We start from the raw sequence: 182963 nt of genomic DNA on the forward strand, positions 1-182963 counted from the left end.
ACCAGTTTTTCACCAAATGCGGTTGGTAAGGTTGATAAACGTAATTCGGTTTCTTGCCCTTTAGGTGTACGTGTTTTTAACCGGCCATCTTGTGGTTTACGTTTTTCCGCTACATTCAAACGTCCTAAAATTTTAATCCGAGAAATCACGGCGGTCAGCGTATTTGAAGGCATGTTATAAATGGTGTGTAAAACGCCATCAATCCTAAATCTGACTTTACCATTATCTTTACGCGGTTCCATGTGAATGTCACTGGCACTCTGCTCAAATGCAAACTGTAAAATCCAGTCGACTAATTTCACAATATGCTGATCATTAGCATCTGGGTTTTGGCTATCGCCAAGCTGCAAAAGCGCTTCAACATTTTTACTGTCACGGTCATGAGCTGCATCTTTTTGAGCAGAGTTTACCGCGCGACTCACCTGATAATATTCGCGCAAATAGCGTTGTAACTGTTCGGGATTAAGCAGTACCCGTTCAATTTTTTTAGGCGCTAGACTTCGTTCAAGGTTATTAAGCCAATCTGTTTGAAATGGTTGATCTGTTCCAATCACAATTCGGTCAGCACGAATTTCAACAGCTAAAATATGGTTACGAATGGCAAACTCTTGTGACATGACCTGCGTTAAAGCACTGACATCTGCCTTTAAAGGATCGATCACAAATAGAGGGAGCTGAACCCGATCTGCAAACCATACACATAAGCGGTTTAAACTCAAATGGGCATGCGTATGTTGCTGATCTTTTAAATTAAAATGTGCAATCCACTGTAATGGATGCCACTTTAACTGGTCTTTTTGGCGGTGACTTGTCTGTACCAGTAATTTATCTCGTTCTGTTATACGGCCTTCTTGTAATAATTGTTCTAGACACCAATACGTATCTATTTCTACATGTGCATTCATGCGTTATCCCCAATATATTTTTATAATATAGCAGAGATGTTTTATATTTAAATATCCTTTAACATCAGTTAATTAAACCAATTCTCATCTTAATATTTTTTTGTGTCACAGGTCATATTTATAGAAATATTTTCTACATAGTTTTGTCTAAAAAAGACACTATGCTCACTATAATAAAAAGCATAAACTGAATATGAATACATGATTTTAAAATGATTCAAATCCACATATAACAATAAGCGAAGAGGAAGTAATATGGAACTTCCAATGACAATGTCATTACAAACAGCATCATTTGAAGAATTCATTACAGTGATTGCTGCGGCGCTTGGTTGTGGCTTATTAATTGGTTTAGAACGTGAACGAAGCAAGCTTAAACATGAATATAAAACCTTTGCGGGTTTCCGTTCTTTTGCAATTAGTGCTTTATTAGGAGCGGTCTGTTTTTTATTTGGCATTGAAATTGGAATTGTGGGTGCTTTACTCATTGGTGCCATTAGTATTGTTTCCCTCAAAAATCAACCCAATGACCCGGGCGTGACCACCGAACTCGCCTTTATTATGACTTATTTCATTGGGGCACTTTGTATTTGGAATATTTCGCTCGCTGCTGGCCTAGCTGTGATCATGACAACTATCTTAATAGCTAAGCAGTCTATGCATGGTATTGCCAGTCAGTGGATTACTGAATCTGAATTACGTGATGGTATTTTTCTACTTGCCTTACTATTAATTGCTCAGCCTTTAGTACCTAATAAGCCTTTTTGGGGGCCGGTTTTAAATCCACATGTGATTTTAAAATTACTGACTTTAATCTTATTTGTACAAGCTCTCGCCCATATAGCAAAGCGACTTTTGTCATCTAAAAATGCTTTATTGCTTTCTTCTTTAGCTTCCGGATTTGTGTCTAGTACAGCAACTATTGCCAGTTTAGGTTTAGAAGTACGCTCTGGCAAAGCCAACGCAACAACAAATGCAGGTGCTGCATTGATGTCTTGCGTTTCAACACTGATTCAAACCTTAATTATTGTGATCGGTATTAGCTTTGCTTGGTTCAAGCTGATTATATTTCCTACACTTATTGCCTTAGTAGTTTTAGCAGTATGGGCCTTTATTTTATTACGTAAAGCCGAGCCTAGTACGGCTTCGCCCGAGCTTGACTCAAGAATGTTCAGCTTAAAAGAAGCCATTATTATTGCAGGCACACTCACCCTCATTCAGGCAGGTGTTTATGGTTTAAGTCTATCTTTAGGCGATGCGGGATTAATCGCGGGGACTTTACTTGCTTCATTATTTGAAATACATGCAGCTATAGCGGCGGTCATTGTGCAAGGTGAACCTGATAGCGCACATATGACACCTTTATTAATTGCCTTTTTAGGAGGTTTTGCAGTTCATGCTCTTGCTAAAAGTGTGAACTCTGCAATTTCGGGCGGACTACGCTATGCCCTTGCTTTCGTTCCCGCCCAGCTCATTCATATGGCTATTTTTATTACTTTACTTTGGCTTAACATCCACTGGTTTTAAAATATCTATTGTGTAAGCGAAGAAGTCTTAGTCTTAACCACATCAATGACGGTAACTACAAATTGATCGACCTTAAAATGAATATCAAAGTCTGAAAATTTCATTTTATAAATTCTTTCAGGGTCTTCTTGATAGGCAGGCCGAGGATCTAAAGCCAATACTTGCTCAAGCTCATCAATGTATTGCGAATCTATTTCTTTATTTTGCAGAAAATATTTTTGAGCTGTTAACGCAGTTTCATTCCAAATAACTGCCTTTCGTTCAGGTTCTGCATGTGCATAACCACTTTGAGCCTCCTCAATTGCATCAGAATATTGAATATAAGGTTTGATATCTAAAATTGGAGTGCCATTTAATAAATCACTTCCTGTGACATAGACACGGACAGACTTGCCCACCTTTTCCACTTTATTAAGCTTTACAACTGAAAGCCCGATTGGAGAAGGTCTATACATACTTCGTGTAGCAAATACTCCAATTTTTTCATTACCACCTAAACGTGGTGGACGAACCTGTGGCCGGAACTTATCTGCACTGCCTTGATTTTTATTGTCATGAAACTGCCAAACTAACCAGAGATGACTAAATTGCTCAATTCCCTCAAATGCTAACAAGTCGTTATAAGGTTCAACCATATCAATATAAGACTCAATATTGACCAAATTGGGCTGGCGTGGAATACCAAATTTTTCACGATAGGGAGAACACATATGGCCAATGATGGGGAAGGTGACAGAATTGATCATCACTTTTTCTTATAAACACAATTAAATATATTCAGTTTATCGGGAATGAAATTAGATTAGAATAGCAATCTGTTTTCTTTTAATCGTGATCGAGACCTTTAATGGCTGCTTTTAACGTTGAACGCATTACTCATGTTCACCACTGGAATGACACTCTTTTCAGTTTTAAAACTACACGCGATACCAGCTTACGTTTTAAAAATGGTCAGTTCGTAATGATCGGACTTGAAGTGAATGGCAAACCGTTAATGCGTGCGTATTCGATTGCAAGTGCAAACTACGAAGAAGAGTTAGAATTCTTCTCAATTAAAGTACAAGACGGTCCTTTAACTTCGATTTTGCAAAAAGTACAAGTTGGTGATGAAATCTTAGTTTCTAAAAAACCAACAGGTACTTTGGTTCATGATGACCTTTTACCAGGTAAAAACTTATACCTTTTATCTTCTGGTACTGGTCTTGCTCCATTCTTATCAATTATTCGTGATCCAGAAACTTACGAACGCTTTGAAAAAGTAATCGTTGTTCATGGTACACGCTATATTTCTGAATTAGCTTATCAAGACCTTATCTTAAACGAATTACCAAACCACGAATTCTTTGAAGAGTTAGGTATTAAAGACAAGCTTGTTTACTACCCTACTGTTACTCGTGAACCTTTCCACACTCAAGGCCGTGTAACAACTGCAATTGAAACTGGCGCTTTATTCGAAAAAATCGGTTTACCACGCTTCAACCGTGAAACTGACCGTGCAATGCTTTGCGGTAGCCCTGCATTCCTAAAAGACGTGGCTGCATTACTTGACCAACACGGTTTAGTTGAATCACCTCGTATGGGTGAAATGGGCGACTACGTCATTGAACGTGCGTTCGTAGAAAAATAATTTTTTCTAGACATAAAAAACCGAGGCAAAGTCCTCGGTTTTTTTATTTCTGTTTTTATAACTTAATTGTGCCATCGATACAGGTGACAGCGGTTCCACCCACCAAAATTTTATCTTGATACAATTCAAGTTGAAGTTGTCCGTCTCGACCTACCGCCCCACCTTGTGAAGAAACTACGACATCATTTTGTGCAGGAAGAATCCCATAATAACGAATAAATGAAGCTACGCTACCATTACCACTACCACAAACAGGATCTTCATTTATTCCACATGAAGGGGCAAATGAACGAACTTCTATGTGTTTTTGTTCATCATTATTTTCATGAAAACCAAAAACTGTCGCACCCGTAACTTTCATTTCTAAGTCATGTTCTTTTAAAGCGGCAAAGTCTGGTTGGCTATCTAAAACAGCGTCAGCATTAACAGCTTGTAATACAATCCAGCGCGCCCCTACATCTACCAATGCAGCGTTCCATTGAGTATTAATTTCACATTTTAAAATTTCTGCTAATTTCTCAGTATGCATAGCATCTAGTGGAGTAATTTTAGGCTTAGGTAGTTCAAATGAAATATGACTTGATTCACTCACAGTCAGAGTCACCAAACCAGCACCACACTGCTGTACCAGCTTACCTTCTTTCGCTTTAATTAGACCCGCCTCAAGCAAAGCATAGGCAGTACCAATTGTAGGATGGCCTGCAAATGGCAATTCATTTTGCGGAGTAAAGATTCGAACCTGATAGTCAGCTTGTGAATCGGTCGCAGGGAGTACAAATGTGGTTTCAGAAAGATTGGTCCAGTTCGCAATGGCTTGCATCTGCTCAGACGTTAAGGTGCTGGCGTCCATAATGACCGCAACAGGATTTCCTTTAAATGCTTGTGAAGTAAAAACATCAACTTGTTTAAATGCAACAACAGACATAGACCTCTCCTACTGATTTTAATATTAAAAAATATGGCTTTAAATCCTCACCATTTCTTGATCTTACTGATTTATTTTTAATGGTCACAGTATCAGTTAATATTAAAAATAATAGACACAGTTGTTAAAAATAGATTCAGATTAAATGGATAAATCTATAAAACTAACAATATTTGAGATAAATCAGGGATCGCTATAAAGTGTATCCATTGCTTTGGCTTTTTAATGAATGGATATGTACAAATATAAAAAAGTGAGTGATGACCTCACCCTTCAAATTCAGAATGGCAGGCAACCTGTGGGTTCTCGGTTGCCATCAATTCGAGATTGTGCCCAGCATTATCAGGTCAGTATTAACACTGTAAAAGAAGCTTATCGCCAGCTTGAAGATCAAGGTTTAATTTCAGTTCGTCCACAGTCTGGCTACTATGTTTGTCATGCCCCTTCAAACTTATTAGAACTCGAAGAGCGTTATGTCAGTGAAGAAAAAGTATCTCTTTCAGGAATTAGCTGTTTTCTCGCACAAATTGTTAAAAAGCAAATGGACCCCGACTATGTCAATTTAACCCTAGCTTGCCCTTCTGGGGAAAATTTCTATCCAATTGAACGCTTAAAACGCTTAACTGCCCAGGTGCTGCGCTCTCAATCAGATATTTTTAAAAGCTATACCTTGCCGCCCGGTTCTATACGTTTACGTACTCAAATTGCTAGGCGAAGCTTACAGTTAGGTATGTTTCTTTCAGCAGATGATATTGTGCTCACTCATGGCACGATGGAGGCTTTAAGTCTCGCGATTATGGCAACAACTCAAGCGGGCGACAGTGTAGCGCTTGAGATTCCTACATTTCACAACCTGTACCCACTCCTTCATAATTTAGGTCGAAAAATTGTAGAAGTACCGACCTCGCCACATACAGGTATGTGCCTTGATGCACTTGAAGAACTCTTAAAATCTCAAAGTGTACAAGCCATTTTAACCATTCCAACAGGACACAATCCTCTCGGTTTTAGCATGCCTGAAAGTAACCGTCGTCGCTTGGCAGAGTTAGCTAATCAGTTTCAAGTTCCTGTTATTGAAGATGCGATGTATGCCGAATTGCAACTCACCGAGCCTCTCTTGCCCAACATCAAAGCGTTTGACCAAAATGGATGGGTTTTGGTGTGTGGCAGCTATACCAAAACTGTAGCACCTGATTATCGGATTGGTTGGCTAGAAGCTGGACGTTTCCGCAATATTGTGCAGCAGCTTAAATTTACAACCACTGTTGCTGAGCCTGCTTTACTCACAGAAACTTTAGGACTTTTCTTAGAGAATGGCGGATATGATCTACATTTACGTCAACTCAAAAAACGCTATCAACAACAAATTGACACCATCAAATCTTATATTTGCCGCTATTTCCCACTCGGTACCCGAGTCAGTCGTCCGCAAGCGGGATTTATTTTATGGTTAGAGCTCCCCGAATCTATCGATACATTAGAACTGTTTCATCAGGCAATGGATGAAAAAATCTTATGTATGCCGGGAATTTTGTGTTCAGCTGATAAACGTTTTAGTCATTGTTTACGTATAGCAGCTTGTTTTGAGTTAAATCCCAAAATGTTAAATGCTTTGATGCGCTTAGGAGAGCTAGCAAAAAATATGCTGCCCGTACAAAAGGATAATGATCAAATCCCTACTAATTCAGTAGGTTGAATCCCAAATCTGGAGTTAATAAAATAAAACCATATATTTTTTATGCCTTTTATTTTATGAAAACTGAGCTTCTCTCTCCCGCAGGTTCACTTAAAAACATGCGCTATGCTTTTGCCTATGGTGCAGATGCCGTATATGCCGGCCAACCACGTTATAGCTTACGTGTTCGTAATAATGCTTTTGATCATGACAACTTAAAAATCGGAATTGATGAAGCCCATGCTTTGGGTAAAAAGTTTTATGTTGTAGTGAATATTCAGCCACATAACAGCAAATTAAAAAACTTTATTCGTGATCTTGAACCAATTGTAGCTATGCAACCAGATGCACTCATTATGTCTGATCCGGGCTTAATCATGATGGTGAGAGAGCATTTTCCTGATGTGCAAATTCATCTATCAGTTCAAGCCAACGCTATTAATTGGGCCACTGTTAGGTTTTGGAAAGATTACGGTCTAAGCCGTGTGATTTTATCGCGTGAGTTATCTTTAGAAGAAATAGAAGAAATCCAGCAACACGTACCCGATATTGAACTTGAAGTTTTTGTACATGGTGCTCTATGCATGGCCTACTCAGGCCGCTGCTTACTTTCCGGATATATGAACAAGCGTGATGCCAACCAAGGTGCTTGTACCAATGCTTGCCGTTGGGACTATAAGTTGCATGAAACCCAAGAAGATGCAAACGGTGATGTGATTCCAGTTACTCAGCTCAATGAGTCAGAAAAGTCTTGCTGCTCATCAGCACAATCAGAAACAACCTCGGCTCAAACGCTGCTGGTACAACGCAATGATGAAGAAATGTTTGCTGCCGAAGAAGATGAACACGGCACCTATTTTATGAACTCTAAAGATTTACGTGCGGTACAACATGTAGATCGTTTAACCAAAATGGGCATCGCCTCATTAAAAATTGAAGGCCGTACTAAATCCTATTTTTACTGTGCCCGTACCGCCCAAATTTATCGAAAAGCTATTGATGATGCTTTAGCAGGCAAACCATTTGACCCAAGCTTAATCAACCAACTCGAAGGTTTGGCAAACCGTGGTTATACCGAAGGCTTTTTGAGACGTCATGTGCATAGCGAATATCAAAACTATGCTGATGGTTCATCGCATTTCGACTACCAACAATTTTGTGGAGAGGTTTTAGAACGTCAAGGCGATTATATTCGCATTGAAGTTAAAAACCGTTTTGTGGTGGGCGACTCACTTGAGCTGATGACGCCTCAAGGTAATATCACCTTTACTTTAACCGAAATGCGCGATTTAAAAGGTAACCCAATTACCGATGCTAAAGGTTCGGGGCATTTTGTTGAGATTCCACTTTCACAAGATGTTGATGTTAGTTATGCCCTACTCATACGCAATTTGCCGCATGCTAAGGAAAACATTACTGCCTCAACATTAGCTTATTCAGCGAGTTAAACATGGCACTTTTGATTACAAATGACTGTATCAATTGTGATATGTGCTTACCGGAATGCCCCAATACAGCTATTTTTGAAGGCAACAAAGTTTATGAAATTGATCCACTTCGTTGTACAGAATGTGTAGGCTTTTATGATGCCCCCACATGTAAGGCGGTTTGTCCAATCGATTGCATAAAACCAGACCCTGCACATATTGAAAATAAAGAGCAACTGCTAGAGAAATTTAAGGATTTAAATATACTCGGCGAATCTATCTCTTAAAAGTCTATCGAGGATCAGGCTAAGATTGCTGATCCTCTTTTTATGACTATACAGATCAATGATTAAATAAATGAATAAAATAGCTGAGAACACTTTGCTAGAGATAAAATCAATTTATCAGTTCAGTTTGATTTAATGGTCATTTTGTACCAAAAAAATTAAACAATCGTTAAAACTGCCAAACCATTTCAACATTTCATGTAGATTGATCAAAAATCATTCTGGCGCAGCTCCCCATGTCTTATCTTTATTTAGCAATTGCGATTGCTTGTGAAGTCATTGCAACTTCAGCTTTAAAAGCATCTCAAGGTTTTACTGTTCCTATTCCATCCATTATTACAGTTGTGGGCTATGCGATCGCTTTTTATTTATTGTCCCTTACACTAAAAACGATTCCGATCGGAATTGCATATGCCATTTGGTCGGGTGCGGGTATTATTTTAATTTCTGCAATTGGCTGGATATTTTACAAACAACATTTAGACTTGGCGGCCTGTATTGGTCTTACTTTAATGATTGCAGGTATTGTGATTATTAATGTGTTTTCTAAAAATACCCATTTATAAAATATAAATAAAAAGAAACCGAGTACGATGAAACTCTTTTTATAAAAAATTTCACCTTACTCGGTATGAACAGCTTATTTCAAACTGCCCGTCAAAAATTGTTTTAGACGTTCACTTTTCGGGTTATTGAGTACTTCATCAGGATGACCCTGTTCCTCAATTTTCCCTTGATGCAAGAAAATCACTTGATTAGATACATGACGCGCGAAGCCCATTTCATGTGTGACCACAATCATGGTACGTCCTTCTTCAGCCAAGCCCTGCATTACTTTTAGTACTTCACCCACCAGCTCTGGATCAAGCGCGCTGGTTGGTTCGTCAAACAACATAACTTCTGGTTCCATAGCCAAAGCACGAGCAATCGCTACACGTTGCTGCTGACCACCAGATAAAAATGCCGGATATTTACTTTCAACACTTTCAGGTAATCCAACTTTGCGTAGATATTTCCGTGCACGCTCTTCTGCTTCTGCACGTTTTACCCCAAGTACGTGAATCGGCCCTTCAATGACATTTTCTAGCACTGTCATGTGTGACCACAAATTAAAATGCTGAAATACCATCATGAGCTGCGTACGCATTTTTTGTAGTTGCTTTGGTTCAACTACTTTTAAATTGCCTTTCTTATCAAAGACTGTGCGTAGTTTTTCACCATTGAGCTTAATCGTGCCATTGCTCGGTTGTTCCAAAAAGTTAATGCAGCGGAGTAAAGTACTTTTACCTGAACCCGATGAACCAATAATACTAATCACATCACCGGCATTTGCATCAAGTGATATTCCTTTAAGCACTTCATGATCGCCGAATTTCTTATGTAAATCGCGAATCACTAGTTTTGCAACTTGTTCCATTTATGTCTCCTAATGATTCAATGGCTTTAAAAATGCCAACCAACGTTTTTCAAGCTTACGAAATAGCCCAATCAAAATAAAAGCCAACACTGCATATAACACCGCGGCAATTCCAAAAGCATTGAAGGTGTCATAGGTTGCCGCATTCACATCACGCGCAATTTTTAAAATGTCAGGAACAGTTGCTGTAAATGCAATGGTTGTCGCGTGCAACATTAAAATGACTTCATTGCCGTAAAACGGTAAAGCACGGCGTAACATCGATGGAATGATAATGCGAGTGTACCGTTTCCATTTTGACATACCGAAAGCTTGTGCAGCCTCAATCTCTCCATGGGGAATAGAACGAATCGCCCCAGCGAAGATTTCAGTTGTATATGCACCAGTATTGAGCGCGAATGCCAAAATGGTGCAATTTATGCCCTCTCTAAAAAAAGCATCAAGTGTCTGGTGTTCATGGATATAATCAAAGCTGTAAATACCTGAGTAAATAATCAGCAATTGAATGTAAAGTGGAGTGCCACGAAAAACATAGGTATATAACCAAACTGGGCCACGCAACCAAAGATTTTCTGATACTCGTGCAAGTGATAAAGGCACAGCAAGCACAAATCCAATACCAATAGAAAGCACCAATAACCAAGTCGTCATCGCTACGCCAGTCATTTGCAAACCATCGGTCCAAAGATATGCCTGCCAATATTGTTGAAGGATTTCAATCATAATTGTCCCTTCCTTACACCAGCAGAATAACGACGTTCAAGCCACATTAAAATCAGATTCGACACGGTGGTAATCGCTAAATAAATGGCAGCAGCCACGATGCTGAAAAAGAACAACTGCATGGTACTTCTACCCGCATCTTGTGTAATTTTTACAATGTCAGTCAGGCCAATAATAGAAACTAGTGCGGTCGCCTTAATCAAAACTTGCCAGTTATTACCAATACCAGGCAAAGCGAAACGCATCATTTGAGGGAATAATACACGGTGAAAAACCTGCCAAAGCGACATACCATAAGCCATTGCTGCTTCAATTTGACCTTTTGGAACCGATTGAAATGCACCACGAAAGGTCTCGGTAAAATATGCACCATAAATGAACGCTAAAGTAATCACACCCGCCACAAATGGGTTGATATCAATTTGGTCCATTTGCAGTGCTTCAGTAATTTGGTTGAGACCCAACTGCAAGCTATAAAATAACAGCAGCATAATGACCAAATCAGGCACACTTCGAATGAGCGTAGTATAAGCTGTTGCTATATAACGTAAAATTCTAATACTAGAGAGTTTTGAGCTCGCACCAATTAAGCCAATAATCACAGAAAGTAAAAGTGACAACAACGCAAGCTGTATGGTCATCCATGTCCCGCTGAGCAGGAGTGGCCCAAAGCCAGAAAAAAACATGACTCATCTTCTCCTTAAAAACAATATCTAATATTGATGAGATGAGAATAGATCTAAAAATGTCGGCTTAAAGCCGACATTTTTCACATCATTAGTAAATGCTAAAGGAGAAATATTTTTTCTCGAGTTTTTTGTATGTACCATCTGCAATGATTGCAGCGAGTGCTTTATTAATATTGGCTTTTAAATCCGCATCTTCTTTGCGTAAACCGATCGCTGCACCTACACCTAGTGTTTTTGCATCAACCACATTGCCACCAGCAAAACTGAAGTTTTTGCCTTTTGGTTGTTTTAAGAAAGCGCCATCAACCATAATTGCATCTTGTAAAGTTGCATCCAAGCGACCTGACATCATGTCTTGATAAATCAAATCTTGGACTGGATAAGGTACAACCGTTACACCTTTTGGTGCCCAATAGGTTTTAGCATAAGTTTCTTGAATTGTGCCCTGTTGTACACCGACACGTTTGCCTTTCAAAGAGGCAGCGGTAGGCAATAAAGGCGAGCCTTTTTTTGCAACCATACGGGTTGGTGTATTGTAGATTTTGCTACTAAATGCAATTTGTTTTGCACGCTCATCAGTGACTGTCATTGATGAAAGAATGCCATCAAATTTTTTCGCTTTAAGTGCTGGAATCATCCCATCAAAAGAATTTTCAACCCAAACACATTTGGCTTTGAGTTTTGCACAAATTGCATTACCCAAATCAACATCAAAACCAGTTAACTTGCCATCTGGTGTTTTATATTCAAACGGCGCATAAGACGACTCAGTACCAAAACGAATCACCTTCCAATCCTTTGCTTGAACATTCGTCGCAACAGTAGCCAAAACTAGGGTTGTTGAAACGAACATTTTTTTCATAAAGCTTGCCATCTTGAAGCTTCTCCTTAAAATCCTAATAAGGTGATAAAAACTTGAGCAATTTCTAAATTACTCTTCTGCCGAAAGAATTGCAATTTCTATACCAGTAAATTAAGGATTTATGAAGATGACTAAACAGTGGATTCTATTAATTGATTAATTGTTGAAAAATCACTCAAAATATGAAGCTAATTTTTGAGTGCATAGGCTTCTGCCATATTTTCATTTTCGACCAATGTCCGAATGGTGTATTCATGATTATGTTCTTTAACACTGGCAAATTCACATTTTTGATCTAATGACATTGAACAACCACTCAACAATGGACAACCTGCAAATAATTCGGCTACCCAATCGACAAAGACTCGAACTTTAGGCGATAAATGACGATTTTGTAGATAAACGACTGATATTGGCATAGGTGCAGGTAACCATTCAGTCAATACTTCCCTAAGTGCACCAGATTCCAAATGTTTTGCTACCATGTAATATGGGCATTGAATTAAGCCAAAACCTTGCACTGCCAAATCAATATATGAATCACCATCGTTGACAGAAACACGCCCTTTCACACCAACGCTATGAATCTCACCGTTCACCATGAAATCCCAGTCGATATTGCGTCCTGTACGGCTGTTAAAGTAATGCACGACCTGATGTTTTTGTAGATCCTCAATGGTTTTGGGTTCCCCATGCTCCATCAAATAACGTGGTGCAGCCACAGTCACACACTGAATTGTTCCGATACGGCGCGCAACTAAACTTGAATCTTTAAGTTGACCAATACGAATGACACAGTCCACCGCATCTTGAACCAAATCGACCGGACGATCACTCATTCCAATCACCAAATCAATGTCAGGATATTTGGCATGAAAATCACAAAGCATCGGAATCAGAATCAGCCGCCCGATTGAAGCTTTAACATCAATACGCAGTCTTCCTCGTGGTCCACGCTCCGAATCATGAAAAGTTGATTCTACATCTTCGACATCAGCTAAAATTCGCGAAGTACGCTCATAATAAACCGCTCCATCCGGTGTCAAACTAAGTTTACGGGTTGTTCGGTTAAGCAATCGAACCTGTAAATGTTTCTCTAAACCCTGAATGGTTGTCGTCACTGAAGCACGCGGTAGGCCTAAGCTGTCAGCCGCTAAACTGAAACTATTTGTTTCGACAACTTTGTTAAATACTTTCATGGCATGAAATAGATCCACACGCACACTCCTATCAATCAATGCATTTTTTAATCAAACACATCAATTGTTATAAAAATACGAATAGTGTTATCGAATTTAATATATTTATTCGTGATTGACAAACTTTTATGCTCCGTCCATCCCATAAACCCTGTTTCTCCCATACGGACCAAAACTAAAAGTCTGAAAACAGGTATCCAAATAACTAGGAGCACCTCATGTCATTTTCCCGCAAACAGTTCGCACTGTCTGCCATCTTTGTTGCCCTCTTAGCAACAGGAGGCAGTTTTATGTTTTTACATGAAAATGCCGATGCAAAAGTTGCACCGACCTCTGCCCAACAAGCTGCAACTGTTGATATTTCTAATGTCATCAGCAAAACCATTACTGACTGGCAAGAATACTCCGGTCGTTTAGAAGCCATTGATCAAGTCGATATTCGACCCCAAGTTTCCGGCAAACTCATTGCCGTTCACTTCAAAGATGGCAGTCTCGTAAAAAAAGGCGACTTACTTTTTACCATTGATCCACGGCCTTTCGAGGCAGAACTGAATCGTGCCCAAGCTCAACTCGCTTCAGCTGAAGCACAAGTCACTTATACGGGTTCTAATCTTTCTCGTATTCAACGTTTAATTCAAAGTAATGCTGTCTCACGTCAAGAGCTAGATTTAGCTCAAAATGATGCACGCTCAGCCAGTGCCAACCTACAAGCAGCTAGAGCAGCAGTTCAATCTGCCCGCTTAAATCTAGAGTACACCCGTATTACTGCGCCTGTCAGCGGTCGAATTTCCCGTGCCGAGGTGACCGTCGGCAATGTAGTTTCTGCAGGTAACGGAGCACAGGTTTTAACAAGTTTAGTATCTGTATCTCGCCTTTATGCATCTTTCGATGTTGATGAACAAACCTACCTGAAATACATCAGTAACCAGCGTAATTCTGCACAAGTTCCTGTTTATATGGGACTTGCCAACGAAACTGGTTTCTCTCGTGAAGGTACCATCAACTCAATTGACAATAACCTAGATGCAACCTCAGGCACGATTCGTGTTCGTGCGACTTTTGATAATCCAAACGGAGTTTTATTACCGGGCCTATATGCACGAATCCGTTTAGGCGGTGGTCAACCTCGTTCAGCAATTCTGATTAGCCCAACCGCAGTTGGGGTCGATCAAGATAAACGCTTTGTCGTAGTAGTTGATGCTAAAAATCAGACAGCCTACCGTGAAGTAAAACTCGGTGCGCAACAAGATGGTTTGCAAATCGTGAATAGCGGATTACAAGCGGGTGATCGTATTGTAGTGAACGGTTTACAACGGATTCGTCCGGGTGACCCTGTGACCCCACACCTCGTTCCTATGCCAAATGCACAAATCACTGCTAGCAGTACTACCTCTCAACCTCAGCCAACAGATAAAACATCAACTCCGGCAAAAGGTTAATCAAATATGAATATTTCTAAATTTTTTATTGATCGGCCGATCTTTGCTGGTGTGTTATCAGTACTGATTTTACTCGCCGGTCTGCTTTCGGTATTCCAGTTACCGATTTCTGAATACCCAGAAGTTGTTCCGCCATCTGTGGTGGTACGTGCTCAATATCCGGGTGCAAACCCGAAAGTGATTGCTGAAACTGTTGCTTCTCCGCTTGAAGAGTCGATCAACGGCGTCGAAGACATGCTGTACATGCAATCTCAGGCTAACAGCGACGGCAACTTAACCATTACGGTGAACTTTAAACTAGGTATTGACCCAGACAAAGCGCAACAACTGGTTCAAAACCGTGTGTCTCAGACCATGCCTCGTTTACCGGAAGACGTACAGCGTTTAGGTGTCACTACTTTAAAAAGCTCACCAACTTTAACCATGGTAGTGCATCTGACCTCACCAGATAGTCGCTATGACATGACCTACTTACGTAACTATGCGGTACTCAACGTGAAAGACCGTTTAGCGCGTTTACAAGGAGTTGGTGAAGTCGGATTATTTGGTTCTGGTGACTACGCGATGCGCGTATGGCTCGACCCGCAAAAAGTAGCGCAGCGTAACCTCACCGCGACCGAAATTGTGAATGCAATCCGTGAACAAAACATTCAGGTTGCAGCGGGTACAATCGGTGCATCACCAAGTAACTCCCCTTTACAGCTTTCAGTCAATGCTCAAGGACGTTTAACGACTGAGCAAGAATTCGCAGATATCATTTTAAAAACTGCACCAGATGGTGCGGTCACCCGATTGGGTGATGTTGCTCGTGTTGAACTTGCAGCCTCTCAATATGGCTTGCGTTCATTACTCGACAACAAACAAGCAGTCGCAATTCCAATTTTCCAAGCACCAGGTGCTAATGCTTTACAAGTTTCTGATCAAGTGCGCAGCACGATGAAGGAGCTTTCAAAAGATTTCCCATCTTCAATTAAATACGACATTGTTTATGACCCGACTCAATTCGTACGTGCAAGTATTAAAGCGGTCGTTCATACCCTACTTGAAGCAATTGCACTGGTTGTTGTGGTTGTTATTTTATTCTTACAAACATGGCGTGCCTCGATCATTCCATTGCTTGCTGTACCAGTTTCAATTATTGGTACATTCGCCCTCATGCTTGCTTTTGGTTACTCGATCAATGCGCTATCACTATTCGGGATGGTACTTGCCATCGGCATTGTGGTCGATGACGCTATTGTTGTCGTCGAAAATGTCGAGAGGAATATTGAAGCAGGCTTAAGCCCAAGAGATGCAACTTATCGCGCGATGAGAGAAGTGAGCGGACCGATTATTGCCATTGCCTTAACGCTGGTTGCCGTGTTCGTACCTCTTGCCTTTATGACGGGCTTAACAGGGCAGTTTTATAAACAATTTGCCATGACGATCGCCATTTCAACGGTCATTTCGGCATTTAACTCCCTTACCCTATCTCCTGCTTTGGCTGCCATGTTACTAAAAGGACATGATGCTAAACCTGATGCATTAACACGCATAATGAATCGTGTATTTGGACGTTTCTTTGCACTGTTTAACCGCGTATTTACACGTGCGTCAGACAACTATGGTAAAGGCGTAAGTCGTGTTATCTCCCATAAAGCATCAGCAATGGGTGTCTATGCAGCACTTTTAGGCTTAACCGTTGGGATTTCTTATATTGTTCCGGGTGGCTTCGTACCTGCCCAAGACAAACAATATTTGATTAGCTTTGCTCAATTACCAAACGGCGCTTCATTAGATCGTACTGAAGCGGTGATTCGTAAAATGAGTGACACTGCACTTAAACAGCCTGGTGTAGAAAGTGCTGTTGCCTTTCCTGGTCTATCAATTAACGGATTTACCAATAGCTCAAGCGCCGGTATTGTCTTTGTGACCTTAAAGCCATTCGACGAACGTAAAGCGAAAGACTTATCTGCCAATGCAATTGCTGGTGCTCTCAACCAGAAATATTCAGCTATTCAAGATGCCTATATTGCGGTTTTCCCACCACCACCCGTGATGGGCTTAGGCACCATGGGCGGCTTTAAACTCCAACTTGAAGACCGAGGTGCCTTAGGCTATTCAGCCTTGAATGATGCTGCACAAAACTTTATGAAAGCAGCACAAACAGCCCCTGAACTGGGTCCAATGTTTTCAAGTTATCAAATTAACGTACCTCAACTCAATGTAGATTTGGACCGTGTAAAAGCCAAGCAACAAGGTGTTGCCGTGACAGATGTTTTCAACACCATGCAAATTTATTTAGGCTCTCAGTACGTTAACGACTTTAACCGCTTTGGACGTGTTTATCAGGTTCGTGCACAAGCCGATGCGCCTTTCCGTGCAAATCCTGAAGATATTTTGCAGCTTAAAACCCGTAACAGTGCCGGACAAATGGTGCCGTTATCTTCATTGGTAAATGTGACTCAAACTTATGGTCCAGAAATGGTCGTTCGTTATAACGGCTATACCTCAGCAGATATTAACGGTGGCCCTGCCTCAGGTTATTCATCTAGCCAAGCTGAAGCTGCGGTTGAACGTATTGCTGCACAAACTCTACCTCGTGGTATCAAGTTTGAATGGACAGATTTAACTTACCAAAAAATCTTGGCTGGTAATGCAGGACTCTGGGTATTCCCAATTAGCGTCTTACTGGTGTTCTTAGTTTTAGCCGCTCAATATGAAAGTCTAACTTTGCCTTTGGCTGTAATTTTAATTGTACCAATGGGAATCTTGGCGGCTCTAACAGGTGTCTGGCTGACAGGCGGAGATAACAACATCTTTACCCAAATTGGTTTGATGGTGCTGGTCGGGCTGGCCTGTAAAAATGCCATATTAATTGTCGAATTTGCACGGGAACTTGAAATGCAAGGTGCAACTGCCTTTAAAGCAGCTGTTGAAGCAAGTCGTCTACGTTTACGCCCAATTTTAATGACTTCTATTGCATTCATTATGGGTGTCGTACCACTGGTTACCTCAACAGGTGCAGGTTCTGAAATGCGTCATGCCATGGGCATTGCAGTGTTCTTCGGCATGATCGGTGTAACGCTGTTTGGTTTGTTCCTGACCCCGGCCTTTTATGTCCTGATTCGTACATTGAACAGTAAACATAAATTGCATTCGGCAGCAGTTCATGAAGCACCTTTATCTACTCCACATGATCATTAAGGAGGATATTTGATGGCTACAGCAAAACAAAGCTTATTATTGTCCTCACTCATGGGAAGCCTGCTCCTTGCAGGCTGCTCTTTGGCACCTGAATATCAACCTGCAAAGGTCATAGTTCCCGTCAAATTTAAAGAGTCGGACGCTAAACTTGAGGATAATAACTGGAAAATTGCCCAACCCGCTGATCAGCAGCTTCGAGGTGAATGGTGGCGTGTTTTTAATGATGCTCAATTGAATGAGCTTGAACAACAGGCCATTTCTGGCAACCAAAGTCTAAAAGCCGCAGCGGCCAATATTCAGGCTTCACGTGCGTTACGTTCAGCAGCACAAGCTGAACGCTTGCCAAGTATTGGTGCTGGCTTTGGCCCAACTCGGCAAAAACCTTCTCCCGCTTCATTGGGTCTAGATGACAATGCTCATACGTCTGCACAGACCTTATGGCGTGCTCAAGCCAATGTTTCATATGAGCTCGATTTATTTGGCCGTATTGCCAGTAGTGTCAATGCAGCAACAGCTGATGTACAGCAACAGGAAGCTCTATATCAATCGGCGCTTCTAGCTTTACAAGCAGATGTTGCCCAAGGCTACTTTCTCATTCGTCAGCTTGATGCTGAACAAGCAATTTATAATCGCACCATTAAGTTACTTGGCGAGACGCGCGACTTGGTTCAAACACGTTTTAGAAATGGTTTAGTCAGTGAATTAGATGTTTCTCGCGCACAGACCGAACTTGCTACAGCACAAACGAGCGCATTAAATATTGCTCGCAACAGAGCCAATGCAGAGCATGCACTTGCAGTATTGTTAGGCAAAACACCAGCTGAGTTTAGCTTGGCAGTTCAACCTTTAACTGCAAACAGCATTCGTCTTCCAGCAGGTTTACCTTCGGCTTTACTTGAAAGACGACCTGACATTGCGGCTGCCGAGCGTGCTATGGCAGCAGATAATGCGCGTATTGGAATTGCGCGTGCTGCTTTCTTCCCAAAACTGGACCTAACTGGTGCCCTCGGTTATGAATCATCAAGTTTAGGTGAGTTGGGTAAATGGTCGAGCCGTACATTCTTGCTTGGTCCTGTGGCAGGTACTATTTTGTCTTTGCCATTATTTGACGGCGGGCAACGTAAGGCTGGAATTGCTCAAGCACGAGCTGCCTATGAAGAAAGCGTTGCAAACTATCGCCAAACTGTATTGAATGCATTTCGCGAAGTTGAAAATGGTTTATCAGATCAAAGAATTCTTGATCAGCAAATTCAGGCTCAAAGCCAAGCACTCTCTTCTTCTCGTCATGCAAATCAATTGTCTCATTTACGTTATCGAGAAGGTGCGATTAGCTATCTTGATGTGATTGACTCAGATCGGACTATTTTGCAACAAGAGCAACTTTCTGCACAGCTAAACGGCAGTAGAATGATGGCTAGTGTAGATTTAATCCGCGCATTAGGGGGTGGATGGCAGGCTGTTTCAACTAATTAACGTGACATAAAAAAAGCGCCATATGGCGCTTTTTTTATATTTACAACTTATTGTGCGTATACAGGGAATTTTGCACAAAGCGCTTCAACTTTCGCTTTTACTTCAGCAATAACTTTTTCGTCACCTTTGCTGTCAATCACGTCAGCGATCCAACCAGCAAGTTCACGAACTTCGGCTTCACCAAAACCACGAGTTGTTACTGCTGGAGTACCGATACGGATACCAGAAGTCACAAATGGAGAACGTGGATCATTTGGAACTGAGTTTTTGTTCACAGTAATGTGAGCAGCACCTAACCAAGCATCTGCATCTTTACCAGTTACGTCTTGTTTGATTAAAGATAACAAGAACAAGTGGTTGTCTGTACCACCAGAAACAACATCATAACCACGAGCGATGAATACTTCAGCCATAGCTTGAGCATTTTTCACAACTTGTTGTTGGTAAGCTTTAAAGTCATCAGACATAGCTTCTTTGAAGCAGATTGCTTTAGCAGCAATCGCATGCATCAATGGACCGCCTTGGTTACCAGGGAATACAGCTGATTGAAGTTTTTTCTCGATTTCTTCATTCGCTTTCGCAAGGATTAAACCAGAACGTGGACCACGAAGTGTTTTGTGAGTCGTAGTTGTAGTTACGTCAGCAATTTGAACTGGGTTTGGATATACGCCAGCAGCTACAAGACCTGCAACGTGAGCCATATCAACAAAAAGGTAAGCGCCAACTTTGTCCGCGATGTCACGGAAACGTTGCCAATCTACAACACGGCTATAAGCAGAGAAACCAGCAACGATCATACGCGGCTTGTGCTCTAATGCTAAACGTTCAACTTCTTCGTAATCGATCTCGCCAGTTTCAGCGTTTAAACCGTATTGAACTGCATTATAAGTTTTACCAGAGAAGCTTACTTTAGCACCGTGAGTCAAGTGACCACCGTGAGCCAAGCTCATACCTAAAACAGTATCGCCTGGGTTAAGAAGCGCTAAATAAACAGCAGAGTTAGCTTGTGAACCAGCGTGTGGTTGAACGTTTGCGTAATCTGCACCAAAAAGTTCTTTAGCACGATCAATCGCCATTTGCTCGATGATATCCACATACTCGCAACCGCCATAATAGCGTTTGCCTGGATAACCTTCTGCATATTTGTTCGTAAGTTTTGATCCTTGCGCTTCCATCACAGCAGGAGAGCAATAGTTTTCAGATGCAATTAACTCGATATGTGCTTCTTGACGCTCACCTTCAGAAGCAATTGCTTGAGCTAATTCTGGATCAAATTCAGAAATGGAAATATTGGCAAACATTAGCGGGGGTCCTATAAATTAGGGCTTTTAAGCCGTGCTAAGATTGCGGCATATTGTAGCATGAACTTTATAATTAAACAGAATGAAGTTAGCTCAGTTTTAAATAAAAATGGCTCAAGTTTTATAAAAAATGAGCCATTGTTTATAAATCAAATAAAAAGCTGCTTTAAAGCTTATATTTTAAATTTTTCTAGCGTTTATTTTAGCTTAGAAAAACATTAAAAATCCTTTAACTATCAATAACCATATTGAGCCATCAGTAAAGTCTGAACATTTCCAACAATATTATCTACATTACTGCTCATCACCGTGCCATGGTCCCAGTTACCCGTCACATAACTATTAATTTTAGTGCCTACGACAGTGGCATTAGATATCAATAAAACTGTTTTCCAACCAAATATCTAGTAGCCTACTTTAATCTAATTCTTTCCTTAGAAAATGTTTTAAAGTAGATAGCCAACTGTTAACATTCTTGATTACTCGTGATTGTTTAAAGGGCCAGTTATGCAAACCATTATTTTAGATACAGAAACACATACGCTAAATGGTTTGCCTATTGAAATTGCGTATGCACCAATTGAAATTAACGAAGGTAAGCTGACTTTAGATAAGAGCAAATTGTTTGATCAACTTTATCAGGTTGGTGCACCTATCTCTTACGCGGCTATGGCAGTACACCATATATTAGAGTCAGATTTAGAAAACCAACCCCACTATAAAAACTTTAAATTGCCAGAAACTACAACTTATATTATTGGTCACAATATTGATTACGATATTGCTGCGATTGCTCGTTGTGGTGTAGATGTTTCTCATATCAAACCGATTTGTACACTAGCTTTAGCACGCAAAACTTGGCCTGAAGCAGAAGCACATAATATTTCAGCACTCATCTATATGATTTCTCAAGGCAGCAGTAAAGCGCGAGAATTGCTCAAAGGCGCGCACCGAGCCGATGCGGATATTATTTTGACTGCTAATATTTTGATGCATATTGTCTATCATTTAAATATTCAAGACATTGAAGAGCTTTACCGAGTTTCTGAAGAAGCACGTATCCCTACGACTATTAATTTTGGTAAGCATAAAGGCACAGCAATTGCTGAACTTCCTAAAGACTATATTCAATGGTTATTACGTCAAGATGAACTTGACATCTATTTACGTAAAGCGTTAGAAGGCGCATTTTAAAGTCTTAAATAGATGATATTCATCAATTCTTCATTATATTGTCATTTTTGAGTTTTATCGTTAACCCCATTTATATTTTATTAAAAACAGTACTGTTCAACCAAGAAAATTGGACAGTCTGATTTATTTTTTATTTGGGGAAAAATGATGGCTGGTTTTTATCGAACTAATTTAGGAAGAGTCGCGCTTCAACAACGCAACATTACTTTAAATGCAAAACAAAGACGTTTACTACTATTAATAGATCACGAGGATTTTCAAAATTTAAGTAGCGAATTTAAAAAACGTATTGCATCTCCAGAGCTTATTCAACAGCTTATCGACTTAAAACTCATTGCTCCTTCTGGCGAAAATTATTCAGAATTAAATGAACAAATATCTTTCCCACAATCATCCATAACTCCAATAGAAGCTCATCAAAAAAATACTATTGATGATAATAAAAGTGGCGATATAGTTGGAGAAATTCAGGTTACTCAATCATCATCTTTTCAACTTTCACCTACTGAAATTACCCAGCCATCAATTCCAGTTCAACAGCTCTCTTTTAAAGAGATACAACAGTTGATGAAGCAAAGCTTGAGTCAATATTGTGGGCTTATGGCAAAACCACTTATTCAGAAAATAGAGCAAATAAAAACGCTTCAAGAGCTTAAAATGTGCCAAATGCAATGGATTACCAGCTTACAGGAGTCGCGTATTCCGCCTAATGAGCTAGCACATACGCTTCATTCTATTAATTATTCAATTCAACTTATTCAACAACGCAACTAAAAAAACAACAAGCTGCTGTTTAATTAAGCATTAAACTCACTTGTTACCTATTTCGTGCTTTACCTATTGGTGTTTTTTTCCTATGATGTGGCCCACACATGTGCGCTCGTAGCTCAGTTGGATAGAGTACAGGTTTCCGAAGCCTGGGGTCGTGGGTTCGATCCCCGCCGGGCGCACCAGTTTATATATAATAACTTCATAAATTTATCTCAATTTTATAAAATTCCGACTATTTTACTTGGTTTATTAATCATTATCGCTCAAAATATACCCCTCTTTCATAATGTGAGAATTTCATGACTGATGCTTTGGTTTTAAGAGATTTGTCCAAAACATATCGTAATGGTTTTCAGGCGTTAAAAGGTATTAACCTCACTGTGCCTGAAGGTGAATTTTATGCGTTGTTAGGCCCAAATGGTGCCGGCAAATCAACAACCATTGGTATTATCAGTTCCCTCACGAAAAAAACCGAAGGAACAGTTGAGATTTTTGGACACAATCTCGACACTCATCCATCCTTGGCAAAACAACAACTTGGCGTTGTCCCTCAAGAATTTAACTTTGGACAGTTTGAAAAAGCGTTCGATATTTTAGTCACCCAAGCTGGCTATTACGGCATTCATAAAAAGATTGCAGAAAAACGTGCCGAACATTATTTAGAAAAGCTAGGCCTCTGGGAAAAACGCAATATACAAGCACGTATGCTATCAGGTGGTATGAAGCGCCGACTCATGATTGCACGTGCTATGATGCATGAGCCTAAACTTCTTATTTTAGATGAGCCTACTGCGGGTGTTGATATTGAATTACGCCGCTCTATGTGGGATTTTCTAACCGAAATGAACGAAAGTGGTACTTCTATTATTTTGACTACACATTATCTCGAAGAAGCAGAAATGTTATGTCGTCAAATTGCTATCATTGACCGCGGTGTCATTAAAGAAGACACCAGCATGAAAAGTTTCTTAAACCAGCTGAGTGAAGAGTCTTTTATTTTCGATTTGGCAGAACCCATTGCCCCACTCCAGTTAAATATTATTGGTGTGAAGTTCAACTTAATTGATAGCAGCACTTTAGAAGTGACAATGGATAAGGCCCATACATTAAATGACTTATTCCAGCTTTTAGAATCACAAGGTATTCGTGTTCGTAGTATGCGAAACAAATCGAACCGTCTAGAAGAGCTATTCGTCAAAATGGTCGAGAAAAATCTTGAAGGAGAGGCAAAATGAATTTTAGCCAACTGCAAATTGCCCTCTGGACTCTAGTTCGTAAAGAAGTACGCCGATTTCTACGTATTTGGCCGCAAACCTTGTTACCACCTGCGATCACGATGAGTTTGTACTTTGTCATTTTTGGTAATTTGGTTGGTTCGCGCATTGGACAAATGGGCGGCGTGAGCTACATGCAGTTTATCGTACCCGGCCTCATCATGATGGCGGTTATTACCAACAGTTATGCTAACGTATCTTCAAGTTTCTTTAGTGTGAAATTCCAAAAGAGCATTGAAGAACTGATTATGAGTCCTGTGCCACTACATATTATTTTGTGGGGCTATGTCATTGGTGGTATTTGCCGTGGTGTATTGGTCGGAGCAATTGTGACAACAATGAGCATGTTCTTTACAGACCTTTTTATACATAACTGGTTTGTGACTATATATACAGTCTTAATTACATCTGTTTTATTTTCCTTAGGCGGCTTCATTAATGCAGTCTATGCAAAATCATTTGATGATATTTCTATTATTCCAACTTTTGTCCTTACACCTTTAACCTATTTAGGTGGTGTGTTCTATGCCATTAGCGCACTTGGCCCTTTTTGGCAAAAACTTACTTTAATTAATCCTATTGTGTATATGGTTAACGCTTTCCGTTTCGGCATTTTAGGTCATAGTGATGTGAACGTTACGTTCTCTTTAATCATTGTGACATTATGCTGTGCTGTACTTTACGGAATTGCCTACTATTTACTTGCTCGTGGTTCAGGAATGCGTGAATGAGTGTCGAACAGTCTTTATTGGGTAAAGAAACTCAATATCCAACTAACTATCAACCTGATGTTTTATTTCCAATTGCTCGTGCTCAGTCTCGTGAAGCTTACTCGCATATTGAAGGTATTACGCAAGGTAAAGATTGGTGGCATGTTTTTGAAATTTCATGGTTAAACGCTCATGCCATCCCGCAAGTTGCTATTGGCAGAATTACACTGCCAGCTTCTTCACCAAATTTGATTGAATCAAAGTCATTAAAACTTTACTTCAATAGCCTTAACTTCACTCAGTTTGACTCTAAACAGTCGTTTATTGAAACGGTTGAAAAGGATCTATCTGCTGCGGCAGGTACAAAAGTTGAGTTAACCTTATTTCAAGTAGATGATTTAGAGATTTCTAAGCCTCAAGGCATTTGTATTGATGACCTAGATCCAGAGCGTTTAGAGCAACATCCAGATGCGACTCTTTTAAAACGAGATGCGTCTGATGAAGAAGTCGAAATTGAACTGTATTCTCATCTTTTAAGAAGTAACTGCCCAGTCACGGGACAACCGGATTGGGGTACAGTTTTTATCCGTTTTAAGGGCAAAAAACCTTGTTATCGTAGTGTTTTAGCTTATATTATCTCGTACCGTCAGCATAACGGCTTTCACGAACAGTGTGTCGAGCAGATTTTTGCTGATATTTGGCAAAATTTGCAGCCTGAGAAGCTGATGGTTTATGCAACTTATACTCGTCGCGGCGGACTTGATATTAACCCTTGCCGAGTATCGGATCTTTCATGGATGCCAAAACCGATTCGATTGGCACGACAATAAAACGAATAATTTGAGGATACACCATGCCGTTTTTTGGTTTTACCCCTTCTGAAGGCTTATTGAACGATATACAAACTGGAATTGCGAACAAAAATTCTAGTGAGCCTTTATATCCACTTCGCGATAAGATTGCTTTACAACTTAATGAAGAGATTATTGATAATGTCTTAATTCAGTTAGTTCAGCACTTCCCTGCAAGTGAAAAGCGCGATACTGCCGAAAAACTAGCAGGCTATGTCAAATCAACAGTCGCTGTTCTTTTAAAACAATTGTTAAGCAAAGCGCCAAACGATGTTGTTAAACAGTCAGTAGAGTTCTCTGAAAAAAGCTTATTTAAAGATCCACAAGGTCAATATAAAGTAGGTGTAACTCTAGATCCTAGTTTAGTCACTAATCTTCAGCATAACTTCACTGAGCTTAAGGCGGGTAACGATATCAATAAAGCTGCATTGGCTGAACTGTATAAACAGTTTGGAGATGCTATGGTTAAACATTTTATGTCTGATTTTAATAAGACATTAGACCTTGGCATGATTAAGCGTAAAGCAGCTGATATTGGTGCGGCAGCTGTAACAAAAGCAGTTCATATTGCGATCGATAAACTGATCCCTAGCTTAAATCGCACTGAACTAAAAGCGATGGCTGAATATCACGAAAGTCTATTCTTTAACTAATAAAAAGTAGCCTATCGGAAACCTAGCGAGAGCTAGGTTTTTTTATTGCAAAATATTGATATACATTGCCATTAATCAGGTTTATGTTAGCATGCGCCAAGCACTGATTGACCTAGTTAACGCCGCATGTCTCCTAGCCCACAATATAAGTTTTTACGCCAAGCTCCTCGAGATGGTCTTAGCACCGCTATGCAACCATCAAGGTGGCAACAACTCCACATTGACCCGTGGTTATGTCTATTTTTGCTATTAAATGCGCTATTAGGTTTAACCGTACTATATAGTGCTTCGGCACAGGATGTAGGTCTGGTCAGTAAACAAGCCATGAGTTTTGGTATTGGCTTTTTAGTGATGTTTGGTCTAGCCCAAATTCCGCCTAAGGTCTATCAAGCGTTTTCCCCATACTTTTATTTGTTCGGCCTATTTTCGCTTGTGGCAGTTATGGTATTCGGTGAAGTCCGAATGGGTGCTCAGCGCTGGATTGATATTCCCGGTTTCGGGAGTGTCCAACCCAGTGAGTTCATGAAAATCGGCATGCCGATGATGATTGCATGGTTTTTAGCACGAAAACCTCTTCCCCCTAGTTTTTCACAAGTTGTTTTATCATTAATGTTAATTGGTATTCCCTTTTTACTGATTGCAGAACAACCTGACTTAGGAACATCACTTTTAGTATTAGCAAGCGGTATATTTGTCTTATTTTTAAGTGGACTATCATGGCGAATGATTGGTGCAGCTGCCGCATGTGCAGCAATCGTAATTCCAATTGCGTGGGAATTTCTTTTACACGACTATCAACGCCAAAGGGTTTTAACCTTACTTGATCCAGAGGCAGATGCACTCGGTACGGGTTGGAATATTATTCAATCTAAAACTGCAATTGGTTCTGGTGGTTTTTCAGGTAAAGGTTTCCTTGAAGGCACCCAATCACATTTACACTTTTTACCCGAAGGACATACTGACTTTATTATTGCTGCATATTCCGAAGAATTTGGGCTCATCGGTGTACTTATTTTAGTAATCCTTTATTTTGCGATTATTTTTAGAACATTCCAGATCGGTTTACAAAGCTTCCATAACTATGGACGTTTAGTTGCTGGCGCCTTTGGTTTGTCTTTTTTTGTTTATGTATTTGTAAATGCGGGAATGGTCAGTGGTATTTTACCTGTAGTAGGTGTTCCTTTACCTTTTATGAGTTATGGCGGAACAGCTATTATTACTTTAATGGCCACCTTTGGTTTAGTCATGTCCATTCATACACATCGATAATCTGGAATTTTAAAACGATATGTTGTCTCAACACTTAAATAAAACTTTAAAAATGCTCGCTTTGTGTACTGGCTTAATCAGTACAAGTCATTTCGCTCAGGCCAACGATTTTGCAACACATCCTGATTATTTAAATTTTAAACAAAAAACGATGAATGCTTATGGTTTAAGTAGCGATCAAGTTGATGCAGCCATGAGTGGCGCAAAAAATTTACCAAACATTCTAAATATTATGACTCGTCCAGGTGAAAGTAAGCCTTGGTATGATTATCGTTCTATGTTCTTGGTTGAAGGCACAATTCAACGTGGTGTCCGTTTTAAAAATCAATATGCAGATGCATTAAATCGCGCAGAACAACAATATGGCGTATCTAAAGCTGTCATTTTAGGTATTTTGGGCGTTGAAACAGGTTATGGCGCAAATAAAGGTTCTTTTATTACACGTGATGCTTTAGCTACCCTTGCTTTTGGCTACCCTCGCCGTGCTGAATATTTTGGTGATGAGCTAGCTGCTCTTATTGCATGGACTTATAAAGAAGGCTACCCAACAAATAGTATTGTAGGTTCCTATGCAGGTGCGATTGGCTATCCACAATTTATGCCAAGCAATATTAGTAAATATGGGGTGGATTATGACGGTAATGGACATATCGACTTAAGAAACTCAGCAGAAGATGCTATTGGATCAATTGCAAACTACTTAGCAAAACAAGGTTGGCAACGCGATCAACCGATCGGGTTTATGGCTCGTTACACTGGGTCAAATCCAGAAAGTATTATTGCTAAAGATTTAACGCAACCTTTCCCATATGGTGCACTAAAGACACTCGGTATTTCTCCATTAAATCCTTTAGTTAAAATTGATGATCTCGATATGGTAAATGTTATTCAATTACAAGACTATAATGGACCAATTTACTATTTAACTTACCCGAATTTTCAAGTGATTACGACTTATAATAAGAGCCGTATGTACGCTACTGCTGTATGGTTATTAGGCACCGAAGTAGCTAGCCGATAGGCTAGCTTTTTTATACTTTATGTAAAAGTCAATAAATATTTTTGTTAAATAGATCACAATACATACATTTTTAATAACTTGTTACATTATTGATTATTTTTTAACCTAAAACTGTAAGTTTTTGCCCTTTTTGTAAAGATTTCTCGTTAAAGACTAGACACTCTCCGTAACCGATGAATATTATCCACCCCAATATAGCAATTGCAAAAGTGAATAATAAGGCATGTTCACTTTAAATTTCAGTCAATGGCTGAAAGAAAAAAGTACATGTTCTCAGGAGTTTATACAAATGCAGTTATCGCTGAAATACGTTCTTGCACTGACGGCTAGTTTAAGTATGGCCCCACTGCACGCTGAAATGGTGCAGTCATCATCATTAAACAGTGATGTAGATGGTCCTAATCTAGCAGCACGTGTATTGAGTAAAGATACTCAAAACTTTAATTCTCGTTTTTCTAACATTAACAGTCTTTCAATCACTGAACGTTCTGGCGATCAAATCCGTCGTCAAGCTATCGCAGCAAAAATTGAAATCCCTGAAGATGAGCCTTCAGTGATTGAAAAACTTAACACAGTAGCTTCAAACACTGTTCGTAAGTTTAGCCAAACTGGTATGGCATCTTGGTATGGCCGCCAGTTCCATGGTCGTAAAACTGCAAGTGGTGAAACATTCGACATGAATGCTTTAACTGCTGCTCACCGTAGCCTACCGTTGAACTGTTACATTCGAGTAACGAATAAAGACAATGGTAAAAGTGTGGTTGTAAAAGTAAATGACCGTGGTCCTTTCCATGGCAACCGTGTACTTGACCTATCATACGGTGCAGCTAAACGTCTTGGTATTACCAATGCTGGTACAGCTAAAGTAAATATTGAGCGTGTTGATGGCCCAACTTCATAAGTTATAGCCTCTCGAGTTCATGTAAAAAGCCGCAATTTTTTCTGCGGCTTTTTTATATTTTAAGTTATCAAAATAATTCCTAACGTAAAGTTAAAAAATCCTCTTTTTTTGACCCTTATCCAGCTCTGAATTTGAATATTTTTTAAACAAAAAACTATGTTTATTTAATACCAGTTAATTTTACGTCTAATTTGCGTTTAGAGCGTCTTTTTTAAATTTGCGCTACCCTAGTACCATTTTTCCAAAATAAAGGCTATTTATGGCGTTTTTAGAGTAGATGAGTAGAGCTTTTTCATACAATTTTCCCATCAATCTCAAAATTACGCTTTTTTAGATGATTTCATCATCTAGCAACACAGAAAAAATATTATGAAAAATAGCCCCATTCTTGTGGTCGAATTGTCCACCTTGTCAATCACACTCGCTTTATTTTTTCATTTGCCCTTTCTTAGTTTTTTTAATACAACGCTCCCTATAGTTGAATAGTGTTAGTTTCTTGTCGAGATCCTCAAGAACAGGCTAAAATATACTCAAAAAAAATAAATCAAAGTTAAAACAAGGAGTGTGCTACTAATGAAATCCATTACTGAATGGTTTGATGAATATAGCGAAAGTCATCAAAATCCAACCAATAAACAAATTCACTGGCTTTGCGTTCCCGCCATTTTATTTTCTATTATTGGAATCATTGCACATTTCAGCACATTGCTTACTGCTTTATTACTTGTGTTGACCTTAGTATTTTATGCACGTTTAGATCTTGTACTTGCTGTGGCAATGGCTGCTTTACTTGTTGTTATGGCATGGCTCATTTATACCCTACCTGTAGGAGTCGGGTTTTATATCGCTATTTTTGTGATTGCTTGGGTTGGACAATTTTACGGACATAAAGTCGAAGGCAAAAAACCTTCGTTCTTTAAAGATTTACAATTCCTACTAATTGGACCAGTTTGGTGTATGGATGCTTATCTCTCAAAAATTTTACCTAAATGGAAAAGCAGACAACAACAAGCTCCTGCTTAAAGATTAAATTAAAGCTGAATCCTTTCGATTCAGCTTTTGCATGTTAGTAATTTATTAGAAAATTTATAAAATAAAAAAATCCTAAACTTGCTATCACACTTAAAAGAACTTTTTTTAGGTACATAGCGATTACAATACAAAAGATTGCTGCATAAATATAAGGATTATTTATCACGCCTCTTAAATGATTACCATCGAAAAAAATAACTGGAATACAAATTGCAGTTAACAAACAAGGTGCAGAATAGTTAAGCATCTTATTCAGAATAAGCGGCAGTTTAATTTTTACTTGAGGTTCTAAAAAATAATAGCGATTAAAAAAGACGATTGCTGCCAAGCCTAAAATCATAAACCAAGACATATTATTGCTCCTTACCTATTTTTTCAGTTAAAACAGCAATTAACATTCCCATTAATCCTGAAAGTAAAATCGCACCCTCAATTTGATAAAATTTAAATAAAAACCCACTTAAACAAGTTGTTAGCACACCAACTATGACTGGAAATCCTTTACATAACGGCACAATCATGGCAATAAAAATAGCAACAATCGAAAAATCCAAATGGTAATTTAAAAGATCAGGTATCACTGTCGCCAGCAGTATTCCCACCAAACTAAAAGCAACCCAAAATAAATAAAAACATAAACCGGCTCCCAACAGATATTCCGAACTTCTTTTTTCAAATGGAGCACTCACCGCAAACAATTCATCTGTTAATAAAAAGCCTAAACTCAATCGTTTAGGTAAAGACAAAATAGAAATGTCATTTCTTAAAGTTAATGCATAAATAAAATGCTGAGCCGTTAAAAAGAAAATAGTCAAATAAATTGTAAAAACAGAAGCACCTTCCATAGCCATGCTTAAACTAACCAACTGAGCAGCTCCAGCAAAGACGAGTCCAGACATTGCTAATGCTTTATAGAAAGATAATCCTGCATGAATTGCCATAGATCCCGCTAAGATTGCCCACGGAATAACAGAAATTGATAAGGGCAAAATATCCATTACACCACGTAAAAATAAATAGGATGGCTTATTTTTTGAAAACCCAACCGGCTGATTAAGCTGAATATTCATATATAAAATCCAATATAAGAAACATCTCTATACCATGCTTGATGAGTGCCGACTTATATTGGATAAAATTGCTTTAAAACTAATTTATTTATATGTTCAAACTTGCTACATATTGAGTGGGTGTGACGCCCATTGCTTTTTTAAAGTGACGGTTAAAATGGCTTTGGTCAGAAAAACCACATTGTTGTGCCACCATGGCAATTTGGTCCCCCTGTTTTAATAACTGTCTTGCTTTTTGTAAACGTGCTTGTACAAGCCAAGCGTGAGGTGGCAGACCTACATATTTTTTAAATTGCCTTAAGAAATGCCAAGCGCTCAAGCCGACCATGTCAGCCAAATCTTGTAAAGAAAAGTTTGTTTCAGGCATTTCTACGAGTAATTCTTTAACTCTTAATATTTTTGAATATGCTTCTGGTAACTCACAAAAAGTATGATTTGATTTACCATGTCTCTTCATAAGACAAGCTAACGTTGTTAAATACATCGTTTCTTTGAGTAGAAAATTATCTTTTTGTTCTAATAAATCAAAAAGTAAGCAAAGCTGTTGAGCCAAACCTAGGTCGCGAATCACAGCTTGAGGAAACCATGGTGCTCCATGTGGGTTTTCAAAAAAATCTTGACTAACTTCTGCTAACATTTCAGGTGTTGGATAGATCGCTCGATAACGCCACCCTGACTCAACAGCCGATGAACCAGTATGAATTTCGTCAGCGTTTACTAAAATAATGTCGCCTTTAGGAGCTACATGCAGCTGTCCCGTCCTAAAAAAAGACTGTGCTCCCTCTTCAATCACACCAATACAGTACCCTTCATGAGTATGCTTTGAAAATTGTGTTTGGTGATAATGTGCTTTTAATAACTCTAAACCGCCCAACTCTCGCACATGCAGATAATCGGCTTGCTCCCGCTGCATAAATACGTCTCATCTATTCAATAAAAAAACCATAGCATGTTTTAATAAACTGAATAGAACAAAATTGCTCTATGAAAATAATCTGATTAAACGTTCACGTGAGCTTTATTGATAGATCTGTCCGTCATGTTTAAGCCATCCACCTTCATGACGACCTTGTGGATCGTGATGAGTCCAATGTAGTACACCACCTTTTGGGTTGTACTCATATTCGCCATAAAACTCAACGATGTCACCTTTATTTAGATTAGAAATTTTAGGTGCCAAATCGATATTATGTGCAACCAAAATTGAAAGACCATTTTTTAATACTAGAATGAATTTCTGGTGTCTTGACCCATCATTATCATCTCTTAAAATTGTTTTGACTCGACCTCTTCCCTGCACTTGAACATTACTTTGTCTCTGCTCATAAGCAGCTTTTACAGTGTCCACCCCATTATTTAAAAATGTAGTTTCATTACGCTGAGCTGCGGGTATAGTTGATGAGGGTGATTGACTTTGCTTATGCCCAGATAAATCTAGACCAAAATACGCAGCAATCAATAAAATAATCACACCAGCAATACTGAGATTTTTTTTATTTGTCATTGTATACCCTTATTTTAACTGAGATAAAAAAAGCCCCAATGGGGCTTTTTTTATTGTGATACGAATTACTTCGCAGCAGCTTGAGCAGCAGCAACTTCTTCAGCGAAGCTAAGTTCTGCTTTCTTCTCAATACCTTCACCAACTTCGAAACGTACGAATTCAGCAACAGTAGTACCAGTTGCTTTTAATACATCAGCAACTTTCTTGTCGTTGTCGATTACATACATTTGACGATCAAGAGCAACTTCGTTCAAGTATTTATCAACTGAACCAGTTACCATTTTCTCAACGATGTTAGCTGGCTTACCAGATTCTAACGCTTTCGCTTCAGCAATTTCTTTTTCTTTAGCGATAAGGTCAGCAGGAACAGCTTCAGCATTTACAGCTACTGGGTTGAATGCAGCAACGTGCATTGCAATACCTTTACCAGTATCAGCATCACCAGTATAAGAAACTACAACACCGATTTTTAAACCGTGTTTGTAGATAGCCAAGTTTTCGCCTTCAACGATTTTCGCACGACGAACTTGGATGTTTTCACCGATTTTTTGAACAAGTGCAATACGAGCTTCTTCAACTGATTGACCGTCTGCTAATTTTAATTCAGCGATTTTAGCAGCATCAGTTTCACCAGCAGCTAAAGCGGCAGTAGCAACAGCTTTTGAGAAGTTAGAGAAGTTTTCGTCTTTAGCAACGAAGTCAGTTTGACAGTTAACTTCAACTAAAATTGCTTTGTTGCCTTCTTGAACGATTGTGATTGCACCGTCAGCAGCAATGTTACCAGCTTTTTTAGCAGCTTTAGCTTGACCAGATTTACGAAGGTTATCAATAGCAAGCTCGATGTCACCGTTCGCTTCTGTTAATGCTTTTTTGCATTCCATCATTGCAAGACCAGTACGGTCACGTAATTCTTTTACCATGCTTGCAGTAATTGCAGTCATGTTGATCTCCTAAAATCGGTAGAAAATAAATCTTTTCAACAAAAACGGCCCAAAGAAACTCTGGGCCGTTTGCACTCTCGACGCTTAATTTGCCACCATTACATGTCGCAAAAATGACAAGCCTGCGTCAAAACGCATTAAGCCTCAGAAGCGTCTTTCGCAGCGTCATCGCCTTTTGCTTGAGCGTTCGCTTGAGATTGAGCGTATTCTTTACCAGCAAGAATTGCGTCAGCCATAGCTGAAGCATATAGAGTTACTGCACGGATCGCATCGTCGTTACCAGGAATAACGTAATCAACGTTGTCTGGGTTAGAGTTTGTATCAACGATACCGATAACAGGAATACCTAAGTTCTTCGCTTCTTTGATTGCAATCGCTTCGTGATCAACGTCGATTACAAATAATGCGTCAGGTAAACCACCCATGTTTTTAACGCCGCCTAAAGAGCGCTCAAGTTTTTCCATCTCACGAGCACGTTCTAAAGCTTCACGTTTAGTAAGCTTAGCAAAAGTACCATCTTGAGATTGAGTTTGAAGATCTTTTAAACGGTTGATAGATTGGCGAAGTGTTTTCCAGTTCGTCAACATACCACCTAACCAACGGTGATCTACATATGGTTGACCAGCGCGTTGAGCTTGTTCACGGATGATGTTAGAAGCAGCACGTTTTGTACCAACGAACAAAACTTTGTTCTTTTTGCTTGCTAATTGGTTAGCGAAGTTCAAAGCATCATTTAACGCAGGAACAGTGTGCTCAAGGTTGATGATGTGAATTTTGTTGCGCGCGCCAAAAATGTATTGACGCATTTTTGGGTTCCAGAAACGAGTTTGGTGACCAAAGTGCGCACCTGCTTGAAGAAGGTCGCGCATGCTTACGTTGTAATCTGCCATTTTCTTTACCTTAAAAGTTGGGTTAGGCCTCCATATATCCGCATTCTCCACCTTTTTACGGGCACCCAGAGTAATGTGACGATATATGTGCGGATTTTTTACTCCATCTATCAAAATTGTTCGTAAAAGATATTCACGAAAAGCATTTGATAAAATGGGCGGCTATTTATACCATAGACACTTGTAAATTACCAAAAGTTTTTAGAGATCATGAACAGTACTTATACAGCTCCACGTCGATTAATCAAAACTCCAGATGAAATTGAAAAAATGCGCATTGCAGGACGACTGGCGGCTGAAGTTCTAGAGATGATCAAGCCCCATATTAAGGCAGGTGTAAGTACACTTGAACTTGATACCATTTGTCGTAATCACATTGAAAATGTGCAACATGCTATTCCTGCATGTGTAGGCTATGGTGGAGCTCCTGGGCGCCCTGCTTTTCAACACTCTATTTGTACTTCGGTTAACCATGTTGTCTGTCATGGTATTCCCTCTGAAAATAAAATTTTAAAAAATGGTGACATCCTTAATATTGACGTTACTGTCATTAAAGATGGTTATCACGGCGATACCAACATGATGTATGTCGTTGGTGGTGAAACTTCTATTTTAGCCAACCGTCTATGCAAAGTTGCTCAAGAAGCGATGTATCGTGGGATGGCAACTGTTAGAGATGGTTCATATTTAGGTGATATCGGCCACGCAATCCAAAAGTATGTCGAATCAGAACGTTTTAGTGTAGTACGCGAATATTGTGGTCACGGTATTGGAACTGTTTTCCATGATGAACCTCAAGTACTCCATTATGGTCAAGCTGGTACAGGTATGCGTTTAGAAGCAGGTATGACTTTTACGATTGAACCTATGGTAAATGCTGGCGTATGGCAAACTAAATTGTTAGGTGACAAATGGACTGTCGTAACCAAAGACCATAAACTTTCAGCTCAGTATGAACATACTATTTTAGTCACCCAAACAGGCATTGAAGTCTTAACTGCTCGTCCTGAAGAAGACTTATCTCGCTTCAACCAATAATTTAAAAAACTTAAATAAAAGGCTACTTTGTGTAGTCTTTTATTATTTATTATGTACTTTTTATTAATAAATCTTTCTAAATATAAACAAATATTTCAAAAAAATTACAATTATTAATTTTTAATACACAATTATTTCAATAAAACGCGTTATGGTGAGCTCAATAAAAATCAGTAAACAAATGCTCGGACATGGAGTCCTTTTATGATGAAAAAGTCATTATTTTGTATGACAGTTGCCTTTTTTGCTCTGCCAACATTCACTTATGCCGCTTCACCATATTTTAGTTTTAAAGATGGCGATGGCTTCAAACGTTTTTCTGTCTCTGCTGGTTGGCTCCATGCTATGCCTCAAGGCTCAGGAAACCCTGTCAATATCAATACTAGCGTTGCAGAAGGTACAACATCTAAAGTTGGAGATGTATCTACAAAAGCCGTTTTAGATGCAATCGACCAAAGTAAAACTTCAGGAAAATTCTGGTATAGCACTATTAGCCTTCTTGATAAGTTTACAGACACTCTTCCCTCATCACTTGCAGGTACAGCAGAAGTTAATGGTCTTTCTCAATGGCAACAACAAGGTTCTGGCTTAGAAGCTGCTGATGTTGATACTGTTGGTCTTATGTTTAATTACAACTTTACGGACAATTTATCTTTAGAAATTAAAGGTGGTATTCCTCCTAAAGTAGATATTAATGGAAAAGGTAATATTTACGCTCCCCTTTCTGGAAAAGCGACTCCACTAAAAGATGGATCTTCGATTGGAGGAATCATAGGAGATGGAATTTCCAAGGCAGGTGGAGATATTCCTTTAAAACAAGACCTGCATATTACTGATCTTTCTCAGGGGGGGTAAGGCTGCGACTGCTCGTGCATGGTTACCAGCCGTTGAACTACATTATCAATTTGGTAAATCAGGGGTAAATAAGTTCCGTCCTTATATCGGGGCTGGCGTGATGTATGCATACTTTAATGATTTAAAAATGAATCCCGGTATTGAGGCCGATTTAATTCAAGCGGGTCACATGATCCAGAATATCCATGATGGTAAAGCAGGTGCAGCATTAGATCGAAAAACATCATCAGCAAACCCTATCGTTAAACTAGAAGCAACCGATACTTTTGCCCCTATTGTGACTTTAGGTGCATCTTATGACTTCAACCCAAACTGGTTTGCTGTTGGTTCAGTTTCATATTCCAAAATGAATAATGAAGCAAAAATCTATGTGACTGACCAAAATACAGGTAAAGAGCTAATTAAAGCGAATACCAAAATTGATATTGACCCCCTCATTACATATGTTGGTGTCGGTTACCGCTTCTAATTTTTGTGTCACCCAAAGCTATAAAAACTTATGCATGTTTTTATAGCTTTCTTTTTTTTACATTTTGCTTCTTTTTAAATCAAAATGCTAAAAAAATGAGCACTTTTATAAAGCCGATAGAAAAAATTTACCGTATTCCTCTCTTATGAGCATTTACTGATTTATTTCTATTTTTTAATTAATTTTATTTTTAATAAACTAACCCAATAGAATTAGAAAGTAATTTTTCCTTTTTAGTAAAAATAATTTTTTGGCACGACCCTTGCTTTATTTACAGCATGATGAGTCAACGATGATTCAATGAATAAACCAAGACGGCCAACGATGTCCGCTCTGATCGGTCTGCAGATAGGCAATAAATTGCCATGCAAATTAAAATTTCGTTCAGTTCAGAGGGACGGCGTATGTCTTCAAATATCAATCTAGATGCAAAAAAAGCAACTGAAATAAAATTATTTAGCTTTTCTACTCCTGCAATGCGCGCTTTCCACATGACTTGGCTCGCATTCTTTGTGTGCTTCTTCGCATGGTTTGCTTGCGCACCACTCATGCCGGTTATTAAAGGTGAGTTCGGCTTAACCAAAGATCAAATTGCCAATATCAATATTGCCGCCGTTGCAATTACGATTTTAGTAAGACTCGTTGTCGGTCCGCTTTGTGATAAATATGGCCCGAGGATTACCTATACAGCCCTTCTCTTGCTTGGCAGTATTCCTGTATTTGGCGTTGCTGCTGCTAACAGTTATGAGTCTTTTTTATTCTTCCGCTTACTGATTGGTGCAATTGGCGCAAGCTTTGTTATTACGCAATATCATACAAGCGTTATGTTTGCACCTAATGTTGTAGGTACAGCAAATGCGGCAGCAGCTGGTTGGGGTAATGCTGGTGGCGGTGCAACCCAAGCTCTAATGCCTTTATTACTTAGTGCAATTGTCATGTTCGGTGTCGAACAAACTATGTGTTGGCGTGTTGCATTAATCGTACCAGGCGTAATGATGGTCATTGTTGGTATTCTTTATTGGAAACTCACCCAAGACTGTCCTCAAGGAAACTTCAAAGAAGTCCGCGCACAAGGTATTGAAGTTGGCAGTGGTAAAAAAGGTGGCATGGCAATTTTGATGCAAGCTGCTCGTAACTACCGTGTCTGGATTTTATTTGTGGCTTACGGTGCATGTTTCGGTATTGAAATTTTTATCCATAACGTTGCAGCAATGTACTATGTTGATCACTTCAAAATGGATTTAAAAACTGCTGGTTTAACCGCGGGGATATTTGGTCTTCTTGCACTCTTTGCTCGTGCACTTGGCGGTATTATTTCCGATAAAGTCGCACTCAAAAAAGGTTTAGATGGCCGTACTAAAGTACTAGTACTCATGATTTTAGGTGAAGGTTTATTCTTAATTCTTTTCTCTCAAATGAATGTGATAGCTCTTGCAATTATTTCTATGACGATTTTTGCCCTGTTTACTCACATGGCTTGTGGCGCGACATATGCTCTTGTACCATTTATTGATCGTAATGCATTAGGTGGTGTTGCAGGCATTATTGGTGCAGGTGGTAATGTTGGTGCAGTTGCAGCTGGTTTCTTATTAAAAGGTGTACTCGATATTCAAACTTGTCTATTTATTTTAGGTGGGTTGGTTATAATCGCTGGCTGTAGCGTAATTCTAATTCGCTTCACGACTGAACATAAAGAAAAAGAACAAGTACTTTTTGAACAAGCATTACTTGAACGTAATTCCGCAGCATAATTTCTACAAGAAGCAGAGATCAAAATGGTGTCTGCTTCTTTAATTTCCTTCTCATAAAATACGATCCTTAAGAACTTTTTAATTCTTCTTAAATATTCCCTCTAACTATATCGATATTTTTCGATATATCTTCTACAATAAATCATCATTATTATAATTTTCCATTAATCATGACTAAAACTGGCAACCAATTTTCTCAGTCCCTCATCTATATGCTGATTGGCAGTGCAATTATTTTGGCCCTTTCATTAGGTGTCCGTCATGGTTTCGGTCTCTACCTTGTACCCATGAGCCATGAATTTGGCTGGGGACAGCATGTTTTTAGTCTTGCGATAGCCATGCAGAACCTGATCTGGGGAGCTGTTCAGCCTTTTACCGGTGCAATTGCAGATAAATATGGCAGTAAAGTTGTAGTTGCTGTTGGTGGCTTACTTTATACCCTAGGCCTACTTTTAATGGCTTTTAGTTCAAGTGTACTCATTTTGAATTTAAGCTTAGGTCTTATTATTGGTTTAGCTTTATCAGCAACCTCTTTTACGGTTTTACTGAGTGCAGTAGGCCGAGCTGCCCCTCCAGAAAAAAGAAGTATGGCAATGGGTATTGCCAGTGCAGCAGGCTCTTTTGGTCAGTTTATTATGCTACCTTCCACCCTTCTCTTGCTTAAAACGGTAGGATGGTCGTCAGCTTTAATGGTGAGTGCGCTGTTAATTGCGTTTATCATTCCCCTAGCATGGATGCTAAAAGGACCAAGCAATCAAACGCTAAAAGCAATTGTTCAACCTCAACTCACATTTAAACAAGTACTGAATATTGCTAGAAAACATAAGCCGTTCTGGTGGTTAGCTTTAGGCTTTTTAGTGTGTGGATTTCAGGTGGTCTTTTTAGGTGTTCATCTGCCGGGCTATTTAATCGATCACGGCTTTGATGCAGCTACAGGCACTGTGTTTCTGGCACTAGTTGGACTATTTAATATTGTGGGGACTTATGGTGCTGGTTGGTTAGGAGATCGTTTCTCAAAACCTAAATTATTGATGGCACTTTACGGTAGCCGTGGCATCGCAATCATCGCCTTTTTATTATTACCTCTAAGCACTTATACGGTATATGCTTTTGGCGTCATTATGGGACTTTTATGGCTCTCTACAGTTCCACTTACCAACGGCATTGTAGCGAATATGTTCGGTGTTAAATACCTTTCAATGTTAAGTGGTATTGTGTTTTTCACCCATCAAGTCGGTTCTTTCTTTGGCGGTTGGCTTGGCGGTGTTAACCATGACTTAACAGGTAATTACAATGCGATTTGGCTATGTTCAATAGCTTTGAGTATATTAGGGGTAATCGTACATTTCTTTGTAAATGAGGAGGCTGTTATTCATGACGCATAATGCCTTACTTTTGAAAACAATTATGACTTTGCTCGTGATTACTCTGCTGGCATGTTCAATCATTTTATGGAAACAAACTCCTGATTTATTTGTATATTTCAATCAAGCATTTTGTGCCCACTAGAGATATAGACAGCCAGACGCATACTGCAAATTGTCATAAAAATATAAAAAACCTATGGTCTAATGAAAATAAAAAAGCCCGCAAGTTTGCGGGCTTTTTTATGGAAAACTTATTTAAAATCAAAACAAACGATTCATACCATTAAGCGCAGCTACACGATATGCTTCTGCCATTGTTGGATAGTTAAACGTTGTTTCAACAAAATATTTCAGAGTATTGTTTGGGCTGTGCATAACTGCTTGCCCAATGTGGATAATTTCGGCAGCGTTATTACCAAAACAATGAATACCTAAAATTTCCATAGTGTCGCGGTGGAAAAGAATTTTTAACTCACCCACTGTATCACCAGTAATTTGCGCACGAGCCAAATGACGGAAAGAAGCTTGACCTACTTCATACGGAATTTTCTCTTCCGTTAGTTCCTGTTCATTTTTACCAATTGATGAGATTTCTGGAATGGTATAGATACCTGTTGGGATATCACGTACTGGCTTCGCATCTTCACCACTCATGTTTGCGCCAGCACAGCGCCCTTGGTCATAAGCAGCAGAAGCAAGTGATGGCCAACCAATCACGTCACCAGCAGCATAAATATTTTCAACTTCAGTTTGGTATTGATCATTTACTGAAAGTTGACCACGGTTATTTGGTACTAACCCAACATTCTCAAGACCTAAGCCTTCTGTGTTACCTGAACGGCCGTTACACCAAAGAATCGCATCGGCTTTAATCTTTTTACCACTTTGTAAATGCAGTACAACATGGTCATCAAACGTTTCAAGATGATCCATTTGCTCATTGTGACGAATCAATACACCTTGTTCACGTAAGTGATAAGACAAAGCATCAGCAATTTCATCATCTAGATAACTTAATAATTTTTGCTGAGTATTAATCAAGTCAACTTTATGATCTAGACCAATAAAGATTGAGGCATATTCACAGCCAATAACACCTGCGCCGTAAATAATGATTTTTTGAATTGAATAATCAAGATCAAGGATTTTGTCCGAATCGAATACGCGAGGATGATCAAAGTCTAAACCTTGCGGATGATAAGGACGACTACCTGTAGCAATCACAATTTGCTTACAGATAATTGTTTCTTTAATGCCTTCATGGCTAAAAACTAAAACTGTATTTTTATCTTGAATATATGCACGGCCGTGGAATACACCGATTTTATTGCGATCGTAAAAACGTGTATGCGTATCAACCTGTTGTTGAATTACTTTGTGTGCATTACGCAAAACCTGTTTCATGGTGAACTGTTTCCATTCACCTACTTTTTGAAACATTGGATCGCGCTGATAGCGAATAATACTAGAAACTGTTTGACGTAATGCTTTACTTGGAATGGTACCAACGTGTGCACAGTTACCACCCAGTTGATCACGCACATCTACAATTGCAACACGCTTACCCGCTTTTGCAAGCTTCATTGCCGCGCCTTCACCTGCAGGTCCAGAACCGAGAACTACCGCATCGTATTTAACGAAATTCCCACTAACGACCTCTTTTTTACGTGGCATTGAAAGCTCCTTCCTCACTTGAATGACCATATTTTATAATAAATTATGGCTAATATGCGGTGAATTTATGTATTTCTCAACCCTATATTTCTGAATAACCACATTTATTATATGAATAGTTATTTTCCGCTATTAACTGCAGAAGTTCGCTATAATACAATGTCAATGTCTCTATAAACGAGTGGAAAAGTTAAATATGTCAGAACACCGTAAACCTGAACAGGGTGTAAAACTTCGTGGCGCAGAAAAAGTCGCAAGAATTCCTGTAAAAGTTGTACCTACGGTTGAAGTGCCGCGTAAACCTGACTGGATTCGTGTCAAGATGACGGCACCAGAAGAAGTTCAGCGTATTAAAACCACTTTACGTGCTCAAAAACTCCATACCGTTTGTGAAGAAGCTGCTTGTCCAAACCTACCAGAATGTTTTGGTGGTGGTACAGCAACATTCATGATCATGGGTGATATTTGTACACGTCGTTGCCCTTTCTGTGATGTAGCACATGGTCGTCCAAATGCACTCGATGCAGATGAACCTCGTCACATGGCAGAGACAATTGCTAATCTTAAGCTCAAATATGCGGTAATTACTTCGGTTGACCGTGATGACTTACTTGACGGCGGTGCACAACACTTTGTGGACTGTATTAAAGAAGCTCGTGCACTAAGCCCAAATACATTGCTTGAGATTTTAGTACCAGATTTCCGTGGACGTATGGACATTGCTTTACGCATTATGACTGAATGTCCGCCAGACGTATTTAACCACAACATTGAGACTGTGCCACGTCTATATAAAGCAATGCGTCCAGGTTCAGACTATCAACATTCTTTAAACTTATTAAAAATGTTTAAAGAATATTGTCCTGACATCCCAACAAAATGCGGTTTGATGGTGGGTATCGGTGAAACTGAAGAAGAAGTTATTGCATTGCTTGATGACTTGCGTGCTCATGATGTTGACTATGTGACTATTGGTCAATACTTACAACCTTCTAAACAACACGCGCCAATTGACCGCTTTGTAACGCCAGAAGAGTTCGAACGTTATGCAGAGCATGGCCGTAAACTTGGTTTTAGAAATATTTGGTCTGCACCAATGGTTCGTTCAAGTTACTTTGCTGATCGTCAATACCACGGTGAACCAGTACCGGAAGTTCGTCGCAAAGTAGATCCAGCTAAAAAAATCGCTGTTCAAGTTGTCGAAGCTTAAAATTTAAATATCTATAAAAGCCCTCTACTTCAGAGGGCTTTTTATTTGTATAAGAAAATCAATAACATTTCTTGACAAATCGATAAAACAACCCATTACACTTTCACTTAAAAATATCTTATACCTAAAAGTACGATATATCCCTGCTCTAGCATATACATCAATTGCGACATAAAAAATTAAATTTAAACAGCATTAAAAATTAGCTAGTTAAGCCTTAAATCTCTCCTCGCTTTTTTGTAACTTCTAACTTGAGGGCTTATCTAGCAAGGAGCAAGTATGATTTTCCTACTCTTTGTTTTAAGCGTTGTCATTCAGCTTTTTGCAATATGGGCAATTTTCTTTTTTAATCTAAACAGAACCATTGGTAGTGTTATTACGATTGCTGTAGCCATACTTACTGCACTCATATTAACGCCATGGGCTCTCCTTTTAGGTATTCCCCTTATTGCCCTTAGTATCATTATTTTATTTGCACCATTACGCTTTAATCTGATTACTCAACCTGCATATAAAACATTAGCAAACTCAATGCCGAGCATCAGTACGACTGAACAAGAGGCTTTAGAGGCAGGTACCAGTTGGTGGGAAAAAGAATTATTTATGGGGGCACCCGATTGGTCACAATTTGAAAAATATCCCTACCCAACCTTGTCAGCAGAAGAACAAAGTTTTATCGACAATGAAGTTGAGCTCCTTTGTAGCATGCTAGATGAATGGGAAATTCATCATCACTTAAAAGATCTACCACCAGAAGTTTGGCAATTTATTAAAGATAAGGGTTTTTTAGGACTCATTATTCCAAAATCCTTTGGCGGCAAAGAATTTAGCTCATTTGCCCAAAGTCGTATTATGAGCAAAATTGCTTCCCGCTCACTCACCACAGCTGTGAGTTGTATGGTTCCAAACTCATTAGGTCCGGGTGAGCTACTCATGCACTACGGTACAGATGCACAAAAACAGCAGTATTTACCGGGCCTTGCTAAAGGTGAAGAGATCCCATGCTTTGGTTTAACCAGTCCAGAAGCAGGTTCAGATGCAGGCGCGATTCCAGATTCGGGTGTTGTTTGCTACGGCGAATATGAAGGTGCTCAAGTTCTTGGGCTAAGAATGAATTTCTCTAAACGCTGGATTACGCTCGCACCAATTGCCACCGTTGTTGGCTTAGCATTTAAACTTTATGACCCAGAAGGCCTACTCGGAGATAAAAACAAAACAGAATACGGTATTACTTGTGCTTTAATTCCTGCAAGTCATACAGGTGTGAAAATTGGAGCACGACATTATCCTGGTTCACCATTTATGAATGGAACAGTAGAAGGAGAAGATATTTTTATTCCTATTGACTGGATTATTGGTGGTCAAGAAAATGCTGGTAAAGGCTGGCGTATGCTCATGGAGTGCTTAGGTGTTGGTCGTGGTATTTCCCTTCCAGCTCTAGCCACAGCCGCAGGTGAAATGAGCTATTTAACCGTTGGTGCTTTTGCAAAAATTCGCCAGCAATTTAATATTTCTGTCGGTAAATTTGAAGGCGTACAAGAAGCAACTAGTGAAATTGCCAGCGATGCCTATATGCTTGAAGCATTCCGTTATTTAGTGACATGTGGCCTAAACCAAGGTGGAACACCTGCTGTGATGACTGCTATGGCAAAATATTATGCAACTGAAACGATGCGTAAAGTTGTCAATCACGGAATGGATATTGCTGGAGGACGTGCTATTCAACTTGGACCACGTAATTTCCTTGCACTTACCTATCAAGCGATTCCGATTGCTATTACAGTAGAAGGCGCAAATATTTTGACCCGTTCATTGATGATTTTTGGTCAGGGCTCAATGCGTTGTCATCCTTATCTATTTGAAGAGTTACAACTCCTTCAATCTGAAGATAAAAATAACTCAGTCAAAAAATTCGATGATTTGTTATTTAAACATTTAGCCTATACCTTTAATCGCGGTGCTAGATCATTTGCCTACGGTTGGACAGGTGGCTCAAGCGATGCGCCTCAGTCAGCAGATCAATTCACTGCAAGTTACTATAAAACGATTAATCGTTTTAGTGCCAACTTCGCACTTGTTTCAGATATGTCACTTGGCTTACTTGCAGGAGATCTAAAACGCAAAGAAATGTTATCAGGCCGCTTGGCAGATATTCACGCGCACCTCTTTATTTCTACTGCGATTTTAAAATTTTATGAAGCTGGACAAAAAACTGAAGCTGAACAACTTCACGCTAAATTAGCGCTACAAAAAGCTTTCTTGAATATTCAGGAAGCATTTTGGGGATTATTTGAAAACTTCCCAGCCAAACTTCCAGCAGCATTTGTAAAATGGATCTGTTTCCCTTTTGGTCGTGTCATTTCAAAACCAGATGATGAATTAAAACAACAAGTCGCTGAACTTATGATGCAAGAGCACCCTTTCAGAGAACAGCTTAAACATCACGTATTTTATTCAACCAAAGCCGATGATGTAACTGGTCGTTTAGAGCATACTTTCCAAATTCTGCGAACGCTTGAACCGCTTTGGGATAAGTTTAAAAAAGCTGAATCTAAAGGCAAATTTACAGGACTGACTTTCGAAGAGAATATTGCACAAGCGATAAAAGAAGGCTTTATTTCTGAAAGCGAAGCTCAACAATTATTGCAATACAACGCAATTCGATTCGATAGCATGCTTACAGATGTGTTTGATGAAGATTTAAATAAAGATCTTCCTTTGTCGAACCCTCATCAAATTTAGTGACTGATGCCTCCACTAATTCACTATTGCAATCATTTTTGATTCGCATTAATTAATAAACAGCTATAAAAGCGTCAATCGACGCTTTTATTTTTAGGAGAAATTAATGTCTAAGCAAGATTACGAAAATGGATTAAAAGTTCGCACAGAAGTGATGGGAGAAGCTTTTGTAAAGCGTGCACAAGAAAATACCGTACCCTTTACCCAGCCTGTGCAAGACTGGATTAACGAGCATGCATGGGGATCGACTTGGCAACGTGAAGGTGTGCTACCTCGTAAATATCGCTCATTAATTACTTTGGCAATGCTCACGGCACTAAAATCACCAACCGAACTCAAAGGCCATGTTCGTGGTGCACTCAACAATGGTTGTACAGTTGAAGAGATTCAAGAAACTCTATTGCACAGCCTGCCATATTGCGGCGCCCCTGCTACACAAGAAGCTTTTCGTGCTGCTTTAGAAATAATTCAAGAATATCAACAAAAATAACTTCAATATGAGCCAGCACTCTACTGGCTCTTTTTATCTAATTCATTTTGGATGAATGCATCTGAAAATTACGATCATCAATCACAATAGCCTGACGGCAAATCCCCTCTACTTGACGCTGCTTTTCAAAAACTGCCGCTGACATCGGATCAAAACTATCAAAAAAGCAGATTTCATTTTGATCTATAGAATAAATGAGCGACTGATTTCCAATACCTTCTAAAGTATCGTAGTAGACAATCACCATTTTTCCGTTTTGAATTGCAGCTTGAATATCTTGATAGCTCAGCGCTGGTCCAGTTGGAATTTTTAATACCTTTGCCTCTTTATAGCTCATACGTTCGCTTTGGCTAATGCTAGGATCCTCATCTGAATGAAATGACACTTCAAATCCTAGTTTCTTTAAAGCAACAGCTAAGGCAATAGTATAGGTGCCTCCTTCATCGTGTCGGCAAACATTAATCAGCTCAACCACATCAATTTGTACTCCATGATGCTGAAGCACCATCCAAACTGCAAAAACGCCACAGTTTGACTCTAGGCTTGCCAATGACTTGGGAATATTTAATGCCATAATTAGAATCTAAAGTGATAATTACGCAGATAATAAACAAAACTGGATTGGCACTAAAAGCTTTTCCAAGTACAATGTTTCGCTAGTCGAGGGATGCTGCGACAATTGATCGGCACTAAAGATCAATTTGCCAGGCTCGACGATCGGTTAAACAGTCGTTTTAACCAACAACGGCATCCGCGAACAGAATGATCAATACTATTTTTTCCTAGGAGATCCTGATGAACGCGGTTAATGCTTCATTTACAGATTACAAAGTTGCTGATATTTCTCTTGCTGACTACGGCCGTAAAGAAATCAAACTTGCTGAAGCAGAAATGCCAGCTTTGATCGGCTTACGTAAACGCTATGCAGCTTCTAAACCACTTGCTGGCGCAAAAATTCTTGGTTGTATTCACATGACCATTCAAACAGCTGTTCTTATTGAAACGCTTGTTGAATTAGGTGCTGAAGTACGCTGGACATCATGTAACATTTTCTCTACTCAAGACCACGCTGCTGCTGCAATTGCTGCTCGCGGTATTCCAGTGTTTGCTTGGAAAGGTGAAACTGAAGAAGAATACGTATGGTGTTTAGAGCAACAGATTAATGTAAATGGCCAACCTTGGGATGCCAACATGATCTTGGACGATGGCGGTGATTTAACTGCTCTTGTTCATGAAAAATACCCTGCTCTTTTAGAACGTATTCACGGTATTACCGAAGAAACTACAACAGGTGTTCAACGTCTTATCGAAATGTGGAAAGACGGTTCTTTGAAAGTTCCTGCAATCAACGTAAATGACTCAGTTACTAAATCTAAAAACGACAACAAATATGGTTGCCGTCACTCATTAAATGACGCAATCAAACGCGCAACTGACATGCTTTTGTCTGGCCGTCGTGCACTTGTAGTGGGTTATGGTGACGTGGGTAAAGGTTCTGCTCAATCTTTACGTCAAGAAGGCATGATCGTTCGTGTCACTGAAGTTGACCCAATTTGTGCAATGCAAGCATGTATGGATGGCTATGAAGTTGTATCTCCATACAAAAACGGCGTACAAACAGGTAAAAAAGAAGATATTAACCAAGATCTTCTTGGCAACACTGACCTCGTTGTAACAACAACTGGTAACTACCACGTGTGCGATGCAGCAATGTTAGACAGCTTAAAAGCTGGTGCAGTTGTATGTAACATCGGTCACTTCGACACAGAAATCGATACAGCTTATTTACGTGGTTACAAGTGGGTTGAAGTTAAGCCACAAGTTCACCAAGTTTATCGTTCAGAAGATGAAAATAACTACCTTATCCTTCTTTCTGAAGGTCGCCTTGTAAACCTAGGTAATGCAACTGGTCACCCATCACGTGTAATGGACGGTTCTTTTGCTAACCAAGTTTTAGGTCAAATTCACTTATTCCAAGAGAAATTTGCTGACCTTCCTGCAAGTGAAAAAGCTGAAAAAATTCGTGTAGAAGTTCTTCCTAAGAAACTTGATGAAGAAGTTGCTGCTGCAATGGTTGCAGGTTTCGGTGGTGTACTTACCCAGTTAACTCAAGAGCAAGCTGATTATTTAGGCGTAGCTGTTGAGGGCCCATTCAAGTCTGACGCTTACAAATACTAAGAACTTAAGGGCAGACGGTGAACCGACTGCCCTTTTTTCTAAAATGTTTCGCTGTTTACAAGGATTTGACATGACTAAACGTACACCTATTTCTTTTGAGTTTTTTCCACCAAAAACTGATGCTGGTGCTGAAAAACTTCGTATTGTTCACCAAGAATTACAACTTCTGAACCCTGAGTTTTTCTCAATTACTTATGGGGCTGGTGGTTCTACTCGCGAACGTACTCTGGCTGCTATTGATGATTTCAATGGTAAAGGTACACCAGTTGCACCTCACCTTTCTTGTATTGGTGATGATAAAGCTCGTATTGCTGAGTTACTGGATTTATATAAAGCTCAAGGTATTAACCGTATTGTTGCTTTACGCGGTGATTTACCTTCTGGTCAGGTTGGACTTGGGGAACTTCCTTACGCACAGGATTTAGTACGTTTTATTCGTGAGCACTCAGGTGACCATTTTCATATTGAAGTTGCAGCTTATCCAGAAATGCATCCTCAAGCTGAAAATCTTGATTCAGATATTCAACGTTTTATTGAAAAAGTACAAGCTGGTGCCAATGCAGGAATTACTCAATTCTTCTTTAATCCAGATTCGTACTTTTATTTTATAGAGCGTTTAGAGCAAGCTGGAATTAACATTCCGGTGGCTCCAGGAATCATGCCTATTACCAATGCAAGCAACTTAATTCGCTTTGCAGACGGTACGGGTGCTGAAATTCCTCGCTGGATCCGTAAGCAATTACAAGCCTATGGTGATGACAGTGAAAGTATCAAAGCTTTCGGTCATGAAGTTGTTGTTAAGTTATGCGAACGCCTTATTGCAGGCGGCGCACCAAGCTTACACTTCTATTCAATGAATCAAGTCGAACCAACTCGTCAACTTGTTGTTGATCTTGGTTTAAATTAATTTTGTAAGGCGTACCCAATGAACCGTTTTTTTATCGAAACTGAACTTACAGTTGGCTCAACAATTCAACTGACAGAATCAGTATTCCATCATTGGGTGCGCGTTTTACGTGCACAACTACAAGAACAAGCGACTCTATTTAATGGACAAGGTGGTGAATATCTCGCGACTTTGTCCGAAATTAATAAAAAAAATGCGTTTGTCACCATTGAGGATTTTAACCCTGCAAACCGTGATGCCCCTTTTAAAGCTGTTTTAGGTCAAGTCATGAGTAAAGGCGATCGAATGGATTATGCCATTCAGAAAGCCACTGAATTAGGTGTAAGCCAGATTCAATTGCTAACAAGTGAGCGTTGTGAAATGCGCTTAAAATACGATCGAGATCAAAAAAAATTAGATCACTGGCAAGCTGTTGCAATTGCAGCATGTGAACAATGTGGCCTCAATTTGGTTCCAGAAGTATTAGCGCCTATTTCTCTTCATGAATGGTTAAGTTCTTCTGAGCTTCCTCAATCTAAATTTGTTTTAGCACCAGAAAAAGAACAAAAAGATGTATTGGCGGAAATACAGCCTGAACTTGCCTTATTGATTGGCCCAGAAGGTGGCCTAAGTGAAAATGAAATTACCCAAGCCAATCAAGCTGGATTCATGAACTGGTGCATTGGTGACCGAGTTTTGCGTACAGAAACTGCCCCTATTGTTGCCTTATCTATTTTAAATTATCGATTTTTATCCACCTAAGTTCTCTGCACATTGATTAAATCATTATTTAAAGTTAACTTACTTTTATTGTATGAATAAAATTTCAAATTCTTTTTCACTGATAAATCAGATTCTTTCTGTATATATGTAAAAAAATAGGATAGAAAAATCTTATGTCTGGGCTTCAGGAAGAATATCTACAGCATCAAACAAAAATTGAACAGCTGAAACTTTCAACTCAATATATCCGCTGGTATTTAATTAGCCTGATATTACTGTGCCTCATTTCATATGGTATTTTTTCTTACTATTTTTCATCTACAATAACAATATTTAGCTGGTCTATTGGCCTTACCGTCGTCGCTCTTGTCTGCTTATTATTTATTCCAAATATTTTAACTCACTATCGCACGATTGATTTTACAAAAAAAGCTGATCGTGCCTTACAAAGTATTTGTTTATTCTCAGGAATTTTAATTGGAATAAATGTCACAATTATTCATTTTTATCTACCTCCTGACTTAATTGCACTACCAGATGCTCATATTTTAATTGCTTTATTTATTACTTCGGCTCATATCATTGGCCTTACTTTTTTAACACAGCAACCCCGATATTTTTATCTCTTATTTATCCCTAGTACCCTCCCTCTACTAATTGCTCAATTCACACATAATCCAATTACTCAGCTACCTTTTTATTTCGCCTATAACCTCACCTTTGTCGCAACTGTGCTTTGTGCATATGCAACTCAACGCAATTACCAAAAGATCTCTCAATTATTATTAAAAAATAAACAGCTTGTTCAAATTTCAGACCAGCATACCCAATGGGCTGAAGAATTATGTGTACAACTCCAACAAGAAGTGAATAAGTCCAAAGATATTGAAGCCCAGCTTCAATTTAATAATCATTTACTTGAGCAAAAAGTACGTGAACGTACCTATGACCTCACCAAAATGAATGAGCAACTCGAAAGCCATCACTATAATTTAGCTTTTGCACATGAAACTGCGGGTATTCGACCTTGGGATTGGGATATTGAAAGTCAAAGATTGGAAATTACATTTTTCGATCAACAAAAACAAACTCAAACCGCCGTTATTCATCTCAATACCATATTAGATCGTATACACCCAAGCGATAAAAAACTTTTTGATGAACGTTTAAAACAACATTTGGAAGGCGTTACAGATCATTTTAATATCACCTTTCGAATTTTACGTCGAGATGGTTCTTGGAGATGGATTCATGATGTAGGCCGTGTCATCACCAGAGATCCAAAGACACAAAAAGCGCTTCGTATGGTGGGAATGACCCGTGATATACATCAAGAGAAAAAGGATCAAGAACATCTAAGGCTATCTGCAATTGTGCTCGAGCAAGCTGCGGAAGGAATATTTATTTTAGATGAGCACCTAAACTATATTGATATTAATCCATACTATGAAAAATTAACTGGATTTTCTAAGTCAGAACTTCTGAATAAAGAACTATTTAGCATTACAATTAATCAAAAAGAATTGCAACAACAGTTTCATGCATCAATAACGCAACAGCTCCTGGAGACAGGAGAATATATGGGTCAGTTTGACGAAAAGTTTAGTTCTGGTAAAAGCGTATATTTATGGTTGCATATCAATGTGGTCAAAGATGAATTCAATCAAATTACCAATTATATTGGATTTGCACGTGACCTCACTGAGCAAAAGCGCCAAGAGCAACATCTATCTTACTTAAAAAACTACGATAGCCTCACCCATCTGCCTAATCGTCTTTACTACTACAATCAATTACATCAATATCTTGTAAACCCTTCATATAACATTAAAAATCTAGCATTAATACGGGTAAATATTGACCGCTTCCGAGCTTTCAATGAATTTTTAAATAATGATAGTGGTGATGAATTACTTAAACAGTTCGCACAAAGATTACGCTTAATCAATATCAATGCAATTTTAGTCGCCTATTTAAATAGTGATGATTTTGCAATCATTTATGAAATTTCGCCAATTCATCCAAATGTTGAGCAATATTGCCAAAACATTTTACAAGCACTCAATGCACCTTTTTACATTGATAATCACGAATATTTTATTACTGCATCTATCGGTGTTGCATGTTTTCCTGAACATGGCAGACAAATTGATCATCTCAACAATCATGCAGAGCAAGCTCTTTCCGAGGCAAAACGTTTAGGTGGTAATACAATTTGCTATTACTGCAATAAAACAAATCACTCATATAAAACTGCCGATTTAGAGCAAGAATTACGTAAAGCCATTCAAAATGATGAATTTGTCATTTATTACCAGCCCAAAATTAATCTACACGATCAATCAATTATTGGTTTTGAAGCACTCATTCGTTGGCAGCATCCTGAAAAAGGATTAATCCTCCCAAATATGTTCATACCATTTGCTGAGCGTAGTAGCCTGATCTCAGATATTGGGAAAGTTGTTTTAGATAAGGTTGGAAAGCAACTCCAAGAGTGGAAAAATGCGGGTTATATCAATATTCAAGTCTCTGTAAATATTGTCGCTCAACAAATACATCGAGGCTTATTACTCAATGACTTAGATGAGGTTTTGCAAAAATATAATATTCAAGGTTCAGATCTCGAACTTGAAATTACAGAGTCAGCCCTTTTAGACAATACTGCCAATGTAAAAACGCTATTACATGCGATAAAACAACGAGATATCTCCATTGCCTTAGATGACTTTGGTACGGGTTATTCATCTTTAGCCTATCTGACAGAGTACCCAATTGACGTATTAAAAATTGATCGTGCTTTCATTTCGAAAATTGGTGATCACAAACAAGAAGCAATTGTAAATGCAATGATCGCGATGGGTAAAAGTATGGGACTTAAACTGGTTGCTGAGGGTGTAGAAACAAAAGAACAAGTCACCTATCTACAAAAACAGCAATGTGATTTTTTACAAGGCTATTTCTTTAGTCGCCCTATTCCTGCCGAGCAGATTATTCCTTATCTACAAACAAATCCGCATATTTCTTAATTGTTCCAATCATCTATTTTACCTATGCTGCTTTTTCCAAAAATGAGCGTTTTTGACTGTGAGAAATAAAGAAGTAGTGTTATATTCTTTAGCATTTAGCTCACCACGGGGCTATTGGCAATTCGTCTACTATTCTCTTAATTGGTAAAAATTAAAGCGTAGTTAAAGAAGTGAGTTGCCTCTCCCTAAATGAGCAATTTGACTAGTTTGCTTTTTTGTATCAAATAGAGACTCAGATGGACGATCAATCTTTAAAACAGGCCGCTTTAAATTACCATGAATATCCAAACCCAGGGAAAATCAGCGTCACCCCAAGTAAGCAACTTGTCAACCAACGAGATTTGGCTCTAGCCTACTCACCAGGAGTTGCTGCGCCATGTTTAGAGATTGAACGTGATCCATCTGCTGCTGCTAAATATACAGCTCGCGGAAACTTGGTTGCCGTAGTCAGTAACGGTACAGCTGTTCTTGGTTTAGGTAATATTGGACCATTAGCGTCTAAACCTGTAATGGAAGGTAAAGGCGTACTCTTCAAAAAGTTTGCTGGTGTTGACGTATTTGACATCGAAATTGCAGAAAACGATCCAGATAAAATTGTAGATATTGTTGCCTCTCTTGAGCCAACTTTCGGTGGTATCAACCTCGAAGATATTAAAGCGCCAGAATGTTTCTATATCGAAAAGAAACTTCGCGAACGCATGAAAATTCCTGTATTCCATGACGATCAACACGGTACAAGTATCATTGTAGGTTCAGCTTTGCTTAACGCATTGCAACTTGTAAATAAGAAAATTGATGAAATCAAAATTGTAGCTTCAGGCGCAGGCGCTGCTGCCCTTTCTTGTTTAGATTTACTTTGTGCTTTAGGCGTAAATAAAGAAAATATTATTGTTGCCGATTCTCGCGGTCTACTCACTACTTCACGTGAAGGCTTGGATGAATCGAAAAAACGTTATGTTCAAGACATTAAAGCAACTCAGTTACATGAAGTAATGGCTGGTGCTGATATGTTCTTGGGTCTTTCTGCTGCTGGTATTCTCACCAAAGAAATGGTGAAACAGATGGCTGAGAACCCTATTATTTTTGCTTTGGCAAACCCAGATCCAGAAATTTTACCTGAACATGCACATGAAGTACGTCCTGATGTAATCATGGCAACTGGTCGTTCTGACTATCCAAACCAAGTAAACAACGCATTATGTTTCCCTTACATTTTCCGTGGTGCGCTTGACGTTGGTGCAACAACGATTAATGAAGACATGAAAATTGCATGTGTACATGCAATTGCACGTATGGCACACGTAGAAGCAGATGCAGCAACTTATGGCGAAAAATCTGCTTCATTTGGCCGTGACTACTTAATTCCACGTCCACTTGATCAACGTTTAATTTTAGAAATTGCCCCTGCTGTTGCTAAAGCTGCAATGGATTCAGGTGTTGCAACTCGTCCGATCGAAGATTTCTCTGCATACCGTCAAAAATTATCTGAGTTCGTTTATAACTCTGCATTCTTGATGAAACCGATTTTTGCTCAAGCAAAAACTGATCCTAAACGCATCGCATATGCTGAAGGTGAAGATGAGCGCGTATTACGTGCAGTGCAAATCGCAGTTGATGAAGATTTAGCTAAACCAATTTTAGTAGGTCGTACTGCTGTAATTGAAGCTAATATCAAAAAATTAGGCTTACGTTTACAACATGGCGTAAACATTGAGATTGTAGATCAAGAACAAAACCCGATGTATGAAGAGTTTTGGAAAGACTACTATCAAACAATGCAACGCAAAGGCATTACTGTTGAATATGCTCAACGTGAAGCTCGTCGCCGTTCAACTTTAATTGCATCTTTACTGGTTAAATTTGGTAAAGCAGACGGTATGTTATGTGGTACTTACAGTAGCTATAACATTCACCTTGATTTTGTACGCAATGTCATCGGTCTAAAAGAAGGTATGAATAACTTCTTCACGCTAAATGCATTAATGCTTGAAGATCGTAACTTGTTTATTGCTGATACATACGTAAATACAAACCCGACTGCTGAACAACTTGCTGAAATGACTATTTTAGCAGCTGAAGAAGTACGTCGTTTTGGTATTACTCCACGTGTAGCCCTACTTTCTCATTCAAGTTTTGGTAGTGACCAGACTGACTCAAGTGCTCAAAAAATGCGTGAAGTTTATCGTATTTTATCTGAGCAAGCTCCTGAGCTTGAAGTTGAGGGTGAAATGCACGGTGATGCAGCATTAGACGAAAACATTCGTCAATTTGCATTCCCTGGCTCACGTTTCAAAGGTTCTGCAAACTTGCTCATTATGCCAAACCTAGATGCAGCAAATATTTCATTTAACTTATTGAAAGCGACTTCTGGTAACAACGTTACTATTGGTCCAATTTTACTTGGTGCAGCAAAACCTGTTCATATTTTGACACCGACAGCAACAACTCGTCGTCTTATCAATATGACTGCTTTAACTGTTGCTGAAATCCAACAACAAGAAAAGTAATTTAGAAACTGCTTTTTACGAAAAGCATCTCTAATGACTTGAGAAAACCTCTATTCTGTAGCATGATTGCTTGAAGAATAGAGGTTTTTTCATGCAAGTGTATTTAGTAGGCGGTGCCGTCCGTGATTTTTTACTTGGGCATCCCTATCAAGAAAAAGATTATGTTGTTGTCGGTGCAACGCCGGAACACATGCTCGCCCAAGGTTTTCAACCTGTAGGCAAAGATTTCCCTGTGTTTCTTCATCCTGAAACAAAAGAAGAATATGCACTTGCACGTACTGAAAGAAAATCTGGTAAAGGCTACCACGGCTTTCAATTTTTCACCGATACCACAGTAAGTTTAGAAGAAGATTTAATCCGCCGTGATTTAACCATCAATGCCATAGCAATGGATCAAGATGGCAAACTATACGACCCATATGGCGGTCAAAATGATTTAGAAAATAAAACTTTGCGTCATGTTTCAGAAGCTTTCGCTGAAGATCCTTTACGTGTTTTACGTGTTGCACGCTTTGCGGCTCGCTATTCTTCATATGGTTTTCAGATTGCGCCAGAGACAATGCAGCTTATGCAAACCATGGCTAAATCAGGTGAGCTTGATGCGTTAACACCAGAACGTGTGTGGAAAGAGACTTCTCGCGCACTTTTAGAAGATCATGCAGATGTTTATTTTCAAACATTACGTGACTGTGGGGCGTTGAAACATCTTTTCCCTGAAATTGACGCATTATTTGGTGTACCACAGCGCCCTGAATATCATCCAGAAGTGGACTGCGGCATACATACGTTAATGTCCTTACAGCAAGCTTGTAAGTCAAACTATTCGCTTGATGTTCGATTTGCTGTATTAGTACATGATTTGGGTAAAGCATTGACTCCAGCTAACGAACTTCCTCGTCACATCATGCATGAAGAACGTGGAGTAAAACCTGTTACCGAATTATGTGAACGTTTAAAAGTTCCAACTCAAACTCGACAGTTGGCATTATCAGTATGTAAAGAACATCTAAAATGTCATCAGATTATGTCGTTAAAACCAGGAACTGTATGGCGCCTATTACAGCGTCTAGACGTACTACGTCGTCCTGAGAGAGTAGAAGCTTTTGTACAAGCATGTGAATGTGATGCTAAAGGAAGGTTAGGTTTAGAAGACCGACCTTATCCACAAGCTCAGTACATTTTGGATGCGATGCAAATCGTTCGCTCTATTAAAGTTCAGGATTTACCTGAAAACATTAAAGGTGCTGAGATTGGTGAAATGCTCATTCAGTACCGTATTGATGCTTTAACTGAGTTCAAACATCAGCATCAAGCACTATCTCATACTTAATTAACACCAAGAAAAAAGCCTCATTACGAGGCTTTTTTATCTTTACTGTTTAGGCAGCGGTATAAATTGTGATTGAGTATTTTGGTTTTTTCTTTCCCCTACTGTCACCACAAAGTTTTGTTGCTTCCCATCTCGCTCGACCATTACATTAATTTCGCTGTTAGGCGCTTGTAATGCAACATAATTAATCAAATGAGATGCTGAAGTGATTTGTTGATTATTCACCTGAATAATTTTATCACCAATCTTAATACCTGCTGATGCAGCTGGACCATTTTTCAAGACATCTGCAACCACAACACCAATTTGCTGTTTAGGTGCTAATACATCTTCTTGTGTAGGCGGTACTAAACTAATCCCTAACCATCCACGGACTACACGGCCATCTTTCAAAATTGAGTTTAAAACTTGTTGGCAAACTTTAGCGGGAATTGCAAAACCAATTCCTAAAGAACCACCTGATTGAGAGAAAATAGCCGTATTTACACCAATTAAATTCCCAGCCACATCAATTAATGCTCCACCAGAGTTACCTGGATTAATTGCGGCATCCGTTTGAATAAAGTCTTCATAGGTATTAATGCCTAAATCAGAGCGTTCAGTCGCAGAAATAATACCTTGAGTTACCGTTTGGCCTACACCAAATGGATTACCAATTGCTAAGACCACGTCACCTACTTCATTACCACTGAGTTTAAATGGCAATACAGGTAATTTATCTAAATCGATTTTAATTACAGCTAAATCAGTATCAGGGTCTGTTCCAACAATGGTTGCTTCTGCACGACGGCCGTCATGTAATGCAACTACAATCTGATCAGCTTGAGCAATCACATGATTATTCGTCAAAATATAACCATCAGCTCGTACAATAACCCCAGAGCCTAAGCTATTTTCATTTTGCTGTTGTTGTTCTGGAACCTGATTTCCAAAAAATTCGCGGAAGACCGGATCACTTAATAATGGATGATTTTGTTTAACTTTCTGGGTCGTAAAAATATTAACAACTGCTGGCGCTGCAACTTTTACTGCAGCGCTATAAGATACCACCCCGCCCGCTCGCGAAGTATCAACGAGTGGTTCAACTTTCTCAGCAGGCATTTGCACCCCATCAACTGCAACAGTTGGTTTCGGCTGATGGTATTTTTGCCATGCAATAAAACTGGCAATTACAATAATAAGTAACACCCAAGGTAACCATGTAAAGGTGCGGCGCACGTTCATATCCTCTACGCAAAGAAGTTTTTAATTAAATTAATATATTGAACAAAAAGAGTTTTCAGTTAAGCATTTTAAATTAAATATGTCGATATACATAAAAAAGTCAAAAAAGATTTGTCTAGCTTTAGTTACACAACAAAATATGTTTCTATAGCTTTAGCAATTATTTACTACTCAATTCAGGAAATATCATGGCAAATTTGCATGAAATTATTCAGTGGTGCGACCAAACCTTAAAAGCTGCAGAATTTAAAGATTACGCACCAAATGGCCTGCAAATTGAAGGTTCAACTGAAGTAAAGCGTATCGTTTGTGCAGTTACTGCTTCTGAAGATGCGATTGATGCAGCAATTGCTCAAAATGCAGATTTATTACTCGTACATCATGGTTATTTTTGGAAGGGTGAACCGTATCCAATTACTGGAATGCGAGGCAACCGCATTAAAAAACTCATTCAAAATAATATTTCATTAGTCGCTTATCATCTACCTTTAGATGCACACCCAACTTTGGGCAACAATGTAGCGATTGCAGAAAAACTAAACTTGAAGAATTTAGAACCACTCGATTTAACCGAGAAACATCCGATTGGTAATATTGGTTATTTAGAGCAAGCAGTTTCTGTAGATGAGTTTAAAGCACAGCTTCAAAACAGTTTTGATTTTAAAGTGATTCATTTGCCAGCAGAAAAGCAAAGCATTCAAAAAGTAGGCTTCTGTACAGGCGGCGCTCAAGATTTTATTGCTAAAGCTGCTTTGCAAAATTGTGATGCTTATATTTCAGGTGAAGTCAGTGAACGAACTTTTTATGAAGCAAAAGAATTAGGGGTTCACTATTTCGCCTGTGGTCACCATGCTACTGAGCGTTATGGAGTTCAGCGTTTGGCACAAGCGATCTCAAAACAGTTTTCAATTGAAGCTGAATATTTTGAATTGAATAATCCGATTTAATTAAGTCTTTTTTTCAATCTGTGTTATGCGTATTAATTAGATCTTTATTGTGTATAGTTCTTTAAAACGATGCCCTATTGTGACCAGAATCATTTACAATAGAGCCACTTAATTGTATAACCCAGCAAATGCAAGGAATAGGAACATGACAACCATTACTTTACCTGCACTTCCATATGGCTATGATGATTTAGCGCCACATATTAGTAAAGAAACTTTAGAATACCATCACGATAAACACCACAATACCTATGTTGTTAACTTAAACAACTTAATCAAAGGGACTGACCTTGAAGGTAAAACTTTAGAAGAAATCATTAAAGCGACTGCTGGTGATGCATCTAAAGCTGGTATTTTCAACAATGCTGCTCAAGTTTGGAACCACACTTTCTACTGGAACAGCATGAAGCCAAATGGTGGTGGTAAGCCTACTGGCGCAATCGCTGCTAAAATTGACGAAGCTTTTGGTAGCTACGAAAAGTTTGCAGAAGAATTTACTGCTGCTGCAACAACTCAATTCGGTTCAGGTTGGGCTTGGTTAGTTGCTGATGAAGTAAACGGTAAATTATCTATTACTAAAACTTCTAATGCAGACACTCCACTTGCACATGGCCAAATTGCTGTATTAACAATTGACGTATGGGAACATGCTTACTACATCGATTTCCGTAACTTACGTCCTAAATACATCGCAACTTTCCTAGAAAGCCTTGTGAACTGGGACTATGCAAATGCAAAACTTGCAGGTCAACCAGCTGGTGTAGAGAAATAATTTTATTTCTTTATGAAAAACCACCCCATTTGGGGTGGTTTTTTTATTTTTAATACAGCAAAAGCATATTAATCAAGCAAACGATTCATTTTCTTTAATATTCTTATTGACGCTTTTAGATTTCATCCATAAAATGCGCATCAGATTCTCCAATAGCTCAGTCGGTAGAGCGACGGACTGTTAATCCGCAGGTCCCTGGTTCGAGCCCAGGTTGGAGAGCCATCTACTAATCTCCCATAGCTCAGTCGGTAGAGCGACGGACTGTTAATCCGCAGGTCCCTGGTTCGAGCCCAGGTGGGAGAGCCAAGATTCTAAAAGCCCGCATTTATTGCGGGTTTTTTCTTTTCTAATGATTTAATAATTTTTCATTATTTTGAATAAAATCAATGTTTCGAGTATTTTTAAACCAAACGATTAGATATTCACTCTAATTCTGTTATTAAGGCTTGACCCAGCCCTCTTTCCTGCCTAAAATCCTTTTCCAGATTCTCCCATAGCTCAGTCGGTAGAGCGACGGACTGTTAATCCGCAGGTCCCTGGTTCGAGCCCAGGTGGGAGAGCCAAGATTCTTAAAAACCCACTCATCATGAGTGGGTTTTTATTTGTATGATGCCTTCACATGTTCGAATCGAGTCACTTATTTTTTATTGTTTTAGGTTGCGTAAGCACCTGTATTTTTCTTCTTGTTTGTTTACGCCCTTATTTATTTCCAAAACAAAAATTCTTTGCTCGCCCTGTCATTACAAACTTTGAAACTCAAATGTTTATACGTTTAAAACAAAGTTTTCCAAATTATCATGTGTTAGCACAAGTGGCGTTTAGCGCATTAATTACCAGTAATGACTATAAAATTCGTAGTCAGTTCAATCGTAAAGTTACTGACTTTGTTGTGCTCAACGACAAGATGGAAGTCATGGCCATCATTGAACTAGATGACCCTACCCATCTTGAAAAAGTAGAAGAAGACCGTATTCGTGATCAAATGCTTACTGAAGCAGGCTACCTTGTAAAGCGTTACACAAATATTCCTACTGTACGCCAATTACAAAAGGATATTCATTAACAAGCTATTTCGATTCAGAATTTGCAGCTTCTTTCTCAGCTATTCTTTTTGCCATCTCTAAACGCTGTTGTTCATATTGTTTTTTATTCTTAGCATCGCTTTTTGCAGCCAAGAAAAGTATTCCAATAATTAGAAAAGGAATAAGTAAACCTAATCCCATTAATAACCAAGGAACAGATTTTTTTTCAACAGGTTGCTGGCTCATAAGTTCTTCAAACTCAAATAGTATCAAATCAAACTGTGTAACAATATAACAAAAAAGGCCCTTTTCAGGACCTTTTTAATTTGAAGATTTTAAATACAAAAAATTATTGTGCTATTCCAGTACATTCAACATTCTTACTAGCATCTATTACTGATGGATCAAGCACTATATTTGTTTTAGCTGGCATCTTAGATTGAACAAATTGATAAATTTCAGCATTTCTACATACAATCGCCTGAGTATGGGTAGCTCCAACAACAGGTACAAATGTCACATCAGTTCCCATTTTTTTAAGTCCCTCTTGTAAGGCATTAGTAACAGGATATGGTACAGCCATATCCGCAGTACCTTGAACAATCATGACTGGTGAATTAATTTTTTTGGTAGCAGGTTGATTATCTACCAAGAATTTTTGTACCGTTGGATTCTCCTGGAAATTACCAGCTAGGCCTGGATAATCTAGAACTGTTTTACCAGTATTAGTCGCAAGAAAATCTCGAATATCATCTGCAAATTTATTATGCAAATCAGTTAAACAGACTCCATTTTCACCCGTAGTGCCTTCTGCAAACTCAGCTATACTTTGAGAACGTTGTTGAAAGATTGCACGATAATTAAATTTAGGTTCATAAGCAGTAATACCCACTGTGGTATATGCAGCATATGCAAGTAGCTCGGCATACACTTCCACAGCCGTACCAACAGGTGCGGTACCAGCCTGCTCTTTCTGAAGAATGTCTCTAATTGCTTGCGGAGCAATTTTAGAAATAATATCGCCAAGGCTAGAAGCTGGTGCTGTTGCAACAGCTCCTTTGTAGTTAGTGTCGTTATTAGCAAATTCAGCTGTTCCTAATGAAGCATGGCCTCCTTGAGACTGCCCAATTGACATCCATGAACTATTTAACTGACTACCGTAATGATCTTTAGCAGCTTTAACTGCTGCAATTGCAGATTTAGCCTCACTTCCTAAATTAAGGTATGGATGCATGCCTCTAGTACCTAAACCTTCATAGTCAGGTGCCACAATCACATAACCAGCAGCTAATAAAGTATCCGCTAGAATTTTAAAACGTGGATTAATCGTATTGTTGCTTGGTGCACAACTATCCCCTACACCTACTGTGCCGTGCTCCCATACCACTACGCGATAACCATCTTTCGGTTGAGCAACTTTAGGGAACATGACTAAAGCAGTTGCTTCAGCTGTTTTCCCTTGTACATTCACCATGTTATATGTCATCACTTTTATAGATGAAGCACCACTTAAGGTATCCTTAGAATAGGATTTTTCAGAAACATAAGTTTTATCAGGATTTACACCAATATAGTCATCATCATCGTCATTACACGCTGTAAGAAATAGTGCTGAAATTGATAATGTTATAGCTAAAGCAATTTTTGACCGTTTCATAGAATATCCTTTTTATGTGTTATTTATTCCGCATATTTTTATGCACAAATATTAAGACATAAAAAAAGTGCTCTGCATAGAACACTTTTCAACCTCACGGTCATTTTTACTATATGAAATTTAAAAATATTCCTAGAAAAATGATTAATCCAACCCAACGATTGTGACGAAATGCCCAAAAACATACTTGAGGGTTGCGGTCTTTGGTTTTAATTGTTTGATATACAAAATCAAAAGCCACTACAACTAAAGCAATAATTGCCCAGGGGAATAAAATATTTTCTAAATATAGTGCAGTACCAATCAAAACAAGACTAGCTGCTTGTAAAAGAGCAATAATCTGGATGTCATATCGACCAAAAAGAATAGCTGTAGATTTCACGCCAATCTTTAAATCATATTCACGATCTGTAATTGCATATTGAGTGTCATAAGCCACAGTCCAAGCCAAATTACCAAAATAGAGCAACCAGCAAGTCAAATCTGGAGTTTTACCTACCGCGGTAAAAGCCATAGGAATTGACCATGAAAATGCTGCGCCTAAAAATACTTGGGGTAAATTGGTATAGCGTTTCATAAATGGATAAATAAACGCTAAAAATAATGCGCCAAATGACCAATAAAAAGTTTCTATAGGTAAAAAGAACAAAAGACATGCGCTTGCTAAAACAAGGCCCAAGAATACGTATACGGCTTCCCTTGCGCGAATCACTCCTGCTGCTAAAGGGCGCGTTTTTGTTCGCTCTACATGACCATCTACTTTACGATCAGCAAAGTCATTAATCGCACATCCAGCAGCGCGCATAAAAATGACGCCTAAAATCATGACAAATAAAATACCTAAATCAGGTATTCCTTTTGATGCAACCCAAAGTGCCCACATGGTTGGCCAAAACACCAGTTCAGTACCAATTGGCTTATCAAATCGACATAGATAATAATAAGCTTCTAAACGCTGACGCCATGTTGTGCCTGTTGCAGTCGTCATAGTAATTCCTTGTCGTGCTGCTGATTTAAAAAAGCTTCAAAAGCCGGTAAGAATGTTTCTTGGACGATAAATTTACATCCATGCCAAGTATAGCAACTTTGTCGCGTCCAGCCTTCTGGCAAACGAATGACACGACGGTCACAAAGCGGAGTTGTTCTTTGAAATAGAAAAAAGCCAATCGGTTTAGAACCGATGCGCTGAAATATACGCGCTTTTTTTTGTAAACTTTGAATTGGAAAAATACTTTTTGCTTTCACCCACGGCTCTGCTTCACAGCCATATAAATAGGTTTCCCTAACCCATGAAGTATGAGCATGAGGCATGTTCATCCATTGACTATCTGCCAAAGTTAAACGCTGAAAGTGCTCTTTAAAGGGCTTCACACTAAACTGGCCACCACCAAGCTCAGTGAGTTGTTGAGTCAGAGAACCAGAAGCATACAACCATGTTTTCAACTCAGGATTTAAAGTCTTTTCCTGTTTAAGTACTGGTTGTCGTTTACGCATAATCTGCTCACATGAAAACTCGCACCTAGTTTACTCCAAATTTTTGATAAAAAACGTAGAGAATTCAATCAACATTCCAAGCAATAAAAAAGCCTGCATAAGCAGGCTTTTTTACAAAATATGTATTACAAGCTGTAGTACATATCAAATTCAACTGGGTGAGTAGTCGTGTTAAGACGACGTACATCTTCAGTTTTAAGTTCAATGTATGCATCAAGCATTTCTTTAGTGAACACGCCGCCTTTTAACAAGAACTCGTGATCTGCTTGAAGTGCTTCAAGAGCCATATCTAAGCTATGAGCAACTGTTGGGATTTTTGCTTCTTCTTCTGGAGGAAGATCATACAAGTTCTTATCAGCAGCTTCGCCCGGATGGATCTTGTTTTGAATACCGTCGATACCAGCCATTAACAATGCAGCGAAACCTAAGTACGGATTCATCATTGGGTCTGGGAAACGAGCTTCGATACGCTTACCTTTAGGGCTAGAAACGTATGGAATACGGATAGAAGCAGAACGGTTACGCGCTGAGTAAGCAAGCATAATTGGTGCTTCGAAGTGAGGAACCAAACGCTTGTATGAGTTTGTAGATGGGTTTGTGATTGCATTCAATGCACGAGCGTGCTTGATGATACCACCGATGAAGTACAACGCCATTTCTGAAAGGCCTGCATATTCATCACCAGCAAACAAGTTCTTGCCATCTTTAGAGATAGACATGTGAACGTGCATACCAGAACCGTTATCGCCTACCATTGGTTTAGGCATAAACGTAGCTGTTTTTGCATATTGATGTGCAACGTTCCAAACAGCATATTTGAACTGTTGAACTTCGTCAGCTTTACGAACAAGAGTATTGAAGCTCACACCAATTTCTAACTGGCAAGAAGCAACTTCGTGGTGATGTACTTCTACACGACCTGGGCCCATGATGTCTTCGATTTTTGCACACATTTCTGCACGCATATCTTGTGAAGAATCAACTGGAGGAACTGGGAAGTAACCGCCTTTAACACGTGGACGGTGACCAGAGTTACCAGACTCGTAGTCTTTACCAGTAGACCAAGCAGCTTCTTCAGCGATTAATGTATGACGAGCGCCAGACATATCGATGTCCCACTTCACTTCGTCAAATACAAAGAATTCTGGTTCTGGACCAAAGAATGCAGTATCACCGATACCTGTAGATTTTAAGTATTCTTCTGCACGGCGAGCAATCGAACGTGGGTCACGCTCATAACCTTGACCAGTTGAAGGTTCAATAACGTCACAAGTCACAACTACAGTTGGTTCAGCAAAGAACGGGTCGATAAAACCAGTTTCCGCATCTGGACGTAAAATCATGTCAGATGCTTCAATGCCTTTCCAACCAGCGATTGAAGAACCATCAAACATTTTACCGTCTTCAAAAGTATCTTCATCAATAGAATCAGCTGGGTAAGTTACGTGCTGCTCTTTACCCTTAGTATCAGTAAAGCGAAAATCGACCCATTTTGCGCCACTTTCTTGTATGAGTTGAAGGACCTTGTTCGCCATGCTCATTTTGCTCCAATGAAATTTTGTTGCACTTGTTAAGTGCGTGTTAGTTGCTGGTATTTATATAGCAATTCTCATACCAACTTTATAAGACTTACCTAAAACATTGAATTGCTTATAACTATCCATGATTTAGGCCCCTTGTCTTGAACCCATTATACTGTTTGCATTGTTAAATGCACCATATTCAGACATTTTCAAATTATGGCATACAAGAATAGCTCGCAATCGCCCTAATTTAGTGCAAAATTGTTGCGCCAATATGAATCACCGCATCAATATCTAACAGTAATTTGTGATCATAATACTTTCTTATATAGAAATCTGACTTTCTTACTGTAATCCTTAAAAATAATAATCTATTCCCGATAGAACTATTAATCTCTAAATTAGACGATGGTATCTACAGTATGCCCTTGCCAAAAAATTTTGAACATAAATACGATTTCTAAGTAACTCTACACAATTTTTTTAAATAATATCAATTACTACTCTTCACTGCCCATCCATAGAAAGGTTGAGGTTTTAAAGTGTTAATTTAATTTTTCTTATCGTAGTTTTACGCTAGGGCTGGTCTGATCAGCTTTGGTGCGCCAAGAGAAATCTTTTCAACTGATAATTTCAACTTTCTAATTTTTTACCATTTGTTATATACCTTTTTTATACATGACCAACTTGCTTTTTCATTTTAAAAAATCTAAAAAATAAAACATAACTTTTTTTTATAATTAAACAAACTAAAAGTTTTGTTTTATCTAAACTACAAATATGTTCAAAGGATTTGAAATGAAGCATGAACTCGAACAATATGACAGAGCTTTTTTCGGCCATCCAAAACCATTAAAAACTTTATTTTTTACAGAGCTTTGGGAAAGATTTTCTTATTATGGTATTCGGCCTTTACTCGTTCTTTATATGATTGCAATGGTTAATGACGGTGGTTTAGGTCTTGACCGTCCAACTGCAGCCGCAATTGTTGGGTTATTCGCTGGATCTATGTATTTAATGACCGTTTTTGGTGGCTGGATTGCCGATAACTGGTTAGGTCAGGCACGATCGGTGTGGTATGGTTCTATTATTATTGCACTAGGTCATTTATCTATTGCCCTCACTACCATTTTTGATCAATTCTTTTTTTATTTCGGTTTAGTCCTTATTGTTTTAGGTACCGGATTATTTAAAACCTGTATTTCAGTGATTGTCGGAACATTATATAAAGCTCAGGATAGTAGACGAGATGCTGGTTTCTCCATTTTTTATATGGGAATTAATTTAGGTTCTTTTATTGCTCCTCTTCTAACAGGCTTATTAGCACGTGATCATAACTGGCACTTAGGTTTTGGAATCGGTGGCCTTGGGATGTTAGTTGCATTACTTATTTTTCGTGTATTGGCTGTTCCTCAGCTACAAACTTTTAATGAGTTGCGTCAAGAAAATGACAATTGGAATAAACCTGTCGTACAAAACAAAAATGCACCAAAAATTGCTTTCTCCTTCTTACTATCTGTTGCAGTCGTTATTGTTCTTACCTTATTTGGTGTCATTCATATCAATCCGGTCGAGGTAGCAACTTATTTAACAGTTGGGATTGGTATTGGGATTATTGCTTATTTTGCATATTTACTGCTTTTCCTGAATTTAGAGCAGCATGACAAATTTAAAATTATTATTTGTTTTGTTTTATTAGCAGCCTCTGCCCTATTCTGGTCAGCTTTCGAACAAAAGCCCACAACTTTTACTTTATTTGCACAAGACTATACAAATCGTATGTTTTTTGGATTTGAGATTCCAACTGTATGGTTTGAATCAATTAATGCCCTATTTATTATTATTTTTGCCCCAGTTGCAGCATGGCTTTGGGCAAGACTGGGTAAATCAAATAAAGACCCAAGCTATATCAGCAAATTTATTATTGCATTGTTATTCGCAGCAGGTGGCTTTCTTGTTATGTCTTTTGCTAGTCGTTTCGCAATTGCTGGCGGCCTAGTTTCACCATTTTGGTTAGTAGGAACTTTATTTTTACTTACCATAGGAGAACTGTGCTTAAGCCCAATTGGATTATCAACCATGACTAAACTTGCACCTGATGTTATACGCGGTCAAATTATGGGGCTATGGTTTACTGGCACAGCTTTAGGTAATCTTATCGCTGGCTTAATTGGCGGGAATGTATCAGCAGATAATATTGATCATTTACCGAATCTCTTTATGCGATGCGTTTTGGCATTAGTCGTTGGTGCAATCGTGTTATTTTTATTAAAGAAACCTATTAATAGATTAATGAACAAAAGTACCAGTAAAGTTCAACCTGAGTTGGAAACTATATGAGCGTTTTAACTGTTCCAGAAAAACTTGAGAAACTTCGTCAACTCATGCGCAATCAGCATATTGATGCTTTGATTGTGATGAGTGCCGATCCCCATATGTCAGAATATTTACCAGACTACTGGAAAGCAAGGCAGTGGTTAAGCGGTTTTAGTGGTTCGGTTGGTACGCTTGTTGTGACCCAAAAGTTTGCAGGTCTATGGGCGGATGGTCGCTATTGGGTACAAGCAGAACAACAACTCGCTGGAACTGGCTTTCAATTACAAAAACTGACCAGTGATCAAACTTCTACACATCTCGCATGGATTGAGAAAAATCTACCAACTGGTTCAGTCATTTCAGTAAATGGCCAAACATTATCCATTCAACAATTTAAGGCGCTCGAACATACTGCACGACTTAATCACTATAAACTTGAAACCCAGCAAGATTCAGTTGGAGAGATTTGGTTAGACCGTCCAGAACTTCCCTCAGAAAAAATCCATTTGATGCCTGAAGGATTAAATGCCCTCTCTCGTAAAGAAAAAATTCAGGCAATTCGCGAAAGCTTAGCTAACAAGAATATTGCGGGTCATTTTATTTCATCTTTAGATGATATTGCATGGGTCCTAAATGCACGCGGGCAAGATGTAGAATATAACCCTGTTTTTCTTTCTCATTTATATATTAATGCAGAGCAAGCTATTCTTTTTATTGATGCTGAAAAAGTTAATGTAAGCATTCAACAAGCTTTAGCAGCCGATGGTATTGAAATTCGTAACTACGAAGATACCGCTAAGTTTTTATCGAATATCTCTGATACCTCTGTACTTTTAGATCCAGCCAAAGTCTCGATTTTTCATGAGCAAGCTATCGCAAAAGATATTCAGGTTGTCTACGACATCAACCCAAGTACACTTTTTAAATCGCGTAAACATGAAAGTGAAATAGCTCATATCCGTCATGCCATGCTTAAAGATGGTGTTGCACTTTGTCACTTTTTTCACTGGTTAGAAAAAACGCTTCATCATGGTGAAAGCATTTCAGAATTGACTATTGATGAGAAAATTACGGCTTTCCGTGCTCAGCAAGATGGATTTATAGGACCGAGTTTTTCAACGATTGCTGGCTTTAATGCTAATGGTGCTCTACCCCACTACCGTGCAACTGAAGAGCACTATTCATTTATCGAAGGTGATGGTCTATTACTCATTGACTCTGGCGGCCAGTATGTTGATGGAACAACGGATATTACTCGTGTTGTTCCTGTAGGCACGCCAACAGGGCAACAAAAACGTGACTACACATTGGTTTTAAAATGTCACATTGCCTTGGCAAAAACGATTTATCCGGAAGGTTTAGCTGCTCCTCTACTCGATTCAATTTGTCGCCATACTTTATGGCAACATGGTTTAGATTATCGACATGGAACAGGCCACGGTGTAGGCTTTGCGCTTAATGTTCATGAAGGTCCACAAGTTCTTTCTTATTACGCGCCTGTACATGCCTACAGTAAATTGCGTGAAGGAATGATTCTTTCCAACGAGCCGGGCTTATACCATGAGGGACAATACGGTATTCGTATTGAGAATCTGGTTGCAAACAAACTTCACTCTGGCTTTGTGAAAACCTACGGCGATTTCTTAGAGTTTGAAACGCTGACCCTTTGTCCGATTCATTTAGATTGTATCGTTGTTGATCTGCTAACGAATGAAGAGAAAGACTGGTTAAATAGTTATCATCAAACTGTTCAAGAAAGACTAGCTGAACATTTGTCTGGCGATGTTTTAGATTGGATGATTTATAACACACGTAAGATTTAATCTTCTTTTACGAACAAGGCAGAATAATTTTTATTTCCAATAGAAGCTTATTCTGCCTAATTTGTACTTATCTGTAATTTTAAAAAGCTCCCCTTCACAAAGCCTTTTTTCTGCAAATTTCTAACGAATGAAATAGTTAAACTGGTTACTTCTTTTTTTGTTATATTAGCCGTTTAGAAAGCGGCTTTTTATTTGATCAAATAAAAGTACTTTTTAAAAAGTGAGTAACATTTTGAGTAATACTCTAGTCACTTATTAAATATATATTAACTATCATGAGGTTAAGTTCATCATGCTTCTAATGATCGAAAAGAAGTATTAAGCAAATCTAAAAAAATCTAGCAAAATTTATAAATCTGCAAATTATTGAAAATTATTAAAAATACAAATCTAAGCAAATCTAGACAAACTATGCAAAATCATTAATCTTGAGTATCATTTTGAGTATGACCCTAAAATTTGAAAATGGATACTCAAGATTTCATGTTAAGCGACTCAAAAATCAGAAGTGCAAAACCAAAAGAAAAGCTTTATAGAATTGGTGATTCGGACGGGTTGTGTATTGAAATCAAACCTAATGGAAAGAAGTATTGGCGCTATCGTTTCCAGTGGCTTAAGAAAACTCAAATGATGAGTTTAGGTGAGTACCCTATTATTGGCTTAGCCGAAGCACGCACAAAACGGGATGAGGCTAAATCATTAGTAGCAAGCGGCATAAATCCAGTCGAAGATAAAGAAAAGCAGAAAAAGGCTAAGCATGACGAGTATGAAAATAGAGTGCTCTTCAAACATGTTGCTGCAGAATATAAAGCTGAAAAACTAAATAATCGTTCAGAAAGATATCAAGAAGCGTTTCAACGCGCCTTAGATAAAGATATTTTAAAAGTTATTGGTGATAAAGATATTAAAGAAGTTACATCAGCTGATGTTTTGACAATTATGAAAAAGACGATTGCACGGGTTAAGCGTCAAAAAAACCATGGTACTGGCGAAGTATCAGCAATTCAAAATCGTACTTTTATTGGTGGCGTAATGCGTTATGCAATCGCCACACTTAGAGCCGACTATGATCCAACCTATGCCGTTAAAAACGTTGTAGAACGTCCTGAAATAGAACATGCCAGACCCATGGAAAAACATGAGGCTGTACAACTTAGAAATAAATTAAATAACTATGGTGGATCTACTACAGTTAAGAATGCTGGCCTTGTAATGCTCTACTCTATGCTTAGGACTATCGAGATCCGCCGCATGAAATGGGAATATGTTGATTTTGAAGCTAGAACAATTACATTCCCAAAAGAGATGATGAAAAAGAAAAGCATTCATATCGTTCCTATGTCTGACCAAGTTTTTAATATTCTTCAAGAACAACGCAATATTGTTGGTAATCGTGAATATGTATTTCCTGCGATTTATCAAGATGGGATGTTATCAGCTACTACAATGAACAAAATGCTTGATTACATTGGTTTATCTGACGTAACTGCTCATGATTTTCGTGCCACAGCTTCCACATTACTCAATGAAAAAGATTACGATGACAAATGGATTGAAAAACAATTAGCACATGCAGATGGAAACAAGACTCGTGCCACATATAACCATGCCAAGTATTTAGAAAGTAGAAGAAAAATGTTGCAAGATTGGGCCGATATTGTTGATAGTTGGGGTAGTTAAGATGGTCCTAGAGATTAAATCGCTTACCGAAAAATTGAGAATTTGCAAATGAGAGACTGGGTCTATTTTTATATCGAGCACACAATAAAATATGGTGAGCCATTCTATAAAGAGTCAGGCTGGTCATTAGGCTTGAATAATAATTTTATAGTTATTAGCTTAATACGAAGCTAAATAAAAATGATGCAATAATGGGCGGATTATGTGTACATCTGGAATGTTTAATTAAAAATCCTGACTCTCCAATTAAAGATTTCAAACAAAAAGGCGTGTTTATGAAAGATACATTTAAAAATAAATTTAAAAATTTTGCAAAGAACCATCTTTTAATTTTTGCATTTGGTTGCTTAGGCCTTCTTTTACTAATTGGCACAGTAATTATTAATACATTTTGGGGCGGTAGTGTTTTTTTAGAGGTTGCTGATGACAATACGATAATAAAAGATTATATGGCACTATATCTTTCAATGTTAGGTGTCGTTGCAACATTATATGCAAGTTTTGTTGTAATTTATGCATATGACGCGTGGAAAGATCAGAAAAATTTTGACACTGATGTAGAACTCTTAAAACAAAGTGATGAGAATCTTTGTTTATTTCAAAATGATATTGAAGCCGTCTGTAATAGGATTATTGCTATTCACGATGCATATGTTAACAAGCAAGGATTTTACCTTTCTCATTCTTTATATAGAGAACCTTTAGAAACAGAAAATGAAAATCTAAAAAAATTTAGTATACATCTTCATAGATATCTTGATTACAACAAGCACGAAATAAGACTAAAAGAATTACTATTGGAATATCATAGTTTAGCTAATGAGTTCCTTCATCTTAATAAAGACTTCGCCACTAATATTTATTTACCAATTTATAATGAGTTAAAAAATATTAGTAATACTGGTTGGGCAGACTCTACAATAATTTTCTCATTTTTATCTAAAGATAGCCAAAAAGAAAAGTTGGTACAAAACTACTATAGTGTATTAAAAAGTAATTATAGTAATGCCGGTTTTGTTGAAGAAAAAGATAAAGTAACTGGCAAAATGATTGACAGGATTCTCAACTATAGTGAACTCTATGAGTTAATGAAGGATTACTATAAAGAGATAAATGAAATTATAAAAACACGTATGAGAGCTTAACTTTTTATTAGAAAAAAATTCAACTCTCGTACATACTAATTTAAAAAAACAAGGATGTTTTTATGTGTGCGAACTATGAAACTATATCAAAAGACCGGGTACACCTTTTAGATCTCTTCGAACCTACTTTTGATTATAAAGCCGATGTTTATCCGGGTTATGACTGCCCTCTTATTTTTTCTAAAAATGGCCATATCGAATGGCGCCAAGTAAAGTTTGGTATGATTCCTCCATGGAACCATGATTTTAAGTTTTCCAAGTTCACATACAACGCCAGAACTGAGACAGTAGATAAAAAGCCGAGCTTCCGACATGCTTGGGCTAAAAGTCAGTTTGCTTTAATCCCAGTCGAAAAAATTTATGAACCGAGATATGTGAATGGAAAAGCGGAAAGATGGGGAATTTATCGAGAAGATGGCTTACCTTTTACAGTAGCTGCTATTTATGATTCGACTGTGATTGATGGGCAGCAAGTAAGATCTATGTCGATGCTGACCATTAATGCCGACAATCATCCTTTTATGAACCAGTTCCATAAGCCAGAAGATGAGAAAAGATCTATTATTGTTATTCCTGATAAATACAGAAATGACTGGTTGAATTGTAAAAAAGAAGAAGCGCACCATTTTTTCTTTGAAATGCCGATCGGTGAATTTACTGCTGACTACCTCCCCAAACCAAAAAAAAGTGCAAATTAGCGCCGTTGATTTTCCGACCAAATGCATTGATCAACGCGACAAGTTACGACTAGTCATTATTTATCCACAACTTTTTAAATTTGAAATTTAAACCAGCTCTAGCATATCATCTTGAATATGTTACAAATTCAAGTTAGGGGATATTCTATGAGCGAAATTGCACCATCCATCATCCAGATAAAACCATATCTACAAAGTAGTATTGTTTTATCTGAAGCCTTATTAATCAAGCAAGTTATACCAACCACTCACATGCTTGTCCCCTATGCTCTAGAGAAGATTTCAGCAGGATTCCCAAGCCCGGCACAAGATTATGTAGATAAAGCACTCGACATGAACGAGCACTTAATAAAAAATGAAACTGCAACTTTCATTGTCAAAGTCGCTTCGCTCTCGATGCTTAATGCAGGTATTGATATTGACGACGAGCTAATTGTCGATCGTAGTCTCGATGCAAAACACGGCGATATTGTTGTGGCTCTAATCGATAATGATTTTACAGTTAAGCGGTTAATGATTGATGAGTCTGGCCAATGGCTAAAAGCAGAAAATCCAGATTATAAAAATATTTACTTATTAGATGGCCAAGAGTTGCTTATCTGGGGTGTTGTCACTCATATCATTAAAATGACAAGAAAAAGATCATGAAACATGAGAATAAAGTCTTTTTTCTCATAGACGTAAATAATATGTATGTCTCATGTGAGAGAGTCTTTGACCCAAGTTTGAACAATAAGCCAGTGATTGTTCTAAGCAACAATGATGGTTGTGCAGTTGCTCGAAGCAATGAATCAAAAGCGTTAGGTATAAAAATGGGTGTTCCCCTATTCCAGATCAAAGATATTGTTCAACAAAACAAGGTAATAGTACTTTCAAGCAATTATGCAATGTATGCAGAAATGTCGAGACGCTTTCACAAGATTCTGAGCTCGTACGTAACTGCAGAAGAAGTTGAACCGTACTCTATCGATGAGTGTTTTGTTGACTTTTCTGCTTATGAGAAGAACTTTGATTTAGAAAAAGTTGGTCAGCAAATGCGTCAACAAATATGGAAATGGCTAGGCTTACCTGTCTGTGTTGGGATTGGCAGAAGCAAAACTGAATCAAAGATTGCAAATCACATTGCAAAGAAAAACCCTGGCTTTAACAGCGTTTGCGATCTCGTTCATATGGATCCGTGCAATAAAGAATATTATTTCTCATTAATTGAAGTATCTGAAGTTTGGGGCGTTGGCCGTAAGCACTCAAAAAAATTGCAAGGTATGGGAATTAATACAGTGCTTGATCTAGCTTGTGCTGAGCCGCGCGAAATGCAGAAGAAATTCTCGATTGTTATGGCTCGCACTATTTACGAATTACAGGGCATCTCATGCATTGAAATCGAACACTCTCCCCCATCAAAAAAGCAAATAGTTGCCTCTAGGTCTTTCGGTGGTCGAGTAACTGAGCTAACCGATCTAAAAGAAGCTATCTCAATGTATGCTCAAGATGCATGTAAACGCTTGCGTGATGAAGGGCTTTTATGCGGATGTATGATTGCTTTTGTACAATCAAATCCTTTCGATCCTAGTGTGCCGTTCTACAACCAATCAATCACAGGTTCGTTTTCTGAGCCCACAGATTGCGCTATCGATTTCGTCAAAGCAGCGACAAGAATGTTGAACGATATTTATAAAGAAGGAATTAAATACAAGAAATGTGGTGTTGTGCTGACAGGTCTTGAACCCAAATCAGGCCATACTTATGACCTCTTAACCGACTTTAAGCATATCGAGAAAAAGGAATGTTTGATGCAGGCTATGGATGGTATTCATAGTAAATTTGGAAAGAAAAAAATTAGCGTCGGGCCATGTTTTGTTCCCAATCGAAACTGGTCGATGAGTAGGGATAAATTGAGTAGGAATCCATTTCGATGGGATGAACTGCTTGTGATAAGAAAATAAATGAAGTGAATTTGCTTAAGTAAAGTTTATATAACTTAAATTGCTCTACTAACAAAACTAAAATTTTTCATTCGAATTTCTAGTTGTGTCTATGATTAGATTGAACAATAAATTATATTAAATTTATACTTTTAAAATTAGAGAGACCTGTGAGAATAAAAAATTTGAAAAAAAATGAATTATTTCTGTACATTCTTTTTTTAGCGATTAATGCATACTTATTTTCTTTACTTGTATTTGTTACATGCAAAGAGATCTTTAACCTTGATTCTAATTTCATATCAGCTTTAGGTTCAATCATCTCAGCATTCGCTACCTTTTTTGCTGCTTTAGTGGCAGTAGTATTATTTAAAGAATGGAAGAAACAAGCCAGATATTTGGAAAGTGTAAAGTTAATTAATAAAATTAAACTTCAGATAAAATATTTGTTCAATGAAGTAGAAAACAAAAGAAATTTGCATGAATATCAATCGTATATTATGGGAGTAATCGGAGAGTCGCTGCAAAAAAAAGATGCTTTTGGGGAAGTTAACAAAAGAATTCTAACTGGTCAGCAACGGTTAGAAGAATTCAATAGGTTTAGAGAAACCTTAAAACCAATTTTTAATAATATAAATGAACTAAATATACTTATTGAAGAGCTTGCTACTTATTTGGATAAAGATTTAAGTAATTTACTAGAAATTAACAATCTTGAGTTTAAGGGAATTATCAAGGAACTAGAATTAGCGTATATAGATTTATTTTTATTTTTAGTCGAATCACATCCTGGATACCCTTCTCAAAAAACGATTGATAATTTAGATATAAGACTAGCAAATACAATCTTATCCCCTCACTCTAATTTAAGTATAGAATTTCTGAAATCAGATAAATATATCAAATATGAAAAACATTTTTTAATTATAAATAATGGTTCATTTTTTTCATATGATGAAGTCTTAAAAGATAGAGAAGAGAAGTTTTTAATTACACTGAGTCAAGTAAGAAGAGATCACATAGAATAGAACTAATCATTTATCAGTAAATTTTAAAAATTCATATTAATCTTAATAGTACGAGCTGTGCTTCCTGAAAGCATAATGCAAAGTATTACTAAAAGTTTCATGTTACTCATCGTTAAAGTAATTAAATAGTTCGGACTTTAATACATTGTTAAGATCAAATGCCAGTTAGGGTTTTCCGTTTAAAAGCATGAATAGGCCAACTGGCAACCAACTACTACTTTATAGATCTGCTTAATGACCTGCTTCTTGTTGTGATCATTTTTACAAACGTCATTACTCCATGGGGCAGGTCGCCCATTTAGATCACCACTCGATTAGCAATCCAGCCATAGAAAAATTGCTCCTGACTAGGATTACGTTCACAGATTTCGATGTAACGTTGGCCTTGCATGATATTAAGAACACGTAATAGGACTTTCTCGCCCTCTTTACCACGTTTAGCCAAATAAATTTTGAGAGCATTTAGCGTAGCTGGTCCATAAATTCCGTCGACTGCAAGATCTGGCCAACCTGCTTTTCCCTGGTTATTAAGTAGGTTTAACGCGCGCTGTAAAAGAGGTTTAGCAAAGCCCGTACCACAATTTACTCCAGTGTCTAGCAACTCCTCTGCTACTGCAGAAGAAACGGCATTAACCTGGTCAAATCGGGGAGCTGTCCAATAATTTTTGCGATAAATAGACTTGGCTACATCAAGCGGTAAATCCTTCATGTTTCCTTTAAATCCATTTGCTCGAGCAACTGCTTCAGTAATACCGTATTTAGTAGCACCACCTCGATCAGCAGGGTTATTAACATACCCACCTTCGCGTTTAATTAATTCATCAAGATATTGTTCGATGTTCATTTCAATTTTCCTCAGATAATAAAAAACCGCCCGAAGGCGGCATTAAAAGTTGAATAGTTACTGTTGATTTGAATCTTCAGCTTCTTTCTTTTGTTTATTTGTAGATCCAAAATAAAAAGCAATCACGGCGCTTGATAAACCTAGTAAAGTACCTAGAGAAACGTTTAATAAGTCTCGATTTTTGTCTGGATACTCAATAAAAAATAAGCCAAGTACACATAGAAATGACATAGCTATAACCATATAGGCTAGATATGTCCGAGTATTTTCACTGTTCATCATTATCCCCTTCTAAACGTTTTTTAGTGAGCTCGTATTGCTTCGTTTGCAACTTATGGATCTCGTCTTTACGCTTTTCATCCCGCTTTTTGAAATAGAGATTCGTTAAATAGGTTGCTATACCGATTAAGATTGAAAAGACGACAGCCCAATCAATTTTGCCAACTACCCCAATCAAACTGCCCCCTAATACATAGCCATAAGTGAATTTTGTTGCAGTCGCGGCAGCCGTACTTGCAGCTGCTTCTACAACACTATTTGTTTGATCGTTCATGCATGCCTTCCTCCAGATCTTGGGCATAAAAAAACACCCTTTTGGGTGCTCTAAGTTCTTTCAAAGTATTAAAGGGTTTGTAAGATTTTCCCTCCATTTATCAATTGTGTCGTTAGTGGTGCTACTCCAACAATTGCGGTACCACCCGCTCCTGGTTGGCCTTCAGTTGTGCCGTGGTAATTCCAGTTCGAAGTTCCACTATTTGTCGACTTAGTACCACGTTGCCCCCAGCCTCCTCCATCACCAGATAAAGGTGATACATAACGACCATCATTAGGAGTTCTATATCCCTTACCTGGAATCTCAGCTTCAGCATCTGTAACTTTAACAACCAATAAATAACCCCCTTCGAGATACCAACGCCAGTCCTGAGTATCATTGTAGATTGGCTGTCCAGTCATAACTCGACCAAACGGTGCTCCAGCTCCACCAGGAACACCTTGAACTCCATAATTCAGCCCCGTGTAAATACCACTTGGTGTAGCCCCACCACCTGAGCCCCCCCGAGCCAATGTTCCGCCATCTATGATCAGGTTCAATTTACTATGCCGGTTCATTAAACCCGGTGCGCCCTGAAACCCATCACGGCGGGCTTTAGCAAAGTTGTAATCTGGGTCATTTGATAGTCCTGCATATGCTAAATGTGGTAACCCTCCATCGCCACCGCGCCCTACAACAGAACCTTTGATCGTAAGATTTACGGTAAGACCAGAAGGAAACTCTCCAGTATCAATCGCTGGTAACTCAGGTGCAGCAGGAACAATAAATTCAAGGTTCTGTCTGTCATAATCAAATTTATAAACCATTCGTGTTTCAGGTCTAAGAGAACTAGAACTCGAAACCAAAGCACCAGCTTCAACAATAAAGCTAATTTCACCAGTTGTTGGCAAATCACCTCTTTGCATCTGATATAGACGTGCAAGATTAATATCTAACTGGTCATATCGAATGTAAATCGGTGAATCATCAACTGGCACGTCAATAAAGTCTTTATCGTTGAGGTAATAACGCACATCGTAATTGACTGCAGTAATCGTATTTGAGAACTTATCAACCGGATCTTTCTTAGCAACCAGATAAGGTAATGAATCCTTTGTATCATCATTAACAACCGTATAAATGGTATTAACAAAATCATCAGAACTTAGTTTGAGTGCACCGTTTGGCAAACGTCCTAAGATCACCTTATTCTTAGCTGATCCAGCAGTAACAGGAATTAGATCAACGCTGCCATCTCCCATTTGCAGATAAATCACATAACTCTTGCCAGCTATGAAATCAACATCATGACTCAATGTAAGAATCAATCCCTCTTGCTGAACTACATCACCGCTTTGATGAATACCATTTCGATAATCCGCTACTGCAATCCGGTCACGTAAAACCAGTAACTCAGATTCAGGTGCTGCATCAAAGGTGATAGATTTACGCTGAAATCGAAGTTTGTTCCAAAGCCGATATGCATTGAAATGGGCTTGCCACTTATTACGTACTCCTACAGATTTCACTTCTTTTGGATTATTTGCTCCTTTATCCGGCAAGTAAATATTGATGCGACTATCATCGGTCGGATCCGTATATTCATAGATGAGGCCATCATAATCATCTATTACACCGAAAGTCAGATCATGCTTATAACTATCCGGAATAATATTCCTAAAGTTAAACAACAACACCGAGTTATCTGTTGGTCGCTCAAAGTAGATTTTAAGCTTATTGTTTTGCCGGTAGGCGGTACAAAACACTGCATCACAAAGATTGGTGACCAGTTCCTCAAATGAAAGGTTCGTATCATCAATGGTGGTACAGAACTCGGCCGCCAAAGGTGTTCCGAAATAATCGACAATATCGTTATAAGTTCGATAGATGTTTTCAATATCAATTTCATCGATCGTACGGCGGCCTATCTTGTCATCAAGCGCCATTGAGACCAGTGCGTCAGCAAAGCTTGACGTTGGAAATAACTCAGTCGTCATTGAGCCATTTTTATAAGTCGGTAACATCCGCTGAAGATCGAAATTGATCTTGCGGGATTTAACTGACAATGCTCCAGTCGTTGCATAAGTACGTGCACGGAAAACCGTTTCATGCCCATACGTTGTGCTTTGCAATGGATATGCACCATATAGTGCTTGCCACTTCACATCATCAACAACAGTTGTAACTCCAGGGGTTGGAGTTAAACGGCGAGCTCGTACACTGCAGCGGCCCTGAAATGTGACCATATCCAGCGTTGCCCCAACCGTTTGCCGTGACTTAGCCGAACCCTTGAGAATGATCTGCTTTAGCATTGGGTTACCAATTGAAGCACCCGATTCATTCACTGGAGTAACTTCAACCTCAATCGTGACGTTTACAGCTGCCTGATTGCCCCCTGATGAAACTGTATAAAGTCCATTTGTGGCCACAAAATTACAAAGCACTCGACTACGTTCAATATTGTCCAGGATAAATGGACCAATCCATTTCTCACCAATGGATGAGAGCTTTGGAGATAAAGCACCAGTTTGCTGATTAGTGAGTTCTTTGAGCTTTAGCCAATTCGGATTTACTGCTGCCGGGTTAGATAAGGCCATTCGGTCATCAGCAACAGATAAGACGCTATAAGTACCGTTTAAATCGTATGTTTGTCCGTTAAAAGTAAAAGAAGCATTAGTGATTTCAACTCGGTCATTGCTGACAAATTTAGTGGTCAAATCGGTATTGTTAGCAGCTGCTCGAAGTATCTCATTTGGGTAAGCAAATTGAAGATAATTGGTGCCTTCCAGACTTTGAGTATCAGCTGGACGCAATATCTGGCCATTAACCGAGTTTTGGTGCTGAACAGTTAAAGGCGGTGTTGTAATTTCACTACCAAGCGAAAAATAAGGCTGGCCAGAAACAATATCAACACCAGGACGAAAGACTTCGACCGATGCCCCTGCAATATCGACAATATTGGTTTCACCATCGTAAGCACCTTTGATGTGATAGTGACCACGCCCTATACAGCCAACGACATGCTCTACCTCAACGTTGTTTTCATAAACCTTGTAAGGCACAGCAATTAGATCAGCTGTATCCCAAGCTGCACCATAAATATCAGCAATACGGCCATTCACTCGCATTTTGTTTTCGCGGTTTGAAAGTTCGTTATTTGCAGATGAGGATTGATTGTTATTCTGAGTGGTTTGGGCAATTGACGGCGCGGGCATTAAAAATGCAATCGCCACACTTAAAACAATAGAAACGATAGCAGCAATAAGTGCAGGCATCCCTTTCGGGTTTTCAATCACAATGAAAGTACCCGGCAAGAAATCAAGCTGCTTTAAGTCGTGAGCATTCTTCGGTGTAACTTCATTGGCAAAAGAGATCTCTGCATGATCCATATTGCTTGGTGTATGAAAAATACGGACATGTTCAGGCATATGTTCATATTTTGAAGTTAGCCACTGCCCTATTGTGTGGGCATGTTCAACTGTCTTTTCTTCAGACAAAGCATCTTGCTTATAAATAACTTTAATCATAATAACTAACCCGACTAAACCCCATTGCTTTAATGACGTCTTCAGCTAAATAAGTGACTCCACTCTCCATGAGGTGTAAAACCTTCTGCCCACGAAAAAGCCCCACATGCGGGGGCTTATTTCTTTGTCTTGGATGGAAGGCAACTATGCAACCTTCCTTGGGCATGGGCAGCGGATTTAAGAGTTTTAATCGCGAGACTTTAAACTTGATATGGCCTTTAGGTTGCATGAACAAATCCAAAGCTTCACTCCGATCTACTCCATATAGATCTAGAGCGGCTTCATGTGCGAAGTGAACACAGTTGTAGTGCTCTTCGTCGTATTGCTTATCAAGTAAATGATCATGACTTTTCATACAGCCCCCTTTAGTCCACTAAACCGGTCCAGTGAGAAAATGTCACCAGTTTTGGAGGTATTTAAACGAGGGGACTCAGCTTTAAATGTCACAGCTTTATTGTTCATTGAAACACCTGCAAGTTGAAGGCCTAGCAAATAATGGATTGGTGTATTCAAGTTGTCTGAACTATAGAGCCTATAATTCACAGTAGGTTTAACATCTGCATATTGGCCTTCCAGTACTCGCTCTAACTCATCTGGCAATATATCGCCAAGCCCTGAAACTGAGACAGTTAAAGTCTGGTCTAAATCGCCCAGCATTCCAGATCTTTGAATTGACATAGGCAGATATTCGTAAAAGACCTGGCCCCCTCCTTCGTTATGCTGTACATAGACACCACGGTCATCATTACGAACAACGCGATAAGTATTTAGAAATGATGGGTGTGATAACTCAATACACTCCAGTTGATAGATATCGACTTTACGATTGAGAAAGAACTTGGCGTATTCGTTATCCATTAGACCTCCCAATCTTTAATCAATGCTGCATCAGCTGTAAGGTTTGGCTGGTTTTGCACTACCTCTAGTTGTGCGTTTACACGATATAAGTTGCCGTTCACTTCATTAGACTTGAATGAGTTGGGAATGAAGTTGCATTGGTATTGCTGACGCGTGCCCTGGTCAATTACCAAATCCGCATAAAATGAAGCTGGCTTGCTTTGGTATACACGCCAGAAAGCCATCATTTTATTGAAATCGGCTTTACTTAAATTCCAGTTCACATCGACAATGTGGCTATTACGTTTTACATCGATGTAATAACGTCCACGCCCTCCATCCATCTGCTGACGCTTTACATCATCACCTGGTGTTACGCCATAGCCATTTGTTTGAGGATTTAGCTTTAACTTGTACATAACTTTCCTTCAGGCAATAAAAAACCGCCCGAAGGCGGTACCAAAAGATAAAAACTATCTATCCGCAGAATAGCCACGCTAAACCGCCTATTGCACTTATCAAAATTGATATAGCTACAATAAGCACAGCATAGCTTTGTATTTTTCCTGCATAATCAGCACCAGATTCGCTCATTTTTCCATCTACCTTTAACTGTGATTTTGATGTATGATTTGTCATATAGAGATTTCTCCTTAACTTTCGCTGGTTGAGTTGAATTGAAAACCTCAGTGCGCCAACACTGGGGTTTTTGCTTTTTAAGTGCCCTTATTTTTTCATTTCAAAAAAGTGATATTTATTCATTTTTCCTACTTTGGATAACACGGGCATAAAAAAACCACCCGAAGGTGGTCCTTTCATATTATTTGCTGTCAAGAGGATTTAGAAGTAGGTATAGGATTAAGGTGTCAACAGCTCTTCTTCCTTATACTGTTAACTTTAAAATTCATCTCTCCTTATACCTGTGGCTTTAAAAGGCATCTGTTACACTTCATTAATATTTCTCTCCTTATACGTGTACTTCTAAAGCTATCGATTACGTCTTGCAGTTGTATTCTCACTCAAAGAGCGGCTAATTAGAGAGTTTGGATTTTTAATATCCTCGCTTACTAATCGTGGTACCGCTTTTGGAAGTTGCTTATCCAGTTCTTCCTTGACGATGATTCGGACTGTTTTCTCATCCAGTTGTTCAGCTTCAACAGTAGCCCCACTCACATGATTAATCACTTCAATTTTAAAATTGATTGTCGGTGAAATAGGCTCAATTGAAGGCATAAACTCAGCTTGAGGGCGCGGAGATTGACCTGAGGTAAAGTCCTGCACATCTTCAAGATTTGATCGATCCTGAACTAAACCATTTGAAGAGAAGTAAACTTTTCCGTCGTGGAATAGATCAGAACGACCGGAAGCAGTCGGTTTTGAAACAGTTCCTCCAGTAAATCCACCGTTCGCAAAGCCTTTAGTAATAATCTGATTTTCTCGAATAGGTTGATTAAAAATATTCGAAATCGCTTGATTATCATTAAATGCTTTTGAACTGAGGAAAGAACGATTAAAGACATTTTCAACTGAAGTATTGTTAATAGCATGGTTATTGATAAATGCTTCAGGGCCTGAGCTCTTACGCATGTTTTCAACTAACCCAACACCACCCCAACGGCGAATATCTTCTTGCGACCAAACAACCTCACCTTTATGGACAATACCCGCAGCTTCATACTTACCACCAGATCCAGTGTAACCACCGTCCGCAAAACCTTGATCTTTGATTGCCCGGATGTTTGCAATAATGCTGGCTCCTTGTGCAACGGCTCCAGCAATTAAAGGCAAGTTATAAGGGAAACCAGCTTTTGAAGCTGCTGCGATATTTTGCTGAATGGCAATACCTGCAGCTGCAATTGCATAAGCTTTATCTGCCGCAAACATGAGCTTGTATGCTTTAGATTGCTCACCAAACATTGAACCAAACATCGAGGTAACTGAACCCATCATTTGCCCACCAAGAGCAATCTGAGTGTTCAATCGATCTTGCTGATATTTGTCTTCGATATCCTTGGTGTTCTGAGCATACTCACTGTAAATTTGACTTCGTTGCTCTTGAGCAGCTTGAATGATTGCAGTTTTTCGGTCTTCGTAATCCTGTTGCTGAATTAATCCAGCTTCCATTTGTGCATTCAGACTATCTAAACCATTTTGTTCATTAAGATCTGTGGCAGCATATTGACTATCCGCAAGATCATTTGCAGCACCCAAACGGCTAAACCGTTCCTGATCCTGCCTAAAGAACTCACTGGAACCATTCATATCAGCCTGGATACCACCCCAGTTTTGAACAGCATTATTGACTTTGTTTCGCGTCTCTTTATCCTGATTGGCTTTAGAAAACGCGATTAGCTTTTGCCGCTCTTCAATGGAAAGTTTTGTATTCTGTAGAATCTCCTCACGTTCAAGTCTGTACCTCTCCTGCATAGCTTGTGTTTCGGAAAGCAACGTTAACCGAGCTTGAAATAAACGCTGCTCTTGAGCCAATTTTACTAATGCAATCTCTTGTGTTAATTGTTGAGCCAAAATACCAACAGCTTCTTTTCGCTGTTCTTTAGTCAACTCTAGATCATGCTCAGCATCAAACTGCCGTTTGGCAAAACTTTCTTTTAAAAGCTGTTCTTCACTCTTATTAAAGTCACGAAATGAATCAAGCTTGGTTTTTGTTGCCTGCTCAGCAATTGCAATATCATTATCTGCACGCGCTTGCAGCTCCGCTTTAATAGCAGCTTTACGCTCAGGGCTAAAATTAGCTTTATCAACTTCTTCCAGCTTTTTAGAAAGATCATTTCGAATCTTGGTTATCTGGTCTGCAACATCATTTTCTAACTTAAGCCGAAGATTAGCTTGTTCTTCAGCCATTTTAGTGGCTTCTTGAATAAGGCCATCAAAGTCCTTTGAGGAGATATCGCCAGCTGTATAACCATTGATACCTGCCATATATCCCTGATAGTCTTTCCAGTATTGGTTATTATTTTTACCAATACCTTTACCCTTCTGCACGTTTCCTTCACCAGCATGATACGCCCGCACAGCCTTTTCTAGATCTCCTTTAAAGAGTTTTAATAGATAAGACATGTATTTCCCAGCACCTTCGGCAGACTGTGCTAAATCATTGCGGTCTTTTACACCATACTGTTTGGCAGTACCCTCAAGAAACTGAAAACCACCTGTTGCACCCGTTTCCTTATTGTAAGCCCGAGCATTACCTTTAGACTCAATCATATGAATCGCTGACAAGGTACCTGATGGAAGATTATTTTTAGCTTCAATTTCAGCAAAATTATATTTTTCTGCGTTAGCTAGAACTTTGTCATTTACAGTTAAAACTTTTTGCTGATCTCGCAGGGCCTTGTTTTGCTCTTTGGTGGCAGCAGTAGCTTCATCGCGAATTGCAGCAATTTTCAAATGTAATTGCCACTGTTCTTGTAAAACTTGGTTCTGCTCTTTTGTGAGGGTGATATCTGAACCAATTTTATTTGTTTTACGCCATTCTTGAGAAAAATCAGCAAAATCTTTTGCTACCGCTTCGCCAAGAATATTTTTATTACGATTATATGTATTAATCCAATACTGATCATTCAGCATGGATTTATTTGCTTCCTCTCTCAATTTTTTAAGTTTTTGTTCCGCAGTCGTTGCGGCGTTAGCCTCACCTTCAATCGCTTTGGCATGATTTTGATGCTGGACTGCAGCATTTTGCGCTGCATTACCTGCAATTTTAGTTTCTTGCCCTAGCAACTTTAATGATGATTGAGTTGTTTGTGCTGCCACTGAATTTTTTTGAAAAATGTCAGCATTTGTTTTAAATGATTCATAGATTTCTTTATTGATCTTTAAATCATTAAAGCGCTTAACAGCATCATTCATGCTAATGGTGCCATCCTTAGCCTCATTAACTACCTCTACAATTTCTTTGTTCCCTTTATAAAGCTGAGCGATCGCATTTAACTGGATATTGATCTTGCTACTAGACTCAGCAAGAGCTTGATTCTGACGTTCCAAGGAAGCAGACATATCATTAATTGCAGAATCCTTTTCGAGTCCGCGTAAAGCTAACAATTCATCTTTTGCTCTTTTCGCTACTTCAGCTTGCTCCTCTAACTTTTTGTTAGCCTTAGCAGCTTTATCTTGAAAATACATATAGCCTGCTGCTAAAGCTGTAATTCCAATGGTGATTGCACCAATTGGCCCCCCAACTAAACCTAATGCACGGCTTCCAAGTGTAGCAACCCTATTTAAATTTCCTTGTGCTACGGTATATGCAGCAGTCGCTGCGGTTGCCTCTTTTAAAGCGACACTATGAGCAACTTCAGCTGCAGTCTTGCGTTGTACAGCGATTGCACGTGCGTCAGCAGTAATCGCTGCATTATATTCTGCTCGAGCTAATCCTATTTCTGTTAAAGTTAATGCAGCAGATTGTCTTGCTCGCATTGCCTCTACACCAAGTAACTGAACTTGAGATTGCGCTTCTGCCAAATTTGCAGCTCTTTGTTGAGCTGATGCTACTATGCTTGCTTGAATGGCGACAGTTTTTGTTAAAACTGCTTTTGTCATTAAGCCAATTCCAAGAACAAATGCACCATCTACAATTAGATCTAGATTTTCAGCTAGAATTTGTATAGATCCAGCTAAAGACTGAGCAGCACCAGAACCCTGCCCTGTTTCACCGACAAACTTAGTAATACCATTACTTAACATTTCCAAAGACTGAGAAATTGTTTTATTAGTTTTGCCGTAAAGTTGCTCAACACTATCACCAGCTTTTAAAAGTGCTTTAGTAATTACTTCACCAGTAAGTTTTCCATCAAGCATCATTTGGCGGAGTTCACCACGGGTCACTCCTAGACCTTTAGCCATTGCGTTTAAGAGGCCACCCGCTCCATCGACTAGACTGTTAAACTCTTCGGCTCTTAAAACACCACCATCTAAAGCTTGCCCATACTGGAATAAAGCTGCTGCAGCTGATTCAGAATTAGAGCCACTAATAGCAACTGCTTTTGAAGTAATTTCAGTAAGTTTTGCTGTCTGTTCTTGAGTTAAATTTAGTGTCTTAGCATTGGACATATATTTGGAATAGACATCATTCACGGCACTCCAAGAGGATGCTGAACGCTGTGCAATTTCATAAGTATCATTCATTGCCAGATTTAATTCTTCTTGGTTATTAGTAACTAATTTTAATTTGTTATTAATACCAGTGTAGAGATCCATCTTGCTAATGGCTGAACCAATTGTAACAACACCAGCCATGTAACCAGCTAATGAACGAGTAGCTACAGACATGCGATCCATTGACTTTGTGGCAAAGTCACCATTCTTTTCAATACTGTTTAGTTCATTGCCTAGATTTCGTGCATTGCGTTCAGCATTTTGCGAATCAATTACAATGACCAAACGGGATTCTTGTACCATTTCACTTTTCTCCAGGCAATAAAAAACCCGCTTTCGCGGGTTCATAAAAATTTAACTTTGGGGTTTACAATCTTTTAAATCGGCTCAACATTTCCATATAGTTTTGAGTAAAGCCATTTAAGTCAATTTCACCATGAATATCATATTTGTAAGGCCATTCTTGATATCGAATTGATGCCTTCTTCCCTTTTTTTAATTGATTAATGATCAGATTTGTATACATCGGGTTTATAATTCCATTCTGCCCGTAATATGCAACATTATCGTCCACCTTAATTGCACTTTCCGAATGCGGGTAATGGTTCTTTCCTACTCCTATTCCATACTTGCCATTTATTAACATTACCGTTAGCTTGTCTTTAGTCATAAAACAGGTCTTTTTTGAATCTATTGGATCTTTTTTACAACTTATTAACCATATAGAAGATGATGTACTAATTTTTTGGTTCAATAACTTATCTTCATTTTCAGGATTACTGGTTCTGAAGCACCCCCAGTCATTTAACTCAATCTTTCCTGCTCCGTCAGAGGATTTCAAATATCCTTTTTCTTTATTATCAATTTGAACCTCAAAAGTATAATTATTAAAATATGAACCATAGAAATATGTTTGTTTGATTTCTCCTCTTAAAAACTTAACAGGAACATATTTATCTTCAGTATTGTATTTCGCATCTTCATCAGATGTTAAATCTGGATTAGCAAATATTGGATTTGAAACATTACAGCTTTTAGAGTTATACCATGCCGTTTTTCCAACCAAACTACTGATATATTTATTTGCTTCTTCATTTTTTTCTGATTTTTTCTTTTCATTTTGTTCTTGCTTAGTTTCAAAACCTGCATTCACTTGAGATGCAAAGCACAAAGAAGCTATTAAAAGTATAATATTTTTCATTGAATCAACCATTAAAGTGAATAAGTAAAATTTAACAGCTCAGAAAACCAAAAACCACCCGAAGGTGGTCTAATTGTTATTCATGTTTCTATTAATCTCTTTTCCAGCTGAGGTCCCACCTTTTTGTCCTAAGTTAAGTAAATTTAAATCTTTAAAATAATTACTACCCGCAATAAATATTATGACAATTACTGAACCTATTATGAATTTTGTTTGATTTGACACAATTATCACCTTTAAGAAATTAAATCTATTTTGTCGAACACTTGTTGATGCAAGCTATATACTATTAGATTCTTAAGTGACAAAAATCAACCACAATTAACTACAAAAGTTTTTCTGTAGAAGCTAATCACCGCCTCAAAATCTCTTAATAGAATCTCCTCGGTATATTCATGCGGTGAAAGCTTGAGTATAGCTGGCATGTACTGTTTTTTGTAGACAACTGGGTATGTCTTGCACAATATCTCTTGCTTACGTTGAAGTGGCACATTCTGATTATTTAGATCATCAAGCATTTTCCCTATTTGTTGGTCCGCACTCATGAACTGTGCTTCAACTGAAGGAGGTAGCGCTTTATGTTCAGCTTGTTTAGTGCAGCTAACTAAAACCACCAAAGAAATCGATAACCCCAATGTATATAAAAGTTTTACTAACATATTAATTTTCAATATAAATTATTGTTAATATAATATATTTTTAATAACTATATTTCACTATTACTACATTACAGATATTAAAAAACCACCCGAAGGTGGTTTAATCTGCAAATATATCTTTATGCATCAAAATAGTTTCTCGATTTCTTTTTTGCCTTCTTTCGCTAGCTTCATGAAGACTTTCAATAAACCCATTTTTTTCATAAAAACTTATTACTTTAGGTTCATTAATCGCGTCTAGAGTTAAAAACCTTACTGCGAAAAGATGACTATAAACAACCCCTTGAATTAAATCTAAAATAACACTTCCATAACCTTTCCTAGCAAATTTTTTGTCTACCGCAAGTTTGGTGATTTTTACTGCTGGGAAGTAAGTAATTGGAAATTCGCCGTTTAATGCTAATTCTGCTTTTTCACTATTGGTGAGTACAATTTTATCAGCCGATAGACTAAAGTAACCTACCAGTTCACCGTTATGTACAACTAAAGTTGTCTTTGTTAAACCATAACTATGATACTCAAAAGCATCTTCTATCAAAAAATTGTTAAGCTCTTCGCGCTCACATTCAAATTCTTGATAAAGATGCTTTTGATCTGATTCTAGATGTATTAACTCGACCTCAGAAATATCTATCTCTGTGGACAAATTGCTACCTCTTAGTTTCTGTATGCGCTTTTAGCAATTTGAGCTAATTTCTCTAAACGTGTTTTACGAGCTGGAGTGATTTGTTTTTGCGCTTCGTCAATAATTTTTTGAGTTGAAGTTACACCAAAAGTTGGTGTAACCAACATTGCTGGAGCTTTCATAGTGATTCCCAAATACAGGCTGCGATAATATGTACGAAGTTAAAATTCGTTGATAAATATGAACGACTATTAACGTTCGTTATTCGGCCATACTATTTACAATTGACAATTTTGTCAATAAGAAATCTTTACTGAAATGTCAATACTTGACTTCTCCTTTGTAACATCAAATGCAAGATTTTGACTCACTTTATTGATCAATTGCTTAATTGTTTGACGCTATGACCTATTTGGGCTTTGCTACCCTTGGCAATGCCCAAATAGGTCACTTAGCCTTGCTTTTGGCTGAAATATTCTTATGAACTTCTTCAATAAATAAATTGTCTAAAGCAAAAATACAGTCATTAAAAATATGAGCATCAACAGGCAAATCATTATGCTCAGCATAGACATTAATAGCCTGCTGATCTAACGATAGCGGTATACCTTGCTCATATCTCCTAGATCTGCAAATAGTGCTAAATGCTGAAAGAATGGACTGAGCCGCGTAAGAATATTCTGGCGGCTCTGGTACATGCCCACCTAAGAACTTGATTTGTTCGATTTCGTGCGGCGTTTTTGACGCATAGGTTTTTTGGTACTTGTAGAGTTCGATGACTTTCCCAAAATCGTAGCCTTGTCTTTATCTGCGTCTTCCTGGATCTTTTGAGCCTGCTCTTTAATGAATGACCAGATCAAAAGACCAATATCACCAAGGTTAAGCAGCTTAGATGCATTCTCAGGGGTATAAGGTTGTTCGGTTTCAACTGTATCGTCACCTTCAACTTCAGCAAAAACTACGCCCTTCCAATCTTCAATTAAATGAGCTCCAGCCGCATCTAACAAAAGCTCATGGTAAAGCTTACCGTTTTCATCTTTTATCATCACATCATAGCCTTTTGATGAAATTTGATTCCCAGCCTTTTCTAAAGCAACTTGAAAAGGTTTATAGCCAATACCACGGATTTTAAACTCTGCCTGTCCACCTGCAGTTTCAAACGTACACCACTTAGATACTTCTGAGCTTCGTACAATTCCAACTTTTAAAGCCATACCTACCTCGAAAAATTTGAAAATAAAAAAGCCCATGGGATTCCACAGGCATTATTGATTTGAAGTGAATTACACAAGAGCTCGCACAATTGTTGGAGTTGTCCGCACTTGAGCAAAGTTGATATCTAAAGTGATGATGTCATCACCACCACCATCCGGGTGATTGGCTTCCATGACTTCCAATTGCGGGAAGTTGAACGAGTATTTACTTCCCTTGCTGTCTTTAATATCGAAAGTCAAAGTGAATACATCACGGGATTTGATTGCATCGATCCAGCTTGCTGCTGTAGCTGAGAACATGAATGAAGCATTTGCTTCGATATCCATCATCTTTTCAAGATAAAACTCTGGCGTGTATTTGCCAGAACCAATACAGCGGATTGCTTCCAAATTGTTATTTATTGAAAGCGTAAGTGATTGCAAACAAGCTTTACCTTGAATTGACTGACCATTCACAAGTAAGTTCTCAACATTAGGCATGCTGACCAAAGGGCGACTGGATGCAGCAATTGGATTGGTAACCGGATTGACTAGTTGACGGGTAAATGAGCTTCCTACCAGACCAAAGTTCCCTGTAATTTTACCTGTGGTCTGAATCGTGATTTCACCGGTATTCACCTGAACACCACGGTAAATAAAAACCTGACCGATATCTTCAAACACTTTAACCAAGGTAAATGATTTACGTACATTTCCTCCAAAGCTGAGCGCATTGGCTGCCCAGTTATTAAATGCCAATGCACTTAAAAATAGATCAAATGTCCCTACAGACAATTCAAACTCTAACTGACCAGCCACTTCAGCTTCAGTAACCACACCTCCCTGTCGGAAGCGTGAGTCAACAACCTCGCTACTTTCTTCTGTAGATACATTTTCTGATAAGCCATCTGAAACACGGCGAACTGTATACCAGATCGGGTTTGCCGGGGTCGTACCTAATACTGCTTCTTCACATGCATATAATCGAATTTTTGCGCCTGAACTCATTTATAGTTCTCCAAAATTTAGGCAATAAAAAACCCGCTGAAATAGCGGGTCATTAAAGTGTTTCGTCTGTATCCGAGATTTCAGGCGGCTCCACACCATTCATGGCTGCAGCAACTGCCTGAGATAAGTTAGTAGGCTGAAAGTCGATAGGTGTTTCACTTAGAGGCACTTCAGGTACAGGTTCTTCACCAATTTGTTCAGCCTCTTCATATAAACGGATATCAATCCAACGACTAAGAGGAATATCCATCGGATTTTCATGATCGGCAACTACCGCGGCAAGCTCAAAATCAAACTTACGCTTGAAAGTCTTAATTGAAATATCCCCATTTTCTAAAGTTGAGTATTCTACGGCTACTACCGTATTACCATTGGCATCTTTCGGCAGCTCAATGTACCAGCCATCTTGTGCAAAACCTAAAGAACCTTTTATTAAATAATTACCTACATCAATTTTTTCCAATTTGACTGGTTGTTTTTTTGCTTGATCATTTAACTCAATTGAGTCAGCAAACAACTTGATAATGGGTGATGATGATTTGATAAAACCGTTTGCATCTACAGTTGTATTGGCTTGAGTCCAAAACTTAAACCAAGAACTCCATGTACCACCTAATTTGCGACGAATTGAAGGAGAAATTAATTTAGTATCTGAACCATTACCATCAAAAGAAATTTGAGTCTGATAATTAGAACCATCAGATGCAAGATTTAATTGCAATAATGTTTGCCACTGAGAAGTAGTGCCTGAGTTCGTCCACGTTTGCCCTGAATAAATACCACTAGGTAAGTTTACAGTATTTAAATCAATACTATTCGTAGCTTGTAGAGTGTTTAATCCTAGACCAAAGCTATTATAAGTTTTACCTGTACGATAAATATCACCGCCAGCAGAGATATAAAGATTTGCAGCTTCATTTCCAGAGGTGGTTTGATTAAATGTTGGTAAAGAGCGAAGCTTACTATTAAAGATAGTTGTATTTGCTGTCACATTTAAAATGCCCGCTCCCGCATTAGCAGTATCACCGCCCGTAGCAAGCAACCGAACATCGTAATCAGTAGGAGCTCCACATGTGTGAAAATCAATAAAAGTATTGCCTGCTACTGACGTTGAACCCATTTCTATAGCAGTGGCAGAGGAGCTTGCTGATGTACCTAAATCTAAACGTTGTGCTCCCTGACAATTAACAAGAATACCTGTTACTCCGATCACATTTCCATCAGCACTCCCAATATTAGCAGCGGCAGCTGTGCCAGCACCTTGAACTTGAGAAAGTTGCGGATTTAAGTTTGGAATACCCGAAGCGAATGGCAGCATGAATTGCCGCTTACCTTGGGCCGAGTTTAACTGGAACGGTCGATGGTCCCAATTAAATTTAAATACAAGATTTGCCATTATGCTGTTACCCCATCAATCACTTGGAAAGTCAAAGTTTCGGTATGTTGAGTGTTGCCGCTTACTACTGCTTTAATATCCATTTGGCACAAACCAATGGGCCATGCGGTTGTGCTTACTCCCGATTTCACGTTAAGCCAACCTTTCTGTGTGCTCTGGCTTAATGCTGCACAAGTCAAAGTAGCAACCACTACTCCATCGGCTAACGATTTAACTTGCGAAGTAAACGTGTAGCCTGTCAGATCGATAGCACGACGAACATCATCAGGTGGATATTGCAAAGCCTCATCCATATCAACCAGCTGCAAATTCAAGTTGAATGTGTCACCACGCTTAAAACAAAAATTGCTCATAAGTGATTCCTGTAAAAATAAAAAACCACCGATGAGGTGGTAGTGAGTAAAAATGAAAAAAACCGCCTTTCGGCGGTATAGATTTATAAATTGGTTATATAGTTTGTTATCTGATCTTCTACAGCTTTAAGTGTCTGGCTTGGCGTGTCTCCAAGGGAAAGAAACTTTACATGCTCTTTGATGTATTCAAGTGCGCGTGGAGCATGAGTTTCACTTTCATTAATATCAAAGAAACACTCAGATATTTCATCTAATTCATCACAACCTTCACGATCATCTTTGTGTAATGCACCTACCAGCCACCTTCCTCCTGCATACCTCATGTATCCGATATAAAAATTAAAATTGTCAAATGCTGTTGCATTCATTCGTATCACCGTTCATAACCCTTATTGTGCACTCTACTTTGAGTGCTTCAATTCACCGTAAATCCTATGACCACATTGTATTGCACAAAATCAGAGTCCTTACCAACTTTAATCGATTGACCGTTCAAACACTCTAAATCATCAAAAGAGAAATGTTCAAAATGGGCCAATAAAGAATCACCGAGAATCGTTAGTGCTTTTTCTCCTACATGAAGTCGATCAAAACATTGAACCATAATATTGCCGGTGCGACGGTTACAAGGCTTATCTGCTACACCTGAGGTAAAACTCGGGCCGCCTGCAATGGTTAGACTACACCATAAGCCTTCCTTTGGTACATTAAAGCCTGGTGCATTTGGATACTGAATTCTGTCCTGGGCAATACCAGTAAAGCTTTGCATACGATCAATAATAGCTTGCCTTGTCTGCTCTAAAGTCATTGCCATCTTAACCACCGTACTTCTGAGAAATATAAGTAAACGTGGTCTTGTAAATACCTTGCGGTGCTTGATCAGACCAACCATTTTCTAAGCGTTCAGCATAGGGCTGGTTGTTTTGAATATAAATCAAACTACCAAGTTTAAATTTCACAGCTTGAATCGCTGCATCTTGCACGGCGTTTGTTTCAGGTCCACGTACACCATAGTCACCAGATCCAATCGAAACAATATGAGAAGCACGATAAGCGCCAGTATCAACGGGACTTGAAACGACCAAAGACTGAACAGCATCCATTGTAATTTTCTTTACCTTTTCCTCTGCTGTTTTAGCCACATCAAAACTAAATTCAGTTGGCTTTTTCCCCTTCCATCCCATCATTTACCTCGCTTTCTTCATACATTTCAAAAAGGTCTTGAGCGATCGCTTGAATCGAATATGCTTCAAACTCTATACTTGGCTCGCGCTCACTCATTCGCCGTTTTACTATTTGCCAGATATGCACAGCCTCATGTAAAAGCAATCCATAAACTTGTATTTGGTCCTTATCCGCTGTATCTCCAATTTGGACAATTGCATATGCGCCATCTGAATAAGAACTAACCTGAGCATCCGCCCCCATATCTAAAAATTGATCAGCATTGCCCATATCTTCAAATAACAAATCCATATGTATTTGATTTCGAGCAAGCGCATACTGCACATGTTGAAATGGTGATATATGCCATAAAGGTACGTAATCTGTACTTATCATTTAAACTCCTAATTTGTGCCCATTAAAAAACCCACCGAAGTAGGTTTCTTTACATGTTTCTTTTAATCTCATTTCCCAAAGTAACTATCGAAAAATATCTACTTGTTAGTTCGTTATGAATTTCATGAAACTTTAGATATCTATCCATAAAATCATCACGAATATTTTTGATTTCTTCTTCGTGGATTTTTCTACCTATATCGTCTTTTATTAATTTACCTTCTCGATAAGTATTAAATTCCATAATATTTAAATGGTTAAGAGCTACGTTTAGCTTTGCATAATACATCCCAACATTTTTTTTAAAATCTATTACTAACTGATTTTTTTCATCAATTTCAACTAAAAGGATTCCTAAGAGATCCCTATACTCTAATAAAATTAATCTTTCAGAAAAATTTTCAAACTCAATATTACAGTTGATATTTTCTTTAAAAATTCTATTTACGTATTTACCAATTGTCGTTTCAACTTCTTTGAGTATTTTTTTAATTTCATCAATACTATTGAATTGTTCTTTTATGTGATACTCAACCCTCCAGTCGTTAAATAAAACAAATGCAGCAATTGGGGCAAGAAATGCAGCACCTATGGTTAGACTATCTTTTAAAACATCATAAGCAAGTTTTTTATCCAGAAGGTACTGGTGTAGTGGAAATGAACTTAGTATAAAAAAACTGATCAATAAGTAGCCCAATATTCCACCACCAACAAAGTAGCCAACTCTTTTGATTTTATCTTCTAATTTTTTTCTAGCCATATATCCCCCTAATTTAGAAGGATATTAGACCAAGTAATCAAACCTTCCTCAACTGACATTTCCAAATAGTTGCAGCGGGATCCTGTTGAATGTGTTTGACACGAAAAGTACCTAAAGGTGTAACCCACTCATCTTCCATAATGGGCACCATTGTCACTTCATTTTGAAGCACGGTCGCTTTCTTATCTGTGGCCAGCACTCCAAGGGTTTGGATTTCATATTGTTTGTAAGAGCCAAAAAGAACACCACGACCAGTATAGTTTTCTTTAACTTCAACATGAGTTTCTGTCTTAGGATCCCAATTCGTTTTAGAAATCCGCTCACATGTAAAAGAATGAACGGTGTCCTCCAGATCTTCATTAAATGCTTCGGCAATTTCTGCCTGAATTTCGTCACGTAAGCCCATTAGATTTTCCTGACAAAAAATACAGCTTTTCGTTTGCTGTAAGGCTTAATCAAATCAAGAATATATTGCTCAGTCGCACTCAGTTTTACTGATCCGTCCTGGTATTCCTTTTCAGTTTCTACCGTATCTGCCTTCACTTTCTTGCGCTTTAATGCCTGTTCTTGGCCTTGATATAGTTCACCCTTCATGATGCCCTTTATGACTTCAAATGAAGCTGATTTAAGGGCTTTGGGTACTATGGTTGTGTCTTCATAAGGCTTAACATTACGCGCTAACAAGTAAGCTTCTGACTTTTCGAGATAGTCAGCTTTATCACTGGCAGATAAAGCATCAAAGCCTGCAACACGTTCAATTGCTTCTTGTTCAGTGATAAAGCTCATGGATCATTCCTTTGGAAGTAATGCTAATAGTTCGTCTTTTTTAGTACCCGGTTCAAATGCAATACCTTTTTCAGTTAATACAGTACGAAGCTCATCGACTTTAAGTCCTGCATAGTTAATTGGTTGCACCTGGTCATCACCAGCGTTTTGGTTGTCTTGAGCTTGCTGATTTTCGCCATCTGGCGTTTGTTTTCCTTCACCCAATTCAAGCTCAGCAATACGGGCTTTCATTGCTTCAGGATTATTCTGGAATGCAATAAACTCACCTTTCAATGTTGCTAGTTGATCTTCTAACTCATTTATTTTAGCTTCAGTCATTTGTTGTCTTTCCCGTGCACGGTTAAATGATGAAAGTCCCATGGAAGGATCTCCAAAAAATAAGGCGGTGTTACCCGCCTTTTAGTTATTTGATTTTGTGTTTAAAAGCCACGATACGGATCTGTTTAGGATCGTAAACACGCTCCCAGTTGGTGCCAGTTGCAAGCCCAGAATTTTTAGGTGCAATTCCATTTGGTCCTGCCCATTTAACACCACGTGGATGCAGCACAAAGTGACGGCGGTTAATCAAGATATCTACACCAGCAAGACTATCGCGATCAGTTTCAACCGCATTTGGCGCACCAATATCTTGGAAGCCGACAGCACCTTGACCAAATAGGAAGGAAGTAAATACATCACCATCCACAGGCATGCCATCATCAACAATCACACGGCGATCCATAAAGGTTTTGTAGAGCAAAACCCCATCAGCATCACGCACGGTTTCAATCAACCCCTGCTTAGATAAAGCTGACATAGTGAATGAATGCATTGAAATCGCCGTTAATTTATCGACCGCATCGCCAAGCTTATATGACGCATCAACAAAAGAGTGACCATCAATAACCGCTGCGGCCCCTACGCCAGCTGAAATATCATGTACGTTACTTGCCATACTTGCAGCACCAAAAACACCTTTGAGGGTATTCACGGTAAACCCTTGGAACTCACGCGCCCAATAATCCGCTACTAGATCACCAACCGCTCCGAGTGGATCGTCACCAGATAAGGCCTTTGCTAGATCATTAGCCCCCCATGCCTTACCACGAGCATGAAGAATTGCAATATCTTGACCCGATGTGATGTTATTTACAGATAAAGGGGTTTGATCTGAGAGAACTTCCGATTCACCACTTAAATCGTTCCAAAAAGGAATATTTACAGTAGTACCGCCCTTAGTTCCGAAAGCGACTTCTTCATCAAGATCCCCAACAATGCCAGACTGCCATAAGGCAGATTTCTCAGCGGTTTTGTTTAAAACATACGGAGTGAATAACTCAGGTACGATTACATCAGCAATTTTGGTATCACCCATTAGGCTTTACTCCTTAAAGTTTAATATTGTGTTTTGCAGCTAGTTCTTTAGCTAACTGCGGATTTTCATTTCGTAATTGCGCCAATTTGGTTAAATTCACTGAACCATCCGGTTTAAGAATGTCGACCTGACCTTTTGAATTGTTACTACCTGGTGCACCCATACCATTTGGTTTAGGCCAGTAGTAAGGCTTTTGCTCACGTAGAGATTCAACCCACTCTTTTGGCGATAATGCTGTCTGGCCATCTTTGCCAATAATCACTTCGCCGTTTTCGTCAACAGCAACAGCTTTGCCGTTTTCATCTAATGCAAACTTTGATTTAGCTAAAAATGCAATGTCACCTGTAGCTTCAGGTAATGCTTCAAGCTCTACAGCTGCTTGAACGATCTGCCCCTGAATTACAGATTCCTTAAACTTATTTGCATAAGCTTCGGCTTTGTCAGCTCGATCTTTTTCAGCTTTAAGTACTTTTTCATGTTCTTCACGCATCTTCTCGGTACGTTTCTGAATCACTTCGGTAATTTTGCCTTCAGCGATTAGCTTAGCTTCTTCATCTTGATCAATCTGAGAAAAGACCTTTTTAACGATTTCGGGATCAATCCCTTCAAACTGTTTTTGAAGTTTCTGAAGTTCTTGTTTTGCAGTCTTAGCAGCATCACGCTCGCTTTGAAGTGCAGTTTTCAAGCCCTTAGGATCTTCATAGCCGTCTAAATCGAGACGAAACTTCCCGTTTTCCTCAACATATAGAGCGCGGTGCTCTTCTTTGATTGCATCAAGTGAATCAACAATAAATGGCAATGACATGTTCAAACCTCTCGTTTGATTGGGGTAAAGCCTTATCTCAAGGCATTAAAAAAGCGCCCCGAAGGACGCTTTAATTCAAGTTAATAATTTAAAAGTTCGAAGCAAACAAACGGTAGCCTTCAAGCTCCCATAATTTGTTTTCTGCATTCTTTTCCGCGTTTCCGCGAGCCATACGTTCACCAATTTCAGCATCAAAGTTTTCAGCATTCACACATGCACTAAAACCCATTGCTAGAAAAAACTTTCCATCTAAAAATGCATGGACAAAAGTAGATGTAGTGCCGCCGGGGCGTTGCTCAACCGTATATGTAACACGCTCCATCAATGAATCAATTTGCGCTTTAGTTACTCGGGGTGCCACAGACTTTTCAGCTAATTCTTGCTCTGTTACATCTTTGATCATTTTCTTCTCACAAAAAAAGCACCCTAAGGTGCTATTGAATTAATAAATTGGGTTAATTTGAAATTGAGGTTTTAACTGTCACACCAGTTAGAAAGTGTTTTTCTAAACCACCCAAGCATGTGGCACTAGAAAAATTCGCATAAACATCTTGCACATTCACGCCTGTATCTTTTTCAAATTTACTGATCAATTCAGCAATATGGCTTGTTAGTGTTCTTTCTAACTCTTCTTTTCTCTTTACATATTCAGCAACAGATATTTCTGACATTTTTACCACCTTTCGCTACGTTTACTTTTTATTCCAAACATCTGATCTAGGTTCATCACCAACTAAGCGGATGCCTTGAGGACCACCTACATCAAATGTTGCCGTGATAGTCGCTGGACCCTCAAAAACACTACAATTCATTTTTACAGAAGTTAATCCAGCTAATGGAATACCTGTTTCCTCGTCACAAAGAACAAGATGAGAAGATTTATCTGAAACTCTTTTAAGTACTAAATGTCTAACTTTTGATTCACTCATAAGCCCAACTCCATAAATGACAAAAGCGCCGTTTGAGGCGCTTATATAAAGGTAAAATTGTGTCTTAAATGAGTTTAGTCTTGCTTGTCATTGGCAATTATTACTCACAGTTAAATCCAGTTCCAACAAGGTCTTTTTTCAAATTTGAAACGAGAGTTTGTTGTTCCTGCTGTTGTCCACTAAGATAATTTTTATCTAGAGTCTCTGCACCATCAATAGATTTATAAAGCTCTTTAGATTCCTCTAAATTGTCTTTTAAAAACGTGGTGAGGTTTAGTTTCGCCTGGGCAGCTCTACATAAATTATTTTTAGCTTCTAAATCTTGAGTAGCCTGTTTTACTTGACCAGTTGTAGGATCAAAAGAATATGCATTTGCCATTGCTGACTCCAAAGCTTCAGACAATCGATCATATTCTTTAAGATATTTTTGACTTGGTTCAGCTAAACAAGTGATGGAAATTAGGGTTAGACCTACAAAAGCTATTGTTTTCATATTGTATAAATTCTGATGTTTTAAAAAAAATAACATAAGAAAAATTACAGACCCAACTTTTTAAAAGCTTTTTCATCCAACTTTCTCAAATCATCTAAGCTATATAAACGGCCTTCAGGATCAAAGAACTGTTCAAAATCAAATTTCCCTTCCTTATAGAGCTTGTAGCGCTTTGGTCCTAACCATTCTCTTTGAAAGAAATCATCTGTCTTCTTAAAGAACTCTCTAAACGTAGTATTGGCATCTAGCTGCCCTATTAATTGGCTTCGCTCATCTTTCGGGATGTCCTTTACTTTGCGCTCATCCATTACAAATGGACGCTCCCCTGGAAGCTTCCCATCTTTCTCAACTGGTACCAAAATACTGCGGCAATGAGGATGCAACGGCGGTACACGTTTAGCGGGGTCGTTTATTTCCCAAACAGATCCATCAAGAGATGCACAAAGTTTTGATGTTCTACCATCCAACGTTGCGACAAGCTTTACGTATTCAAAGCCGATCTGGTTAAAGCTATTCAGATAAGCTTGATTAGCCACGTGGCTACGTAAAGTTCTAACAGTCCGATCAATATCAGACTTAGTGCTAGTTAATAGACCATCCTCAAAATTAAGACGCTTGATACCACGAATACGCTGAACAATTTGCTGATTCGTTTTACCTGAACTAATCCCATCGCGAATCGCATATTCAACCTTTTGACGAGCACTGTCAGCCAACTTTGTTAAAAGATCGTCGACCAAGGCCCCGCCTACTAAAGGGACTTTTTTAGCAGACTTATAAAGCTTGTCTCCATTGGGCTGTTTAATCTTTCCGCCGTATAGTTTTGCCGTGTAGTTGGCCTCATATACCGCTAATGCTGTAGCAGAAACCGCGAATGCTTCAGGTAGTGAAGTATTAATTGCCGTAAACCACTGAGAAATTAAATCCCGAATCTCTTTGAGGCTTGTAGTTGTGTATTGGCCACTAGCAAGTGCCACCTTTTCAGAATCATTTAACTCATCCAACAAATCTCGAAGCTTTGCCAGCATCAAGGCTGACTCAGCATTAAAGATTGTTAATAATTCATTAACTGATTGAGAAGAAGTTCGATATAAATATGCTTGATGTTGTGTAAGTACTTCGATCAAGGTTTTATCTTTTGAAGTCATGTCTCACCTCTACAACGGCATACTCTCGCGCTCACTTTCAACACGCTTCAGCTCTTCCTTAAAATCATGAGCTGGTAACTTACCAGTAGCGATATATTCCCAATACGTCTGGAACGAATTCTTTCCAGAAATGGCACCTTCATAAAGCTGCTTAGCCAGATTGATATCGTATTTCTGGACAATAAACTCAGGCTCTACTGTGAATGCATTTTTTGAAGGATCAAGCTTTAGCCATTGAGCAGCATATTTAATAGCTTGTTCAATGGCTGCTGCTGCACACATCACAATACTATGTAAGCTTGCATGCTGATCATCCTGACGGGCACGGCGTGCTTCACCTGATTCTTGAGTGTTCGTGTCGACAACTTTAGCTCCAGCTTCAAGAGCAGCATTCTTCTGTGAATCCATTTCCTGCTTGGTTAACTCAATTCCATTACCTGAAATTTCTAAATAACCGCATTGTGATTCCTTTGGTAAACTCCAGACAGCCATAACGCCTGTAACACTAATATCATCATCATCTTCATCCCCGTCTAAACCATTAATCCAAGGTTGTGGATGTGCTGTGTGATGAAGTGATTGGAAATAGTCCGCGCTTAGCTGGTAATGCTTCAGTGCTGCTTTAGCCATAGTTAAAAGAGGGACTGTGCCAACATCGGGCGAATTATCAGTGGCACCGCAGAATACAAACGGCGTGAACGATAGCTGATTACCGCCCAATGTAGGCGTTTTATCTTCTTCAGTTGATCCATCAAACAAGCGAACTACTAAGGCCCCGTCAATCATGGATAAAACACGATGAACCGTTTTAGTATCATGACCAAACTCATCTTCACTGTTATCAAATTGCTCCTCGAGCACTAACAGCTTCAGATCCTTACGACCACCGATACTGTTTTCTTTCCAATTGATGATAGATAAAGCATCATATAATGCAAAATAAGGAACACTTTTATCATCGACATCTACCATCAATCCGCAGCGGCCAAATACTAATAGCTCCAGACAAATACGAATGAAAAGCTGTTTTAATCCAAACCCATCATTGGTTGCGTTATCAATCAGTCCTTTTAGCAAAGAGCTTTCAATCACAATATTCGGCTCTAACTTTGAAACCAAACCAATCATCGTACGTAATGAATCTTGAACCCATAAAGGATACTGAGCACGGCTTAGATAAGCTTTATAAATCTCTCCAGTCGTATCACCCTGCTTTTCAGCTTCGATCATCCCTGCCGATTTAGAGAGGTATTTGGTCTGTGCCTGTTTGATCTGCTCTTCGCCAGCTACGGCATCACGCATAATTAACCAGGCAATTTGCGCAGCAATATACTGCGGATGTTTATCAGTAACTGCCATAAAAACACCAATAAAAAAGCACCTAAAAAGGTGCGTTGTTTAACGAGAAAAACCAGCGATTGTGCGCCGTTTAAATACTTTCTGAATGATGATCGGAAAACGCTTAGCTAAAGGATAGCCGCCAGCATCCCCCACGTGGTCCAAACCAGCACTTTTATCTGGCATGCCGAAGCTGTCATATACTTGTTGTTCTAGAGTGGCCGTAAAGTTAGGACATTTGTTTGTATTCACTTTTAAGTGTCTTTCACCATCTGCATTTAGGATCTGTGCATTAACCGCATTGATGCGGTCTTTAATGCTTGGGTTTACCCCATTCACTTCAACCTTAAAACCATTTTTCTTTAAAATTGCATGATCAGATTCACTGAAGTTCTTTGATGAGGTCGCTTGACCTGAAGCATCAGGTACCACCGTAATATCATGAAAAGGAAAACGCTCTATAATCAACTGACACATGGTAGGCGTATCTCTCACTCCTACCAATTCATCCAAAGCTCTAGGCTTCCCTTCACGGATGACATAAACAACCGCAGCCATCTTTAGTACGTTGAAATCCATTCCAATGAGTAAAGGTTCGCCCTGGTTAATTTCCTCATCCGTATGATTTAGAACTCGGTCAAAGTCTGGATAAACAGCACCACTCGTTAAGTTGACAAACTTACCATCTAGATAAGCAGAAATCAGTTGAGGTGGATAAGACTCAAAAAGAGAAGAAATATAATCATCAGGAAGATTAGCTTCATTGTCATAGGTTGAAGCTTGAATCATTCCATAGAGCTTTCGCTTAGCCTCTGATTTATTTGCCTCTTTGACAAATTGCTCATAAGTAAATTTAAAACCTTCTGGAGTGGTGGCCACATCAATGCCATTGACCAATCCAGCTTGCTTGTAGCGCATACGTGCAATGATCTTACGCCATGCTTGCTGGGCTTTAAGCTTAGCCATGACATCTAGCTCATCAATCAAGGCATGACCAATTTTAAAACCGACAATAGAGTCTGGAATATCCATCGATCGACAAATAATTGTAGTCCTATATTGCCGACCATAATAAATATCGACCTCCTTATTAGATTGATAGACTTTAGTTTTTAAACCCCAATCAAATGCCACCTCATCAATAGTGGGGTAAAAGATATCCCGTATTTGTGCATAGGTCGGTGCAAAATAACCTAAAGGTACTTTAGGAAACTCCCAAGACTTATTACAGAGGCTTGAGCTACCTACCCAAGTTTTACCAGAGCCAAATCCCGCTACAAATGCACGGAATTTATTTTCCATCTGCAAAAAATTAGCCTGAGGTACATTCAGCGTCGGATTGATGTTCGGCATCTTTTTTACTCGCATCTACAACTTGAATGGTAACTTTTACTGGTGTCGGATCATCATCACCTTCGCCTTCTCTCATCTTCTCAATCTCAAGTTGTTTCAACTCAACATTTAAAAGCATTAAGTCGTGGCCCTGCATTTCTTCCCGAACCTGCTTAATCACACCTTGTTTCATTAATCTGTTGTTTTTCCAGCCTTCATAAATATTCTGGAGTTCTTTCAAACGATAGGCTTTGTTTGCAAGAGGAATGTCATAAATATTCTTTTGAAAATCCGCCCTGGTCTTATTAAACAAAGTAGTAAGTTTCTTACTTAAGTTTTTCCCTGCTGGCTTTGTTGGATCATATGCAGCGACTTGTTGCCTTAGAATTTCGACTCCAAATTCTTGTTTTACAGCATCTGCAACCTGTTGAGGGGTATCAAAGCAAGCAAGAGACTGAACTATAAAGATTTTTATAGGCTCTTTAAGTGTTGCCATAATTGCCCCTTCGTAAAACTACGTAAAACAAAATAGGCAAAAAAAAGAGCCTTAAGGCTCAGTTGATTACGCAGTTTCCGCAGCATTTTGAAATATCTAAATTTGAAACAAACGGCGGATTCTTCGCAGCCTCAACAAGACGTTTAACACTCTGGCTTGCTCCCCACCGTTTAGTTACACCAATAAATTCTTCAACGTCATGACCAGCTAAAAAATGTTTAGGTAGCCCCGTATTGTCGCTATAAAGGATCTCACCATCTTCGTCTTTCATAACGCCAATGTGATACAACTCGTGCTCAATCAAATAGCAGAATTCTGTATCATTAGCACGCTCGCAAAAAGAAGCATCGACTGTAATTAAGTATGTTGGAACAGCTCCGAACCAATCGTGCATCTGTTGCTCTTGTCTAGCTTTACGCCAGCCACCAACATTGAACATGACTTTTTCGCACTGGCCTAAAACCATAGCTTGTTTGCTTTTATAAGCAGAAGAAGCCCAAGCAAATGCCAAGAACTCTTCATTATCATGAAGCAACTCAGCAATATGATCATGATCCGGGTTATGAAGAGGTCCACCAATCGTTAAGTAATTAGCCACAACCCATTTCTTTAGGTCTGGTGCTGGAATTATGCGGATTGCTTCTTCTTCTTCAGCTTGGTCAATAAAATCAGTTGGTGGGAATGGTCTGATCTGTTCCATCTTCAATTCTCGCTAATTCGCTTTTAATCCAGTTAATTGCATAACCTGATTCAATTTGGTGAGGTTCAAGACGCTCAAATTCATAACCTCGGTCTAGAGCTAGATCATATTTATTAAATGAATTTGCTATCTTTGTGCCACCGCGACCAACTGCCCAAGGACTGCCAGCAATTTCTATAATAAGATTCAACTTCACAATATAAAAATCGAACCGCCAATTTTTAGTTGATTCAAATTGAAATTTTCTTCGGTATCCAATTAGATGCTCTTCTAATTCTTGAAATAATGTTACTTCAGCTTCGAGATATTTCTCTTTAGCCTTGGGCAATGGTCTACTTTTAGGTTTTGTTTTAGGTTCTTTTTTTCTTGTGAGCCAAAAGTATTCTTTATCGTCCATGTCTATAGCTCCTTGTTAGAAGCCCTCTGGCTTATTGTTGAGTCGCGCATTCAATTTTTGCTGTTTTGCTGCGGCCAAAAAAAATCGCTCATCTAATTGAGCGATCTCTTCTTGAGTTAGGTCTTGCGTAGTGCAACAACCTGTGTGATTTAGCTCTGTTTGGAGCTGTCTAACCTCAAGCATGATTTTTTGAAATTCTGTCATACATTCTCCAAAAATGAAAAAACCACCGTAAGGGTGGCTATATTTAAAACTTTAATTTCTTATGCTCTTCATGCCTTTTATAAGCTTTGATTGCTTCTGAAGGAATTTGAAAGTTTTGGAATGAACGATCATTAATGATTCTTCGAGCATTTTGTGCTTCTGGTCGATTCACTACTGTTAGTTTTTTAATTATTACGGGATAGTTTGAACCATCATAATCTCTTAAGGCTTTTGCCATATCATCATGGTCACAATATAAGACTTCTTCTTGCATGTCATTTGCTGGGATCATTTCACATCCTGCAATATCATTTGGAACGCCATTAATTGATTGCGGTGAGTTTAACAACTCTTCCCATGTATGAAAGTTTACGAATACCAGTTCAGGATCTTTTTCATATTTATTTAAATATTCTTCTCTTAATTGATAGATTTTTGATGAAATATTCATTTTTATATCCTTAAATAATTTCACTAACTATATCAATAAAAAAAGATGAGTAATAAGATTTTGAATCTTTTCAAAAAGAAAAAGCCCCGCCAATAATCGATATTTAGCGGGGCCATTTGCGCCGATGCTTACGGCAAAAAATAAATCTAACTCTTAGGTGCTCTTAGTATATCTAAAACCTTTTTCGACATTTCATGTAGATCTGATCCATGCGGCAACCAGAACCTATATAGAACATTGTCACGGTTATAAATCTGCTTGTAATACACCGTTGTGTAGGAAGGGTCAATTTCAGAAGATTTAAAAGTTTTCACATCTTTATCAATTTTCTGTCCATCTAAATCACCACCAACACAAATATTCATAACCATCTCCAGTATGCGGAGAGACTATAACATAAGGGCATATTTTTAACCGCTTGATCAAAATTAATAATTCATAATGATGAGTTCACTGCTTTTCTTACTTTTAGCAGCTAAGTCCCGGCCAACAGAATAATTAATAGAAGTAACTGCAAAATTAAAATCTTTGAAAATCTCACGGATCTTTTCATGATCATTAATTGAAAGCATTACCTTCCCTTTGCAACTCTTCATCTTTTCAGAAAGCAATTCATATTGGTCAAGTGGAAAATCTATTCCATAACCAGCAGTATCAAGATAAGGCGGATCAGCATAAAAGAATGTGTGTTCACGATCATATCGATCAAAACACTTATCCCAAGTTTGATTCTCGATATAGACACCATTTAAACGCAAATGTGCAGCGCTCAAATACTCCTCAATCCTTAAAAGATTTAAAGAGCGACCAGTTGTTGCATAACCAAAAGATTGACTAGAAACCTTCCCACCAAATGCGTGTTGCTGAAGATAATAAAATCTTGCTGCACGCTGAATATCTGTAAGAGTGTCTGGTACTTTCAATTTTTCCCATTCAAATATTTGGCGGCTCGATATGCACCATTTGAATTGCCTTACAAACTCTTCCAAATGGTTTTGAACAACTCGATAAAGATTTACGAGCTCACCATTTAAATCATTTATTACTTCTGTCTTTGCCTGATCTTCCTTCAAGAAAAATAAAGCAGCTCCACCACAAAACAATTCCACATAACACGAATGTTCAGGGAATCTACTCAACAAATCCTTAGCTAAACGGGTCTTTCCACCTTGCCATGGAATTATTGGTTTTGATTTCATAAATATTTTCCTGTGCAAAAGCATACATTTTTGATAGCCTTCACCGATCGTGTGCACGATGGCTGGGCTTGCTTTTGACAGTCTAAGTCTGTCAGGAGGTCGAGGTACTGTTACCGCAGTACTTCGTCCCCAGTTTTACTCGATATAAAAAAAACTCGGTCTCCATTTGGGACCGAGTTTTTTTATGTGAAAAGGTGCAGGGCAGGATGTGATCTGCATATCAATCCGTTGATCACCCACGCCCTAAACAAACTATCAGCTTGCTTAGGGTTGGATTGACTGGTTGCTAGTTATTCCCCTGCATGAGCAACTCCGCGCGACATTAATTAATGTTTCGACTAATAAAGTCTCATCAGGCACGGTAAAAATAAAAAAGCCCACCTGTTTAGATGAGCTTTTGAATTTTGTCTGGTATGTATTAGTTACACTTTTCCAGTATGGGAAAAATGTACCCTAAATTTGCACCCGAAGCAAGTTCAAAGGTCGTACTCTTCTACCTCATATGAAAAATAATTTCTTAAATGTGTATCAAGCTCCATATACCAATCTAAAAGTATGCGTGTTGCTTCAACTTCTAAAGGTAAATAGGAACGTAAATAAACCTGACGTGCTACCTCTAATTTGGATAGTTTATGCTTTTCAGTTTGCGAATAACCTTCTAAACCAAACCGACAAACTGAACAGGGCTTATATACATCCCCAGCTTTTTCTAATCTTAACCCTTTGCATTTTGGACAAGTACGGCGTTTAAATAAAAATTGTGTAATTGCAGATCGACATACACCTTTGGCAACATCTTTAGGCTTTGTTTTTGTGAATTTAATATTTTTCTTTTGAATAACTAAACGGACCTCACTCACCAGGAAGTTCTGTAATAAGGCAAAATGACGGTCTCCTATTTCAGTACCTCTGACTAAAGCCCACATTAAAGCAGTAACATGTGAAGGCATTCCTTGCATCATCAACGCTGCTGGATTGTTACCACCTTTTTTAATTCCAGTTCCTACAACTTCCTCTTTAAAACCATCCATTGTTTTTTGAGCTAAATCGAGAAGTGAAAAACCACCGCGCTTTACTTCAATATTAATATTCATTGGTTTTAAACCTCTCTTACATCAATGTTGTGAACTGTTTTCATCAAATGCTTTTTGTTTCGGTAACTCGGCAATTTACGTGTTGCAACGGACTTAACATCCTCAACAATGTATTCACCATTGATGAGGTAGTAAGTGAAATCAGCAAAATATCTAAGTGCTGGCTTTGTTCGTTTCTCCCCTTCTATTTTCACGCTTGGAGCCAATTCAAATTTAGTATGATGCTCTAGACCAAACACCTCCCCCCTTTGCTGCATTGCCTTAAGTTCGATGTATCGCTTGTATTCTTTTCTACTGTCGAAAGTGATCCCATCTAAGTTGACTTTCGAAGCATTAAATTTATTACGGCCCTTTTTGGTTTTGTGGCCATTTGGAAATTGGGAGCGGTAATCTACTAAACTCATAGAGCTCATTTGGATCCTTCACCCTCAAGAACTTTCTCCAGATTCTCACTTGATAATGGAATCATGACGCCGTCAGGCCATTTAAAGCTTGTGATCCAGCTACGATCCCATTTTGCCCAAACACCGTATTTACTAACTCGGTAGTACACTCCAGCTTGCCAATGTGTTGCACCTTCAGGACGAAGGTTTGAAATTTCCTCAGGAATGGCTTTACTAATAGCTTTTTCTAAACGAAGTAATTCGTTGTAATCAGTATTAGATAGCCCACTTCGATTGTATTTGCCTCGTAATTTGTCTTTAAGAGCTATAGCTTTTTCTAAATCAAAATCTTCACGAATTGCGTTCATTGGCCACACCCCTTAACTACTGCACATCCCAAAAACAAACAAAGAAATAAAAAGGTTTTATTGATTGCCTTTGATTCATCATGGCCAACAAAATTATCTGAGGTTTTGCTTTCCGGATTTTCCAAATCCAAAATTTCAATATCAGAGACTAAACAGCAGAATGGCCGCCCATCATCTAAGCGTCCAAATACACGGTTATCTTCAAAAAGATCGACGGTACCATTTCCCATAAATCGAATTTTATTTAGCCCTTTGTCAGGCTCATGACTGAAATCCACCTTCACTCGGCTGCCTTTTTTTATTTCAGCAGTTTTAACCGCATTACGGATTTGCTTAATGTCTTCTTCGCTTTTAACCAGGTCATAATGCTTATCAAAAAAATTGTCGCGTTCGATGTACATACAAGAATCAAATTCCTGAAGGATCTCTTTAAGTTTTTGAATGCCAGTTGTTGTATTCAAGATAATCATGCAGCCGTCTCCTTAGTTGGGCATTTAAAACCCATCTCGAGCAGATATGGAATGAACGGTTTTTGTTCCTGAGGATCTATCAACTTTTGAGCCATACGCTTTCCAGCATCCATCCATGATTCGCCCGTACGGCAGAATGAATCTTTAAAATCAGGATGATTCACAAGAAGTCGAGCAAACGTAAAAAGCTGTTTGTCAGAGGCAAAAGTTATTACCTCAGGTAATGTGTTTTCAGAAATGGATTGTTGGCCACTTGAATTTTTGTTTTCAAAAGAACGTGGTGCCGGTGTTTTCATTTTTGCGTATTTAGCACGAGCTTTAAGCATCCATTCGGCAAAGAATTTAACCATCTCAAAATCAGAATGGTTTCGGCCTTCATTAAATCCGTTGAAAGCTTTTAGCTCTCTTTCAAACCACGAAGCTTTGAAAATCTCGTTGGTATCAATTGATGGGTTGATAGAAGAAATTTCAAACTTCAAATTTTCCAAAATAAACCATGTATTTTTTTTATTTTGATAAGTTGGTTTTGATAGTGTGTTTTGTGTGTTAAAAATTTTAACTAGTAGGGGTAAAAAATTTTTACTAGCAGTAGTTAAATTTTTTAACTGGCTAGTGTTTTGAAGGTAGTTAAAATTTTTAACTAGCAAACGTGATTTTTGAGGAAAATTTAAACAGAGATTTTTACTCTTTTTACCCTTAGTTGACTTTTTAGGAGCTGCCTTTTGGTAGTTAAAATTTTTAACTAGCTGACCATTAAATAAACAAAAAGTTTGAACAAGTACTGAGCTTTTATTTGGGAAATTAATGTACTCACCAACAAAATAATTATCAATTAATGAGTAAACATTCCCGTAAACAGATTGTTCATGCTTTTTTACTAAACCAACTTTGACAAGCTCTTTCGTACATCTAACAACTGTGGGGTGACTTTTCCCTGATAGCTCCTCTAATTGGGTAATAGAGAGCGCATCACATTCTTTTGCCCAACCACGTGTTTTGCGATTAATGATCAAATAGATTTTTACTGAAGCATCTGAGATTTTACTCATTGCTTCATCAACGAATGCGTTTGCCACCTGGAAAGAATTGGGAACGTACTTACTCATAAATCCCCCGAGTGTCCGCAATGATCACAGTGATCAAATTCATAAGGATTAAATTGCCAAACAATCTTTCCGCAGTTTGGGCAGTTAAAACGTGACTTTGGATTTTCTACACGGCGTTTGGCTTTCTTAAGATGATCTGGCATTTTTAAACCAGCACCTTGTGTCATTGAACGAGCGTTATATTTACTGAAATCAAAAGTTCTTCTTTTCGCCTTTTCTGCTAAACAATAAGGTATGGCGATAAACCGCTTATCTAACTCAGCTATTTCTTCTATAGAAAAATAAGAAGCCATTTCAAAATCTGTTGAAGTTTTAAAACTTTTTTTATTCAGCCAATAAACATCATTTCCATCGAATTGCCCTTTTACAAAAACGGCATAGCCAATAACGCCATCTATAACTTGGGTTTCATGGGGTATGTATTGGTGATCAACCTTCCAAATAGCCAGCTCATCTACATGTTCTGCTGAAATTGGTCGATCATATGTTCGGCCCGTGTCCCATTCCTTTTGGGCTTCCTCAAGGCTATACACATGAGCTTTATCAATATTAGTTGCATAACCTTTACCATCGACACAATGAAAGCTCACATTCGTGCCTACGTTGTCGCGGAAACAAGCTAAGTAAAATCTATTCTTCACCCTTCACCGCCTTGGATAACATTAAACTCAATAACCCAAACCCATGGATTTAATTCCCATGAGCTGGATCCGTAAATGCTTTCCCATAACCACTTAAATACTTCGCACGGATTATTGCTTGCAGCCCCGAAATATTGATCACCTCGGCTTACAACATACCGACCCGAAGCTGGTAATTTAAGAAGCCCCTCCTGCACTGCATCCTGGTTAGATATTTGATTTAGTTTTTCGATACGAATTTTAGTTATTTCAAGCAAAATTCTTGATGCTGATCTAGGCATGTGAATGGAAGGCTTCCAATGAACATCATCGAAAGAAATTCCCTCCCGCAAACACCACTCTTTATAAATAGGATATTGCTTAGGATCCCCATCTTGATGGACATATAAAGGCTTAGGCCAACCTTGATAATGATCTTCTTCTTCAATCGACCCTATACAAAATGTCTCACGCACCCAAAGATGATCGCCAACTTGACCAAATGGACACCCTTTATCAATGTAATATTGCAGGCTTGGTTCGCTTCGGATGACATTAGGTCTGTTTCCACACTCGAATTCTGCCTGTTCAGAAATCAGTTTTTCTTTTACCAATCGGCGGGTTTGAACCTTACGACCTTCAATAATGGCTTTAACCATTGTGGTGTTAAGAATAATCGGGCGTTCTTTCATTGAGATTCACCTTCATCCATGATTTGAATAAAACTGCCCAGATAACGAATTAATTTTGACCGATATAAACTTGAGATAATTACTCCAGCATGATGTAGATTAATTCCATGCACTCCATGTTCATCAACTAATGCTTGCATTAACTCATCACGTGTAACCGCTGCTTGATTTTCATCATGGTTACGTTTCTTTAAGTTTTCTTTGCGTTCTTTCAACAAATCGGCAAGAGTTTTTAAAGCTGGTTCATGCCAAGATTGATAGCTTTGCTGTCTCTTCTGCTCTAATAATTTGTTTTTAGCCGATTGATTTGGTAAATTAGTCATGTGATTTAATCTCCTTGGTTAATGAACACTAAAAGCTCGATCTCGCACATCGGGCTTTTTACTTATTTGGAATAAAGAAAAAATACTCTTAAAAAAATTCGTGTATTCATTTGAATTCATTGTATTCTTTGATTTTTTAAGCTCTTCAATTGAAGATTGACCCAAGTCAACCTCGAGCTTTAATTCAATGGCTTCTCTTATCCACTTTGCTCTAGCACCATCTGCCAACTCGTCAACAAGTTCTTGTACTTCTATAGGCACTCTAGTCGACATTGGAGCTAATAGTTTTTTGCTAATTTGCATACCTTCTAAATTTATGTTTTGCATGATTTCACCTTGTTCTATTGACGCTCTGCTCAAGCGTGTAGCTCTTAAGCGATTAATGTTCCTAAATTCTTACCCACATATATTTGTGGTCTCAGTTCTATCCAGATTTCTTGATAACTATCTGGGAAAATTTCTTTTCTTGTGGCTAAACCACAATCTTCTGCAATTACTGCAAGTCGGATTTTTTTATCTAGCGGAATGGCCTTCCACCCACTTACAGATGGAGGTGTAATGCCAAGAAGTTTCGCAACAGCAGTTACGCCGCCTAAAACCTTTATAAGTTGTTCGTCAGTCATAACGGGCTCCTAATTTCAATCAAATTATTAGGCATTCCTTACATTAAATCAATAGGAATACCTAATTTTATTTATGTTAGGATTTCCTAACATTGTAAGGATGGTTATATGAATACTCTTGCTGAACGCCTTAGACACGCTATGGAAGTCTTGCCGCCTAAGAAAATAAAGGGTGTTGAATTAGCTCGCGCTGTTGGTGTTAAGCCACCTTCAGTAAGTGACTGGCTATCTGGAAAATCAAAAACAATGGAAGGCGAAAACCTGGTGAGGGCTGCAAAATTCCTGAAAGTAAACCCTACATGGTTGGCCTCTGGTACTGGTGAAATCCAACCAGACACTACAGCTAAATTTAATCAACTTGACATAGAAGCATTTAAGAAGAAATACAATATTAGCGATTGTGATGAGGCAGTTTTATTTTCGAATCTTGTCGAAAAACCGTTTACACCATCTTCTAAACGATGGGTTCCTGTAAAAGCCTATTCAAAGATGGGCATGGATGGCTACTACGTTGATATGGGTTTTGAAGGAAATGGAGGTGATGGATACATACCAACTCATACAGCAGGCTCAAAAGCTTATGCCGTTAAAGGCACAGGTGACTCAATGTTCCCTGCTATTCGTAATGGCTGGTATGTAGTATGTGATCCCGATGCCGAACCAGTACCTATGGAATTTGTGCAAGTTTGCTTAAAGGATGGTCGATGTACAATCAAAGAATTTATAGGTATTCAAAATGATGTCTTAAGCCTCATCGCAGTAAATGGCGGAGAACGTTTAACATTTAATATGGATGAAGTAGAAAGCATTACAGCAATTACAGACATTGTTCCACCAAGTCAACACAGACAAGAACATCCTAAAGCAAACTAAATCCCATCTCATCTCTTATTTAGAGATCGAAACAGCCCACCTCGATGGTGGGTTTTATTTTGCCTATTAAAACTAAAAATTAGGTTTATCTAATATTATTAGGAATACCTATTGACTTAATAATTAGGTTTACCTAATATTTACCTCACAGACAGCAAAAAGCCCCGAGATCTTGGCGGATGGACGGGGCTTCTTACTTAACGATGAGGTTCATTATGGAACAAAATGTCTTAAATCACAATCGCGGCTTTACTTTTGGCAAGTCAATGCTTGTTAGTTGCGTATTTTCTGTTGCCACTCTCGCTTTTTTAGCCGGGGCTTATGATCTTGTAACTAAGCCACCCGCTACAGCACCTGCTCTAACTTCAACTAAAACGAAAAGCGTATATGGTTTACTGGCTGTAAAAATCACTTCTGAAAATACTGGTGAAGCTGTCATAAATCTAGATGGTTTTCGGGTATACACCAGCTTTGATTTCGATAAATTCGTTGATTCAAATAGTGCACCAGGTGGTGAATTTACAGGTATTGAAATCACAAATTTAGCTGTTGACCAGGTGTTTGACGCTAACGGAAACAACTATAACGACTTCACAAATTCAGATGATATTCGAAACATCATTTCTGTAATCAAGGCTCACGTTCAACAAAACAAAATGGTTGGAGCGTGATCATGAATAAAAAACGCTATACAACCCCTTTCCGTGAATTTATCACTCGAGACGACAATGGTCGATATCACGTTCGTTTAGGCCCTCAAGTTTTCTCTACCAACTTAAAGCTTGATGACATTCGTATTGAAAGTGAAAACAGCAGCGCGCCTGTTAGCGAAGCGCTGCTTAAAGAAAGACCGTGGATTCTTCGCAACCTCGAGCAAGAAGTTAAAGAACAACGCAAAAAAGAACGTGAAGCCTTGTTCTCAAAAGATTGCTTTAAGCGCACACCATATAGCGCAAACCAAAAAATCGCATATAAAAATGCCCGTCATAACGGATAATAACTGAGGTACTCACAATGAATGCTGCAATTAATTCCGATGTACTAGGTAATGCTACAGCTGTAAATCCTCTCGACTTACCTGGTCTTGAACAAGTTTTTCATCACCCAACTTTTATTAAAGTTATTAATGAGCTTAAGGCTCCAAAATCTCATACAAATGAGTTTGGTGGCGGCTATAAATATCGTTCTGCTGAAGATATTCAAGAAGCATTAAAGCCACTTCTTGTTAAGTACAAATGTACTGTTATTACAAGAAAATTCGATACTGCTGATGGCTTTGAAATTTATGCATACATGGTTTTCAAAGACCAGAAATATATTCGCTGTGATGTTCCTGGTGAAGCTAAACATGATTTTGATCGTGACCTAAGTAGCAATAAAAAAGTTTCAAAGACTCAACAAAATGCTTCATATCAAAGCTATGCCAAAAAATACGCTCTTGGCAATTTGTTGATGATTGATGACTCGCAAAACGATCTTGATACACACACCAATGAGAATATTAAGCGAGAAAATCAATCAAGAAATAATCAGAACTACCACAACCAGCGGAGCAATTATATTCCAACACAAGCTGACTGTGATAAGGCACTTAAACAGATTAAAGAGCTATCACTGGATACTCCTTTATCTCAAGCAGAGTACTTCTTTAACGGTATTCGAAACCAACTTCCTGAGTTTGATGAAGTGTTATTTGCTGCATGTAATAACAAGTACAACGAAATTGTGCAGCACCTAGAAAACCTTAATCAACAGCAACTACAAACGGCCAACCGTTCTGCAGAATCAGTACGGAGTCAGCCAGGCTACGTCCCTATTACAGACAAACAACTTGTTGAAATACGGGCATTCATTAGTGAGCGCGCTCTAGATATTACGCAAGTTTGCGAACACCTTGGTATCGATGGATTGGCACAAATCGGTATCGCTCAATTTGAAGAAGCAAAACAACACATTGACAAACTGGCGAAACAGGAAATTAAAGCATGAGTGCAATTATTTTAGATACTGAAACCCACAATCTTGATGGATTTCCAATTGAGATTGCTCATGTACCCGTTAGCTTTCTCGAAAATGGTGAATTGGTTGTAGATAAAGAAGCTTGCTTTGATGAGTACTTCTCATGTCCCGAACCTATTAATTATGGTGCTATGGCGGTGCACCACATACTCGAGTCAGATATTGCTGATAAGCCAAGTTATGAAACCTTTCGCTTACCTGCAGGTATTCAATACATCATTGGCCACAATATCGATTACGACATTCGAGCAATCAAGCTTGCTGATAAATCAGTAAATGTTAAATCAATTTGTACATTAGCTTTGTCTCGCATGGTTTGGCCAGATACAGCACATAATCTTTCGGCTCTTATTTACATGCTGTCAAAGGGTTCATTGAAAGCACGTGAATCAATTCGAAATGCACATAACGCCAAACAAGACATTTTGCTTACAGCTGCCCTGCTTAAACAGATCTGTAAAGCCCTCGGCGTTAAAGATATGCAATCTCTTTACCTGTTTTCTGAACAAGCACGCATTCCAACCAAAATAACTTTTGGCAAATATAAAGGCACTGACCTTAAAGACTTGCCTGCCGATTACGTCGTCTGGTTATTAAAACAAGATGACTTAGACCCTTACCTTCGCAAAGCATTATCAAAAGGATAAAACGATGAATATTTTAAATAATCAAGAAGCTTTTGCAGCTTTGCAAAAGGGCAAAAATTTATTATGCCGTTACATGGATGGTGAATTTTTAGAGCTAGATCAGTTCCCTGCAACCGTGTTTGGAAAACCTGAATATCAATTTTGCATTGATATTGAAAAGATCGAACTTGCTGGATTCACATTCACAAAACCATGCACATTAGATGAATTAATTGATGATCAAGAAATTTATGCAATCGACTTTTCTTGTTCAAATATTTATAAAAGTTCATTCAAATCTAATAATGACTATGTTTGCAAACTTGTTGCAAACGGAGTCGTTCAGCGAGATTTAAATAATGCCTCTGACCAACTTAGAGCTTTTCAAAAAGTTCTAGGCGTAGAAATGGGGATTATTATTAAGACTGTAGATTTTATCGAAACTGGTATCGATGAGAAAAAGTCCGAAGTTAAACAAAATAAAAAGCGTACAAGCAAAAAAGATACCCCGGTAGATCCGCAACTAGTAGAAGCCGAAAAAGATATTGTGCTTGATGGTATCAGCCGTAGTAAAACCGAACCTGAAATTAATTCGCTTTGCTATGACCTAGAGAAACACAGCTTCACACCAGAACAATTAAAAGCTATAGAGAATGCTAAAGATGCAAAATTAGCAGAGCTTGCATTAATTAGAGCTGAAGCTGAAAGTGAAAAACATGAATTATCAGTTTTATGTGAAGCCTTTATTGATGAGATTTCTAATTCTAAGAGTAAAGAAGACTTAGATTTTATTCGTAGTCGTATTAACTCTAACGGCGGATTAACTGAAGTTGAAAATGCTGAGCTATGTACGCGTTTAAATATTAAAGCAAAAACTTTTGAGAGCGCTGAACCCTCTATTGTTGTGGATGCACCTAATGAAGAAATAAATAATGATAAAAAACCTATCGAAGAGGAAGAAGGTAAATATCAAAAAAAACTTGTTGAGCTAAAAAAACGTGTAGATGAATCAAAGACAGTTACAGAAGTGAACGCTGTCACCAAGTACACAACTCAATGGTCAGCAGAACAACGTGCTCCTTTATTACAGCATATTCATAGACGCCTCAAGGAGCTTAAAAAAGAAAAGCAAGCAAATGAACCTTCATTGCTTGTAAAAATCCAAAATGCTTCAGACCTAGCCACATTAGATGTATACGAAATTGACATTCATAGTCTAGATCCACTTGCACAACCAAAAATGATGCAAGCCATAACAACTCGAAAGAAAGAACTTGATCAAGCTAAAAACGAATATTTGATCGATGAGGATCTGCCATGAAATTTAGATATTCATCATCAAAAAGAACATTAATTGTTATTGGCGATTTCATGAACCACCACTTTGACAATGTGAACGCTTCAGAAATTGAGCAATGTCTTTATGACGCAAAGCTAAAAGAAGGCAGCTGGAGGCGGTAATGCGAACGGTCGTTAAACGCAAAAATCTCCTTGCATTCAAAATTTGGTTAGCCCTCTTGGGCTACCAGGTCAAAGAGATGCAAGACGGTCGCGGCTTTAATTTTAGATCTAAAAAGCAGTACGGAATGGTTACTCGTGAATTAACAGGCAATGAGTTGGCTAATTCACTTGGTAAAGAATTTGAAGAACACCTGAAGGCCTAACTCAGTGTTTCTTCCTGGAGAGAACAAATGTCAAATTTATCAGAATTAAATAAACACCTTTTTGCTCAATTGGATCGTTTAAGTAATAACGAACTTAAAGGTGATGCTCTTAAAGAAGAAGTTTCTCGAGCCGGTGCTGTAAACGAAATATGTAAGTCAGTTATTGAAAACGCTAACTTGCAACTTCAAGCCACAAAACTTGTTGCTGAATATCGAGGTATGAAAGAAGGCGCTGAAAACCTTCCTGAAGCATTCAAAACAACTCAACGGACAATTGGCCATGGCTAAACCAATCCGATATACAGCTGAGCAATTGGATTATGTGAAGTCTAATTGCACCCTTGAGCGTAAAGAACTTACTAAACGTTTTAATGAGAAATTTAATACAAATATCTCAATCGACAACATTAGTGGTCTTTGCAAACGAAACAAGTGGAAAACTGGCCGCACCGGTTGTTTTGAGAAAGGAAGTGTTCCACCTAACAAAGGTACGAAAGGTTTAACTGGTGCAAATCGTACAAGTTTTAAGAAAGGCCAATATCCCTGGAATAAAGAGCCTATTGGGTATGAGCGAATTGATAAGAAAGACGGTTACATTCATATCAAAATTGCTGAGCCAAATATATTTGCTCTGAAACATCGACACATTTGGGAAAAGCATTTTGGTCCTGTTCCAGATAAGCATGTAATTGCCTTTAAGAATCAGGATAAATCAGATTGTCGAATTGAGAACCTTATCTTAATGAAAAAATCAGAAATGGTGCGTTATTCACAAAGTTTTCATAAGTTGGCTAATCCTATAACGAATGAAACTTGTTTGATTATGGCAAAGGTTAAAACCAAAGCATGTCAGTTAAAAAAAGAGGATGTACAAAATGGTTAATGAAAAAGTTGAAAGAGAATTATTCGTTGCCTTCCTCAAAACCAAGGGCATCGTGAAAATAGATTGGAATTGCCTGGGCGTTATTACAAATATGGTTCGAGAAGCTGGCTGTGCTCTTGGTTATAACGACGTTGAATTAATGCAAGAAACCTGGATGGCTAAAGCAAAATTAACCACATGGCAACCTATCGAAACGGCACCTAAAGATAGAAATATCTTACTTCAGAATTCTGAAGGGGTTTTTCAAGGTGAATGGGATCCGAAGGATAAAAATTTTAATCCACTCATTTTGGAATATCACGGCTGCGGCTGTTGTGGTGGAGATGACCCACAACCTGATCGGTGGATGGAATTACCACTAGTTGTTGAATCTGGAGCTGAGCTATGAAGAAACTATTACTTATAACTTTATTGTTAAGTGGTTGCTCTTCTTCTAATGATGCAATCAAAGCCCTAAAAGCAAATGGATTTACAGATATCCAAACACATGGCCACGCCTTCTTTAATTGTAGTGAAGATGACACCTTTGCCACAAAGTTTACGGCCAAAAACAAAGATGGCCAGAAAATTAGCGGTGCTGTTTGTAGCGGCTGGTTGAAAGGTTCAACCATTAGATTTGATTAAGGTGATCTAATGAACATTATTTTAACTGAAGCTGATTTAGACGTAGCGCTAGAAAATGGTGATTCGTATACAGACATCCTTAACCATGTCGCATTCTTACTTATAGAAAAAGTATTGGTAAAAACTAGAGGTAATAAAACTGAAGCAGCTCAAATTCTAGGTATGACTCGAGAGACTCTATATAAAGTAATTAAACGCGTAAATGCTAAACGGGAGGAAAAACAAAATGCGACAAGCAATTAAGATTGAACCTGGTTTGATGGAAAAGCTTGTAGCTGTGGTCGAACGTTTAGCTCAAGCTAAAGAAGAGCGACGTGTTGGTCGTGAAGAATTTGCACACATGCTGAATATCGAACCTGAAACTCTAGATGCACGGATACGTGAAGGCAGATACCAAAGGCCACATAAGGATGGACGAAAAAGTTTCTGGTTGTTGTCCTATGTACAATCTGTCGTTACAGACACAAAAGAATCTGATAAAGTAGCCACCTATTGAGGTGGCTTTATTTTATACAAAGACATAGGTACTTTTTCAATCTTGAGTACCAAATTGAGTATCAAAACCGCATCAAAAATAAATCCTTTTATAAATCAGTGAGTTGAATCTAAAATGCTTCTAATGATCGACAATTACGACTCTTTTACCTACAACATCGTCCAGTATTTTGGCGAGTTGAATCAGGAAGTAAAAGTAGTTCGCAATGATCAAGTCACATTAGAGGATATTGAACGATGGCAACCAAAATATCTTGTGATTGGTCCTGGCCCTTGCTCTCCAAGTGAAGCAGGTATTTCAATTCCTGCAATTAATCATTTTGCCGGAAAAATTCCTTTGCTTGGCGTGTGTTTAGGGCATCAAAGTATTGGGCAAGCTTTTGGCGGAAAAATTGTAAGAGCCAAAACGGTGATGCACGGGCGTTTATCTGATATGTACCACAGCAATAAGGGTATTTTCAGTAATCTTCCTAGCCCATTCTCGGCAACTCGCTATCATTCTTTGGTGATTGATCAGCAAACACTGCCTGATTGCCTTGAAGTAACGTGCTGGACTAATGAAGCAGATGGCTCAATAGAAGAAATCATGGGTGTTAAACATAAGACATTGCCTGTTGAAGGCGTGCAGTTCCATCCTGAATCAATCTTGAGTCAGCATGGCCATCAAATCTTTAAAAACTTTTTAGAGATCTACGCATAAGCCAGCCGTAAATAGATTGTTTTAAAAGTAATTTGATAAGAATCCTTAATAAAAAAGCCAACTACGATCAGTTGGCTTTTTTTATGGCTGAATCAATTACAACTTTAACTGCTGCACAATCGATCCATCTTGTTTTGCCACCAAAGATTCGCAGAGTTGAATACGTTCTTTGGTTTGTTTCAATCCTCTTTCAACCCCGACCAATTCTTTAGTTCGTGGTGCAAAAAAGTCATTTAACTGTGCCGCTTTTTGTTGGCTACATGCTGCTCCACTGAACATTGCAGGAAAACGCCCAGCCGAAGATTTACCTAAACGATCAAACACGGCGTCATGATTTACCTTAAACCAAGACCATAAGCCACCTTGTTCATCTCCATAATTATTGATGGAGTTAATCACGGTATGAACTTCACCGACTTTAACACGAGGGTTCAAAATCAACTGACGTGCTTGTTGGCGTGTTGCTTCTTGGTTTGCTGAACCCAAAGCTGTAAGTATTGCAAGACGTTGTGTCGGTTGAGTCACGCGTTGTAGCTCTCCAGATAAACGATCAAAAGCTAGTTGACCTTTTTCTTGTACACGTACAGCCAAAATAGTTGGCAATAATTCAGGTGTTACTTGCGCAAAATTAAGCTGCTTTTGAGCAAAGAGAGCATCTGACTGTTTTAACAGTTGTGTACGAACTTCTGAAACTTGAATATCTAAAGCAAGAAATCTAACCAACTCACTACGCCATAAACTGTCTTCAGCTGGTTCACCTGTTTTGCTGACATAACCCAACTGATTTAATTTAGGTAAATATAAATTAGCTAAGACTTTTCTAAAATGTTCACGTTCAGCTTCTGTTTTCAATACATGACGATAAATCGTACTTAACTGGGAAAACAGCGCTGTACTAATTTGTCGGCTATTTGAATTGGCAAATTTCTTCGCAGCATCTACGACAGCCAATAAATTAATATCACCGTGGTTAAATGCCGCTGAAATCGCGTAGGCGTAAGCCAACTGTTCAGTGTTAGAAAGCTTTTCTGTAGCGGCAGTCAGACGAGTAAACTCTTTTTGTGGCAAACTAAATTGGTAATATCCTGCCGCATCTGCATTTGGTATATACCAACTGCCAAGGCTGGCACCTTTGAGTTCAATCTTGGTTTCTGCTTGGTCTACCAATTCACATTGCACTTTACTACCTGCATTTGGAACTTCATAACGTACACATAATGGTACACCCCACAGGCTTCTTGCATCACCTTTTGAGCCAACAGGTAAGTAACGGCTTTGCTTCACATTTAAAAAGACTTTATTGTCTTCTTGCTGTAATGCGGTGTTAATTAAAGGCACACCTGGTTGATCAAGAAAACTTTTCATCGCTCTAGTAAAGCGCTCACCTTGTCCAGACTGCTCTGCTAAAGCGCTAATTAAATCATTAGCTGTCGCATTACCATATTGGTGCTTATTAATATAATTGCGCACCCCTTGTTTGAATTTTTCTTCACCCAAATAGCTTTCAAACATATTTAAAACAGCTGCACCTTTTTGGTAAGTAATACCATCAAAAGCAGTTTGAATATCGGCATTACTTAAAATAGGCTGGCGAATACGGCGCACACTCACCAAGCTATCACTTTTCATCGCATCTGCAGTGTCTGTAATACGTTCTAGGTCAGCATTAAATTCGGGATGTAATTTTTGAGTAATTTTACTTTGCATCCATGTGGCAAAAGATTCATTTAGCCACAAATCATCCCACCACGGCATCGTGACGACATCACCGAACCATTGATGTGCAAGCTCATGTGCATTGACATTAAATGAATTCTGTACAAAAGAGACTGGCGAGTCCTTATCTAGCAACATCAAGTAGTCTCTAAAAGTAATTAACCCCGGGTTCTCCATTGCCCCAGCAGCAAAGTCTGGTGCTGCCAGTAAATCTAGCTTGTCAAATGGATAACCAAAGGCAAAATAATCTTCTAAAGTTTTTAAAATGGCTGGCGTTTCAGATAAGGCATGCTGCATTTTTTCAGCTTTTGCATCGGGTGCAATACCACGTAACTGGATCGGCTGCTTACGCCATGAAGTTGCACCAATATCAGGCCCTTTTTGTAATTGCCAAGGACCGACAGCCAACGCAAGTAAATAAGTGGGTAGTGGTTTAGTTTGTGCAAAACTGAGTGTTTTCCAACCTGACTTATCTGCTTGCTCAGATGTTTGTTGAGTATTGGCAAAACCTGAATATTTGCTTGGAATCGTCAAACGAATATTAAACGGCGTTTTAAAACGTGGCTCATCAAATGACGGAAATGACTGGCGTGCACTAATTGCTTCCATTTGAGTCATCACATAAGGTTTACCCTCAAACTCAATTTTATAAATACCGTCAAGTTGCTGGTCATACGCTGCATTAAAATCTAGAACGAGTTGATACTGTCCTGCGGGCAAGGTTTTGGCAAATTTAATTTTACTCACCCCATCTACCTCGGAGGCTTGCTCATATTTTGCTTTGGTTTTGACGCCCTCTGCCGATGTAATACTCACATCTTTCACCATCAAAGATTTACCATGAATCCAAATGTGATCTATGGCTTGAGCCAGCTTTAAATGAATAGTGGTTTTACCGGTATAGCCTTTTTGTGCGGGATCAATCTTAAAATCTAAATCATAAGATTCGGGTACGACCCACTCGGGTAATTTACCAATCGGGATTTGTTCACTGTTATTCGATGCAAAAATCTGTGTCGCCGATAAAGATAATAATGTTGTAAGTAGTAATCTTTTTTTAAATGAAGGCTTGACCAACATAAGGGATTTATCCTCTGTAGTTTTAAATAAAAAGATGCAGCAAATGCTGTACCACTTCGCTGCATCCACACATCATTCTTAGAATTTATAGTTAAACTCCAACCAACCTTGACGGCCAAATGGTGAATATGATCCTACTGGATAATACGGCCAACCGCCCGTGTCATCTCGTTTCACTTTGTCAAACAAGTTATTAATAATGATTGAAGCAGACGCTTTTGGAGAGATTTGATAAGTACCACTCCAGTTCACTAAATAGGTTGGGCTTAGGTAGACAGTTTGGTCACCGTTTGGAATTTTGCCATAACGATTAACTAATACTGTTGATGCCCAATCTCCAAAGCTCCAGCTGAGACTGGTATTAAAACGGTCACGCCAATCTGGAATAGTTAAATCTTTTAAGTAGTCATCTTTCTCGCCATCTTTTGATTGTTGATATTCATGTTCTAGTACACGGCTATAATTGATCGTCCAGAGAAAGTTACCAAAGCTCTCTGTTTTCCAGCGCCATCTGCTAGTGAAATCAATCCCGCGGGTATGGTCTGATGCAGCATTAATCGGAACGATATTTATATTCTTAATCACATTTGGGTCGACAACTGCATTTGCAGGGTTACGCTCCACACGTGCTAATGCATCAATACAAGCCGCAGAGTTAATATCTTGGTTGCCTAAACGACAATCTGCTTCTAAACGTAGAATTTTGTCCTCACTTAAGTTGGTCACAAGATTATCAATTTTGATATCCCAGTAATCGACGCTGATATCAAACTTACTGGTTGGCGACCAAACAAAACCTGCACCATAAGATTTACCCTCTTCAGGTTTCAATTCTTTGTTTCCGGTTAAAGTGTAGTTTGCCCCAGGCGAGTAATCTTTAAAGCTACATTTATCTAAAGGTTGTCCCGTTTGGCTACAACGTAAATAATCGGTCGTGCTTGCGAAATAACCTTTTTGCTTATTTAAGAACAGATAGTTCATATCTGGTGCACGAAAGCTAGTCGCGTAGTTACCGCGCACCAATAAAGTCGGATGTGGTCTAAACTCGAGACCCGAACCGAAAGTTAACTTATCAATACTGTTATCTGACAAAGCATAACGGTCATAACGTCCAGACAGCGTTAAATTTAATGGTTTTGCTAAAGGCAAGAATAATTCTGCACCAAGTGCTTGGCGTGTACGTGTGCCGCTATATTCGCCAGTAGAACTCGCATTATAAAACTCACCATTTTCAAGTGCCTGATCTGGCTTAATCGAAAAGCCTTGACGCCCAATTTCAGCCACTGCTGCAAGTTTGGCAGTTCCCGCAGGTAACTTAAACACATCACCATTCGCACTTAAGGTTAAACTTTGTGCCCACGATTTATCTTTTTCTTTTGTTGTGCGCGAAATACTTTCAAATTCACTTGCTGTTAGTGGTCGACTTAAACGATCTAAATGAGGGGAATAAATAGGAATACCATCTGCATCTGTACCAAGTTGCTGACCTAAGAAATATTCATCAACATTCGAACGTAATAAGCCTTGGCGGCGTAGCTGACTGGTATAGATGGAACCATTATAGGCCGCCTCATAACTCCAGCTCGTCTCCCCAATATCGCCTCGAATTCCAAAATTTAAGTTTGAAGAAAGTTCTTTCCATTTTTTATTTACTCGCTCTACCCCGCCTAATTCTTCAGGTGCAAAACGACGATTCCAAATTTCATAATTTCCCGAATCTTGATTGAGGAAATAACCACTTGATCCACCTAAAGATGTCCATGTCGGACCACGCGTATTGTTTTCAATTTGATTGGCGCCAATTAAAAAATCGGCAAACAATTGAGTTTTATCATTTAACTCATAGTCTAAACCGAGATAACCATTTTGACTGCGGTTTTGGGTTTGGACCGTCCAATAGGTTGGTCGTGCCAAACCACTAGCACAATTGTCTGCACCAGCTTGTCCTATATTACTGACTGAACCTTTGAATAAACCATTAAAGGCCTGACACCCACCAATGGAAAGATATTTTCCAGTATTGGCATTTTTACGACCTACAACCGTATCTGGTTTTTCTCCCAAACGAGTTCGGCTCGACATAAAATCTCGATCGGCTGCCCAAATCGGTTCACGGCCACTGAGTTCAACCCCATAAACAAGGCTGAGCTTGTCTAAAGTTTTACTACCACTCAGTTGTAAACGTAAGTTTTCACCACCTTCTTTTGTTCCGCCTGCCTTAATATTAAATTGTGTGCCGTCTGTTTTCTTTTTCAGAATAATATTTACCACACCTGCAATTGCATCTGAACCATAAATTGCAGAGGCACCACCGTTTAATATTTCAATACGGTCAATAATGGCAGTGGGAATATTGGCTAAATTCACGAAATTGACAGACCCATCGTACGGTACAGGATAGTCTGCAACCCGATGTCCATTAATCAAAGTCAAAGTATGATTCGGTCCTAAGCCCCGTAAACTAATAGCATTAGCCGCAGGCGTAAAAGTATTTCCATAATCGGCGCCTTGTACAAAACCCGTGTTCTGCGTCAAATTATTGAGTGCATCAAATGCATTACTAAAACCTTGTTTTTCAATATCGGCTGCGGTAATTACGGTCACACTCGTCGGGCCATCTTTTTGTGCTTTTGAAATCCGAGACCCTGTCACAGCAACACGGACTACTTTATCTGTTTTAGCTTGCTTTTGTGGTTGCTCTACAGCTTCTTGCGCATAGCTTTCCAGTGGATGAAACAGTGCAACAAATACAAAAATAAATGAGCGCTTATTTTTTAAAGCTCCTACATATTTCAAGTTATTTAAATACATATTTATTAATAGACAAAATAAAGATCGCCCTACTATATCCACTTTTATTTGACTGATTTATACGCATTTTTCCTAGATATATTTATGTTTAAGATATACCAAATGGTTAATTATTTATCATAAAAACTCACAACAAACTAAAACCTTTTTCAATGAATAAATTCTGTTTATTAATCAAACTAAAGTAATAAACCAGCAAATTTTTTAAAACTCGTATCGAACAACAAAAATCTTTGGTTATTTTCTGCTAACATAGCTCCCCGTAGCTAGTGAAACATGGAACGCAACAAGCTGAACATCCCACTCTTGATCAACTTCACCTAAAAATTTTAATCATTAATGCTGTAAATCATGACTATGAATATCCAACAGGCGCTCAACCACATTACCAAGAACATTCATTTGACTCAGCCTCAAATGGAAGAAATTATGCGCAGCATCATGCAAGGTGAGGCAACCGAAGCACAAATTGGTGCTTTGATGATGGGCCTACGCATGAAAGGTGAAAGCATTGACGAAATGACAGCTGCTGCACGTGTCATGCGCGAATTTGCGATCAAGATCGATGTTAGTGATATCAAACATTTAGTTGATATTGTGGGTACTGGTGGTGATGGCCAAAATTTATTTAACGTCTCTACAGCGTCAAGCTTTGTCATTGCAGCAGCAGGCGCAACCATTGCAAAACATGGTAACCGTGGCGTTTCAAGTAAATCAGGTTCATCAGACCTACTTGAACAAGCAGGTATTCATCTTGATTTAGATATGCAACAAACCGAGCGCTGTATCCGTGAAATGGGTGTAGGTTTCTTGTTTGCACCAAACCATCACAAAGCCATGAAATATGCTGCTGGCCCACGTCGTGAACTTGGTATTCGAAGTATTTTTAATTTACTTGGCCCACTGACCAACCCGGCTGGTGTAAAGCGATTTGTGATTGGCGTATTTTCAGATGAACTTTGCCGTCCAATTGCCGAAGTAATGAAACAACTAGGTGCTGAACACGTGATGGTTGTTCATTCAAAAGACGGTCTTGATGAAATCAGTCTTGCTGCTCCTACTGCTATTGCCGAACTCAAAGATGGTGAAATTACTGAGTGGACGCTTAATCCTGAAGATGTGGGAATTGAGTCGCAAACTTTAAGTGGTTTGGTTGTCGCTGATGCAACAGCAAGTCTAAAGTTAATTAAAGATGCTTTAAGCAAAAATAAATCCGATATTGGTGAAAAAGCAGCAAACATGATTGCGCTTAATGCAGGTGCAGGCATCTATGTGGCGGGCATTACCAAAACTTATGCTCAGGCTGTTACATTCGCTCAAGATATTATCTATGGCGGACAGGCTTTAGAAAAAATGAGTGTTTTGGCTGAATTTACCAAAACATTAAAGCAATCTCAGGCAGATTAAGGATTTCTCATGATTAATATTCAAAATACCATTTTAGGTAAAATTGTTGACCGTAAACATGAGGAACTTGCTGCGCGTTTAAAACAACGTAATTTGCAAGATGTTGAAGAATTAGCAAAAGCTGCGACTCCAGTGCGTGGCTTTGCAAATGCTTTAAAACATAAACGTCCGGGTGTGATTGCTGAAATTAAAAAAGCGTCTCCATCAAAAGGGATTATTCGCGCAGATTTTAATCCTGCTGAAATTGCAGAGCATTATGAGCAAGCTGGAGCAGCATGTTTATCGGTACTGACCGATGTTGATTTCTTTCAGGGTGCAGATGAAAATATTGCGATTGCCCGCAGTCATTGTGCCCTGCCTGCTTTACGTAAAGACTTTCTGATTGACCCATATAATGTAGTTGAAGCACGTGCTTTGCATGCTGACTGTATTTTATTAATTGTTGCATGTTTGTCTGACCAGCAACTCGAAGAAATGTCTAAAACTGCGTTTGAACATCAACTCGATGTACTAGTTGAAGTTCATGATGAAGAAGAAATGGAACGCGCTTTAAAGCTTTCTGAGCAATGTTTATTAGGTGTGAATAACCGTAATTTAAAAACGTTTGATGTAGATTTAAATACATCCATTCGATTGAAAAAATTACTTCCGGCCTCACGTTTATTAATTACTGAAAGCGGTATAGCGACACCAGATGATGTGCGCATGATGCAAGAGCATGATATTCACAGCTTCTTGGTCGGCGAAAGTTTTATGAAACAACCACGTCCAGATCAAGCTTTTACTGCCCTTTTTGGACAACCTCAAACGGTTTAATGAAGATATATGAGTAATAAAGATTCATCGCTTTCTAAAGAGCAACAAAAGTTATTGAAGCAATTTAAAAAGCAAATCTCCAATCCTCATTCAAGCAAAATCACAAATCAGCCTGAGACTAAAAAATCTCAGGCTGAGCCTGAAGAATTGGAAGATACCCATCTGTTTCAACAGGCTGTTGCAGGTGTTAAACGCATCAACAATAGCAATGTTGCCGATGTAAAAACACCTCGTGCCAGAAAAGTCGACGCACAAACGCTAGCGAAACGTGCAGCTGCTGAAGGTGGTCGTGATACCGAACATGCCGAGTTATCAGATACGCAAGCTGCTTTAAATCCGGTCGCAAGCCAAGCAACGCTAAGCTATCGCATCGCGACTCTGCAACATAAGGTTTTTGAAGACTTAAAAGCAGGCAAGATGCGTTGGTTTGAAGCTGTAGATTTACACGGCTGTACCATTGAACAAGCACGTGACGCAGTTTTACAGATTATCCAGATGGCAAAAGATGAAAATCAAAATGTCATCAAAATTGTGCATGGTAAAGGCCCAGAAGCGGTCTTAAAAACCTATGTCAACGGATGGTTACGTCAGCACCGCGATGTTTTGGCCTTTGTAAGTGCCCCTGAAAATCAAGGTGGTACAGGTGCCGTTCTCGTACTGCTTAAACGTGCAGAAAAAAATCCTAAGTTCGAACAAAAAAAATGATCCTTTGGGATCATTTTTTTACATCAAATACCTGTAATAATTGAGCAACTACTGCAATGGCAATCATTGCAGGTTGTTTCGATGAAATTCCTTCTACCCCGATCGGGCAAACCAAACGTTGTAATGTTTCCTGAGTATAACCACGTATTTGCATACGCTTTTCAAAAATAGCCCTTTTACTTTTTGAGCCAATCATCCCAACATAAGCAAATGGTTTTGCCGCAGGTTTCAAGGCTGAAAAACATAGTTGCAAATCTAATTGATGGTCATGAGTTAATATTAAAATTGCGCCTAAACGGTCAAAATGCTCGATCTCGGCTTCTAAGGTATCAGTCGTTAAGCATTGCACCTGTTGCAGTAAATCTGGTGGAAAAATATCATCACGTGGATCAATCCATTTCACCCGAACACCAATAGGTAATAAACAACGGACAATTGATTCCCCCACATGCCCTGCACCACAAATCAGTACTTGCATGGTATTTGGTTGAATCTGCTGGCTAAATTGCCATTGCTCACTACTGTCAGAATCAAACTCGAAACTTGGTTGTTGCTTCATATCCATAGTCTGCCAAGTGGATGCATATTGATGTGAGACGGTACGCGATATACGCTTTCCAACTCGCCATGCTTGCAAACTCACGGATAAATCCGATGTGACCGTAGCGGGTGATATTTTTTCAAACAATAACCACATTACTCCGCCACAACACTGCCCCAACCGAGCACTGAGGTTAAAGCGTTCAATACGCCTCACACAAGTTTCCGTTTCTTTTAACATTGCTTTAGCAATATCAATCGCCTGAAACTCTAAATGCCCGCCACCGATCGTATCTGACTGCTGCCATTGCTTTTGCAAATTAAACCGCAACAACATGGATGCACCAACCTCTCGCGGGGTTGAACCATCAGCGCGGACTACTGTGACCAATACCATAGGCAGAGCATCAACTTGCCACGCTACAAAATCAGTCCACCATTGTAAATGTTGCATAATCTTCTACATTTTAGCCTGTGGGCGAGCAGCCAAAGCTTGTCCCCGTCCAATAGCAATTGCACGTAAAATTTCTTCGGCAGTTGCTGGAGCATTGAGCACGAGCGGAGCTTTTTCGGGAATAGCCGCCTGTACCGCCTGACGAATTGCAGAGAAAACAGATAATGCCAACATAAATGGGGGTTCACCTACCGCTTTGGAGCGGTAAATGGTGTCTGCCTGATTTTGATTATTGAATAGTTTGACATTAAAAATATGAGGAATATCTACACTCGTCGGGATTTTATAAGTTGAAGGCGCATGGGTAAACAAACGGCCTGCGTGTGGTCCATGCGGCTGCCAATACAGCTCTTCTGTCGTAAGCCATCCCATCCCTTGAACAAAACCACCTTCAATTTGCCCAATATCAATTGCAGGGTTAATTGACTGCCCGACATCATGCAAAATGTCAGCACGTAATACTTTCATTTCCCCAGTTAGCGTATCTATTGCGACCTCACTGACTGCTGCACCATAGGCATAATAGAAAAATGGACGCCCCAAATGGTTGACCTGATCATAGTGAATTTCTGGCGTTTTATAAAAACCGCTGTCCCATAGTTGTACACGTGCCATATATGCCCGTTGAACCAAATCAGGAAAAGTCCATGAATGACCATTCACTGTTGAAACCATACTATCTTCAAAGTGGATTTGGTTAGCGTCACTGTCACTTATTTCAGCTGCAAGTTTTGCCAGACGCTCACGAATTTTAATACAAGCATTTTGAACAGCTTTACCATTTAAATCCGCGCCACTCGATGCTGCAGTTGCCGAAGTATTTGGCACACGAGAAGTATCGGTTGCAATTAAACGAACGCTATCGATTGGTAAACCCAACTCATGCGCAGCAACCTGACGTACTTTAGTATATAGCCCCTGTCCCATTTCTGTACCACCGTGCGTAATCGCAACAGTGCCATCCATATACACATACACCAGTGCACCTGCCTGATTGTAATGTACGGCATTAAACGAAATACCAAACATTAATGGGGTTAACGCAATACCACGCTTAATGATGTCATTGTTCTGATTAAAGGCATAAATGTCTTGTTTGCGTTTCGCATAATCACTACTTTGCAATAATTCGGCTACCAATTTTGGTGCAACATTATCACGGACTTCTGCCCCATAGTGCATACGGTCACGTCCAGCGCCAGGCTGTTCGGCAAAGAAATTACGTTGCCGAATTTCAACCGGATCACAATCTAAATAACGAGCAATGTCATCAATAATATTTTCGATGACAAACATGCCTTGCGGTCCACCAAAACCACGGTATGCGGTATTAGAAACAGTATTGGTTTTACAACGTAAGTTACGTAGCTCAACTGCATTTAAATAATAAGCGTTGCCAATATGGCAAATCGCACGTTCATTCACTGGCCCAGAAAGATCAGCCGAAAAACCGCAGTTTGAAGCCAGTTGTACCTTTAAGCCTTGCAGAACACCACTGTCATCAAAAGCTACAGACCACTCATAAGCAAAACCGTGACGTTTGCCTGTAGCACTCATGTCATCATCACGATCCAAGCGTAATTTACACGGACGACCTGTTTTTTTCGCTGCCAAAGATGCAATGCATGCCCACTGTGCCGACTGCGACTCTTTACCACCAAAACCACCGCCCATACGACGGCTTTCCACACTGACCTGATGCATATTCATGCCTAATGCATGACAAATCAGTAACTGCATTTCGGTTGGGTGTTGTGTCGAGCAATAAATTTTTAAGCTCTGATTTTCTTGTGGAATCGCATATGAAATCTGTCCTTCAAGATAAAAATGCTCTTGCCCACCCAGCTCAATCGCTCCTGAAAGTTGATGGGCTGCGTTTTGAAAAGCCTGTTCAACTTCACCATGGCTAAATTCAACAGGTGGCAACACCCACGATTCTTTTTCAATCGCATCTTGAATCGTTAAAATTGGAGTTTCGGGCACATACTCAATTTTTGCTAAGCAAACTGCCTGACGGGCTTGCTGATAACTCTCGGCCACAACCACAAACAAGGCTTGTCCATAAAATTCGACCTGCTCTTCGGCAAAAATTGGGTCATCTTTAACAATTGGCCCCCAATTATTTTCAACCTCAATATCTTTTGCAGAAAAAACTGCATAGACACCATCAGCCTGACGTACTGCATCCAAATCAAACTTACTGATTTTGCCTTTGGCACAATTTGAAAATCCGACAGCTAGGTGCATGGTATTTTCAAGCTCGGGTAAATCATCAATATAGGTTGCTTGCCCAGTCACATGTAAATGTGCACTTTCGTGTGGAATCGAGTCGCCTGCTTTAGCAGATTTTTTAGAAACACTTAAGTCAATGGTTTGATTCATCTTAGATCTCCACCATAGCAATCAAGTCATTCACACGAGTGATCGTTTGAGACAGAACTTTTTCTACATAAAAACGCTGTAAACAGTTTTTCGCGACGTGTAATCGATATGCCGAGCTAGCACGTCCATCATCTAAAGGCTGATAGTCTTGCGACAAGGCCTGCTGTGCCTGAACGATCAATTCTGCTGTAATTTGCTGACCTTCCAATATGGTTTCTGCATATTTTGCACGTTTGGGAATAGCCGCCATGCCACCAAAAGCAATTCTGACATTGTGAGCGACATGATGAATATCTAACTCACATGAAATGGCCGCACATACCGCAGAAATATCTTGCTCAAAACGTTTGGCAATTTTATAGCTAGCAAATTTAAAACGCGTCTGCCCTTCGCGAAGCGGAATAACAATCGTCTCAACAAACTCACCAAGTTGTAATGCTGTTTTTTGATAATCTAAATAAAAGTCTTCCAAGGCAATTTCACGGGTCTGCACACCTACACGCAAAATCAATCGTGTACCTAGCGTAATTAATGCTGGCATTGAGTCGCCAATAGGCGAACCATTGGCAATGTTTCCACCTAGAGTTCCTGCATTTTTAATCGGCATGGAAGCAAAACGGCGCTGCAATTCTTGAAAGTCGAGATAAAAATCTGAAATTTTAATGAGTGCATCACTCAAACTGACGTTTGCCCCAATCGTTAAAGCATTATCTGTGACTACAATTTTTTTGAGTTCTTCAACCTGGCCAATATAAAGCATATCGCCCAAATCACGGCCCTGCTTTGTTACCCACAAACCGACATCTGTGCTACCCGCAACAATACGCGCTTGCGGCAACTGCAAGCGCAATACGGCAAAATCTTGCAAAGTCTTTGGTGCAAAAAATTGTTGACCATGATCATTTAAATGCAATGCAGGTAATGTTCTGATCTCTTTTAATACATCAATTATTTTTTGACGGTTTAATAAAACGCGCGGATAGTCATATGCTTTTTGTGCTGCATCTAAAATAGGGCGATAGCCTGTACAGCGACATAAGTTTCCAGAAAGATAATCACTGATTTTATCTTTGCTTGGAGAATTTTGTTCATTTTCATACATTGACCATAACGACATGATAAAACCGGGTGTACAAAAACCGCATTGTGAGCCATGCATATCGACCATTGCCTGTTGTACCGGATGAAGTGTCCCATCTTGTACAGGCAATAAGCTACGAAGGTCTTCTACTGTAAATAGGGCCTTACCATCTAAAGTCGGTAAAAACTGAATACACGCATTCACACTGCGTAATTGCAGGTTGTCATTGACCAGTTCACCAATCACTACTGTACATGCACCACAATCGCCCTCAGCACATCCCTCTTTTGTACCAGTCTGCCTAGTCTTACCAGTTTGGGTATATTCTCGTAGAAATTGTAAAACCGTCATTGTGGGTACTACATTTTCTACTTGCTGCTGACCACCACGGAAAAAGAAGGTGATTGGACGTTCTAACATGTTTTATCCTTATGCTTTATAATAATGCTTCTGTGCAAATATGATGCCATTACGCGATCATTTAGAACTTACCAATATTAAGCGCACATTTCATGTCCAAACACTTGACTATTAACGATAAAAAACATGAAATTTATTCATCTTTTATTAAGCTTGCGCAAAACCAAAATAAATATAGTGCGAGGATTTATGAACATCAGGTCATGTTTCTGATACAATGCCGAGCTTGTCTAATAGAGTAAATTTATACGTCTTATGTCAATGCAGCAATCGTACGCAAATATCCTGACTGCCGTCGGTGAAGATCTTGATCGTCCCGGCCTTAAAGATACGCCTGTGCGTGCGGCTAAAGCTTTTTCATATTTAACTTCTGGCTATAGTAAAACTTTAGAAGAAGTCACCAATAATGCTGTTTTCCCATCAGATAACCATGAAATGGTATTGGTGAAGAATATTGAATTCTATTCGCTTTGCGAACATCATCTCCTCCCATTCTACGGCCGTGTTCATGTTGCCTATTTACCGGAAGGCAAAGTTCTCGGTCTATCTAAATTTGCACGAATTACCGAGATGTTTGCTCGCCGTTTGCAAATTCAGGAAAATCTGACTCAACAAATCGCAGAAGCTGTCGCAGAAGTGACTGGTGCTCGCGGTGTTGCTGTAGTCATCGATTCAGCACATATGTGTATGATGATGCGTGGTGTAGGTAAACAAGAATCTACAACCCGTACAGTTTCATTTGTCGGCGATTTTAAAACCGACAAAGAAGCGCGTCGTGAATTTTTAAGTGCAGTACCAGAAAGCTATTAATCCGGTTTTACTGCCAAAATAAAAGCCCGCCGAAGTTGGGCTTTTTTTATATCTATTTAAAGTACTTAACCTATAAAACATAACAATTAAATTAGGTGATTTTTGTTATAAAAGTACGCATCTTTAATTTTAAATAATTTATGAGTTAATCATGCGATTTAACAAGATTTCTTGCTTACTTTTATCTCCTCTTTTTATTTTTAATACATCAATTTATGCGGGCAATACATCAAAAGAACAAGAAATTAAAAAACTGGTAGATCAGAACTTTAAACCGTTATTAGAAAAATATGATGTGCCAGGTATGGCTGTGGGTGTTATTCAAAATAATAAAAAGTATGAAATGTATTATGGTCTTCAATCTGTTCAAGATAAAAAAGCTGTAAATAGCAGTACCATTTTTGAGCTAGGTTCAGTTAGTAAATTATTTACCGCAACAGCAGGTGGATATGCAAAAAATAAAGGAAAAATCTCTTTTGACGATACGCCTGGTAAATATTGGAAAAAACTAAAAAACACACCGATTGACCAAGTTAACTTACTTCAACTCGCAACGTATACAAGTGGTAACCTTGCCTTGCAGTTCCCAGATGAAGTACAAACAGACCAACAAGTTTTAACTTTTTTCAAAGACTGGAAACCTAAAAACTCAATCGGTGAATATAGACAATATTCAAATCCAAGCATTGGTTTATTTGGAAAAGTTGTGGCATTGTCTATGAATAAACCTTTCGACCAAGTCTTAGAAAAAACAATTTTTCCAGATCTTGGTTTAAAACATAGCTATGTAAATGTTCCTAAAACTCAGATGCAAAACTATGCTTTTGGCTATAACCAAGAAAATCAGCCAATTCGTGTTAACCCTGGTCCACTAGATGCTCCAGCATATGGGGTTAAATCGACGCTACCCGATATGCTTAAGTTTATTAATGCCAACCTCAACCCACAGAAATATCCGAAAGATATTCAACGTGCAATTAATGAAACACATCAAGGTTTCTACCAAGTCGGCACGATGTATCAGGCACTTGGTTGGGAAGAATTTTCTTATCCAGCGCTTTTACAAACTTTATTAGACAGTAATTCAGAACAAATTGTGATGAAGCCTAATAAAGTGACTGCCATTTCAAAAGAACCTTCAGTTAAGATGTTCCACAAAACTGGTTCAACCAATGGTTTCGGAACTTATGTCGTGTTCATTCCTAAAGAAAATATTGGCTTAGTCATGTTAACCAATAAACGTATTCCAAATGAAGAACGCATTAAGGCAGCGTATGCAGTATTAAATGCAATAAAGAAATAATCGTCTTGTTTAAAAACAAAAAAAGAGAAATGAATAAACTCATTTCTCTTTTTTTATACATTTATTCTTTAAAAGAACCAAACATATCCTAGACTTGATTTCATCCAGTCTTGATGGTTTTGTTGCTCATAGTCCCAATTCAATCGAACAGCATTATTGCGATTAATCACATATTGCCACTGAGTATTTACTCTCAAATTCCATTGGTTTTGATCTTCCCAATATGGCAATTCAATTTGCACCACAGAGTTGAAACGCTCAAACCATTGATTCATACAACCTAAAGTTGGCCCCATACCTACGCGCCACCCTTTATCTAGATTTGAACCTGTTTGTACGTAGGTCTGTACTTGTCCATAGCAAATATGCTTTCGCCCATAGTCTGCAAGACTGTAACCGACCTGAGCATTAAAGCTTGCTACGCCGTGTTGTTTGTCTTCACTAAAGCTTCCATCATGAATAGCTTCTTGACGCCAACCTAAGTTAAAACCCCAACTCAGTGGTGTTTTAAATGGTTGAATCGGGTTATAAGAGTTCACTTCTAACAGATCAAGACGTTCTAGTTTTAAATGGTCATCTCGCCACTGTGCATTACCATTTAAAAATAGTAATTGAGTACCTGCACGATAGCCTCCTTGAGGATCTATTAAATCATGATAGGCTTGGCGATGACCAAGTTCGATAAACTTATCGCCTTGAACCTCACCAGCTTTTAATGAAAGATTACGTGCGTTATGGCCTTGAGTCGGCTCCTTTGTTGGTCTTTTTGGTTCTTGACGTTGCTTATCTAAATCAATCTGACTTCTGAGTGCTAAAAGCTGACGTAACTGCGGCTGAGCAATGCTTTCTTCAACTTTACGACCAATAAACTGTAGATATAAATCATCGTAAGCCATCTCGAGGATTTTAGCCTGATCCTGCTCAGTAAATGATTTTAAAATCTGAGAAGACTGCTGTATAGGCAGCATCGCAATTTGATGAGCCACCTTCGCCAGTGAGGCGCCATGCTGATGAGCTTGGGCCAATAATTGGGTTTCTAAAGCAGGTCGATATACAGGAGCTTTGGTGAGCCCCTGCTGCTGCATCGATTTAATGGTTTCCATTGGAATCGATGCATAGGTGAATTTCTCTTGCAAGTTAGATTCAGGTTTTACTAAATCCACTAACCCCAACAATCGATAGGCACAGTTATCACTCACAAAATAATAAGGAAAGCTCACATGTTGCATTTCCCAAATATGGCTTACTAAAAACCGAGTTTCTTCAGGTGATAGATTTAACTCATATTCCCACAAATCGCGGCTTTCAAAATCACCATACTCTTTTACCTTACGATAATAAGGCATCAATGAATATTCGCCTGGATACTGCCCCGTTAAACCTTTCCATGCATATGACCAGTTGTCGTTGCCTGCCACAGTTGCTGCATAGTTTACGGCGTAAGAGACAAGGTTTAACTGCTGTTGATCTTTTGGGTCCAAACGCAATAACGTATGACCAAACATTGAGCTAGGATTGCCCATAAAATCGGTCGCATAAATTAAGGTCGCTTTATGAGGCTTAATCTGCCCAATCCAGTTTTCAAATTCGGTACACTTTACTTGAGGCAATTCATTTTCTTGAATGCCGACTTTTTGCATGAGCCATTGACTACGTGCCGGAAACTTACAACGAATCGACTGATTATCTTGAGCAGGCACAAATAATGCTGAAATGTCAGCTTTTAGTTCTTCTTTTAAGTTATTTTTTCCATTTTCTGATAAGAAATAGCCAGAATAAGTAACCTCACTTTTCTGATTTTTATTGGCATACATCAGCCTTTGCCATGTAATGTCTTGATCTAGATTTTGTTGTTCTGCAATTGACCAATATTTTTGAATAGATGGATTTATATCTGCTGAATAAGCAATATTCACTGCCAAAGAGGCAAAAACTAAAACAACTGACTTCATTAAGCTCATCAATTTTTATCATTAAATATAAGAAAAACCCTGCCATACGACAGGGTTTTCAGTTTCAAACTTATACGTAAGCTTTTAAAACGTCATCTTTAGCCATTACTGTTTGTAATGATGCTAAAACTTGAAGCGTATTTTGATTATTTGCAGAATAGATTTCACCAAAGTTTGCTTTTGAAACTTTAAAGAAACGATCTTTGTCTTGAGGTTTGATTTGCATTAACTCAGCAAGTACGTTCAGGCTTTCACCTTGGCCTACTGCCATATCACGTGCTAAAGCTTCAGCATTTTCATTTGTGAATGTAACCACTTGCGCAGTTACTGTTCCGCCTTGACGGCAGCCTAAAGTACCAAAAGTAATCCCTAGTAATTGGTTAGTAAAAATACCATTTGTTGTTGCAGCAAGAATTTTAGGCACCACTCCTTTTTGGCCAGCCCATACTTGCGTACCCACACCACAACCTACATCGTTATCAGCCATAGCAACACTTGAACCAGCTGCTAACAAAGCAGCTAAAGCTAATTTTTTTAACATAGATGTATATCTCCAAAATCATTATTGATTGTTTCTTATGTATTGTTATGTGTAATTCTTATTACACGATATTAAAGATAGCGAGAAGGCTGTGATTTAGCAATTAAAAAATAAATAATATGATGAAAAGTGCTAACGAAAAAATTTACCTTAGATTCCAGTTACCTTGATTATCTCGATGACCTAATATTTTAAGCACGAGAACCAAACTTAAAAGTAATAATAAATACCATGACCCCAGTTTACCCCAACCTACCATATGCCAAGCATCTACCTGACTTGGATAGAGCCAGATTTTATAAAAAGTACTAATATTTTCAGCAATCCAGATTAGAAAAGCGAGGGTCAACAATACAGGTAACATCGGGATTTTAAATTTATATTCATTTAGCTGAAAATAAAGTTTGGTCTTCCAAAAAATAAAAATACTGATCGCAAATAAAATATAGCGAATATCAGGTACAAAAAATTTACTCATAAAGTTTATATATGAGAAAAATGCGAGTAAAAGCATCGTTCCAAAACTTGGAAGTTTTTCAAAAGAAACCTTAAATAATCGGAGTGATCGCGCAAAAAAACTACCTACAGCCGAATACATAAAGCCTGCAAATAAAGGCACAGTTAAAATTTTAAATACCGCAGGCTGAGGATATTGCCATGATGCAATCGCAGGATGCGTTAAAAATATTTCCATGACCATCGCCATGACATGAAATAAAGCAATAACTTTAGCTTCTGCCCATGATTCAAGTTTTAAATATAAAAGACAGATCTGAATCAGCACTGCATAGATGAGTAAATAATCATAACGATAAAAACCCATATATTCATGGCTTCCCATCGGTGCTGTTAAAGCAAAAGCAATTAAAAGTAGAATACCAAACAAGGCTGCCGAAACAGCCTTGCCGATAAAATGAATTGGTAAAGTGAGATGGCGCACAAAAAACTATCCTAGATATTTAGCACTATACTCATGTACTGTATCTAAAAAGATTTTTGGTTGCGCAGGGTCTACCCACTGGGTAATACCGTGGCCTAAGTTAGCAACGTAACCTGTTTTTTCACCGTTTGCATAAGCATCGTCTAACATTGCTTTTACAGCTTTTTCAATTGAAGCAGCCGAGCCATATAAAACAGCAGGGTCAAGATTACCTTGTAGCGCTACACGTCCCGACACAATATTACGAGCTGTATTAAGTGGAGTAGTCCAATCTAAACCTAATGCATCTGCACCAGTCGTAATCATTGGCTCTAACCATTGACCGCCACCTTTAGTGAAAACAATAACAGGAATACGGCGACCATCTTTCTCACGTTGCAAACCAGCAATGATTTTATTCATGTAGTTTAAAGAGAATTCGACATATTCACGATGTGCTAATGCCCCACCCCAGCTATCAAAGATCTGGATAGCCTGAGCACCTGCATCAATTTGAGCATTTAAATAGTCAGTAACTGAATCTGCTAGATGATCAAGTAAAGCATGCAAAATTTCTGGTTGCGCGTACATCATCTGCTTGGTAAAACGGAACTCTTTACTTGAACCCCCTTCAACCATATACGTTGCTAATGTCCAAGGACTACCAGAAAAACCAATCAGTGGAACTTGGCCACCTAAAGCAGAGCGAATTGTGCTTACTGCATTCATCACATAATCAAGGTCTGACTTTGCATTTAGCTTGGGTAAATTCGCGACATCTTGTTCAGTACGAACAGTTTTTTGAAACTTAGGGCCTTCACCCGTTTCAAAATAAAGCCCTAAGCCTAATGCATCAGGAATTGTTAAAATATCTGAAAATAAAATTGCTGCGTCTAAATCGTAACGGCGTAAAGGCTGCAAAGTCACTTCACAAGCAAATTCTGTATTTTTACATAGAGATAGAAAGTCGCCTGCTTTTGAACGTGTTTCACGATATTCAGGCAAATAACGTCCTGCTTGACGCATCATCCATACCGGTGTGGTATCTACAGGTTCGCGTAACAAAGCTCGTAGGAAACGATCATTTTTCAAAGTCGTCATTACCAATCTCTATATTCTTTATGTGGCAGCATCATATCAAAAACATAGAGATTTTTATAATTTCAATTTCACACAAAAAACTCGTCAATCTACTAAAAAATGCATATTTACACAAAAGTCTACTGCAAGCAGCAAGGTTTTCTGCAATACTTGCAACATGTTACATCGGGTCTATTGATATTCTTTTAACCACTAAATTGCCAATCTTGGGCTCATAGAGATGAGTTATTGGTAATTTTATGCAATTTTAGATTAGATCATGCCCCTATTGCTTATATGAAAATTCTTAAGGTTGAATTACATGTTTGTTCGCTCATTACTCGCTATGAGTTTAAGTTGTATTATTGCTAATGTTGCTTTTGCTGCTTCAACAACTGAGCAACCCCTGAACCCTAAAAAGGTATCAGCTCCTGTAGAAGATCCGATTGATCCTTTAGCAGTAGATGCAGCTTCAACTGTAAAAGCTCAAGCTTCGACACAAATTACCGCTCAAGAACAAAGTGACTTAAATCGAGCGTCAACAACATTACAAAATTTGCAAAAAACTGAAGACCAAAATGCTGATTCAGGTATTGCCGCTTCAGCACCGGTAGCCGTAGCTAAAACGACCACAACAACTGCAAAGACTTCAGCTCCAGCAGTTTCTTGGACATTAGATAGCTTAAATTCGGCTGAATGGTATGAAAATATTGGTAAAGGCCAGTTTCCAGTTTACGCTCGTGCTCACGTCATGCTAAATAATGCACATGCATCACCAGGTGCAATTGACGGTATGAGTGGCAAAAACACTTTAAAAGCAATCTCTTCATTCCAGCAAATGAATGGTTTATCACCTACTGGTGAACTGACTAAAGAAACTTGGGATGCATTAGTTGCTAAGCAAACAAAACCTTCATTTATTGAATACACCATTACTGATGCTGATTTAAAAGGCCCATATGCACAATCAATTCCTTCTGATTATGCTTTACAGGCTAAAATGAAAGGTTTGTATTACACTCGTGTTAGCGAAATGTTGGGCGAAAAGTTTCATATCGATGAAGCTTTCTTAAAAACAATCAATCCAACAGCAACATTCAAAAAAGCGGGTGAAAAAATCATTGTTCCAAACGTACGCAATGATTTACCAGAAGACATTCATTTGATTATTGCGCATAAAGGTGCAAAACAATTGTATCTCTTCAATAGCCGTAACCAAATGATTGCGTCATTTCCTGCAACAATTGGCAGTACTGATACGCCTTCTCCGACCGGTACTTACAAGGTAGTTGGTGTGGCTCGTAATCCTTGGTATAGCTACTCACCATCAAACTTTATTCAAGGTAAAAACTTGAAACCTCTTTCTTTACCACCTGGTCCAAATGCACCTGTAGGTAATATCTGGATTGGTTTAAGTAAAAAATCTTTTGGTATTCACGGAACACCAAACCCGTCTTTAATTTCTAAAACAGCTTCTCACGGTTGTATCCGTTTAACGAACTGGGATGCTAACGATTTAGGTAATAAAGTACGTTCAGGCGTAACTGTTAAATTCCTTGAGTAATCCATCTAAAAAGAAAGCCTGCTTTACGCAGGCTTTTTTATTAAATTTTTACTATATCTCACTAGAATACTTAGTTATTGTTTTGATTATAAAAATAAAACCAGCCTAGGTTTACTAATTACACAGCAATTTTTGTATTTAGAATATTCAACATGGTTTGCATTTTAGCTTCTGTTTCTAACCATTCAGCTTCAGCATCTGATCCTTCCACAATCCCCGCACCAGCATATAAGCGCATTTTATTTTCACTGAGTAGACCACATCGAATCGTCACTACCCATTCTCCATTACCCTCGGCATCCATCCAGCCTACTAACCCCGTGTAATAATGTCGGTCATAACCTTCATGATCTAAAATAAACTGCTTAGCAACATGAGTTGGTGAACCACAAACCGCTGGTGTTGGATGTAATTCTAATGCAAGGTTTAATGCATTCGGTGCCTGTTGTTTGAGCATACCTTGGAATTCTGATGATAAATGCAGCATTGTTGATGTTTCTAAAATATCTGGAAATTCAGAAACCTTAAGCTCTACACAATGAGTGGCTAAATTTCTAATAATATTTTCAACCACAATTCGATGTTCATGTTGGTCTTTCTCAGAATGATTTAATTCTTGTTGGCTGACGAAATTTTTTTCAGAAATCGGTGATTTGGGCCTAGAACCGGCCAAAGGATTACTGGTTACAATACGACCTTGTTTTGATAAAAGCAGTTCTGGGCTTGCGCCTAGAATATAATTATTATGTTCTACTGGAATCACAAAATTATAAGCATTTGGATTTTGTTTTAATAAAGCAGCCAATAAATTTTCTGGCTCTTGATGATGGTTAAACTCATATTCAACAGCCTGAGAAAGAACAACTTTTTCTACCTTCTTTTTTTCAAAAGCATCTAAAGCTAACTGTACTGTACCTTCAAATTTTTGGCGTTGAATGAGTAATGATTTATTAATTACCTCAATGTTATTACGTTTTTTTAATGAGTTAATCGTAGAAGATGCTTGTGTTATTTTTTTATGATCAGCATAAAAATTTAAGCTACTTTTCTTTGTAATATCAAAAGGTATAGCACCAATTAAAACTGGATTTTGATGGCCTTGCTTTTTAATTTCTTCAAAACATTTTGCAATCTCATCATTAAATAGTGCGGTATTTGCTGCAGGTGTATTTAGCGTTTTAACGAATTCGTTCACTTCGAGATAATAATTTTTCGTAGAGAAACATGAAAATTTCTTTTGACCGATATGATCTAAATTTTGCTCTACTGATATTTGAGTCTGCATCATCTGTATATCACCTCTCACATTGATTTTTTTTCAAGCAAATTCTGTAGTACTTCTTTTTAAATATAGGAGTATAAAAATACTGAAACACACATTAATGCAAATGATTATTATTATCAATAATAAAATTAGTTTTCAATGCAAGAAATTGTAATTATCTCGTTATTTGTATAAAAAAATTGAACTTTAATCTCTAGATTTATCCCGATTGAACTTTCTTGACTAAGATAAAAATAAAGAAACTCGCCATCTAGTTGTTTAAAATTTATATTTTTAAAATCAATAATTTGCTTATATTTTAAATAAATTACTTTAATGATACTTTCTTTAGCAGAGAATATTACCAAATATAAATATGCTTGTTTTTTTTGCAGCTTTTCAATTTCTGCTTGTTCATTTTTATTTAGAAAAACATCATAAAACTCATCTTTCTTTTGAAAAAAAATATGATGTTTTTGAGACTCTATATCGATTCCAAATATTTTTTCTTTAGCCGTGGTATTTCTAGCATATGCGATGGCATGACATGATTTTTTTGATCCAACATGGCTAATCCCACCTATCACTCCTTCGGGCCATAGGGGTTCCCCATGTCTACCTTGATAGACAATAGAATGTTCTAAATTGAGGCTTTGTAATGCATATTTTGCTGCTAAGCGTCCCGTCAAGAATTCTAATTGTCGAATGAAGCGTGAGTTTTTTATCTTCGGTGGAAGAAATATATTCAGCTCCTGATAGATATGATCAAGCTGAGGTATTTCTTTGATTTCACTGAGCTGGACTTTATGTATATCTAGCCCGAAAGCTGTTAGCTTTTCATATTGAATATTTATTTCATCCAGACATGAGTTAGCCCTTCTACTTAACTGCTTCTCCGTATTCATAGCCTGTACTTTATTCAATATTCACGGTCAATGTTTCAACGATGGCAGCAATGTTTTTAAGCATCTTTAGTCGGGTCTCGGGATTGAGAAAGTAGAAATGGTCCCCTTCAAACTCAATACTTCCTAACCAATTTTCTGTGTGTTGTTGCCATGCATCCATTATTCTTTTGTTAGGAATATCAGGGTCCTGTTTGCCATAAAATGCAACGATCGGAACCTCAGTCTTGTGTATGTTCTCGCTAAGCAATTGATCACTAAGATAGAAGTCGTTACGAATGATTTTGAGAAAGAATGTGAGTGCATCCTGATTATTTAAAATTTCATCAGGAAAATTATTGTATCGTTTTAATTCATCAATAATTTTTTCATCAGTTAACTCATGCTTGTACCGCATATGTTGAATATAGTGATGCTCAGGTCGGCTACTTATAACGATTAATCTCAACTGATCAATTATGGTTTTTCCATTCAAATAATTGAGTACTTTCCAAATCAAGCCACCTCCTACACTATGTCCAAATAAAATAAACGGTGTGTCTGAATAAGCTTGTATTTCATTGGCAATTTGCATAGCCAATAGATCAGGATCATCGATCAGTGGTTCATTTATTTTTATACCATGCCCCGAATATTCAATGGGAATAATACGAATATTGTCAGAGATCTGCTTTTTCCATGGATGATAAATACTCGCGCTACTCCCCGCAGGCGGTAAACAGAACATATTATATTGAGGTTTATTCATTTAAGAATTCTCCAAATATTAAGCATTTTTCTTTTATAAAAAATGCTTAAATCAGGTTTCTGCGCTATTTTTTAAACAGAAATTGAAGCTAAATTTATAGTTTGAGTCGGTTGCCAAATGGCTGAATCACGATGTGTCACAAAAATAACCGTAGAAGAAAGAGTACGTATCGTTGTAACGATTTCCTGCTCAGTCTCTTCATCCAAAGCAGAGGTAGCTTCATCAAGTATTAAAATCGGCGCATTTTTGAGTAATGCTCGCGCAATTGCGACCCGCTGACGTTCACCACCAGACAATGCGGTGCCTTGCTTACCCACCGATTGATTAATTCCTTCTGAACTACGGTCAATCATTGCGCCTAATGCGGCATCTCTTGCAGCCTTTTCTATTTCATCATCAGTTGCATCAGGTTTTCCTAAACGGATATTTTCAGCCAGTGTTCCTGTGAACAAAATAGGTTCTTGTGTGACATAAGCGATATTCGAAACCAAATCTTCATATTTCATTTGATCAAGAGCTATGCTACCAAGGGTAATTTTTCCTCTTTGTGGATCATCAAACCTTGTAAGCAATTCAAGTAAAGTACTCTTACCACTACCGCTTGGTCCGGTAACCCATACTCTGCTCCCCGATGCGATGTCGAGAGATATATTTTCAATTGCTGGCGCATAGCTAACGTCTTGTATCGAAATATGATGGCCAGTAGGAATTTGAGGGTGTAATGGCTCAGGCAACTCAGGTGGATGGGTGATCTGATTAAAATTGCGCAGTGCGGCAAACAAATCATTGATATGCAACCCTGCGGTAGCAAGTTCACCTAACGGCGCTGCTGCACGTCCAATTGAGACGAGTAATGCCAATACCAAAGCAGCATGATTGACTCCAGCGATCACCAGATATGTTGCCATCCCAGCAATCGGTAAAACACTTGCCAAGGTTGCAACAAAACTTGCAAATGCAGCAGCACGATTAATCCGTACTAAAGTCTCTTCTTGCTCTTCCCAACGATGTTCTAGCCTTTGGACCGCACGTTCTGGTCCCGAGGCTGTGCGTAATAACTCAACATGATCAACCAATTCCAACGTTGCTTGTGAAGCAGCTAAATCGGCATTATTACGTTTTTTATCAATATGCATGAGTGCACGTTGTGCTAGGAATTGAGCAAATAAAGAGAGTAAAAGTAAGCCTAAAGCGACAAATGCTACGCCTGCTCCAGCAAGCAGGCCTATTCCTATTGTTAGAAATAAAGGCATAAAAGGCGCATGTAAAAAGGTTTGCAATTGATGAGCAGGGATACTCATAAACCCAGGAATTCCCTGTCCAGCAATTGTCTTAATCTGAGCACGCTGTTCATTGGTAAACCAAGAGAGCTTGGCACGAGCTAAAGATTTGCCTAACTCAGCAAATAGGTCTCCTGCTAAACGCACACCAGTAAGGAAGCCAGCACGAGTGACTATAACTGTCACTAATATTGCTGCAATTGCACTGATGAGAACCCAACTTGGAGACCATTGATTGACAATTGCAAATGCCAAGACGGTATATGCGATTGCTTCAATTGCGGCAACAATGATCCATCCGATACCAACAATAATTAATTTTTGCTTGGCTGCACGAGGAAGCATCGAAAAAATCTGATCTTTATTTAATTTAGCAGGAGTATTCATAAAGATTTCCCTGAGTCAGTTGGGCCTTTAAGCACTAACCTGTTGTCGGCATGAGCAGCTAAGGCAAGATCATGAGTGACCATGACGATGGTTTTATTCTGGTTTTTAGCTAAGTGGCTTAATTCCAATATTATTTTTGTCGCATTGGTCTGGTCGAGTGCGCTCGTTGGCTCGTCTAATAAAATAATAGGAGCTGAGGATAAAAACGCACGCGCTATTCCTATGCGCTGTTTTTCACCACCTGAAAGTAAAGTTGCATCTGCATTTAAATCTACTTTTAATTGGGCCTTGAGTAATGCCTGCTCAAGTTGTTCATCATTTGCATTAACGGCAGATAAGGATAAGTTTTCTCTTACTGTGGCCGGTAATACATCTCCACCTTGTGGAATAAACAAAACCTTTTCATGTCTTAGTTTTTCATGTAATTGCAAAATATCTGTTTTTGCTAATTGAACGACACCTTCTTGCAATACAGCGAACCCAGCAAGTGCTCGCAGTAAGGTTGTTTTCCCAACTCCACTTGGCCCTGTAATTGCAGTCATTGAATTTTTTGGAAATGAATAACTTAATCGATCCAATACTTTTTGATTTTCAATTGTAAAGCTTGCATTAACTATTTCGAGTGTTACATCTTGCTCAATCTGTTGTAGATTGCCCGATGAGAGTACTGGCTCTTTTAAGAATGCAGATAAACGACTAGCTGCAGCTCGCCCAGCAGCAACATAATCAAGACCATGCCCTAAACGTAGTGAAGGTGTCACGATGGCCAAACTAAAGAAAAGTGTTGCAGCCAAGGTCATGCTGTCGTATTGATAAGCCACGAGATAGGCTATGGCAAAGGTTGCAGCAGCTTGTAGTAATGCAGTGGCAACAGCAGCGAGTGTTGCGACTTTACTCACCCAAGACACCATATTTTGAGTGAAATTTTGTGCTGATTGGGTATAGGCAGTTAAAGCGCCTGATTGTTGCCCATATATTCGATTATCACGAATGCCGCGCGCATAATCATCAGCAGAACCAATAATATCTAACATGACCTGCATACGTGCAGCACCATCCCGTTTTGATACATGGGGGACAATAATTAAATAATAAAGTGAAGCAATTGCCCCAGGTAATAATACCCAAAGAGCCATCGGGCCAACTAACACAACTAATAAAACAATAGAAACTAAAGGGATTACAGCAAAAATCGCAATTTCCGACGGTAAATGCGCCACCATATGATGTAAAGTTGCGATATCGTCTGAAACCAGTCGTTTTAAGCTTTGGTCACCCTGTTTTGATAGGGTTGTGGTCGGTAACCGAATTAAATGATGAGCAATTTGACGACGTAATCGTGCCGAAAATCCAGCCTCTGCATCATGTACTAACCATGAAGCCAGTGCTGCCAATGCTGCCCCGACTATCCAAAAAACCGCTGAAAAGATCACCCAATAAGAAGATAAATAACCAATCAACTGAATCATGCCCCACAGGGCTGTTAAAATGGCTAAACCAGAAAATACGGCAGCAAGTGTTCCTGCAAATAATTTAGGAAATGCTGGCTTGAGTGCAGGTGCCAAGGAAGAGTCTGTCATCAGATGAGATAACTTTAAATCAGACATGCTTATCTCTCTTTATATTCATAAAAAAAGCGGTACTTAAAATGAAATCTCGCTTCAATTGACCAGCAAGAATTGCCTTTTTCGGCTTTAAAAAAGCATGAATAAGAAAATCGTATAAAAAGTATTTTTTAAAAAACTTTAATTGCATCAAAAACTTCCTAACCACCCTATCAAAATATTTTTAGATCATTTTCTAGACTGTAAAAATTAATAGGGATTTGTCTAAATCATCTTGTTTGATATGACTAAAAACCAACTGTACGTTTAGAGGCACCTTGTAGATCAAAAATAACGTCGTCAATTAAGCTATCAATCTGACGTGTATCTCGGTGATGTGCCGTAGTAATTAAATGAGCCATATTTCCAGAGGTTGCCAGATAATGCTTTTTCCAGATGTGTTCAGAAGGACATGGAAATACCACAGTGATTGAATTCGGATTCCGCCAAGCAGGAATCCCAACAGCCTGAAAGCGATCAACTGCGTACTGGGCCATTTTGAGGCAATGTTGAATTCTCTGCCGTCTTTGTAAATTGGTTTGGCTACGTATTGCCGCCCACATCAACAAGACAGTATGGCCATTGCGAGAACCACTAATGGTTTGATCACGTGTAGAGATATAGTCAACATCTACCGATATACGCTCTACATTTTGGCGTTTGGCCACAACAATGCCACATGGAATCGGTGAGCCAATCATTTTATGACCAGACACACAAATCGAGTCGATGCCATGAGCAAAGGAAAACGCTTGAGGATGATCAACAAAAGGTAAAATCATGCCACTCAAGGCAGCATCGGCATGAATATAATAATCTCGGCGCATGATTCCGATTTGCGCTAAGCGCTCTTGAATTATTTCAATATCATCAATTGCGCCGGTCATGGTCGTACCAATATTTGCAAAAATAATGGGATGACTTTCTTTATTGGTTTTTATTTTATGGATTAAATCATCATAGTCGATTTCACCATTATCCAATGATTCAACCACGCAAGATTTCATCTGCAATAATTTGGCGATTTTTCCCACCGAATAATGCGTATCTTTTGAGTAATATAATGTGGAATCTGGAAATAGCTCACGCGCCAGATAGCAGCCAAACATATTACCTTCTGTGCCACCATTGGTTACGTATCCCCAGCTTTCCTCAAAAGGAATTTGAAAAATTTCAGCAAAATATGCCATCACATCTTTTTCAAAATCAAAAGAATTCAATGCGTAATTGCTATAGTCTTTCCAATCACCACAATTATTAATAGAGAATTTGAAAAAACGAAATAAAGCGGAATAATCAAAATCTGCAGATTCAGGATACCCAATATTGAAGTATTGATGTTTTAAACAGTAATTCCAGAATGTCTCTATTTTCTCTTGATCAGCAGGCGATAAAATCATTTTTTGCTCCGTTAATATGACGATTACAAGTCGTCTAAGGAGTCGCTATCAAAGATATAAATTTTATGTATAAATTTAGCGACCAGGATTTGTCGTATGCCTTATGATGGCAACCCTCTACCCTGCAATCCTTTGCCGTGCATCAACCAATGACCACCAATTTGATAAAGTGGGTGTGCGTCCTAATTCTTCAAAACTAATATTGATTCCCTGTGCTTTGAGTTCCGAAGAAAACTGCATAATTCGTAATGAGTCCAATCCATAAAGAATCAGGTTTTCTTCGGGATCTAATTCATCTTCTTCAATCAGTTGCTGGACCTTTTGCTCTAGCCAAGGTCGTGTAATGCCTGTTGCCACCTGCCCCACTACAGATTCGGTATCAATGACTTGACCACAACGTGAAGACACATATTTCAAAGCTAAGCGGTGTTCTTCTTCTGAAAAATCGGCAACTGCATCCCCAACCAGAAAGGGTTGTATGTCGCTCATAAAAGCTTCAATTGCCGTAACCATACAACCGATATGGGCATAGACACCGCCAATAATGAGCTGATCACGATTCCAGTTTTGCATTCTTTCAAGCAAATCCGAACGTTTAAACGCGCTATAACGCCATTTCTTTAAGACAATGTCATGTTCAGCAGGAGAAAGTTGATCAATAATTTTTTGCTGATCGATTGTTGAGGCTGGCAAACCCGGTCCCCACATCGCATTCAGTAATGCACGATCTGCCTCTGGTTGCTCATAAGGCTGTGCTGTATAGACAACAGGAACATTGTTCTGATGTGCCCAAGTTCTTAGTTGAACTAAATGATTAACAACCGTTTTAATTAATTCACTTTCAGCATCGTAAAAATTTAAAAAGTAACGCTGCATATCATGAATTAATAAAACTGCTCGAGAAGGATCTAACTGCCAGTCTGTTTTATTATTTGGATAACTCTCTCTTTCGGGCATGAGATAAGTAGAAATTTTTGAAATAGCCATATGCTGCTCAATATTTATTAAGATGTTGTAGATGTATTTAAAATGCTGCGAAGTTGTTTTTTGTCCACCTTACCGACTGCAGTCAGTGGCAAACTTTCGATTAATTTGATCTGGTCTGGAAGTTTGTATTGTGCAATACCCAACTCCATGAGATGGCGTCTGAGCACAACAGCTTTAAGTTCAGGATTCCGAGAAACAATAAAGGCACAACTTTTTTCACCGAATTGGTCATCAACAATTGCGACCAAAGCTGCGTGCATAACTTCCGGATGTAGAAGAATAAGTTTTTCTATTTCTTCCGAAGCAATCTTTTCACCACCACGGTTAATCTGGTCTTTAATTCTTCCTACTACACGTAAATTACCATCCGAAGTACGCTGTACGAGATCGCCCGAATAGTAATAGTTGTCCTCATCAAAGACCTGTGAATTATGTTCAGGACTTTGGTAATAACCACAAAAGGTATAAGGTCCCCGAGTCGCAAGCATCCCTATTTCACCTTCTGGAACCTCTTTATACTGTTCATCCACAATTTTGATTTCATCATCAAAACTGATAGGACGCCCTTGTGTCGTAAAGATTTGCTCATCGGAGTCATCTAGTCTGGTGTAATTGACCAAGCCTTCGGCCATTCCAAATACTTGTTGTAATTTGCAATTGAGGACTTCAGGAACTTCACGCGCTAAAGACTCAGGGAAGCTAGCTCCACCTACTTGAAGCAACTTTAAAGACTGGATTTGATCTTTATATTGAGCGGCTTTTTCTAGCCACATAATGACAGCACTCGGCACTAAAGATGCCATATTGACTTGATGTCTTTGAATAATAGAGAAGCAATTGAGCGGTTCAGGATTTGGTGCCATCACAACACATCCACCTGCATGTAAAACGCCTAATGCACCGGGTGAACTCAACATAAAGTTATGCGGAGCTGGCAGAGCGCACAATAACCGGGTATTTGAGTTTAAACCGCAAATCTCGGCACTGGCCCGCACACTATAGTCGTAGTCATTATGCGTTCTTGGAATAAGTTTTGGTGTTCCCGTACTTCCACCTGACAACTGAAAGAAAGCAACTTCATCAGCAGGTGTAGATGAAAAATCGACTAAGGTCTCTGCTGGTGTTTCAATCCAGTCTAATAGTCCGAAATCGGTAGCTTGATGATTGAGCATCAAAATAATTTCAGGACTTAAATTTACATCATGAAGTGAGTCAATGAACTGATTATTGTTAAAGACTTCATGCTGACGCGAACCAATTAAAAGCTTAGGTTGAATCTGTTTAATAAAGGCATTTAGTTCATATTGGCGATGGCTATATAGCGCATTGAGTACGACCACACCAGCCTTAAGCAAGGCAAAAAAGACAATATAAAACTCTGCAACATTGGGAAGTTGTACTAAAGCAGTATCACCCTTGCCCAAGCCTTTCTCAGCTAGTCGAGAAGCTAAATTTGTTGATAGCTGGTCCAGCTCGATATAACTCAACTGACGCTCACCACAAATAATTGCCGGCGAATGCGGATGCGATTGAACCCCTACCGTTAAAATGCGCGTCAAAGGTTGGTCAATCCAATAACCTTTATTTCGATAGTGTTGCGCTCTCTCTGGAGACCAGCGAACAAACTCAATCAACTGTTTTTTCATGACATTCTAAATATTCAATTTAATTTAATGGTTATCAAGCTATTGATTCTTCGTAAATTTTCTTACATATCGGCATAAATATTTAATTTGAATACCGACAAAAGAAAACTCTTAAGACGGACAAGCTATATATTCACAGCAAAATTGGAAATGATTAACAAATGCAACTGGTAATCATTTTCATTTGTTTGTATGATGCTGAAACAAAATTAATTTGTCAACCGAGTTATCATTCAATGTGTGAATTAACTTCGATGCAAGCGGCCTGCTGGTTTGGTCGCTCTGGCAACGCAACTTTAGGTGGGGTTGCTGCCCACCTCTATGCAGAATTTGACGGTCAATTTATTGATCTACAAAAATTACATTTAGCACTTCAACGACTTTATAAAGAACACGCTATTTTGAGATTAAGTTTGAGTGCCGATGGCATCGCAAACATCATGGCTGAGAAGGCTCAACAGATATTAGAAGTCGATGATTTTTCAAAGCTTAGCGATCATCAAATTGAGCAAATGCTCATGCAAAAACGGGAGCAATGGACCCATCAAAAACTTGATTTAAGTCAGGGCCAGACTGTAAGATTTTCTGTAAGTGTTCTTAAAAAGAATATTTTTCGTTTTCATGTAGATACGGACATGATTGCTATAGATCCGTCCAGCTTCTTGAATTTAATGGAAGATCTTTCTTTGTTTTATGAAGACCTAGAAATATCATTCTCCCGTCCGCCTAATTTTTTTGACTGGTATCAAAAAAAACGGACAGACCCTGACCTAAAAAAATTAAACCAACGAGACCGCTTATGGTGGAAACAACGTCTGCCTCATATTAGCCCTGCTCCGTCTCTACCTTTCATACATCAAGAATTCAAAACAGCAAAAAGTGATCGTTTAAGTACGTGGTTATCGCCGGAAGAACGAAAAGCATTACAACAACTTGCTAGAGAACAACACATTACTGTGACTAACCTGATATTAGGTTTATTTGCCTATACGCTTGGTCATGCAACCAAAGATCACAGCTTCCGATTAAATATTCCTACTTTTTGGCGTGAGCCGGTTTTAAAAAATGTCGAAGGCACTATTGGTGATTTTGCTAATTTAGTCATCCTTGATGTCGATATGAATGAGACGACTACCTTAGCCGCATTCTGCAAACAAATAGCAAATCAAATGTTTGAGTTATTAGAGCATTCACATTATTCGGGTGTTAATGTTCTACGTGACTTATCCCGTTATCATGGTAGTGCACAGATTGCTCCCGTGGTATTTACAGCGGCACTCGACTTAGAAAATGATAATTTACTTTCCGAACGTGTCCGCCGTGTTTTTGGCTCAATGAATTGGGTCATTTCACAAGGGCCGCAAGTTGCACTTGATGCACAAGTTGCTCATGTAGATGACGGTATTTTAGTTAACTGGGACATCCGTTTAGATGCTCTACCCAAAGAATGGATTACGAATTTATTTGAATCTTTCATTCATTTACTTAAAAATCTTGCAGTGCACCCTGAACAACTTAATACACAAATTATAAGCCCAGCCCAAAATACTCCATCAGATCGTACGTCTCAAAAACCATTAAATGCATTACAGCAAGCCTACCTATTAGGCCGAACTCAAGCCCTTCCTTTAGGTGGTGTTGCCATGCAAGAGTTTAGGCAGTATCACGGCAAAATGGATATTGTTTTATTAAAACAACGATTGACAGAAATGGTACGGCGGCATGACAGCTTACGAACCTATATTGATAAAAATAGGTTAGTACAATATGTAAGCGATCAAGTGAGTGTCAATTTAAAAGAAATAGACCTAACTACATGGGAACCTGAACGTGCTTCTCACCACATCCAGTCCTATAAAAATAGTTATACGCATGAGCTATTTGATTTAAATCAGTCACCTTGGAATATCACTGTATTTTTATTAAAAAATAATCTATTAACGATTTTTGTCCGCTTTGATGCATTAATTTTAGATGGCCGATCTATAGCTTCACTTATGTTAGAGCTGTTTGATGGACAACAAAATGATATCCAAACACAAATAGAAAAAAATGAAGTTGAAAATAGCTTATCTGTTCATCAGACAGATATGGCTTACTGGGAAAGAAAATTTGCTAAATTATCTAACATTCCAGCGCTTCCGTGGAAAACACCCTTACAGCATTTACCGACTTCACGTTACCAACGTAATAGTCTGGTTATAGAGAAAGCTCAATTTAAACAGTTGTCTAAAATAGGTGCAAAACATTCGCTGTTTAAAAACTCAATCATCATGGCGATTATTTTGGAAGTGCTATCTCATTGGAGCACGGACAAATCTCTATGCGTTGCTGTCCCTACACTTCCCCTCTATGCCGGACCATTTTCCAATAGCTCTACGTTTATTGCTGTTGAATGGAAAACTTCAGATCAATTTGTTGAACAAGCAAACCGTTTGCAAACTGAAGTTTTAGAGGGTTTACAGCATCTTTCATTTTCAGGCGTTGATCTCGCTCGGCTATTATTTGAAAAAGTTGGCACTGCTCCAGTATTACCGATTGTAATTACAAATGGTTTATCATGGCCTGTATTATCTGAATCTCATCCTATTCAGCAACAAGATGGCCTTACTCAAACACCTCAAGTTGCAATTGATATTCGCTTTAGCACAAGAAATGACGGCGCTTTAATTTTCGATATTGATTATGCTCAAGAAGCATTTCCACCTCACATGATTGAAGATTTCTTGAATGCACTACAATTAGCAATCAAGCAAATTATTGGTTCAGAAATATTCAGTTTTGATCTCAGTAATTTTTTCAGTGAGCTTCAAAATAAACGACTATATTTTAAGAATAATGAGTCTGACCACTCATCTATACCACTTGAAAATAATGCTAAACAGCAAAATCAATTACTCGACATTTATTTAGAAGTGATAGGCCACACGCCAAATAAGAAAGTGGACAACTCAACTCATTTTACTCATCTCGGGCTGCGTCCACATCATTTAAAGGTCGTTTCAGAACGTATTAATGAAAAATACGCGATTCAGCTCTCACCTGTTCAACTTATTCAATGTCGCAATATTGCTGATGTAGAGAAATTACTAACACCACATTAATTCGTCTTTTTAACTTTCATCATTTTGGAAACAGATAAAGTATAAACATGAAAAAAATAGATATTACCGGAATTGGTATTGGACCATTCAACTTAGGTTTAGCTGCTCTTTTGTCTCATCATCCCGAAATCAAAAGCGTATTTTTAGAACGTAAACCAGAATTTCGATGGCATGAAGGGTTGCTATTGCAAGGTACGACATTACAAGTTCCTTTCTTTGCCGACTTGGTTACTATGGCCAACCCTTGCCATCCCTTAGGCTATATTAATTATTTACATCAACATGATCGCTTACATCAGTTTTATTATTACGACAGTTTTTTAATTCCACGCCGTGAATACGACCATTATTGCCGTTGGGCTTCAAAACAATTGCCGGATTGTCGATTTGGAGAAAACGTAAGTCATGTGGAATATGACGGCAAGCTCGATAAATTTATTATAGAAAGTGAATCAGCCTCGGGCGAAAAACAAAAATATATAAGCCAAAATCTGGCGATTGGTATTGGGACTAAACCTCGAATTCCTACGTGGCTTGAAACATGCAAACACCCTTTAGTAAAACATTCTGCGGAGTTTGCAAAAATTCAGGAACAACTCAAACAGTGTAAACAAGTCACGGTTATTGGCTCGGGCCAGAGTGCAGCAGAATGTGTACTTGCTTTATTTAATTCACTTACACCAGAACAAGTAAAAGCAGGTGCATCTATTCGTTGGATCACACGTTCTGCTGGCTTTCACCCAATGGAATATTCTAAACTTGGGCAAGAATGTTTTACCCCTGCATATATGCAATATTTCCAAAGCCTGCCTAGAGATAAACGCCGCGATATTGCTGCTAGTCAGGGCCTGATTTATAAAGGAATTAGTTTCTCAACCATTGGTGATATATATGATGTACTTTATGAGCGTTCAGTGGCAGGTGAAAAATCCGGTTTAAGCCTATACACAAGCTGTGAGGTTGAATCGGTTGAAGAACTTGAATCGGGTTCTCTGCGTTTAAACTGTTTGCATACCCAACTCGATCAACGATGCGAATTAGAAACTGATGCCCTTGTCGCAGCTACAGGCTATGTTCATGATTGGCCTGAATGGTTCCAAAATATGAAAGGTTCTATTTTATCTGTTGATGATAAAAATGATTGTATTGTTCAAGAAGACTTTACCGCTTTACGTTGTGATCAAGGAAAAGGTCGTATTTTCATTCAGAATGCCGAGATTTTTCAGCAAGGTGTAGGTTCTCCTGACTTAGGGATCGGGGCAACCCGAAACTCAGTCATTATTAATCAATTACTAGGGCGTAATGCTTATCGAATTCCTAAACAGTCTTCTTTCCAGCACTATGGTTTGCCAGAATAAAATATGAATATCATAAAAAACCCGCGATTGCGGGTTTTTTTATTCGGTTGAAGATTACAACAAATTAAAAGTCATATGATACAGATAGCATATACGTTCTTGGTGCGCCTAAAGCCAAATTCGTCAATTGTGGCTGTGCCCAATACGCTTTGTTGGTTAAGTTATAGATATTGGCACGGAAAGTAACTGGGTGGTTCTCGACTTTCGTGCTATAGCGTGCGCCAACATCTAAGAGCGTACGTCCAGGTACGGACAAGGTATTTTCTGCATTAATATATTGCTTGGAAACTGCATTGATATTTCCTGATAAGGTTAAAGTCCCTTGTGCTACTTGAGTATCCCACTCTGCTCCAAGCTTAGCCTGATTTTTTGGCACAGCAACTGCTGTATGACCATCGTTTCCTCCACCGTTAGTCTTAGTAAGTTCAGGATCAAGATAGGTAAAGCCACCCATTAAACGCACATGTTCAATTGGTGAACCAAAGAATGACCATTCAATACCACGATTTCGTTGTTCTCCATCCGAAACAAAGGTAGGTAAGTTATCCACAAGCTGTGAAGCATCTAAATAACTACTTGGTTTGGTAATTTCAAATGCACTCAATGTATGCGCAAATGTCCCCAAATCAACCTTCAAACCAAGTTCCTGTTGTTTAGTTTTTTGAGGAGGAAATATTGTCCCCGCATTTGATGCAGTTGCAGGCGCCTGATCACCCTTTGTCAAACCTTCAATATAGTTTGCATAAACAGAAATTTTATCATTCGCTTTAATCAGTAACGCGACACCAGGCGTGGTTGCTGATTTAGCATTTTCAGGTAATGTATTAACAGAACTTGTTGCTTTTACAGTCTGATGACGAAGTCCTAAAGTCAACTGTACTTTATCTTGAGCAAACGACAATGTATCGGCTAAACCGAAGCTAGAGGTAGAGAGTGTCGAATGAAATAGAAACGGCGGTGTAAACTCCGGTTTAGGCCCCCAATTTGGATTTGGATCATAAATATTCGTAATAACAGGCTTACTAAAACCTGGGATAATTCTATAACCATAATCATCTTGTGCATGATTATAGTAAGTTGCGTTGGCGACCCATTGATGTTTCACAGGCCCCGTCTCAAACTTGCCTTTAAAACCTGCATCTGCTGATTTTTTATCGACTTCAAAAGCAAGTTGTCCAAGCATTGAACTCAGTGTTCCAGTGCTACTCGTAATCGTCCCTGCACTTGCCCCATTATATTTATATTTGGTTGTACTTTGTCCATAAGCCGCATATGCCATCAACTGATCAGAAAAATCATATTCGCCACGAATCATGGCACCTTTATCTTTGGTTTCCACAGAGCCCCAATCCGGACTAAGCAAGGTATCCGCTTTCGGTGGTTTCGGAATTCCAACTGCTGTAGAGACGTTAACACCACGTGTCACACCATCAACATGATCTAAGGCATCGTAAGCATCAACAAAAACACGTGCTTTTTCACCTTGCCAATCTAAGCCAAGCGAAAATAAACGACTTTCTTTCGATTGATCATTAACTGCTGCATCACCATCTCTATACATCCCATTGATACGAACGCCGAATTCTTTATTTTCACCAAATCTTCTTCCAACATCGACATGTCCACCAAACTGAGCATCCGACATATATGTCGTAGTCAATCGTGCAAACGGTTCATCAGCCGCATATTTGGTCACTAGATTTACCGTTCCACCCACCGATCCTGCTGGCGGCATCCCATTTAACAAAGCGGAAGGACCTTTCAACACCTCAACGCGGCTAAACATTTCCGGAGAAGTTCGATAAAACGGTGTGATACCAAAAAGTCCGTTCATTGACATATCATTCGTGCTCGAAGCATATCCACGAATATAATAGTTTTCACTCCAACCACCACTTGCACCGTTGGTATATATCGATGGATCAGTTGCTGCAATCACTTCTGTAATATCTTTTGCCTGTTTATCTTCGATATATTTATCGGTATAACTAATCGTATTAAATGGCGTATCTAGAAATTTTTTACTACCGAGAAATCCAACATTGCTCGATGTTGCAACTTGTCCACCTGCATAAGTATCGTCTTGTTCAGCTTTTACGGTAATTGCTGGTAAAGCTGCTACATTTGTTTGAGCAGCTTGTTGTTCTAGAGTTTTTGTTGAATTATTAATAACAGCAGCATAGGTATTTGATGCACATAGTACAAATACAGTGCCTAATGCATAGCCTAATCGAAGGGCTATTTGTGCAGATGCAACACCATTTAATATAAAAGAACGGTGATTAATTCTTTGATCATTCCCACTTTTAAAATTACGGTTATCGCTAACGTTGTTCATTGAAAGACCTTTAATGTTGTGATTCATTTTTTATTAACTATCTGCTTAAAATACAAAGCAAAATAGTGAAAATTTATGCTGTAAAATTTGATTAAGTGATGTACCTAAAAATTTATTGGTAGCCTTTTTTCACATCTTCCATCACTATTTTGAGTGAGGTTGGGCTTGCAGCCGTGGTGTACCACGCATCGGCATCGACAAAAATGACACGACCGTTTTTCCATGCTTTGGTTTGACGTAATAATGGATTTTCAACACTGGCAGCATTAATTTTTGAGCGATGTTCCATCACAGCAGTTCGGTCCACGATATAGAGAATATCTGGGTCCGCTTTTTTGATGAATTCACTCGAAATAGGTTGCCCATGTAGACTTGTATCCATCACACCACTTGCAGGCTTTACCCCAAAAGCATTAAAAATAAAGCCATAGCGTGACTGAATACCAAAATTACTAAATGCCCCATTGTTATGAAGAACGACTAACGCTCTTTCTGGGCGATTGGCCGTTACGGCTTGTACTTGCTTCAACTGTTCATCGAGTTCAGAAACTTTCTGGCGGGCTAAATCTTCTTTATTAAATATTTTTCCTAAGGTCATCATATGGTCTTTAACCAAACCAATATGATTACTCGCGCTATTGTTGAAATTAATATCGTAATGAATGGTCGGGGCAATTTTGGACAGTTCCTGATACTGATTAACGTGTAATGGCGTCATCAAAATCAAGTCTGGTTTTAATGCATATATCCGTTCCATATTGGGCTGCACAATTGCACCCAAATCCTGAATCTGTGCATCTTTTTTATATTTTTCCAAAAAGTGTGGAACATAATCTTTTGGCATTCCCATAATCGGGACATTGAGTTGATCTAGAAAGTCAGCTTCATTCATATCAAGTACGGCAACGCGTTGCGGTAGATGATCTATCACCGTAGTTCCAAGCGCATGTTTTACCGTAATCGGTTCTGCTAGCTTCTGAGAAGCTTGAGTGGTATCTGCAACTTTTTGATCACATGCTTGTAGAGTGACAGCTGCCGCTATGATGAGGGCTACTCCCCCATACTTTTTCTTCCAGTTCATATGTATTCAAGCTCCAGATGAGTTGAAGTAATTACACATACAGCCACGCTCACTGTATGTAATTTCAAAATCAAGCTCGTACAGATCATTTAATTGCGCCTCTGTAATCACTTGTTCGGTTAACCCACTGAAATGAAACTTGCCGTTCTTCAGCGCGACAATATGGTCCGAATAATTCGTGGCAAAATTGATGTCATGAATGACTAAAATCACAGTGCGCCCTTGTTCATCACATAAGCGCCTGAGTGCGCGCATAATTTGAACGGCATGTTTCATATCAAGGTTATTTAAGGGTTCATCTAATAAAAGTACGTCTGTTTGCTGTGCGATCGTCATCGCCAAAAAGGCCATTTGCCTTTGACCACCACTAATTTCATCGATGTAAGATTTGCGCAGTGGTTCTAAAGAAAGAAACTCAATAGCCTCATCAACCACCTGACGATCTTGCTCGGTTAAAACACCACGGCTATAGGGAAAGCGTCCAAATGAAACCAGCTCTTCTACGGTTAAGCGCAAATTAAAGCCAGGTGCTTGACGTAAAGTCGCGACATGCTTGGCGTAAACAGCGGTTTTAATATCCGCAATATTTTGATGATTAAGAAAAATCTCGCCTTTATCTGGTTCAATTAAACGTGCCATCATCATGAGCAAAGTCGATTTTCCAGCTCCATTTGGACCAATGAGTGACGTCACCTGACCTGTAGGAAATTCAACATTTACGTCAGTCAGTATTGGCTTATTTCCATATGACTTATTGATATTCTTGACATGAATCATGCAACACCTCGGGTACGAACCGTCAGCGCAAGGAAATAAATGCCACATACCAGATTGACCAAAATGCTGACGGTCGTTTTGTAATTAAAAACGTGCTCAACTAAAATTTGAGCAGCAATAAATATGGCAATCGTGATGGCACAGCCCATGGGCAGCGTTAATTTATGCTTATAACTTCTTGCTAGTGCATAAGTAATGTTGGCAATAAATACGCCCATAAATACTGTCGGGCCAATCAGACTGGTAGATACCGCAACCAAAATAGCGATTAGGGCTAAATAGAAACTGACATAGCGGTGATGATGAATACCTAATGAAATGGCTTGCTCACGTCCTAAAACCAGAACATCCAAAACAGGGAGTGCTTTTCTACCGAGGAATAGAACAATGACTACGGCTACACTGGCATAAAATAAAGTTTCTGGTTGAGAGCGATTAAACGAAGCATAGCTAAGGCCTTGGAAAACAGAAAATTCACCAGGGTTAATTTTGAGTTGAATAAATTGAGTAACCGTCCCGACGACCATCGTAAGAACTAACCCTAAAAGCAACAGGAGAAAGACATCATTTCTGCCATATGGCAATAACCACTTATGGATTACCCACGAATAAAGCAGCATTAAAACGATTGAGATAAAGAAATTACCATTTACCCCTAACTGACTTACTCCATGTGTTCCCCAAAAAAACAACAACAAAACTTGCCATAAGAGATAAATCGCTTCGTAGCCCATAATTGAGGGAGTCAAAATACGATTACCGACCAGTGTCTGAAAAACAATCGAGGAAAAAGCAACGCAAATACCGGCTATCACAATCGTGGCAAGACGCAGAAGTCGATTAGGAATGACGTAATCAAAATCTAGTCCTGAGTTTAAAAATAAAAAACATACTGCTAGGCAGATGACAATCAGATAAATCATCCATAGCTTTGTAATACGCATTATCTGAACTCCCTCAAAATGAGGATGAGGAAAATAATTCCCCCCACACCACCTGCGGTAAGTCCGATTGGCACTTCAAATGGATAAATAATCGAGCGACCAAGAATGTCGCAAACCAGTAATAGAGACGCCCCACCTAAAGCCACAATGGGCAAGGTTTTAGCTAAGTTTTCTCCGTATTTCAGTGCGACCAAATTGGGGACCACAAGCCCGACAAAAGGAATGGCGCCAACAGTAATTACTGTGGTTGAAACTGTAATGGCAACCAGTATTAAACCAATGGCGGCTATAGCTGCATAACTAAGTCCCAAGCTAGAAGCCATCTCTTCACCCATACCAATCACGGTAAAGCAATGTGCAAAAAGATAAGTCAGGACAACAATCGGAAAAATAATGTAAATAACTTCATAGTGGCCTTGAACAATTTTTGAAAAATCTCCTAAAAGCCACCCTTGCATACTTTGTAAAATATTAAAGCGATAGGCATAAAACTCAGCTAAGGCACTCAGTACACTGCCGTACATCAAGCCAATAACCGGTACTAAAACCGTATTTCTAAAACGGATCCGCCGAATAATTGCGATATAAATTAAACTGGCAATAAAACAAAAAATGATCGCAAATATCATCTTGCTCAGCGTGCTGGTTACAGGAACTAAAGTTAATGACACTAAAATTCCCAGTTTGGCAGCATCTAAACCGCCCGAAGTTTCCGGTTCAACAAACTTGTTACGCACAATATGCTGCAAGATGACACCACATACCGCCAACCCGATACCGGTAAGCACAATGGTAATCAAACGAGGAATACGGCTGGCTGTAAGAGTGAGCCAACTCTCATGAGAAAAAGAAAATAAGGTAGACCACTGTATTTGCTCAGCTCCGAGCAATAACGAACAAATACATAAAAGGATAAAAATACAGAATAAGCCAAATCGCATCAGTGGCGTGCCCCACTTGAGCGTAATAAAGCCAATGCAAATTGCAAATTTAGTCCCATCAAACCAAAGCGAGGGAAAATTTGTTCAACATTTGATGGGCTTATTAACCTTTCATGATTGAATATTCTCATGAAAATTCCTCAATTTTATCGAGACAACAAAATAAGTTCCTTTTGAATAGGCAAAATCACAGCCCTATTCTGAGGATCGTTTTTTTCATCTTTAAATTATTCTTGCTGAACCAATTTCGAATTAAATAATATTAATCAATTACTTATTATTTATTTTCTATTTTAAAAATTCGTCATTCTCAATTGGCACCATCTTCTTGCAAATAATAATCTTGATGTAAATGAGAATCAATTATAGTATGTTTAAAGGTAAAATGTAACCCTACTGTTACATCAGTACAGTTCATGTGGACATCAACTCATTAGAAAAAGGTCAATTTTTGCAAACAAGCAAATCTATAACATTATGAATTATATGAAATTTAATCTAATGTAAAAAATTTGCGAAATAAAAATTGATGAAAATAGCCATTTGATAAACCAGGATTCATTTATGTTGGAACAATTTTCCAAATCGCCCTCTCTCCTTTCGGTTACTGATTACGAAGAACATATCTGGATGTTGCAATTACAGCAGCCTGAACAAGTTAATCGACGTTTTAATCTGTGGAAAGTTAATCAAGGTTTAGACATTCAACTGCTGATTAAAGCAATTCAAGACATTATTAAAACTACGCCTGACTTAAATGTCCGCTATACATTTAGTGACGAAGGCGATTTATACAAATATCCATTTGATGACCATTCAGCTTGCCTAGAATTAAAAAAGAGCAATACAGAACAGGTATTTGAGCAGGTAGCTACCTTAAAAGCGCAATCATGGAATGCAGAATTTCATCCCCCTTTTTTTACAAGTCTCGTAGAAACTGAACAAGACTATTTTCTTATTTTAGCGCTCCACCCGATTCTTGATGAAAGCTATCAAAAGTCAGATTTCATTCAGGCTATACAAAATCGATATCAACAATATTCACCAAATAATATGCCATTGGTACTGACTGAAATTGATATCTCACATCATCTAGATACAAGTTTCGCAAAAGCGCCACAACAACCTAACCAAACCTATGTTTCAGAAATTATTTTAGAAGAGTTCCGAAATACACTCGCTGAACCAGAAATGAGCCAACATGATGACTTTTTTGATTTTGGCGGCCATTCACTCTTAGCAACACGAATTATTGGAAACCTACTCAATAAACATGGAATTGAGATTCAATTTAATGATTTCTTTAAATCCCCATCTGCTGCTGACTTAGCCCAATACGCTTTCGTTAAATCTGCAAAAACTGAAAAATCCACCTTACAAAGTGTCGATAAAGCCCCGCTTACTTTAGCTCAAGATTTCCTGTGGCAAGCTTATTCTGCGTTCGATTTTAGCCCAATTTATAACTTGCCATTTGCCGTAGAATTCCTTGAAGAAATTAATGAAGATATTTTCTTTCAAGCCTTTACAGATATTGTTGAGCGCCATGCAGGTTTACGCACAATTTTTAATACCGACAATGCTCAAACCTATCAACAGGTGGTTCCTACATCTGAACTTCATCAATTCAAATGGTTTTGGAACAGTGCCGAAAGTCACGATGCAACGCTTGCAAGTGAAGCTTCATATAAATTTGATTTAACACGCGAACTTCCATTAAGAATTCGTTTAATTCGAAATGCTCAAGGCCGCCAAACTCTATCGTTTTTAGTTCATCACATGGTGATTGATGAATGGTCTTTAAATACCATTATGGCTGACCTTGCGCATGCTTATCTTGCTCGTTCAAATGCTCAAGCACCAAACTGGAAGGTACCCGCCCAATCTATTCTTGATTTTTCTTTACTCCAGCAAAAACAAGGGATTAACCAAGACCATCTAAATTATTGGACTAACCTGCTAACAGGAGCAACCAAAGGTTTACATCTCCCTGTTTCGGAACATGAGTTAAATGCTGAAAAGGAAAAACCTCCAGTCCAATGGCTCGAACTTAAATTTGCACCGGAAATGCATGAAAAGCTTCTCGCATTTTCGAGACAACACAGCTCTTCTATTTTCGCGGTTCTCTATACTGCAATCGCCAATGCGTTACAGCAACAAGGTAATTTAAAAGATATTGTGATTGGTACTTCTGCATCTGGACGAACTGATCCTGAGTTTTTTGATACGGTGGGTTACTTTACGACCATGGTGGCGCATCGCACACAGTTTAGCCCTTCAGATTCATTCCAATCATTGCTCCACAATATCAGCACAATGATTAATACCTCGATGGCCTATGCAGATATTCCTATCAACCATATTCAAAATGCATTAGGAATGAGCGCCGATGAAGGACTGTTATTTGATGTGTTTATTCATATCCATTCAAATAACGCTTTAAACGGCGCGCTCAAAACACCTCAGGGACAAGATCTTCCTTATCGTCAGATCTTGCCAGAACGTGATGAATCGATGTTCGGATTACATTTTGAAATTATGGAAAATGTGATTGATGGACAACATCAGTTAAGCATGATCATTACGTATCAAGCCCACCGCTTCCCGACAGCAACAGTGCAAAGTATCTGTGAAAAAATTAAGGCAACCTTAGCTCAAATCTAGTTGCCCTAAAACCAATCATGTGCTTAAAAGCAAACATCTCAACTCCGCTTTTAAGCACATTTCAATTTTCTATTTTATTTGCTGCTCTACTTTATTCACCACATCCTGAATTGTTTTGCAGCTAATGAGTGTATAAAAATCAATTTCTGTATTGAGCTTTTGAGAGAGTTTCTGAGCAATACTCATGAGTTGTTTCGGACGAACTCCTATCGCTAATATTTCACTTCTATAAAAAATATCCATTCTTTCAGCTTGGCTGTCAGCGATGCATTCACGGAAAACCGATAAAACCGAGTCTCCTACCTCAGCGACTGATAACTGTGTTTTAGAGGAGTTTGTAGACAACATAGAAGATACGTAAATTTTCCCCTGAGCGATTTCTTGCACAGCTTTACGATCAATTTTTCCATTTCGGGTCAAAGGAATGGTTTCGAGGACCAAATATTTCGAAGGAATATGTGAACTCGGTAAATGCACTTTTAAAAAGTTCTTTAATTCAGGGCTATTTAAGCGAGTAGTTTTGTATTTATTTTCTAGGGTGTAAACGGCGACTAACTCTTGAGTTTCAGTCGTTGGGTGTACACAACTTACTATCACACAGTTATGAATATACGGATTCTTCGTTAAAGCATTTTCAACCTCGGCCGCAGAGATTCTCACACCTTTTATTTTTAAATAACCGTCCTCACGTCCAGCAAAAATAATATTTCCATCTTCCCTAAAATATCCTTGATCACTCATGCGAAAAGCAGTTTGAGTTTCATTTTCACTCACTTGAATTTCAACGAAATCTTTATAATAAATTTCCCCATCAAGTAAATAACCATTAGATAAATTCAGGCCGGACATATACATCGTACCGACCTCGCGCATTTGGCAAGGCTTCAGATTTTCATCCAAAATATAATAACGGTTATTTTCTAAAGCTTTTCCATACGGAATAATTTCCTGATCTTGCTCATTTATTTCATGCCATATACTCCAAATTGTGGTCTCGGTAGGTCCACCTAATGAAAATAAACGAGTGTTAGGCAATTGTTCTCTTATCTTCGAGACGAGTGAAGGTTTGATATAGTCGCCGCCTTGGGCAATTAAACGCAAAGACTGTAGTTGTTCTTTTTGAGCTACACTGAACAGCATATCGACAATGGCAGGCACACTGCTCCAAAGCGTAACCTTGTAACGATCTACTAAATTGGCCCAGACAACAGCATTTTTACTTTGCTCAAAAGATGGAACCACCAAAGTTGCACCCACTGCCATTGAAGCAAATACATCAAATACCGACATATCATGATGAAATGGTGTTACAGCCATAATCACATCGTCAGCAGTAATTTTCCATTCCGAGATCGTCTGTTGTAGCGTGTTTTCTGTGGCTTGATTATTTAAGACCACACACTTCGGAGTCCCTGTACTTCCCGAAGTATATAAATAATATGCCGGACGTCGGTTGATTTCGGCATTAAAGCTCGGTTTGTGCTCAGTTGTAGCCGATAAAATTTCATTAATATTTAGGTTTTGAACACCTGCAATGGATGAGTCACTCACCACAACATCTGCCCGACTATTCGTCAATAAATAGTTCAGTCTCGATGGCGGAGAATCCATATCTACAGGAAGCCAAATGATGCCAATAAGCGCACATGCCAAAGCGGTATAAATATGCTCAGGACTTTTTCTTAAGCAAATGGCTACCACAGACCCTGTCGCCAAATCTTGCTTTTTTAGCGCATACATGACTTTGGCGACCTGAGCCCCTACCTCAGCATAACTAATGCTACGGTCTTCAAAAATAAGTGCTGTTCGATGGGAATTTTGATCAAAAATATTTTCATAAATTCGCTTTAAGAAATTTTCTACGTTGTTATTTTTATCATTCATTTGCCCTAAATTTTGACTCAAATCTTTTAGCATTTATCTTGGTCCTCACCCTATTCTTTATGCAATACCACCCCACCTAATATTCAAAACAAAGTTATAAAAATGTCGTCTTTATCGCTGTTTGTTCGAATAATAGATATCCCAGCACAATAATACAAATGATAATCATTTACAATTAATATTGTGAGAAATATCAATTTTCCCCCTTTAAAAGCCATTTATGAAAAATGATAAATATCAAAACAATAAGATAATTTTTAACCTTAGGTCTAATCGTTTAGAGGTCTATATTTAGATCTAAAAACCACAATTAATAATGATTATTATTTACATCTAGAGCCAACTTGGTTATCGTAATGAATAGAGAGACTACATCTATATCAATTATTACGCTCTATAGTAATCATGAAGCTTGGGTTATATGTATGACAAAAATTGCAGAAAAATCGAAACAAGTATATGGCGACTTACTAAAAGAAAAAGACCATTTACAAGATATGGAACAGCTTGAGATGACTATCGTCTCGATCCATACGCCGTATCCGTCCATTGTCAGAATTCAAGGAAAAATCAACACATTACAGCCAGAGCTTTGGCAAGCTCCCAATTTAGCAATTCGGTTAATTGTGAGCAATCCGCCAGAGGGACAACCCATCTCACGCGTCTATACGGTCCGTTCATTCAATCCTGTAAATGCTCAAATCGAAATTGATTTTGTTAAACATGAAGATTTAAGCCCAGCAATGGAATGGCTTAATTCAGCTCGAGTGGGTACAAAAATCGGGCTTATTGGCCCCCGCCCTCATTTCATTCCCAATTTCATACATAAAAAACATGTGGTCATGTTTGCCGACGATACGGCTGTACCCGCGTTATATTCGATACTGAATGAATGGAAAAATGGCGTAAGTGCGGATATTTTCATTGAGAGTTTTGAAAAAGATATTGCTAGCCAATTACCCCGTCATGACCACGTCAAAATTCATTCGTTCCATAAAGAACATCACAGGCCACAAAAAGGTCTTCTTTTAAAAGCAGCATTTGCACTAAAAACTTATGACAATATTACGATTTGGGCGGCTTGCGAACGCAAAGAAGCCAGAGCTTTACGCCAGTTTTTTCTAGAAGACAAACAGTTTAATAAAAATGACGTGCGTATTGCTGGCTATTGGAGAGATGGCGTATCAAGTTCAGAACTAGACATACTCCGTGCTCAACATTATCAAAAACATATTCAGCAAGGTAAGACCTTGAATGAATATGATGACCTTGATTTAGCGAACTAAGATCAGTAATCATTTGAATAAAGCCTGCCTTGTGCAGGTTTTTTTATGAGTCAACATATATCTATAAATATAAAACTATACGACCATATCAATTATGCAACGACATGTTGCAGTTAACCTATTTTTTAGCCCCACATAGAACATTATTATATTTCTCAAGAGATAAATAAAAATTTGGGAGATTAGATCATGAATGCTTATCTACATCGTAGTGAAGATCGAGGTCATGTAAAAGCAGGCTGGTTAGAGTCTTATCATAGCTTTTCATTTGGTAGTTGGTATGACCCTAAATATATGGGTGTAAGCGCTCTACGTGTAATTAATAACGACCAGATTGATGCGCATAATGGTTTTGGTACGCACTCCCATGACAACATGGAAATCTTAACTTGTGTGCTAGATGGTGCAATTTCACACCGTGACACCATGGGAAATGAAGGCCAGATTAAAGCGGGTGAATGGCAACTCATGAGTGCCGGCACAGGTGTTGCTCACAGTGAAATCAACAACACTAATACGCCTGTACATTTACTACAAATCTGGATTATTCCTGATGAAAGAGACGCAGAGCCAAATTACCAGCAAATTAATCTTGACCCACGTAAAGATCCAAACAAATGGCATTTAATTGCAGGGCCTGATGCAAATGCACCAATGCATATTCGCCAAAATGCAGAAGTAAAATCTGCAGTATTGGAAAAAGGACATGAGTTAACTGTTGATACGGTTAAAAAAGTGAACTATGTGCACGTGATTTCAGGTGTAGTTCGCATTGGCGATCAAGAAGTTAAAGCAGGCGATGCTTTAGTTTTTGAAGATAAAGCGACAATTCACGCAATTGAAGACAGTCAATTTATCTGGTTCGATTTACCTTAAATCATCAAAAGCCCTTTGCATAAAAGGGCTTTTTTTAATCTCCCCCGCCACCACCGCCATCACATCCGCCTGAATCAGAAGATGATGATGAACAGTCATTTGAGTAACTAGAGCTATGATGATGACTCGGACTACTATCGTGAAAATGATGTGTTGAAGCAGATGAATGATCATGCTCACCAGATGGTGAATAATTTTTTAAATTTCTGAGTAGCGCGATTAAACAAATGAGTCCAATACTAGAAAAAATTACTATGAATATAATAATAAATAACTTCAAATAACGACCTCCTAGATCAAGCTATAGAGATGCTTGTTGCGTTCCCATTTATTATATGAGTCATGTTTAATAAACAAGTTGTTTTTTGATAAGTTGAAATATTAGCTATAAAAAATTTTAGAAAAAGACACTCTAGATTGCTCGGCCTTCGCATCATAATTTTGAAAACCAGCATCAAAAACCCATCTTTCAATTTCAGATTTTTTGACTAAATTTTGCAAATGAAGCTGATGATGTCGGTCTAATTCCTCTTTGAGAGCTTGTAGCATTACTTCATTTAAACCAGAGGGAGGATTCAGACCTGTATCTAAAATACTAGGGGCAAATGCCACACTTTTCAGTTCCAGTTGATGCGTTGTCTTTACAACAGTTTTTATCGCGGTCTTGATTCTCTCTAACGTAAACTCTTCTGGAGCACCCATTCCCGTTGTTGGCTCACCAAGGCAAACTGGTCCTGATCTGCACGATTGACGTTAAACTGTTCAGCCACGTTTTCGGCAGTCTGGGGCATGGTATCTACACCATACAATTCTTTAAGTTTAGGGTTAATGAAACGCCATCCCATGGTGGTATCTTCAATCTTCTGGCTACGGCCAAAAGCACTGTCTGACTTACCCATCACATAGGGTGCACGGCTCATGCTTTCTACACCACCGGCAATCACCAAATTCGCTTCACCTGCCTTGATGGCACGGGCAGCAATGGCAATCGCATCGAGTGATGAACCACACAAACGGTTAATAGTGGTTGCCGGTACTTGGTATGGTAAACCTGCAAGCAGTGCTGACATACGGCCGACATTACGGTTGTCTTCACCGGCTTGGTTGGCACAGCCATAGATCAAATCATCGACCTGTTCCCAATCTACACTTGGGTTACGCTGCATGAGGGCTTTAATCGGCACAGCCCCCAGATCATCGGCACGGACAGGAGCAAGGCCACCGGCGTAACGGCCGAATGGAGTACGGATGGCATCGATGATATAAGCATTTTTTAATGTCATTTCCCTACTTCCTTACCCTTGAGTCGCATCAATCAAAGTTGCACCAGTCAAAGCCTGTAACTCATCAAAGCTAAGACCTTCCACTTTCTCAATTACCTTTAAACCATCTTGAGTCACGTCAATCACACACAGGTCGGTGTAAATACGGTCAACACATTTCTTGCCTGTCACTGGATAGCTCAGCTCAGCCACAATCTTCGGTTCACCTTGTTTGGTCACATGGTCTGTAGTGATAAATACTTTCTTGGCACCCACAGCCAAATCCATCGCACCACCTACCGCAGGAATCGCATCCGGTGCTCCCGTGTGCCAGTTTGCCAAGTCACCATTCGCGGCAACCTGAAATGCACCAAGTACTGCAATATCAAGGTGACCACCACGCATCATCGCAAATGAATCGCCATGGTGGAAAAAGCTGCCGCCTTCAAGCATGGTCACAAACTCTTTACCCGCATTAATCAGTTCAGGATCTTCTTCACCTGCAGCTGGCGGTGGGCCAAAAGCCAACAGGCCATTTTCAGAATGAAGAAAATTATCTTTATCGTCAGGTAAGTAGCTCGCGATCTTGGTCGGCAGGCCAATACCCAAGTTCACATAGGCACCATCTGGAATATCTTGTGCCACACGTTGTGCAATCTGGTCACGGCTGAGTTTCTGGTAGCTCATGTTATTTCTCCTTATTGCTTACTGTGCGGGCGCTACTTGTACAACGTGCTGTACAAAGATACCCGGGGTGATAATGTGCTCAGGGTCTAATCCACCGAGTTCAACCACTTCAGAAACCTGAGCAATGGTGACATCAGCAGCCATGGCCATAATCGGGCCAAAGTTACGTGCAGATTTACGGTAAACCAGATTGCCCCAACGATCGCCCTTGTAAGCTTTAATCAAGGCAAAGTCAGCCTTGATCGGATATTCAAGTACGTAATCTTTCCCATCAATCTCACGGGTCTCTTTACCTTCGGCCAAAAGTGTTCCAAAGCCTGTTGGAGTAAACACAGCGCCTAGGCCCATACCGGCTGCCTGAATACGACACGCCAGATTACCTTGCGGTACCACTTCAAGCTCGACCTTTCCAGCACGGTACAGTTCATCAAATACATAAGAATCTGACTGACGTGGGAAAGAACAGATGACTTTTTTAACCGAACCGGCTTTAAGCAATTTCGCCAGACCATAATCGCCATTACCGGCATTGTTGCTGACAATGGTTAAATCTTTAACACCGAGTTCAATCAGACCATCAATGAGTTCAGCGGGTTGTCCTGCGGTACCGAAACCGCCAATCAGAATGGTTGCACCATCTTTGATTTGCGATAGAACCTCGCTTAGTGAGGACTTACTTTTGTCAATCATATGGAAAAGTCTCTTAAAGCCTTAATGCACAAAATCGATTAGAAACGAACGTTCTTGAACGTTCGTTTCTTTAAGGAACAACTATGATTTTTTCGCGAATTGTTGTTTAGCAAATTTACCAATGGCTTCCGCTAAAGCTTTCGGTTGCTCTGGAACTAAGGCATGACCTGCATTTTTAATTTCGACTATCGTCACTCGATCCCCTAAAGCACCTTTTAAAACACCTCTTAAAGGTTTAGGCGCAACTGTGTCATATTCTGGTTGAATATCTAAAATTGGTGCTTTGCCAGCAGCAAAATAGTCATCTACAGGAGTGTTATTACGCGCATAACCTTGTGCATCGTGTGCTTCGTGGTGCCAACCAGTTAGCCATACGCGCGGATCATTCATTGGTGCAAAGAATGCACGTTTTAAATATTCAATACGCTTAGCTTCTGGAAGCTCTTCATTTCCAGCATTATCAATCGCCTCACGAATCTCAGGTCCAATTGGTTTACCTTTATATCCCTCAGGCACTTTACCTGCGGAAGCGCCTGCTAACACCACCCCTTTAACCAAATCTGGACGTTGCGTTGCGACCATACGGGTTGGGAAATTGCCCCATGCATGACCGACTACAATTGCAGGACCAGCTTTAAAATGTTCGATCACTGCTGCAACATCATTTCCATAATCTTGAATATGCAGTTTTTCCATTGGACCACGGCTTAAACCAATTCCACGAACTTCAGGTCGAATCACTCTAAAGCCTTGTTTAACTAAATCTTGTGCAACCACATCATAGTCACGTACAGAACGTCCTAGTGACGACATAATCACAATAGTTGGTCCCTTCCCTTGTACGTAGGCTTGAATAGAAACATCACCATACTTCACCATCTCATAAGGCACATTGCTTACCTTAGAGGCAGCTGCCGTATGCGTTGCTGGTGAAACGTTTGTTTGCTTTGCTTCCGTAACTGTTGCTGTGACTAATAATATTGCTGTAGATAAAATAGCTAAGGTTTTGTTCATCTTAATCAACTCCATGTTTTAGATGATTGTGGTTTAAAAATTAAATAAGCAGATTTAAGTCAACTAATTGGCTGAATAAACTTGTTTGGAAAATTTGGCTATCGCATTTGCCATCGCTTCTGGTTGTTCTGGTACCATCGCATGACCTGCGTTTTTGATGACCTGTTCAACAACTCGTTCAGGCAAATACTCTTTCATTACATTTTTGACGACAACGGCATCGTACTCTCCTTGTAAATCAAGGATTGGAATCGTTTTTCCACCTGAAAAATATTCATCAATTGGCGTCACAATTCGTGCATGCGCTTCAGCAGCATGGTTTTTTTCATACCAACCGTTTAACCACACATGTGGATCATTCATAGGTGCGAAGAAAGCTTGTTTTAGATATGAAATACGTTGTTCTTGAGGAAGCTTATAATTGCCTGCGTTATCAATTGTATCTCTTAAACGCCCATACGGTTTTTCAGTTGAATCTTTAGGTAACTTACCTGCTGAAGCAGCGGCCATGACAATACCGCGAACTAGATCTGGTCTGTCAGCAGCAAGCATACGTGCAGGCTGACTTCCCCATGCATGTCCAACGACTACCACTGGTCCAGTTTTTTCAGCATCTAAAACTAAAGCAACGTCAGCAGCAAAATCATGGAGAGTTAAATTCTCTAAAGGTCCTGTACTGCCATTGATACCTCTAGGTTCAGGACGTATTACTTTAAAGCCTGATTTTGCAAGATAATCTGCAACAACATCAAAATCCCTAGCTCCACGACTTAACGAAGGCAATAATACAATTACGGGGCCCTTCCCTTGTACATAGAACTCAATTGAGACATCACCTTGTTGGATCTGCTTTTTATGAACAGAGAAATTTGAAATTAAATTTGCTTGATCCATATTAGATTCAACCTTATCAAGACTTGAGCATCCCATGAGGCTCAATGATGTCGATAAAATTACAGTTAAGTATTTCTTCATGGTGATTCCTCACTGACCCAGTGGTTCCAACCCACTGTTGGTCAAAATACTTGCTGCTTGTTTAGACTTTAAAAACTGTACAAATTGAGCTGCGATTTGAGGATGTTCAGCTTTTTTTGAAATAACCGATGAAAACTTACTAACGTATTGCAAACTTTCAGGTAAAGGTGCAACAAAGGTAATCCCTTTAGTATGCTTAAGCTCACTAATCTGTTGCATTCCCACATCAGCCTGATGTTCTGCTAACACTTCTCCGACCAGTTTTTTGCCTGGAACCTCAAGCCCTTTTGTTTGCATTTCCTGTTCAATATTCAATTTTTTGAATAAGGTTGAACGAATATAGACACCACTTGAACCTTGAGAGTAGGCAACTTTTTGAGCAGACAATAAAGCCGCCTTTAGGTCTGCTTCATTTTTTAACGGCGGTACTTTAGTACCTTTACTCACAGCCAAACCAATTTTTGAATTTGCCAATTCAGTGCGACTAGACAAGTCAAAATTTTGACTCAATTCATTCGATTTAAGTGCATCATCCAAAATAATAGCCAAGTCCATTTTTTCATTGTTTTTAATTCGCATTGGTAATGATTCAGGAGACTTTCCGGCAGATGGCCCCCATTCGATATGAACCGTATTTCCAGTTAATTTTTCATACATCGGAATAAGGATATCCATAGCACCATGAAAAGAACCAGATGCAATAACATTTAATTGCGCTGCATGTGCTGGCACGACCATAGCAATTGATAAGCCCATTCCTGAAACTAGTTTTTTTAAACTCATTTTTTAACTTCCTTTTAAGTGAAGAAGTATTCAGTCAATGAATACTTCATTGGTTTTAAAACATTAATTTTCTCTGAAATATAAATTCCGTGGATTATCGACAAATACGGCTTGTAGTAATTCAGGCGTATCGAGTACTTTTAATGCAAACTTTAAAAGCTCATCATCATTAGGAACCTCACCTTTTACATTTGGATGAGGCCAATCTGTTCCCCACACCACGCGGTTTGGTGCAAGTTTGATTAACTTCTGAACCCAATTCAGTGAAGCATCCCAAGTGCTGGCAGGTTGTCCATTCTGTGCGCGATCAATTCCGGAAATTTTTAGCCAATGCTTCGGATTAATCATGACTTGTTGCAACTTGTTAAAAGTATTTTCTGCATCTTGTGAATCAAGCAAATTAGGTCGTGCCATATGATCAATCACAATATCGACATCTATGTCTTGCCACGCTTCAATCGCTGGGAAGATATCCTCAATTTTTCCGTGTATCTGAATATGCAATCCGAGCTTTGCAACTCGTTCAACCAAACCTCGTAATGCTTGTGGATCATGATTTCCAGGCAAATGCCCCATCATGTTAAAGCGAATGCCACAAATTCCGCCGTGCTTTAATTCAACAAGTTGTTCATCTGTAATATCGTGATCTACTAAAGCAACTCCTCGATAATTAAAGTTACTTTGTTCAATCGCATCTAAAATGATGAAGTTATCTGAACCATAGGCAACAGCTTGAACAAAAACACCATGTTCAATTCCTAAACTTTTGTGTAATTCAAGCAACTGCTTAAATGTTGCTGGTTCAGGATGATATGCAGCATCTTCAGGTAACGGAAAACGATCAAAAGGCCCGTATATATGAAAATGGCAATCCCATGAACCTTTTGGCAAATTAAATGACATAGTACTTCCTAAACAAATCTTATTAGGTTCAACAAATATTCCATGTACCTCACATATTTGGAGTTACTCAGAATTCACCTTAATCACAACGTGCAGTCATTCCGCCATCGACCACAATTTCTGTTCCAGTAACAAAACGGGCTTCATCACTTGCTAGAAACAGAGCAGCAAAAGCTGTATCACGACCATCTCCCATAAAACCTGCGGGAATTCGTTTTAAACGACTTTCAAGCAATTGATCGACATCACCGCCAGTACGTTGTCCTGCTAAACGGACCTCAACCATTGGAGTATGTAATTGACCAGGCAAGACAGTGTTTACGCGTATTCCTTTAGGGGCATATTCGACAGCAGTCACTTTTGATAATTGAATAATCGCGGCTTTACTTGCGGCATAGGCAACTTGCGGAGCACCTGTAAAACGGATTCCAGAAGTTGAAGCCGTATTTACAATCGAACCACCGCCTTGTTGCTCCATATATGGAATGGTGTGCTTACAAGTTAAAAAGACGCTTTTTAAATTTAAGTCGAGTTGTTTGTTCCAAGCTTCTTCTGATAATGCGACAGCTCCACCAGCGGCAGAACCACCTACGTTATTAACTAAAATATCGACACGACCATATTTCTCTACACAGGCTTCAACCATGGTTTTAACTGACTCACTGTCAGTCACATCACATGCAAAAGGGGTTACTTCACCACCGAAGTTTTGAATACGATTTAAAGTCTCTTGCATTGCATCAATCGAACGATCTACAGCAAAAATTTTTGCCCCTGCTTTAGCAAAAAGTACTGCCGCGGCACGACCATTTCCCCACCCCGGACCAACACAACCTGCACCCGTAATGATTGCAACTTTGTCTTGCAAACGTCCTTGAGGATTAATTTCATCAAACATATTAAATTCCTGCTTTTGGAGTTGGTAATTCAGGAGCTACACCTGCTGGTGGTGGAACTTCGAAAACATTAATCGTCATAGAAATAAGGGTGTAATAGCCTGCAATCGCGACTAAATCGATTAATGTATCTGTCCCAAGTAGTTGCTCTATTTCTTGATAAGTCTGATCAGAAACCCTTTTGGTCTCGTGAAGCTCACAAATAAACTGATAAATTAATTGTTCGTCCTTATGAATAAATGCGGGTTGCTCACCTAAACGAATAGCTTCAATGACGTCTGTATTTAGGCCAGCCTCAATTGCATATGGTTTATGAGCAGCCCATTCATATTCAGCGAGCCAGTGTCTACCCATTAGTAAGATGGCTAATTCACTCAAACGCGGCTCTAAACAACTATCGTATCGGCAATATTGACCAAGACTTTGTGCCAAATTGGCTAACTTCGGATGATGCAACCAGATCGCTAAAGGACCTCGCACCCCTTTACGTGGACCGCTTGCAATTGCATCGAAAACAACTTGTTGTTCAGCAGTTAAATGTTCTGGGTCTATCGCTTTTAAACGCATGTCTATTCTCGATATAAGAAGTTGAGATAATTAATGAGATTTATCTAAAACTTGACTTGATTGATTTGAATCGGAGGCTAATGGTGTCTCTACCAAAGAATCTTTCGCCCGTAGCAAACTACGTTTAGGTCTCTTACCTGTTTGTTTTTCAAAAGCATCAGCATCGAAAGCATTTTCCCAACGAGCAACCGCATAGACTGCAAGCGTGTTTCCAATAATGTTGGTAATTGCCATGATAGTTGCCATAATTCGGTCAACACCAAATAACAGTCCCAAACCACCGAGTGGTAAAGTTTTTACAGACTGTAAGGTCGCCGCCAACTTAATAAAGGCGCCGCCAGCGACAGTAGTTCCCCCTTTCGATGTAAAGCTTAAGATTGCTAATAAAACCAACTGGTCGATTAAGCTCAAAGGTGTGTCAGTTGCTTGTGCAATAAAGCCCACCGCAATTGCCATATATAAAGCTGTGCCATCTAAATTAAAGCTATAACCTGTAGGTAATACGAACCCGACAACAGCCTCGTCACAACCCGTTTTTTTGAGCTTTTCAATCAGTTTTGGAAAGGCAACTTCACCTGATGCTGTACCGAACACCAAAAGTATTTCGTCGCGAATCACTTTTAAAATGGTGAGAAAAGGTAGACCAATAATCCATGTCACTGCACCAAGGGCAAACACCATAAAGAAGAAGCATGCTGCATAGAAAACACCAATTAATTTCATTAAATAAATGAGTGTTTCACCGCCGTAACTACCAATTGCAGCCGACATCGCACCAAATGCACCGAGCGGAGCAAGTTTCATAATAAAGCCCAGCATCTTGAACAAGATGGTTTGCGCTTCATCAATTCCTTTAACAATTACAGAGTCTGGGCCACAACATAAATTGATAGCCATACCCGCTAAAATCGAAACAACCAATACTTGCAATACGTTTCCGGTCGCAAAAGCATCTACGATGGTGTGCGGAATCATATTTAAGAAGAAATCAACCGCCGAAAGTGTTGCTGAACCTTTTGCCGCATCAGGTTCGGCTAAATCGGTTGCATGAAGTCCTGAACCGGGCTGCAACACATTGACAAATACAAAGCCAATCAGCATTGCTACAGTTGTTAGCACTTCAAAATAAATAAGCGACTTAACACCCAAACGGCCCAGTTTTTTCATATCTTTAATATGAGTTAAACCATGAACCAAGGTAAGAAAAATCAAAGGAGCTAAAAGCATTTTGAGTAAAGCAATAAATGCTTGACCTAATGGCTTCATTGCCTTTGCCCATTCAGGAGAGACTAAACCCAAAATAATGGCAGCAATAATTGCAATAATTACCTGCACATGTAGTTTTTTTAACATGTCGAATTCCTATATCGAAACTTTAAAATGCTTGTGCTTGAACACATCCCTGCATTTTTTGGCAAACGAATCCCCTATAAACAACATTCATATGTGTTTAGATTTAAATTTAACGGGGGGTTCAATTGTCTAGAGTGATTAACTCATCGAAAAGCTAGATTTAAAAGATAATCTGTCATAGAATCAGTCCTTAATCATATTTTTCCAAATAAACCTGATCAATCCTATTTACTAGATCAGGTTAAAAATCAACAATAATATCAATAACTTTTGACCAAAAAATTGATATATTTTGATAAAGCATCACGTAAATAAGAACCTTATCTATAACTTTCCATACAAGTTCCGTTCATTACGTCTGAATTCATTGTTATATAATCACCATCTTTATGGAATAGGATTTAGGCACTATCAGATATGAATGAAATTAATATCGAACAAATCGACTTAAATCTTTTGAAGTGCTTTGAAATCCTATATGAAGAGCAGAATGCTTCGCGTGCAGCGGAACGTTTAGGAATTACTCAGTCTGCGGTCAGTGCATCTTTAAGACGCCTCAGGGATATTTACCAAGATCCACTTTTCCAACGGACTGGCCGAGGTCTAGCACCCACTACTAAAGCCCATGCTTTAAAACCATTGGTCAGCAATGCCTTAAATATTTTTAGAGAAACACTGATATCTCTACCAGATAATACCAATACATTACAGCAAAGAATTATCACTCTTGGTATGTCAGATGATTTTGAAATTGCATTTGCACAAGAGATTATCGAGCAAATTAGATTAAAATTTCCGCATTATAGAATCGTGATAAAACAGACATACATGCATATTATTGCTGAAATGTTAGTAAAACATAATGTTGATATTGGAGTGACTTCTGGTGGTATTTACTATCACTCTTTGTACCGAGAATTAATGGTTTTAGGTGATTATTCTTGTTTAGTCACTCACCCTGAAGATGCTGTTGATCTGACCTTGGAAAAGTTTTTAGGTTTTGAACATCTATTAATTTCTAATACAGCACAGATCGGAATAGTTGACGAACATTTAACAAAATTAAATAAAACCAGACACATATTTGCATCCACCTCTCATTTTGCAGCCATTCCTTGGTTATTAAAAAGAAAAGGAACGGTTTGTACGCTTCCAACCCATGCTGCAAGAAAAATTTCTGAAATTGTACCCTCACTGATTTATACAAAATGTCCAATTTCGATCCCGACCTACCCGATGGTTCTTTCATGTAGAAAAACATCTCTAAAAGACAAAGCTATTTTGGATCTACAAGAAGTGATTAGATCCGTTATAAATAGTTATAAATAGGATTGTTTTATACGTTGATTTTTTCATTTGTCCTAAACAAATCCCGCCAAAAAACAATCCAACACCTTTTCCCTCTCAATTGCCGCATCCGGGCTTAAAAGCTGAATGATTGCGCCTTCAATCATATATAAAAATAATTTGGCATCCTGAAAAGTCGCATCGTTTTTAAGTATTCTAAGTTGGCTATAGATTTCATTGATGAGCCACGTTCTATATCTCACTGCGGTGATATAGGCTTTTGGATAGGTCAGTTTCATTTCAAAAATTGCTTTAAACAATAAATAGTACAGTCCCTCTAAATCGGTATGTAAGAAATAAAGTTTCTTAAGTTTATCCTTCACGTTTGTACTTTGATCGTACTCACCAATTGCATCCACTTTTTCTTTTAAGCGTTCTTTTTGCACGATCAAACAGATTTCTATAAATCGCTCTTTAGAATGAAAGTAGTTATAAAAAGTTGCTTTTGGAGTGTGAGACTCTTTCACGATTCGGTCGACCCCAACCGTATGAAATCCGTGATGGTGAAACAAATGAATCGATGTATTAATGATTTGGATCGCACGTGTTGAGAGAACTAAATTTGGCATATTTTTACCGTTATAAATTCTTGTTGTTTCTAAACGAGATACTTTTTGGGAGAAAAAAGGCATAGCAAAGCCGTAAGACTGTGCTTGGCACATCTCAAGTTTTATTGTTGATGCAAGTTTTTTGAGCCGTAATGACTTAAAGCCTGAAAACCCTAAAGGGCATCAAGCTGCTTTAAATTTTTAAGTTGTGTCGTTATAGCTTTTGGCAAAGGCTGCCAAGAAATTAAGAATGTGCAAAGCCAACTCCTTTTTATAGGGAGTTCTGCCAGACATTTATAGAATTATGGTGGCAGAACGGAAGAAGGTTGACAGACTAGCATGAACTCAGACTAGCACACCCGAGGGTGTCCCTCTCCCGTCCTGAACTGCACCCCATAAGTTAGACTTTTAAAACTTATGAGGTGTGCTCTATGCCAATTCCGAAGCATTCAAAAGAGTTAAAATTAAAAGTCATTCAAGCTTATTTAGAGGGAAGTAAAGGATATAAAATCCTTTCACAAGAATTTAATGTAGATCTCCAAACCATCCGCTTATGGATTGAAAACTATAAGGCACAAGGTGAAGATGGCCTGAATGTTAAAACTAAAAAAACCTACTACTCTTCCGAATTTAAAATCAAGGCTGTACAAATGCTTCTTGATAAGATACCGGTAAGAGAAGTTAGAAGACGGTTAAATCTGAGCGGGACGTCAATTTTAAGAAGGTGGCTAGCTCAGTATCATAAAGAAGGGATTGCTGGGTTTAATACCACGAGGATTTATACCAATATGCTTAAACAAGATAAAACTAAAATAACCAAGTCTGTAAAAGATGACAAAGATAAATCTCAGCAGGAGCTCATTGATGAAGTGACCGCTTTACGAGCAGAGGTTGCCTTTTTAAAAAAGCTAAAAGCCTTAAAACTGAAGCAACGTACCTAAATTCAATTTCTACTGCAGACAGTGTTCAAGTTATTTCAGAATTAAGGCAAATTTATCCATTAAAGCTCTTACTCAGTATTGCCAAGATCGCTCGTAGTACTTATTTCTATCACATGAAAGCTGTACGCTCTAAGGATAAATATACTGAGTTAAAACAGCAGATCAAGTCCATATATCACAAGCATAAGGGATGCTATGGCTATCGTAGAATTACTCTTGCTCTGAAAAGTACAGGAATAATAATCAACCATAAATGTGTATATCGTCTTATGAAAACTATGGGACTTAAATCACGTATCAGAGCACTAAAATATCGCTCATATAAAAGTGGTTGTGTCGGGATGGTGGCCGATAACATTATGCAACGGCAATTTAAAGCGAACCGTCCCAACCAGAAATGGGCAACTGATGTGACGGAATTTAATGTTAACGGTGAAAAACTTTATCTATCACCAATTATAGATTTATTTAATGGGGAAATTATTACCTTCCGGATCCAACGTAAACTCAATTATGAGTTAGTGAAAGATATGCTCATTCATGCTTTAGCTAAACTTAAGCGACATGAGAAACCAATTCTCCATTCAGATCAAGGATGGCAATATCAAATGGCTCATTATCAACAGCAATTAAAGCAACATGGTTTAATTCAAAGTATGTCTCGTAAAGGAAATTGCTTAGATAATGCTGTAATAGAAAGCTTCTTTGGAATATTAAAATCGGAGTGCTTTCATGGTGAAAAATTTCAATCAACTGATGAGTTAGAGAAAACTATACGAGAGTACATTCATTATTATAATCATGAGAGAATCAAGGTGAAGCTACAAGGTTTATCCCCTGTACAATATAGAAACCAGTTTTTAAAAACTGCTTAACTAACTGTCCAACTTTATGGGGTCAGATCAT

Annotated in this window: 179 protein-coding genes, 4 tRNA genes and 5 pseudogenes (1 of these 188 only partly in view); 76 read left to right on the forward strand and 112 right to left on the reverse strand. The window is 38.7% G+C overall.

Annotation, left to right across the window (positions count from 1 at the left end; all coding sequences use genetic code 11):
• Positions 1-905: the 5' portion of a GspE/PulE family protein gene (locus MKL51_RS05415; RefSeq protein ID WP_032005307.1), read on the reverse strand. The gene continues 853 nt to the left of window position 1, outside the view; 905 of the gene's 1758 nt are visible here — the first part of the coding sequence; it begins with the start codon at positions 903-905; its stop codon lies beyond the left edge, outside the window.
• Positions 906-1160: 255 nt separating this feature from the next.
• Here MKL51_RS05415 and MKL51_RS05420 point away from each other — a divergent pair, with 255 nt between their 5' ends.
• Positions 1161-2432, forward strand: a complete 1272-nt coding sequence (locus MKL51_RS05420; RefSeq protein ID WP_002118218.1) for an MgtC/SapB family protein — start codon at positions 1161-1163, stop codon at positions 2430-2432.
• Between the two features lie 5 nt (positions 2433-2437).
• On the opposite strand, the gene tsaA is transcribed toward MKL51_RS05420, so the two are convergent.
• Complete coding sequence (gene tsaA / locus MKL51_RS05425; protein WP_065421955.1) at positions 2438-3178, reverse strand: tRNA (N6-threonylcarbamoyladenosine(37)-N6)-methyltransferase TrmO; 741 nt, start codon at positions 3176-3178, stop codon at positions 2438-2440.
• A gap of 101 nt (positions 3179-3279) precedes the next feature.
• Here tsaA and MKL51_RS05430 point away from each other — a divergent pair, with 101 nt between their 5' ends.
• A complete protein-coding gene (locus tag MKL51_RS05430; RefSeq protein WP_002118187.1) occupies positions 3280-4059 on the forward strand; it encodes a ferredoxin--NADP reductase in 780 nt (259 codons plus the stop codon).
• 55 nt (positions 4060-4114) lie between these two features.
• Here the strand turns inward: MKL51_RS05430 and MKL51_RS05435 are convergent, their stop codons facing one another.
• Positions 4115-4984, reverse strand: coding sequence for a PhzF family phenazine biosynthesis protein (locus MKL51_RS05435; RefSeq protein ID WP_032005304.1), 870 nt, complete (start codon positions 4982-4984; stop codon positions 4115-4117).
• A 229-nt stretch (positions 4985-5213) separates the two neighbouring features.
• Here MKL51_RS05435 and MKL51_RS05440 point away from each other — a divergent pair, with 229 nt between their 5' ends.
• The 4 genes from MKL51_RS05440 to abeS all read left to right on the forward strand — a co-directional run bounded on the left by MKL51_RS05440 (position 5214) and on the right by abeS (position 8939).
• Positions 5214-6680, forward strand: coding sequence for an aminotransferase-like domain-containing protein (locus MKL51_RS05440; protein ID WP_270904192.1), 1467 nt, complete (start codon positions 5214-5216; stop codon positions 6678-6680).
• Positions 6681-6736: 56 nt separating this feature from the next.
• Complete coding sequence (gene trhP / locus MKL51_RS05445) at positions 6737-8107, forward strand: prephenate-dependent tRNA uridine(34) hydroxylase TrhP (RefSeq protein WP_032042294.1); 1371 nt, start codon at positions 6737-6739, stop codon at positions 8105-8107.
• 2 nt (positions 8108-8109) lie between these two features.
• On the forward strand, positions 8110-8373 hold the full coding sequence (locus MKL51_RS05450) for a YfhL family 4Fe-4S dicluster ferredoxin (RefSeq protein ID WP_002118193.1): 264 nt from the start codon (positions 8110-8112) through the stop codon (positions 8371-8373).
• Positions 8374-8609: 236 nt separating this feature from the next.
• Positions 8610-8939: a multidrug efflux SMR transporter AbeS gene (gene abeS, locus MKL51_RS05455; protein ID WP_004791191.1), complete on the forward strand. Its 330-nt coding sequence runs from the start codon at positions 8610-8612 to the stop codon at positions 8937-8939.
• A gap of 74 nt (positions 8940-9013) precedes the next feature.
• Here abeS and MKL51_RS05460 read toward each other — a convergent pair whose 3' ends face one another.
• From MKL51_RS05460 to MKL51_RS05480, 5 genes are all read right to left on the reverse strand, one after another.
• Positions 9014-9790, reverse strand: a complete 777-nt coding sequence (locus MKL51_RS05460) for an ABC transporter ATP-binding protein (RefSeq protein ID WP_005068251.1) — start codon at positions 9788-9790, stop codon at positions 9014-9016.
• A gap of 9 nt (positions 9791-9799) precedes the next feature.
• Positions 9800-10513, reverse strand: coding sequence for an ABC transporter permease (locus MKL51_RS05465; protein WP_032005299.1), 714 nt, complete (start codon positions 10511-10513; stop codon positions 9800-9802).
• Complete coding sequence (locus tag MKL51_RS05470; protein ID WP_032052284.1) at positions 10510-11199, reverse strand: ABC transporter permease; 690 nt, start codon at positions 11197-11199, stop codon at positions 10510-10512. Before MKL51_RS05470 ends, MKL51_RS05465 begins: the two co-directional genes overlap by 4 nt.
• A gap of 91 nt (positions 11200-11290) precedes the next feature.
• Positions 11291-12076, reverse strand: a complete 786-nt coding sequence (locus tag MKL51_RS05475; RefSeq protein WP_032042290.1) for an ABC transporter substrate-binding protein — start codon at positions 12074-12076, stop codon at positions 11291-11293.
• 176 nt (positions 12077-12252) lie between these two features.
• Positions 12253-13281, reverse strand: a complete 1029-nt coding sequence (locus MKL51_RS05480) for a LysR family transcriptional regulator (protein ID WP_032005296.1) — start codon at positions 13279-13281, stop codon at positions 12253-12255.
• A gap of 200 nt (positions 13282-13481) precedes the next feature.
• Between MKL51_RS05480 and adeF the strand changes: the two genes are divergently transcribed.
• Genes adeF through MKL51_RS05495 form a run of 3 tightly spaced genes read left to right on the forward strand, consistent with a single transcriptional unit; the run spans position 13482 to position 19361 of the window.
• Positions 13482-14702: a multidrug efflux RND transporter periplasmic adaptor subunit AdeF gene (gene adeF / locus MKL51_RS05485; protein ID WP_017480758.1), complete on the forward strand. Its 1221-nt coding sequence runs from the start codon at positions 13482-13484 to the stop codon at positions 14700-14702.
• A gap of 6 nt (positions 14703-14708) precedes the next feature.
• Positions 14709-17888 (forward strand): multidrug efflux RND transporter permease subunit AdeG, encoded by a 3180-nt coding sequence (adeG, locus tag MKL51_RS05490; RefSeq protein ID WP_049069421.1) that lies wholly within the window; start codon positions 14709-14711, stop codon positions 17886-17888.
• Positions 17889-17900: 12 nt separating this feature from the next.
• Positions 17901-19361: an efflux transporter outer membrane subunit gene (locus tag MKL51_RS05495; RefSeq protein WP_017480756.1), complete on the forward strand. Its 1461-nt coding sequence runs from the start codon at positions 17901-17903 to the stop codon at positions 19359-19361.
• 47 nt (positions 19362-19408) lie between these two features.
• On the opposite strand, the gene glyA is transcribed toward MKL51_RS05495, so the two are convergent.
• A complete protein-coding gene (gene glyA / locus MKL51_RS05500) occupies positions 19409-20662 on the reverse strand; it encodes a serine hydroxymethyltransferase (protein ID WP_014207236.1) in 1254 nt (417 codons plus the stop codon).
• A 60-nt stretch (positions 20663-20722) separates the two neighbouring features.
• Between glyA and MKL51_RS05505 the strand changes: the two genes are divergently transcribed.
• The gene (locus MKL51_RS05505) at positions 20723-20884 is read left to right on the forward strand and encodes a hypothetical protein (protein WP_080612826.1); all 162 of its coding nucleotides are present in this window, start codon (positions 20723-20725) and stop codon (positions 20882-20884) included.
• 14 nt (positions 20885-20898) lie between these two features.
• Here MKL51_RS05505 and MKL51_RS05510 read toward each other — a convergent pair.
• Positions 20899-21051 (reverse strand): annotated as a pseudogene (locus MKL51_RS05510) (alpha/beta hydrolase); the annotation flags it as partial.
• A gap of 118 nt (positions 21052-21169) precedes the next feature.
• Here MKL51_RS05510 and MKL51_RS05515 point away from each other — a divergent pair.
• From MKL51_RS05515 to MKL51_RS05565, 11 genes are all read left to right on the forward strand, one after another.
• Positions 21170-21856, forward strand: coding sequence for a putative quorum-sensing-regulated virulence factor (locus MKL51_RS05515; protein ID WP_017480755.1), 687 nt, complete (start codon positions 21170-21172; stop codon positions 21854-21856).
• Between the two features lie 144 nt (positions 21857-22000).
• Complete coding sequence (locus tag MKL51_RS05520; protein ID WP_080973558.1) at positions 22001-22630, forward strand: hypothetical protein; 630 nt, start codon at positions 22001-22003, stop codon at positions 22628-22630.
• A 102-nt stretch (positions 22631-22732) separates the two neighbouring features.
• Positions 22733-22809: transfer RNA gene (locus MKL51_RS05525), tRNA-Arg, on the forward strand.
• 117 nt (positions 22810-22926) lie between these two features.
• Positions 22927-23862, forward strand: a complete 936-nt coding sequence (locus MKL51_RS05530) for an ABC transporter ATP-binding protein (protein ID WP_002118101.1) — start codon at positions 22927-22929, stop codon at positions 23860-23862.
• Positions 23859-24632, forward strand: a complete 774-nt coding sequence (locus MKL51_RS05535) for an ABC transporter permease (protein ID WP_270904193.1) — start codon at positions 23859-23861, stop codon at positions 24630-24632. Before MKL51_RS05530 ends, MKL51_RS05535 begins: the two co-directional genes overlap by 4 nt.
• The gene (gene queF, locus MKL51_RS05540; RefSeq protein WP_005068224.1) at positions 24629-25441 is read left to right on the forward strand and encodes an NADPH-dependent 7-cyano-7-deazaguanine reductase QueF; all 813 of its coding nucleotides are present in this window, start codon (positions 24629-24631) and stop codon (positions 25439-25441) included. Before MKL51_RS05535 ends, queF begins: the two co-directional genes overlap by 4 nt.
• A gap of 23 nt (positions 25442-25464) precedes the next feature.
• Positions 25465-26115 (forward strand): hypothetical protein, encoded by a 651-nt coding sequence (locus MKL51_RS05545; protein WP_002118229.1) that lies wholly within the window; start codon positions 25465-25467, stop codon positions 26113-26115.
• A gap of 126 nt (positions 26116-26241) precedes the next feature.
• Positions 26242-27384: a rod shape-determining protein RodA gene (rodA, locus tag MKL51_RS05550; protein WP_005068220.1), complete on the forward strand. Its 1143-nt coding sequence runs from the start codon at positions 26242-26244 to the stop codon at positions 27382-27384.
• A gap of 19 nt (positions 27385-27403) precedes the next feature.
• Positions 27404-28405, forward strand: coding sequence for a lytic murein transglycosylase B (mltB, locus tag MKL51_RS05555; protein ID WP_032005290.1), 1002 nt, complete (start codon positions 27404-27406; stop codon positions 28403-28405).
• 289 nt (positions 28406-28694) lie between these two features.
• Positions 28695-29306, forward strand: coding sequence for a septal ring lytic transglycosylase RlpA family protein (locus MKL51_RS05560; protein WP_002118141.1), 612 nt, complete (start codon positions 28695-28697; stop codon positions 29304-29306).
• Positions 29307-29879: 573 nt separating this feature from the next.
• Positions 29880-30329 carry an Mpo1 family 2-hydroxy fatty acid dioxygenase gene (locus MKL51_RS05565; RefSeq protein ID WP_032004595.1) on the forward strand — a complete coding sequence of 150 codons (450 nt, stop codon included), beginning with the start codon at positions 29880-29882 and terminating at the stop codon, positions 30327-30329.
• 43 nt (positions 30330-30372) lie between these two features.
• Here the strand turns inward: MKL51_RS05565 and MKL51_RS05570 are convergent, their stop codons facing one another.
• From MKL51_RS05570 to rpsB, 6 genes are all read right to left on the reverse strand, one after another.
• Positions 30373-30690 carry an AzlD domain-containing protein gene (locus tag MKL51_RS05570; RefSeq protein ID WP_016145923.1) on the reverse strand — a complete coding sequence of 106 codons (318 nt, stop codon included), beginning with the start codon at positions 30688-30690 and terminating at the stop codon, positions 30373-30375.
• Between the two features lies 1 nt (position 30691).
• A complete protein-coding gene (locus MKL51_RS05575; RefSeq protein ID WP_032005283.1) occupies positions 30692-31408 on the reverse strand; it encodes an AzlC family ABC transporter permease in 717 nt (238 codons plus the stop codon).
• An 88-nt stretch (positions 31409-31496) separates the two neighbouring features.
• The gene (locus MKL51_RS05580) at positions 31497-32321 is read right to left on the reverse strand and encodes a helix-turn-helix transcriptional regulator (protein ID WP_005068210.1); all 825 of its coding nucleotides are present in this window, start codon (positions 32319-32321) and stop codon (positions 31497-31499) included.
• A gap of 105 nt (positions 32322-32426) precedes the next feature.
• Complete coding sequence (locus MKL51_RS05585) at positions 32427-32912, reverse strand: DUF3465 domain-containing protein (protein WP_032005281.1); 486 nt, start codon at positions 32910-32912, stop codon at positions 32427-32429.
• Between the two features lie 65 nt (positions 32913-32977).
• A complete protein-coding gene (tsf, locus tag MKL51_RS05590) occupies positions 32978-33853 on the reverse strand; it encodes a translation elongation factor Ts (RefSeq protein ID WP_002118238.1) in 876 nt (291 codons plus the stop codon).
• 137 nt (positions 33854-33990) lie between these two features.
• Positions 33991-34743 carry a 30S ribosomal protein S2 gene (gene rpsB, locus MKL51_RS05595; RefSeq protein WP_002118204.1) on the reverse strand — a complete coding sequence of 251 codons (753 nt, stop codon included), beginning with the start codon at positions 34741-34743 and terminating at the stop codon, positions 33991-33993.
• Between the two features lie 210 nt (positions 34744-34953).
• Between rpsB and map the strand changes: the two genes are divergently transcribed.
• The 4 genes and pseudogenes from map to MKL51_RS05615 all read left to right on the forward strand — a co-directional run bounded on the left by map (position 34954) and on the right by MKL51_RS05615 (position 40241).
• Positions 34954-35781, forward strand: coding sequence for a type I methionyl aminopeptidase (gene map / locus MKL51_RS05600; RefSeq protein WP_002118165.1), 828 nt, complete (start codon positions 34954-34956; stop codon positions 35779-35781).
• 204 nt (positions 35782-35985) lie between these two features.
• A pseudogene (locus MKL51_RS05605) lies at positions 35986-37105 on the forward strand (OmpW/AlkL family protein).
• Positions 37106-37509: 404 nt separating this feature from the next.
• A complete protein-coding gene (locus MKL51_RS05610; protein ID WP_270904194.1) occupies positions 37510-38856 on the forward strand; it encodes an MFS transporter in 1347 nt (448 codons plus the stop codon).
• 170 nt (positions 38857-39026) lie between these two features.
• Entirely contained in the window at positions 39027-40241 is a 1215-nt protein-coding gene (locus MKL51_RS05615; RefSeq protein WP_032042287.1) for an MFS transporter, read from the forward strand.
• Positions 40242-40484: 243 nt separating this feature from the next.
• Here MKL51_RS05615 and sthA read toward each other — a convergent pair whose 3' ends face one another.
• On the reverse strand, positions 40485-41897 hold the full coding sequence (gene sthA, locus MKL51_RS05620) for a Si-specific NAD(P)(+) transhydrogenase (protein ID WP_002118117.1): 1413 nt from the start codon (positions 41895-41897) through the stop codon (positions 40485-40487).
• Positions 41898-42093: 196 nt separating this feature from the next.
• Here sthA and lipA point away from each other — a divergent pair, with 196 nt between their 5' ends.
• From lipA to MKL51_RS05635, 3 genes are all read left to right on the forward strand, one after another.
• Complete coding sequence (lipA, locus tag MKL51_RS05625; protein ID WP_002118167.1) at positions 42094-43107, forward strand: lipoyl synthase; 1014 nt, start codon at positions 42094-42096, stop codon at positions 43105-43107.
• 279 nt (positions 43108-43386) lie between these two features.
• Entirely contained in the window at positions 43387-45849 is a 2463-nt protein-coding gene (locus MKL51_RS05630; protein WP_032042286.1) for an acyl-CoA dehydrogenase, read from the forward strand.
• Between the two features lie 106 nt (positions 45850-45955).
• Positions 45956-46339 (forward strand): carboxymuconolactone decarboxylase family protein, encoded by a 384-nt coding sequence (locus tag MKL51_RS05635; protein ID WP_032005273.1) that lies wholly within the window; start codon positions 45956-45958, stop codon positions 46337-46339.
• Between the two features lie 37 nt (positions 46340-46376).
• On the opposite strand, the gene MKL51_RS05640 is transcribed toward MKL51_RS05635, so the two are convergent.
• Positions 46377-46913, reverse strand: a complete 537-nt coding sequence (locus MKL51_RS05640; protein ID WP_032005272.1) for a cysteine peptidase family C39 domain-containing protein — start codon at positions 46911-46913, stop codon at positions 46377-46379.
• Between the two features lie 221 nt (positions 46914-47134).
• On the opposite strand from MKL51_RS05640, the gene ahcY reads away from it, so the two are divergent.
• The 6 genes from ahcY (at position 47135) to MKL51_RS05670 (ending at position 56989) form a co-directional block, all read left to right on the forward strand.
• Positions 47135-48517: an adenosylhomocysteinase gene (ahcY, locus tag MKL51_RS05645; RefSeq protein WP_032035703.1), complete on the forward strand. Its 1383-nt coding sequence runs from the start codon at positions 47135-47137 to the stop codon at positions 48515-48517.
• Between the two features lie 70 nt (positions 48518-48587).
• Positions 48588-49424 (forward strand): methylenetetrahydrofolate reductase [NAD(P)H], encoded by an 837-nt coding sequence (gene metF, locus MKL51_RS05650; RefSeq protein ID WP_017386552.1) that lies wholly within the window; start codon positions 48588-48590, stop codon positions 49422-49424.
• Between the two features lie 18 nt (positions 49425-49442).
• Positions 49443-50165 (forward strand): 16S rRNA (uracil(1498)-N(3))-methyltransferase, encoded by a 723-nt coding sequence (locus MKL51_RS05655; protein ID WP_032005268.1) that lies wholly within the window; start codon positions 49443-49445, stop codon positions 50163-50165.
• Positions 50166-50299: 134 nt separating this feature from the next.
• Positions 50300-53152 carry a putative bifunctional diguanylate cyclase/phosphodiesterase gene (locus MKL51_RS05660; protein WP_017480722.1) on the forward strand — a complete coding sequence of 951 codons (2853 nt, stop codon included), beginning with the start codon at positions 50300-50302 and terminating at the stop codon, positions 53150-53152.
• Between the two features lie 236 nt (positions 53153-53388).
• Positions 53389-55659 (forward strand): NADP-dependent malic enzyme, encoded by a 2271-nt coding sequence (locus MKL51_RS05665; RefSeq protein WP_002118176.1) that lies wholly within the window; start codon positions 53389-53391, stop codon positions 55657-55659.
• 91 nt (positions 55660-55750) lie between these two features.
• Positions 55751-56989: a multifunctional CCA addition/repair protein gene (locus MKL51_RS05670; RefSeq protein ID WP_017480721.1), complete on the forward strand. Its 1239-nt coding sequence runs from the start codon at positions 55751-55753 to the stop codon at positions 56987-56989.
• A 42-nt stretch (positions 56990-57031) separates the two neighbouring features.
• On the opposite strand, the gene MKL51_RS05675 is transcribed toward MKL51_RS05670, so the two are convergent.
• The gene (locus MKL51_RS05675) at positions 57032-58207 is read right to left on the reverse strand and encodes a S1C family serine protease (RefSeq protein ID WP_005068179.1); all 1176 of its coding nucleotides are present in this window, start codon (positions 58205-58207) and stop codon (positions 57032-57034) included.
• 194 nt (positions 58208-58401) lie between these two features.
• Between MKL51_RS05675 and MKL51_RS05680 the strand changes: the two genes are divergently transcribed.
• From MKL51_RS05680 to MKL51_RS05705, 6 genes are all read left to right on the forward strand, one after another.
• Positions 58402-59160 carry a Nif3-like dinuclear metal center hexameric protein gene (locus tag MKL51_RS05680; RefSeq protein WP_001284932.1) on the forward strand — a complete coding sequence of 253 codons (759 nt, stop codon included), beginning with the start codon at positions 58402-58404 and terminating at the stop codon, positions 59158-59160.
• A 145-nt stretch (positions 59161-59305) separates the two neighbouring features.
• Entirely contained in the window at positions 59306-59932 is a 627-nt protein-coding gene (locus MKL51_RS05685; RefSeq protein WP_000208083.1) for a superoxide dismutase, read from the forward strand.
• 146 nt (positions 59933-60078) lie between these two features.
• Positions 60079-60154, forward strand: a tRNA-Asn gene (locus tag MKL51_RS05690).
• 8 nt (positions 60155-60162) lie between these two features.
• Positions 60163-60238, forward strand: a tRNA-Asn gene (locus tag MKL51_RS05695).
• Positions 60239-60419: 181 nt separating this feature from the next.
• A tRNA-Asn gene (locus MKL51_RS05700) sits at positions 60420-60495 on the forward strand.
• Between the two features lie 56 nt (positions 60496-60551).
• On the forward strand, positions 60552-60995 hold the full coding sequence (locus tag MKL51_RS05705) for a DUF2726 domain-containing protein (RefSeq protein WP_005068176.1): 444 nt from the start codon (positions 60552-60554) through the stop codon (positions 60993-60995).
• Positions 60996-60999: 4 nt separating this feature from the next.
• Here MKL51_RS05705 and MKL51_RS05710 read toward each other — a convergent pair whose 3' ends face one another.
• The 5 genes from MKL51_RS05710 to glnA all read right to left on the reverse strand — a co-directional run bounded on the left by MKL51_RS05710 (position 61000) and on the right by glnA (position 65646).
• Positions 61000-61200, reverse strand: a complete 201-nt coding sequence (locus MKL51_RS05710) for a hypothetical protein (RefSeq protein WP_000082753.1) — start codon at positions 61198-61200, stop codon at positions 61000-61002.
• Positions 61201-61303: 103 nt separating this feature from the next.
• On the reverse strand, positions 61304-62611 hold the full coding sequence (locus tag MKL51_RS05715; protein WP_000830588.1) for an alpha/beta hydrolase: 1308 nt from the start codon (positions 62609-62611) through the stop codon (positions 61304-61306).
• 109 nt (positions 62612-62720) lie between these two features.
• On the reverse strand, positions 62721-63599 hold the full coding sequence (gene ubiA, locus MKL51_RS05720) for a 4-hydroxybenzoate octaprenyltransferase (protein ID WP_000205468.1): 879 nt from the start codon (positions 63597-63599) through the stop codon (positions 62721-62723).
• Positions 63596-64105, reverse strand: coding sequence for a chorismate--pyruvate lyase family protein (locus MKL51_RS05725; protein ID WP_032005265.1), 510 nt, complete (start codon positions 64103-64105; stop codon positions 63596-63598). Before MKL51_RS05725 ends, ubiA begins: the two co-directional genes overlap by 4 nt.
• Positions 64106-64230: 125 nt before the next feature.
• Positions 64231-65646 (reverse strand): type I glutamate--ammonia ligase, encoded by a 1416-nt coding sequence (gene glnA, locus MKL51_RS05730; RefSeq protein ID WP_002052696.1) that lies wholly within the window; start codon positions 65644-65646, stop codon positions 64231-64233.
• 762 nt (positions 65647-66408) lie between these two features.
• On the opposite strand from glnA, the gene MKL51_RS05735 reads away from it, so the two are divergent.
• The 8 genes from MKL51_RS05735 (at position 66409) to MKL51_RS05770 (ending at position 76240) form a co-directional block, all read left to right on the forward strand.
• Positions 66409-67968, forward strand: coding sequence for a peptide MFS transporter (locus MKL51_RS05735; RefSeq protein WP_080759597.1), 1560 nt, complete (start codon positions 66409-66411; stop codon positions 67966-67968).
• Positions 67965-69767 (forward strand): aminopeptidase P family protein, encoded by a 1803-nt coding sequence (locus MKL51_RS05740; protein ID WP_270904195.1) that lies wholly within the window; start codon positions 67965-67967, stop codon positions 69765-69767. The genes MKL51_RS05735 and MKL51_RS05740 overlap by 4 nt, the downstream gene beginning before the upstream one ends.
• 483 nt (positions 69768-70250) lie before the next feature.
• On the forward strand, positions 70251-71447 hold the full coding sequence (locus MKL51_RS05745) for a tyrosine-type recombinase/integrase (RefSeq protein WP_270904249.1): 1197 nt from the start codon (positions 70251-70253) through the stop codon (positions 71445-71447).
• Positions 71448-71638: 191 nt separating this feature from the next.
• Entirely contained in the window at positions 71639-72592 is a 954-nt protein-coding gene (locus MKL51_RS05750) for a hypothetical protein (RefSeq protein WP_270904196.1), read from the forward strand.
• Positions 72593-72654: 62 nt separating this feature from the next.
• Positions 72655-73290, forward strand: coding sequence for an SOS response-associated peptidase family protein (locus MKL51_RS05755; RefSeq protein ID WP_270904197.1), 636 nt, complete (start codon positions 72655-72657; stop codon positions 73288-73290).
• A gap of 147 nt (positions 73291-73437) precedes the next feature.
• Positions 73438-73938, forward strand: a complete 501-nt coding sequence (locus tag MKL51_RS05760) for a LexA family protein (protein WP_270904198.1) — start codon at positions 73438-73440, stop codon at positions 73936-73938.
• Positions 73935-75233 carry a Y-family DNA polymerase gene (locus tag MKL51_RS05765; protein WP_270904199.1) on the forward strand — a complete coding sequence of 433 codons (1299 nt, stop codon included), beginning with the start codon at positions 73935-73937 and terminating at the stop codon, positions 75231-75233. The genes MKL51_RS05760 and MKL51_RS05765 overlap by 4 nt, the downstream gene beginning before the upstream one ends.
• A 164-nt stretch (positions 75234-75397) precedes the next feature.
• Entirely contained in the window at positions 75398-76240 is an 843-nt protein-coding gene (locus MKL51_RS05770) for a hypothetical protein (RefSeq protein WP_270904200.1), read from the forward strand.
• Between the two features lie 298 nt (positions 76241-76538).
• Here MKL51_RS05770 and MKL51_RS05775 read toward each other — a convergent pair whose 3' ends face one another.
• The 52 genes from MKL51_RS05775 to MKL51_RS06030 all read right to left on the reverse strand — a co-directional run bounded on the left by MKL51_RS05775 (position 76539) and on the right by MKL51_RS06030 (position 113158).
• Entirely contained in the window at positions 76539-77084 is a 546-nt protein-coding gene (locus MKL51_RS05775; protein WP_086355112.1) for a glycoside hydrolase family 108 protein, read from the reverse strand.
• A 57-nt stretch (positions 77085-77141) separates the two neighbouring features.
• Positions 77142-77315, reverse strand: a complete 174-nt coding sequence (locus MKL51_RS05780) for a hypothetical protein (protein ID WP_226381308.1) — start codon at positions 77313-77315, stop codon at positions 77142-77144.
• 37 nt (positions 77316-77352) lie between these two features.
• Positions 77353-77637 (reverse strand): phage holin, encoded by a 285-nt coding sequence (locus MKL51_RS05785; RefSeq protein WP_031968604.1) that lies wholly within the window; start codon positions 77635-77637, stop codon positions 77353-77355.
• 68 nt (positions 77638-77705) lie between these two features.
• Positions 77706-81143 carry a host specificity factor TipJ family phage tail protein gene (locus MKL51_RS05790; protein WP_270904201.1) on the reverse strand — a complete coding sequence of 1146 codons (3438 nt, stop codon included), beginning with the start codon at positions 81141-81143 and terminating at the stop codon, positions 77706-77708.
• Positions 81136-81498: a hypothetical protein gene (locus MKL51_RS05795; protein WP_032052862.1), complete on the reverse strand. Its 363-nt coding sequence runs from the start codon at positions 81496-81498 to the stop codon at positions 81136-81138. The genes MKL51_RS05790 and MKL51_RS05795 overlap by 8 nt, the downstream gene beginning before the upstream one ends.
• Positions 81495-82001, reverse strand: coding sequence for a DUF1833 family protein (locus MKL51_RS05800; protein WP_032052860.1), 507 nt, complete (start codon positions 81999-82001; stop codon positions 81495-81497). The genes MKL51_RS05795 and MKL51_RS05800 overlap by 4 nt, the downstream gene beginning before the upstream one ends.
• Positions 82001-82399, reverse strand: coding sequence for a hypothetical protein (locus MKL51_RS05805; RefSeq protein WP_068555616.1), 399 nt, complete (start codon positions 82397-82399; stop codon positions 82001-82003). The genes MKL51_RS05800 and MKL51_RS05805 overlap by 1 nt, the downstream gene beginning before the upstream one ends.
• A gap of 58 nt (positions 82400-82457) precedes the next feature.
• Complete coding sequence (locus MKL51_RS05810) at positions 82458-82619, reverse strand: hypothetical protein (RefSeq protein WP_240296601.1); 162 nt, start codon at positions 82617-82619, stop codon at positions 82458-82460.
• Positions 82620-82967: 348 nt separating this feature from the next.
• Positions 82968-87395 carry a tape measure protein gene (locus MKL51_RS05815; protein WP_270904202.1) on the reverse strand — a complete coding sequence of 1476 codons (4428 nt, stop codon included), beginning with the start codon at positions 87393-87395 and terminating at the stop codon, positions 82968-82970.
• Between the two features lie 64 nt (positions 87396-87459).
• Complete coding sequence (locus MKL51_RS05820) at positions 87460-88293, reverse strand: hypothetical protein (protein ID WP_068543306.1); 834 nt, start codon at positions 88291-88293, stop codon at positions 87460-87462.
• A gap of 69 nt (positions 88294-88362) precedes the next feature.
• Complete coding sequence (locus MKL51_RS05825; protein WP_171257497.1) at positions 88363-88518, reverse strand: hypothetical protein; 156 nt, start codon at positions 88516-88518, stop codon at positions 88363-88365.
• An 86-nt stretch (positions 88519-88604) separates the two neighbouring features.
• Entirely contained in the window at positions 88605-88952 is a 348-nt protein-coding gene (locus MKL51_RS05830) for a hypothetical protein (protein ID WP_270904203.1), read from the reverse strand.
• Between the two features lie 100 nt (positions 88953-89052).
• Positions 89053-89598: a GNAT family N-acetyltransferase gene (locus MKL51_RS05835; RefSeq protein ID WP_270904204.1), complete on the reverse strand. Its 546-nt coding sequence runs from the start codon at positions 89596-89598 to the stop codon at positions 89053-89055.
• A gap of 11 nt (positions 89599-89609) precedes the next feature.
• Positions 89610-89759 carry a hypothetical protein gene (locus MKL51_RS05840; protein ID WP_002052904.1) on the reverse strand — a complete coding sequence of 50 codons (150 nt, stop codon included), beginning with the start codon at positions 89757-89759 and terminating at the stop codon, positions 89610-89612.
• 522 nt (positions 89760-90281) lie between these two features.
• Complete coding sequence (locus MKL51_RS05845) at positions 90282-90791, reverse strand: hypothetical protein (protein ID WP_270904205.1); 510 nt, start codon at positions 90789-90791, stop codon at positions 90282-90284.
• 69 nt (positions 90792-90860) lie between these two features.
• Positions 90861-91778 (reverse strand): phage tail tube protein, encoded by a 918-nt coding sequence (locus tag MKL51_RS05850; RefSeq protein WP_270904206.1) that lies wholly within the window; start codon positions 91776-91778, stop codon positions 90861-90863.
• Between the two features lie 52 nt (positions 91779-91830).
• Positions 91831-93174 (reverse strand): pyocin knob domain-containing protein, encoded by a 1344-nt coding sequence (locus MKL51_RS05855; RefSeq protein ID WP_270904207.1) that lies wholly within the window; start codon positions 93172-93174, stop codon positions 91831-91833.
• Complete coding sequence (locus MKL51_RS05860) at positions 93174-93527, reverse strand: hypothetical protein (protein WP_270904208.1); 354 nt, start codon at positions 93525-93527, stop codon at positions 93174-93176. The genes MKL51_RS05855 and MKL51_RS05860 overlap by 1 nt, the downstream gene beginning before the upstream one ends.
• Before the next feature lie 83 nt (positions 93528-93610).
• Positions 93611-93895, reverse strand: a complete 285-nt coding sequence (locus MKL51_RS05865) for a hypothetical protein (protein WP_270904209.1) — start codon at positions 93893-93895, stop codon at positions 93611-93613.
• A gap of 47 nt (positions 93896-93942) precedes the next feature.
• Positions 93943-94341 (reverse strand): hypothetical protein, encoded by a 399-nt coding sequence (locus tag MKL51_RS05870; protein WP_032063787.1) that lies wholly within the window; start codon positions 94339-94341, stop codon positions 93943-93945.
• Position 94342: 1 nt separating this feature from the next.
• Complete coding sequence (locus MKL51_RS05875) at positions 94343-94711, reverse strand: HK97 gp10 family phage protein (protein ID WP_238615497.1); 369 nt, start codon at positions 94709-94711, stop codon at positions 94343-94345.
• Positions 94683-95087, reverse strand: a complete 405-nt coding sequence (locus tag MKL51_RS05880) for a hypothetical protein (RefSeq protein ID WP_270904210.1) — start codon at positions 95085-95087, stop codon at positions 94683-94685. The genes MKL51_RS05875 and MKL51_RS05880 overlap by 29 nt, the downstream gene beginning before the upstream one ends.
• A 49-nt stretch (positions 95088-95136) precedes the next feature.
• Complete coding sequence (locus MKL51_RS05885) at positions 95137-95847, reverse strand: hypothetical protein (protein WP_057070150.1); 711 nt, start codon at positions 95845-95847, stop codon at positions 95137-95139.
• A 37-nt stretch (positions 95848-95884) separates the two neighbouring features.
• Positions 95885-96253, reverse strand: a complete 369-nt coding sequence (locus MKL51_RS05890; RefSeq protein WP_270904211.1) for a glutamate 5-kinase — start codon at positions 96251-96253, stop codon at positions 95885-95887.
• The gene (locus tag MKL51_RS05895; RefSeq protein ID WP_270904212.1) at positions 96253-96633 is read right to left on the reverse strand and encodes a hypothetical protein; all 381 of its coding nucleotides are present in this window, start codon (positions 96631-96633) and stop codon (positions 96253-96255) included. The genes MKL51_RS05890 and MKL51_RS05895 overlap by 1 nt, the downstream gene beginning before the upstream one ends.
• A 3-nt stretch (positions 96634-96636) precedes the next feature.
• Entirely contained in the window at positions 96637-96993 is a 357-nt protein-coding gene (locus MKL51_RS05900; protein ID WP_270904213.1) for a HeH/LEM domain-containing protein, read from the reverse strand.
• A gap of 43 nt (positions 96994-97036) precedes the next feature.
• On the reverse strand, positions 97037-97987 hold the full coding sequence (locus MKL51_RS05905; RefSeq protein ID WP_068563275.1) for a major capsid protein: 951 nt from the start codon (positions 97985-97987) through the stop codon (positions 97037-97039).
• A 13-nt stretch (positions 97988-98000) separates the two neighbouring features.
• Positions 98001-98792 carry a hypothetical protein gene (locus MKL51_RS05910; protein ID WP_057070155.1) on the reverse strand — a complete coding sequence of 264 codons (792 nt, stop codon included), beginning with the start codon at positions 98790-98792 and terminating at the stop codon, positions 98001-98003.
• A gap of 88 nt (positions 98793-98880) precedes the next feature.
• Positions 98881-99195 (reverse strand): Gp49 family protein, encoded by a 315-nt coding sequence (locus MKL51_RS05915; RefSeq protein WP_270904214.1) that lies wholly within the window; start codon positions 99193-99195, stop codon positions 98881-98883.
• Between the two features lie 52 nt (positions 99196-99247).
• Positions 99248-99463 carry a hypothetical protein gene (locus tag MKL51_RS05920; RefSeq protein ID WP_270904215.1) on the reverse strand — a complete coding sequence of 72 codons (216 nt, stop codon included), beginning with the start codon at positions 99461-99463 and terminating at the stop codon, positions 99248-99250.
• Between the two features lie 21 nt (positions 99464-99484).
• Positions 99485-99721 carry a hypothetical protein gene (locus MKL51_RS05925; RefSeq protein WP_270904216.1) on the reverse strand — a complete coding sequence of 79 codons (237 nt, stop codon included), beginning with the start codon at positions 99719-99721 and terminating at the stop codon, positions 99485-99487.
• A 100-nt stretch (positions 99722-99821) separates the two neighbouring features.
• Positions 99822-100250, reverse strand: coding sequence for a hypothetical protein (locus MKL51_RS05930; protein WP_333729620.1), 429 nt, complete (start codon positions 100248-100250; stop codon positions 99822-99824).
• An 8-nt stretch (positions 100251-100258) separates the two neighbouring features.
• Positions 100259-101362: a minor capsid protein gene (locus MKL51_RS05935; protein ID WP_270904218.1), complete on the reverse strand. Its 1104-nt coding sequence runs from the start codon at positions 101360-101362 to the stop codon at positions 100259-100261.
• A gap of 9 nt (positions 101363-101371) precedes the next feature.
• Positions 101372-102721 carry a DUF4055 domain-containing protein gene (locus MKL51_RS05940; RefSeq protein ID WP_270904219.1) on the reverse strand — a complete coding sequence of 450 codons (1350 nt, stop codon included), beginning with the start codon at positions 102719-102721 and terminating at the stop codon, positions 101372-101374.
• Positions 102722-102760: 39 nt separating this feature from the next.
• Positions 102761-104053: a terminase large subunit domain-containing protein gene (locus MKL51_RS05945; protein WP_270904220.1), complete on the reverse strand. Its 1293-nt coding sequence runs from the start codon at positions 104051-104053 to the stop codon at positions 102761-102763.
• The gene (locus MKL51_RS05950; protein WP_270904221.1) at positions 104013-104528 is read right to left on the reverse strand and encodes a DUF2280 domain-containing protein; all 516 of its coding nucleotides are present in this window, start codon (positions 104526-104528) and stop codon (positions 104013-104015) included. Before MKL51_RS05950 ends, MKL51_RS05945 begins: the two co-directional genes overlap by 41 nt.
• Positions 104529-104586: 58 nt before the next feature.
• Positions 104587-105228: a putative metallopeptidase gene (locus MKL51_RS05955; protein WP_270904222.1), complete on the reverse strand. Its 642-nt coding sequence runs from the start codon at positions 105226-105228 to the stop codon at positions 104587-104589.
• Positions 105197-105625: a hypothetical protein gene (locus MKL51_RS05960; RefSeq protein ID WP_270904223.1), complete on the reverse strand. Its 429-nt coding sequence runs from the start codon at positions 105623-105625 to the stop codon at positions 105197-105199. Before MKL51_RS05960 ends, MKL51_RS05955 begins: the two co-directional genes overlap by 32 nt.
• A gap of 15 nt (positions 105626-105640) precedes the next feature.
• Positions 105641-105829, reverse strand: a complete 189-nt coding sequence (locus MKL51_RS05965; RefSeq protein ID WP_270904224.1) for a hypothetical protein — start codon at positions 105827-105829, stop codon at positions 105641-105643.
• Positions 105830-105872: 43 nt separating this feature from the next.
• Positions 105873-106280, reverse strand: coding sequence for a hypothetical protein (locus tag MKL51_RS05970; RefSeq protein WP_270904225.1), 408 nt, complete (start codon positions 106278-106280; stop codon positions 105873-105875).
• A gap of 146 nt (positions 106281-106426) precedes the next feature.
• Positions 106427-106645 (reverse strand): hypothetical protein, encoded by a 219-nt coding sequence (locus MKL51_RS05975; RefSeq protein WP_270904226.1) that lies wholly within the window; start codon positions 106643-106645, stop codon positions 106427-106429.
• 63 nt (positions 106646-106708) lie between these two features.
• Entirely contained in the window at positions 106709-107479 is a 771-nt protein-coding gene (locus tag MKL51_RS05980) for a DNA adenine methylase (RefSeq protein ID WP_270904227.1), read from the reverse strand.
• 476 nt (positions 107480-107955) lie between these two features.
• Positions 107956-108573 carry a hypothetical protein gene (locus tag MKL51_RS05985; RefSeq protein WP_270904228.1) on the reverse strand — a complete coding sequence of 206 codons (618 nt, stop codon included), beginning with the start codon at positions 108571-108573 and terminating at the stop codon, positions 107956-107958.
• Positions 108574-108578: 5 nt separating this feature from the next.
• Positions 108579-108986, reverse strand: a complete 408-nt coding sequence (locus tag MKL51_RS05990) for a DUF1064 domain-containing protein (protein ID WP_270904229.1) — start codon at positions 108984-108986, stop codon at positions 108579-108581.
• On the reverse strand, positions 108983-109324 hold the full coding sequence (locus MKL51_RS05995; protein ID WP_270904230.1) for a hypothetical protein: 342 nt from the start codon (positions 109322-109324) through the stop codon (positions 108983-108985). The genes MKL51_RS05990 and MKL51_RS05995 overlap by 4 nt, the downstream gene beginning before the upstream one ends.
• On the reverse strand, positions 109321-109794 hold the full coding sequence (locus MKL51_RS06000) for a hypothetical protein (RefSeq protein WP_270904231.1): 474 nt from the start codon (positions 109792-109794) through the stop codon (positions 109321-109323). Before MKL51_RS06000 ends, MKL51_RS05995 begins: the two co-directional genes overlap by 4 nt.
• Positions 109791-110900 (reverse strand): replication protein, encoded by a 1110-nt coding sequence (locus MKL51_RS06005; protein WP_270904232.1) that lies wholly within the window; start codon positions 110898-110900, stop codon positions 109791-109793. The genes MKL51_RS06000 and MKL51_RS06005 overlap by 4 nt, the downstream gene beginning before the upstream one ends.
• On the reverse strand, positions 110897-111541 hold the full coding sequence (locus MKL51_RS06010) for a hypothetical protein (protein ID WP_270904233.1): 645 nt from the start codon (positions 111539-111541) through the stop codon (positions 110897-110899). The genes MKL51_RS06005 and MKL51_RS06010 overlap by 4 nt, the downstream gene beginning before the upstream one ends.
• The gene (locus MKL51_RS06015) at positions 111538-112212 is read right to left on the reverse strand and encodes a hypothetical protein (RefSeq protein ID WP_270904234.1); all 675 of its coding nucleotides are present in this window, start codon (positions 112210-112212) and stop codon (positions 111538-111540) included. The genes MKL51_RS06010 and MKL51_RS06015 overlap by 4 nt, the downstream gene beginning before the upstream one ends.
• Positions 112209-112535, reverse strand: coding sequence for a hypothetical protein (locus tag MKL51_RS06020; RefSeq protein ID WP_068563254.1), 327 nt, complete (start codon positions 112533-112535; stop codon positions 112209-112211). The genes MKL51_RS06015 and MKL51_RS06020 overlap by 4 nt, the downstream gene beginning before the upstream one ends.
• Before the next feature lie 18 nt (positions 112536-112553).
• Complete coding sequence (locus MKL51_RS06025; protein ID WP_068563253.1) at positions 112554-112862, reverse strand: hypothetical protein; 309 nt, start codon at positions 112860-112862, stop codon at positions 112554-112556.
• Between the two features lie 44 nt (positions 112863-112906).
• Positions 112907-113158, reverse strand: coding sequence for a Cro/CI family transcriptional regulator (locus MKL51_RS06030; RefSeq protein WP_068563252.1), 252 nt, complete (start codon positions 113156-113158; stop codon positions 112907-112909).
• Between the two features lie 108 nt (positions 113159-113266).
• Between MKL51_RS06030 and MKL51_RS06035 the strand changes: the two genes are divergently transcribed.
• From MKL51_RS06035 to MKL51_RS06100, 14 genes are all read left to right on the forward strand, one after another.
• A complete protein-coding gene (locus MKL51_RS06035; protein WP_068563251.1) occupies positions 113267-114031 on the forward strand; it encodes a S24 family peptidase in 765 nt (254 codons plus the stop codon).
• A gap of 215 nt (positions 114032-114246) precedes the next feature.
• Positions 114247-114702, forward strand: a complete 456-nt coding sequence (locus MKL51_RS06040) for a hypothetical protein (RefSeq protein ID WP_270904235.1) — start codon at positions 114247-114249, stop codon at positions 114700-114702.
• Between the two features lie 2 nt (positions 114703-114704).
• Positions 114705-115028 (forward strand): hypothetical protein, encoded by a 324-nt coding sequence (locus MKL51_RS06045; protein WP_270904236.1) that lies wholly within the window; start codon positions 114705-114707, stop codon positions 115026-115028.
• A 17-nt stretch (positions 115029-115045) separates the two neighbouring features.
• Positions 115046-116020, forward strand: a complete 975-nt coding sequence (locus MKL51_RS06050; protein WP_270904237.1) for an ERF family protein — start codon at positions 115046-115048, stop codon at positions 116018-116020.
• Positions 116017-116697 (forward strand): putative quorum-sensing-regulated virulence factor, encoded by a 681-nt coding sequence (locus MKL51_RS06055; RefSeq protein ID WP_270904238.1) that lies wholly within the window; start codon positions 116017-116019, stop codon positions 116695-116697. Before MKL51_RS06050 ends, MKL51_RS06055 begins: the two co-directional genes overlap by 4 nt.
• 4 nt (positions 116698-116701) lie before the next feature.
• The gene (locus MKL51_RS06060; RefSeq protein WP_270904239.1) at positions 116702-117997 is read left to right on the forward strand and encodes a hypothetical protein; all 1296 of its coding nucleotides are present in this window, start codon (positions 116702-116704) and stop codon (positions 117995-117997) included.
• Between the two features lie 139 nt (positions 117998-118136).
• Positions 118137-118340, forward strand: a complete 204-nt coding sequence (locus tag MKL51_RS06065; RefSeq protein WP_150378086.1) for a hypothetical protein — start codon at positions 118137-118139, stop codon at positions 118338-118340.
• Between the two features lie 27 nt (positions 118341-118367).
• Positions 118368-118628 carry a hypothetical protein gene (locus tag MKL51_RS06070; protein ID WP_068563244.1) on the forward strand — a complete coding sequence of 87 codons (261 nt, stop codon included), beginning with the start codon at positions 118368-118370 and terminating at the stop codon, positions 118626-118628.
• Positions 118621-119223 carry an HNH endonuclease signature motif containing protein gene (locus tag MKL51_RS06075; protein ID WP_270904240.1) on the forward strand — a complete coding sequence of 201 codons (603 nt, stop codon included), beginning with the start codon at positions 118621-118623 and terminating at the stop codon, positions 119221-119223. The genes MKL51_RS06070 and MKL51_RS06075 overlap by 8 nt, the downstream gene beginning before the upstream one ends.
• A complete protein-coding gene (locus tag MKL51_RS06080; protein ID WP_270904241.1) occupies positions 119216-119611 on the forward strand; it encodes a hypothetical protein in 396 nt (131 codons plus the stop codon). The genes MKL51_RS06075 and MKL51_RS06080 overlap by 8 nt, the downstream gene beginning before the upstream one ends.
• The gene (locus tag MKL51_RS06085; RefSeq protein ID WP_270904242.1) at positions 119608-119847 is read left to right on the forward strand and encodes a hypothetical protein; all 240 of its coding nucleotides are present in this window, start codon (positions 119608-119610) and stop codon (positions 119845-119847) included. Before MKL51_RS06080 ends, MKL51_RS06085 begins: the two co-directional genes overlap by 4 nt.
• Positions 119848-119856: 9 nt before the next feature.
• Entirely contained in the window at positions 119857-120090 is a 234-nt protein-coding gene (locus MKL51_RS06090; RefSeq protein ID WP_270904243.1) for a helix-turn-helix domain-containing protein, read from the forward strand.
• Positions 120074-120343: a hypothetical protein gene (locus MKL51_RS06095; protein WP_086355063.1), complete on the forward strand. Its 270-nt coding sequence runs from the start codon at positions 120074-120076 to the stop codon at positions 120341-120343. Before MKL51_RS06090 ends, MKL51_RS06095 begins: the two co-directional genes overlap by 17 nt.
• Before the next feature lie 114 nt (positions 120344-120457).
• Positions 120458-121042 carry an anthranilate synthase component II gene (locus MKL51_RS06100; protein WP_000925675.1) on the forward strand — a complete coding sequence of 195 codons (585 nt, stop codon included), beginning with the start codon at positions 120458-120460 and terminating at the stop codon, positions 121040-121042.
• Positions 121043-121138: 96 nt separating this feature from the next.
• Here MKL51_RS06100 and MKL51_RS06105 read toward each other — a convergent pair.
• Both MKL51_RS06105 and MKL51_RS06110 read right to left on the reverse strand, forming a co-directional pair.
• Positions 121139-123909 (reverse strand): annotated as a pseudogene (locus MKL51_RS06105) (M1 family metallopeptidase).
• Positions 123910-123916: 7 nt separating this feature from the next.
• Positions 123917-126649 (reverse strand): TonB-dependent receptor plug domain-containing protein, encoded by a 2733-nt coding sequence (locus MKL51_RS06110; RefSeq protein WP_032005257.1) that lies wholly within the window; start codon positions 126647-126649, stop codon positions 123917-123919.
• Between the two features lie 357 nt (positions 126650-127006).
• Between MKL51_RS06110 and trpD the strand changes: the two genes are divergently transcribed.
• The 3 genes from trpD to MKL51_RS06125 are packed head-to-tail and all read left to right on the forward strand — an operon-like array spanning position 127007 to position 129577.
• Positions 127007-128056: an anthranilate phosphoribosyltransferase gene (gene trpD / locus MKL51_RS06115; protein ID WP_002118605.1), complete on the forward strand. Its 1050-nt coding sequence runs from the start codon at positions 127007-127009 to the stop codon at positions 128054-128056.
• Between the two features lie 9 nt (positions 128057-128065).
• Positions 128066-128872, forward strand: a complete 807-nt coding sequence (trpC, locus tag MKL51_RS06120) for an indole-3-glycerol phosphate synthase TrpC (protein WP_017480714.1) — start codon at positions 128066-128068, stop codon at positions 128870-128872.
• Between the two features lie 9 nt (positions 128873-128881).
• A complete protein-coding gene (locus tag MKL51_RS06125) occupies positions 128882-129577 on the forward strand; it encodes a Smr/MutS family protein (protein ID WP_005068085.1) in 696 nt (231 codons plus the stop codon).
• A 10-nt stretch (positions 129578-129587) separates the two neighbouring features.
• On the opposite strand, the gene xdhC is transcribed toward MKL51_RS06125, so the two are convergent.
• Genes xdhC through xdhA form a run of 3 tightly spaced genes read right to left on the reverse strand, consistent with a single transcriptional unit; the run spans position 129588 to position 134454 of the window.
• Positions 129588-130571: a xanthine dehydrogenase accessory protein XdhC gene (xdhC, locus tag MKL51_RS06130; RefSeq protein ID WP_032042320.1), complete on the reverse strand. Its 984-nt coding sequence runs from the start codon at positions 130569-130571 to the stop codon at positions 129588-129590.
• 6 nt (positions 130572-130577) lie between these two features.
• Positions 130578-132953, reverse strand: coding sequence for a xanthine dehydrogenase molybdopterin binding subunit (xdhB, locus tag MKL51_RS06135; RefSeq protein ID WP_032005253.1), 2376 nt, complete (start codon positions 132951-132953; stop codon positions 130578-130580).
• Between the two features lies 1 nt (position 132954).
• Entirely contained in the window at positions 132955-134454 is a 1500-nt protein-coding gene (gene xdhA / locus MKL51_RS06140; protein WP_032005251.1) for a xanthine dehydrogenase small subunit, read from the reverse strand.
• A 261-nt stretch (positions 134455-134715) separates the two neighbouring features.
• Here xdhA and folE point away from each other — a divergent pair, with 261 nt between their 5' ends.
• The gene (gene folE / locus MKL51_RS06145) at positions 134716-135264 is read left to right on the forward strand and encodes a GTP cyclohydrolase I FolE (protein ID WP_002118643.1); all 549 of its coding nucleotides are present in this window, start codon (positions 134716-134718) and stop codon (positions 135262-135264) included.
• Positions 135265-135415: 151 nt separating this feature from the next.
• A complete protein-coding gene (locus MKL51_RS06150; protein WP_032005249.1) occupies positions 135416-136567 on the forward strand; it encodes an extended-spectrum class C beta-lactamase ADC-245 in 1152 nt (383 codons plus the stop codon).
• A 68-nt stretch (positions 136568-136635) separates the two neighbouring features.
• Here MKL51_RS06150 and MKL51_RS06155 read toward each other — a convergent pair whose 3' ends face one another.
• The 4 genes from MKL51_RS06155 to hemE all read right to left on the reverse strand — a co-directional run bounded on the left by MKL51_RS06155 (position 136636) and on the right by hemE (position 141080).
• Positions 136636-138519: an Lnb N-terminal periplasmic domain-containing protein gene (locus MKL51_RS06155; protein ID WP_005073383.1), complete on the reverse strand. Its 1884-nt coding sequence runs from the start codon at positions 138517-138519 to the stop codon at positions 136636-136638.
• A gap of 70 nt (positions 138520-138589) precedes the next feature.
• The gene (locus tag MKL51_RS06160; RefSeq protein WP_002118800.1) at positions 138590-139060 is read right to left on the reverse strand and encodes a DUF3015 family protein; all 471 of its coding nucleotides are present in this window, start codon (positions 139058-139060) and stop codon (positions 138590-138592) included.
• A 145-nt stretch (positions 139061-139205) separates the two neighbouring features.
• On the reverse strand, positions 139206-140000 hold the full coding sequence (locus MKL51_RS06165; RefSeq protein ID WP_002118932.1) for a DUF817 family protein: 795 nt from the start codon (positions 139998-140000) through the stop codon (positions 139206-139208).
• 6 nt (positions 140001-140006) lie between these two features.
• Positions 140007-141080 (reverse strand): uroporphyrinogen decarboxylase, encoded by a 1074-nt coding sequence (gene hemE / locus MKL51_RS06170; protein ID WP_032005246.1) that lies wholly within the window; start codon positions 141078-141080, stop codon positions 140007-140009.
• 301 nt (positions 141081-141381) lie between these two features.
• On the opposite strand from hemE, the gene MKL51_RS06175 reads away from it, so the two are divergent.
• Positions 141382-142623: a L,D-transpeptidase family protein gene (locus tag MKL51_RS06175; protein WP_017398631.1), complete on the forward strand. Its 1242-nt coding sequence runs from the start codon at positions 141382-141384 to the stop codon at positions 142621-142623.
• Positions 142624-142741: 118 nt separating this feature from the next.
• Here MKL51_RS06175 and basJ read toward each other — a convergent pair whose 3' ends face one another.
• The 8 genes from basJ to basE all read right to left on the reverse strand — a co-directional run bounded on the left by basJ (position 142742) and on the right by basE (position 152841).
• The gene (gene basJ, locus MKL51_RS06180) at positions 142742-143911 is read right to left on the reverse strand and encodes an acinetobactin biosynthesis isochorismate synthase BasJ (RefSeq protein ID WP_032005243.1); all 1170 of its coding nucleotides are present in this window, start codon (positions 143909-143911) and stop codon (positions 142742-142744) included.
• A 125-nt stretch (positions 143912-144036) separates the two neighbouring features.
• Positions 144037-144792 carry a 4'-phosphopantetheinyl transferase family protein gene (locus tag MKL51_RS06185; RefSeq protein WP_032005241.1) on the reverse strand — a complete coding sequence of 252 codons (756 nt, stop codon included), beginning with the start codon at positions 144790-144792 and terminating at the stop codon, positions 144037-144039.
• A 10-nt stretch (positions 144793-144802) separates the two neighbouring features.
• Positions 144803-145537, reverse strand: a complete 735-nt coding sequence (basH, locus tag MKL51_RS06190; protein WP_032005239.1) for an acinetobactin biosynthesis thioesterase BasH — start codon at positions 145535-145537, stop codon at positions 144803-144805.
• Positions 145538-145608: 71 nt separating this feature from the next.
• Complete coding sequence (barB, locus tag MKL51_RS06195; RefSeq protein WP_270904244.1) at positions 145609-147204, reverse strand: acinetobactin export ABC transporter permease/ATP-binding subunit BarB; 1596 nt, start codon at positions 147202-147204, stop codon at positions 145609-145611.
• Positions 147201-148811, reverse strand: a complete 1611-nt coding sequence (gene barA / locus MKL51_RS06200; protein WP_017480703.1) for an acinetobactin export ABC transporter permease/ATP-binding subunit BarA — start codon at positions 148809-148811, stop codon at positions 147201-147203. The genes barB and barA overlap by 4 nt, the downstream gene beginning before the upstream one ends.
• Positions 148812-149056: 245 nt before the next feature.
• The gene (gene basG, locus MKL51_RS06205) at positions 149057-150208 is read right to left on the reverse strand and encodes an acinetobactin biosynthesis histidine decarboxylase BasG (RefSeq protein ID WP_017480701.1); all 1152 of its coding nucleotides are present in this window, start codon (positions 150206-150208) and stop codon (positions 149057-149059) included.
• 117 nt (positions 150209-150325) lie between these two features.
• Positions 150326-151195: an acinetobactin biosynthesis bifunctional isochorismatase/aryl carrier protein BasF gene (gene basF, locus MKL51_RS06210; protein WP_017480700.1), complete on the reverse strand. Its 870-nt coding sequence runs from the start codon at positions 151193-151195 to the stop codon at positions 150326-150328.
• Between the two features lie 17 nt (positions 151196-151212).
• Positions 151213-152841: a (2,3-dihydroxybenzoyl)adenylate synthase BasE gene (gene basE / locus MKL51_RS06215; protein WP_032005235.1), complete on the reverse strand. Its 1629-nt coding sequence runs from the start codon at positions 152839-152841 to the stop codon at positions 151213-151215.
• A gap of 161 nt (positions 152842-153002) precedes the next feature.
• Here basE and basD point away from each other — a divergent pair, with 161 nt between their 5' ends.
• Together basD and basC are read left to right on the forward strand one after the other, a co-directional pair.
• Entirely contained in the window at positions 153003-155945 is a 2943-nt protein-coding gene (gene basD, locus MKL51_RS06220) for an acinetobactin non-ribosomal peptide synthetase subunit BasD (RefSeq protein WP_270904245.1), read from the forward strand.
• A 47-nt stretch (positions 155946-155992) separates the two neighbouring features.
• The gene (gene basC, locus MKL51_RS06225) at positions 155993-157303 is read left to right on the forward strand and encodes a putative histamine N-monooxygenase (RefSeq protein WP_032005231.1); all 1311 of its coding nucleotides are present in this window, start codon (positions 155993-155995) and stop codon (positions 157301-157303) included.
• Positions 157304-157367: 64 nt separating this feature from the next.
• Here the strand turns inward: basC and bauA are convergent, their stop codons facing one another.
• From bauA to bauD, 5 genes are all read right to left on the reverse strand, one after another.
• Complete coding sequence (gene bauA, locus MKL51_RS06230) at positions 157368-159668, reverse strand: TonB-dependent ferric acinetobactin receptor BauA (RefSeq protein ID WP_032005229.1); 2301 nt, start codon at positions 159666-159668, stop codon at positions 157368-157370.
• A gap of 85 nt (positions 159669-159753) precedes the next feature.
• Positions 159754-160722 carry a siderophore-binding periplasmic lipoprotein BauB gene (bauB, locus tag MKL51_RS06235; protein WP_017480695.1) on the reverse strand — a complete coding sequence of 323 codons (969 nt, stop codon included), beginning with the start codon at positions 160720-160722 and terminating at the stop codon, positions 159754-159756.
• Between the two features lie 6 nt (positions 160723-160728).
• Positions 160729-161499 carry a ferric acinetobactin ABC transporter ATP-binding protein BauE gene (gene bauE, locus MKL51_RS06240; protein WP_032005227.1) on the reverse strand — a complete coding sequence of 257 codons (771 nt, stop codon included), beginning with the start codon at positions 161497-161499 and terminating at the stop codon, positions 160729-160731.
• Entirely contained in the window at positions 161496-162443 is a 948-nt protein-coding gene (gene bauC, locus MKL51_RS06245; protein ID WP_032005225.1) for a ferric acinetobactin ABC transporter permease subunit BauC, read from the reverse strand. Before bauC ends, bauE begins: the two co-directional genes overlap by 4 nt.
• Entirely contained in the window at positions 162443-163384 is a 942-nt protein-coding gene (gene bauD, locus MKL51_RS06250) for a ferric acinetobactin ABC transporter permease subunit BauD (RefSeq protein ID WP_032005223.1), read from the reverse strand. Before bauD ends, bauC begins: the two co-directional genes overlap by 1 nt.
• A 630-nt stretch (positions 163385-164014) precedes the next feature.
• Here bauD and basB point away from each other — a divergent pair.
• On the forward strand, positions 164015-166045 hold the full coding sequence (gene basB / locus MKL51_RS06255) for an acinetobactin non-ribosomal peptide synthetase subunit BasB (RefSeq protein ID WP_080973500.1): 2031 nt from the start codon (positions 164015-164017) through the stop codon (positions 166043-166045).
• Between the two features lie 69 nt (positions 166046-166114).
• On the opposite strand, the gene MKL51_RS06260 is transcribed toward basB, so the two are convergent.
• Positions 166115-167962, reverse strand: coding sequence for an AMP-binding protein (locus MKL51_RS06260; protein ID WP_032005219.1), 1848 nt, complete (start codon positions 167960-167962; stop codon positions 166115-166117).
• A gap of 392 nt (positions 167963-168354) precedes the next feature.
• Here MKL51_RS06260 and MKL51_RS06265 point away from each other — a divergent pair, with 392 nt between their 5' ends.
• On the forward strand, positions 168355-169215 hold the full coding sequence (locus MKL51_RS06265; RefSeq protein ID WP_270904246.1) for a siderophore-interacting protein: 861 nt from the start codon (positions 168355-168357) through the stop codon (positions 169213-169215).
• Between the two features lie 189 nt (positions 169216-169404).
• Positions 169405-170091, forward strand: a complete 687-nt coding sequence (locus MKL51_RS06270) for a pirin family protein (protein ID WP_032005215.1) — start codon at positions 169405-169407, stop codon at positions 170089-170091.
• A 34-nt stretch (positions 170092-170125) separates the two neighbouring features.
• Here MKL51_RS06270 and MKL51_RS21020 read toward each other — a convergent pair whose 3' ends face one another.
• The 12 genes and pseudogenes from MKL51_RS21020 to MKL51_RS06330 form a co-directional block, all read right to left on the reverse strand.
• On the reverse strand, positions 170126-170371 hold the full coding sequence (locus MKL51_RS21020; protein ID WP_080973501.1) for a hypothetical protein: 246 nt from the start codon (positions 170369-170371) through the stop codon (positions 170126-170128).
• Between the two features lie 101 nt (positions 170372-170472).
• Positions 170473-170796, reverse strand: a pseudogene (locus tag MKL51_RS06280) (M17 family peptidase N-terminal domain-containing protein); the annotation flags it as partial.
• Positions 170796-171374, reverse strand: a pseudogene (locus tag MKL51_RS06285) (beta-ketoacyl synthase N-terminal-like domain-containing protein); the annotation flags it as partial. The pseudogenes MKL51_RS06285 and MKL51_RS06280, both read right to left, overlap by 1 nt.
• Positions 171375-171386: 12 nt before the next feature.
• Positions 171387-172040, reverse strand: coding sequence for a 3-oxoacid CoA-transferase subunit B (locus MKL51_RS06290; RefSeq protein ID WP_270904247.1), 654 nt, complete (start codon positions 172038-172040; stop codon positions 171387-171389).
• An 18-nt stretch (positions 172041-172058) separates the two neighbouring features.
• Complete coding sequence (locus tag MKL51_RS06295) at positions 172059-172730, reverse strand: 3-oxoacid CoA-transferase subunit A (protein ID WP_017386040.1); 672 nt, start codon at positions 172728-172730, stop codon at positions 172059-172061.
• Between the two features lie 81 nt (positions 172731-172811).
• Positions 172812-173744 (reverse strand): alpha/beta fold hydrolase, encoded by a 933-nt coding sequence (locus MKL51_RS06300; protein WP_017480651.1) that lies wholly within the window; start codon positions 173742-173744, stop codon positions 172812-172814.
• A 63-nt stretch (positions 173745-173807) separates the two neighbouring features.
• Positions 173808-174719, reverse strand: coding sequence for an alpha/beta fold hydrolase (locus MKL51_RS06305; RefSeq protein WP_228131202.1), 912 nt, complete (start codon positions 174717-174719; stop codon positions 173808-173810).
• Positions 174720-174728: 9 nt separating this feature from the next.
• The gene (locus MKL51_RS06310) at positions 174729-175502 is read right to left on the reverse strand and encodes a substrate-binding domain-containing protein (RefSeq protein ID WP_017480649.1); all 774 of its coding nucleotides are present in this window, start codon (positions 175500-175502) and stop codon (positions 174729-174731) included.
• 63 nt (positions 175503-175565) lie between these two features.
• Positions 175566-176405: an amidohydrolase family protein gene (locus tag MKL51_RS06315; protein WP_017480648.1), complete on the reverse strand. Its 840-nt coding sequence runs from the start codon at positions 176403-176405 to the stop codon at positions 175566-175568.
• Between the two features lie 79 nt (positions 176406-176484).
• The gene (locus MKL51_RS06320) at positions 176485-177303 is read right to left on the reverse strand and encodes an SDR family NAD(P)-dependent oxidoreductase (RefSeq protein ID WP_017402679.1); all 819 of its coding nucleotides are present in this window, start codon (positions 177301-177303) and stop codon (positions 176485-176487) included.
• A 1-nt stretch (position 177304) separates the two neighbouring features.
• The gene (locus tag MKL51_RS06325; protein ID WP_017402678.1) at positions 177305-177868 is read right to left on the reverse strand and encodes a carboxymuconolactone decarboxylase family protein; all 564 of its coding nucleotides are present in this window, start codon (positions 177866-177868) and stop codon (positions 177305-177307) included.
• Positions 177869-177898: 30 nt separating this feature from the next.
• Positions 177899-179221: a C4-dicarboxylate transporter DctA gene (locus MKL51_RS06330; protein ID WP_017402677.1), complete on the reverse strand. Its 1323-nt coding sequence runs from the start codon at positions 179219-179221 to the stop codon at positions 177899-177901.
• Between the two features lie 417 nt (positions 179222-179638).
• On the opposite strand from MKL51_RS06330, the gene MKL51_RS06335 reads away from it, so the two are divergent.
• Complete coding sequence (locus MKL51_RS06335) at positions 179639-180550, forward strand: LysR family transcriptional regulator (RefSeq protein WP_270904248.1); 912 nt, start codon at positions 179639-179641, stop codon at positions 180548-180550.
• Between the two features lie 32 nt (positions 180551-180582).
• Here MKL51_RS06335 and MKL51_RS06340 read toward each other — a convergent pair whose 3' ends face one another.
• Complete coding sequence (locus MKL51_RS06340; RefSeq protein ID WP_032007335.1) at positions 180583-181137, reverse strand: TetR/AcrR family transcriptional regulator; 555 nt, start codon at positions 181135-181137, stop codon at positions 180583-180585.
• A 410-nt stretch (positions 181138-181547) separates the two neighbouring features.
• Here MKL51_RS06340 and MKL51_RS21025 point away from each other — a divergent pair, with 410 nt between their 5' ends.
• Positions 181548-182057, forward strand: coding sequence for a helix-turn-helix domain-containing protein (locus MKL51_RS21025; RefSeq protein ID WP_002120495.1), 510 nt, complete (start codon positions 181548-181550; stop codon positions 182055-182057).
• 32 nt (positions 182058-182089) lie between these two features.
• Positions 182090-182932: an IS3 family transposase gene (locus MKL51_RS21030; protein ID WP_230445321.1), complete on the forward strand. Its 843-nt coding sequence runs from the start codon at positions 182090-182092 to the stop codon at positions 182930-182932.
• Positions 182933-182963: the final 31 nt, after the last annotated feature.

It is taken from the genome of Acinetobacter sp. AOR18_HL (genome assembly GCF_027855145.1).
Classification (GTDB): Bacteria; Pseudomonadota; Gammaproteobacteria; order Pseudomonadales; family Moraxellaceae; genus Acinetobacter; species Acinetobacter pittii.

Bases quoted from the DNA above. Each gene is read 5' to 3' on its own strand.
- MKL51_RS05420 (WP_002118218.1), top strand. From the start codon at position 1,161: ATGGAACTTCCAATGACAATGTCATTACAAACAGCATCATTTGAAGAA.
- tsaA (WP_065421955.1), bottom strand. From the start codon at position 3,178: ATGATCAATTCTGTCACCTTCCCCATCATTGGCCATATGTGTTCTCCC.
- MKL51_RS05430 (WP_002118187.1), top strand. From the start codon at position 3,280: ATGGCTGCTTTTAACGTTGAACGCATTACTCATGTTCACCACTGGAAT.
- MKL51_RS05435 (WP_032005304.1), bottom strand. From the start codon at position 4,984: ATGTCTGTTGTTGCATTTAAACAAGTTGATGTTTTTACTTCACAAGCA.
- MKL51_RS05440 (WP_270904192.1), top strand. From the start codon at position 5,214: ATGGATATGTACAAATATAAAAAAGTGAGTGATGACCTCACCCTTCAA.
- trhP (WP_032042294.1), top strand. From the start codon at position 6,737: ATGAAAACTGAGCTTCTCTCTCCCGCAGGTTCACTTAAAAACATGCGC.
- MKL51_RS05450 (WP_002118193.1), top strand. From the start codon at position 8,110: ATGGCACTTTTGATTACAAATGACTGTATCAATTGTGATATGTGCTTA.
- abeS (WP_004791191.1), top strand. From the start codon at position 8,610: ATGTCTTATCTTTATTTAGCAATTGCGATTGCTTGTGAAGTCATTGCA.
- MKL51_RS05460 (WP_005068251.1), bottom strand. From the start codon at position 9,790: ATGGAACAAGTTGCAAAACTAGTGATTCGCGATTTACATAAGAAATTC.
- MKL51_RS05465 (WP_032005299.1), bottom strand. From the start codon at position 10,513: ATGATTGAAATCCTTCAACAATATTGGCAGGCATATCTTTGGACCGAT.
- MKL51_RS05470 (WP_032052284.1), bottom strand. From the start codon at position 11,199: ATGTTTTTTTCTGGCTTTGGGCCACTCCTGCTCAGCGGGACATGGATG.
- MKL51_RS05475 (WP_032042290.1), bottom strand. From the start codon at position 12,076: ATGGCAAGCTTTATGAAAAAAATGTTCGTTTCAACAACCCTAGTTTTG.
- adeF (WP_017480758.1), top strand. From the start codon at position 13,482: ATGTCATTTTCCCGCAAACAGTTCGCACTGTCTGCCATCTTTGTTGCC.
- adeG (WP_049069421.1), top strand. From the start codon at position 14,709: ATGAATATTTCTAAATTTTTTATTGATCGGCCGATCTTTGCTGGTGTG.
- MKL51_RS05495 (WP_017480756.1), top strand. From the start codon at position 17,901: ATGGCTACAGCAAAACAAAGCTTATTATTGTCCTCACTCATGGGAAGC.
- glyA (WP_014207236.1), bottom strand. From the start codon at position 20,662: ATGTTTGCCAATATTTCCATTTCTGAATTTGATCCAGAATTAGCTCAA.
- MKL51_RS05505 (WP_080612826.1), top strand. From the start codon at position 20,723: ATGAACTTTATAATTAAACAGAATGAAGTTAGCTCAGTTTTAAATAAA.
- MKL51_RS05515 (WP_017480755.1), top strand. From the start codon at position 21,170: ATGCAAACCATTATTTTAGATACAGAAACACATACGCTAAATGGTTTG.
- MKL51_RS05520 (WP_080973558.1), top strand. From the start codon at position 22,001: ATGATGGCTGGTTTTTATCGAACTAATTTAGGAAGAGTCGCGCTTCAA.
- MKL51_RS05530 (WP_002118101.1), top strand. From the start codon at position 22,927: ATGACTGATGCTTTGGTTTTAAGAGATTTGTCCAAAACATATCGTAAT.
- MKL51_RS05535 (WP_270904193.1), top strand. From the start codon at position 23,859: ATGAATTTTAGCCAACTGCAAATTGCCCTCTGGACTCTAGTTCGTAAA.
- queF (WP_005068224.1), top strand. From the start codon at position 24,629: ATGAGTGTCGAACAGTCTTTATTGGGTAAAGAAACTCAATATCCAACT.
- MKL51_RS05545 (WP_002118229.1), top strand. From the start codon at position 25,465: ATGCCGTTTTTTGGTTTTACCCCTTCTGAAGGCTTATTGAACGATATA.
- rodA (WP_005068220.1), top strand. From the start codon at position 26,242: ATGTCTCCTAGCCCACAATATAAGTTTTTACGCCAAGCTCCTCGAGAT.
- mltB (WP_032005290.1), top strand. From the start codon at position 27,404: ATGTTGTCTCAACACTTAAATAAAACTTTAAAAATGCTCGCTTTGTGT.
- MKL51_RS05560 (WP_002118141.1), top strand. From the start codon at position 28,695: ATGCAGTTATCGCTGAAATACGTTCTTGCACTGACGGCTAGTTTAAGT.
- MKL51_RS05565 (WP_032004595.1), top strand. From the start codon at position 29,880: ATGAAATCCATTACTGAATGGTTTGATGAATATAGCGAAAGTCATCAA.
- MKL51_RS05570 (WP_016145923.1), bottom strand. From the start codon at position 30,690: ATGTCTTGGTTTATGATTTTAGGCTTGGCAGCAATCGTCTTTTTTAAT.
- MKL51_RS05575 (WP_032005283.1), bottom strand. From the start codon at position 31,408: ATGAATATTCAGCTTAATCAGCCGGTTGGGTTTTCAAAAAATAAGCCA.
- MKL51_RS05580 (WP_005068210.1), bottom strand. From the start codon at position 32,321: ATGCAGCGGGAGCAAGCCGATTATCTGCATGTGCGAGAGTTGGGCGGT.
- MKL51_RS05585 (WP_032005281.1), bottom strand. From the start codon at position 32,912: ATGACAAATAAAAAAAATCTCAGTATTGCTGGTGTGATTATTTTATTG.
- tsf (WP_002118238.1), bottom strand. From the start codon at position 33,853: ATGACTGCAATTACTGCAAGCATGGTAAAAGAATTACGTGACCGTACT.
- rpsB (WP_002118204.1), bottom strand. From the start codon at position 34,743: ATGGCAGATTACAACGTAAGCATGCGCGACCTTCTTCAAGCAGGTGCG.
- map (WP_002118165.1), top strand. From the start codon at position 34,954: ATGAACAGTACTTATACAGCTCCACGTCGATTAATCAAAACTCCAGAT.
- MKL51_RS05610 (WP_270904194.1), top strand. From the start codon at position 37,510: ATGTCTTCAAATATCAATCTAGATGCAAAAAAAGCAACTGAAATAAAA.
- MKL51_RS05615 (WP_032042287.1), top strand. From the start codon at position 39,027: ATGACTAAAACTGGCAACCAATTTTCTCAGTCCCTCATCTATATGCTG.
- sthA (WP_002118117.1), bottom strand. From the start codon at position 41,897: ATGCCACGTAAAAAAGAGGTCGTTAGTGGGAATTTCGTTAAATACGAT.
- lipA (WP_002118167.1), top strand. From the start codon at position 42,094: ATGTCAGAACACCGTAAACCTGAACAGGGTGTAAAACTTCGTGGCGCA.
- MKL51_RS05630 (WP_032042286.1), top strand. From the start codon at position 43,387: ATGATTTTCCTACTCTTTGTTTTAAGCGTTGTCATTCAGCTTTTTGCA.
- MKL51_RS05635 (WP_032005273.1), top strand. From the start codon at position 45,956: ATGTCTAAGCAAGATTACGAAAATGGATTAAAAGTTCGCACAGAAGTG.
- MKL51_RS05640 (WP_032005272.1), bottom strand. From the start codon at position 46,913: ATGGCATTAAATATTCCCAAGTCATTGGCAAGCCTAGAGTCAAACTGT.
- ahcY (WP_032035703.1), top strand. From the start codon at position 47,135: ATGAACGCGGTTAATGCTTCATTTACAGATTACAAAGTTGCTGATATT.
- metF (WP_017386552.1), top strand. From the start codon at position 48,588: ATGACTAAACGTACACCTATTTCTTTTGAGTTTTTTCCACCAAAAACT.
- MKL51_RS05655 (WP_032005268.1), top strand. From the start codon at position 49,443: ATGAACCGTTTTTTTATCGAAACTGAACTTACAGTTGGCTCAACAATT.
- MKL51_RS05660 (WP_017480722.1), top strand. From the start codon at position 50,300: ATGTCTGGGCTTCAGGAAGAATATCTACAGCATCAAACAAAAATTGAA.
- MKL51_RS05665 (WP_002118176.1), top strand. From the start codon at position 53,389: ATGGACGATCAATCTTTAAAACAGGCCGCTTTAAATTACCATGAATAT.
- MKL51_RS05670 (WP_017480721.1), top strand. From the start codon at position 55,751: ATGCAAGTGTATTTAGTAGGCGGTGCCGTCCGTGATTTTTTACTTGGG.
- MKL51_RS05680 (WP_001284932.1), top strand. From the start codon at position 58,402: ATGGCAAATTTGCATGAAATTATTCAGTGGTGCGACCAAACCTTAAAA.
- MKL51_RS05685 (WP_000208083.1), top strand. From the start codon at position 59,306: ATGACAACCATTACTTTACCTGCACTTCCATATGGCTATGATGATTTA.
- MKL51_RS05705 (WP_005068176.1), top strand. From the start codon at position 60,552: ATGTTCGAATCGAGTCACTTATTTTTTATTGTTTTAGGTTGCGTAAGC.
- MKL51_RS05710 (WP_000082753.1), bottom strand. From the start codon at position 61,200: ATGAGCCAGCAACCTGTTGAAAAAAAATCTGTTCCTTGGTTATTAATG.
- MKL51_RS05715 (WP_000830588.1), bottom strand. From the start codon at position 62,611: ATGAAACGGTCAAAAATTGCTTTAGCTATAACATTATCAATTTCAGCA.
- ubiA (WP_000205468.1), bottom strand. From the start codon at position 63,599: ATGACGACTGCAACAGGCACAACATGGCGTCAGCGTTTAGAAGCTTAT.
- MKL51_RS05725 (WP_032005265.1), bottom strand. From the start codon at position 64,105: ATGCGTAAACGACAACCAGTACTTAAACAGGAAAAGACTTTAAATCCT.
- glnA (WP_002052696.1), bottom strand. From the start codon at position 65,646: ATGAGCATGGCGAACAAGGTCCTTCAACTCATACAAGAAAGTGGCGCA.
- MKL51_RS05735 (WP_080759597.1), top strand. From the start codon at position 66,409: ATGTTCAAAGGATTTGAAATGAAGCATGAACTCGAACAATATGACAGA.
- MKL51_RS05740 (WP_270904195.1), top strand. From the start codon at position 67,965: ATGAGCGTTTTAACTGTTCCAGAAAAACTTGAGAAACTTCGTCAACTC.
- MKL51_RS05745 (WP_270904249.1), top strand. From the start codon at position 70,251: ATGTTAAGCGACTCAAAAATCAGAAGTGCAAAACCAAAAGAAAAGCTT.
- MKL51_RS05750 (WP_270904196.1), top strand. From the start codon at position 71,639: ATGGGCGGATTATGTGTACATCTGGAATGTTTAATTAAAAATCCTGAC.
- MKL51_RS05755 (WP_270904197.1), top strand. From the start codon at position 72,655: ATGTGTGCGAACTATGAAACTATATCAAAAGACCGGGTACACCTTTTA.
- MKL51_RS05760 (WP_270904198.1), top strand. From the start codon at position 73,438: ATGAGCGAAATTGCACCATCCATCATCCAGATAAAACCATATCTACAA.
- MKL51_RS05765 (WP_270904199.1), top strand. From the start codon at position 73,935: ATGAAACATGAGAATAAAGTCTTTTTTCTCATAGACGTAAATAATATG.
- MKL51_RS05775 (WP_086355112.1), bottom strand. From the start codon at position 77,084: ATGAACATCGAACAATATCTTGATGAATTAATTAAACGCGAAGGTGGG.
- MKL51_RS05780 (WP_226381308.1), bottom strand. From the start codon at position 77,315: ATGTCATTTCTATGTGTACTTGGCTTATTTTTTATTGAGTATCCAGAC.
- MKL51_RS05785 (WP_031968604.1), bottom strand. From the start codon at position 77,637: ATGAACGATCAAACAAATAGTGTTGTAGAAGCAGCTGCAAGTACGGCT.
- MKL51_RS05790 (WP_270904201.1), bottom strand. From the start codon at position 81,143: ATGATTAAAGTTATTTATAAGCAAGATGCTTTGTCTGAAGAAAAGACA.
- MKL51_RS05795 (WP_032052862.1), bottom strand. From the start codon at position 81,498: ATGAAAAGTCATGATCATTTACTTGATAAGCAATACGACGAAGAGCAC.
- MKL51_RS05800 (WP_032052860.1), bottom strand. From the start codon at position 82,001: ATGGATAACGAATACGCCAAGTTCTTTCTCAATCGTAAAGTCGATATC.
- MKL51_RS05805 (WP_068555616.1), bottom strand. From the start codon at position 82,399: ATGTACAAGTTAAAGCTAAATCCTCAAACAAATGGCTATGGCGTAACA.
- MKL51_RS05810 (WP_240296601.1), bottom strand. From the start codon at position 82,619: ATGACAAATCATACATCAAAATCACAGTTAAAGGTAGATGGAAAAATG.
- MKL51_RS05815 (WP_270904202.1), bottom strand. From the start codon at position 87,395: ATGGTACAAGAATCCCGTTTGGTCATTGTAATTGATTCGCAAAATGCT.
- MKL51_RS05820 (WP_068543306.1), bottom strand. From the start codon at position 88,293: ATGAAAAATATTATACTTTTAATAGCTTCTTTGTGCTTTGCATCTCAA.
- MKL51_RS05830 (WP_270904203.1), bottom strand. From the start codon at position 88,952: ATGTTAGTAAAACTTTTATATACATTGGGGTTATCGATTTCTTTGGTG.
- MKL51_RS05840 (WP_002052904.1), bottom strand. From the start codon at position 89,759: ATGAAAGCTCCAGCAATGTTGGTTACACCAACTTTTGGTGTAACTTCA.
- MKL51_RS05845 (WP_270904205.1), bottom strand. From the start codon at position 90,791: ATGGCTTTAAAAGTTGGAATTGTACGAAGCTCAGAAGTATCTAAGTGG.
- MKL51_RS05850 (WP_270904206.1), bottom strand. From the start codon at position 91,778: ATGAGTTCAGGCGCAAAAATTCGATTATATGCATGTGAAGAAGCAGTA.
- MKL51_RS05855 (WP_270904207.1), bottom strand. From the start codon at position 93,174: ATGGCAAATCTTGTATTTAAATTTAATTGGGACCATCGACCGTTCCAG.
- MKL51_RS05860 (WP_270904208.1), bottom strand. From the start codon at position 93,527: ATGAGCAATTTTTGTTTTAAGCGTGGTGACACATTCAACTTGAATTTG.
- MKL51_RS05865 (WP_270904209.1), bottom strand. From the start codon at position 93,895: ATGAATGCAACAGCATTTGACAATTTTAATTTTTATATCGGATACATG.
- MKL51_RS05870 (WP_032063787.1), bottom strand. From the start codon at position 94,341: ATGGCAATGACTTTAGAGCAGACAAGGCAAGCTATTATTGATCGTATG.
- MKL51_RS05875 (WP_238615497.1), bottom strand. From the start codon at position 94,711: ATGGGATGGAAGGGGAAAAAGCCAACTGAATTTAGTTTTGATGTGGCT.
- MKL51_RS05880 (WP_270904210.1), bottom strand. From the start codon at position 95,087: ATGATAAGTACAGATTACGTACCTTTATGGCATATATCACCATTTCAA.
- MKL51_RS05885 (WP_057070150.1), bottom strand. From the start codon at position 95,847: ATGGCTAGAAAAAAATTAGAAGATAAAATCAAAAGAGTTGGCTACTTT.
- MKL51_RS05890 (WP_270904211.1), bottom strand. From the start codon at position 96,253: ATGGGCTTACGTGACGAAATTCAGGCAGAAATTGCCGAAGCATTTAAT.
- MKL51_RS05895 (WP_270904212.1), bottom strand. From the start codon at position 96,633: ATGAGCTTTATCACTGAACAAGAAGCAATTGAACGTGTTGCAGGCTTT.
- MKL51_RS05900 (WP_270904213.1), bottom strand. From the start codon at position 96,993: ATGGGACTTTCATCATTTAACCGTGCACGGGAAAGACAACAAATGACT.
- MKL51_RS05905 (WP_068563275.1), bottom strand. From the start codon at position 97,987: ATGGGTGATACCAAAATTGCTGATGTAATCGTACCTGAGTTATTCACT.
- MKL51_RS05910 (WP_057070155.1), bottom strand. From the start codon at position 98,792: ATGTCATTGCCATTTATTGTTGATTCACTTGATGCAATCAAAGAAGAG.
- MKL51_RS05915 (WP_270904214.1), bottom strand. From the start codon at position 99,195: ATGATCAAAGATGTAACAGAGCAAGAATTAGCTGAAAAGTCTGTGGCA.
- MKL51_RS05920 (WP_270904215.1), bottom strand. From the start codon at position 99,463: ATGTCAGAAATATCTGTTGCTGAATATGTAAAGAGAAAAGAAGAGTTA.
- MKL51_RS05925 (WP_270904216.1), bottom strand. From the start codon at position 99,721: ATGAGTGAATCAAAAGTTAGACATTTAGTACTTAAAAGAGTTTCAGAT.
- MKL51_RS05930 (WP_333729620.1), bottom strand. From the start codon at position 100,250: ATGTTATTTTTTTTAAAACATCAGAATTTATACAATATGAAAACAATA.
- MKL51_RS05935 (WP_270904218.1), bottom strand. From the start codon at position 101,362: ATGACTTCAAAAGATAAAACCTTGATCGAAGTACTTACACAACATCAA.
- MKL51_RS05940 (WP_270904219.1), bottom strand. From the start codon at position 102,721: ATGGCAGTTACTGATAAACATCCGCAGTATATTGCTGCGCAAATTGCC.
- MKL51_RS05945 (WP_270904220.1), bottom strand. From the start codon at position 104,053: ATGCCGAACATCAATCCGACGCTGAATGTACCTCAGGCTAATTTTTTG.
- MKL51_RS05950 (WP_270904221.1), bottom strand. From the start codon at position 104,528: ATGGCAACACTTAAAGAGCCTATAAAAATCTTTATAGTTCAGTCTCTT.
- MKL51_RS05955 (WP_270904222.1), bottom strand. From the start codon at position 105,228: ATGGAACAGATCAGACCATTCCCACCAACTGATTTTATTGACCAAGCT.
- MKL51_RS05960 (WP_270904223.1), bottom strand. From the start codon at position 105,625: ATGGACGATAAAGAATACTTTTGGCTCACAAGAAAAAAAGAACCTAAA.
- MKL51_RS05965 (WP_270904224.1), bottom strand. From the start codon at position 105,829: ATGACAGAATTTCAAAAAATCATGCTTGAGGTTAGACAGCTCCAAACA.
- MKL51_RS05970 (WP_270904225.1), bottom strand. From the start codon at position 106,280: ATGAATATTTCATCAAAAATCTATCAATTAAGAGAAGAATATTTAAAT.
- MKL51_RS05975 (WP_270904226.1), bottom strand. From the start codon at position 106,645: ATGAATATTTGTGTTGGTGGTGATTTAGATGGACAGAAAATTGATAAA.
- MKL51_RS05980 (WP_270904227.1), bottom strand. From the start codon at position 107,479: ATGAAATCAAAACCAATAATTCCATGGCAAGGTGGAAAGACCCGTTTA.
- MKL51_RS05985 (WP_270904228.1), bottom strand. From the start codon at position 108,573: ATGAATATTAATATTGAAGTAAAGCGCGGTGGTTTTTCACTTCTCGAT.
- MKL51_RS05990 (WP_270904229.1), bottom strand. From the start codon at position 108,986: ATGAGCTCTATGAGTTTAGTAGATTACCGCTCCCAATTTCCAAATGGC.
- MKL51_RS05995 (WP_270904230.1), bottom strand. From the start codon at position 109,324: ATGAACGCAATTCGTGAAGATTTTGATTTAGAAAAAGCTATAGCTCTT.
- MKL51_RS06000 (WP_270904231.1), bottom strand. From the start codon at position 109,794: ATGATTATCTTGAATACAACAACTGGCATTCAAAAACTTAAAGAGATC.
- MKL51_RS06005 (WP_270904232.1), bottom strand. From the start codon at position 110,900: ATGAGTAAGTACGTTCCCAATTCTTTCCAGGTGGCAAACGCATTCGTT.
- MKL51_RS06015 (WP_270904234.1), bottom strand. From the start codon at position 112,212: ATGAAAGAACGCCCGATTATTCTTAACACCACAATGGTTAAAGCCATT.
- MKL51_RS06020 (WP_068563254.1), bottom strand. From the start codon at position 112,535: ATGACTAATTTACCAAATCAATCGGCTAAAAACAAATTATTAGAGCAG.
- MKL51_RS06025 (WP_068563253.1), bottom strand. From the start codon at position 112,862: ATGCAAAACATAAATTTAGAAGGTATGCAAATTAGCAAAAAACTATTA.
- MKL51_RS06030 (WP_068563252.1), bottom strand. From the start codon at position 113,158: ATGACTGACGAACAACTTATAAAGGTTTTAGGCGGCGTAACTGCTGTT.
- MKL51_RS06035 (WP_068563251.1), top strand. From the start codon at position 113,267: ATGAATACTCTTGCTGAACGCCTTAGACACGCTATGGAAGTCTTGCCG.
- MKL51_RS06040 (WP_270904235.1), top strand. From the start codon at position 114,247: ATGGAACAAAATGTCTTAAATCACAATCGCGGCTTTACTTTTGGCAAG.
- MKL51_RS06045 (WP_270904236.1), top strand. From the start codon at position 114,705: ATGAATAAAAAACGCTATACAACCCCTTTCCGTGAATTTATCACTCGA.
- MKL51_RS06050 (WP_270904237.1), top strand. From the start codon at position 115,046: ATGAATGCTGCAATTAATTCCGATGTACTAGGTAATGCTACAGCTGTA.
- MKL51_RS06055 (WP_270904238.1), top strand. From the start codon at position 116,017: ATGAGTGCAATTATTTTAGATACTGAAACCCACAATCTTGATGGATTT.
- MKL51_RS06060 (WP_270904239.1), top strand. From the start codon at position 116,702: ATGAATATTTTAAATAATCAAGAAGCTTTTGCAGCTTTGCAAAAGGGC.
- MKL51_RS06065 (WP_150378086.1), top strand. From the start codon at position 118,137: ATGCGAACGGTCGTTAAACGCAAAAATCTCCTTGCATTCAAAATTTGG.
- MKL51_RS06070 (WP_068563244.1), top strand. From the start codon at position 118,368: ATGTCAAATTTATCAGAATTAAATAAACACCTTTTTGCTCAATTGGAT.
- MKL51_RS06075 (WP_270904240.1), top strand. From the start codon at position 118,621: ATGGCTAAACCAATCCGATATACAGCTGAGCAATTGGATTATGTGAAG.
- MKL51_RS06080 (WP_270904241.1), top strand. From the start codon at position 119,216: ATGGTTAATGAAAAAGTTGAAAGAGAATTATTCGTTGCCTTCCTCAAA.
- MKL51_RS06085 (WP_270904242.1), top strand. From the start codon at position 119,608: ATGAAGAAACTATTACTTATAACTTTATTGTTAAGTGGTTGCTCTTCT.
- MKL51_RS06090 (WP_270904243.1), top strand. From the start codon at position 119,857: ATGAACATTATTTTAACTGAAGCTGATTTAGACGTAGCGCTAGAAAAT.
- MKL51_RS06095 (WP_086355063.1), top strand. From the start codon at position 120,074: ATGCGACAAGCAATTAAGATTGAACCTGGTTTGATGGAAAAGCTTGTA.
- MKL51_RS06100 (WP_000925675.1), top strand. From the start codon at position 120,458: ATGCTTCTAATGATCGACAATTACGACTCTTTTACCTACAACATCGTC.
- MKL51_RS06110 (WP_032005257.1), bottom strand. From the start codon at position 126,649: ATGTATTTAAATAACTTGAAATATGTAGGAGCTTTAAAAAATAAGCGC.
- trpD (WP_002118605.1), top strand. From the start codon at position 127,007: ATGAATATCCAACAGGCGCTCAACCACATTACCAAGAACATTCATTTG.
- trpC (WP_017480714.1), top strand. From the start codon at position 128,066: ATGATTAATATTCAAAATACCATTTTAGGTAAAATTGTTGACCGTAAA.
- MKL51_RS06125 (WP_005068085.1), top strand. From the start codon at position 128,882: ATGAGTAATAAAGATTCATCGCTTTCTAAAGAGCAACAAAAGTTATTG.
- xdhC (WP_032042320.1), bottom strand. From the start codon at position 130,571: ATGCAACATTTACAATGGTGGACTGATTTTGTAGCGTGGCAAGTTGAT.
- xdhB (WP_032005253.1), bottom strand. From the start codon at position 132,953: ATGAATCAAACCATTGACTTAAGTGTTTCTAAAAAATCTGCTAAAGCA.
- xdhA (WP_032005251.1), bottom strand. From the start codon at position 134,454: ATGTTAGAACGTCCAATCACCTTCTTTTTCCGTGGTGGTCAGCAGCAA.
- folE (WP_002118643.1), top strand. From the start codon at position 134,716: ATGCAGCAATCGTACGCAAATATCCTGACTGCCGTCGGTGAAGATCTT.
- MKL51_RS06150 (WP_032005249.1), top strand. From the start codon at position 135,416: ATGCGATTTAACAAGATTTCTTGCTTACTTTTATCTCCTCTTTTTATT.
- MKL51_RS06155 (WP_005073383.1), bottom strand. From the start codon at position 138,519: ATGAAGTCAGTTGTTTTAGTTTTTGCCTCTTTGGCAGTGAATATTGCT.
- MKL51_RS06160 (WP_002118800.1), bottom strand. From the start codon at position 139,060: ATGTTAAAAAAATTAGCTTTAGCTGCTTTGTTAGCAGCTGGTTCAAGT.
- hemE (WP_032005246.1), bottom strand. From the start codon at position 141,080: ATGACGACTTTGAAAAATGATCGTTTCCTACGAGCTTTGTTACGCGAA.
- MKL51_RS06175 (WP_017398631.1), top strand. From the start codon at position 141,382: ATGTTTGTTCGCTCATTACTCGCTATGAGTTTAAGTTGTATTATTGCT.
- basJ (WP_032005243.1), bottom strand. From the start codon at position 143,911: ATGATGCAGACTCAAATATCAGTAGAGCAAAATTTAGATCATATCGGT.
- MKL51_RS06185 (WP_032005241.1), bottom strand. From the start codon at position 144,792: ATGAATACGGAGAAGCAGTTAAGTAGAAGGGCTAACTCATGTCTGGAT.
- basH (WP_032005239.1), bottom strand. From the start codon at position 145,537: ATGAATAAACCTCAATATAATATGTTCTGTTTACCGCCTGCGGGGAGT.
- barB (WP_270904244.1), bottom strand. From the start codon at position 147,204: ATGAATACTCCTGCTAAATTAAATAAAGATCAGATTTTTTCGATGCTT.
- barA (WP_017480703.1), bottom strand. From the start codon at position 148,811: ATGTCTGATTTAAAGTTATCTCATCTGATGACAGACTCTTCCTTGGCA.
- basG (WP_017480701.1), bottom strand. From the start codon at position 150,208: ATGATTTTATCGCCTGCTGATCAAGAGAAAATAGAGACATTCTGGAAT.
- basF (WP_017480700.1), bottom strand. From the start codon at position 151,195: ATGGCTATTTCAAAAATTTCTACTTATCTCATGCCCGAAAGAGAGAGT.
- basE (WP_032005235.1), bottom strand. From the start codon at position 152,841: ATGAAAAAACAGTTGATTGAGTTTGTTCGCTGGTCTCCAGAGAGAGCG.
- basD (WP_270904245.1), top strand. From the start codon at position 153,003: ATGCAACTGGTAATCATTTTCATTTGTTTGTATGATGCTGAAACAAAA.
- basC (WP_032005231.1), top strand. From the start codon at position 155,993: ATGAAAAAAATAGATATTACCGGAATTGGTATTGGACCATTCAACTTA.
- bauA (WP_032005229.1), bottom strand. From the start codon at position 159,668: ATGAATCACAACATTAAAGGTCTTTCAATGAACAACGTTAGCGATAAC.
- bauB (WP_017480695.1), bottom strand. From the start codon at position 160,722: ATGAACTGGAAGAAAAAGTATGGGGGAGTAGCCCTCATCATAGCGGCA.
- bauE (WP_032005227.1), bottom strand. From the start codon at position 161,499: ATGATTCATGTCAAGAATATCAATAAGTCATATGGAAATAAGCCAATA.
- bauC (WP_032005225.1), bottom strand. From the start codon at position 162,443: ATGCGTATTACAAAGCTATGGATGATTTATCTGATTGTCATCTGCCTA.
- bauD (WP_032005223.1), bottom strand. From the start codon at position 163,384: ATGCGATTTGGCTTATTCTGTATTTTTATCCTTTTATGTATTTGTTCG.
- basB (WP_080973500.1), top strand. From the start codon at position 164,015: ATGTTGCAATTACAGCAGCCTGAACAAGTTAATCGACGTTTTAATCTG.
- MKL51_RS06260 (WP_032005219.1), bottom strand. From the start codon at position 167,962: ATGCTAAAAGATTTGAGTCAAAATTTAGGGCAAATGAATGATAAAAAT.
- MKL51_RS06265 (WP_270904246.1), top strand. From the start codon at position 168,355: ATGACAAAAATTGCAGAAAAATCGAAACAAGTATATGGCGACTTACTA.
- MKL51_RS06270 (WP_032005215.1), top strand. From the start codon at position 169,405: ATGAATGCTTATCTACATCGTAGTGAAGATCGAGGTCATGTAAAAGCA.
- MKL51_RS06290 (WP_270904247.1), bottom strand. From the start codon at position 172,040: ATGAGCTACCAGAAACTCAGCCGTGACCAGATTGCACAACGTGTGGCA.
- MKL51_RS06295 (WP_017386040.1), bottom strand. From the start codon at position 172,730: ATGATTGACAAAAGTAAGTCCTCACTAAGCGAGGTTCTATCGCAAATC.
- MKL51_RS06300 (WP_017480651.1), bottom strand. From the start codon at position 173,744: ATGAACAAAACCTTAGCTATTTTATCTACAGCAATATTATTAGTCACA.
- MKL51_RS06305 (WP_228131202.1), bottom strand. From the start codon at position 174,719: ATGAAGAAATACTTAACTGTAATTTTATCGACATCATTGAGCCTCATG.
- MKL51_RS06310 (WP_017480649.1), bottom strand. From the start codon at position 175,502: ATGAGTTTAAAAAAACTAGTTTCAGGAATGGGCTTATCAATTGCTATG.
- MKL51_RS06315 (WP_017480648.1), bottom strand. From the start codon at position 176,405: ATGTCATTTAATTTGCCAAAAGGTTCATGGGATTGCCATTTTCATATA.
- MKL51_RS06320 (WP_017402679.1), bottom strand. From the start codon at position 177,303: ATGTTTGATGAAATTAATCCTCAAGGACGTTTGCAAGACAAAGTTGCA.
- MKL51_RS06325 (WP_017402678.1), bottom strand. From the start codon at position 177,868: ATGCGTTTAAAAGCGATAGACCCAGAACATTTAACTGCTGAACAACAA.
- MKL51_RS06330 (WP_017402677.1), bottom strand. From the start codon at position 179,221: ATGTTAAAAAAACTACATGTGCAGGTAATTATTGCAATTATTGCTGCC.
- MKL51_RS06335 (WP_270904248.1), top strand. From the start codon at position 179,639: ATGAATGAAATTAATATCGAACAAATCGACTTAAATCTTTTGAAGTGC.
- MKL51_RS06340 (WP_032007335.1), bottom strand. From the start codon at position 181,137: ATGCCAAATTTAGTTCTCTCAACACGTGCGATCCAAATCATTAATACA.
- MKL51_RS21025 (WP_002120495.1), top strand. From the start codon at position 181,548: ATGCCAATTCCGAAGCATTCAAAAGAGTTAAAATTAAAAGTCATTCAA.